We start from the raw sequence: 230,686 nt of genomic DNA on the forward strand, positions 1-230,686 counted from the left end.
TACGCCGAGAACTGGGAGGACATGGAGGGTTTCGAAGCCGACACGTTCTTCGAGATCCCCGACGAGGCTTACGAGCGCTGGCGAACCGGCATCCAGGAGCACGCCTTCGCACGTGGTGAGACCTACGGCTTCCGCTTCATCGACTACTACTCGGCCCTCATGCAGGTGAAGGGGTGCCTGGTCGGTGCCCAGCGCGCCGCGGCGTTCAAAACCGCAGGAACCGAGAAGTTCGCCCTCGCAGGACCGTGATCCACCGTTCCCTCTGCAACACCCGATAACCCGACAAGAAGGAAAGCCATGAAGAAGACCATCCTCACGGCGACTGGCCTCGGCATCGTCGCCGCTCTGACCCTCTCCGGCTGCGCCGGCAGCTCCGACACCGGATCCGGTGATGACGGCGCGCAGGAGATCACGTTCCTCACACACTGGGGCCCCGACCAGGTCGCGATGCTCGAGGCCGCCGGCGAAGCGTTCACCGCAAAGAACCCGGAGATCACGCTCAAGGTCCAGTCTGTGCCGTTCGGCAACCTGCTCTCGACTCTGCGCACCCAGGGCACCTCGGCGAACGGTCCGACGATCGTCGGCGCGTACGACGCCTGGCTTCCCGAACTCGTGCGCGACGGCCTCGCAGCGCAGGCACCATCCGACGTCGTCGACGACGTCACCGCAAACTGGCCGGAAGGCGTGGTCACGGCGGCCAGCAACGGAGGCGATCTGTACGGCGTGCCGAACGAGATCGACCTGTACGCCCTCAACTACAACACCGCACTGTTTGAGGCCGCCGGTGTCGCCGAACCGCCCGCCGACTGGGATGCGCTCGTCCAGGACGCCGCGAAGCTCACGACCGGCGACCAGCAGGGCATCGGCTTCATCACCGGCTGGAACAGCGGCGCCGTGCACCCGTTCCTGTCGCTCCTCGCCTCGAACGGCGGCACGTTCCTCAACGAGGACGGCACAGCATCGAATCTGACCAGCGACGAGGCGATCGAGACGGCAGAGCTCTACGAGACGCTGGTGAAGGCCGGCTCGACGGACCCATCGAAGTCGACGGCGAACGCGAATACCACGGGGCCGTACCTCGACAACTTTGTCAACTCCAAGACCGGCATGATCATCATGGCCAACTGGTGGGAGAGCTCGCTCAAGGATGCCATGGGAGATTCGTTCTCCGATGTGGCAACGGCGCCGATCCCGGTCGGCCCCAGCGGGACCGAGCCCAGTTCGATCTCGTACTCGTGGATGACGATCGTCAACAGCAAGGCAGACGAGGCGAAGCAGGACGCGGCCTGGAAGTTCCTGAGCTACCTGAACGGTCCGGACTCCGGCGAGAATGGGTCCTCCGCCATGGGAGACATCCTCATCTCGATGGGCATCATGCCCACGCGCAGCTCCGATATCGAGGCGCACGCCGAGACACTCGGGACGCCGTTCCTGTCGACGTACGTCTCGGCGCTCGACGCGGCGACCCCGTTCCCGACGGTGCTCGGTGGTCCCGCCGCGACCGACGCGCTGCAGGTGCAGCTTGAAGCTTTGCTGAACGGTCAGGTCGACGCCAAGACGGCGATGCAGAACGCCGCGCGCGACGTCGACGCCGCCCTGTCGGCAGCCCAGTAACAACGACACTGAGGCGGGGCTCTCTCCGGAGTCCCGCCTCTCCCGTCTGAAAGGCATCACCCGTGACGACCGCTGTGCCCGTGCGCACTCCCCCAGGCGCCACTGCTCCGCCAAAACGCCGTCGACGCAGCAAGACCGCGAAATGGTCGGCGCTGTTCCTGAGCCCTGCCCTGATCGTGATCGGCGTGTTCACGGTCATCCCGATGCTGATGACCGTGTGGATCAGCTTCAACAAGTGGTCGATGTTCACGTCGATCACCGACATGACCTTCGTCGGTCTCGACAACTACTCACGGTTGCTCGGCGACAGCGCCCGCATGCAGGCCATCGCGAACACGGGCGTCTACGTCGCACTGTCGGTGCTGATCACCGTCCCCCTGGCGCTGCTGATCGCCCTTCTGCTGTACTTCCCGAAGCTGAAGGGGAAGGGCCTCGTCCGGACGCTGCTGTTCGCGACGTACGTCATCCCGACCATCGCGATTGTCATCATCTGGGGCAACCTCTACTCGCCCGGGTACGGCCCTCTCAGCGCCATGGTGACGGCGATCGGGCTGACACCTCCCGGGTGGCTGAGCGACCCGCAGTGGGCGCTCGTCTCGCTGGTCATCTTCAACGTCTGGCAGATGCTCGGCTATTACGTCATCCTCCTCATCGCCGGTCTCACTCAGATCAACGAAGAACTCTATGAAGCCGCGCGCATCGACGGCGCAGGACTCATCCGCCAGACGTGGTCGATCACGATCCCGCTTTTGCGCCCATCGCTGGTCTTCGTGGTCCTGATGACTTTCGTCAATTCGATTCAGGTCTTCGATCCGATCTACCTGCTCACGCAGGGTGGACCTGCCAACTCCACCAATGTCGTCGGCTTCGAGATCCAGCGCTCTGCGTTCCAGTACGGCATGGCCGGTGAATCCTCGGCCCTGGCCGTGTCGCTCTTCCTCATGATCGTCGCCGTGGGCGGCGTTCTCGGGATCATCATGAAGGGACGCAGGCGATGAGCGCCGTCTCCACCCCTCGACAGCGCGCTGGACGGGTCGTCCAGTACGCCTTGCTCGCGATCGTCGCGTTGATCCCGCTGTTCCCGCTGTACTGGCTGCTCATCTCGGCGCTGAAGACCCCGGCGGAGTTCTCGCAGATCCCGCCGACGTGGTTCCCGACAGCACCGACCCTTGAGCCGACTGCGACGGCTCTGACGGCCGTGCCGTTCTTCCAGTCGATGCTCAACAGCATCCTCATCGCCGGCGGTGCGACCGTGTCGGTTCTGGTGACGAGCATCCTCGCCGGCTACGTCTTCGCAAAGCACCGGTTCCCGGGGCGCGATCTCCTGTTCTGGGGCATCATCGCGACGATGTTCCTTCCCCCGATCGTCACGATCGTGCCGCTGTATTACCTCGTCTCCAGCATGGGACTGTCGGATACCTACCTCGGCGTGCTGCTGCCGTGGTTGGCGAACGCGTTCGGGATCTTCCTCATGCGGCAGTTCATCCAGGACATCCCCGATGAGTTGATCGAGGCGGCGCGGATGGACGGCGCGGGAGAGTTCCGGATCGTCTGGCAGTTCGTCGTGCCGCTGCTCAAGCCCGCGATCGTCACGCTCGCGGTGTTCATGTTCGTCTACGCGTGGAACAACTTCCTGTGGCCACTGTCGATTCTGAAGTCCGAAGCGCTGTACCCGGTAGTGCTGACACTGAACCGGTTGATGTCGTACACCATGAGTTTCGAGTATCAGAACGTCGTCCTCGCCGGCGCGATCATCGCCTCACTGCCGACGCTGCTCGTGTTCCTCGTCACGCAGCGCGTGTTCGTGGCGGGCATCGCCGCGAGCGGCGTCAAGGGCTGAGGAAACTGATTCGGCGGAAGCGAAGCACCAACGCGCATCATCAGTCGCGACGAGCCCTCCACGAATAACACGGCTCGGTGCGAGAATGACGCGATGAGGCTCTCCGAGGTCGTCACCGCGTCTCAGCTCGTCGGGTCGACGTCAGCGCGACTCGGCAAGATCGCCGCGCTCGCCGATCTGCTGACGCGGGCAGACCCCGAGGAGCTCGTCCCGCTGACCGGGCTGCTCCTGGCCTCTCCGCGACAGGGACGGCTCGGCGTGGGCTGGCGCGGCATCGCCGCCTTGGACGTCACGCACGCGGATGCCGCGACGCTCAGCATCGCCGATGTGGACGAGGCGCTGAGCGCGATCGCCGCGGCATCCGGATCCGGCTCGCACTCCGCGCGCAACGGCCTTCTGACGGCCCTCGCTTCTGCGGCGACCTCCGACGAGTGGCACTTCCTCGCGGGCGCCATGCTCGGCGAGCTGCGCACAGGCGCTCTCTCCGGCGTGCTGCTCGATTCGATCGCGCGTGCGAGCGAGCGCACCCCGGCCGCCGTGCGACGGGCGGCGATGCTCTCGGGCGACCTGGGCGAGACGGCCGTGCTGGCACTGACCGGCACGGCGGAGCAGCTGGATGAGGTCGGCTTGGTGGTGGGCCGCCCGGTGATGCCGATGCTCGCGGCGACCGCGCCCTCTCCCACGGCTGCGCTCGAGCTGACCGGAGAGGCATCCGTGGAGTACAAGCTCGACGGGGCGCGCATCCAGGTGCACCGGCGCGGCGATTCGGTCTCGGTGTACACGCGCAGCCTGGCCGACATCACCCACCGCGTCCCGGAGATCGTCGAGATCGTCGGCGCGCTTCCCGGCGGCGATCTGATCCTCGACGGCGAGACGCTGTCGCTCGATGAGGATGGCGGTCCGCGGCCGTTCCAGGAGACGATGTCGCGCTTCGGCGCCGACGTCTCGCGCGAACTCGTGCTGCGCCCGTGGTTCTTCGACGTCCTGCACGCCGACGGACGCGACCTGATCGACGAGCCGCTCTCGGTGCGGTCGGCCGAGCTTCAGCGCATCGTGGGCGACTGGCGCGTCCCCGGCATCCGCACCGGCGACGCGGAAGAGGCCGAGCGGTTCTCCCGCGAGGCGCTGGATGCCGGGCACGAGGGCGTCATGGTCAAATCGATCGATGCGCCGTACACCGCCGGGCGTCGCGGGAAGTCATGGGTCAAGGTGAAGCCGGTCTACACGTACGACCTCGTCGTGCTCGCGGCGGAATGGGGGTCCGGACGCCGCCGCGGGCAGCTCTCCAACCTGCACCTCGGAGCGCGCGATCCCGACGGCGAGTTCGGCGAACCCGGTGGTTACGTCATGGTCGGCAAGACGTTCAAGGGCCTCACCGATGAGGTCCTGCGCTGGCAGACGCAGACGTTCCCCGAGCTGGAGACGCACCGCACGGCGGCGGCGGTGTTCCTGCGACCGGTGGTGGTCGTGGAGATCGCCATCGACGGCGTCCAGCGCTCCCCGCGATACCCCGGCGGCGTCGCTCTGCGCTTCGCGCGGGTCAAGCGCTACCGCGAGGACAAGACGCCGGCCGAGGCCGACACGATCCAGACGCTCCGGGCTCTGGTGCGCGGCTGATCGCCTCGCCGCCAGGGTTAGAATCGACGTGTCCGGCACTGCCGGTGCTCGAAAAAAGGGCACGAAGCCTCCGACGCGCAGACGCGTCGAGCGAGACACATACGGAATCCGCAACCGTACCGTCTCGAAAGGCTCTGCCATGCCCTCCGTCTCCGCGCACGTCGCCATCACCCTCGCCCAGCACATCGACCACGTGTTCGGGGTGATGGGCAACGGGAACGCCTACTTCCTCGACGCCCTCGAACGCGAGACGTCTGCGGAGTTCACCGCCGTCCGCCACGAGCAGGGCGCCGTGGTCGCGGCCGATGCGCACCATCGCGCTTCGGGGCGCATCGCCGCGGGCACCGCCACGTACGGCGCCGGATTCACGAACACGCTGACCGCGCTGGCGGAGTCGGTGCAGGCGCGAATCCCCCTGGTGCTCGTCGTGGGAGATGAGCCGACCTCGGGACCGCGACCCTGGGACGTCGACCAGATCGCGCTGGCGTCGGCGGTCGGCGCCCGCACGTACACGGTCGGGCGCACGGATGCTGCGGCCACCACCATCATCGCGATCGAACACGCCCTCACCTACCGCGTCCCCGTCGTGCTGGCCATTCCGTATGACGTCGCCGCAATCGATGCCGGCCCTGTGCCCGCTGCCCCCTCCCCCCGCGTGCCGGCTGCGCTCGCGCCGAAGGGCGAGTTCGCCGAAGGGATGCTCGACGACATCGCCGCCGCGCTGCGTGACGCAGAGCGGCCGTTCCTGCTCGCCGGACGCGGAGCCTGGCTCGCCGGTGCCGGTGCGGCGCTCGGGGCTCTGGCCGATGCGACCGGTGCGCTCACGGCATCCACCGCCCTCGGGCGAGGCGTCTTCCCAGCCGCCGAGTACGACCTCGGCGCGACCGGCGGATTCGGCGCCGAGGGGGCCATGGAGCTCGTGCGGGATGCCGACGTCGCCGTCGTGTTCGGCGCCTCGCTGAACCAGTTCACGATGCGTTTCGGCGAGCTGTTCGCGCCCGGCACGCGGGTGTTCCAGGTCGACGTCGCGCCGGCCGCGACCCACGCGCACGTCGGCGGGTACGTGCGCGGTGACGCGCGTGTGGTGGCGGAGGCGCTGGTGGAGCGGCTCCAGTCGTCGTCCGCCGCCGCCGGGAACAACGCGCGGAGACCGTGGCGGGAAACCGTCGACGTCGCCGCCGCGCGCGCGTACGACGGCGGCGACGAACTCGCCCCGGACGGCCGCCTCGACCCGCGCTCAGCGGCACGCCGCATCGCTGAGCTCCTGCCCGAGGACCGCGTCGTCGTCTCGGACGGCGGGCACTTCATCGGATGGGCGAACATGTACTGGCCCGTGGCATCCCCCGATCGCATGATGATGATCGGCACCGCTTTCCAGGCGATCGGTCAGGGCTGGCCGAGCGTGGTCGGGGCGGCCCGCGCGCGGCCCGAGTCGACGATCGTGCTGACGAGCGGCGACGGCGGCGGGCTGATGGCGATCGCCGATCTCGAATCCGCTGTTCGCGCTGCGGCAGGGCGTGGGTGCGCGGTCGTCTGGAACGACGCCGCCTACGGCGCCGAGGTCCACCTGTACGGCCTCAAGGGGCTCGCCGAGGATCCGATGCGCATACCCGAGGTCGACTTCGCGGCGTTCGCCGCCGCAGTCGACGCAGAAGGCGTGGTGGTGCGCACGCTCGAGGATCTCGATCGGCTTCGCACCTGGTCAGCGCAGCCCGTCGCCGAGCGGGCGTTCCTGCTGCTCGACCTGCGCATCTCCCCCGCCGTCATCGCTCCCTATCAGCGGGAGATCATCCGCGTGAACAGCTGACGCGCGGCTCGAGTGCCTACGCTGCGGAATGCTGTATGCCTTCGGGCGGTTCTGATCGCTCACAACCGACGCAAAGCATCTCGCATCTGCAACAGCTGACGCCTCAGTCGAGCTGCTCGATACCCTGCACGCGAACCTGCTCGAGGTCGAGGTTCGCCGAGATGCGACGCACGACGAGGTCGTCGACGGTTCCCGAACGCCGCAGACCGAGCAGCACCTCGCGCTTGTGCTCGAGCATCGCGAGCTTGAGCCGCGAGAACTCCTCATGCCGGATGATCGGTGAGCGCTGCGCGAGATCGACGTCGGCCGAGGTCGCGACCATCTGCAGCGTGGCTCCCTCAGATAGGCCGGTTGTGGGGCTCATCTCCGCCGAACCGTCCACGAGCGGGTCGGGCGAATCGAGCAGACCCTCCATCTCGCCCACCTCGGCGTCGATCAGCGCGCGTTCCCTGGCCAGCGCCCTGGCGTTCGCGAGCTCGAGCATCTCGTAGCCCTCGCGTCGTGCGCGATCGCGCACCTCGTCGCTGATCCCATGTTCGGCTGCCAGCGCGTCGAGCGCAGCCATCGCCGCCCCGGTGATCGCCCGTTCGGCCAGCTCGAACTCCTCATCCTCGCCGTTGTCGACCGGGAACCGCGCCCAGCGCGCGACGACGGGCAGCAGCGGTCCCTGCACGAGCAGGCTGAGCAGGATCACACCTGCGGTGACGAAGATGATGTCGTCGCGGCCGTCGAGGCGTGCGCCGTCAGGGGTCGCCAGCGGCACCGAGAGCGCGATGGCGAGCGACACGGCTCCGCGCATGCCGGCCACCGTGCTGACGATCTGCATCCGCGTGCGCAGACCGCGCGGATGCGCAGCCCCTGCTCCGAATCGCTGGAACGGCACCGCCAGCAGCTGGAACAAGAAGCGCACGACGAGCAGTGTCACCCAGACCGCGATGGTCGCGAGCGTGAGCCATCCGATCATGCGCAGCGAGGTCTGGTGCACCACCCACTGCACCTCGAGTCCGATGAGCACGAACAGCGCGCCGTTGAGCAGGAACACCCCGAACGGCCACACCGCCTCGGACTGCCGGCGCGAGGCGGCCGTGGTGATCCGCGGGCCGAGGTAGGCGGCGATGAGCCCGGCGACGACGACGGCCAGTACGCCGGATGCGTGGATCATCTCGGCGACCAGGAACGCCGTGAACGGCACGAGCAGCATCGTCACGTTGATCGCGATCGTGCTCCGCACCCGGCGCAGCAGCAGCCATGCGGCCGCTGCCACGACGACGCCGACCGCGATGCCCCCGAGGTACGAGACGATGACCGTCCAGGTGACCATCAGCGGGGTGACCTGACCGCCCACGGCGAGCGAGACGGCGATCGCGTACAGCACGAGTGCCGTGCCGTCGTTCGTGAGGCTCTCCGCCTTCAGCTTCATGAAGCTGCGTCGCGGCAGCAGACGGCCGAGGGCTGCGACCGCAGTGGCATCCGGCGGCGCGACGGCGGCGCCGAGGATCAGGGCGATCTCCCACGGCATCCCGAACAGCACCGCCACCGCGGCCACCGCGAACGCCGACGCGACCACGAGCAGCGTGCTCATCGGCAGGATGTAGCGGAAGTCGCGCCGGATCGAGCGCAGCGACGTCGTCAGGCTCTCCCAGAACAGCATCACCGGCAGGAACAGCAGCAGCACCGTCTCGGGCGGCAGTTGCACCTCGCGCAGCGACGGCACGAATCCCAGGAGCAGACCGAAGACGACGAGCACCAGCGGCAGCGCGAGGCGCACCCTTGGCGCCAGCATCGTTCCCACCAGGATCGTCAGCCCCAGAAGAACCGTGATCTCCAGACCTTCCATGCACGCACCCATCTGCCGTCGCGGACGGGCGCGACGTGCTCAGGGCACAGCACCCGTCAGGGAAACGGTATTCCCGACGCGCCGCGCATGAAAGACGATGCGGGTCAGCCGGCGGCGCTGTAGTCCGGCAGCTGCTGGAGCGTCCAGGTGTTGCCGTCGGGGTCGTCGAACGTGACGAACCGGCCCCAGTCCTGCTCGTCGACGCCGTTCGCGTCGACCCCCGCGTCCCGCAACTGCGCCAACGCCGCATCCGCGTCGGGCACGACGACCTGGATCGAGTCCTGCTGCCCCGGTTCGAGACCCCCGCCGATGCCCGTTCCGAACGCGATCGAGCACGCTGAACCTGGCGGGGTCATCTGCACGAACCGCAGCCCCTCATAGGGCACGTGATCGTGGTCGGCGTTGAAGCCGATCTTCACGTAGAAGTCCTTCGCCCGGTCGACATCCGTGACCGGCACGAAGATGAGTTCGATCTTCCAGTCCATCGTGCACTCCTCCTGGCGAGCGTCGGCGCCCGACCACGATCAAAGCTACGCGCGGGGTCCGACATTCCGCAGAGAACTGCTCAGATCCAGCCCTTGTCCTGGGCGATCCGCACCGCCTGCGCCCTGTTCGAAGCTCCCACCTTGCCGATCGCGGCGGACAGGTTGTTGCGCACCGTGCCGGCAGAGAGGAACACCTCCGAGGCGATCGCGGCGGCGCTGCGCCCGTCTGCTGCGAGCCGCAGCACCTGCCGCTCGCGCTCGCTGAGCGGATTCGCGCCCTCGAACAGGCTCGCCTCGGCGAGAGCGGGATCCACGACTCTGAGCCCCGCGTGCACTCGCCGCACGGCGTCGGCGAGCTGCTCCGCCGGAGCATCCTTCACGACGAAGCCGCTGGCGCCGGCATCCAGAGCGGCCCGCAGATAACCGGGTCGCGCGAACGTCGTCACGATGAGCACGCGTGTTCCGGTGCTCGCTGCGCGCACGGCCTGCGTCGCGGCGATGCCGTCCGTGCCGGGCATCTGGATGTCCATCAGGCACACGTCCGGGGCGCTCTCCGTGACGACCCGCACGGCCTCGTCACCGTCGCCGGCGACGCCGACCACCGACAGGTCGTCCTCGAGTTCCAGCAGGGCCGCTATCGCGCCCCGGAGCATCGCCTGATCATCGACGATGACGAGGCGGATCTGCGCGGCATCCGTCACCACGTCACCTCCACGCTCGTGCCGCCGTCATCGCCAGCGACGACGGTCAGCGTCGCGCCGCCCGTCGTCGCCCGCTCGCGCATGCCGCGCACACCGTTGCCCTCGGAGCCGGTGAAGCCGCGTCCGTCATCGGTGACCGTGAACGTTCCCGGCGCGATGCGCACGGTGACGGTGCGAGCGCGGGCGTGCCGGAGCACGTTGGTGGTCGCCTCGCGGAGGATCCAGCTGGCCGCCAGCGACTGCGCGGGAGAGAGCGCCGCGGCATCCCCTTCGACATGCATGGTCACGTCAGCCGCCTGCAGCGCATCGCGACACGACGCCAGCTGCTCGAGAAGGGCGGCGCTGCGCACCCCCGCCACCGTCGCCCGCACGCCTGCGATCGCTTCGGTGGTGAGCGATTCGATGTCGGCGAGCTCGGCCTTCGCACGTTCCGGGTCGCTGTCGATCAGCCGCCGTACGAGCTGCGCCTTCAGGCTCACCACCGTCAGCGAGTGCCCGACCAGGTCGTGCACGTCGCGCGCGACGGCCTCTCGTCCTTCACTCGTGGCGAGTTCCAGACCCAGCTTCTCGGCCTCGGCCGAGCGGATGATGAGACTTGTCGAGACGGTATTGACCACAGCGAGCATCCCGACGATCGCCAGCACCGACAGGTAGGCCGCGCCGGCGGGCGTGAGAAACACGACGGCCGCCGTGATCGCGATGCTCGCCACCATGGTGAGCCAGTGCGCGGGGCGGGTGAGCCCGTACGACGCGAACGACATGATGAACGGCAGGAAGGTCAGGGCGTTGCCTCCCACCCCGGGAATGGTCAGCGCGGCGCACACGATCAGCCCGCCGAACGCCATCCACTGAATCGGTTTCGGCGGCGAGGTGAGGCCGCCGCCGCCGAAGCTCATGCCGTTCATGAATCCCGCGACGTAGACCACGACGAACACGACGAGGGCAGTCCAGCCGGTGACGATCCACCCCTGGGGAGCTTCGGATCGCATCAGCGCCATGACCGGGTACGCGAGGAACACCAGCCAGATCACGGCCATCAGCCAGCCGTACCGCTCCCAGGGCGACCCCGCTCCGCGGCGGCGACTCCGCCGAGTGCCGGGTGCCGCCCACGCAGCGGGAGCGGCACCGGCCGCAGAGGCCGCCGCCGCATCCCGCGTCGTGTCATCCGTCATGCTGTCGACTTTATCGACGAGATCGCGAGCGCTTCACGCCGGCCGCGACGAGGATGCCGAACACGATCAGCCACGCCAGGATGTTCAGGGCGATCATCCACAGCGAGTCGGTCTGCCCGGTCGTCAGCACGCCGTCGGTGAGCGGCCACCTGCTCAGCGACACGAACCCGTACAGCGGCGTGAAGCGGGCGATGTCGAGCATGACTCCGTCAAGCGGCATGAAGACGTTTCCGAAGAAGGCGAAGAAGGTCATCGAGATGGATGCCAGGGCAGCTGCCGTGTCGGAGTTGAAGAACAGTCCGACACCGAGTCCGTACAGGCCGTAGATGAGGCCCACGCCGAGGATTATCCCCGCCGAGGCCCACCAGCGCCAGGCATCCGTCGCCTCGGCTCCGGTCAGGAAGCCGGCGGCGAAGACCGCGAACATCGCGAGGGCGGCAAACGCGACCGCGGTGAGCAGCTTCGTCACGGCGTATCCGGCCGTGCCCAGCGGCGTCATCGCGAGCTGCCGCCCCCAGCCCTGTTTCGCCTCTGTCGCCGCGAGCGAGGTGATCGAGCTCATGGCGACGGCGGTGCCGTAGGCGGCCATCGACACCATGACGTAGTACTTGACGTTGCCGTGCCCCGCAGAGATGTCGCCGTACCCCATGCTCGCGCCGAACAGCAGGTACATCGCCACCGGCATCCCGAGGGTGAAAGCCAGCGTGTAGGGGTTGCGGATCTGGCGCATCGCCTCGACGCGCATCATCGTGGGTGAGATCGACATGCTCATGATCAGTTCTCCGTCAGGGCCGTGAAGGCGGTTTCGAGGGTGGGCGCCGCGATCTCCAGATCGTGGGCGCCGGCGTTCAGAAGAGCGGATGCCGCGGCATCCGAATCGAGGGCGCGCAGGCTCACGCGCTCGGCATCCACTCGCACGTCGCTGACGCCTTCGATCTCCGTCAGCTGGCGTACGAGCGCCTCTCCGCCCGCGGCGGGAAGGTTCGCCGCGATGGTGCGCCCGCCGAGGTTCGCGCGCAGCTGCGCGGTCGGCGCATCAGCCACGATGACGCCCCGGTGCATCACGACCGTGCGCCGGGCGAACTGCTCAGCCTCTTCGAGGTAGTGGGTGGCGAAGATGATGGTGCGTCCGGCATCCGCATCGGCGCGCATGACGTTCCAGAAGTGGCGACGGGCGTTCACGTCCATGCCCGCGGTCGGCTCGTCGAGCACGAGGATGTCGGGATCAGCGACGAGGGCGAGCGCGAACTTGACCCGCTGCTGCTCGCCGCCCGAACACTTCGCGATGCGGCGGCGGGCGAGCGCCGTCAAGTCTGTGGCGGCGAGCACGTCGGGTACGCGCGCGAGCGCCTCGCGTCCGTGCAGGGAGGCGATCACCTCTACGGTCTCGCGTACGCTGAGGTCCGAGAGCAGCCCGCCGGTCTGCAGCACCGCGGCGATGACTCCGGCCTTGGCGGCCTTGGCCGGCTTCTCGCCGAAGACCGAGACGGTGCCGTCGCTGGGATCGGTGAGCCCGAGCAGCATGTCGAGTGTGGTCGTCTTTCCGGCGCCGTTCGGGCCGAGGAACGCGACGACCTCGCCGCGGCGGATGCTGAGATCCAGCCCGTCGACGGCCTTCACGGTTCGCTCGCCCGAGCCGAAATGCCGGTACAGCCCCTCGATCGAGACGGCGGTGTCGGATGCCGCGCCGGTGGTTTTCGTGGGACGAAGTGTGTCCGCTGCTGTGCTCATGCTTCCAGCCTGGCCGTCCGCCGCTTCAGAATCCGGAGTCCGGTGTCACCTGGTTCGCATGACACGTGTCACGCCGCCGAGTAGAGCTCAAGGCCTTGCACCCTCGAGGGACCGGTGGAATCGTTGAGCCGATGAACGCACGAACACGAAGCACCGCTTACTACTGGTGGGCGCTCGGAATCGTGGGAACGTTCGCCCTGACGCTCGTGGTTCTTCTTATGGTCGGGGTCCTGGAACCCGGCGTGTGGTGGACGGCCGCGGCCATGATCCTGCTCGCTGCATCGAATGCCGTCACGATCCGGACGATCTCACGAAACAACCGTCGCCCGATCACTCCGGCAGCTCCGGCCTCACCGCCCCGCGCCGAGTAGGTCGACCACTCGATGCGGATGAGTGCGCCCTTTCCCAGCCGCGTCGCGATCAACGAGACGTTGGTCCAGAATCTCGTGCGAGAGCAGTTCCCGCAGTGGTCATCTCTGCCTGTACGTGCAGTCGCTGAAGGAGGAAACGATCACCGTGTGTTTCGCATGGGGGAAGCTCTGATCGTTCGTGTTCCAGCAGGTGTCGACTACATCCCGCAGGTCAGAAAGGAGCAGGAGTGGTTGCCGAAGCTAGCGCCTCAGGTGCCGCAGCCGATCCCGAGCGTCGTCGGTTGCGGGCGACCGAGCGAACTTCTTCCGGCACCGTGGTCGATATACAAGTGGATCGAGGGCCGTCGGCCAGACCCTGCCCGCCTGAGCGGTGACGTCCATGCAGCCATCGACCTCGCAGTCTTCCTGGCGTCGTTGCGCCGAGCGGACGCCACGGATGGCCCGGCGCCGGGGCTGCACAGCGCCTATCGCGGTGCGCCTGTCACTCAATGGGACGACCAGGTGCGCAGTCGATTCCCTTTGCTCGACGCACGGGAACGAGACCGTGCCGCCGCACTCTGGCGCATCGCAACGTCGACGTCCGATGATGAAGCGCCCGTGTGGCTGCACGGCGACGTCGCGATCAACAACTTGCTCGTTGACCACCAGGGGTCGCTTTCGGCCATCATCGACTTCGGATGCTCCGCCGTCGGCGACCCTTCCTGTGACACCGTCATCTACTGGACCCAGTTCCGAGGACCAGCCCAGCGCGCTTTCCGATCCACCCTCGAACTCGACGATGCAACGTGGGCGCGCGGCGCGGGATGGGCGCTTTGGAAGAGCCTCATAATGCTGACGAACACAGCACCCGGCCAATCAGCCTTCGCTCGTCGCGTGCTGAACGAAGTACTGGAGCTGGATCAGTGACGGAACTGCGCCCCGTTTCGTCGGACGCCTCTGAATCTGCGCGGCTTCTCCGACCCGACAAGCCCTACGATCATCGTCATGAGCCGGACCGAAACACGGAACGATGCACGGCCAGCACCGGGCACGCGGCTGCGCGGCTACTCCGGACTGAATCGGGTGCGATGCATTTAGCGCCAGCGACTGCCGGAAACGGTCTCGCGCGTGGGTCCGAGTCTTGGCGACGATCGCGTGCATACTCGGCGGCGTGGTGCTCATGCCCGTGGCGCTATGGAAAGCGATGAGCTCTGGTTGCGGCTCGGAGCAGCGTGGGGATCGTCGGCGCGCTCTTTCGTCAGGAGGACGAGTGTCCGGTGCTAGCTCAGTTCTCCCGATATGCCGCGGCAGATACCGTTCGCGGCGGCGAGTTCAGCGTCGATGATCGCGCCGTTCTCAGTGACAGTGATCAGGGACGGGTTTTCCGGGATTGCATACGAGTCGGCGCGGACTGCATAGTCACGCGAGGCCTCGGCATCGTCGTCCTCGAAGTACGCGTGCCACGCCGCGTCGAGCAGGATGCAGCGATAGACACCACTTGCGTTGTCAGCCTGAGCCAACTGCTCGCTGCCGACGTGAGGCAGTTCGTCCCAGCTCGGCCACGTGTACCCCTGTGGCAACGCCTCTGGCCAGGACGCAATCTCGTTCTCGTACTCGATCTGCTCTTCGCTCACGGAGGGGGTGGCCGTCGCCGTCGGTGCCGTCGTTTCGGTCGTCGCTTCCGCGCTCGGAACGACACTCACGGGTGTTTCTTCTGTCTCGGGCATCGCCGAGGCAGTGCACCCGGAGAACGCCGCACCGGCGATGGTAACGGCGACCAGGATCGCCGTGATCTTGGCTACATTGCGCACAACTGGAAGCTTGGCACAAGCGACGATGGCAAGGAGCGGATAGAGCGCACCTTCCCCCAAGGAGGTGACAACATTCGGTGGTTGACGAGTTGACGATCGAGAAGACGCTGTGCAACTGGTGCGTGAGACAAGCGCCACATTGACGCCAGCTGCCATCCACAAATTCCGTTTCTTCCAGCACCCGGACCCTCGCAAGATCACCCCGGCACGACACGCCATGACATCATCCGCCGAAAACCCGTGCCGGAACTCTATTCGCCGACGGTGGCGCGCCAGTCGTCCGTGTCGAAGTTGGTCGGGTTCATCTCTGAACTGCGGGTACGGCGGCTTTGAGAGCGGCGAGCGCTTCGGCCACGCGCCCCGCATTGGCGACTGGGATGTTGCCGAGCACCCGCGACGCGAGGCCCTACCACTCCCTCTTCTCCTGCAGCCCCATGCGGTCCTGACGGAAAGCGGTCTGCACGTTGAGAAGAATCGTCGTGACGTCGCCAATCACCCCGCGATCAGGCGGGGAGGAACACCCCCTGCAGGAACGCATCGAGCTCCCCGACAGCATCCAGCGGCAGAATCGCGGCGACGTACTGGTCCGGTCGCACGACCACGACCACGCCGTCGCGCGAGAGCTCGCGCTCGGCGAAGATGTCGGTGCTGCACCACGCGTTCGGCGTCGCCGAATAGACCTTCTCCCAGTCCGTGAGACCGAGCGGGCCGGTGCGCGGGGCGAAGAGCGAGGGCGCCGACAGCACGTCGAGTTCCTCGAACGCCTCCTGGTAGATGACCTTCGCATCGATGACGGCATCCACGTCGGCATCCGCGGATGTCACGCGGGCGATCAGCGGCGCGACAGCGGCCGCCCACTCGCGCAGGCGCGCACCACCCGCGTCCGCGAACGCGTACACACGCCAGCGACCATCCGCCTTCGCGTGATGACCGAGGTGCGCGACGTTGCCATCGCAGACGCGCACGACCTCGGCCGACTTGAAGCGCCGCCCGATCGGGAAGCCGACCGCAAGCGCCTGGTGCTCCGAACCACCCGTGATCGCCGACGCCGTGTATTGCGTCATGAATCCGGACGGGAACTCGGCCGTGGCGAGGTAGTAGTTCGACAGCTCCTGCGGGTCGGAGATCTCCTCGGGCTTCCGGGCCATGAGCGAAGACCATTCCCGGTCGAAGTCGATGAGCTGCTGCGCGACCGGCTGCCGTTCGGCGGAGTACGTGGCCAGCAGCGATTCCGGGCTGCGCCCGGTCAGTACGGCACCGAGCTTCCAGCCGAGGTTGAATCCGTCCTGCATCGACACGTTCATGCCCTGGCCGGCCTTCGCGCTGTGCGTGTGGCACGCGTCTCCGGTCAGGAACACGCGCGGGGTGCGCTCCGAGGAGCCCGAGACGTCATCGAACCCGTCGGTGACCCGGTGGCCGACCTCGTACACGCTGTGCCAGGCGATCTCCTTCACATCGAGCGTGTGTGGATGCAGGATCTCGTTGGCCTTCTCGATGACCTTCTCGATCGGCGTCTGCCGCACCCGGTGGTTGTCGTCCGCCGCGACTTCCCCCAGATCGACGTACACCCGGCTGAGGTACCCGCCCTCGCGCGGGATGTGCAGGATGTTCCCCGCCTTCGCGTTGATCGCGCACTTGGTGCGCCAGTCGGGGAAGTCGGTGTTCACCATGATGTCCATGACGCCCCACGCGTGCGCCGAGAAGGCCCCGACGTGCTGGCGCCCGATCGCCTCGCGCACACCGCTGCGCGCGCCGTCGCAGCCGACGACGTACTTGGCGTGGATCGTGCGCTCCTCGCCCTCGCGCTCCCCCGCCGTGTAGCGGACCCGCACCTCGACGGGGTACTCACGCTCGGGGTGGGTGGTGAGCCCCAAGAACTCCACGCCGTAGTCGGGCACGATGCGGCCGGGGCCGTCGGCCGCGGCCTCGGCGAAGTAGTCCAGCACGCGAGCCTGGTTCACGATCAGGTGCGGGAACTCGCTGATCTTCAGTCCGTAGTCCTCGGTGCGCGTGGTGCGGACGATGTTCTCGGGGTTCCCGGGATCGGGGCCCCAGAAGTTCATGTAGGCGATGTTGTACGCCTCGGCCGTGATGCGCTCGGCGAACCCGAAAGCCTGGAACGTCTCGACGCTGCGCGGCTGGATGCCGTCGGCCTGGCCGAGCACGAGACGCCCGTCCCGACGCTCGATGATCCGTGTGGTGATGCTCGGGAACTGAGACATCTGCGCGGCCAGCAGCATGCCTGCGGGACCGGAGCCCACGATGAGCACATCCATCTCGTCGGGCAGATCGGCCGGGCGATCGATGCCGGTGCCCGCCGCCGCGACGATGCGCGGATCCTGCGAGACGTAGCCGTGGTGATGGAACTGCATCGGAACTCCTTCTTCGTTTCCCGGGGGTGTTCGTTCAGTCGGGGGCGGATGCCGTGGCATCCGCCCCCGACCGGTGATTCACGCCCGCGCGAGACCGCGGATCGGGCTGATCGACTGCTCTTCCTCGTGGTCCGGGCCCAGGGGGATGCCGCTGCGGTCGCGGAGCAGGAGCGTCGCGATGAGGCCGATCACGGTCATGCCCGCGAGGTACCAGGTCACCGACATCGTCGTCCCGGTCGCCTTCACCAGCGCCGTGGCGATGGTCGGGGCGAATGCACCACCGGCGATCGCACCGATCGCGTACGAGATCGAGACGCCCGAGAACCGGATGCTGGCCGGGAAGAGCTCCGTGTACAGCGCCGCCTGCGGCCCGTATGTGAAACCGAGACCGATCGTGAGGATGGCGAGACCGGCGAAGAGCAGGCCGACATTGCCGGTGTTCACAAGCGGGAACAGCGCGAACACACCGCCGAGCTGCAGAATCCAGCCGATGATGTAGGTCGTGCGGCGGCCGAGCCGGTCGGACACGAAGCCCGCGATGAGCGTCGACAGCAACCAGGTCACGGCGGAACCCGTCACAGCCCACAGCACCGGACCGCGATCGAGACCCAGCGGGCCCCCCGGGTCGGTGGAGTAGTTCTGGATGTAACCGCCAGTGGTCATGTAGCCGACAGCGTTGTTGCCGGCGAACACCAGTGCGGCGATGATCACGAGCAGCAGGTGCTTGCGGAACAGTTGCACGATCGGCATCTTCGCCTTCTCCTTGCGCTCGGCGAGCTCCGCGAAGACCGGGCTCTCCTCGACATTGCGCCGCACGTAGTAGCCGACCAGGATCAGCACGACGCTGAGCAGGAACGGCACACGCCAGCCCCATGCGAGGAACTGCTCGCCGGGTGCGATCGCGGTCATGATGGCCATGACGCCGGACGCCAGCAGCAGTCCCAGCGGAACGCCGATCTGCGGCGACGCGCCGAATGCACCGCGCTTCGACCTGGGTGCGTGCTCGACGGCCATCAGCACCGCGCCGCCCCACTCGCCTCCGGCCGAGAGCCCCTGCAGGATGCGCAGCAGCACGAGCAGGATCGGCGCGGTCATGCCGATGCTCTCGTAGGTCGGCAGAACACCGATGAGCGCGGTCGCGGCCCCCATCAGGATCAGTGTCCACATCAGTACCCGCTTGCGCCCGAGTCGGTCGCCGAAGTGGCCGGCGAGGAACGCACCGAGTGGGCGGAACAGGAAGCTGATGCCGACGGTGGCGAACCCGATGAGGATGCTGTCGGCGCCGAGCGGCTTGAAGAACAGTTCTCCGAACACGAGCCCGACGGCCGTGGCGTAGATGAAGAAGTCGTACCACTCGACGGTGGTTCCGACGACTGTGGCGAACACCACTCGGCGCCGGTCGGCGGCGCTGGCGATGGTGCCGGTCGGCGTGAAGCCGGGCTGATCAGTCATTGAAGCTCCTTGTATGACGTCGTTGTCCGGGTGCCGGTTCTCGTGTTCAAACGATGCTTGCCACCCGTTGTCAGGATGATATACGATTTCAAATACATCGCACAAGAGCGATGCTCTCGACGCAAGGAGGCGCCCACTGTGACCGACCCGATCGCTCGGCCCGGCAAGATCATCGCGATCCACCTCAGCTACGCGTCCCGCGCCGACCAGCGCGGTCGGCGCCCGGCACACCCCTCCTACTTCTTCAAAGTCGCCAGCTCCGTCGCGGCATCCGGCGGCACCGTCGAGCGCCCCGCGGGCACAGAGCTCCTCGCCTTCGAGGGCGAGATCGCTCTCGTCATCGGCGAGCCCGCCCGCAACGTCAGCCTCGAGGACGCGTGGTCGCACGTCGCGTCCGTCACCGCAGCCAACGACCTCGGCCTCTACGACCTGCGCGCGAACGACAAGGGATCGAACGTCCGATCCAAAGGCGGCGACGGCTACACCCCGCTCGGTCCCAACCTCGTCGACGCACGCTCGGTCGACCCGCACGACATCCGCGTGCGCACCTGGGTCAACGGCGAGCTGCGTCAGGACGACAACTCCTCGGGCCTCATCTTCCCGCTCGCGCAGTTCGTCGCCGATCTCTCGCAGCACTTCACTCTCGAGACCGGAGACGTCATCCTCACCGGAACGCCTGCCGGATCCTCCGTCATCGTGCCGGGCGACGTCGTCGAGGTCGAGGTGGATGCCCCGAACGCACCGGGCACGCCGACCAGCGGCCGTCTCGTCACCACGGTGACGCAGGGCGACGTGCCCTTCGACAAGGCCCTCGGCTCGATGCCGACGGTCGACGACACGCAGCGCACCGAGGCCTGGGGGTCGGCTGAAGCGGCAGGGCTCGAGCCCGCGACCAGCGGCCTCTCCCCCGAGCTCCGCGCCAAGCTCGAGCAGGCGCCCACGGCGGGCCTCTCCGCCCAGTTGCGCAAGCGCGGTCACCACTCCTGCTTCATCGACGGCGTCGCAGCGAACATCCCCGGCACGAAGATCGTCGGCACCGCGCGCACGCTGCGCTTCGTCCCCGCCCGCGAGGACCTCTTCAAGAGCCACGGCGGCGGGTTCAACGCCCAGAAACGTCTCTTCGACGCGGTCGGCGACGGCGAGGTCATCGTGATCGAGGCGCGGGGGGACGCCACGACCGGCACTCTCGGCGACATCCTCGCGCTGCGCGCGAAGGCCCGCGGCGCCGTCGGAGTCGTCAGCGACGGCGGAGTGCGCGACTTCGACGAGGTCGTGCGCATCGGCCTGCCGGTGTTCTCGCAAGGGGCGCACCCCTCGGTGCTCGGGCGCAAGCACGTGCCGTGGGAGGTCGACGTCACGATCGGCTGCGGTGGCGCCGCCGTGCAGCCCGGCGACATCATCGTCGGCGACGGAGACGGCGTGATCGTGATCCCGCCCTCGCTCGTCGGAGAGGTCGTGGACGCGACGCTCGCCCAGGAGGAGGAGGACGCGTGGATCGCCTCGCAGGTGGAGGCGGGCCATCCGGTGGATGGTCTGTTCCCGATGAACGCGGAATGGCGCGCGAAGTACGAGGCGAGCCGCGCATGACGAAGGCCCTCAGCAAGTCTCAGCAGGCGTATCTCTGGGTCAAGGAGCGCATCGCCGCTCAGACCTATACGCCCGGCTACCGGCTCGTGCTCGGCAGCATCGCCGGCGAACTCGACATGAGCGTGGTGCCGGTGCGCGAGGCGATCCGGCAGCTCGAGGCCGAGGGGCTCGTGCAGTTCGAGCACAACGTCGGCGCGCGCGTGTCGATGGTGGATGACACCCAGTACCGGCACAGCATGGAGGCCCTCAGCATCCTGGAGGGCAGCGCCACCGCGCTGTCCGCCCGCCACCTCACCGCCGACGATCTGAAGCTCGCCCGAGCGATCAACGCGAAGATGATCGAGACGCTCGACCACTTCAACCCGCCGGCGTTCACTCAGCTCAACCAGGAGTTCCACGCGGCCCTCATCGCCCCGTGCCCCAATCCGCGCCTGCAGGAGCTCGTCACCGTCGAGATGCAGCGCCTGAACCGGCTGCGCGACTCGACGTTCAGCTTCGTCCCCGGCCGCGCGCACGAGTCAGTCAGGGAGCACGAGCAGATCGTCGCCCTGATAGAGAACAGCGCCCCGATCGACGAGATCGAGCGCGTCGCGCGCGAGCACCATTCGGCGACGCTCGACGCCTACCTCACCAAAGCACGCCCCGACGACGCCGTCGGCACCCACGTCCACTGAGACCGGAGGAATCATGACTGACAACCGCATCCCCGCAAATCTGCCCGATCACATCCAGCACTACATCGACGGCGCCTTCGTCGACTCGGTCGACGGCGGCACGTTCGACGTGCTCGACCCGGTGACCAACGAGAACTACACCACGGCCGCTGCCGGCAAGAAGGCCGACATCGATCTCGCCGTCGCCGCGGCCAAGCGCGCGTTCGACGAAGGCCCGTGGCCGAAGATGCTCCCCCGCGAGCGGTCACGCGTACTGCACCGCATCGCCGACCTAGTCGAGTCCCGCGACGCACGCCTCGCCGAGCTCGAGTCGTACGACTCCGGCCTGCCGATCACCCAGGCGCTCGGCCAGGCGCGGCGCGCAGCCGAGAACTTCCGATTCTTCGCCGACCTGATCGTCGCGCAGGCCGATGACACGTTCAAGGTGCCCGGCCGCCAGATCAACTATGTCAATCGCAAGCCCATCGGCGTCGCGGGTCTCATCACGCCCTGGAACACGCCGTTCATGCTCGAGTCGTGGAAGCTCGGCCCGGCGCTCGCGACCGGCAACACGGTGGTGCTCAAGCCCGCCGAGTTCACGCCGCTCTCGGCATCCCTGTGGGCCGGGATCTTCGAGGAGGCCGGCCTCCCGAAGGGCGTCTTCAACCTCGTCAACGGTCTCGGCGAAGACGCCGGTGACGCGCTCGTGAAGCACCCCGACGTGCCGCTGATCTCGTTCACCGGCGAGAGCCGCACCGGGCAGATCATCTTCGGCAACGCGGCCCCTTACCTCAAGGGCCTGTCGATGGAGCTCGGCGGCAAGTCTCCGGCGGTCGTCTTCGCCGACGCGGACCTCGAGGCCGCGATCAACGCCACGATCTTCGGCGTGTTCTCCCTCAACGGCGAGCGCTGCACGGCCGGCTCCCGCATCCTCGTCGAGCGCAGCATCTACGACGAGTTCGTCGAGAAGTACGCCGCTCAGGCGAAGCGCGTGAAGGTCGGCTACCCGCACGACCCCACCACCGAGGTCGGCGCTCTCGTGCACCCGGAGCACTACGAGAAGGTCATGAGCTACGTCGAGATCGGCAAGTCCGAGGCGCGTCTGGTCGCCGGCGGCGGCCGCCCCGACGGCTTCGAGACCGGCAACTACGTCGCCCCGACCGTCTTCGCCGACGTCTCCCCCGATGCCCGGATCTTCCAGGAGGAGATCTTCGGCCCCGTCGTCGCGATCACCCCGTTCGACAGCGACGAGGAGGCCCTGGAACTGGCGAACAACACCCGCTACGGCCTCGCGGCGTACATCTGGACCAATGACCTCAAGCGCGCGCACAACTTCGCAGGAAACGTCGAGGCCGGCATGGTGTGGCTGAACTCGAACAACGTGCGAGACCTGCGCACCCCGTTCGGCGGCGTGAAGGCGTCCGGTCTCGGACACGAGGGCGGTTACCGCTCGATCGACTTCTACACCGACCAGCAGGCCGTGCACATCAACCTCGGCGAGGTCCACAACCCCGTCTTCGGAAAGCAGTAACCCGATCTCCAGGTCGCAGAATGTGCCGTTCTGAGCCGCTGTAAGCGGCAAGATTCGCGACCCGAACCACTAAGCAAGGACGCTGACATGACCAATCGCAAAGACATGACGCTCACCTCCTCCGGCTACTACGTGAGCCAGGAGGCACCGATCGAGACGGGCAACCCTGTCGCGACCCCGCAGGCCTCGCCTCCGGACATCCTCCGCTGCGCCTACATGGAGCTCGTGGTCACCGATCTTGCGGCATCCCGCCAGTTCTACGTCGACATCCTCGGCCTGTACGTCACGGAAGAGGACGACGAGGCGATCTACCTGCGCTCGACCGAGGAGTTCATCCACCACAACCTCGTGCTCCGCAAGGGTCCGGTCGCCGCCGTTGCCGCGTTCTCGTACCGCGTGCGCACGCCCGAGGATCTCGACCGCGCGGTCGAGTTCTACACCGAGCTCGGCAGCGACGTCCGTCGCAACGAGAACGGCTTCGTCAAGGGCATCGGCGATTCGGTGCGCGTGGTCGATCCGCTCGGATTCCCGTACGAATTCTTCTACCAGGCCGACCACGTCGAGCGGATGTCGTGGCGCTACGACCTGCACACCCCCGGGGAACTCGTCCGCCTCGATCACTTCAACCAGGTCACGCCCGACGTGCCGCGCGCCGTGAAGTACATGCAGGACCTCGGCTTCCGCGTCACCGAGGACATCCAGGACGAGGAGGGCACCGTCTACGCCGCCTGGATGCGCCGCAAGCCCACCGTGCACGACACGGCGATGACCGGCGGCGACGGCCCCCGCATGCATCACGTGTGCTTCGCGACCCACGAGAAGCACAACATCCTCGCGATCTGCGACAAGCTCGGGGCGCTCCGCCGCTCGGACGCGATCGAGCGCGGCCCCGGCCGTCACGGCGTCTCGAACGCGTTCTACCTGTACCTGCGCGACCCGGATGGTCACCGCGTCGAGGTGTACACGCAGGACTACTACACCGGCGACCCTGACAACCCCGTTGTCACCTGGGACGTGCACGACAACCAGCGCCGCGACTGGTGGGGCAACCCCGTCGTGCCTTCCTGGTACACCGAGGCGTCGCTCGTGCTCGACCTCGACGGCAACCCGCAGGCCGTCGTCGCGCGCACCGACGACAGCGAGATGGCCGTCACGATCGGCGCCGACGGATTCTCGTACACTCGCAGGGACGAGGGCGAGGAATCCATGCCGGAGTACAAGCAGGGCGAGTACAAGCTGGGGCACCAGCTGTGACACTGCCCGCCGAGGTGATCGAGCAGATCGCCGACGAACTCGCCGAGGCCGACCGCACGCACGGCGTCGTCCCGCGGATCACGGCGCGCTACCCGGATGCCACGATCGAGGACTCCTATGCCATTCAGGGCATCTGGCGGGACAAGAACCTCGCCGCCGGCCGCACGCTGGTCGGTCGCAAGATCGGTCTGACCTCCAAGGCGATGCAGCAGGCGACCGGGATCACCGAGCCCGACTACGGGGTCATGTTCGACGACACCGTGTACCCGTCGGGCTCGGAGATCCGCTTCGACGACTTCTCGAACGTGCGCATCGAGGTCGAACTCGCCTTCGTGCTCAAGGAGCCGCTGGAGGGTCCGGACTGCACGCTCGACGACGCTCTCGCCGCGATCGACTACGCGGTGCCGGCGCTCGAGGTGCTGAACTCGCACATCGAGCTCGAGGGCCGCACGATCGTCGACACGATCAGCGACAACGCCGCGTACGGCGCCATGGTGCTCGGCGACGTGCGCCTGCGCCCCGACGAGATCGACCTGCGCTGGGTGCCCGGTGTGCTCTCTCGCAACGGCGAGATCGAGGAGACCGGCGTCGCCGCCGGCGTTCTCGGGCACCCGGCGACCGGGGTCGCGTGGCTCGCGAACAAGTTCCACCAGCACGGTGCACGGCTGGAGGCGGACGAGATCATCCTCGCCGGTTCCTTCACCCGCCCCATGTGGGTGCACAAGGGCGACGAGGTGCGCTGCGACTACCGGGAGATGGGAACCATCACATGCCGTTTCGTATAGAGCCCGCGCCGTCCTTCCGTGAGCGGCTCGCCGCCGCCGATCGTCCCCTCATCGGGGCCTGGATCTGCTCCGGCAGCCCGATCGCCGCCGAGATCGTCGCCGGTTCCGGCCTCGACTGGACGCTCATCGACGCCGAGCACAGCCCGATCGGCCTCGAGTCCATCCTCGCGCTTCTGCAGGCGGTCGCCCCGTACCCGATCACGCCCGTCGTCAGGGTCCCGTCCGCAGATGCGACTCTCATCAAGCAGGTGCTCGACGTCGGCGCGCAGAACCTGCTGGTGCCGATGGTCGACAGCGCCGCGGATGCCGCAGCCGCCGTCGCCGCGACCCGCTACCCGCCGCGCGGCATCCGAGGCGTCGGCAGCGCGCTCGCGCGCGCCGGGCAGTTCAACCGCATCGAGGACTACCTGCAGCGTGCCCACGAGATCACCTCGCTGAGCGTGCAGATCGAGACGGATGCCGCCGTGCAGAATGCCCGCGCGATCGCCGAGGTCGACGGGGTGGATGCCGTCTTCATCGGACCGAGTGACCTCGCCGCATCCATGGGGCTGCTCGGCCAGCAGGAGCATCCCGACGTCGTCGCGGCCGTCGAGCACACCATCGCCGAGGTACGCGCCGCCGGAAAGCCCGTGGGCGTGAACGCCTTCACCCCGGCGACCGCACGTCGGTACACCGACGCCGGCGCATCGTTCGCGCTGGTCGCGGCCGACGTGTCGATCCTCGCGCGGGCGACCGAGAAGCTCGCCGCGGAGTGGATCCCCGACGCCGACACGACTCAGCGCGCCGGCTACTGAGCAGCCACTCCCAGCGGGTCGGCGAGCAGCGCGGCGAACGCCGCCTCGGCCGCGCCGATGAGCAGGCGATCCTGGGCGAGCGCGGCCGACGTGATCTGCAGACCTTCGGCGGCGACCGCGAGCGAACGTCCGCGCACGTCGGCGTCGAAAGACTCCGGATCACGATCGCGCAGGATGGCCAGGAAACCGCCGAGCACGATCATCGAGGGATTCAGCGCGTTCACCGCGTTGGCGACCGTCGCGGCGAGCACCCGTCGCTGCCGGACGACCTCCTCGTCCGCGGTCGGACCGGGGTCGGACGCAAGCGCGGCTGCCAGCGCAGCGTCGTCTCCGCCGACGAGCTGGGCGGCCGCCAGGAGCCGTGCGCGACTCACCTCTTCCTCGAGCACCCCGTCATGCGTGCGCCGATGCGACTCGTTCGCGATGCCGGGCCGGGTCTGACCCCATTCCCCCGCATAACCGCCGGCGCCACGGATCAGCATGCCATCGAGGATCAGACCGCCACCGATGCCGCTCGCGCCGCCATTGAGGTAGACCACATCCGCGTGCTCGCGGGCCGCGCCGAACAGGTGCTCGGCGCGGGCACCCAGAGACGCATCGTTGCCCACGGCGACCGGCATCCCGAGCGCCTCGGCGAGCGGTGTCGCGACGTCCTCGTCGCGCCAGTCGAGGTGCGGTGCGAGCCGCACGAGTCCATCGAATGCGCGCACGAGACCTGGGACCGCGACGCCGAGCCCAATGATGCGGCAGCCGGAGAGCTCGTCCTCCTGCCACCGCCGCACGGTTCCGGCGACTGCGGCGACGGCATCCGCCGCGCTCGGCACCGCGGTGAGCTCGATGCGGGTGCGTGCCCGCAGTCCTCCCCCGAGGCTGACCGCGCCGATCTCGATCGCATCGACCTCCGGGTTGACGCCGATCGCGACGACGTCCGTGTTGGCCGCGGCCACGGGGCTCGGACGTCCCACCCGCTTCGTGGGATCGGGCACCTGCTCCACGACGAGGCCGCGCTCGACGAGCGCGGTGACGAGGTCGGCGACCGTCGACCGGTTGAGGCCTGTCTCGGAGGTGATCAGAGACCGGGAACGCGGACCTTCGTGGTGGACCAGCCGCAGCACCTCGCCGAGGTTCGTTCGCCGCACCGCCTCGACTGCGGTCGCGTGTTCCTTCATCGATCGCTCATTCCTGTGGCCGGCGCTGCTGTTGCCCTCAGGTTATCGGCACCGCGACGGCATCGACGGGCGGCTCGTAGCGGAATGCTCCGATGCGAACACTGCCGCGCGGTCCCCGCCCGTGGGCCGTCGCGAAGACACCGAACCAGGTCCCGAGGAAGCCGCCTGTCGCTGCCGCATCCAGTTCGCGCGCGTCGACGGTCGCGATCACCGCGCCGTCGCCGATGAGGTCGTACGCGTAGCCGCGCGCACGCACGGCGAGAGGCACGGATGCCGCGTCGGCGAGCGCGCGCTCGGCGAGCACGGCCTCCCAGTCGTCGCGTCGGTGCATGGCTCGCAGCAGCAGCCCATCGCCGGTCTTCGTCACCTGCACGGCCGCGTGATCGCGCTCCGACTGCCGAACGATGAGCCCTGCCGTCTCGCCGTCGGCGAGCGTCGACACGTCGAGCCGAGCCGTCGTGTCGACGTCGGCGTGCTGCTGACGGATGCCGAGGAAGGCCACGGTTTCGGCATCCGCCGGCGACGCGGTCCTCACCGGCAGAAGCCACGTGCCGTCGGCCTCGGCGGTCGCGATCTCCGCGGGCAGAACGCGCAGCGACGTCCACCGCGGATCCCGGGCGTCGATCGCTCCCGACAGCCGCGCATCCGGCTGCCACGTGCCGCTCTCCGCGGCAGCATCCGCCCACGGGATCTCCAGCGCGTCGGGAAGCCGCCCGCGCCCTGGTGCGAAGACCGGCCAGCCATCCTCCCACGCCACCGGGCACAGGAACGTCTCCCGCCCGAGCGGATAGTGGTGGCCGTCGGCGGCGCGCATGGCGAGCATGACCGCGTACCAGGATCCGTCCGGGGCCTGGATCAGGTCGGCGTGGCCGGCGCCGATCACGCCGGCGCCGCGTCCGAGATGCCGGTGTGTGAACACGGGGTTGGTGCGGGCTCCTTCATACGGCCCGGTCACCGCATCGGCACGCGCCACGCTGACGGCATGATCCGCCTCGGTGCCTCCCTCGGCCGCGATCAGGTACCAGCGACTGCCGATCCGGTACAGGTGCGGCCCCTCGGCCCACACCACGCCGTTCACGGCGCCGCGCCAGATCACGTGCTCGGGCCCGACCAGCGCTCGCTCTGCGGGAGCGTACTCCCGCACCCAGACCTCGGTCTGGTCGCGCCAAGCGGGGTCACGCGCGAGCCGGGTGCCGTGCATCCACACGCGTCCTGACTCGTCGAAGGCCACGGAGGGATCGATCCCGTCGGCATCCAGCCAGATCGGGTCGCTCCACGGCCCCGCGGCATCCTCCGCCGTGATGAGGAAGTTGCCGCCGCGGGTGTCGTCGGACGGATCCACGAGCGTGCAGACGATCCAGAAGCGCTCCCCATCGTGCCGGATCGTCGGCGCGTACAGCCCGCCGGACGAGCGGATGCCGGCGAAATCCAGCATCTCGGCGCGGTCGATCGCGTGACCGATCGTCTCCCAGTGCACCAGGTCGCGCGACCGCATCACCGGGAGCCCCGGCAGGTATTCGAACGTGGAGGTGACGAGGTAATAGTCGTCACCGACCCGGCAGATCGAGGGGTCGGGGTGGCACCCGGGAAGGATCGGATTGGCAACGGTGATCATCCGATCGCGACCTCGACCAGCCTCGGGTCGGCACCGGTCACCGGGTGCACGGCGCCGGTGAGGGTCAGCGTCGCGCTCCGCGTCGCCGTGCCCGGGATCTCGTGACGGTGACGCGCCCGGCTGTTCGAGATGACGCCGCCGGTGGCGGAATCGACCTGCGTCGCCTGAGGCGATGCACCGGCGTGCGACGCGACCCACACCTCGATGTCGCCGGGCTCGACGACCTTGATTCCGCGGCGATCCGTGAACGCCAGGCGCGTGGCGGGGACGTCGAAGCTGACCCGGCGGGACTCCCCTGCGCCGAGCGAGACGCGCGCGTAGCCCAGCAGCTGCGCCACCGGACGCGTGACGGAGGCGACGAGGTCGCGGGCGTACAGCTGCACGACATCGGTCCCCTCGCGGTCGCCGGTGTTTGTCACTGCGACCGACGCGGTGAACCGCCCGTGCGTGGCGGTCTCGGCGTCCGCTGAGAACGCGTCGTACGAGAACTCGGTGTACGACAGCCCGAAGCCGAAAGGGCGCACGGGGGTCGGGTCGGTGGAGGTCACGTCCGACGGGCCGCCCAGGATCGGATGCAGGTAGCTGTAGGGCTGCGCGCCGGCCGACCGCGGCAGGCTGACCGGCAGCCGACCGGACGGTGACGCCGCCCCCGTCAGCACTGCGGCGATCGCACGCCCGCCCTCCTCACCCGGGAAGAACGCCTGCAGCACGCCCGCCGGCCGGTCGGACTGGGCACCGTCCAGCGCCCACCCGATCGCGTACGGCCGCCCGGTGAGCAAGACCATCACGACCGGCGTTCCGGTGGCGACGAGACGTTCGACGAGCTCGCGCTGCACGCCGGGCAGCTCGAGCGATTCGACGTCGTTCCCCTCGCCGACGGTTCCGCGGCCGAAAAGGCCGGCCTGATCGCCGACCACGACGATCGCGACGTCGGCACCGGCCGCCAGCTCCACGGCCTCGGCGATGCCCGCACGGTCGTCGTCGTCCACCTCGCACCCGCGCGCGACGAGGATCTCTGCATCCGGCATGACCTCGGCGAGCGCCTCGCGCACCGTGGGGATCTCGAAGCCGATCTCGTGCTCGGGATGGTGCGCCAGCACGTGGTTGGCAAAGGAATAACAGCCCTGCAGCGCCTCGGCGCGATCGGCGTTCGGTCCGATGAGGGCGATCCGGCTCGTCCGGTCGCGCAACGGCAGCGCGCCGTCGTTGGAGAGCAGCACGAGCGACTCCTCGGCCAGGCGCCGAGCGACCTCCCGGTGGCGCGGGCTGTCGAGGGCGATCTCCTGCGGCGGCTCCCCATCGAAGGCGTCCGGTTCGAGCAGACCGAGCTCCTCCTTCTGACGGAGAGCGCGGATCACGGCACGGTCCAGGTACGCCTCATCCAGCATCCCGAATCGCACGCGCTCCACGAGTGGTGCGAGATACGCATCGCCGGAGGGCAGCTCGACGTCGATGCCGGCCGTCAGCGCCAGTTGCGCCGCTTCACCGCGGTCGGCGGCGACCGCATGCATCGCCTCGAGGAACGCGACGGCGAAGTAGTCGGCGACGACCACCCCGTCGAAGCCGAGCTCCTCGCGCAGCAGACCGGTCAGGAGAGCGGGGTCGGATGCCACCGGCACGCCGTCGATCTCGGTGTAGCTGTTCATGACGCTCTTCACGCCGCCGTCGCGGATCGCCATCTCGAACGGCGGCACGAACACGTCGGCGACCTCTCGCGGGCCCGCCGAGACGGGCGCGTGGTTGCGACCGGAGCGCGAGCCCGAGTACCCGAGGAAGTGCTTCAGGGTGGCGTGCACGCCACTGGACTGCAGTCCCTGCACATAGGCGGTGCCCACCGTGCCGACCAGGTACGGGTCTTCCCCGATGCACTCGTCGACGCGGCCCCAGCGCGGGTCGCGCACGACGTCGAGCACGGGGGCGAGCCCCTGATGGATGCCGAGATCGCGCATAGACTCGCCGATCAGCGCGCCCATCTCGGCGACGAGATCCGGATCGAACGAGGCGCCCCACGCGAGCGGTGTGGGGAACGTGGCGGCCTTCCACGCAGCGAGGCCGGTGAGGCACTCCTCGTGGACGAGTGCCGGGATGCCGAGGCGGGTCTCGCGCTTCAGCCGACGCTGCTCCTCCCACAGCCAGGCCGCCCGCTCGGCGGGCTCCACCGGCCGGGTGCCGTAGACGCGGGTGTAGTGCCCGATGCCGTCCCTGGTGATCTCGGCGAGCGCTCCGCTGGCGCGCCCCATCTCGTTCTGCATGGGGGCGACGACGTCACCGCCCTGATCGAGCCAGTAGCCGACGAGCTGTGCAGCCTTCTCCTCGAGTGTCATGCGAGCCAGCAGCGCGCTCACCCGAGGGGACGCAGCGGGGAAGGCGGGGATGTCCGCGCTCATAGATGTCTCCGGTGAGATGGTGGTGCTCACGACTGGTCCTCAGCCCTTCACTGCGCCGGTGAGCCCACCGACGATCCGACGTTCGAACAGGCTGAAGAACAGCAGCGCCGGCAGCATCGACAGCGACGTGTACGCGAGCACGCGCGCCGTGTCGACCGAGTACTGCGATGCGAAGTTCTGCACGCCCAGCGGCAGTGTGAACAGCCCTGGGTCGCCGAGGATGAACAGCGGCAGCATGTACCCGTTCCACGAGCCGACGAAGGCCAGGATGCCGACGGTGATGACCCCCGGAAGGCTCAGCGGGATCACCATCCGCCAGAAGAATCCGAGACGGGAGGCGCCGTCGATGGCCGCGGCCTCTTCGAGCTCCTTCGGGATGGCCCTCAGGAACGGTACGAGGATGATGATCGTCGTCGGCAGCGCGAACGCGATCTGCGGCAGGATGATGCCCGCCAGGCTGTTGACCAGCCCGAGATTGCGGATCAGCAGGTACAGCGGTGTGATCGCGACCGTGATGGGGAACATCAGGCCTGCCGCGAACAGCGAGTACATCACCGAGCGTCCGCCGAAGTCGTAGCGCGCGATCACGTAGCTCGCCATGACGCCCAGCAGCACGGCCCCGAGGGTCGTGCCGACGGCGGCGATCGTGGAGTTGACCATCGCGGTCCAGAACTCCGAGCTCACCAGCACGCTGCCGTAGTTGGCCAGCTCCCACGGGTCCGGCCAGCCGGACGGGTCGAGCGTGATCTGGGAGTTGGTGCGGAACCCGCCGACGATGATGTACAGCACGGGGGTGATGCAGATCGTGATCAGCACGACCGCGATGAGATAGACGCCAGGGCTCCCCCAGCGCACCTTCGGCGACCTCCGGCGGCCGCCGGAGCCCACCGGCTGGACGAGCGCCGTGGTGCTGAGACTGTCGGTCGTCACTTGCGCTTCCTTCCGCTTGCCCCTGTCACGGCGCCCTCGGTGTCGCGTCGCAGCACGAAGCGCTGGTACACGAGAGCGATGACCAGGGAGATGAGGAACAGCATCACGGCGACCGCGTTGCCGTAGCCGTAGTTCCCCGCGAGATGCCCGTTCTGATACATGTACGTGGCCATCGTCGAGGTGCCGGCCGTGGCGGCGATGTACTGGCCCCAGACGATGTTCACCAGGTCGAACAGCTGCAGCGATCCGATGATCGACAGGAACGCCCAGATCCGTATGGTCGGGCCCAGCAATGGCAGCGTGATGTTCCACTGGATCTTCCAGAACCCGGCGCCGTCGATCGCGGCGGCCTCGTAGAGCTCCTCCGGGATCGACTGCATGCCCGCGAGCATGAGGATGACGGCGAAGCCGATGTACTTCCAGGTGATGATCACCATCAGCGTCCACATCGCGATGGACGGATCCGCCAGCCAGGATTGCTGCAACGCGCCGAGGCCCCACTTCTCCAGCAGGGAGTTCAGCGCTCCGGCATCCTGCATCATCAGGCTCCACCCGGTGCCGACGATGACCTCCGAGATCACGTACGGCATGAAGATCAGCACGCGGATCAGCGAACGGCCGCGGATCTTCTGGTTCAGCAGCAGCGCGAACAGGATCGCGACCGGGCCCTGCATGACCAGCGAGAGCACCACGATCGTGAAGTTGTGCAGCACGGCGTCCCGGAAGGTCTCGTCGCGCCACATCAGGATGTAGTTGTCGAGCCCCACGAAGTCGGTCGGCCATCCGAAGCCGTTCCATTTGAAGAAGCCGTAGAACGCCGCCATCATCACCGGGAAGATGACGAAGCCGACGAAGACGAGCAGCGCGGGACCAGAGAGCAGCACGATCTCGCCGCGCTTGCGCCAGTCGGGGCGCCTGCGCCGGCGCACCGGGGCCGGCGTCACGCCGGCCCCGGTGCTTACGGTGCTCTCAGGCACGGCATCCGCCATCACCTGGGTATCGATCATCGCCCGGCTCAGCCCCTTGCGGCGGCGTCGGTGATGTTCGACACGAGCTTCTCGGGGTCGCCCTGACCGGCGAGCATCTCGACGACGCCCGTGTTCAGGGCGTTGCCGACGTTCTGTCCGAGCGCGGTGTCGAGCCAGAGTGCGACGTAGGGAGCCTGGCTGTACGCCTCCATCAGCGGCACGAGCGACGGGTCGGTGACCGCGCCGGTCGCGTCCTGCGATGCGGGGATCGTCTGGAATGCCTCGGCGTACTTCTCCTGCCACTCCTTCGAGGACACGAAGTTGAGGAACTGCTCGCAGGCCTCCGGGGAGTCCGCCGAGCAGGAGTACCCGTCGACGCCGCCCATCATCGCGCCGGGCGCGCCGTCACCGCCGTCGACCTCGGGGAACGGGAACCAGCCGAGATCGGCCAGTGGCTGCTGATCGGGAGTGAGGCTGGCGATCACGCCGACGTTCCACGCGCCCATGAGCTCCATGGCGGCCTTGTGGTTGGCGACGAGACCCGCGGACGAGTTGGCGCCCTCCTGCGCGGAGGTCGTGAGGAATCCCTCGTTGAACGGCTCGATCTCGACGAAGTCGGCGAGGTTCTCGGCTGCGGTGAGCCAGCATCCGTCGCTGAAGTCGGGGTCGGTGGCGAGGCTCGAGATGATGTCCTGGTCGCAAGCGCGCAATGCGAAGAAGTAGTACCAGTGCGCGGCAGGCCACGCGTCCTTGGCACCCAGCGCGATCGGCGCGATGCCGGCCGCCTTGAGCTTGTCGACCGCCGCACCGAGCTCGTCCAGCGTCGCCGGCTCCTCGGTGATGCCGGCCTGCTCGAACAGGTCCTTGCTGTAGAAGATCCCGCCGGGGAGCACGGCGCTGGGCATCCCGTAGATCTTGCCGTCGACGGTGAACGCGCTGAACGGCGCCTCGCCGAACGCCGACTTGACCTCTTCGTCGATCAGTCCGGTGAGGTCCTTCACCTTGCCGGCGCTGACGATGTCGGCGAGCTTCCCACCGCCGCGCGCCATGAAGATGTCCGGCATATCCCCCGAGTTGACGGCCGTCTGCAACTTGCCGTCCATATCCTCGTTCTGTATCGACGTGACGTTGATGGTCACGTCCGAGTTCTCTTCGCTGAAAGCGGCCGCCGCATCCTCCCAGTACTGCTTGCCGGGGCCGGTGGTGGAGTTGTGCCACATCGTCAGCGTGACCTCTCCGTTCTCGCCGGTGTCGCCTGACCCGCCGGAGCAGGCGGTGAGCCCCAGCGCCATCAGGGCGGCGACGGCTGCGGCAGCAGCTCGTGCGTTGCGCGTCTTCATTGCCGTGTTCTCCTCTTCATCGAGTGATGCACCGCTGCATCGAGCGGTGTCGCGGCCGTGGGCGGAAGCCCTCTGACCTAATTTGTTGCCAGCAGCACCAATATCGTGCGATGCCACTCTGACACCGCTCCCACGCTCGTGTCAATCGATATCGATAACGTTTTCGACAATCTGGATATAGTGAGGCCATGAACCGCCGGACCACCATCAACGATGTCGCTCGCGCCGCCGGAGTGTCGGTCGCCACGGTGTCGAAGGCCATCAACGGCCGCTACGGCGTTTCACCGGCGACGCTCTCGCACGTCATGACCGTCGTCGAGGATCTCGGATACGAGAGCTCGCTCGTGGCCACCTCGATGCGTCGGCGCAGCACGAATGTCATCGGCGTCCTCGTCGCAGAGTTCGAGCCGTTCGCGCTGCAGCTCCTGCGCGGCGTGTCCGCGGCACTCGAGGACACCGACTACGACGTCCTGGCATATGCGGGGAGCGTGTCGGCCGGCGAGCACCTGGGATGGGAGCGGCGGTCGCTCTCACGATTGGGCGGCACGCTCATCGACGGCGCCATCCTCGTCACGCCCACCACCACCCGCGCCGAGACCTCGGTGCCGATCGTCGCCGTCGACCCCCACGTCGGAGCGGACGGTCCGGCCACGATCGGCGTCGCGAACGTCGAGGGGGCAAGAGCCGCGACCGACCATCTCATCTCGCTCGGCCACCGCCGGATCGCGCATCTGCGCGGACGCACCGACCTCGAGTCGGCCCAGGAGCGCGAACGGGGATACCGAGCGGCTCTCGCCGCCGCCGGCATCCCGTTCGATCCTGCGCTCGTCGCCGACGGCGGCTATCGCGCGGCCGACTCGACCGCGGGCGCGCACGCGATCCTCGACCTGCCCGATACCCCCACCGCGGTGTTCGCGGCGAACGACCTCTCCGCGATCGAGATGATGCGCGTCGCGGCAGAGCGCGGACTGCGCGTGCCGGCGGACCTCTCGGTCGTCGGCTTCGACGACATCCTCGACGCCGCCTCGCACTCACCGCAGCTCACCACCGTTCGCCAGCCGCTCCCCGAGATGGGGACGGCCGCCGTGCGGATGCTGCTCGACGTCCTCAAGGGCCACGATCCCGAACCGGTGCGGATGCCGACCACGCTGATCGTACGAGAGTCCACGGCCGCCCCGCGGCGGTGAATCCGCCCCGCGGGGCGAATTGCGCACACCGCTCGCCTGTTATATGTTGTGCTTCACAACTTATGTTCGTCCACCGCCTGCAGAGGAGCAGCCATGCCCACCCCCACCCGCGATGACAAATTCTCCTTCGGTCTCTGGACGATCGGGTACAACGGCACCGATCCGTTCGGCGGCCCGACCCGCCCCGCCATGGACGTCGTGCACGCCGTCGAGAAGCTCGCCGAGCTCGGCGCGTACGGCCTGACCTTCCACGACGACGACCTGTTCGCATTCGGATCCAGCGACGCCGAGCGCCAGAACCAGATCGACCGTCTGAAGGGCGCTCTCGCCGACACCGGCCTGATCGTCCCGATGGTGACCACCAACCTGTTCAGCGCCCCTGTCTTCAAGGACGGCGGCTTCACCTCGAACGACCGCGACGTGCGCCGCTACGCCCTGCGCAAGGTCTTCCGTCAGCTCGACCTCGGCGCCGAGCTCGGCGCGAAGACGTTCGTGATGTGGGGCGGCCGCGAGGGCGCCGAGTACGACTCCGCCAAGGACATCCGGGCCGCGCTCGAGCGCTACCGCGAGGCCGTGAACCTGCTCGGCGACTACGTCACCGACAAGGGCTACGACATCCGCTTCGCCATCGAGCCGAAGCCCAATGAGCCCCGCGGCGACATCCTGCTGCCGACGCTCGGTCACGCGATCGCCTTCATCGACTCGCTCGAGCGCCCCGAGCTCGTGGGCCTGAACCCCGAGGTCGGCCACGAGCAGATGGCGGGGCTCAACTTCGCCGCCGGCATCGCCCAGGCGCTGTACCACGGCAAGCTCTTCCACATCGACCTCAACGGCCAGCGCGGCATCAAGTACGACCAGGACCTCGTCTTCGGGCACGGCGACCTGCACAACGCCTTCGCCCTTGTCGACCTGCTCGAGAACGGCGGCCCCGGCGGCGTACCCGCCTACGAGGGTCCGCGTCACTTCGACTACAAGCCCAGCCGCACGGAGGACGAGAAGGGCGTGTGGGACTCTGCGAGCGCGAACATGCGCACCTACCTGCTGCTCAAGGAGCGGGCCGCGGCATTCCGCGCCGACCCCGAGGTGCAGGAGGCGCTGGCCGCCGCCAAGGTGGACGAGCTGTCGACCCCGACCCTGAACCCCGGCGAGTCGTACGACGACTTCCTCGCCGACCGCAGCGCGTTCGAGGACTTCGACACCGACGCGTACCTCGGCGGCAAGGGCTTCGGCTTCGTCCGCCTGCAGCAGCTCGCCACCGAGCACCTGCTCGGCGCACGCTGACCTCTCCCAGCGGTGTCCGGGAAGATGCGGGTGTTGGCACACCGCATCCGCACCTTTCCGGACATCATCATCCACCCGCGTGTCCGGGAACATGCGGGTGTCGCCTCAGCCGACCCCCATTTTCTCGGACACGCTCACACCGTTTGAAAGGATGCCATCGTGCCGCTCGTCCTCGGGGTCGACAGCTCGACCCAGTCCTGCAAGGTCGTCGTGGTGGACACCGCGTCCGGCGCCGTCGTGCGCACGGGTCGCGCCGCGCACCCCGAGGGCACGTCGGTCGACCCCGAGGCGTGGTGGGACGCGCTGAACCTGGCGATCGCGGATGCCGGCGGACTCGATGACATCGCCGCATGGGCGATCGGCGGGCAGCAGCACGGCATGGTCGCGCTCGACGCGGAAGGTCGCGTCATCCGCGATGCGCTGCTGTGGAACGACACCCGATCGGCGGATGCCGCGGCGGAGCTCGTCGTCGAGTTCGGAGCCGACCAGCTCGCCGCGCGCACCGGGCTCGTGCCGGTGGCATCCTTCACGATCACCAAGCTGCGCTGGCTGCGCGACAACGAGCCGGACAACGCCGCCCGCGTCGCGGCGGTCGCCCTCCCCCACGACTGGCTGACCTGGCGGCTCCGCGGCTTCGGACCGGCGAACCCCGTGCTCGAGGAGCTCGTCACCGACCGCTCGGACGCGTCGGGCACCGGCTACTGGAATCCGATCAGCGGGGAGTACGACCGCGAGCTGCTGATCGCGGCACTCGGTCACGATGCGGTGCTTCCGCGTGTGCTCGGATCGGACGACCACGTGCTCGACGGCGACGGCCGACGCGTCGGCGGAGGCGCCGGCGACAACGCCGGAGCCGCCCTCGGCCTCGGCGCAGCGCCCGGCGACGTCGTCGTCTCGATCGGCACCTCCGGCACCGTGTTCGCCGTGAACAGCCGCCCCGTGACCGATCCATCGGGCACCGTTGCGGGCTTCGCGGACGCGAGCGACAACTTCCTCCCCCTGGTCGCGACGCTCAACGCCGCCCGCGTGCTGGAGACGACGGCATCCCTGCTCGGCGTCTCGCTCGCCGAGCTGAGCGCCCTCGCTCTGCAGGCCGCGCCAGGTGCCGGCGGGCTCACGCTCGTCCCCTATTTCGAGGGCGAGCGCACCCCGAACCTGCCGGATGCCACGGCCGAGCTGACCGGCATGACCCTGTCGTCGGCTACCCGCCCGAACCTCGCTCGTGCCGCCGTCGAGGGGATGCTGCGCGGCCTGGGCGCCGGCCTCGACGCCCTGCGCGCGCTCGGGATCCCGCTGGAGCGGGCCCTGCTGATCGGCGGCGGCGCGCAGTCGGAGGCCGTGCAGCGGATCGCCCCCGAAGTGCTGGGCATCCCCGTCGAGGTGCCGGAGCCGGCCGAGTACGTGGCGCTCGGCGCAGCTCGGCAGGCAGCGGGCGTTCTGTCCTGAATCCCGTTAGAGTCCGAGCCGCGTGAGGTAGTCGTTGGTGAACTTCCGCTCCGGATCGAACCGTTCCCGAAGCGCCGCGAAGTCGTTCCAGCGGGGGTAGCGGGCTCGCACCTCCTCGCCCGGAAGGGTGAAGACCTTTCCCCAGTGCGGCCGCGCGGAAGCGGGCAGTACGGCCTCGAGATCGGGCAGCAGCGCTCGCACGGCCGACTCGTCGGGCTTCCACGTGAAGTGCAGTCCGACGGCATCCGTCCGGTAGGACGAGCTCAGCCAGAGATCGTCCGCCTGCACCGTGCGGATCTCGTTCACGAGCAGCAGCGGGGCGATGCGGCCGGCCATGGATCGCACGGCCGCGATCGCGGCGACGGCATCGGCACGCGGAACCAGATACTCGCTCTGCAGCTCCGCCCCCGCCGACGGCGTGAAGTCCATCCGGAAGTGCGGCAGCCGCAGAAACCATGGGCCCGGCACACCGCCCTGTTCGGTGCTGGCCTCGGCGGGCGCCGACAGGATCGGATGCCGCGGGCGGGTGGCCGCCACGGCCTGCAGGCGCGCGGCCATGGCGGCCCTGGACTCCGACGCGCCGTCGGGCTGAGCCTGCTTGACCCAGATCTGATCCGCCGCGTCCGTGCGCTGCCAGGTGGAGAAGATGCTCACGCTGGTTCCAGCGCTCGTGACTGCGTCCAGATCGTCGAGGACGTCATCCCAGCGAGGCTGCTCGAACACGTGCTGCGCGTACTGCGCCGTCGGCTGCACGTCCAGCGTCACGTCGAGCACGGCGCCGAGGGCGCCGAGCGAGACCACGGCGCCGTCGAAGTCCGCATCGCCGCGAGCGAGCTGCCGGATCTCGCCGTTCGCTGTGAGGACGGTGAGCGCTCGCACGGCGCTCGCCAGCGACCCCGTGCGGTCCCCCGACCCGTGCGTCCCGGTCGCGATGGCGCCAGCAATGGAGATGTGCGGCAGGGAGGCGAGGTTCGCCAGCGCGAGCCCCTGGTCTTCCAGGACGGGGGCGAGGTCGCCGTAGCGCAGCGCGCCGGAGACCCGCACGGCATCCCGCGTCTCGTTCACCTCGATGACCGGCGGCAGGCCGGCGAGGCTGATCTGGGTGCCGTCGGTGTCGGCGATGTCGTTGAAGCAGTGCCGCGTCCCGAGGATGCGGACTGCGGGGCGCGCGACGACCAGGTCCCGGAGCTCGTCGACGGATGCCGGCTCGGCGAACTCCGCCGCCCGATAGGTCAGGTTGCCCGCCCAGTTCTCACGCATCGCGTCCCTCTCCGCTCAGACCGCGCTGATCCGCCACGCGGCGGTGTGCTCGCCGCCCGGCGCCAGGGTCACGAGGTCGGTGCCGGAGTTGAACGCGTCCGGCGGGCAGGTCATCGGCTCGACGGCGAGGCCCGCGCGATGCATGGCGGGGTGCCCCGGGTTGTCGGCGGTGTGGACCTGCACCCACGGGCAGCTCTCGTCCCAGCTCATCGCGACACCCGAGCCGTCTGCGGACGTCACGCGCACCTCGGCTCGGCCGTGCTCGCGCGACAGCGCCGTGAAGGCGTGATCGATGAAGACACCGCCGATCGGACGCGGCATCCGGAAATCCCACTCGGGATGCCGGTCGACGGACTCGAGTGCCGTGGGGATCAGCCGGTCCTCGGTGACCGTCAGAACCTCGGATGCCGGCAGCGACAGCGTCCAGTCGTCGACCCGGCCTTCGCCGCCGACGAGGTACGGGTGCGGGCCGGTGCCCCAGGGAGCGGCATCCGCCCCGGTGTTGCGGGCGGTGACGGTCTGGGTGAGCCCGTCCGCGCCCAGCCGGTACTCCACCTCGACCTCGACGCGGAACGGATAACCGGTCTGCGGCTCGATCGTCGAGACCAGCACGACGCGGTCCCTCTCAACGATCCGGTCCGCGTACGCGCTCCAGGCGAGCAGGCCGTGCAGGGCATGGCCGCGCTCGGGCTCGGTGAGCGGCAGCTGATGATCGACGTCGCCGAACCGGTACCGCCCGTCCACGACGCGGTTCGGCCAGGGGGCGAGCGTCGCCCCGCGATAGGCGGGTCGGACCTCGTCCGCATCGAAGGGGACCACGAGGTCGCGATCGTCGTGGCGCAGCACCCGCAGCGTCGCGCCGACGGCGGCGATCTCCGCCTCGTAACCGTGGCCGGAGAGGGAGAAAGGGCGGCCGGAGCGAGGCGTCATCATCGTGATCGAGTCTACGACCGGCGCCGCGCGGACCGAGCGCGCCGCGCGTGGAAAGATGATGTAGTGCTCGGTGCGATGCAGGACCCAGGGTTCCGGTGGTTCTTCATCGCTCGTGCGATCACGCTCATCACCGGATCGATGTCGTCGATCGCGCTCGCGTTCGCGGTGCTGCAGGTCGACAACGACGCCCGCTCGCTCTCGTACGTCCTCACCGCCTTCACAGTGGCGAACATCGTGTTCGTACTGTTCGGCGGGGTGGTCGCCGACCGGCTGCCGCGGGCGCTCATCATCCAGAGCTGCTACGTCATCGACATCCTCTCGATGGGCATCGTCGCCGCTCTCCTCTTCACCGGCACCGCGACGATTCCGCTTCTGGTCGCGTTGGCGGCGGTGAACGGAGCATCCACCGCTTTCGTGCTGCCGGCGATGCAGGGCATCATCCCGCAGCTGACGAAGCCCGAGCACCTGCAGCAGGCGAATGCGATGCTGTCGTTCGTGAGGTCGGCCGTGACGATCGGCGGTCCGGTGATCGCCGGCATCCTCGTCGCGACGGCCGGCCCGGCTTGGGCGATGGTCGTGCAGGTCGCCGGATGGGCGCTCGCGATCCCGGTGCTCGCGCTCGTGAGGCTGCCGCCGCCGGCGCGGAATGAGGGATCGACTTTGCTGCGGGATCTGCGCACCGGGTGGGACGAGTTCCGCAGCCGCACCTGGCTGTGGGTGATCGTGCTCGCCTTCATGATCATGAATGCGATCCACGTCGGCGCGTGGGGCGTCGCCGGCCCCTACATCGCGAAGAACGACGAGCTGCTCGGGATCACCGGCTGGGGCTGGGTCGTCAGCGCGGAGGGCGTCGGCGTGCTGCTGATGACGATCGTGCTGATGCGGTTCCCGCTGCGGCGGCCGCTGCGGCTCGGGATGATCGGGATGGCGTTCTTCGCTGTTCCGCTGACGATGCTCGGACTGCATCCGGCCGTGGTGCTCCTCGCGATCGCGGCGCTGATCGCGGGGGCAGGGGCGGAGGTCTTCAGCACCGGGTGGAACGTAGCGCTGATGGAGAACGTGCCGACCGACAAGCTCTCTCGCGTGTCGAGCTACGACATGCTCGGCAGCTTCGTCGTGATGCCCATCGGCACTCTCATCTACGGATGGCTGATCACCCACGCCGACATCGGAGTGGTCCTGGTCACCTCCGGGGTGATCTACGCGGTGTGCGCGGTGGCGACGCTGGCGGTGCCGAGCGTGTGGCGCATGGGCCGGGCGGCGACGGCCGTGAAGGTGGCGGAATCATAGGGACTGCGGCCAGACTGGTCGCATGACCTTCGCAGCCCTGCAGCCCCTCGCCGATCGCGCAGCCCTCTTCGCCGCCCTCCGCCAGGACGCGCTCACCGACGCCGTCGACGCGCTCGGCGAGCACCGGTGGGACGCCGACATGGCCGCAGGGACGCTGACCTTCAGCGCGAAGTCCGACCCCTCGCGCACGCTCGTCACCCGGCCGCACCTGATCGCGACGATCGCTCCGGGGCCGCGTTCGCTGCTGTGGGCATGGGCGCACCCGCAGGGCGACCCGCAGGGGATCGCTGCGCAGCTGCGCGACTACGGCACGCAGTACGGTCTGACCGAGCTGACGCAGTCGGAGCTCGCCTTCCCCGAGGATGCCGGAGACGACCTCGACGCCTGGATCGCCGGCACCGGGCACCAGATCGGCACGATCGCCGTCGAGATCACCGGACGCTCGCCGTACTACTCCGCCCCGATCGGCGGCGGAACGCGCGCCGTGTTCCTGCTCGATGCCCCGATCCCTGCGACCACCGTCGCCGAGGCCGCCGCCAAGATGCCCCGCATCCTGTCCGGCCTGAACCTGGGCGATGCGCGCTCCTCGGTCTGGGATGCCGCGCGCCTCGCCGGTTGGAACATGCAGTGGACCGATGAGGATTTCACCGGAGCGACCATCAGCGACGACTCGGGCTCGGTGACGTTCCGCTTCGACGAGCAGGCTCGCGTGACGGGCATCGAAGGGAGCATGGGGTCATGAAGAACTGGCTGATCCGCGCCCTCTCGCTGTACGTCTTCAACGTCGTCGTCCTACTGCTGATCGGCCTGCTCATGGGCAGCGTGGCGGTCGGGTGGCACGCGCTGTGGGCCTCTGTCATCCTCACGCTCGCGACCCTCGCGCTGAAGCCGATGCTGCTGAGGGCCTTCCGCGGCGCCGCCGCGAAGTCGACCGGATCCCGCACGAGGATCGGCGAAAAGGTCGTCCAGTATGTGCTGGTTTTCGTCGTCGAGCTGATCGTGTGGGTGCTCACGGTGCTGCTGAGCGGCGTGGACGTCGACGGCTGGTTCTGGGGATACGTGCTCCCGCCGCTCTACCTGCTGATCGCGTGGGTCATCTACGACCAGGTCGATGACCGGCTCGAGGCGAAGACCGGCGAGGTCATCGGATCGGTCTCCGCCCGGGTCGGTCGTCGGGATGCCACGGCGTCCGCCCCGTCGGCGGCGCCGTCGTCGCCCGAGACGAAGGTCGGTCGCGATGAGCTGAACGACGGGCTGACGCCCGAGCAGCGCCGGATGCTCGACGAGCTGTAGGCCGGCTTCGACTCGTCGCTGACGCTCCTCGCTCAACGACCCGCAGCAGAAGTGCGGGTCGTTGAGCGAGCGGAGCGAGACGAAACGCGTTGAGCGAGCCGAAGGCGAGTCGAAACGACCTCAGCCGGCGATCCGCTCCGCAGCCTCGACCACGTTCGTCATGAGCAGGGCGACAGTCATCGGCCCGACTCCGCCGGGGTTCGGCGACAGGTAGCCCGCGACCTGCGCGACATCGGGATGCACGTCGCCGAACACCTTGCTCTTGCCGGTCTCCGGGTCATCCTCTCGGGTGACGCCGACGTCGAGCACGGCGGCTCCGGGCTTGACGTCCGCGGCGCGGATGAGGTGCTTGACGCCCGCACCGGCGACGATCACGTCGGCCATGCGGAGGTACGGGCTCATGTCCGGCGTGCCGGTGTGCACCTGGGTCACGGTCGCGTTGATGTCGCGGCGGGTCAGCAGCAGCCCCATCGGGCGTCCGATCGTCACGCCGCGGCCGACGACCACGACATGCTTGCCCTTCAGGTCGTAGTCGTTGCGCAGCAGTAGTTCGATCACGCCCCGTGGCGTGCACGGCAGCGGAGTGTGGATCGGAGCGTTGACGTTCAGCACGAGCCGGCCGAGATTGGTCGGATGCAGGCCGTCGGCGTCCTTCGCCGGGTCGATGCGCTCGAGGATCGCATCGGTGTCGATGTGCTTCGGCAGCGGCAGCTGCACGATGTAGCCGTGGCAGTCCGGGTCGGCGTTGAGCTCGTCGATCAGTGCCTCGACCTCGTCCTGCGTGGCATCCGCCGGCAGCTCGCGCTGGATGGAGTTCATGCCGATGGCCTCGGACTGCCGGTGCTTCATCCCGACGTACAGCTGCGATGCCGGATCCGCCCCGACGAGCACCGTGGCGATGCCGGGGGTGATCCCCTGCTCCTTCAGCGCCGTGACCCGCTCGGTGAGCTCGCTCCGGATCTCAGCGGCGGCGGCCTTGCCGTCCAGAATCTGCGCTGTCATGTGATCTTCCTCCTTCGAGAATTCCCCTACCCCACGAGAATTCGCCTGGCACGCCGATTCTCGTGCGGCAAAGCAATTCTCGCGGCCTGGGGCGGGCGGGGCGGGCGTTACTGCTGAAGGTCGGGGTACAGGGGGTAGGCGCTCGCCAGGGCGTCCACGCGGGCCTTGAGTGCTGCGGCATCCGCGCCGGGCAGGAGTGCCAGGGCGATGATGTCGGCGACCTCGGTGAACTCGGCATCCCCGAAACCGCGCGTCGCGAGCGCCGCCGTGCCGATGCGCAGACCCGAGGTGACCATCGGCGGGCGCGGGTCGTTCGGGACGGCGTTGCGGTTCACGGTGATGTGGATGTCGTGCAGCAGATCCTCGGCCTGCTTGCCGTCGATCGCGGCATCCCGCAGGTCGACGAGCACGAGGTGCACATCGGTGCCGCCTGAGCGCACCGCGATGCCGGCATCCTTGACGTCCTGCCGGGTGAGGCGATCGGCGAGGATGCTGGCGCCGCTGAGCGTGCGCTGCTGACGGTCCTTGAACTCCGGGGTCGCGGCGAGCTTGAAGGCGGTGGCCTTCGCGGCGATCACGTGCATGAGCGGCCCGCCCTGCTGACCGGGGAACACGGCGGAGTTGATCTTCTTCGCGATGTCGGGGTCATTGGAGAGGATGAAGCCCGAGCGGGGGCCGCCGATCGTCTTGTGCACGGTCGACGAGACGACGTGCGCGTGCGGCACCGGGTTCGGGTGCAGGCCCGCGGCGACCAGTCCGGCGAAGTGGGCCATGTCGACCCACAGGTAGGCGCCGACCTCGTCGGCGATCTCGCGGAACTTCGCGAAGTCGAGCTGACGGGGGTACGCCGACCATCCGGCGACGATGACCTTGGGCTTGTGCTCGATCGCGAGGCGACGCACCTCGTCCATGTCGACGAGCGAGGTCTCCGGGTCGACGCCGTACGCGACGATGTCGTACAGGCGGCCAGAGAAGTTGATCTTCATTCCGTGCGTGAGGTGTCCGCCGTGGTCGAGCGAGAGGCCCAGCAGCGTGTCACCCGGACGGGCGATCGCGTGCATGACGGCGGCGTTCGCGGTGGCGCCGGAGTGCGGCTGGACGTTGGCGAACTCGGCGCCGAAGAGCGACTTGACCCGCTCGATGGCCAGCGACTCGGCGACGTCGACCTCTTCGCAGCCGCCGTAGTAGCGGCGGCCGGGGTAGCCCTCGGCGTACTTGTTCGTGAGCACCGAACCCTGCGACTGCAGCACGGAGACGGGCACGAAGTTCTCGGATGCGATCATCTCGAGGAACGTGCGCTGACGGTTCAACTCCCGGTCGAGGACCTCGGCGATCTCGGGGTCGACCTCTGCGAGCGGGGCGTTGAAGTACGGATCGGTCATGTCGTCCTCTTTCGTTGCGGAAACTGCCATCGGGGTTGGATGTCATCGGCCCAGGCGCGCGGTCGAATTTCCGTAACGGTCGCTCCCCGGTGGTGACCCACCCAGACGCCAGTCGCGACCGTTCGAGCATAGCGGACTCCCCCGTGCGCGGTAGGTTTTGTTCATGGTCTCAACCGTCATCCACTCGGCCCGCCTGATCACCGGCGGCACCGAGACGGCAGATGCATGGGTGCGCTTCGAAGACGGCCTGGTCGCCGCCGTCGGCACCGGCACCGACTGGACGGATGCCGGCACCGTCATCGACGCGACGGAGATCGCCGGAGCCGGGGCGATCCTCACGCCCGGGTTCATCGACATCCACGGGCACGGCGGCGCGGGAGCATCCTTCGACGACGGCATCGACGCGATCCGGTCCGCCCGCGACCTGCACCGTGCGCACGGCACGACCCGCGCGGTCGTCTCGCTGGTGACCGCACCGCTCGACGACCTCGCGCGCAGGGTCGGCGAGATCGCCGACCTCATGCAGACGGATGCCGACATCCTCGGCTCGCACCTGGAGGGGCCGTTCCTCGATCCTGCACACCATGGCGCGCATGAACCGTCGCTGCTGCGCGATCCGGTGGCAGCGGACGTCCGGCGCCTGCTGGATGCCGGTCGCGGCACTGTGCGCCAGGTCACGATCGCCCCCGAACTGCCCGGCGGGATCGAGGCGATCCGCATGATCGTCGCCGCGGGCGCGGCCGCGGCCGTGGGCCATACGAATGCGGATGCCGCGCAGGCCGCCGCGGCGTTCGAGGCCGGCGCCACGATCCTCACGCATGCGTTCAACGCGATGCCCGGCATCCACCACCGTGCGCCGGGACCGGTGCTGGCGGCCGCCGCCGACCACCGTGTCGTCCTAGAGGCGATCGCCGACAATGTGCATCTGGATCCGGCCGTCATCAGGCTGCTGTTCGATTCTGCGCCCGGCCGGGTGGCACTCGTGACGGATGCCATGGCCGCCGCCGGCAGCGCAGATGGCAGCTACGACCTCGGCGCGGTCCGCGTCAGGGTGGTCGACGGCATCGCGCGCGCCCTCGACACGGGAGCGATCGCGGGCTCGACGCTCACGCAGGATGTCGCGCTGCAGCGAGCAGTCCAGGCCGGGGTTCCCCTCGTCGAAGCGGTGCGCGCGCTCACCCGGACCCCCGCCGAGGCGATCGGGTTGGGCGCGCAGCTCGGCGCACTCGCTCCCGGCTTCCTCGGCGATGCGGTCCTGCTGGATGAACATCTGCGCGTGACCCGTGTGCAGACGGGTGCGAGGCCGTCGTGACCGGGCGGAATCGAGGAATCCTTTGAGAGTCGGCTCCGAGTTATCAACAGGGCTGGCCTCGCTCAGGTTTTCGAGGGAGAATGGCTCGGGCGCGTGACGCAGAACCGGCTCGCGCGCCTCTTCATGTGGGGATATCACCCCGCTGCAAACGGATGACAGTGCGCAACGAGAACGAGACCTTCGACACCGAATCGGCCGCAGACGCCGATCTGATCCTTCGCGCCCGTTCGGGGGCCGGCACGGCCTTCGCAGAGCTGTGGCGACGACACCATCCGTCCGGCATCGCCGCCGCGCGGTCGATCACCTCGAGCATCGACCCCGACGAGCTGGTCCAGGAATCCTTCACGCGCATCCATCAGGCGATCCTCAAGGGCAGCGGCCCGAACGGATCGTTCCGCGCTCATCTGTTCACGAGCATCCGCAACACAGCGGCGGCGTGGGGTCGCCCCAGCCGCGACGCGGTCACGGAGGAGCTCGAGACGGTCGTCGATCCCGGCAGCGCCGAGCGGGTCTCCGATGATGCTCTTGATCCCGGGCTGACTGCGCGGGCGTTCCGCAGCCTGCCCGCACGCTGGCAGGAAGTGCTCTGGTACACCGAGGTCGAGCGCATGCAGTCCGCCGCGGCCGCACCGCTGCTCGGCATCCGGTCGGCGGCGGTCTCGCAGCTCGCCTTCCAGGCGCGTGAAGGACTTCGCGAGGCGTGGCTGCAGGCGCAGCTGCGCGGCGTGGCATCCGACTCCGAGTGCCACTGGGTCATCGGACACCTCGGCGCGCACTCGCGAGGCAACCTCAGCACTCGCGATCTGAAGCGCGCCGACAGGCACTTCGAGGACTGCGCGCGCTGCGCCGTGATCGCCGACGGGGCGAAGGACGTCGCGGGCCGCCTGGCCGCCGTGCTGCTCCCCCTCGTCCTCGGCATCACCGCCGCCGCGGCTTACACGGCGATGGTGCAGAACGTCGAGATCGCCGCGATCGCGGCCGAGCCGATGCCGTCCAGCGTGGTCGCCGCGGGCAAGGCCGCCGGCGGAGCCCCTGCGGCGGCTCCCGACATGACCGGCGCAGGTATCAACCCCGGCGGTGCGATCACCGGTATCGGTGCGCTGGTCGGGGCAGGTTCCGCGGCGCTCGTCGTCGCCGGTGTCGTCGCCGCGGCGACGATCGTTCCAGGACTCGTGGATGCCAGCCCGGTGACGTCGCTCCCCAGCGCGGGAGACGCCGACGGCTCATCGATCTCATCCGAAGTGTCGCCCGACGGCGAGGTCGATTCGGAGGACAGGTTCCTTCTCGAGCTGAGCGAAGACGCTCCGGACGACGAGAACGTCGAGCCCGTGCCGAAGACGCGTGCGCCCATCGTGAAGGCCGATGTCGTCCCCCCGACGGCTGACTCGGGCGCATCCGACGAACGGCTCGAAGGCGGCGACGGCAGCGAGGCGACGAACCCGCCGGTCAAGCCGAGTCCCACGCCCGAGCCCGGCGTTCCTGCCGGCGTGCCGACGTGGGGACCGGCGGAGCAGACCTGCACAGGTGATGAGCTCCGCCCGACCACCGAGTACTCGGTGCCGCTGACGGGCGTTGCGAACGCCAAGGTGCGGATCGATGTCGACGGAGTCGTGACCGACAGCACCTACACCGCGATTCTGGCGGGCGACGGCACGGGCACAGCCCTTCTGAGGCCGACCGACGGGCAGGTCGCTTCGAATGCGAGTGTGTCGCTCAGCTACGTCCTCGGCGACGTGCGGGGCGCGGTCGTCACCATCAGCCTGAACGACCTCTACAGCGGGGAACCCTGCCTGGCGCCTGAGCCCCCTCCATCGGACGACGAAGCAACCGAACCGCCGGCAACCGCGGATCCGGACGCGGACGCGCCGGTCGTCGAGGACCCGGCGGGCGCCGACGAGACTACCGTCCCCGACGAGGTTGCGGGCACCGACGAAACCGCGGCCGGGATCGCGGCCCTTGAGCCGGCCGCGCCCGTGACCTCCGCCGCCGACTCGGCGATCCTCGAGCCGGTTGCCGCCGCGACCACCATCCCGGCCGCGACCGAGGACACCGCACCCGCCGAATAGACTGGGGGCATGTCCGAAGCTTCCGACGCCGTGCCCGGTGTGAACCGTCCGAACCTCACTCCTCTCGACATCGTCCGGGCCATCGTCCTGATCGCGGCGCTCGCGACGCTGGCGCTCTGGGGCTTCGCGATGTGGGCCTTCCCCTGGAATCTGGTGCTCGGCATCGGAACGCCCGTGATCGTGCTGCTGGTGTGGGCATTGTTCCTCTCGCCGCGTCCGGTGCTGCGCCTGCATCCGTTCATCCGCGCCGCGGTCGAACTGCTGATCTACGCCGGTGTGACGCTCGCATGGTGGTCGATGGGCCAGGCGTGGGCCGGCCTCGCATTCGCCGTGGTCGCCGTGGCCGCCGGTCTCTTCGCCGGTCGGAGAAACCTGTAGTGACTGTCGTCGCGGCCCTGCGGGACGCGCTCGGAGACATCGTCGACGTCACCGAGGACTCCCTCGAGGCCGCGCGCGCCGACAGTTCAGGCCACCGCTCAGCCGGTCGCCCGCTCGCTGTCGTGCACGTCGAGACCGTGGCGCAGGTGCAGCTCGTCATGCGGATTGCCACCGAGACGCGCACGCCCGTCGTCGTCCGCGGAGCCGGTACGGGGCTCGCCGGCGGCGCGAACGCCGGTCCCGGTGAGATCGTGCTGTCCACCGCCCGCATGAACCGCGTGCTCGAAGTCCGCCGGGACGACCTGATCGCGGTCGTCGAACCCGGCATCCTGAACGCCGGTCTGAATGCCCTGCTCGCCGCCGAGGGCCTGTGGTGGCCGCCGGATCCGGCCAGTCGGGACATCTCCACGGTAGGCGGCAACATCGCCACCGGCGCGGGCGGACTGCTCTGCGCGAAGTACGGCGTGGTCCGCGACGCGGTGCTCGGCATCGACCTCGTGCTCGCCGACGGACGCCTCATGCACCTCGGACATCGCAGCGTGAAGGGCGTGACGGGTCTCGACCTCACCTCGCTCGTGATCGGCTCCGAGGGCACGCTCGGCGTCGTGGTCGGCGCGACGCTCAAGCTCCGCCGGGTCATCGAGGGCGAGGTCTGCACGGTCACGGCCCTCTTCCCCACCGTGCGCGCCGCCGCAGCCGGTTCGGCCGCCGTGACGGCATCCGGTGCGCAGCCGGCGATCATGGAACTCATGGATGCCGCGTCTCTCGCGGCCGTGCACGCACATCTCGCGCTGCCCGCGCCCGACCCCGGCACGTCCCAGCTCACGATCCAGACCGATGGCCCTGCTGCAGCGGCGGAGGCCGAGCGCGTGTCTGACACGCTCAGGGCCGCAGGAGGGCTCGTGACGCTCACGCAGGACCGCGCTGAGGGCGAGCGCCTCCTCACCGTCCGCCGCGCCATGCACGGCGCGATGGCGGCCCTCGGCACGACGCTGATCGAGGACGTCTCGGTCCCGCGCAGCGCGCTGCCGGCCATGTTCGACGAGATCAGCCGCATCGAGGCGGCCTACGGCCTCACCATCCCGACCGTCGCGCACGCGGGCGACGGCAACCTGCACCCGAACTTCATCTTCAATGGTCCTCAGGTTCCTGAGCGGGTCTGGGATGCCGCGAGCGAACTGTTCCGCGCCGCGATCCGGCTCGGCGGCACGCTCACCGGAGAGCACGGCATCGGGATGCTGAAGAGCCGCTGGCTCGCCGAGGAACTCGGCGACGATCAGTGGGAGCTGCAGCGGCAGATCAAGGCCGTGTTCGATCCGCTCGGCATCCTCGGCCAGGGAAAGGTGTTCGTCCGTGCCTGACATCCATGTGAGCGCCGCGATCATCGACGACGGACACGGGCGCGTGCTGGTCGTGCGCAAGCGCGGCACGACGGCCTTCATGCAACCCGGTGGCAAACCGGAAGCCGGTGAGAGCCCTGCGCAGACGCTCGCGCGGGAGCTCGACGAAGAGCTCGGGCTGCGGGTCGACGAGCACGCGCTCGAGCCGCTGGGCCGATACGTGTCCGCTGCGGCGAACGAGCCGGGTCACCGTGTTGTCGCGGACGCGTTCGCCCTCACGATCGACGCGGATACCGTCACCGTACAGGCCGAACTCGCCGAGCTGCGATGGATCACCCCCGACCAGATCGGCTCGCTCGAGCTCGCACCGCTGAGCGTCGAGCATCTGCTCCCGATCGCCTGGCCCGGCGCGTTCGCGCGGGCCGAGAGCCGACTCTAGAGCCCCTGCCAGGCCGGCTTGTTGTCGAACGTGTACCGGTAGTAGTCCGCGAGCTTCAGCTGCGACGCGGCTGCCTCGTCCACGACGACCGTCACGTGCTCGTGCAGCTGCACCGCGGATCCGGGCAGGATCGCGCTCACCGGCCCTTCGACGGCCTCGGCGACCGCGCGCGCCTTGCCCTCGCCGAATGCGAGCAGCACGAGGTGACGCGCACGCAGGATCGTGCCGAGCCCCTGGGTGATGCAGTGCATGGGCACATCGTCGATCGAGTCGAAGAAGCGGGCGTTGTCCTTGCGGGTCTGCTGGGTGAGCGTCTTGACGCGCGTGCGGGACGCGAACGACGAGCCCGGCTCGTTGAAGCCGATGTGCCCGTCGGTGCCGATGCCGAGGATCTGCAGGTCGACGCCGCCGGCCGCCTCGATCGCGGCCTCGTAGTCGTCGCCGGCGTGCTCGATGCCGTCCTGTGCGCCGTTCGGCGTCCTGATCCGCTCCGGCTCGAGTCCGAGGGGCTCGACGACCTCTCGCGTGATGACCGACCGGTAGCTCTCGGGATGGGCGGGATCGATGCCGACGTACTCGTCCAGCGCGAACCCGCGCACCTGCGAGACGTCGGTGCCGGCGAGCCGTCCGTGCAGCGCCTGGTAGACCGGCAGCGGCGTCGATCCTGTCGCCAGCCCCAGCACGGCATCCGGCTTGCGCGCGATCAGGCGCACGATCTCATCTGCGACCAGCGCACCGGCGGCAGCGGCGCTTTCTACGATGACGACTTCAGCCATGGACGGCGACCTCCTGTTCGGGAACGTGCGAGCCGACCAGCGCTGCGCCGAGAGCGGCTGCAGGGGATCCGGAAGGAAGCAGTTCGATTCTCTCATCGAGTCTCAGCGACCGCAGGAACGGCGAGCCGGCGGCGTCGGCGACGAGTGCGGTGCGGATGCCGTCGCCGAGGCGCTCCCCCAGCGCGGTGAGTCCTCCTCCGATGACGACCGTCTCGACGTCGGCGCAGAGCACGAGGATCCGCACGGCGGCAGCGGCGCCGCGCGAGAGATCGGCGCGCAGCAGCAGGGCCTCGGTATCGTCCTGGTCCGCCGCGTCGAAGATGTCGCGCACGGGGAGCGCGCCGGGACGTCCCCATGCGCGCGCGAGCGCTCCGCCGCCGCACAGTGTCTCGACACAGCCGCGCTGGCCGCACGTGCACAGTCGACCCGCAGGGTCGACGGAGATGTGACCGACCTCCCCGGCGGTGCCACGCGCACCGCGCCACAGGACGCCGCCGGTGACGATCCCGGCCGCGACCCCGGTGCCGAGGTTCAGATACGCCATCGAGGCGCCGGCATCGGCTCCGCGGATCGCGGCGGCGCCGAGCGCCGCCGCCTTGACGTCGTTCTCGACGACGACCGGCACGCCGAGCCGTGCGCCGGACAGCTGGGCGAGATCGAGCGTCTCGACGCCGAGGTTGACGGCGTGCAGCACGCGGCCCTTCGTCGCATCGACCAGGCCGGGGATGCCGACGCCGACGCTGCGCACGTCGGCGAGGTCGAAGCCCGCCTCGGCCTGGAGTTCGCGGACGCTGTCGACCACGTTGGCGATGACGGCCTCGTCACCGTGGCCCGATGCACGGCGGATGCGCCCGACGATGTCGTCGCCCGCGATGGCGACGGCATCCGTCTTGGTCCCTCCGATGTCGAGACCGACGCGGATGGGCCGGCCGGCACTCGCGGTCGGCATCGCTGATGTCACTACGAGACTCCCAGCTGGCTGGAGAGAACCATGACCGCAGCGCCGCGCAGCACGATGTCGTCCTGGCGGGTGAGGCGGATGACCACATCGTCGAAGACGCCCTCGAGCGTGCGGGCGCGCAGCGTCTCGGTGGCGGCGTGGATGAACGGGCCGTCCAGCAGGTCGGCAGGGCCGGAGAGGACGACCTCGGACAGGTCGAGGGCGGTCACGATCGGCGCCACGGCGATCGCCATGCGCGCGCCGGCATCGCGCAGGATCGCATCACGTGACTCCGGGCGCGCCTCGACCTCGTCTCGGAGTCGCGTGACGCTCAGCCACGCCTCCAGGCAGCCGTCTCTGCCGCAGACGCAGCGCGGGCCGCCGTCCGTGCCGACGACGACGTGGCCGATCTCGCCCGCGGCGAAGCGGCTGCCGACCAGCGGCTGACTGCCGGCGATCAGGCCGGCGCCGACACCGACACCGATCTTGATGAGGATGAAGTCCGACCGCGCATCGCCGAAGGTGTACTCGGCGAGCACCGCGGCGTTCGCGTCGTTCCGGGCGAGCACGGGCAGATCGAGGTCGCGCCCGAGCTGCGCCTCCAGTGCGAAATCGGTCCAGCCCAGGTTCGGGGAGCTGATGACGACACCGTCAGGCCGCACGACACCCGGGGTGCCGATGCCGACGCCGAGCAGCGCCGTCGTGGCGGCGCCGACGAGCTCGCGCCCGAGGCCCAGCACCGCGGCGTAGGCCGCGTCGCCGTCGGACTTCGCCGGACGTGCGACCTCGCGCCGCTGCAGCACGTCTCCGTCCAGGCTGAGCACCGCCCCGCGGAGCACCTCGGCGTCCGAGAGGTCGAGGCCGATGATCTGGTGGCCCAGCCGGTCGATGTCGATGAGGATGGGGGGCTTGCCGGGGCCCACGGTCTCGCGGATGCCGAGCTCGACGACGATGCCGTCTGCGATGAACTCGGACACGAGATCGGAGATGGTCACGCGCGTCAGGCCGGTCTCGCGCGACAGGTCGGCACGGCTCATCGAACCCGAGTGGTACAGCGTCTGCAGCACCAGCGCCCGGTTGTGCCCGCGTGCGTGCTCGGGAAGGACTTTGGCCCGCGATCGCAGGTGACGCGCCGGCCCGAAGGCATGCCGCTGGGCGCCGATGTTCTCGGCAGGCGTCGGCTGCTGTGGCTCCCCCGAATCGGACATGTTTGTTAGTACACCTTACGAACAGAGGTTTCCGCAAGTCGGAGACCCGCGACGAGTTCTTCCACGATCCGCTCGCGATCGGCTGCGCTGATCGGCTTTCCCGGTATATCCGCTCGGCGCTGCTCCGGGGTCGGGCCGCTGAGCTGACGATACTGCACCCCGGCGGCCGCGAGGCGCCGCAGGTGAGTCGGCAGACGCTGGAGGAAATCCTCCACCTCCCCCGGATCGCCGCCGGCCCAGAGCCGCTCGGCGACCGCGCTCAGCCGCGGGAACATCGCGAAGTCCACGCGGTCGCGGGTGGGCAGGTGCTCCGTCCAGGTGTTCGCCTGCCCACCCGCGACCCCGTCCGGGAGGCGCAGCCCGTACGCATCCTCGATCGTCAACGGCGGGCCCACCGGCACGGGCTCGTCCGGCGACTCCGACTGCCGGTAGTCGAGATAGACGTTCATGTCGGGGCAGCCGATGACCGGGATGCCGCGGCGCAGCGCCTCCGCCATCGCCACCGGCCCTCGCCAGGCGAGGATGCGGACGCCGTCCGGAACGACGCCTTCGAGTACCTCATCCCATGCCAGGGCGGTGCGTCCGCGCGAGCGGACGTGGTCGACGAAGTGACGAGTGAACCACGGCTGCACCTCGTTCGCTGCGGTGAGCCCGAGTTCCCGCATCCGCCCGGCGACCGCCGGGCTCTGCGCCCACTCGTCGACGGGAACCTCGTCGCCGCCGATTCCGACCCACGGCGAGTCGAAGATGTCGCACAGTGCGTCGATGGCCGCGCGGCCGAACGCGAGCGCGTCATCCGTCGGCGCGAGGACGCGCGGGTTCACGCCGAACCGCTCCCACGGTGCGGTGACCGGGTCCCCGATGTCGGTGTTGCCGAGCTCCGGGTAGGCGGCGAGCGCGGCCTGCACGTGACCGGGGAGTTCGACCTCGGGCACGAGGGTGACGAAGCGCTCTGCGGCGTACTCGACGAGCCCCCGCAGCTCGGCGGTCGTGTAGAAGCCCTCGTGCAGCCCGGGTTCGACGATCGCGAGCGGGCCGTGACCGCGCTGGGTGGCCTCGCGTCGCGCGCCGGCCTCGGTGAGGCGGGGGTATGCCGGCACCTCGAATCGCCAGCCCTGGTCGTCGGTGAGGTGCAGGTGGAGGACGTTGAGGTGGTGCGCCGCCAGCAGGTCGATGAGGCGGCGGATGTCATCGGCCGGCCGGAAGTGGCGTGCGACGTCGAGCATCGCCCCGCGCCATCCGTACGCCGGTGCGCCCTGCCAGGTGCCGGCCGGGATGCAGGTCGATCGAGAGGGCGGTTCAGCACGGTTCGGAGCGTCGGCACCGTGCTCGAGCGCCCTTTCGACACCGGCTCCCCCGGTTTCGGGTGCGATCAGCTGCCGGAGAGTCGTCGCCGCCCGGAAGACGCCGACGGGGGCGGCGCCGGTGAGCTCGACACGATCGGCGGTGACGTCGATGCGGAAAGCCTCCTCACCGCCGACGGCGGCATCCACTCGGAGCACGATCGGCGCGGCGTCCGGCGCCGGGTCGGCGACCAGATCCAGGCTCTCGCGCAGTCGTGCGGCGACCGCGGCGAGCTCGGCGGGGGCTTCGACCGGAGTGTCGCGGCGCAGCCGGAACGGCAGCGCCTGCGCATCGATCGCGGCTTTCACCAGCGGCACCGTCGCACGGTGCGGCGGCGGCGGCATGCGAAGCGCGCGTCCGGGCGTCGCGCCGGTGACGTCACCATCCGAGACGACCGGGATGCCGGCGACGAGCACCTCGACGATCCCGGTCGGCGTCGCACGCGGGTCGTCGAAGGTGGCGCCGGCGGCGATCGTGTCGGGATCGAAGAGCACGAGGTCGGCGGTGGCGCCTTCGCGGATGACACCGCGAGGCGCATCTCCGCGATGCAGGCCGAGCCGGCGGGCGGGCGTGCCGGAGAGGTGCTGCACGGCCTGCTCCAGGCTGAGCACGCCGAGTTCGCGCACGTAGTGGCCGAGGTAGCGCGGGAACGTGCCGAAGCCGCGCGGGTGCGGCTTCGCGCCGATCAGGATGCCGTCGCTGCCGCCTGTGTGGCGGGGGTGACGCATGATGGCGCGGACGTTCGCCTCGTCACCGATGTGCATGAGGATGCCGGTGGCGCCGGCATCCGCCACGATCGTGTCGAGCACGATGTCGACCGCGCGACGGCCCTCGTCCGCCGCGATCTGCGCGACCGTGCGCCCGACGAGACCGGCGAGGGCCGCATTGGCGGTGCCGGAGATCTCGATCTGCGACCAGTCCGCGCGCTCGCCGTGGAAGCCGTCGCAGCCGATCTCCTCGAGCTCGACGCGCACCCGCTCGCGCTCGTCGGAGTCCAGGGCGCGGATCGCCGTGATCAGATCGCCTCCCTCCGCGAGCCTGCTGGGCAGCAGTGCCGAGAGCGTCGTCGCGCCGGGCAGGTACGGGTAGGTGTCGAGGGTGACGTCCACCCCGTCCGCGACGGCGTCGTCGACCAGGGCGAGCAGGTCGGCGGCGCGACCGCGATTGGGCGCGAAGTTCATGGTGGCGTGGGTGAGGTGGACGGCGCAGCCCGTGCGGCGGCCGATGTCGAGAACCTCGCGATAGGCGTCCAGCGCTCCCCCGCCGTAACTGCGCGTATGCGGGGCCCAGTAACCGCCGCGCTCGGCCACGACGCGGCAGAGCGCCTCGAGCTCGTCCGTGGAGGCGTACATGCCGGGCGTGTAGGTGAGGCCGCTCGACATGCCGAACGCGCCGGCGTCCAGCGCCGCTCCGAGCTGCGTGCACATCGCCTCGATCTCGCTCGGCGTCGCCGGCCGGTTCGCGTGCCCGACGGTCATCATCCGCAGGTTGCCCTGCGGCACGAGCACGGCGGCGTTCGCGGTGGTCGCGTCGTCGATCGCGGTGAGCAGGTCGTCCATCGTCCGCCACGGGACGTCGGCGGGCGATCCGTTCCAGCCGGCGATCTGCGCGGGGATGACGGATGCCGCGGCGTCGTCGAGCGGCGCGTAGCCGAGCCCGTCCTGGCCGAGGACCTCGGTCGTGACGCCCTGGCGGATCTTCGCCTGATGCGCCGCGCCCCTCAGCACGGCGAGGTCGCTGTGCGCGTGCATGTCGATGAACCCGGGGGCGAGGACGAGACCGTCCGCGGCGACCTCGACGGCGCCGTCCGGCAGCTCGAGGGTGCGCTCGTCGCCGGCGCGGAGGACGGCGACGATCCGCTCGCCCTCGACCGCGACATCGGCGGCGTACCGCGCCGCGCCGGTGCCGTCGACGACGGTCGCACCGCGATAGACCCGTACGCGCCCCGCGGCTGCGTGATCGCTGCTCAGAAGCATGTCGCCACCGCACCGATCACGCGCGGGTCGTCGGCATCGGGGTCGTCGATCAGCGGGATGACGCGCCATTTGTCGAACGCCGTGCAGGGGTGCGAGAGTCCGAGGCGCACGACCGCGCCCACTGGTGCCTCCGCGCCCGGTTCGAGGTGCAGGAACGCGTGCTGGTCGTTCAGCGCGGTGATCTCGCCCCGGACGGACTGCGGCACCGGGAGGTCGATGTCGAAGGGGACGTCGCGACGGCCGGCGTCCAGCAGGGCGAGGCCGGGCTCGGGCTGCGACACGACGCGCGCCCAGGCGTGCATGGCCGAGCGCAGCGGCGCGGTGCCCGTCAGCGGACCGAACGGCGACATCCGCGAGTAGAAGCCGTCGTCGTGGATCTGGAAGGCGCCCGATCGCAGCACGATCTCGGCCTCGTCCCCCAGCGGCGCGAGGACGGCGGCCGCCCGATCGGGGAACGCGCTACCGCCCGCGGTGAGGATGGGCCGGGCGACGCCCGGGTAGGACAGTCGCCCGTGCAGTTCGACGATCGTGCCGAGGTACGCGTCGACGGCCTGCACGGATTCCGCGCTGCGGTCGGGCCCGAACGGGCCCTCGTAGCCGCCGACGCCCGTCAAGCGGAGGCCGGGGGCGTCGGTGATGGCCTGTGCGATCCGCTCCCCCTCATCGACGGTTCGCGCGCCGGTGCGTCCGCCGGCGCCGCCGAGCTCGACGAGGACGTCGAGCGGATGCCGCGGTTCGATGCCCGCGCTCGCGAGCAGAGCGACGGAATCCGTCGAGTCGACCCAGCAGATGATCCGCAGATCGGGGTCTGCGATGAGCGCTCTGCCGAGGTCGGCGGCGGCCGCGGCATCCGTCACGGCGTTCGCGATGAACACGCGGCGCACTCCCGCTTCGATGGCGACTGACGCCTGCCACGGCGTGGCGACCGTGATGCCCCAGGCACCGGCATCCAGCAGTCGCTGCCAGAGCGCCGGTGCCATCGTGGTCTTGCCGTGCGGCGCGAGCACGACCCCGGCGGCTGCGGCCCAGTCGAGCACGGTGCGCTCGTTGTGCTCGAGGGCGTCCGCATGCACGGTCATCACCGGGGTGCTGAACTCCGAGAGCCTCAGATCGGCATCCGCGATCTCGGACAGGCGCCTGCCGTGCGCCCGCGCGGGGAACGCCTTCGCCCACGTGCCGACGACCGGATCCGGAATTAGTAGAGGCATCTAACAAGGCTACTAGGCTGTGGGCATGAGCACGAAGACCCGAGTCACGACAGACGCCGCACCGGCACCCGCCCACACCTTCTCGCAGGGAGTCCGCAAGGGCCCGTTCGTCCAGGTGTCCGGCCAGGGCCCGGTCGATCCGTCGAGCGGCGAGTACCTCTTCGAGGGCGACGTCGCCGCCCAGACCACGCGCACCCTGGAGAACGTCAAGGCGATCGTCGAGGCCTCGGGCGCGACCTTCGATGACGTCGTCATGCTGCGCGTCTACCTCACGCAGCGCTCGGACTTCGCGGCGATGAACGACGCGTACGGCGAGTTCGTCACAGCGCACACGCCCAGCGGCGTGCTGCCCTCGCGCACCACAGTGTTCACCGGCCTCCCCCGCGAGGAGATGCTCGTGGAGATCGACGGGATCGCGATCGTCGAAGGCTGACCAGGCGACGATGGGTCAATCTCCCCATCGTCGTTCCGCGGTGAGTGTGTTTGACTGACTCACCGACCGGAGAATCGCACAGCACTTCGCCGTGCCACCAATGAGGGAAGAACACATGAACCGCCGTATCGCCGCATTCGCCATCGCCAGCGTCGCCATCCTCGGACTCACCGCCTGCTCGGGCGGTGCCCCGGAGGACACCGCGAACGACTCGGCCGACTCGGGTGACTCGGCCCCCGCGGAGGAGACGACAACCGACCAGTCGGTCGAAGATGCCTGTGGCATCGTCATTCCGCAGCTGACCGAGGCCAGCACCGCGATGTCCGAGATCGACATGACCGCCGCCGAGGCCGACCCGCAGGCGACCGTCGATCAGTTCAACAGCTTCGTCGGGACGCTCGGCGAGACCGTCGACAGCGTCTCGAACGCCGAGGTCAAGGAGGCCACGGCCGCCGTCTACGAGGACTTCACGGCCCTCGGCGACCTGCTCACCAAGGTCGTCGTCGAGCAGGACATGTCCGCGGCCGGCGAGCTCAGCGCCATCACGGGCGACGTGACCGCATCGGCGACCGCGCTCCAGGAGCTGTGCAGCTGATCATCACCGCCTGAACCGAGAGGCCCCGGGATCTTCGGATCCCGGGGCCTCTCGGGTTGCGGAACCGTTGCTTCCCTGTTATCACGCGACCCGTATGATGGGGGGAATGTCGCGTTGAATCACGGGGGGTGAATTCGTGACCGATCTTGTTGCAGCACCGGGTGCAGACACGGCCCAGACCACCATCATCACAGGGACTCTGCCACCGAACGACGGTGACAGACCGCTGGCGTGGGCACCGTACGAACCCGCTCCGAAGAAGCGTCGGACCGGCCTCTGGGTAGGCCTGGGCGTCGGGGCGCTGCTCATCGCCGCCGGTGCGGCATCGATGGTTCTGATCGCGCCGGGCACCACCATCGCCGGCATCCCCGTCGGCGGGCTCACGCCCGGGGCCGCCGCCGATGCCGTCAGCTCCCGTCTCGCTGACGTGGAGATCGCGTTCACAGACGCCAGCGGCGACCCCTCCGTCACCGGCGCTGACCTGGGCGCATCCGTCGACGCCGTGGCGCTGGCGAATGAGGCGTTCGCCGAGCACCCGATGTGGAACCTCGGCGCGTGGATGCCCGAGCCGATCGCCGCCGACATCACACTCGACACCGAGGTCGCCCACGACAAGCTCCGCTCGCTGCTGCCTACGACCTACGAGGATGCCGTCGACGCCGGCGTCGTCTTCGACGCCGCTTCCAAGTCGTACGTGACCACTCCGGCCGAATCCGGCACCGGCGTCGATCTCGACGCTCTGATCGGCTCGATCGCTGCGACGATCACCGGGGGCGGCGACGTCGTGACCTACTCCGGTGCTCCGGCTGAAGCCCCGGCCGCCGTCAGCGATGCCGAGGCGACGACCGTCGCCGACCAGCTGAACACCATGCTCGGCTCCCTCGGGTTCTACGTGGGCGAGGAGCGCACGGTGCCGGTGGGACCCGCTGTCGCTGCGACCTGGCTCGAGGTCGTCGACGATGATGGCGAGCTGCGCATCACGGCCGACGAGACCGCGATCCAGGAGACAGTCGACAAGCTGCCCGGGCTCGTGAACCGCGAACCCGTGGACGCCGAGGTCGTCGTCAACTCCGGCGGCGACGTGCTCAGCGAGGTCACCGCCGGAGTCAACGGCCGCGAGCTCGGCGATGTCAGCCAGGCCGCATCGGAGTTCGCGGAGCAGCTGCAGAACGGCGACGCGGCCTACGCGCTCGAGGTGACGGAGCCCGAGTTCGCCACGACGACGCTGCACCGTTACATCGACCTGAACCTCAGCAACCAGCGCGCGGTCCTGTACCAGAACGGCAACGTGGTGCACTCCTGGGCGATCTCGTCGGGCCTGCCGGCCACGCCGACCCCCACGGGCAACTTCACCGTGTTCGCGCACACCCGCATCCAGGACATGGTCGGCCGCGACTACGTCACCGAGGACGTGCCGTTCAACACCTGGTTCGCGCCGGACATCGCCTTCCACGGCGCCTACTGGCACAACAACTTCGGCACCCAGATGAGCCACGGCTGCGTGAACATGCCGGTGTGGCAGGCCGAGTACGTCTACAACTGGGCCCCCGTTGGCACCGAGGTCTCCGTCCACTGGTGAGACTCGCCCGCCGCATGGCCCGGAGACGCGAGTGGGGCGGATGCCGCAGCATCCGCCCCACCCTTCGTTCTTCCCTTACGCGATCGCGTCGATGATCCCGTTCAGCGTCTGCGACGGGCGCATGATCTGTGCGACCTTGGCGACGTCGGGGCGGTAGTAGCCTCCGATGTCGGCCGCGGCGCCCTGGGCGCCGTTGAGCTCGGCGACGATCTCCTGCTCCTTGGCGGTGAGGTCGGCGGCGATCGACGCGAACGCCGCAGCGAGCTCGGGGTCCTTCGTCTGCGCGGCCAGCTCCTGCGCCCAGTACAGGCCCAGGTAGAAGTGGCTGCCGCGGTTGTCGATCGTACCGAGCTTGCGGCCCGGCGAGCGGTCCTCTTCGAGGAAGGTGCCGGTCGCGGCATCCAGAGTCTCGGCGAGGACGCGAGCCTTCTCGTTGCCGGTGCGGTCCGCGAAGTGCTCGAGCGAGGCCGCCAGGGCGAAGAACTCGCCGAGCGAGTCCCAGCGCAGGTAGTTCTCCTCGACGAGCTGCTGCACGTGCTTCGGGGCCGAGCCGCCCGCGCCGGTCTCGAACAGACCACCGCCGGCGAGCAGCGGGACGATGCTCAGCATCTTCGCCGACGTGCCGACCTCGAGGATCGGGAACAGGTCGGTCAGGTAGTCGCGCAGCACGTTGCCGGTGACCGAGATGGTGTCGAGCCCGTGGCGCATGCGCGCGAGCGTGTAGCGCGTCGCCTCCTCGGGGGCGAGGATCGAGATCTGCGCTCCTGTGGTGTCGAGGGTGGCGAGGGCCTGGTGCACCTTGGCGATCAGCTGCGCGTCGTGCGCGCGGTTCAGGTCGAGCCAGAACACGGCAGGCGCACCGGTCGCCTGCGCGCGAGAGACCGCGAGACGCACCCAGTCCATGACCGGGATGTGCTTGGTCTGCGTGGCGCGCCAGATGTCGCCCGCGCCCACGGTGTGCTCGATGACGACGGTTCCGTCGCCGTCGACGACCTCGACGCGCCCGGCCGAGGCGATCTCGAACGTCTTGTCGTGGCTGCCGTACTCCTCGGCCGCCTGCGCCATGAGCCCGACGTTGGGGACGGTGCCGATCGTGGCGGGGTTGAGGGGCCCGTTCGCGATCACGTCGTCGATCACTGCCTGGTAGACACCGGCGTACGACGAGTCGGGGATCACGGCGAGCGTGTCGTCCTCGCCGCCGTCGGCACCCCACAGCTTGCCGCCGTTGCGGACCAGAGCGGGCATCGAGGCGTCCACGATGACGTCCGAAGGGACGTGCAGGTTCGTGATGCCCTTGTCGGAGTTGACGTATGACAGGCGGGGACCGTTCTCGACCGCCGTGGTGAAGTCGGCTGCGACCTCCTCGCCGCCGGTGATGTTCGCCAGCCCTGCGAGGATCGAGCCGAGGCCGTCGTTCGCGCTGAGGCCTGCGGCGGCGAGCTGGTCGCCGAACCGGGCGAAGACGTCGGCGAAGAACGCCTTGACGACGTGACCGAAGATGATCGGGTCGGAGACCTTCATCATGGTCGCCTTGAGGTGCACCGAGTAGAGCACGTCGTCGTTCTTGGCCGTCTCGAGCGTTTCGGCGAGGAAGGCGTCGAGGGCGGATGCTGACAGGAACGTCGCGTCGACGATCTCGCGCGGCAGCACCTTGAGGTTGTCCTTGAGCACGGTGACCGTGCCGTCCTCCGCGGTGTGGCGGATGGTCAGCACATCGTCGTGAGCCGCGATCCAGCTCTTCTCGTTGTGCTTGAAGTCGTCGTGCCCCATGGTGGCGACGCGGGTCTTCGAGCCGTCGGGGAACGGCTTGTTCGTGTGCGGGTGCTTCTTGGCGTAGTTCTTGACGGCCAGCGGAGCACGGCGGTCGCTGTTGCCCTCGCGCAGTACGGGGTTCACTGCAGAGCCCTTGATGCGGTCGTAGCGGGCGCGGATGTCCTTCTCCTCGAGCGAGGACGGCTCATCGGGGAAGCTCGGGATGTCGTAGCCCTGGCCCTGCAGCTCCGCGATGGCGGCCTTGAGCTGCGGGATGGATGCCGAGATGTTCGGCAGCTTGATGATGTTGGCCTCGGGGAGGGTGGCGAGACCGCCGAGTTCGGCGAGCGCGTCGGACACCTCCTGGTCGGCGGTGAGGCGCTGCGGGAACGCGGCGAGGATGCGGCCGGCGAGCGAGATGTCGCGCGTCTCGATCTCGATTCCGGCCTTGCCCGCGTAGGCCTGCACGATCGGGAGGAGCGAAGCGGTGGCGAGTGCCGGTGCCTCGTCCGTGTAGGTGTAGATGATGGCGTCGTCGGTCACCGGGAGATTCTCCGTTCACGAGTCAAATTTGTCTCGATACCAAGATACCTGAGCGCCCCGTGCGGGGTTCGCCGAGAAGTTTTGGCCGCGGATGCCGCGCAAGAGGTTACCCTGGGCGTATGACGGAACTGCGCGTGGTCGAACTCTCCGCGGCGACGATCGTCGCCGTGAACAATCTGTCCCTCAAACCGGGGCAGGAGCAGTACCTTGCGCCGGTCTCCTACGGGATCGCGGCCACCGTGATCAACCCGCAGACGTCGTGGCAGCGCGTCGTTCTCGACCGCAACGAGGTCGTCGGGTTCGTCAGCGCCAACTTCGATCCGGAGGCGCCCGAAGAGCACTTCCGCTCGGTGCTGTGGCGCATCAACGTCGACGCCGACGATCAGGGCCGGGGCATCGGTCGGTTCGCCGTCGAGGCCCTCATCGAGGAGGCGCGCACCCGCGGCATGAACCACGTCGACGTGATCTACGAGGCAGGCGACGCCGGTCCCGGCGCGTTCTTCGAGCGCGTCGGATTCTCTCAGGTCGGTGAGACGGAGTACGGCGAGGTCATCGCCTCCATCCAGGTCACCGCCTAGTACCGGCGGCGGGGTCTCGAACCCCCTCCCCAGCGAGGCTCCGTCGCCCTCGGAACGACATCGCGAATTAGTCGCACGGTGCAACAAAATTACCGCGAACCCCGGTAGGATCGCGGCATGCCCCGAACCACCTGGTCCTGGCCTGTGCTGCATGACGCACAGCGCGACGTGCTCCTGGAAGTGCTCGTGCATGGGCCGCTCTCCCGCGCTGAGCTCACCCGGCGAACCGGGATGTCCCGCGCCTCGCTGTCCCGGCTCTCCCGCGACCTGGTGGAGCACGGCGTGGTCACCGAAGGCGAAGCCGAATTGCGCCCGGGCCGCGGGCGCCCCTCGGAGACCCTTCATGTGCGCCCGGATGCCGCCCGGTTCGCGGGAATCAAGCTCACCGGCGACGTCCTGTACGCTGCGGTCGTCGATCTCTCAGCGCGCGTGGTGGACACCGTTGAACACCCTCTGCCGTCCCGTGAGGTCGACGATGTCGTCGAACTCATCGGCGCGGTGATCGACGGTCTTCGCGAAGCTCATGACCGCATTGCCGCCGTGGGCGTCTGCCTCGCCGGTGACGTTGTCGGGGCCGATGGCCGTCGGAGGATCGTGGGATCGCACTTCCTCGGCTGGGAGAACATCCCGCTCGCCGATCTCGTCAGCGCCCGGACCGGGCTGCCCACCGAGATCGGCAACGATGTCCAGTCGCTCACGGCCGCCCACCATTGGTTCGGGGCCGGTCGCGGTGCGACCTCGCTGGCGCTGATCGGCATCGGCGCCGGCATCGGCGCCGGCATCGTCGTGGGGGACGCCATGATCCGAGGCGCCCACGGACATCCGGGCAAGGTCGGGCACATGCGGGTGAGCGACACGGGGCCGCAGTGCGATCGCGGGCACACCGGCTGCGTGTCCTCCTATGTGACGATTCCGGCTGTACGGCAGCGGGCGGGCGACGCCCCCTTCGAGCAGGTGATCGCCCGCGCGAGAACCGGCGAGGAGACCGCGTCGCTCGCTGTCCGAGACGCTGTTCGTGCACTCGGAGTGGTCATCGGCAATCTCGTGTGCATCGCAGACGTGCAGAAAGTCATCGTGACGGGCGAAGGACTGCCGCTCGCTCAATTCGACGATGCGCTCCTGGCGGCCGCCGTCGCCGATGCGCTCGATCCGGCCGCCGAAGCGCCCCCCATCGAGCTCCACCCGTTCCGATTCGCCGACTATGCGTGGGCGGCCGCCGTCAGCGCCATCCGCCTCGTGCTCTCAACCTGAGGAACCATGCCAGCGCAACGCTCATCCGCTCCTTCCCCTCGCGCACCATTGCTGTTCGGCGGCGACTACAACCCCGAGCAGTGGGACCGGTCCGTCTGGTTGGAGGACATCGCGCTGATGCGCGAAGCCGGCGTCAACATCGTCACACTCGGTGTCTTCGCCTGGGGCCTGCTGGAAGTCGATGATGACCGCTGGGACTGGGGCTGGTTCGACGAAGTGATCGGACTGCTGGCGCGATCCGAGATCTCGATCGATCTCGCGACGCCTACGGCCTCGCCTCCCATCTGGCTGCATCGCGAGCATCCCGAGATCCTCCCGGTCGATCGCCGGGGCATCCGCTACCACCAGGGCGGCCGCCTCCAGTGGTGTCCGAGCCACCCGGTCTGGCAACGGTACGCCTCGCGCGTGGCCACGCGGCTCGGTGAGCGTTACGGGCAGCATCCTTCGGTGACGATGTGGCACATCAGCAACGAACTCGGCGGAGGCAATCGCCGTTGTTACTGCGACCAGTCGACCTTCGCGTTCAGGGCGTGGCTGGAGCGGCGCTACGGGACCGTCGACGCTCTCAACGCGGCGTGGGGCACCGCTTTCTGGGGACACCGATACCGCCGCTTCGACGACGTCCTCGCACCGCTGGACAGTGAATCCGCGCAGAACCCGTCCCTCGTACTGGACTTCGACCGATTCAGCTCCGACGCCCTGCTCGATCATTTCCGGATGGAGCGGGACGCTCTGCGCCGTGCTGGGGTCACGGCGCCCATCACGACGAACCTCATGGTGGCTCCCCAGGGGAGCGTCGCGGACTACGCGTCCTGGACGCAGGACCTGGACGTCATCGCCATCGACCATTACACGATCGCCGACGACCCCCACCGACATCGGGAGCTGTCGCAGGTGGCCGCCCGCACGCGAGGACTCGCCCCGTCCCGGCCGTGGATGGTGATGGAGCACTCGACCTCGGCCGTCAACTGGCAGGTCCGGAACTCCCCGAAGGCGCCGGGAGAGATGCTCCGCAACAGTGTGCAGCATGTCGCGCACGGCGCCGACGGGGCGCTGTTCTTCCAATGGCGCGCGTCAGCGTCGGGCGCGGAGCAGTTCCACTCGGCGATGGTCCCGCATGCGGGGGCCGAGACCCGCCAGTGGCGGGAGGTCGTCGAGCTCGGCTCGACACTCGCCTCGATCAGTGACGTGGCCGGCAGTCTGGTCGAGCGCTCCGAGGCGGCGATCCTCACGGATGACGTCTCGCTCTGGGCGTGGCAGGCGGGACAGAAGCCGCTCAACGATCATGCGCTGCATGAGGATGGCCGCCGATGGTTCGAGGCGCTGTCCACCCACGGGTTCGGCCCGGATGTGCTTCCGTCGCACGCGAGTCTCGACGGCTACCGGCTCATCGTGCTTCCCTCGCTGTATCTGGTCGACGATGAGACGGTCGAGCGCGTGATGCGGGCAGCCGACGCCGGCGCCACCGTGGTCGTCGGGGCGCTCTCCGGGATCGCGGATGCGGACAATCGGATCCGCCTCGGCGGATACCCCGGCGCTTTCCGCGACTTCCTCGGCATCTTCGGCGAGGAACTGCACCCGCTGCTGCGCGGCGAGACGGTGCTGCTCGGCTCCGGCGCGCGCGTCGCAGACCTGATCACCCGCGTGCGGACGACGGATGCCGAGATCATCGACAGCTACGCCGACGGTCCGCTCGAAGGCATGCCTGCCATCACTCGACGCCGGTTCGGGCGGGGCCAGGCCTGGCACGTGTCCGGCCTGATCCAGGATGGCCTCGACGCTGTGGTGACGACACTGGCGCAGGCCGCCGGCATCAGCCGCCGGCTGCCCGCCACCGCGACGGTCGAAGCCGTCCGCCGCGTGTCGGCGGACGGCTCATGGCTGTTCCTCATCAATCACGGCACCGCCGACGAGGAGATCGAGGCGTGGGGCGCCGACGCGATATCCGGCCGTCCCGCCGAGGGGCTGTTCCACCTGGATGCCGGCGCCGTCGCCGTCATCAGGGAGCGACGCGGGTAGCCAGCCACTCCGCCTGCCTCACCCACTGATGCGTCTGCCCGCCCTCGTGGCCGTTGTAGGTGTAGACCTCGATCGCACGGTCCTCGACGCCCAGATGGTTGTACGCCGCGAAGACGCTGGACGGCAGGACGATGCCGTCCATCAGAGCCACCGAGAACAGCGCTGGCACGTGCACGCGTCGCGCGAAGTTCACGCCGTCGAAATAGGACAGTGTGCGGAAGACGCGCTCGTCCTGATCCCTGTGCACGGCGAGGTAGCGAGTGATCTCCATGAAGGGCTGATCCGGCGTCATCTGCACCGAACGGCTGAAATGGCAGAGGAACGGCACGTCAGGCATGACGCCGCTGAGGCCGGGAACGAGCGCGGCCGCCGCAAGGGCGATGCCGCCGCCCTGGCTCGCGCCGGTGATCGAGACCCTGGCCGGATCGACGAATTCGAACTCGCGAACGGCGTCGATCAATCTCACGGCATCCGTGAAGACGCGACGGTAGTAGTACGTCTCAGGAGCGCTGATGCCTCGTGTCATGAACCCCGGCACCGCCCCCTCCGACCCGTGCGGATCGGCGGTGTCGCCACCTGTTCCCCACCCGCTGCCCTGTCCCCGCGTGTCCATGAGCACATGCACATAGCCGGCCGCAGCCCACTGCAGTCGCTCGCCTGCGACGCCGCGACCGCCGTTGTACCCGATGTACTCGACCACCGCCGGCAAGCGTCCCTCTGTTCGCGGCCGCGTGATCCAGGCCCGGATCGGCTCACCGCCGTACCCTGGAAACGTCAGATCTTCGACGATGAGTTCGCGGATCGGCGTCGATGCCTCGACGATGTCGACGACTCCTCCGATGGCCCGCGCCTCGTTCAGCGTGCGGCGCCAGAATTCGTCGAAATCATCCGGTTCGACCACCTCTGGGCGGTACGAGCGCAGCTGTTCGATGGGCAGGTCCGTCAATGCCATGTTCTTCCTCCGAGTACATCATCGCCGCCGCGAATACATCCGATCAATTTTCGAACCGCGCTTGACTTTATGTTTCAGCACAACACAAAATAGCATCCGGAAGCATCCCGACTGCGCTTCCTCGGCAACGCCGCCCTGCACGGGTCACGACACCGTCGTCTGAAAGGAACACGTCACATGAAATCTGCACGCCCCCTCACGCGTACACCGCTCCGCTGGGCCGCCGCCCTTGCGGTGCCGGCATTCGCCATCGGTGCGCTCTCCGCCTGCTCCGCTGATAGCGCGCAGCCGAGCGCCGACGATCCCGTCACCATCGATTTCTGGGGCTGGGTCCCTGGGCTCGAAGACCTCGTCGCTCAGTGGAACGACGAGAACGAGGACATCCAAGTCACCTTCCACCGCATGACCGGCGACGACGGTCAGAAGGTGGAGGCAGCTGTCGACGCGGGCAAGGGACCCGACCTCGTGCAGCTGTCCACGCACAACCTCCCCGAGTATGTGATCAGTGAACGTGTCGTGGACATCACGGAGTACGTCTCCGAGTACGAATCGAACTACACGCCGGCGTCGTGGTCTGCCGTGTCCTTCGACGACCACGTCTTCGGCGTGCCGCAGGGCATCGGCCCGGCAGCGACCATGTACCGCACTGACATCTTCGACCAGTACGACCTCGAAGTCCCGGAGACCTGGGACGAGTACCTCGAGACCGCCCGCGCGCTGAAGACCGCCAACCCGGACATCTATATCGCGAACATGTCGCCGAGCGAGATCGGTCAGTGGTCGCAGGAGATCCAACAGGCCGAGAGCAGTTGGTACGGCATCGACGGCGACTCCTGGACTGTCGGCGTCAACGACGAGGGCAGTCAGCTCGTCGCCGAAAGATGGCAGACCCTGCTCGACGAGGGTCTCGTCACGACCGAACAGATGTGGACGCCCGAATACTGGGCACTGGTGAACTCCGGCAAGATCGCCACGATCACCTACGCCGCGTGGTTCCCGAGCCTGATCGCCGAGAACGCCGCCGACACGTCAGGCGACTGGGCGGTGACGGCGATGCCGAAGAACGCCGGCTCGGAGAACTCCGGCGACTCCGGCGGCGCGGCCGTCGTCGTGCTGAAGAACACGAAGAACGCCGAGGCGGCAGCGAAGTTCGCGTCATGGCTCAACGGCTCCGACGACACGCAGGATGCACTGATCACCGTCGGCGGCCTGTTCCCTTCCACCGAGAACGGGCTGGCATCCGAGGCTCTGCTGCAGGAGTCCGACTTCTACGGCGGCCAGGTCATCAACGAAGTGTTCATCGAGTCGGCCAAGAACACCCCGAACACCTGGGTTGAGGGGCCGAACTACGGCAGCATCCAGACCGCACTGCTGGACGAGTTCGCCAAGGTGGTGAACGGCCAGCAGACCTTCCTCGAGGCGCTCGACATCGCCCAGGACGCGGCGATCGCCGATCTGAAGTCTCGCGGCCTCAGCGTCGCGGAGTGATCTGACGTGACCAGCATCCGCATGTCCTCCCGGCGCCGGTTCTCCGGCGCCGGGAGGCCCTGGGTCCCGTACGCGTTCGTCGCGCCGTTCGTGATCGTGTTCGTCGTGTTCCTCGTCGCCCCGATCGCCGTCGGTGTCGTCAACAGCCTGTACTCGCGCCAGTCCACCGGCCTGGGGTTCGGCGGCTCGAGCATAGAGTTCGTCGGTTTCGAGAACTTCTTCCGCGCCTTCGCGGATGAGGACTTCCTGCTCGGCTTCCCCAAGGTCCTCCTCTACGGCGCCATCCAGGTTCCGGTCATGATGATCATCGCCGCGGGCCTCGCTCTTCTCTTCGATTCCGCACTCGTGAAGGCGAAGCGCTTCTTCCAGTTCGCGGTCTTCCTCCCCTACGCGGTGCCCAGCGTCATCGCGGCGCTCCTCTGGGGCTTTCTCTACCAGCCGTCCGTGAGTCCGATCCTGCAGTTCCTCTCCTCCATCGGCATCGACATCAATCTGCTCGGCCCGGGTACGGTCTGGTGGTCGATCGGAAACATCAATCTGTGGTCGCTGATCGGCATCAACATGATCATCCTCTTCTCCGCGCTGCAGTCCGTGCCCCGCGAGATGTACGAGGCCGCTCGCATCGACGGGGCCGGCGAAGTGCGCACGGCCCTGCAGATCAAGCTGCCGATGATCACGCCCGCGGTCCTCTTGACGACGCTGTCCAGCGTGATCGGCACTCTGCAGCTGTTCAACGAGCCGCAGGTGCTGCAGTCGATCACCTCCAACATCCCGAGCGATTTCACTCCGAACATGGCGATCTACGCGGCTTCCACACTCGGCAAGGACTCGAACCTGTCCTCCGCGATGGCAGTGATCCTGGGGCTCGCGACGCTGATCGTCTCGCTGCTCCTGCTCGCCGCCAACAAGCGCAACGCCAAGGGGGCCACCGATGGCATCTGACCTGCTCACCGCCACCAGCCTCGACACCCGAGCGGTGACCGCTCCGGACACGAAGCCGCGACGACGCACCACCTTCGTCAACGGCGACCGCGTGCACCGCGGATGGATGCTCGTCGTCACGATCGTGATGGTGATCGTGGCCGCCTACTTCCTCGTCCCGGTGCTGTGGCTCGTGATCGCCTCGACGAAGTCCACCGGAGACCTGTTCTCCACGCCTGGCTTCGCCTTCGCGGACTGGCACCTGTGGGACAACCTGGCCGCTCTGAACAGCTACGAGGACGGCATCTTCTGGCGCTGGGGCCTGAACTCGATCATCTACTCGGTGATCGGTTCGGTGTTCACCACGCTGGTGTGCGCGCTGACCGGCTACGCCCTGGCCGTCTACCGCTTCCGCGGTCGAGCCGTACTCATCACCGTCGTCCTCGCCAGCCTGCTCGTGCCCGGATCCGTCATCGCTCAGCCCACGTACGTGCTGCTGGTGCAGCTCGGCCTGGACAACACCTATCTCGGGCTGCTGCTTCCGGCTCTGTGCTATCCATTCGGCGTTCTCCTGTGCTTCATCTACGCACAGGGGGCCGTGCCGATCGAACTCGTCGAGGCCGCCCGCCTCGACGGGGCCGGAGAGTTCCGGATCTTCGCGACCATCGGCCTCCGCCTCATGTCCACCGGAATGGTCACAGTGCTGCTGTTCGCCTTCCTCGGCAGCTGGAACAGCTACATCCTCCCCCTGCTGGTACTCACGGACTCGTCGCTCATGCCGCTCACGGTGGGGCTCACGGGCTGGAGCCAGGCCTCGATCACGATCCCCGGTCTGCAGATCCTCACGGTCGTCGGATCGCTGGTCTCGATCATCCCGATCGCGATCGTGTTCCTGTCGTTGCAGCGGTTCTGGCGCGCGGGCCTCACTGCAGGCAGCGTGCGCGGCTGAGATGGGAACGATCCGATTCACGGGTGCCGCACGCACGTGGCTGGAATGCCTGCCACTCGGCGACGGGCGACTCGGAGCGATGACGGACGGCGGCGTCTCGTCGACGAGGCTGCACCTCAACGACGCGACAGCATGGTCCGGGTCGCCGTCGTCCGAGTCCGGCGGTGGTCCATTCCCGGATGCCGACACGTGCGCCGCCCTGTTGGCAGAAGCACGAGCGGCGATCACCGCAGGGCGACCGCGTGCGGCCGAAGCTCCGCTGAAGAAGATGCAGACGCAGTATGCGCAGTCGTTCGTCCCCCTCGGCGATGCCGTGATCGAGATCGACGATCTGGCTGCGGACGCCGCGTCCCCGACTCGTGAACTGGATCTGAAGAGCGGCGTGCACCGCTCGCGCGCCGGATCCGTCCGCACGACGACCTTCGTCGCCCACGAGACGAGCGTGCTCGTGCACGTCATCGAACCGGCGCTCCCGGTCCGGGTCGCTCTCGATTCGCCGCTGCGCGGTCCTGTGTCGGACGCCCCTGTCCCGGTCACACCTGACGACGGGACGCAGGCGCTGCTGCTGCGTCTGCCGAGTGATGTCGCGCCCGGTCACGAGCCGGATCTGCCGGCCGCCCGATGGTCGCACGAGCCCGGCTCGGCACTCGAAGCGACGATCGCAGCACGGGTCGTCGCCGAGCAGTCGCGAACGATCGTCCTGCTCACGACTGCGACGACCTTCGCCGGTCCCGGTGAACGCCCGGTCGGATCAGCCGCCGATGCGCTGCGATCGGCTCTCGCCCGGCTCGACGAAGCGGCACGCACAGGTGTGGATCGGCTGCTGTCCGACACCGAGGCGACCATGCGCTCGCTGCTGAACTCGGTCGAGCTCTCCTTCGGTGATGCGCCTGACGCGCCTGAAGCGCCTGACGCGCCTGACACCTCGTCGCGGTTGCGCCGAGCGCGCGCCGACCCCGGAGGAGTTCTCGCAGCCGACCCGAACATCGCCGCGCTGCTCTTCGACTACGGCCGCTATCTTCTGGTGTCGTCTTCGCGCGCCGGAGTGCTGCCGGCGAACCTGCAGGGCATCTGGAACAGCGAGATGCGACCCCCGTGGGGCAGCGCGTACACGGTGAACATCAACACTGAGATGAACTACTGGGGAGCGCACGTCACATCGCTGAGCGATCACGCCCGGCCGCTGACGTCCTTCACCCGCGCACTCGCGGCCAGGGCTGCCGAACACACCGCGCGGCTGTACGGCGCACCGGGCTGGACAGTGCACCACAACACCGACGCCTGGCTCTACGCGACGGCGCCAGGACGCGGGGCCGGGGACCCACGATGGTCCTTCTGGCCGATGGGCGGCGCGTGGCTCGCCTCGATGCTGACCGAGGCGTGGGAGTTCGGTGCCGCCGGCATCGAGCATCTCGGCGAGATCTGGCCCACTCTGCGCGGGGCGGCCGAGTTCGCCCTGTCATGGCACCGCGATGGGACCACCTCCCCTGCGACCTCCCCGGAGAACGCCTTCCTCCTGCCCGACGGCGAAGTCGCCTCTCTCACCATGACGAGCACGATGGACACCGCGCTGCTGCGCGCCCTCTGGGAGAAGACCGTGTCGGCCGCGGACGCGCTCGGGTTCGATGACGACCAGGTGGTGCAAGCCGCATCGGCTCGCCTGAGGAGCCTGCCCTCGATGCCCGAGGTCACGCCGTCCGGCCTGATCGTCGAGTGGGACGGCGCCCGCCCCGAGCAGGACAGGCACCATCGCCATCTGAGCCACCTGTTCGGCCTGTTCCCCGGCACAGAGCTCTGGGACGACGACCGCCTCGCCGCGGCGGCCGCGACACTGGAGCGACGCGGCGACGACTCCAGTGGCTGGTCCCTGGTGTGGAAGCTCGCGCTCTGGGCGCGGCTCGGCAGGGCCGACCGCGCCGGCGATCTGATCGAGCTGTTCCTCCGCGACGCCGAGGCGGTGTCCGGCGAGTGGGCGGGCGGGCTGTATCCGAATCTCTTCGCCGCGCATCCGCCGTTCCAGATCGATGCGAATCTCGGTTTCATCGGCGCTCTCGTGGAGATGCTCCTGCAATCCCACGACGGCATAAGGCTCCTTCCTGCCCTGGCACCGCAGCTGAAGACGGGGCGCGTCAGCGGCCTGGTCGCGCGCCCCGGCATCCTCGTCGACCTGGAATGGCGCGACGGGGAGCTGCTCTCGGCTGGTCTGCGCGCCCGCACCGCCGCTTCCGTCGGCGCACACCGGGTCCACTGGAGAGACCGGACCATCACCGTCCACATCGACACGGAGCGCGAGATCAACCTCGACGCCCGCTCATTCCTGACCGAGGAGGTAGTGCAGTGAGGTTCACTGACGGGTTCTGGCAGCTGCGCGAGGGTGTCAGCGCCCTGTACGCGCGGAAGGCGCATGACATCGAGGCGAAGGATGGGCGCCTCGTGGTCACCGCCCCCACGAAGGTCATCGAGACTCGGGGCGACACGCTGAACCGGCCCGTCCTGACCGTGACGCTCTCGGCTCCGATCGAGGGTGTGATCGGCGTTCTGATCGAGCACCACACCGGCGGCCGGATCCACGAGGGCTTCGATCTGCCGGGTCTGGATCCGACGTCGGCGGCGGGCGTGGCATCCCTGGACGCGAGCGGCGGCACGCTCGCCAGCGGCGACCTCGTCGCTCGGATCGCGGCCGGCGAAGGATGGAACCTGTCCTTCGAGCGCGCCGGAACCGTGCTCACCACCGCGGAGGAGAAATCCGTCGCGCTGTTGGACGTCGCCGAATCCGTCGCATTGGACGGGCAGCTGGAGGATCAGCTGCGCCGGCACCGCGGCGGCGGCTCGCAGCGATACCTGCATCAGCAGCTGAACCTCGGTGTGGGCGAACTCGTATACGGCCTCGGCGAGCGCTTCGGGCCCCTGGTGAAGAACGGCCAGTCGATCGAGACCTGGAACGCAGACGGCGGCACGTCCAGCGAGCAGGCCTATAAGAATGTGCCGTTCTACCTGACGAATCGCGGATACGGCGTTCTCGTGGACCATCCCGGTCACGTGTCCTTCGAAGTGGGCTCGGAGAACGTCGAACGCGTGCAGTTCGCGGTCGCGGGCGAACGGCTGCAGTACTATATCGTCTCCGGCGATACGCAGCGGGACGTCCTCGAACGCTACACGGCGCTGACGGGACGACCTGCTCTGCCGCCCGCGTGGTCGTTCGGCACCTGGCTTTCGACGAGCTTCACCACCGACTACGACGAGCAGACCGTGAACTCCTTCATCGATGGGTTCGCAGAACGCGACCTGCCGCTGAGTGTCTTCCATTTCGACTGCTTCTGGATGCGCGAGTTCAACTGGTGCGACTTCGAGTGGGATCCGCGGGTGTTCCCCGACCCCGAGGGGATGCTGCGACGTCTGCACGAAAGGGACTTGAAGGTCTCCGTATGGGTGAACCCGTACATCGGGCAGCGGTCGCCGCTGTTCGCCGAGGCTGCCGGGCAGGGGTTCCTACTGCAGCGCTCGGACGGCACCGTCTGGCAGTGGGACATGTGGCAGGCGGGCATGGGAATCGTCGACTTCACGAATCCGGATGCACGACGCTGGTATCAGGACAAGCTGCGGGCACTGGCCGCTCAGGGCGTCGACACGTTCAAGACGGACTTCGGCGAGCGGGTGCCTCTGGATGTGCGCTGGCACGACGGCAGCGATCCGGAGGGCATGCACAACCGCTTCGCGCAGCTCTACAACGAGGCCGTCTTCGAGGTGCTGCAGGAGCGCGAAGGACAGGATGCCGTGGTCTTCGCCCGTTCGGCGACCGTCGGCGGACATCGCTTCCCGGTGCACTGGGGCGGCGACAGCGCATCGACGTTCGCGTCGATGGCCGAGTCGTTGCGTGGCGGCCTCTCGCTCGCGTTCGGCGGATTCGGTTTCTGGAGCCACGACATCGGCGGATTCGAAGGCACACCGGATCCCGCCGTCTTCAAACGATGGGTCGCCTTCGGGTTCCTGTCCAGTCATTCCCGTTTCCACGGTTCGCGCTCCTACCGTGTGCCGTGGGCATTCGACGAAGAGGCCGTGGACGTCACCCGAGTCTTCTCGAAGTTGAAGATGCGGCTGATGCCCTACCTCTATCAGCGTGGCGTCGAGGCCGCGCAGACCGGAACACCGCTCATGCGCCCCATGCAGCTCGAGTTCCCCGACGACCCGTCCGTCGCCTACCTCGACCGCCAGTACATGCTCGGCGGGGACCTCCTGGTCGCGCCGGTGTTCTCCGAGACGGGAGAGGTGGAGTTCTATCTGCCCGAGGGCGAGTGGACGTCGCTGCTGACCGGCGAGCGCGTGACCGGCGGGCGGTGGCTGCGCGAGACGCACGGCTACCAGTCGCTGCCGCTGTACGTGCGCCCGGGTGCGGTGCTCCCCTGGGGCGCCCGCGATGACCGCCCTGACTACGATTACCATGACGGACTGCAGTTGCGGGTCTTCCCCGGCGGCGCCGGCCGTCGCTCGATCACGGTGACGTCGCCCGACGGCACCGCCCGCACGTACACCGCCGATCTCGAGGAGCCCACTGAATGACGACCACCACCGGCTCGGCCGACTACCGCGACTCCGGGCTCGTCTTTCCGCCGTCGTTCACCTTCGGCTCGGCGACGGCGTCGTACCAGATCGAGGGCGCGGCATCCGAGGACGGCCGCACCCCGTCCATCTGGGACACGTTCAGCAAGACCCCCGGCAAGGTGTGGAACGGCGACACGGGAGACGTCGCCTGCGACCACTACCATCGCGTCGACGAGGACCTCGACCTCATGAAGGAGCTGGGGCTCGAGGCCTACCGGTTCTCGATCGCCTGGCCGCGCATCCAGCCGACCGCGGACGGCGCTGTCAATCAGGCCGGCATCGACTTCTACTCGCGCCTAGTGGACGGTCTGCTCGATCGCGGCATCCGGCCCGTGGCCACGCTGTACCACTGGGACCTTCCGCAGTACCTCGAGGATGCCGGCGGCTGGACTTCCCGCGCGGCGACCGACGCGTTCGAGCGCTATGCCGAGATCATGGGCGCGGCGCTCGGCGACCGCGTCCAGACCTGGACGACGCTGAACGAACCCTGGTGCTCCGCGTACCTCGGCTACGGCCAGGGCGGTCATGCACCGGGACGCACCGAACCCGCCTCCGCACTCTCCGCCGTGCACCACCTGAATCTCGCACACGGTCGCGCCCTCCAGGCGCTGCGCGCCACGTCCACCGGCGATCCGGACTACTCGGTGACGCTGAACTTCCACGTCCTGCGCGGGCAGGGCGACGAGGCATCCGAGGCGATGCGCCGCATCGACGCCCTCGCGAACCGGGCGTTCACCGGCCCGATGCTGCGCGGCGAATACCCGGCCGATCTGCTCGCCGACACCGCCGGGGTCACCGACTGGGGGTTCGTGCACGACGGCGACCTGCAGACCATCAACCAGCCGATCGACGTGCTCGGCGTCAACTACTACTCGACCGCGACGGTCCGGCTCTGGGACGGCGTGTCCGAGAAGCAGCAGAACGACGGGCACAAGGGCACCTCGTCGGGCACGGCCTGGCCCGGCAGCGATCAGCTCGTCGAGTTCGTCGAGCAGCCCGGGCCGTACACGTCCATGGGCTGGAACATCGCCCCCGAAGGGCTCGAGGAGCTCCTCGTCTCGCTGTCCGAGCAGTTCCCCGGTCAGCCGCTGATGGTGACGGAGAACGGCGCCGCGTTCGAGGACGAGGTCGCAGAGGACGGCTCGGTTCCCGACCCGGAGCGCACCGACTACCTGCGCCGCCACTTCACCGCGGCGCATCGGGCTCTGGAGCGCGGCGTCGATCTGCGCGGGTACTTCGTCTGGTCGCTGCTCGACAACTTCGAGTGGGGCTACGGGTACGCGAAGAGGTTCGGTATCGTCCGCGTCGACTTCGGCACCCTCGAACGCACCGTCAAGGATTCCGGCCGCTGGTACCAGGAGCTGGTGCGCACGCGCGCACTGCCCGCCTGACGCCTACGCCTCCGGCGATTCGCTCTTGTTCGGCTTGCGACGCGCCGACCACGCCGCGATGGCGGATGCCGCGGCCCCCGCTGCTCTGTCGAGAGCCTCGGCCGACCGGCTGATCACGTCGTGCGCGGTGTCCTGCCAGGCCTGCGCGGCGTCCGGGTCACGACCCGCGGCCCGCTCTTTCGCGGTGTACTCGGCGACCTCGAACGCGCGCGCGAGGTCGGCGACGGCATCCCGGTATTCGGCGTACTCGGCGGGCGTCACGCTCGACGAGGCGGGCCGCAGGTCGCGCGCGCGCCGCGCCGCTGCGAGGAACGCCGACATCGCCGGATCCTTGCCGTCGCTCATCACCGGGTACGCGATCAGCTTCGCAGGGTCGGTCTCGTAGTCCATCCATCGAGCGGTCACCGCGTCATGCGCATGGCGGAGCCGGGCGAGCGGGTATCGATCGACCTCGGACGCCGGAGGCAGCTCGGCCTGCGCGGCGCTGACGCGAGCACGACGGGCACGGACGTCGGCCGCTGCGGCCTTCGCATCGTTCTCGGCCTGCTTCAGCCCACGGCGAGCACTGGCGACATCGGCGTTCGTGGCCCTTGACGCTGTGCGTTCGGCGACGAGGCGGGCGTGCTCGGCGCGCGCGAGCTTCACGGCGCGGCGACGCTCGACGACCTCGCGCTGCGCGTTCCGCAGGTCGCTGCGCGCGGCATCCAGAGCCAGACGCCTGCCGCTGGTCTTCTGCCGCCGGCGCACACCGACAGCGGTGACGGCGCCTGCCCCGACCGCGGTCGGCGCGACCCACCACCATTCGGCGGCCAGCATCCAGATCGGATCCACGCTTCGATCGTATCGGTCGCCCGCGGCGCGCCGGGAGCCGCGCTAGACGAGCGTCTCCTGCCAGGCCGCGTGCAGCTGCGCGAACTTGCCCGTGCCGCCGATGAGCGCGGCGGGAGTGTCGTCCTCGATGATCTCGCCGTGCTCCATCACGAGCACCCGATCGGCGATCGCAACCGTCGACAGGCGGTGGGCGATGATGATCGCGGTCCGGTCGGCGAGCAGTGTCTGCAGCGCGTCCTGGATGAGGCGCTCCGATGGGATGTCGAGCGACGCCGTGGCCTCGTCGAGGATCAGCACCGCTGGATCGGCGAGGAACGCGCGCGCGAACGAGATCAGCTGCCGCTGCCCCGCGGACACACGCCCGCCGCGCTTGTTCACATCGGAGTTGTAACCGTCGGGCAGCGCCGAGATGAACTCGTCCGCGCCGACCGCACGTGCCGCGGCGCGGATCTCGTCGAGCGAGGCATCCGGCTTCCCGAGCGCGATGTTGTCGGCGACGGTCCCGCTGAACAGGTACGCCTCCTGCGTGACCATCACGATCGCGCGGCGCAGGTCCTTCGGGTGCAGCGAACGCAGGTCGACGCCGTCAAGCGTCACGCGACCGAGCGACGGGTCGTAGAACCGCGAGATGAGCTTCGCGAGCGTCGACTTGCCCGCACCGGTCGTGCCGACCAGCGCGATCGTCTGGCCCGCTCCGATGTCGAGCGAGAAGCTCGGCAGGATCGTCTTCTCTCCCGAATAGCCGAACGTGACCTCCTCGAACCGCACGTGACCACGCGACTCCCACAGGTCGACCGGCTCCGTAGGGTCGGGCACGGTCGGCTGCTCCTCGAGCACGCCCGACACCTTCTCCAGCGCCGCCGTGGCGGACTGGTAGGAGTTCAGGAACATCGCGATCTCCTGCATCGGCGCGAAGAAGTTGCGCACGTACAGCACCGCGGACAGCAGCACACCGACCGTGAGCGCGCCATCGGCGACGCGGATGCCGCCCCACAGCACGACCAGACCGAGCGTCAGCGCCGCGACCGACATCAGCCCCGGCTCGAACGTGCCGAACAGCAGCATCGACCGTCGGTTGACGTCGCGGTACTCGCCGGCGACCTTCTGGAAGGTCGCGTCGTTGCGCGGCTCCTTGCGGAACGCCTTGACCGCGCGGATGCCGGTCATGGTTTCCACGAACTGCACGATCACCTTGGCGCTGATGACGCGCGACTCGCGGAACACGACCTGCGAGCGCGAGTAGAACCAGCGCATCAGCAGGAACAGCGGGATGCCGGCCAGCAGCAGGATCACGCCGGACTGCCAGTCCCACACGATCAGGGCGATGAACGTGAACGCACCGAACAGCACGCCCGAGACGAGGTTGTTCAGTCCCCCGTCGAGCAGTTCTCGGATCGAATCGAGGTCGCTGGTCTGGCGCGAGATGATGCGCCCGGACGTGTACGTCTCGTGGAACTCGAGGCTCAGCCGCTGCGTGTGCAGGAAGATGCGCTTGCGCAGGTCGATCAGCACCGCCTGCGTGATGCGGGCCGCGACCACGACGTACCAGCCGATAAGCGCTGCGGCAGCGGCCCCGGCGAACAGGTAGGTGAAGCCGATGATGAAGGTCGGCATCCAGTCGGCGCGCTCCAGCACCGCCGGCAGCGCCCGGTCGATGCCGATGCTGATCAGGATCGGGCCTGCGACCTGCAGTGCGGTCGAGACCACGAGCACGACGGCTGCGAGCACGATCCGCGCGCGCAGCGGTGACACCAGCGACCCGAGCAGGCGCAGCGAGCGCTGACGGATCGCCCTGCTCTCCTCGCGGGTGTAGTTCGAGCGGTCTTCGCCCTGTGTTCCGGTGAGTGCCGTGCTCATGCCTGCACCTCCTCATCCTCGTGTGCGGATGCTTCACTTCGACTCGCTGACGCTCGCTCAGTACGAGCGACAGCGGCTTCTCCTGCCGCCTCGAGGTCTTCGTCCGTGATGATGGGGATCGCGCCGGTGCGCGCGGCCTCCTCGGCCTCGAGGCTGGAGATCACGTGCCGATAATGGGCGCTCGTGCGCAGCAGCTCGGAGTGCGTGCCGACGGCGGTGATCCGGCCTTTTTCGAGCAGCGCGACCCGGTCGGCGAGCGCCACCGTCGAGGGACGGTGCGCGACGATCATGGCCGTGGTGTCGGCGAGCACATGGCGCAGCGCCTCCTCGACGAGCGCCTCGGTGTCGACGTCCAGGGCAGAGAGCGGGTCGTCCAGCACGAGCACTCTGGGCTTGGCCGCGACGGCGCGCGCGAGCGCGAGCCGCTGCCGCTGGCCTCCGGACAGGCTGAGCCCCTCCTCGCCGATGACGGTCTCGACGCCCTCGGGGAGCGCGTCGACGAAGCCGGCCTGGGCGACGTCGAGCGCTTCGCGAAGGACCCGCTCACCCTCTTCGCTATGGATGTCGAGCTCGGCGCGGCCGAGCAGCACGTTCTCGCGCACGGATGCCGAGAAGAGCGTGGCGTCCTCGAACGCCATCGCGATGTGCTGACGCAGCTCGACGAGCGACAGATCTCGCACGTCGACGCCGTCGAGCGTCACCCGCCCGCCGGTGACGTCGTACAGGCGCGCCGGCAGCGTCGTCAGCGTGGTCTTGCCGCTGCCGGTGAGACCGACGAGCGCCATGGTCTCGCCTGGTCGCAGCACGAGGTCGATGCCGTCGAGCAGATCGCGCTCAGCGGCTCCGGCATCCTGATAGCGGAAGTGCGCGCCCTCGAACGCGAGCTCACCTCGGGGCTCGGCGATCTGCACCGGGTTCTCCGGGTCGGTGATCGTGTTCGTCTCGGAGAAGATGTCGAACACGCGGTCGGTCGCGGTGCGCGCGTCGAGCATGAACGAGAACAGGAATCCGATCGACTCGATCGGCCACCGCAGCACGGTCGCCATCGCGAAGAACGCGAACAGCTGCGCCTCGTCGATGGCGCCCTGCCAGATCAGCCAGATGCCCGACATCAGGCTGAGCCCGAACGCGATCTGCGGCATGAGGTCGAGCCAGAACCAGATCGTGCCGACCGCGCGTGCCTTGCTGAGCTCGGTCGTGCGCAGCGACTCGGCCTGCGTGCTGAAGCGTGTCAGCGCGTGCTTGCCGCGGCCGAACGCCTTCAGCACGCGGATGCCGTGCACGCTCTCCTCGACGCTGGTCGCGAGGTCGCCGGCCTGATCCTGGCTCTGACGCGCGAGGCGTCCGTACCGCTTCTCGAAGCGGTAGCCGGTGATCCACAGCGGGATGGCGGTCACGATGAAGATGGTGCCCAGCAGCCAGTGCCAGCGGAACAGCAGCACCGAGCCGATGATGATCGTCAGGAGGTTGACGACGAGCAGGATGAGACCGAAGGCCAGCCAGCGTCGGATCAGGCTGATGTCCTGCATCATGCGACTCAGCAGCTGCCCGGACTGCCAGCGGTCGTGGAACGCGACCGGCAGCGTCTGCAGACGCGCGTACAGCTGCGTGCGCATCCGGTACTCGACCTCGGTGGAGGGCTTGAGGATGAACCAGCGCCGCAGCCACACCATGATCGCCTCGCCGAGGCCGAGCGCGAGCACGATGGCGGCGCCGCCGACGATGATCGCGATGCTCGCGGCGGTGTCGAGCCCGCGCACGATCTGCTCGAGCACGATCGGGATCATCAGGGCGATGACGGCGGCGGCGAGCGCGCTGGCGGCACCGCCGACGAAGCGCCAGACGACCGGCTTGACGAACGGTGCGAGACGCCAGAGAGCGGCGGGAGTGGACAGCGAAGCGGACGGCGTGGAGGATGACGACGAGGAAGACATGACTCTCAGACGAGGTGCGGAGCGGAAGAGGATCGAGGGACGGACGCTGCGGCCGATGCTGCGCCCGTGATGCGGTGGGGCGGCGGGACGTCAGCCGCGCGAGAACTCCGGGTTCGAGCCAGGAGTGGTGATCTGCGCGACGGCGATCGAAATCATGGTGTCCTCCTCAGGCTCGAAGCTCGCACCGGTCGGCGCGACAGCCCATCAGCCTATTCCTGTGAACCGGCTGAAGGCAAGCATCATTCCCTGATTCGTTCACCCTCCGTTCGAAATCAGCGCGGCGCACGCTCGTGCGCGAGCAGGGACTCCTTGACGTCGAGGCCCCAGGCGAAGCCGCCCAGCGACCCGTCGCTGCGCAGCACGCGATGGCAGGGGACGAACAGCGCCGGCGCGTTGCGCGCGCAGATGGATGCCGCGGCCCGCACCGCGCTCGGGCTGCCGAGGGCCGTGGCGAACTCCGCGTAGGTCAGCGGCTCTCCCGGCGCGATGCGCCGCAGCGCGTCCCATCCGGTGCGCTGCATGTCGGTGCCGTGCTGGCGGACGGCGACCGTGCCGATCGCGGCGACATCGCCGGCGTAGTAGGCGCGGACGGCGGATGCGGCATCCGTCTCGCCCTCACGCATCTCGGCGGGCCGGTACTTCACAGCCAGCCGGTGGATGATGTCGTCGTGGACGGCGGTCCAGCCCGAGGCGAGCACGCGCTGCTCTTCGTCGACGAGCATCGTGAACGGGCCGTCGGCGGTGTCGATGGTCTGGATGAGAGCGGTCATGAGAGCTCCTTCTTCGAAATCTTGGCAGGTCGGACGGGCGCGGCGCGCCAGAGGTGCGCGCACAGGTAACTGCGCCACGGGGCCGCGCGTTCGGCCCAGGCGATGAGTTCGCGAGCGGAAGATGGGATGCCGGCCGCCGCCGCTCCGGCGCGGACGGCGACGTCTCCCGGCAGCAGCACGTCGGGATCGCCGAGCACGCGCATCCGCACGTAGTCGGCGGTCCACGGTCCGATGCCGGGCATCGCCAGCAGCGCCTCCCGCTGTGCGGCGCTGTCGTCGCCGACCGTGAGAGTGAGCGAGCCGTCCGCGAGCGCGGCCGCGGCACCCGTGATCGCGCGGATCCGGGCACCCGGCCCGCGCAGCACCTCGGCGCCGTGCTCGGCGATCGCGGTCATGGTCGGGAACAGGATGCCGTTCTCGCCGGTCCGCTCCCCCAGCGCATCTGTCAGCGCGGTCAGTGCGGTGCGCGCGGCGGCGACGGTGATCTGCTGACCCACCATGGCGCGGATGAGCATCTCGTGCGGATCGGCGGCTCCCGGGACGCGCATTCCCGGCACCTCGGCCACGAGCGGCGCGAGCTGCGGGTGCGTCGACAGCGCGGCGGCGATGGCGATGGGATCGGCATCCAGGTCGAAGATCCGCCGGGTCGTCGCGACCAGCGGCGCGAGGTCGCCGAGGTGCGTCACGCGGGCGCGCAGTCGCAGTCTTCCCCCGTCATCCTGGCGGACCTCGAACCAGGCCGGTCCGCCGGTCATCCGGAGATGGCGGGCGAACGAGCAGTCCGTGGTCGTCTCGACGCCGGGTACTGCGCGTGCCGCCATCCAGGCGAAGATGCCGGCGGCGTCCATCGGCGAGCGGTGCGGGAGCAGCAGGTCGATCTCGCCGGGCACTGCGACGCCGCCGTGCCGCCGGGCCCGCAGCTCGGTCGGCGTCAGTCCGAACACCTCGCGGATCGTGTCATTGCACTGGCGAATGCTGGCGAAACCGGCCGAGAACGCGACGTCGGCGATCGGCAGGTCGGTGCCGACCAGCAGCATCCGCGCGTTGTGGGCGCGGTGCGCGCGGGCGAGTGCGAGTGGCCCTGCGCCGAGCTCGGCGGTCAGCAGCCGGGTGAGATGCCGGCTGGAGTACCCGAGGCGCGCGGCGAGCCCCGGCACACCCTCGCGCTCCACCACGCCGGCGGCGATGAGGCGCATGGCGCGAGCCGCGGCATCTCCTCGCGCGTCCCACGCGGGCGAGCCCGGTGCCGCCTCCGGCAGGCATCGCTTGCACGCTCGGAACCCCGCCTCATGGGCGGCAGCGCTGGTCGGATAGAAGCTGACGTTCTCCCGCTTCGGCGTGCGGGCGGGGCAGGACGGGCGGCAGTAGATGCCGGTGGAATGCACGGCCGTGACGAACTGTCCGTCGAAGCGGATGTCGCGCGCGTCGATCGCGCGGTACCGCTCGTCGAAGGTCATCGTCGGGAAGCTCATGCCTCCACTCTGACACGTCCGAATGCCGCTGGCTCGCGGAAATCGGACATGGCAGTGTCTAGTGGAAGAAGTGGCGCTCGCCTGTGAAGAACATCGTGACGCCGGCGGCCTTCGCAGCGGCGATGACCTCGTCGTCGCGCACCGAGCCGCCGGGCTGGATGATCGTCGAGATGCCGGCGTCGATGAGCACCTGAGGGCCGTCGGCGAACGGGAAGAACGCATCGGATGCCGCGATCGTCCCCGCTGCCCGATCCCCCGCCCGCTCCACCGCGAGGCGGCAGGAGTCGACGCGGTTCACCTGTCCCATGCCGATGCCGACGGTGGCCTTGCCCTTGGCGAGCACGATGGCGTTCGACTTCACGGCGCGGCACGCCTTCCACGCGAAGATCAGATCGCTCATCTCCTCGTCGCTCGGGCGCTCACCGGTGACGAGCTCCCAGCCGTTGGCGACCGAGTCGATGTCGTCGGGGAAGCGGTCGGCATCCTGCAGGAGCAGTCCGCCGGAGACCAGGCGCACGTCCATCTCCTCCTGCTGCCAGTCGGCGGGCAGCTCCAGCAGGCGCAGGTTCTTCTTGGCCTTGAAGACCTCGAGCGCGGCCGGCTCGAACGCCGGGGCGACGATGACCTCGGTGAAGATGTCCTTGAGGTTCTCCGCCATCTTCAGGGTCACAGTGCCGTTGGTGGCGATCACGCCGCCGTACGCCGAGACCGGGTCGCACTCGTGGGCCCGCAGGTGCGCGCTGGCGATCGGGTCGAGGGCGTTCGGGGCGGTGGTCGCGATGCCGCACGGGTTGGCGTGCTTGACGATGGCGACGGCCGGCAGGATCATGTCGAACGCGGCGCGCAGCGCGGCATCCGCGTCGACGTAGTTGTTGTACGACATCTCCTTGCCCTGCAGCTGGACCGCCTGCGCGATGCCGTGGCCGCCGACGCGCGAGTAGATCGCCCCGCGCTGGTGCGCGTTCTCGCCGTAGCGCAGCGTGGCGATGCGCTCGGCCTTGATCGTGAGGTGCTCTGGCAGCTCGCCGCCCTCGGTGAGGGTTCCCTCGGCGAACCACGCCGCGACGGCGGTGTCGTACGCGGAGGTGTGGGCGAACGCGCGCGCCGCGAGCTCGCGGCGCTGCGTGAGGGTGGTGCCGCCCGCGGCGATCGACTCGATCAGGGCGGGGTACGACTCCGGGGAGACGACGATCGCGACGTTGGCGTGGTTCTTCGCCGAGGCGCGCACCATGGCGGGCCCCCCGATGTCGATCTGCTCGACCACGTCGTCACCGGACGCGCCGGATGCGACGGTCTCCACGAACGGATACAGGTTGACGACGACGAGCTCGAAGGGCGAGATGCCGAGCTCGGCGAGCTGGCGCTCGTGATCCTCCAGGCGCAGGTCGGCGAGCAGGCCGCCATGGATGCTGGGGTGCAGGGTCTTCACGCGACCGTCGAGCATCTCGGCCACGCCGGTGACCGCGGCGACGTCGGTGACGTCGTAGCCGGCTTCGCGGATGGTCGCGGCCGTGGACCCGGTGGAGACGATCTCGACGCCGGCGTCGGCGAGCGCCGCAGCCAGCACGAGCAGGTCGGTCTTGTCGCTCACGGACACGAGCGCCCTCTTGATCGGGACGACATCGCGATCGCGGTAGAGGGACTTGTCGCGGCTCGGACCGGCCATGGGATATCTCCTTCTTGCGTGGGCGTTCGGGTTCTCGGTCAGTGGGTCAGTGCGAGATCGCCGGTGGCGATGCGGCGCACGACGTCGATCAGCAGCCGCCGTTCGACGGGCTTGATGCGCTCGTGCAGGCTCTGCTCGGTGTCGCCGGGCTGCACCGCGATGCGCTCCTGGGCGAGGATCGGCCCGGAGTCGACGCCGTCATCGACGACGATGACGCTCGCACCGGTCTGCGTGACGCCGGCGGCGAGCGCCTCGCGCACGCCGTGCGCGCCGGGGAACTCGGGCAGGTAGGCCGGGTGGGTGTTGATGATGCGCGGCGCGTAGCGGGCGACGAGGGATGCCGGCAGCAGCCGCATCAGGCCGCTCAGCACGACGAGGTCGGGCTGCCAGGTGTCGAGCTGACGGCCGAGTTCCTCGCCCCAGGCCTCGCGGCTCTCGAACGAGCGGAACGGCACCGTGAAGCTCGGGACGCCGAACTCCTCGGCGTGCGCCAGACCTTCCGCGTCGCGGTCGGCACCGACCACGACGATCCGCGCGGGGAAGTCAGGGTGGCGTGCGGCATCGAGAAGGGCGCGGAGGTTCGAGCCGGTGCCAGAGATGAGAACGGCGACCGTGAGCACCCGGTCAGTCTACCGGGGTGCGGGAGTGCTGCCGTCCCCGAAGAAGCCGTGATCGTCCAGGGGCTGGGTGTCGTTCGCATCCGGGTCGTTCGCGTCGGCCGAGGCGGCGTCGGCGTGCCCTTCGGCATCCGCCCACGAGAAGGTCGCCGCGGGGTCCGACGTCGGCGACGTTCCCATCTGCGCCACCCAGCGGTCTGTGCGCTCCTCGGCCAGTTCGTCGCGGTGTCGCGGCGCGAGCAGCATGATGGCGGCACCGACCAGCACCTCGGCTCCGACGGCGAGCGCGGTCCAGCCGGCATGCGGCCCCACCTGCGCCATGCGGGACGGGCCGATCGAACCGGATGCCAGCACCGCGGCGACTGCGACGATGCCGGCGCTGAGCAGGGCGATGCCCGCGGCGATCACCGCGCGAGGAGCCGCGGGCCGCGCGGCATCCTGCCAGACCAGCCGCGAACGGACCAGCCAGCCGGCGAACGCGCCGGCGCCGACCGGCAGCAGCACCACGATCAGCATCCAGATCGAGCTGTTCTCCGGCAGCAGTCCGAAAACCGGGATGCCGGGCACGACTCCCAGCTGCGTGCCGGAGGGAGACACCGCCGTGCCGGCGCCCACGGCGAAGCCGGGTCCGGCGATCCACGCGATCGCCCAGACGAGCACCGTGGGCAGATAGGCGATGTGACCGAGCGTCAGCACGGCTGCACCGGTGGCATCGACCCGCACCGCCTGGAAGAGCGCGACGACCTCTCCCCCGCGCAGCACGACCAGCAGCGCGACCGCCAGTCCGGCGATGCCGGTGAGGGCGACGATGACGGCTGCGGTCCCGCGGACGATCTCCGCCGGGAGCACGCTCCACGCGCCCCGCGAGTCCACGCGGTCATGGATGCGGTCGATGAGGCCCGCGTCGCCCTCGCGCCACGCGTATCCGACGGCTCCGCTCAGCGACCCGACCAGGTACACGGCGACGGGCAGCAGGATGGCGAGGCCGAGCGGAACCTGAGCGAGTTCCGCGCGTGCCGTGATGGCGACGGCGGTGGCGATCAGCGCGAACGCAAGCGAACCCGCGATGACGCCGAGAAGCCAGGCGCCGGAGCGCGCGGCCCTGCTCCCGGAACGAGCGGCGAACAGCAGCGTGAAGACGAGGAAGGCGAGCGGGGTCAGCGAGAGCGTGAAGCTCGCGGCATCCGGTGAGATGCCGACCGCCGAGATCACGGCATCCGGCACGACGATGTCGACGGGAACGCCGTGGCCGAACTGCCACAGGGTGCCGGCGACCGGCCAGAGCGCACCCCAGTCGGCGCTCGCGCCGAAGGCGAGCGTCCACAGCAGCGTCAGCGGGGCGAGCAGCACGGCGAGGCCGACGGCCGCAGCGATGGCAGCGTCGACCGCAGCGAGAATCGCGACGAGGAGGCGTTGCATGACTCAACGAGACTACGACGAGAACCTGATCGCCTAGCGGTGGCGCGCGCGAGGGATGCCGGACACGATATCGTTCCCGAGGAGGTTCCCCGATGACAAATCCCCCCTCGTCCGCACCCGGCTCCGCCACGAGCGCAGCACCCGAACAGGCCGCTGAGCCGAAGAACGGGCTGGACCGCTTCTTCGAAGTCACCAAGCGCGGCTCGACGATCAGCGCCGAGGTGCGCGGCGGCATCGTCACGTTCGTCACGATGGCCTACATCGTGATCCTGAACCCGATCATCCTCTCGACTCCCGACGTCGAGGGCACCGTGCTCGACGGCAACGCGGTCGCCGCGACCACCGCGCTCACCGCCGGTGTCATGACGCTGCTGTTCGGCATCGTCACCCGCCTGCCGTTCGCCTTCGCGGCGGGTCTGGGCATCAACGCGTTCCTCGCGTTCTCCGTGGTCGGCTCGGTGACCTGGCCCGAGGCGATGGCCCTGGTCATGATCAACGGTGCGGTGATCGTGCTGCTCGCCGCCACCGGCCTTCGGAAGATGATCTTCGACGCCGTTCCCGTGCAGCTCAAGCTCGCGATCACGGTCGGCATCGGGCTGTTCATCGCCTTCATCGGCTTCGTCAACGCCGGCTTCGTCACGGCGACCGGCAACGCGTCTCCCCCCGTCGACCTCGGCATCGGCGGCTCCGTCGCGTCCGTCCCGACCGTGCTGTTCGTGATCACGCTGCTGCTCGGCGGCGTGCTCATCGCGCTGCGAGTCAAGGGCGCGATCCTCATCGCCCTCGTCGGCGGCACCGTGCTCGCTGCCATCGCGAACCTCATCTGGCCGTTCGGTCTGGACTTCGGCTTCGCCGGCGGCATCATGAGCCTGCCCGACCTCAGCCTCATCGGCGCCGTCGACTTCGGCTTCGACCTCGGCCGGGTCAGCGTGGTCGCGCTCGTGATGTTCGTGTTCACGCTGATCTTCTCGAACTTCTTCGACGCCATGGGCACCATGACCGGTCTCGCCAAGGAAGCAGGGCTCGCCGATGAGAAGGGCGATTTCCCCCGCATCAAATCGGCGCTGGTCGTCGAGGGCGTCGGCGCGATCGCCGGTGGTGCGACCTCCTCGTCGTCCGCGACCGTGTTCGTCGAGTCCGGATCCGGCATCGGCGAGGGCGCCCGCACGGGTCTTGCGACCTCGGTGACCGGCATCCTGTTCCTACTGGCGATGTTCTTCACGCCGCTGACCTCGCTCGTTCCCGGCGCGGTCGCAGCCGCGGCCCTGGTGCTCGTCGGCGCGATGATGCTCTCGCAGATCAAGAACATCGACTTCAGCGACTTCCGCGTGCTGCTGCCGGTGTTCCTCACGGCGACGGTGATGCCGATGACCTACTCGATCGCCAACGGCATCGGCGCGGGCTTCGTCAGCTGGATCGTCGTGAACGCGCTCTCCGGCCGCGCCAAGACGATCCATCCGCTGCTGTGGATCGTCGGCGCAGGCTTCGTGCTGTTCTTCGCACGCGGCCCGATCGAGGCTGCGTTCGGCGTCATCTGACGCTCGCGCTGCGCGAATCGAGGGGCGGATGCTGCGGCATCCGCCCCTCGTCGTCTTCCGGGCCTGACGGTCCAGGCGTCCGCGCCTGACGCTCTGAGGGCCGAAGTGTCGAGCGCTGAAGTGTCGGACCCTGACGGGCCCCGGGTACAAGTGAAGGCCCCGGGGTGGAGCCCGGGGCCTTCACTCATAGTCTACCTGGGTTTACAGGCTCTCGACGATCGCGCGCATCAGGTCAGCCGTCTCGGACGGCGTCTTGCCGACCTTGACGCCGGCGGCCTCGAGGGCCTCCTTCTTCGCCTGTGCGGTTCCGGCTGAGCCGGAGACGATGGCGCCGGCGTGGCCCATGGTCTTGCCCTCGGGAGCCGTGAAGCCCGCGACGTAGCCGACGACCGGCTTGGTGACGTGCGCCTTGATGTACTCGGCCGCACGCTCCTCGGCGTCGCCGCCGATCTCGCCGATCATGACGATCGCCTTGGTCTCGGGGTCGGCCTCGAACGCCTCGAGAGCGTCGATGTGCGTCGTGCCGATGACCGGGTCGCCGCCGATGCCGATGGCGGTCGAGAAGCCCAGGTCGCGCAGCTCGAACATCATCTGGTAGGTCAGGGTGCCCGACTTCGAGACGAGTCCGATCGGGCCCTTACCGGTGATGTTCGCCGGGGTGATGCCGACGAGCGCCTCGTCCGGTGTGATGATGCCGGGGCAGTTCGGGCCGATGATGCGGGTCTTGTTGCCCTTGCTCTTCGCGTAGGCCCACGCTTCGGCGGAGTCGCCGACCGGCACGCCCTCGGTGATGACGACGAGCAGCGGGACCTCGGCGTCGATGGCCTCGATCATGGCGTCCTTGGTGAAGGCACCGGGGACGAACGCGATCGACACGTCGGCGCCGGTCTCCTTCATGGCCTCGGCGACCGAGCCGAAGACGGGGAGCTCGATGGCATTGCCGTCCTTGTCGGTGTGCGAGACGGCCGTGCCGGCCTTGCGGGCGTTGACGCCGCCGACGACCTGGGTACCGGCCTTGAGCATGAGAGCTGTGTGCTTGGTGCCCTCGCCGCCGGTGATGCCCTGGACGATGACCTTGGAATCCTTGTTCAGGAAGATCGACATTTCTCTAATCCTTTTCTGAGGTCTCGGAGGGTCAGGCGTTCGCCAGCGCGGCGGCCTTGTCGGCGCCCTCGTCCATGGTGGCGGCGAGAGTCACGAGCGGGTGGGCGTACTCGGCGAGGATGGCGCGGCCCTCTTCGACGCGGTTGCCGTCCAGGCGCACGACGAGCGGCTTCGATGCGGTGTCGCCGAGCGTCTGCAGGGCGCCCTTGATGCCGTTCGCGACGGCGTCGCACGCGGTGATGCCGCCGAACACGTTGACGAACACGCTCTTCACCTGCGGGTCACCGAGGATGACGTCGAGGCCTGCGGCCATGACCTCGGCCGATGCACCGCCTCCGATGTCGAGGAAGTTCGCGGGCTTCACTCCGCCGTGGTCCTCACCGGCGTAGGCGACGACGTCGAGGGTCGACATGACGAGCCCCGCGCCGTTGCCGATGATGCCGACCTGACCGTCGAGCTTGACGTAGTTCAGGCCCGACTCCTTGGCCTTGGCCTCGAGCGGGTCGGCAGCGCCCTTGTCCTCGAGCGCCTCGTGCTCGGGGTGGCGGATCTCGGACGCGTTCTCGTCGAGGGTGACCTTGCCGTCGAGCGCGATGATGTCGCCGTCCTCGGTGCGGACCAGCGGGTTGACCTCGACGAGCGTGGCATCCTCGCCCTTGTAGACCTCATACAGCTTCACGAAGACGTCGGAGACCTTCTCGACGAGGTCCTCGGGGAAGTTCGCGGCGCGAGCGATCTCGACGGCCTTCGCCTTGTCGATGCCGGTCAGCGGGTCGACCTCGATGCGCGCGAGCGCCTCGGGCTTCTCCACCGCGAGCTGCTCGATCTCCATGCCGCCCTCGACGCTGCACAGCGAGAGGTACGAGCGGTTCGCGCGGTCGAGCAGCACGGAGAAGTAGAACTCCTCGGCGATGCGGGCACCGGCGGCGACCATGACGCGCTTGACGACGTGGCCCTTGATGTCCAGGCCGAAGATGGACTTGGCGGCCTCGTACGCCTCATCGGGGTTCTTGGCGACCTTGACGCCGCCCGCCTTGCCTCGACCACCGGTCTTGACCTGAGCCTTGACTACGACCACGCCACCGAGCTTCTCGGCTGCCGCTTTCACCTCCTCGGGGGTGTCCGCGACGATGCCGGCGAGGACCGGCACTCCGTACTTCTCGAAAACGTCTCGTGCCTGGTACTCGTACAGATCCACTGTGCTTCCTTCACTGGGCTGCGGTCCGGAAAGTCTCTCGATGTCGAGATATCGACCAGGAACAAAGCTTACTACTCCTGTCTGAGCGCCTCAGTCGACGGCGGTCGCGTTCACCCGGCGTTAGGCTTCTCGCATGCATGAGTCCGTGGAAACGCCGGGCGGCGTCGTCGCCGCAGCGCTGGACCTGTTCCGGGCGCAGGGATTCGACCAGACGTCGGTCGAGCAGATCGCCAAGGCTGCAGGTGTCTCGAGGTCGACGTTCTTCCGCCAGTTCGGCGGCAAGGAGGACGTCGTCTTCGCCGATCACGAGGTTCTGCTGGCCGAGTTGCGCGACTTCCTGTCCGAGACGCACCCCGACCCGTGGGACGCGGTGTGCCGCGCCTCCCAGCATGTCTTCGCTCACTTCGCGCACGACCCGGAGCTGGCGCGCCAGCGGTACCAGGTCGTGCGGCAGGTGCCTGCACTGCGCGAGCGCGAGATCGTGACTGTCTTCCGCTACGAGCGGCTCTTCGACGACTACCTGCGCCGTGCGCTTCCCGGCATCGACCCGCTGGATGCCGTCGGCTTCGCCGCCCTGGTCACCGCAGTGCACAATCACGTACTGCGTCAGTTGCTGCGCGGCACGAAGCGAGTGCCGCCGACCGTGCTGCAGTCAGCGCTGGATGACGTGCGGCGACGGTACGGAGTGCTCCCCGATGCGGCGGACGACGAACCGGACGACGTCGTGGTGGCGGTGTTCCCGCGGGCGATGCCGATCGCCGAGGTTTCCCGTCGGCTGCAGACCAGGCTGGAGCAGTAGTCAGTCGCAGTTGCAGCGGCCTGCTGCGTTGCGGACCATGAAGCAGACGTCGCACACACCGTAGTCGCGCTCGGCGACCGGCGTGGACTTCGGCGCCCGCGGCGCGCTCACGCTGCTCGTTCTCGGCGTGCGGGAAGTCTTCTTCGACGACGTGGCCACCGGCAGGAACTCGCTCGGGTGCACGGCGTAGAAGTACGGCGCGCGGCCTTCGCTGGGCTGGAGACGCAGTGGCGCCGAACCGACGACGATCAGCTCGTCCTCCGTGAAGCCGTTGGTGTAGGTCCGGCCGATGTGCAGCGGCGCGCCCTCGCCGCGACGGATCGCCTCGATGTAGCGGCCCCGGTCGATCAGAGAAGTGATTCCGACGGCATCCACGATCGCGGTGATGAACGCATGGTTCGCAGGATCGATCCGGTGCGCACGGAGCGCTTCGGCGAGAGTTCGGTACGGGCGGGACGTGCCGGCGGGCGTAGGGCCCTGGATCTCATTCATTCCTTAAAGGATCGCACGTCCGCGCGACTGCGGAAAGCCGACGGCCTTCCCCCTGCGGCGGACCCGGGCCAGGATGGCCCTATGCGCTATGAGATCCCCGCACCGATGCTCGCGAAGGCCGCGGCGGCCGTCCCGGATCCGGCGAAGACGCCCGGCGGGATGCTGTTCGAGCCGAAGTGGGACGGCTTCCGCGGGCTCATCGCGTGGGACGGCGACACCGTCGAGATCGGCTCGCGCGGCGCGAAGCCGCTCACGCGCTACTTCCCCGAGCTCGTCGAGGCCCTGCCGCAGATCCTCCCCGAGCCGTGCCTGCTCGACGGCGAGATCGTCGTCGCCACCGGCGAGCCGGGCTCGCAGCGTCTGGACTGGGAGGCGCTCAGCCAGCGCATCCATCCCGCGGCATCCCGCGTCGCCCTTCTCGCTGAGGAGACCCCGGCGATGTTCATCGCCTTCGATCTGCTCGCGCTCGGCGAGGAGATGCTGCTCGACGAGCCGTTCCACCAGCGCCGCGCGCGCCTCGAGGAGCTGCTCGAAGGGGCGCGGCATCCGCTTCATCTCACCCGCACGACGACGGATCATGCGATCGCGAAGCAGTGGCTCGAAGAGTTCGAGGGCGCCGGACTCGACGGCGTCGTCGCCAAGCCGCTCGACCAGCCGTACGCACCGGGTAAGCGCACTCTGATCAAGGTCAAGCACGCGCGCACCGCGGATGTCGTCGCGCTCGGCTACCGCATCCACAAATCCGGGACCGGCGTCGGTTCCCTCCTCGTCGGCCTGTACGACGGCGACGGGAACCTGCGGCAGGTAGGCGGCGTCGCAGCGTGGAGCGACAAGAGGCGTCAGGAGCTCGTGGACGAACTCGCGCCGCTCGTGGAGCGCGACGAGTCCGGCGACGCAGTGAAGGGTGAGGGCGAACGCAGTCGCTTCACCGGGGCGAAGGACGTGTCGTTCGTGCGGCTGCGGCCCGAGCGGGTGCTCGAGGTGCGCTACGACCAGCTCGAGGGCGCGCGCTTTCGTCACACGGTGCAGTTCGAACGCTGGCGTCCCGATCGCGAGGCGCGCTCGTGCACGTACGACCAGCTCGACACCGTCGCCGGCTACGACCTCGCCGACGTCCTGGCCTGAGCGGCGTCAGCCGTCGATCCGGTTGCCCTCGGCATCCCAGTTCTCGGCGACCCGTTTGCTCGGCTGCACGCGCGGCGGCTCACCTGGCATCTTGGGGAACTCCGGCGGGAACGACAGCTCGCCGAGGCCGTTCTCGAGATCCCGCTCCCACCAGCCCAGCAGCGTGTCGACGCGGCCGGGCTCGTCCTGCATCCGCGCCCACGGGTCGCCGATGTCCGCGAGCCGGGCAGGGATGCTGCGCACCGTGAATGCCATGGGGTCCACGTCGTCGAGCTCGTCCCACTCGACCGGCGTCGAGACGGTCGCCGCGGGCAGCGCGCGCGGGCTGTAAGCACCCGCCATCGTGCGGTCGCGGTTGGCCTGGTTGAAATCGATGAAGATGCGCTCGCCGCGCTCTTCCTTCCACCAGTTCATCGTGACCCGCTCCGGCATCCGGCGTTCCAGCTCGCGCCCGGCCGCGATGACCGCGTGACGGACGTCGAGGAACTCGTGCGTCGGCTCGATCGGGCAGAACACGTGCAGCCCGCGGTTGCCGCTGGTCTTGATGAACGGCTCGAGGTCGGCCTCCCGCAGCACCTCGCGCAGGCCGTGGGCGGCGGCGACGGCGTCCTTGAAATCGGTGCCCGGTTGCGGGTCGAGGTCGATGCGCAGCTCGACCGGATTGTCGGTGTCGTCGGCCAGCGACGCCCACGGGTGGAACACGATCGTGTTCATCTGCACGGCCCAGACGATCGCGCTCGGCCGGTTCAGGACGATCTGCGGATGCTGGCGCCCGCTGTTGTACGTGACGGTCACCGCGTCCACGAAGTCGGGGGTGCCCTTGGGCGGATTCTTCGAGAAGAAGGCCTCCGATCCCGGCGTCACGCCGCTGCGGAAACGCTCGAGCGACACCGGGCGGTGCCCGTTCGCGTTCAGGAAGGGCGTGGCCACGGTCTGCACGTAGTCGGCGAACTCGGCCTTCGTGATCCCGTCGTCCCCGGAGCCGGTCGCAGCGGCCGGCCAGATGACCTTGTTCGGGCTGGAGAGGTCGACGTCGCGGTCGCCTTCGGGGTCGGAGACCGTCAGTGTCACGCGTTCGGAGGCCATGCTCCGACCCTATGGGCGCATGGCGTTCGACGGTAGGGGTGAGTCGGCGGGACTACTCGCTCACATCGACCGCGCGCACCAGCACGGCACCGAGCGCCGAGCGGTCCACGATGATCGACGGTCCGGCTGAATCGACGATCACGCCGGCCAGCTCACTGTGGCCGGAAAGCACCTTCGCGAGCTGCTCGGGCGAGAACGGCATCGGCTTGTCGCCACGGCCGAGCGCGACGATCTCGAGCGGATGCGAGAACAACTGCAGGAGGCGTCGGCCGTCGGTGGTCTGCGCCTCGGCGATGCCGACCTGGCCGTTGCCGCTGCCATCGTTCACAGCGACCCACATCTTGGCCGTCGCGAGCGCGTCGCCGACCTTCTGCGCGGAGCCCTCTTCACGCGGAGCAGCGAGGAGCATCTTGATCGTCATGTCGACGTCGGCCTGCTCGAGCGCCTTCGAGAGGACCTCCACCGGGAACACGGCGCGATGCACGCCCGAGGCGTTGTCGAGGATGAGACCGGCGAAGCTGCCCGTCACGACCTGATGGAGCACCGCGGTCACCGGTTGCGCGATCGCCGACGTCGCGGTCGGCTCGGTCTCGCGCTGCACGGATTCGCGCACCGCCTCGGCGGAGCTGAACGCCAGCATGTAGCTGCGTTCGCCGTCGCGGACCACCGCGATCGACAGGGGCTTGCCCTCGGCGAGCTGCGTACGGGCGTCGCCGTGGACGCGCAGGTAGAGGTGGTTCTGCATCATCTGACGCAGAACCCCGATGAGCTGCTCGTTGGTCGCGCCCTCCTCGAGCTCGGCGAGGGCCGCACGGAGCAGCACGTTGTCCTTCATGCCCGGGACCGACTCGGTCTGCTCCGGCGGGAGGGCCGGAGCCAGCGGCAGCGCGCGCTTCTGCGGGGTCTGGGGCGGCTGCGGAGCCTGACGAGCGGATGCCGTCGTCTGCGGTACTGCGGCACGGGGGGCGGGGGCGGCCGCATCCGGATCCGGAAGCGCCACTTCGGGCCCAGCGGCGGCGCCGACGCCGCGGAAGGCCTGAACGGAGATGCCGACCTCCGGGATGCCAGCCTCGGGGACTCCGCTCTCGGATGCGAGCTCGCTCGTGGGCTGCTCGGCGTCGGGAGTGTCCTCCGCAGCATCCGCCTCGATCGGCGTCTGCGACTCGGAAGGTGCGTCGTCGGTCTTCTTGCGGCGGGAGAACAGAGCCATATCGCTCAGCCTAACGCGGCGTGCTCCAGCGCAGGCATCCGCACGGGCCTCACTCACGATCGGTGACGACCGACGGCCCGTAGCATGGGCCCATGGCAGCCCGGGAGAAGCTCTCTGACATCGTGACGTCGTTCCTCGACATCGTGCACGATCGGCTGGTCAGCGACAGACGCGGCGCGGTCGCCGATTACATCCCGCAGCTGGCGGATGCCGACCCGGAACTGTTCGGGATCGCTCTGTGCGGGCTCAACGGCCGCGTGTACGAGAGCGGGGACACCGGGGTGGAGTTCACGATCCAGTCGGTCTCGAAGCCGTTCGTGTATTCGCTCGCGCTCGACGACCAGGGGCTCGATGCCGTCCACGACCGGGTCGGCGCTGAACCCAGCGGCGAGGCGTTCAACTCCGTGAAGCTCGAAGCCGGCACCGGACGCCCGCCGAACCCCATGGTCAATGCGGGTGCGATCGTCACGACGTCGCTCGTGTCCGGCCGCTCTGCCGAGGATCGCTTCGCTCGCATCCTCTCCCGCCTCAGCGCTTTCGCCGGCCGCGACCTGAGCGTCGATGACGCCGTACTCGCCTCCGAGCAGGCATCGGGCGACCGCAATCGGGCGCTGGCCTACCTCATGCACGGGGCCGGCTCGCTCACCTCCCCCGTCCTGGATACGCTCGACACCTACTTCCGGCAGTGCTCGGTGCTCGTCACGGCGCGCGACATCGCCGTGATGGGCGCGACGCTCGCGAACGGCGGCGTCAATCCGGTCACCGGGCAGCGCGTGACAAGCGCGGAGACCTGTCAGCACGTCATGACGATCATGGCCACCTGCGGCATGTACGACTACGCCGGCGAATGGCTGCTGCGGGCGGGGCTTCCGGCGAAGTCGGGAGTCGCTGGCGGACTCGTGGCGAGCTCACCCGGCGAGTTCGGGCTCGGTCTGTTCAGCCCGCGCCTCGACGCCAGCGGTGCGAGCGTGCGCGGCGTCGCGGCCGCCCAGCAGCTCGCGACGAGGTTCGGACTCCACGTGCTGCACCGTCCTCTAACGCTGTCGGCTTCGGAGGTGATGGCCGCGAACGACGAGCTCGCAGCGGGCTTGGGCGCGGAGCAGGATGCCGTCGCCGCACAGCTCCTTCAGGAGAACGCCGACGACCTCGCGGTGTGGCGCCTGCGCGGCTACATCGACTTCGACGGCGCGGAGCGCCTGCTGCTGGATCTGGACGCCTGGCTCGAGGCGCGACCGACCGATCGCGATTCCCCTGCCGTGATCGTCCTCGACCTGACCGAGGTGACGCAGCTGCAGTCCGTCGCGGTCTGGATGCTCGCCGCTCTCGCCACCTGGTGCCGTGCGCGGGGCATGCGTGTCATCGCCAGCGACCCGCAGGGCCGCAGCCTGGGTGTCGCGGGCCTGTCGCAATCGGCCGACTTCGACGACGCCGTCCGCGATGCCGCAGCGATGGCGGGCGCGACCGCGGACGACTGACGCCTCAGAGCTTCTCGATCGGGGCGATCTTGATGAGGAGCTTCTTGAGACCGGCCGAGTCGAAGCGCACGTGGGCGATGCGCTTCGCGCCCTCGCCGGTGACGGCGTCGACCCGCCCGTCACCGAAGTCGTCGTGGCGGATGCGGTCGCCCTGGGCGAGTTCGAGATCGCCGTTGTCGCGCACCTTGCCGGTGACCTTGTTCGGGAACTTGTCCATCGATGTCGACAGCGGTTTGAGGGAGTCCCGCGGCGGCAGCTTCTTGACGCCGAAGCGGTCGCCGCCGGAACCCGAGCCGTACCCGCCGGAGCCGGAGCCGAACCCGCCGGACCGTCGGCCGTTGAGCGCGCGCGACTGCATTCCGCCGCGCGAGTTCACGTCTCCTGGCGACTGCCGCCAGTCGACGAGCTCTGCGGGGATCTCCTGCAGGAACCGGCTCGGCATCGCCACCGACACCTCGCCGAACTGCGCGCGGGTCATCGCGAGCGACAGGTGCAGGCGCTTGCGGGCGCGGGTGATGCCGACGTAGAACAGCCGGCGCTCCTCCTGCGGGCCGCCCGGCTCCCCGGCGGAGATCCGGTGCGGGATGAGGTCCTCCTCGACGCCGGTGACGAACACGGCGTCGTATTCGAGGCCCTTGGCCGTGTGCATCGTCATCATCGACACAGAGCCGGATTCGTCGTCGAGGTCGTCGGCGTCGGAGACCAGCGCCACCTCGGTGAGGAAGTCGGCGATCGTGCCCTCGGGATTGTTGCGTGCGAAGTCGCGGGCGACGGCGACGAACTCATCGAGGTTCTCGACGCGCGCCTCGTCCTGTGGATCTCGGCTCGCGCGCAGCGCGTCGAGGTATCCGCTCTTGGAGAGCAGCAGGCTGAGCCCGTCGGCCACGACCGTGGGCGCGGGCACCTCGCCGGATGCCGGCAGCATCAGCTCGGTCGCCTCCTTCAGCACGGCATCCAGCTGTGCGATCCCGGCCTGGATCTTCGGCCCGACGCCGAGCTCGGCCGGCACGGACAGAGCATCGCGGAAGGTGATGCCGTGGTCTTCGGCGAAGCGCGCGATGGCTGTCTCGGTGACGTCTCCGATGCCGCGGCGGGGCTTGTTGAGGATGCGGCGCACCGACATCTCGTCGGCGGGGTTGGCCACCGAGATCAAGTAGGCCAGGGCGTCCTTGATCTCGGCGCGCTCGTAGAACTTCGTGCCGCCCATGATCTTGTACGGCACGGCCGAGCGGATGAAGATCTCCTCCAGCGCACGAGACTGCGAGTTCGTGCGGTAGAACACCGCCATCTCGGAGTACGGCATTCCTGCACGGCGCAGCGTCTCGACCTCATCGGCGACGAACTGCGCCTCGTCGTGCTGCGAGTACCCGGTGAACCCGACGATCCTGTCGCCGTCGCCGCGGTCGCTCCACAGCTTCTTGTCCTTGCGGTCGAAGTTGTGCCCGATCACGGCGTTCGCGGCCGAGAGGATGTTCTGCGTCGATCGGTAGTTCTGCTCGAGCAGCACGACCCTGGCTCCCGGGAAGTCGCGCTCGAACTCGCTGATGTTGCGGATGTCGGCGCCGCGGAACGCGTAGATCGACTGGTCCGAGTCGCCGACCACCGTCAGCGAGGCGCCCTCCAGTTCAGGCGCTGTCTCGGGCTCGAAGATCATCATGCCGTTCGAGGCATACGGGTCGGGCGCTTCGGCTGAAACCGGGCGAGTGAGCTCATGGATGAGCGCGTACTGGGCGTGGTTGGTGTCTTGGTACTCGTCGACGAGGATGTGCCGGAACCGCCGCCGATACGTGTCGGCGACCTTGGGGAAGGCGCGGAAGAGGTACACGGTCTGGCCGATGAGGTCATCGAAGTCGAACGCGTTCGCCTTGCGCAGCTGCCGCTGGTAATCGGCGAAGATCTCGACGAACTTGCGTTCGGCGGGGTCGCTCATGTTCGCGTCGCGCGCGTACGACTCGGAGTCCTGCAGCTCGTTCTTGAGCTTCGAGATGCGTGACTGCACGGATGCCGGCGTCAGCCCGTAGGCGTCGGCCTCGTGCTCTTTGACCAGGCGCTTGAGCAGCGCGCGCGAGTCGCCGGAGTCGTAGATGGTGAACGACTTGGTGAACCCGAACTGCTCGGCCTCGCGGCGCAGGATCCGCACGCACGCGGAGTGGAACGTCGAGATCCACATGCCGCGGGATGCCTCGCCGACGAGTTGCTCGACGCGTTCGCGCATCTCGCCCGCCGCCTTGTTCGTGAACGTGATGGCGAGGATCTGACTGGGCCACGCCTCGCGCCCGCGCAGCAGCGACGCGATGCGGCGGGTGAGCACGCTCGTCTTGCCCGAGCCGGCTCCGGCGACGATGAGCAGCGCGGGGCCGCGGTAGGTCACGGCGGCGAGCTGCTGCGGGTTGAGACCCGAGAGCAGGTCGTCCTGGTCGTGCGCTCCGGAAGCGCGCGGGCCTGAGGTGGACGGGACGATGAGAGGGGCTTCGGTCATGGCCCTTCGAGTCTAGGCTGGGCCGCAGACACCCGGTTGCGATCCGCCTCAGGAGGACGACATGATCAGCGATCTGCAGGAGCACGAGTGCCGCGAGCTGCTCACCAGCACCACGGTGGGCCGAATCGGCTTCCTCACGGATGAGCGCATCCAGATCTTCCCCGTGAACTATGCGATGTCAGAGGGCGATCTCGTAATCCGCACCTCGTCCGATGGCATCCTGCGCCGACTGGCGGATGACGATTCGCCGGCAGCCTTCGAGATCGACTATCACGACGACCTCGCGGGGACGGGGTGGAGCGTCCTGATGCACGGCCGACTCTCCCTGCTCGCCGTAGAGGACGTCCCCGCATCCGTCGGGCGCGTCTCGCCGTGGGCGGGCGACGAACGCGCGACGCCGCTGCGGTTCGCCATCGAGAGCATCACCGGCCGGCGCGCGCGGCGCGACCGGCACTGACGAAGGAGCACTTCATGCGCACGATCCTCAACATCATCTGGGTGGTCTTCGCCGGTTGGGCGCTGTTCCTCGGCTATGTCGTCGCCGGCATCCTGCTGTGCATCCCGATCCTCACGATCCCCTGGGCGATCGCGTCGTTCCGTCTCGCCGGCTACGCGCTCTGGCCGTTCGGGCGGCAAGTCGTCGACAAGCCGAGATCCGGTGCCGCAGCATTTCTCGGCAACATCGTCTGGGTCGTTCTGGCCGGCTGGTGGCTCGCGATCGCACACATCATCTCGGGACTCGCGCTGTGCATCACGATCATCGGCATCCCGATGGCGATCGCCGACTTCAAGATGGTGCCGATCTCGCTCATGCCGCTCGGCAAGGACGTCGTCTCCACCCGTCGCGGGCCGTTCGACGCGAAGTAGTGCGTCGGGCGAACGGCGAAGGCGCGTGGAGCGATCGGCCCCACGCGCCTTCGCCTGGTCAGGCTAGGCCTTCTGCGCGCGGCGGCGCAGCGTGACGGCGAGCGCGCCGGCGATGAGCAGGCCGAGTGCGAGCACGAGGTTTCCGGTCGGCAGCTCGGAGCCGGTGGCCGCGAGCGCCGCGCCGCCGCTGACCTCGATGTTCGCCCAGCCCAGCAGCTCGCCGTCGGCGGAGTAGACCGCGAGACGGTGGGAGCCGGCCGGGGCGTCCGTGGGGATGCTGACGGTGATGGCTCCGGCGGCGTTCAGCGTTCCGCCGGCGAGGAACACCGGGTCGGAGTACATCCAGACCTCGACGTCGACGCCGGCGTGCTGCGTGCCGACCGTTATCGTGACCTGACCGCCGGGCGCGACGACCGACTGGCTCACAGTCGCGTCGCCGCGGTTGCCGTCCACCAGCGCGGTGCCGGGGAGCGGCTCCACGGAGGGACCGGGCTGGCTGCCGCCGTCACCGCCTCCTCCGCCGTTGCCGGGACCTTCGCCGTCGTCGGGGCCTTCGCCATCCGCAGCAGCCGGCAGCGTGCCGGTTCGCAATGCGTTCGAGGTGTATCCGTCGGCGAACCACCAGACCGGGCGCTGGCCGTCCGTCGCGAGCGAGGCCGGCGCCGTCGCGAAGCCCTCGTTGTTGATGTCGGGTATGCCGGCCGGTCGCGCGAAGTGCGCGATACCGGGCTTGTCACTGCCGTTGAGCGTGATCTGCGCGGACTTGCCGCCGCAGCCGTCGTCGCATACCGCCCACAGCACGCCGAGCACGGAGTCGTAGTCCAGGCTCATGACTCCGGCGAGGCCGGGGTCGATGGTCGAGACGAGCTCGGCGGAGCCGTCAGCGGCGAGCGCGAACGCGTACACGCCGCCGCCGTCCTCGACGGCGACGAAGAACAGTCCGTCACCGGCGTACGCCGAGCCGTCGTACGGCGCGTTCGTGTTGTCGTCGAAGAGCTTTCCAGCGAGCGTGGCATCCGACACCCACTCGACGGCCTCGATGCCGAGGTTCGCGCCGACTGCGGGGAGCAGCTCGGTGAGGTCCCACTCGGTCAGGGCGACGAGGTCGGGGCCGGCTGCGTCGGGATCGACCTGCAGGATCTTGTTCTGATTCACGCCCTTGTCGCCGTTGTCACGCTCGGAAGCGAGATAGACCAGACCGCTGCCGTCCACCGTGATGCCCTCGGTGTCGGGGCCCGCCGCGCCGGCATCCGACGCGTCCTTCTGGAATCGGACGCGCTTGCCGTCCACCCAACCGTCCGCGAACGAGACCGACCCGTCGGCCGAGGCCTTCAGCTTCCAGATCGTGCCGGTGCCGTTGTCGACCGCCCACAGGAACGCGCCCTCGGCGGTCTGCTGCACGTCGAGCCCGGAGCTGTCCTCGAGGAACATCGGGATGCTGTCGAGCGCCCGTACATCGGCCGAACCGGGCCATGCCGAGACCGCGATCTCACCGACGCAGACGTTGGCCGTGCCGGGTGTGGACTCCGACGTCGCCGCGAACGGGCCGGTGGTGTCGGGGCAGCGGCCCCAGGTGGGCGCGATGTGCGCACCACCCCATGAGGTCGAGTCCACGAGCTGCTCGCCGTCGAACACGCGAACAATGTCGTCCTTGCCGATCCCGAAGTCGAGTTCGTCGATCACGAGGTATCCGTTCGCCGGGATGCTGGTGCCCTCGGCGATCTCGTACGCGTGAGTGTCGTCGTCGTCCTTCACGACGATGCCCGAGACGTCGAGCATCTCGCCCGTCGGGTTCACGAGCTCGACCCAGTCGGGTTCGCCGTCGGACTCGACCTCGTTGATGCGCACCGGGCTGCCGCAGGCGTTGCGGATCCCCTTGGTCGAGGTCGCGAGGTCCGCGAACTCGCCCGTGCCGTCTTCGCAGCGCGCCCATACGCCGTCCGCGTGGTCGGGGTACGCGTGCTCGGCGACCGTGATCCCACGGGCATCCCGGATCGTGGCGGTGTCACCACCGCCGAGACCGAAGACGAAGTCCCGGGTCTGATCGAACACGAAGTAGGCGCCGGGCTCGAGGACGGTCCCTGCGGCGAGCGGCGTGGTCTCGCCGGCGTGACCGACCGGGTCGTCGTCCATCGCCGTCCACCCGGACATGTCGACCGGGGTCGAACCGAGGTTCACGACCTCGATCCAGTCGGTCGCATCGCCGTTGGACTCGATCTCGTTGATCACGACGTCAGGCAGAACGCAAGAGTTGGCAGCGCCTTTCGTCTCGTGTGCGAGAACGAACTCGCCCCGCCCGTCCGGGCAGCGCGCGAGAGTCGCGGCGATCTCGTCGCCGTCGATGTTCGCGTGGCCCTCCCAGGCGCCGGTGCGGTCGCTCAGCGTGCCGCTCGCGTCGAAGAGCCTGATCTCGTCGGCGCTGCCGATGCCGATCGCGTCGCCGAACTCGCCGTCCGCGTATGTGTCGCTTTCATCGTCGAACACACGACCGGCGGCTGCGGCCTCGACGACGAGGAACTGGCCGCCGGAGATCACGCTTCCGGCGGGGAACCGCCAGCGGTGGTCGTCGGAGTTGTCGCGGAGCTCGTAACCCGAGAGGTCGAGCGCCTCGGCGCCCGGGTTGTACAACTCGACCCAATCGGCGGGGCCGGAGTCGACCTCGTTGAGGACGACCGAGCCGGCGACGGGATCGCCGCCGTCGCCTTCGTCCTCGCCCCCGCCGTCACCCTCGGTCGGGAAGATGTTCTCCGCGCCCTTGGTCGAGTCGGCCGTGACGGCGTATTCGACGTCGGCGCCTTCGCCCTTCGCGCCCCAGCTGGGCACTGCGTGAGTGCCGGCGGGCCATGTCGCCTCGAGCAGCGGAGTCGCGCCGTCCGCGTCGCCGGGCGCGAAGAGGCGGACGCTGTCTCCCTTGCCCAGACCGAAGTCGAAGTGGCCCGCGCCATCCGTCAGCGTGTCGAGGACGAGGTAGGCACCGGGCTCGACGACCGTGCCGGCGGGGAAGACATACGCGTGTGCGTCGTCATCGTCTTTGACCACGTAATCCGTCAGATCGACTGGACCGTCGGAGTGGTTGTAGAACTCGATCCAGTCGTCCGGGATGCCCCCGTTGGAGACGACTTCGTTGATGCGGATGCCGAGCGGCTCTGCAGCGGCGACAGCGGCGGTCGGTGCGGCGAGAAGGGTGGCGGCGCCGAGGGCGCCGACCACCGATGCCGCGAGCCCGCGAGACAGGCGAGACATGTGACTCCAGAGGTCGGGATGGGACACGAACGTGTCTCAGTCGACCGATTCCGGCTGTCCGGCAGGGGCACGGCATCCGTCGAGCAGATGAACGGGCCGTGTCCGGGCGGGGTCAGGCGATGCGTGTGCCCGGCGGCAGCATCCGCGCGGGAGTGCTGGTGCGCGCCCAGGCGCCGGCGAACAGTCCGCCGGCGATGACGATCTGGATGCCGAGACCGACGAACCAGCTCGGCACTGTGCTGTCGATGACCTCACGCGGCGTCTGCTGCTGGCTCTGCGACGCGCTGGGGTCGCACTCGTCCCAGCGGTAGTCCTGCGGCGGCAGCTGCGCGCCGCGCACGCCGTACTTGATCTGCCCGAACACGTCCACCGGCCATCCCTGGGCGTCGTAGACGGTGGGCGTGGCATCCGCCAGCACCACGAACGGGTTCGCGGAGAGAAGCCACCACACGCGATCGAACCGCGGCACCTCATAGGTGTACGTCTCCCACCGCTCGCAGTCGACGTTTCCGAAGGCGTCGTACGGGCGGTTGTAGCTCGTGGTCTCGCTGCGCAGCGCTGCGCCGCCCAGACCGAAGGCGATCAGAGTACCGATCGCGAGAGCCGCGACGACGAGGTAGGTCGCCGCCACAGAGAAGAGGGGCCGCGCGATGAGCCCGCTCAGGCCCACGCCGATGGCCGCGACGACGACGATCTCGGCGGCGAGCACGAGAAGCGAGACGGCGAGCGTCGCGGGATGCACTCCGCCGGCGAGCAGGGAGACGCCGAGGAACGGCACCGCGACGAGGAGGAACACGCCTCCCGTGGCGATCGCCGCGAGGAGCTTTCCGAGCATGATGTCGCCGGTGGATGCTGCGGTGACCTGCACGGCGGCGAGGGTCGCGGCATCGCGGTCGCCGTTGATCGCGTTCCCGCTGAGCGTCGGCGAGACGAGCACCACCAGCAGCAGCACGACGTTGACGACGATCGAGTAGACGCCGGCGCCCGTCACCTCGGTGGACGCGTACACCGAGAAGGACAGCGCCGTGACACCGAGCAGGATCAGGGCGAAGACGCCCAGCAGGATGTACCAGCTGACGCTGCGGAGCCGCTGGGTCAGCTCGAGCCGGGCGATCAGGCCGATGTGCGTGAGGTTCATGCGTGCGGCTCCGCCCGTGGCAGGTTGAGGAAGGTGTGCTCCAGTGCGCTCTGCGCCGGTGCGAACTCGCTGATCGCGAGTCCGGCATCCACGAGGCGGCGCAGTCCCGCGGCCGCAGCGTCCTCCGTCTCGAACCCGGCGAGCACGGCGTTGCGGTCGATGCCGAGGGCTCCCGGCTCCATCCCGAGCGCTCCCGCGATCCGATCGGCGTCGGCGGGCAGCCGTGCAGCATCCGCCCCGCTGAGGCGGATGCGCCAGCCTCGGGCGGCAGCCTGGGCGGTCGCGGCGTCGACGACGGAGCCCGCGACGAGGAACACCGCGTCGTCGATGACCTCTTCGAGCTCGGAGAGGATGTGACTCGAGATCAGGACCGTGCGCCCCTCGGCTGCGAGGCGGCGCAGCAGCACGCGCAGCTGCACGCGCGCATCCGGATCGAGTCCGGACGCCGGCTCGTCCAGCAGGAGAACCTGCGGGTCGTGCACGAGCGCGCGGGCAAGGCCCAGCTTCTGCTTCTGCCCGCGCGAGAGCACCTTCGCCGGAGCATCCGCCAGTTCACTCAGGCCGACGAGCACGAGCAGTTCGGCGGCGCGGGCCTCGGCTGCTGCCCGGTCGATGTCGTAAAGGCGCGCGGTCGTGACGATGGTCTCGCGTGCGGTGAGGGACGGCCAGGCGCCCAGCGCATCCGGCATCCAGCCGAGCAGGCGGCGTGCGCTCAGCGGATCCTCGAGGGGGTCGACGTCGCCGATGCGGATCGTGCCGGTGTCGGGGGCGAGCAGGGACGACAGCATCAGCAGCAGCGTCGTCTTTCCCGCGCCGTTGGGGCCGACAAGTCCCGTCACGCGACCGCGTCCGGCTCGGAAGCTCGCGTTCCTGACGGCGTGAACCGTGCCGAACGACCTGCTGACGCCCTCGGCGACGATTCCGCTCATGCGGTCATTCTGGCAGGGAATCAGCGGCGGAAGAACGCCACGCCGAGATCGGGATGATCGACGAAGACGCCGTCGACGCCGCTACGTGCGATCACGGCCCATTCCGACTCGTAATCGCCGAACGCCTGCCGGCCGCCCTCGCCGCGGTACTCCGCCGCGAGGAACGCGTTCTCGGGGCGGACCGTCCAGGTGAACACCTTCAGCCCTCTGGTGTGCGCATCCTCGACGATCGTGTTGCCCTTGACGAGCAGCATCCGCTTGCTGACGCTGATCCCGTCGACCCTGCCGACGAGCCCGTCGAGCCCGCGCGCGGTCACTGTGGCCTTGTAGGTGGCGGCCTGTCGGCCATGCGCGACGAGCTGGTCGTAGGGGCGACCGGATGCCTCGATCAGGTAGATGTAGGACGCCGCGATGCCCTCCTCGCGCAGCTGCGCGAGGACCGTCGACTCGAACGACTCGATCATCAGTGGCAGCTGGCCGTCTGCCCAGCCGGCGGCGCGCAGGTCGCGGGCGATCAGGGGGGCGAGGTCGATGCCGATGCTCGCGAAGTAGGTCGCGTGCTTGACCTCGAGCACGACCCCGATCTCGCGTCCGTGCTCGCTCGAGCCGGCGCTGATCAGCTCCAGGAGATCGGTGAGCCGCAGCATGGGCTGCGCGCCATCGAACGAGGCGCTGGACGGGCGCACCTCGGGCAGTCGTTCCCGCACGCGGAGGGTTGCGAGCTCATCCCAGGTGAAGTCCTCGGTGAACCATCCCGTCAGAGGCTGGCCGTCGATGCGCTTGGTCGTCTTCCGGTCGGCGAACTCCGGATGGTCCTCGACGTCGGTCGTGCCGGAGATCTCGTTCTCGTGTCTGACGACGAGCACGCCGTCCTTCGTCGCCACGACGTCGGGCTCGACGGCATCCACACCCATCGCGAGTGCGAGTTCGTATGACGATCTGCTGTGTTCGGGCCGGTAGCCGGGTGCGCCCCGGTGGCCGATGACGAGCGGCGACTTCCTGGGCATGGATTCAGGTTAGAACACCCCATACATAGAATTCCGCCGGTATCGTAGAGGAAAGCGACCTTCAAACCCTTTCGGAGTGAGGCCCACCCACCATGAGCAATTTCGCCTTCAACAACCCGGCGTTCCAGCAGCAGGATCCGCGCAACGTCGCCAGCTACCCGGGTGCGCCCGGCGCTCAGCGGGGTGTGCAGGGGGCCCAGGCCGCCTCGCTCCAGCACGGCGCCATGGATGCTGCCGCCAACGCGCAGCTCGAGGGCATGTACGCATCGCCCTCCGCCGGTTCCATCGAGACCGACCGGATGAGCGTCGAGGACACCGTCTGGAAGACCGCAGGACTCTTCGGGATCCTCCTCGTCACCGCAGCGATCGGCTGGGTCTGGTCGTTGGGCGGACTGTCCTTCAACCCGAGCGCGGGCGTGTCGATGCTGCCGATGATCATCGGTGCGCTCGGCGGATTCGTGCTCGCGATGGTCATCACCTTCACCTCGCGCAAGAAGGTGCGCCCCGCGCTGATCTTCGGCTATGCCGCTCTTGAGGGTCTTTTCGTCGGTGGCATCTCGGCATTCTTCGAGGTCATCTACCCGGGCATCGTCGTGCAGGCGACGCTCGCGACCCTCGCCGTCGTGGGCGTGACCCTGGCGCTGTTCGCCAACGGCAAGATCCGCGCGTCCAAGAAGATGACCAAGGTCTTCATGATCGCCATGGTCGGCTACCTCGTCTTCTCGCTGCTGAACCTCGTCCTCATGTGGACCGGCGTCAACCAGAACGCGTTCGGACTGCGCAGCGTCGAGATCATGGGCATTCCGCTCGGCCTGATCATCGGCGTTCTCGTGGTCTTCATGGCCGCGTACTCGCTGGTCATGGACTTCGACCAGATCCAGCAGGGCGTGCGCAACGGCGCTCCCCGTCAGTACGGCTGGGTCGGCGGCTTCGGCATCATGGTCACCGTCGTCTGGCTGTACGTCGAGATCCTCCGCATCATCGCGATCGCCCGCGGCAGCGACTGATCAGATCCTCACCGGTGAATGGCCCCGTCTCCTCGGAGATGGGGCCATTCGCATTCCCAGCCTCATATCGGCAGTCGCAGCCACGCCGCAAGGGTGTAGCGCGTGTACCGCGCAGAGGAGCATAGTTGCATCACCGCAAACAGAAAGGGGATTGATCATGGGTTTTCTCGGATTTCTTCTTCTCGGTCTCATCGCCGGAGCGATCGCCAAGCTGATCCTGCCGGGCAAGCAGGGCGGCGGATGGTTCGTCACGCTGCTGCTCGGCGTCGTCGGCGCACTGCTCGGCGGCTGGATCGGAGGTCTGCTCTTCGGCCGCGGACTTGAGGAGTTCTTCGACCTCGGCACGTGGGCTCTCGCCATCGGCGGTGCGATCGTCGTGCTGCTGATCTACGGCCTCATCGTGGGCCGCGGTCAGAAGGTCGACGACTAGATCTGATCATTCGGCGGCCTTCGCCTCCAGAAGGGCCCGCTCCCGGTCGTTTCCCGCCAGTTCGGCGGCGACAGCGAACTCGGAGCGGGCCTCTTCTCTGCGTCCGAGACGCAGCAGCATCTCGCCGCGGGTGGCAGGCAGGAGATGGTATCCCGCCAGCGCTCCTGATTCGGCGAGCCGGTCGATGATGCGCAGAGCGGACGCCGGGCCCATCGCCATAGCGACGGCCGCAGCCCGGTTCAGCTCCACGATCGGCGATGGCGCGATCCTGCCCAGCGCCTCGTAGAGCAGGACGATCCTGTCCCAGTCCGTGTCGTCGATGGATGCCGCGACCGCATGGCACTCCGCGATGGCCGCCTGCAGTCCGTATGCACCGCGCCCGCGACCGCGCGCGTCGGCACGTTCGAGCGCGGCCCGACCGCGAGAGATGCGGCCGCGGTCCCAGCGGCTGCGGTCCTGGTCTGCGAGGAGGATCGGCTCCCCATGGGCGTCGACCCGGGCCGGAAACCGTGCGGCGGTGAGCTCCATCAGCGCGAGCAGGCTGTGCGCGTCGCGTTCACGGGGCACGAGGGCCGCCAGCACGCGTGTCAGACGGATCGCCTCGTGGCTGAGCTCGGGGCGCATCCAGTCCTCCCCGCTGCTGGCCGCGTGTCCCTCGTTGAAGACGAGGTAGAGCACGCCGAGGACGGCCGCGATGCGCTCGGGATACTCCTCACGCCCCGGCACCTCGAACGGCACCTTCGCGGCGCCCAGCGTCTTCTTGGCGCGGACGATGCGCTGCTGCACGGTCGCGGTGGGGACGACGAACGCCCTGGCGATCTCCTCGCTCGACAGACCGCCGACCACGCGAAGGGTCAGTGCCACGCTCGCCTCCCGCGACAGGACGGGGTGGCAGGAGATGAAGATCAGCCGGAGCACATCGTCGTCGATCGCATCCGGATCCCAGGGGGCGGCGTCCGCGGCATCCGCCTGCTCTCGTTCGAGATCGTGCGCGATCGTCGCGATCCGGTCGTCGTAGCGCTCCTGACGACGCCAGCCGTCGATGGCCCGGCGCTTCGCGACGGCCGTCAGCCACGCCGCGGGGTTGCGCGGCACGCCCTCGGCGGGCCACTGGCGCAGCGCCTCGAGCACGGCATCCTGGGCGAGGTCCTCGGCGAGCCCGAAGTCGCCCACCATCCGGGTCAGGGTTGCGACGATCTTCGCGGACTCGATGCGCCACACGGCGGCGACGGTGCGCTCCACCTCTGGTGTGGAGCGCACCGCGCCGCCGTCGGGACCGGATTCCGTCATGTCACTGCTGGGCGCGCTGAGACTGCTCCTCGCGCCAGCCCTCTTCCTTCTGGATCCACTCGTTGTCGGCCGGGAAGTCCTCCATCTCGGTCACTCGGCGGACCTCGAGGTAGCTGCCGGCGGTCAGCGGTGCGCGGCTCGCCCACTCCGCGGCCTCTTCACGCGTCGAGACCTCGATGATCCAGAATCCGTTGAACAGCTCCTTCGTCTCGCCGTAGGGGCCGTCGGTGACCAGCGGCTTCTCGGCGCTGAAATCGACGACGAAGCCCTCGGCGGCATCGGTGAGGCCCTCCCCCGCGAGCAGGACGCCGGCCTTCATCATCGACTCGTTGTACTTGCCCATCGCCTCGATGATCTGCTCGAACGGGATCTGCTCGTAGGCCTCGACAGCCTCGTCGGTTGCGCGCATGATCAGCATGAACTTCATGATGTTCTCCTTCGGTTGCGGGGTCGTTCTCGACCCTCTCACTGAAGACGTCGAACGGGATAGACCTCGATCGACACTTCGTCCGAGAAAGTTCTGAGGAATCTTCGCTCAGCGGCCGGGGCGGGCGGCCGGGGCGGCTATCGCGTCGCGCACCGCCGCGCCCAGGGCCGCCATCGATGCCGCCGGGCTCCGGCGCGCGGCTGCGGTTCGCGCCTGGGATGCCAGCTCGTCACGGCGGCGCCGGTCGCCGATGACGGCTGTCATCGCGGATGCCAGCGCTTCGACGTCGCCGTCGTCCACCAGGATGCCGCCGCCGTCGACGAGCGCATCCTTCGGACCGTACGGCATGTCGTAGGAGATCAACGGAACGCCGTGCCCGAGCGCTTCGAGCACGACCATGCCCTGCCCCTCGTTCGTGCTGGTGAAGACGAAGGCATCCGCCTCGCGCCACGCCTCCGACAGATCGGCGAGGTGACCGTGCAGCTCGACCGCATCGTCGACACCGAGTTCTGCGGCCAGCTGCTCGAGGTCGTGCCGCAGTGCTCCCGCACCGTACACGTGCAGTTCGGCGTCTGGCACGTCGGCGCGCACGCGCGCCAGCGCGCGGATCGCGTGATCCACGCGCTTGCGCGGGATGAGCGAGCACATCATCGACAGGCGCCCCGGTACCGGGAGGTTCTGCCCTTCGACGGGCACCGAGTGCGGGACGACGGCAGAGCGGATGCCGCTCCCGATGCGCCGCTCCACATCGGCCCGCTGAGAGGGGGTGAGCCAGAGGACCTGATCGAAGCGGTCCGCGATGCCGAGCCAGCGCTCCCAGATCGCATCAATCGGCGAATCCCAGTGGAACGGCGCCAGCACATGACAGGCGTGCGTGGCGTGCAGCAGTACGACACCCGGGGCGAGCAGCGGTGCGGCGTCGGCGACGAGGAGCTCCCCGACCTGACGCGCCTCGCAGATGACGATCACGCCCTCCGTCTCCGCGGCGAGAGCGTTGATCCAGGTGCGATACAGGGCACCGAAGCCGGCCAGCCGGCCCACGGGGCCTGCCGCGTCCCAGACGACTACCGAGGCTTCGCTCAGATGCCAGTTCGGGTCGCCGTGGATGACCGGCAGCTCGAGCACAGTGCGGCCGTCGGAATCGGTGATGATCCGGCGATCGCCGGCGGAATCCGCGGCATCGTCGAGCGGCCGCGCAGCGGCGCGCAGCCACGCGGCATCCGCTCGCGCATCGTCGAACAGGTTGCGCAGCTCGACACCGTCGGGAAGCAGACCACGACGACGCCATTCGGCGCGATGCGCATCATGCTCCTCGGCGGTTCCCGGGTCGACCGTGAGGATGCGCACCCGAGCACCGGCCGCGGCCATGTCGCGAGCGCGCCGCAGCACGGAGATCGTGAAGCCGCCGTCCAGGTCGGGGATGAGCCGGCTGGCGAGCACGAGATACTCGCCCGATGGCAGCACCGAAGTCATGCCGGCGTCACTCCCGCTCGTCCGCTGTCGCGGACGAGCGCCACGCTGCGCTCACCTTCGAGCTCTCGTGACATCCGTCACTCCCACTCGATGGTCCCCGGGGGCTTGGAGGTCACATCGAGCACGACGCGGTTGACGTCGCGCACGCCGTTGGTGATGCGGTTGGAGATCTTCGAGAGCACGTCGTACGGCAGGCGGGTCCAGTCGGCCGTCATGGCATCTTCACTGGACACCGGGCGCAGCACGATGGGGTGGCCGTAGGTGCGGCCGTCGCCCTGCACGCCCACCGAGCGGACGTCGGCGAGCAGCACGACGGGGCACTGCCAGATCTCGCTGTCGAGACCTGCCTTGGTCAGCTCCTCGCGGGCGATGGCATCGGCCTCACGCAGAATCTCGAGGCGGTCAGCGGTGACCTCACCCACGATGCGGATGCCGAGGCCGGGGCCCGGAAACGGCTGCCGGCCGACGATGGCCTCCGGCAGGCCCAGCTCGCGGCCGATCGCGCGGACCTCGTCCTTGAACAGGGTGCGCAGCGGCTCGATGAGCTCGAAGTCGAGGTCTTCCGGCAGACCGCCGACGTTGTGGTGCGACTTGATGTTCGCGGTTCCCGTGCCGCCGCCCGACTCGACGACGTCGGGGTAGAGCGTGCCCTGCACGAGGAACTTGATCGGCTCGCCCTCGGCCGCAGCCTCTGCGACGAGGTCGCGCTGCACCTGCTCGAACGCGCGGATGAACTCGCGGCCGATGATCTTGCGCTTCTGCTCGGGGTCGCTGACGCCCTTGAGATGCCCGAGGAACGTCTCACGTGCGTCCACGGTGATCAGACGCACGCCGGTCGAGGCGACGTAGTCGTTCTCGACCTGCTCGCGTTCGCCCTTGCGGAGGAGCCCGTGGTCGACGAACACGGCGGTGAGCTGGTCGCCGATCGCCTTGTGCACCAGCGCGGTCGAGACGGCGGAGTCGACGCCGCCGGAGAGCGCTGAGATGACGCGGGCGGAGCCGACCTGCTCGCGGATGCGCGCGACCTGCTCCTCGATGACGTTGCCGCTGTTCCAGTCGGAGGCGAGGCCTGCGGCCCTGTGCAGGAAGTTCTCGAGCACCTCCTGGCCGTGATCGGAGTGCTTGACCTCGGGGTGCCACTGCACGCCGTAGAAGCACTTCTCGTCGCTGCCGAAGGCCGCCACGGGGGTGTCGGGGGTGGATGCCAGGACGTCGAAGCCCTCGGGCGCGCGGGAGACCTGGTCGCCGTGGCTCATCCACACGTTCTGCGTGTTCGGCTGACCGCCGAGCAGCACGCCGCCGTCGTTCGCGATGACGGCATCCGTGGCGCCGTACTCGCGCAGACCGGTGTTGGCGACCTCGCCGCCGAGGGCGCGCGCCATGACTTGGAAGCCGTAGCAGATGCCGAGCGTCGGGACGCCGAGATCGAAGATCGCGCCGTCGAGAGAGGGTGCGCCCTCCTCGTAGACCGACGACGGACCGCCGGAGAGGATGAGGGCGACCGGGTTCTTCTCGGCGATCTCCGATGCGCTGGCCGTATGCGGCACGATCTCGCTGTAGACACCGGCCTCGCGGACGCGGCGTGCGATGAGCTGCGCGTACTGGGCGCCGAAGTCGACGACGAGAACGGGGCGCTGTGCGGTGTCGGCGCTCATCGCGCTGCCTCCTGTGTCTGGGGTTCTGCAGCCGTCGCGGCTTCACGGGATGCGAGATACGCCTTGACCTCGCGGGAGACCCTGACCTCCATGATGAAGGAGAGGGCGGGGATGACGCCGCCGAGTGCGAGCATGATGAAGCGGGCGAACGGCCAGCGCATCAGGCTCCACAGGCGGAAGATCGCGAACAGATAGACGACGTAGAACCAGCCGTGCGCGACGAGGATCAGCAGCGAGAGGTTGATGCCACCCGCCGTCTCGCCCGTGGAGATGTCTTCGCACCCCATGCCGCCCGGCACGAACAGCGAGTACCACTGGCATCCGTCCTGCATGATCACCGGAGCGAACCAGAGGAGTCCGCGGTCGCCGCCGGCGAACAGCTCGAGATGGATCGGCGTGTACTTCAGGATCATCTCTGCCAGCAGCAGGAGCAGCATGACACCGGTGACGATCGAGGCGATCTGATAGAACTTCAGCGCCCCGCGGATCTTCGGGAACGAGGCGGCTTTCGGTTCGGGCATGTAGTCAAGTCTACCCGCGGGCACAGCGCCTCCCGCCGCGCTCTGATCGATCAGGAATCGAGAAGACACGGCATTCGGACGCGCGTACCGTCGCTGACATGAACACGATCGACAGCATCACACTCGAGGTCACCGACCTGCCCGGCGCGGAAGCGTTCTACTCGCAAGCGTTCGACCTCGGCGACAGGCTTCGCCTGATCCGGTCGGACGCCGCGACCTCGGGCTTCCGCGGATACACCCTCTCCCTCATCGTCCGGCAGCCGGCCGACGCGCGACTCGTTCTCGACGACGCGATCGCCGCCGGCGCCACCGTGCTGAAGCCGGCCGCGAAGTCGCTGTGGGGCTTCGGCGGAACCGTCCAGGCACCGGACGGCGCGGTGTGGAACATCGCCACATCGTCCAAGAAGGATGCCGCGCCGCCGAGCCGTACGATCGAGAACTTCGTCCTGCTTCTGGGTGCCGACGACGTCAAGGCGAGCAAGGCGTTCTACGTGGAGCGAGGCATCCGCGTCGGCAAGAGCTTCGGCAGCTACGTCGACTTCGAGATGCCCGAGGGGTCAATCGGGCTCGGTCTCTACAAGCGCGCCGCGCTCGCGAAATCCGCGGGCGTGGATGCCGAGGGCTCCGGCTCCCACCGCATCGTCATAGGCGGCGGGCTCGGCGAGGCGACCGATCCCGACGGTTTCCGCTGGGCGCCGTCCGCCTGAACGCACGACGGAGGCCGCCGGGATCGCTCCCGACGGCCTCCGCTGCGACTTCAGTCGATCAGAACCAGCCGCGGATGATGTCCCACAGCCAGTCGATGATCTGGCCGATGATGCCACCGGCGTTGCCGCCGCCCTTGTTGACCGTGACCTGGTCGGTGGCCTGGTCGCCGTCAGCCTGGGCGACGATCACCGTGTAGCGTCCGGCGTCGGTCTTCTTCGGAACCGTGACCGAGGCGGAGAACGTGCCGTCCTCCTCGACCACGACGGTGCCCAGTTCGATGAGCTTGCCCTTCTTCGACTCGAGCGTGACCGTGAGGGTCTCGCCCGGCTCGAAGTCCGCGCCCGTCACCGTCAGCTTCTTGCCGGCGCTGACGGTGTTGCCCTCGACCTCGATGGTTCCGGCGAACTCCTCCTCACCGGCATCCGCGAAGGTGATCGGGACCTGCACGCTCGTGCCGGCATCCGCGACCGCGACGGTGAGCAGCTGCTCGCCGGACACGCCCTCGGGGACGGTGAACGTCAGGCTCGCGCGGCCGGCCTCATCGGTGGTGTCGACGATCGTCGGGTCGACGGCGCCGGTCGCCAGCACCGTGTCACCCAGCGAGACCGTGACCTCACCCGGTGCCTGCTCGCCACCGCTGAATGCGAGCGACGAGAGGTCGATCGTGACCTCGTCGCCTGCGCTGTAGCCGTCGGCATCCGGTGCGCTCAGCGACACGCCGACCGCACGCTGCGCGAGATCGGGCGTCGCCGTGCCGTTGGCGTCGAACCAGTCGACCATCGACTGCAGATCGATCTTGCCGGTGTCGGCCTTGTTCGTGCCCTCGGCGAAGGTGGCGAAGTTGTCTCCGCCCGCCGCGAGGAACGAGTTGGCCGCGACGACGTACGACGCCTCCGGGTCGATCGGTTCTCCGTTCAGCGTGATCGAGGTGATCCGCTCGCCCGCCGCCGCCGTCGGGTCGTAGGTGTACTGCAGCCCCTCCGAGACGCCGAGCTTCAGGAACGGGCGGCTCGCGCCCTCCGGCTGCCACTGCTCCTCGAGCACGCCCTTGAGCTGGGCGCCGGTGAGGCTCAGCGTCACCAGGGTGTTGGCGAAGGGCTGCACCGTGGCCGCCTCGCGGAACGTCACGTTGCCATCGGGGTCGGTCTCTCCGGAAGAGGCGTGCGTCAGGTTCGCGCGGATGCCGCCGGGGTTCATGATCGCGACATCGGCGCCGGTCGCCCACTGCTGGACGTCGGCGACGAAGTTCCCGATCGTGGACTCGCCACCGCGGTTCTCCGACCCGTTGGTCTGACGTGCGCGGTTGAAGTCCCCGGTGATCTGACCGACCGACTCAGCACCGAGGACGTCAGCCTCGGCCTTGGCGTCATCGACGATCTTCTGCACGTCGGCGACCGGCTCGTAGAGCGGCACGCCGTCCTGCGTGAGGGGCTTGATCTCGTTGGTGATCGAGAGCAGCTCCTTCGTCTCCGGGTCGACCTGCAGGTTCATCAGACCGAAGTTCTCGCCGTACTGACCGGCCGAGACGACCGGTCGGCCGTCGATGACGTGGTTGTACGCGAGGTGGGTGTGCGCCGAGACGATCGCGTTGACGCTGTCGTCGACGCCGGCGACGATCTCGCCGAGAGCCGAGTCCGGCGTGATGCTGGCGATGTCGGATGACGTCGCACCCTCGTGCACGAGCAGCACCAGCACGTCGGCTTCGCCGTTGGCCGTGTCGCCGTCGGTGAGTTCGTCGGCCACGGCGTTCACCGAATCGACGATGCTGCGCACCTCGAGATCGGCGATGCCCTCCGGCGAGACGAGCGAGTCGAGCTCTTCGGTCACAGCGCCGATGAAGCCGACGTTCACGCCGTCCATCTCCTTCACCCATGCGGGTGCGAGCGCGGTCTCACCGGTCTCGGTGAGGAACACGTTCGAGGAGATGTACTCCCAGTCCGCGCGGTCCTGCACGCGGTCGCGGAGGTCTTCCCAGCCCTGGTCGAACTCGTGGTTGCCCGCCGCGCTCACTTCGAGCCCGGCCGCGTTCAGCGCATCGATGGTGGGGTTGTCGTCGTTGATGAACGACGTGAAGGTGGACGCTCCGATGAGGTCGCCGGCTGCGGCGAACACGGTGTTCGGGTTCGCGTCGCGCACCGACTTCACCGCGCCTGCCAGCACAGCGGCACCGGCTGCGGCACCGTCCGCCTCGATGCGACCGTGGAAGTCGTTGATCGTGACGATGTCGATGTCGACGGGCGGGATCTCGCTGGAGATGCCGACGATGACCGGGTCGTGGTCGCTGGAGCGGAACGGCGTGCCGGCCTCGGCCGCGCCGAACGCGTAGCCGCGGTCGCTCCACTCGGGCGAGTTGATGGTCCACACGCCCGTGCCGGTCACCGACTCCGCAAGCTGCGGCGACGCGATCGCGTGGTCGAGTGAGCCGAGCTCGCCGTCGAAGGTGTACGTGTACTGGCCTTCGGCGTTCGCCGGAACCAGGTCGATCCAGCCGGCCTCCGCGAACACATTGATCGGGTCTTCCTGACCGTAGGCGTTGAAGTCGCCGAGCAGCAGGATGTCGGAACTACCCGCGGTGTCGGCGATCGTCTCGGTGAAGGACAGCAGCGACTGCGCCTGCGCGGTGCGGTCGGCGTTGAAGTGACCCTGGCCGTCGGCCGGCTCGTCGCCGTCACCGGACTTCGACTTGAAGTGGTTCGCGACGACCGAGACGATCCTGCCGTCCATGTCGAACGTCTGCGCGATCGGCTCGCGGGCGTTGCCCCACACCGACTCGTCGATCACCGCGGTGCTGTCGCCGACAGGCGTGACGGCATCCTTCTTGTAGATGATCGCGTTCGTGATGACGTCGGTCGTGGTGCCCAGCAGGGCCTCCGGCGTCGGGACGTACTCCCAGATATCTGAGCCGGCGTCCTCGTTGAGTCCGTCGACGAGGTCCGCGAGAGCCACGTCAGGGGTGCCGTCGCCGAAGTGGACCGAGTTCTCGATCTCCATCAGCGCGACGACCTCGGCATCCAGGCCGCCTATCGCCGTGACGATCTTCGAACGCTGGACCGCGAAGAACTCCTCGTTCTTCGCGCCTCGGGCGTCGGCGTCGTCCTCGCTCATCGTCGTGAAGTAGTTGAAGACGTTGAACGCCGCGACCTGCACGTCGCCGCCGACCTCGGGGGCCGTCTCGGGGCGCGGGTTCTCGGTGGTGAACGATGCCCTGGCTGCGGCGTCGCTCGCATCGGTGATCGGGGTCACCGGCTGCAGACGCCAGTCCTCGAATCCGTACTGAAGCACGTAGCCGGCGTCGGCGAAGTCGACGACGTCGCCGTTGCGCACGATGGCGTCCTCGATGAAGTACGGCTGCTCGCCTGTGTGGGCGTTGTTGCTGATCTGGACGCTGTACCCGTCGTCGAGCAGAATGCGCTCGGCGCGGTTGGCGGCCGCGATCGCGTTCGCCTCGTCGCTGGGGCGGGTCGTCTCAGTACTCTTGACGTTGAGCTCGCCGGGGTTCAGCCACAGCGTGCCGAAGTTGTAGAGCTGATGACTGGATGCCACCCGGTAGGTGCCGTCGGGCGCGACGAGCATGTTCTCGTAAGCCTCGCGATCCGCGCCCGTGACCGTTCCGGGAAGCGGCGTCGCAGCGGGAGCACCGACGCCGGCCGTGACGACCGAGACGTCCTCGGCTGCGGCGGGAGAGATCTGCGTCTGTCCGAAGTACTCCGAGACCGTGCCGGTGACCGAGACGAGGTCGCCGATCTCGCCGGGGGCCTGCTTGCCGTCCAAGAACACGAAGACGCCGTCGGAGGCACCGGGGGTCGCGTCGTTCTCGCCGCCGGTGCCCTGCGTCTGGATGACGATGCCGTTGTAGCCGCCGGTGCGGTAGTCAGCCGTGACGACGCCCTCGACGGTGACGTTCTGGCCGGCGAGCGGCGAGACGTCGCCGGTGCCCTGCACCTCGGCGATGGAGACCGCAGTCGGCTCGGGGTCGGGGTCAGGCTGCGGGTCGGGATCAGGGTCGGTTCCGCCGGTGCCCTGCGGCGTGATCGATGCCGACAGGGTGAAGTCGGCGGAGTTGTCGTCGGTGTCTGCGCCGTCGGTGCGGTTCAGCGACTTGACGTCCTGGTTGTTCGCTGGCGCCGTGGCCAGTGCGCCCTCGAAAGTGTTCGACCCGCCGTACCCGAGCAGGTCGACGACCCCTTCGGCGCCGACGACCGATCCGGTGGCGAGCGTGACCGCCGAGGTGCCCTCGACCAAGGCGAGCGTGCCGGTCGTGCCGCTCGGGTTCAGACTGCCGGTGGCGTCGGGCGAAGGGAGATCCGCACCGTTGGCGCCGTTCGAGCCGCCCTGCACGAGGAAGTACCCGCCGGCGGGGATGGTGCCGGAGAGCGGGACGACGTTGTTCGTGTTGCCGGTGCCTGTCGCGGAACGGTACTGGATCGACGTGCCGTCGAGCGTGATGTCGGCGTCGGTCGGGTTGTACAGCTCGACGAACTTGTTCTTGAAGGCGGCGCCAGCGCTGCCGCCGGACAGATATGCCTCATTGATGACGACGCCCGTGCCGTCCACTGCGGCGAAGGCGGGAGCGGCGACGAGCGTTCCGAAGCTCATCGCGCATGCGGTCGTCAGCGCGAGAGCGCCGATGCGCACCCGTCTGCGTGCGATGGACGATCCGGCGCGATGCGCCGCGCCGTCGGGGGTGTACATCATGCGATTGTTCTCCTCGTCGACAGATGAGACCCCGGACACCGCCATGGGGCGCACGAGGGAATGTCCGCGAAACACAGGGTCCACGCCGCGGCCACTCGCGAGTGAGCTTATGAGTGGGCTGGGACTTTCCCGAGTGAGTTCACAGATCGCTAACCGGAAGTTCTTCCGCGCGCCGAGGCGATACGACTTTCAGCGCACGCCGACCGCGGATCACCTGGACGAAAGTCAGGTTCCCCGGATCAGGAGACGGATGACCCTGTGCTCTCCTCGAACTTCTCGACCTCGAGCTCCCAGCGGTCCTTCGCCAGGCGGTACCAGATGTAGAACGCGAAACCGGCGAAGACGGCCCATTCGAGCGCGTAGAAGATGTTCAGCCAATTGACGGTGGCGAGCTCGTTCGGGGCAGGCGATGCGATGTCCGCCAGGCCCTCCGGCGCCTCCACAGAGGCGAGATAGGGCCGGTAGACGGACAGCTGCTCGATGTCGTGCCACTGGCCCAGCAGCATCGCCGGCGACATGCGGTCCATCGCGTGCGGGTCATCGGCGGGCGGCAGTGTCGTTCCCTCATCCGAGATCACGCGCCCGGCGATCTCGGCGTCGGGGCCCGCGGCATTCTCCTCGAGGTCGGCGGCCGCGGCATCCGCACTCTCGCGATCCGGCGCCCATCCCAGCGCGACCGCGATCGAGGTGCGGTCGGCGACGCGGAGCTGGCCGGTCACCCAGTACCCCTCGACACCGTCGTTGAAGCGCGACGACACGACGAGGAAGTCGCCGGGCACCCAGGTGCCGGCGGTCTCCACGCGCTGCCCGACGTACGGTTCGGGCAGGTACTCGCCAGGGCCGACCACTTCGGTGAGCGGCCTCACCTCCTCCGTGACGCCGGCCGGCACCGGGTCGGTGTCGACGGCGCGCTCCAGCTGCCACTGCCCGAGGAACGCGAACACGCCGGCCACCACGAGGCACGCGCACAGCACCGCGATCCAGCGGCCGCGCAGCATGACCTCGCGAAGGGTCGGCGGGAACTCCTGAGGCGTCGTCACGGGATGAGGACGCCCGTCAGGACTGCTGGTACGGGGCGAGCACGACCTCGACGCGCTGGAACTCCTTGAGGTCGGAGTATCCGGTTGTCGCCATGGACTTGCGCAGCGCCCCGATGAGGTTGGCGGTGCCGTCGGCGACGGGAGCCGGACCGTAGAGGATCTCCTCGAGCGTCGCGATGCCGGGCGTCTGGACGCGGCGTCCGCGCGGAAGCTGCGGGTGGTGCGCCTCTGGCCCCCAGTGGAAGCCCTGGCCGGGGGCATCCGTCGCGCGAGCGAGAGCGACGCCGAGCATGACGGCATCCGCGCCCATGGCGAGCGCCTTGACGATGTCGCCGGAGGTGCCGACGCCGCCATCGGCGATGACGTGCACGTAGCGTCCGCCGGATTCGTCGAGGTAGTCGCGACGCGCGGCGGCGACGTCCGATACGGCCGTGGCCATCGGGGCGTGGATGCCGAGGGTGGCGCGCGTGGTGGATGCCGCTCCCCCGCCGAATCCGACGAGAACGCCTGCTGCGCCGGTGCGCATCAGGTGCAGCGCGGTCGTGTAGGTGGCGGCTCCGCCGACGATGACGGGGACGTCGAGGTCGTAGATGAACTTCTTGAGATTCAGGGGCTCGGCCACGCTGGAGACGTGCTCGGCCGACACGGTGGTGCCGCGGATCACGAACAGGTCGACGCCGGCCGCGGCGACGATGTCGTACAGCTCCTGGGTGCGCTGGGGGGTGAGCGAGCCGGCGACGGTCACGCCGCCTTCGCGGATCTCGGCGAGGCGCGAGGTGATGAGCTCGGGCTTGATCGGCTCGGAGTACAGCTGCTGCATCCGCACGGTCGCCTTCTCAGGCGGCAGCGAGGCGATCTCGGCGAGGAGAGGCTCGGGGTTCTCGTAGCGCGTCCACAGCCCCTCGAGGTCGAGGACGCCGAGGCCGCCGAGCTTGCCGAGCATGATCGCCGTCTTCGGGCTGACCACCGAGTCCATCGGCGCGCCGATGACGGGTGTGTCGAACGAGAACGCGTCGATCGTCCATGCGGTCGAGACGTCTTCGGGGTTGCGGGTCCGCCGCGACGGCACCACCGCGATGTCGTCGAACGTGTATGCGCGACGCGCGCGCTTTGCTCGGCCGAGTTCGATGTCCATGCTCACGGGACAAGCCTACCGGGCGTGCCGTTCAGCCCGGCCACCGCCCCGGGAGATGGCGGCTGCTGCCGCTTCGCCGCGGCGCGAGCGGCACGAAGCGCCACCTGCCGCGCCGGGGAGTTGCTCAGCTCGCGGCGCGGGCGGCGCGCTTCTCCTCCTGATAGACGCGGATCGCCTCGTAGCGCTCGGCGGATCGGGCACGGCGCTTGGCGGCCTCCTGGTCGCGGTCCTTCGGCGGCGCGGAGGTGACGAGGTCGTCGAGAAGGCGACGAGTCGCCCCCGCGATCTCGGCGACCGCTCGGTCGAAGACCGCCTGATTCGCCCGCGACGGGGCGTTGGATCCGGAGATCTTCCGTACGAACTGCAGGGCCGCGTCCTGGCACTCCTGGTCGGTCGCGGCGGGCTTCAGGTTGTTCAGCGGAACGATGTTGCGGCACATACCGGCACGCTACGCCGGGCACGCGGCGTCCGGAACCCCGCCGCTGGTTCAGTCGTGCTCGCGGCGGTCCTGCCAAGGCCGCGCCGAGGTACGGATGGCTGGCGAATCGCACGGATGCTTGTGGGAACCGGCCGGTTCGCCGGCCAGGTGTGCCGATCGCCAGCCAAACGTGCTTCGGGCGGCGAACCTATTTCTTGTAGTTGGGGGCCTCGACCACGATCTGGACGTCGTGCGGGTGCGACTCCTTGAGCCCGGCCGAGGTGATGCGCACGAACTTGCCGCGGGTCTTGAGCTCCTCGATGGTGCGAGCGCCGACGTAGAACATCGACTGACGCAGCCCGCCGACGAGCTGGTAGGCGACCGCGGACACCGGGCCGCGGTACGGCACCTGCCCCTCAATGCCCTCGGGGATGAGCTTGTCGTCGCTGGGGACGTCGGCCTGGAAGTAGCGGTCCTTCGAGTACGAGGTCTGCTTGCCACGGGTCTGCATCGCACCGAGCGAGCCCATGCCGCGGTACTGCTTGAACTGCTTGCCGGACTGGAAGACGATCTCGCCGGGCGACTCGTCGGTTCCGGCCAGGAGCGAGCCCAGCATGACGGCATCCGCGCCGGCGACGAGCGCCTTTGCGATGTCGCCGGAGTACTGCAGACCGCCGTCGGCGATCACCGGGATGCCGGCGGGACGGGCCGCGAGCGACGCCTCGTACACGGCGGTGACCTGGGGCACGCCGACACCGGCGACGACGCGGGTGGTGCAGATCGAGCCGGGGCCGACGCCGACCTTGACGGCATCCACGCCCGCGTCGACGAGCGCCTGCGCGCCCTCACGGGTCGCGACGTTGCCGCCGATGACGTCGATGTGCGCGAACGACTCGTCGGCCTTCAGACGCTGCACGAGATCGATGACGCCCTGCGACTGGCCGTTGGCGGTGTCGACGACCAGCACGTCGACGCCTGCGTCGCGCAGAGCCTCTGCACGCTCCCACGCATCGCCGAAGAAGCCGATGGCCGCGCCGACGCGCAGGCGGCCGTGCTCATCCTTGGTGGCCAGCGGGTACTTCTCGCTCTTGTCGAAGTCCTTGATGGTGATGAGGCCTGCGAGCTTGCCGTCCTCATCGATCAGCGGCAGCTTCTCGACGCGGTGCCGTGCGAACAGCGCGATGACCTCGCCGGCGGCCACGCCGACCGGAGCGGTCACGAGGTCGGAGGAGGTCATGACGTCCTTGACGAAAGTCGTACGGCGCTCGAACTCCGAGACGAAGCGCATGTCGCGATTGGTGATGATCCCGGCCAGGCGTCCGTCCTCGTCCACGACGGGAAGACCCGAGATGCGGTACCTCGCGCACAGGGAATCGACCTCTTCGACGGTCGCGTCCGGCGTGGTCGTGATCGGGTCGGTGATCATGCCCGACTCGCTGCGCTTGACGCGGTCGACGTGCGCGGCCTGGTCGGCGATCGAGAGATTGCGGTGCAGGATGCCGATGCCGCCCTCACGCGCCATGGCGATGGCCATGCGCGACTCGGTGACGGTGTCCATGGCACTCGACAGCAGCGGGGTGGCGACCGAGATGCGGCGCGTGATGCGCGAAGACGTGTCGGCCTCACTGGGGATCACGTCGGTGTGCCCGGGGAGAAGAAGGACGTCGTCGTACGTGAGTCCGACGAAGCCGAAGGGATCGTGCTGGTCCATGGATGATCCTCCTGCAGGCGAGAGCTGAGCGCGTTCACCAATTCTAAACGGCGCAGGCATAACGAAAATTCCTCGGTTCGGCGGCGCGACTAGTGAATGGCCGTCCGTCACAGTACGCTCAATCCCACGCCTGGGCCGACCCGAAGTCCAGGCGAACTCAATGTGGAGGTTGCGTGGGACCCACGTCTACTGCTGTCCGTCGAGCCCGACCATGGGTGGTCACCGCGCTCGGCATCCTGATGGCACTCGCGTTCCTGGCCCTTCAGCCGGCAGCATCCGCGCTCGCAGACGAGACGGACGACGGCCAGGAGATCACGGACTACTACTTCGCCGGAGTCATCACCTTCGATGACGAACCGGTAGCCGATGTGACCGTCACGATCGAGGGCAACGGCTTCGGCGCCGAGACCGCGACGGATGCAGAGGGCAAGTGGCGCCTGTACGTCCCGGAGAAGGAGGCGTACACGCTCACCGTCGACGAGAGCACGCTCCCGGAGGGCGTGATCGTCGAGGGCGATTCCGCATCGCAGGAGGTGGAGTTCGCGCTCACGAACACGAAGATCGTGAACCTGTTCCTGGGCGAGGGCGTGCGCGAGACGACGTCGTTCATCGACCAGCTGCTCTCCCGGATCGTCGGCGGCTTGAACTTCGGTCTGCTGCTCGGGCTCGCAGCCATGGGTGCCGCCCTCATCTACGGCACGACGCGCCTGTCGAACTTCGCCCACGGTGAGATGGTGACCTGGGGCGCCGTGATCGCGCTGCTGTGCACGACGTTCTGGCACCTTCCGATGTGGCTCGGCATCATCGCCGCCGTCGTCGCCGGCGGCCTGCTCGGATTCGCTCTGGATGCCGGGCTGTGGCGACCCCTGCGACATCGAGGCCTCGGCATCGTGCAGCTGATGATCGTCAGCATCGGGCTCTCGCTGGCACTGCGGTACGTCCTGCAGTACATGATCGGCGGCAGCACCTACCAGCTGCAGGGCGCGAGCCCCGCGCCGATCAAGCTCGGACCGATCTCGCTGTCGTACATCGACATGATCGGCATGGGCACGAGCATCGTGGTCATCCTGGGGGTCGCGTACTTCCTCACCCGCACCCGCGTCGGCAAGGCCACCAGGGCCATCTCCGACAATCCGCAGCTGGCCGCGGCATCCGGCATCGACGTCGACAGAGTCGTGCGTATCGTCTGGATCCTCTCCGGTGCGCTGGCGGCGGTGTCCGGCATCCTGTGGGCGTACTTCCGCCCCGGCGTGAAGTGGGACATGGGCATGCAGATGCTGCTGCTGATCTTCTGCGCGATCACGCTCGGCGGCCTCGGATCCGCGATCGGCGCGCTGATCGGCTCGATCATCGTCGGCCTCGCTGTCGAGGTGTCCACGCTGCTGGGAGTCCCGTCGGATCTGAAGTACGCCACCGCGCTCGTGGCACTGATCGTGATCCTCCTCGTGCGGCCCCAGGGTCTGCTCGGGCGCAGAGAAAGGCTGGGCTGACCATGGACTTCGGAAACATCTTCGGCAACACCGCCTCGTACCTGCTCAGCCCGACGACCATCGCGTACGCCCTCGCCGCGACCGGCCTCGCCGTGCACTTCGGCTACGCCGGGCTCCTCAACTTCGGCATGGCGGCGTTCATGGCCGTCGGCGGCTACGGCTACGCGATCTCGATCCTCAGCTTCGGTCTCCCCTGGTGGGGCGGCGTCGCGGTGGGCGTGCTCGCCGGCGCCGTGTTCGCGCTGCTGCTCGGCATCCCGACCCTGCGGCTGCGCGCCGACTATCTGGCCATCGCGACCATCGCCACGGCCGAGGTCGTGCGCCTGCTGTTCCTCACCGAGCTGTTCCGGGAGTGGACCAACTCCGCCGGAGGCCTCTCCGGCTATCACCAGAGCTTCCGCGAGATGAACCCGTTCCCCGAGGGCACCTACGGCTTCGGCCCGTGGACGTACAACGCCAACGACCTCTGGGTGCGCGTGTTCGGCCTGATCGTGCTCGCCCTGTCGCTGCTGGTCGTCTGGGCGCTCATGCGCAGCCCGTGGGGCCGCGTGATCAAGGGCATCCGCGAGGATGAGGACGCCGTGCGCTCGCTCGGCAAGAACGTCTTCGCATACAAGATGCAGGCGCTCGTCGTCGGCGGGATCATCGGCGCACTCGGCGGCATCGTGTTCGTGCTTCCCTCGGCCGTGATCCCCGGCAGCTATTCGACGTCGCTGACGTTCTTCCTCTGGACGATCCTGCTCCTGGGCGGGGCTGCGACGGTCTTCGGACCCACGCTCGGCGCCGTCCTCTTCTGGGTCGTGTTCGCGTTCCTGGGCGGTCTGCTGCCCGAGATGGCGCGCATCGGCTGGCTGCCGATGACCACCAACCAGGCCGACGTCGTCCGCTACATCGTGATCGGCATCGTGCTCATGCTGATCGTGATCTTCCGCCCCCAGGGCATCCTCGGGAACAAGAGGGAGATGACCTTTGTCAAGTGACAGCACGGCGGGAAGCACCTCCGCCCCGCAGACCGGCAGCATCCGCCGCCCCAAGACGACCGGCCTCGCGAACGGACCAGCCGCCCCCGGAGTCGCCAAGGTCGACCCGATCCTCGTGGTGGATGCCGTCACCCGCCGCTTCGGCGGCCTCACGGCCGTGGACGTCGACCACCTCGAGATCCCGCGCGGCGCGATCACGGCGCTGATCGGACCGAACGGCGCCGGCAAGACGACCCTGTTCAACCTGCTGTGCGGCTTCGACAAGCCGAACACGGGCACGTGGTCGTTCGACGGGAAGAACCTCTCCGGCATCCCGTCGTTCAAGGTCGCGCGCATGGGACAGGTCCGCACGTTCCAGCTCACCAAGTCGCTGTCGCTGCTGACCGTGCTCGAGAACATGAAGCTCGGCGCCACGCACCAGCGCGGCGAGGGATTCTGGGCGAGCCTGTTCCCGTTCCTGTGGCGTGCGCAGGATGCCGAGATCGAGGCGCGCGCGAGAGATCTGCTGGCCCGGTTCAAGCTGGATGCCAAGGAGAAGGACTTCGCCGCCTCGCTCTCGGGCGGGCAGCGCAAGCTCCTCGAGATGGCACGGGCACTCATGAGCGACCCGACCCTGGTGATGCTCGATGAGCCGATGGCCGGCGTCAACCCGGCGCTCACGCAGTCGCTGCTCGAGCACATCCTCGATCTGAAGGAACTCGGCATGACGGTGCTGTTCGTCGAGCACGACATGCACATGGTGCGGCACATCGCCGACTGGGTCGTGGTGATGGCTGAGGGCCGCGTCGTCGCGGAGGGACCGCCGGACACCGTGATGGAGGATCCCGCCGTGGTGGACGCGTACCTGGGCGCGCATCAGGACGTCGACCTCGGCGCCGTCACCGGCCGCCTGCCGGTCATCGCGGATGCCGACGCGGCAGAGCTGCGTGAGCAGATCGAGGCGGAAGCCGAGGCCGAACTCGAGAGCACCGACCCGAGCACCGACGAGGAGAAGGCATGACCGACGACACCGCAGCCGCCAGTGCTGCTCCCAGCGCCGACGTCATCGTCGAGATGAAGGACGTGCATGCCGGGTACCTGCCAGGCGTGAACATCCTCAACGGCGCGAACCTGGTCGCGCGCTGCGGCGAGCTGATCGGCATCATCGGCCCGAACGGCGCAGGCAAGTCGACGCTGCTCAAGGCGATCTTCGGCATGGTGCAGGTGCGCGACGGCGACATCACCGTGAAAGGCGAGAGCATCGTCGGGCTGAAGGCCGACAAGCTCGTCCGGCGCGGTGTGGCGTTCGTACCGCAGACGAACAACGTGTTCCCCTCGCTCACCATCGAGGAGAACCTGCAGATGGGCCTCTACCAGAACCCGAAGATCTACGCCGAGCGCCTCGAGTTCGTCAGCGGGATCTTCGCCGAGCTCGGCAAGCGGCTGAAGCAGCGTGCCGGGTCCCTCTCGGGCGGAGAGCGGCAGATGGTCGCGATGTCGCGGGCGCTGATGATGGATCCGTCCGTCCTGCTTCTCGACGAGCCTTCGGCGGGTCTGTCGCCGGTGCGGCAGGATGACGCGTTCATCCGCGTCTCGGACATCAACAAGGCCGGTGTCACGACGATCATGGTCGAGCAGAACGCTCGTCGCTGCCTGCAGATCTGCGACCGCGGCTACGTGCTCGATCAGGGCCGAGACGCCTACGAGGGCAGTGGTCGGGAGTTGCTGAACGATCCGAAGGTGATCGGACTGTACCTGGGCACGCTCGGCACCGACGCGGCGTAAGGTGCGCCCTTCGCTCCCTGAGCCCGTCGAAGGGTCGAAGGGCACCCCGTAGGCTCGTGCTCATGACGAGCATCCTGTATCTGGGCGGAACCGGCACGATCAGCGCAGCCTGCGTGCGCCGCTCGGTCGAGCGCGGGCACGACGTGACGGTGGTCAATCGGGGCAACGCGCGGCGCGATCTGCCCGATGCCGTCTCGATCGTGTCCGCGGACGTGCGCGATGCCGCAGAACTGAAGCATGCGCTCGGCGGTCGCGAGTTCGACGCCGTGGCCGACTTCCTCTCGTTCTCCCCCGCCGACGTAGCGACGGGCCTTGAGGTGTTCGAGGGGCGCACAGGGCAGTACGTCTTCATCAGCTCGGCGTCGGCGTATCAGAAGCCGCCGGCGCGGCTGCCGATCACGGAGCGCACGCCGCTGGAGAACCCGTTCTGGCAGTATTCGCGCGACAAGATCGCGTGCGAGGAGCTGCTGCTCGCGGCATCCGGCGATCGGGGCGTGCCGGTCACGATCGTGCGTCCCTCGCATACCTACGACGAGCAGATGCTCCCGACGCTCGGACGCTGGAACGACATCGCGCGCATGCGTGACGGGCGCCCCGTCGTCGTGCACGGCGACGGCACGAGCCTGTGGACCATCACCCACGCCGACGACTTCGCGGTCGCGTTCACCGGCCTGATCGGGCATCCTGGTGCGATCGGCGAGGACTTCACGATCACCGGATCGCACGCACCGACCTGGAACCGGATCTACACGTGGCTGGCCGAGGCGGCCGGCGTCGATGAGCCGGAGCTGGTGCACGTGGCCTCCGACACGATCGCCTCGATCGCGCCGGACCTCGGGCCGACGCTGGTCGGCGACAAGGCGCACTCCAGCCTGTTCGACACCGCGAAGGTGCAGGCGCTCGTGCCCGAGTTCGCCACGACGATCACCTTCGACGAGGGCGCCAGGCGGATCCTCGCCTACCACGACGCCCACCCCGAGACCCAGGTCGTCGATACCGATCGCGATGCGCAGTTCGACCGCATGATCGCGCACGCCTGCTCGGCCCGCTAAGGCCGGCCGGGACGCCGGCATGTCCGGGAAACGGCGGGTTGCCGGCATCCGTACCCGCAACAACCCGGACGCGCTCCCCGGCATGTCCGGGAAACGGCGGGTTACCGGCATCCACACCCACCGCAACCCCGACATGCTTCGCCGGGTGCACACGAAAGCGCCCCGGATGCTGAATCCGGGGCGCCTCGTCTGTGCGGTTACTTGATGCGCGAGTGGACGTTGTCGGCGTCGAACTCGTAGACGCCGATCGCGGCGCCTTCGGGGTCGTTGTCATCGTTGAACGTGACCTCGCCGGAGTACCCGTCGTAGTCGATCGTGCCTCCGCCGTTGATGATCTCGGCGCACTCGGCGAAGCTGGTGCACTTCTCGCCTTCGCCGGATCCGCCGGACACCTGCTGCATGGCGCCGGCGATGTCCTCACCCTCGACCGACACGGCCTGCAGCGCCGCCAGGGCGATGAGGATCGTGGCGTCGTAGGCCTCGGCCGAGTACGTCAGGGCGTCGATCGGCTCGTTGCCCTCGGCGGTCCAGACCTCGTTGAGCTGGTCGATGAAGTCGTCGGGCAGCTCCGCACCTGCGCGCGTGCCCTTCGAGCCCTCGAGGCTCACTCCGAGGTCGGGCCAGTCCTTCAGGTTGCCGTCGACCAGGTACAGCGCACCGGTGTCCACTCCGGCGTTGCCGAGCAGCGGTGCGATGGTGGCGAACTGGTCGTACGACACGATGGCGACGGCATCCGGGTTCGCGGCCGCGATGGTCTGCACCTGCGCGTTGAACTGCCCGTCACCCTGGTTGTACGACGCGTCGGCGACGACCTCGCCGCCGGTGCTCTCGAACGTCGCCTTGATGGCTTCGAACAGGCCGGTGCCGTACGGGTCGTTCTGGTAGATGATGCCGAGGGTCTTGTGACCGTCCTCGGCGACCTGGTTGCCCAGCACCTCACCCTGCAGGTTGTCACTCGGCGCCGTGCGGAAGTACAGCGGGTTGATGCCGGTGAAGTCCGCCGACGTGTTCGACGGCGAGACGGTCAGGATGCCGGAACCGGCGTTGCCGTCGAGGATCAGCTTGGTGACGCTCGACGAGGCCGCGCCCACCATGGCCGTGACGCCGGCGCTCTGCAGGTTCGTGATCGAGGTCTCGTAGGCCTTGTTGTCGAGATCGCCCTCGTCTTCGGAGGTGAGTTCGACCTGGATGCCGGCGTCTGCCTCATTGATCTGCGAGACGGCGAGCTGGACGCCGGCCTCCATCGGCGCGCCGAGGAAGGACAGCGATCCTGTCGATGGAAGAAGGGATCCGAGCTGCAGCGTCAGGTCGACGTCAGCGGGGCGTTCGGTGTTCGTTCCTTCGCCGGACTCGGGTTCGGGCGCGGTGTTGCTGCAGCCCGTGATCACAAGCGCCGATGCGCTTGCCAGGGCGATGCCGGCAAGCCACTTCGTGCGCGTCTGCGTGCGGTTCATAGTGCTCCTTTGCGACAACAAGCATGGCGGGCATGCTCGGGTGATCCCCACTTTATGGCGCGGGCGATGCCGGTGGGTATCGGTGCGCTAACGATCTTGCAGACCGTGTCGCCAGCAGCAGATCGACGATGAAGACGCCGACGGCGATCCACACCAGGATGAACCCGATCCAGCGCTCGGCGGGCATCGGCTCATGCAGGATGAGCACTCCCGTGAGGAACTGCATGATCGGGGTCGTGAACTGGATCATGCCGATCACCGTCAGGTTGATCCGGCGGGCGCCGGCGGCGAACAGCAGCAGCGGCACGGCCGTCGCGACACCGGCGAACAGCAGCAGCGCCGTGTGCCAGACGCCCACCGTTCCGAACGTGATGCCGGTCGTCTGCGCGACCAGGATGAGCTGGACGACGGCGACCGGGATCAGCCAGAAGGATTCGAGCGTGAGACCGCTCACGGCGTCGACCGCGGGGCCGATCTTCTTCTTGATCAGGCCGTAGACGCCGAAGGACGCCGTCAGCGAGAGCGCGATCCACGGGAACGAGGCGTACGCGACGATGATCGCGACGACGGCGAGAGCCGCGATGCCGATCGCCACCCACTGCAGCCGGCGGATCCGCTCGTGCATCACGAACACCCCGAGCAGCACCGTGGTGATCGGGTTGATGAAGTAGCCGAGCGCTGTCTCGACCACATGGCCTGTGAGGGTGCCGATCAGGAAGACCTGCCAGTTCACGTAGATCAGGGCACCGGCGAGCGCGGTCCAGCCGAGCAGCCGGGGCTGTCGGATGATGGCCATGATCCGACGCCATCCCCGTGTCACGGTCAGCAGCAGCACGCAGAACACGAACGAGAACAGCACTCGCGCGGCGACGATCTCCCAGGGGCCAGTGGGCACGAGCAGCAGGAAGTACAGCGGCAGAACGCCCCACAGCAGGTACGCGCCCCCGGCGTACGCGACTCCGAATCCCTGCTCGGCGCGCACGGAAGCTGGGAGGGTCACGGAATCACACTAGTCCCGGCGTCAGACCCTCTTCCGCCCGGCGGGCAAACGACCTATAGTGAGCCGTGTCCGACACCAGTTCTGGGGACGGTAGGCGGAAAGGGAATGGGCGAGTACGAAGTCGTGCTCGCGCTGGACTTGGGGATCAGTCGCATCATCGCGGCGTCTGCGGGTCTCGCGCAGAGCGAAGATGTCGAAACCGACTCCTACGTGCTGGGGCACAGGGGCGGCAGCACCGCCGTGCTCGCGTTCGTCGCAGATGACGGAGAGATCCTGTTCGGCGACGTGGCGGAGCAGCGCGGATTCATCCAGCCGGAGAACCTCTTGCGTGCGTTCACCGCCGAGATCGGGGACGAGATCCCCCTGGTGGCCGGCAGGAGCGCCATACCCGCCGCGGAGCTGACCGCACAGCTCGCCTCGTGGGCCGCCGCGCTCGCCGCACAGCCCCACGAGCAGCGCCCGGCGATCGCGATCGCGCATCCGGCCGCGTGGACCTCGCATCGGATCGACGCGCTCCGCGCTGCACTGAGCGGTGCCGGGTTCGAGGACGTCCGGTTCATGACCGCGGCTGAGGCCGCCGTCCGCCAACACGACTCGATGCTCCGCGATGCCGGGGCACCGCCACTGCCGGCGAACGCCGTCGTGGCGGTCTACGACCTGGGCGGCGAGTCCTTCGAAGCGACCGTCCTGCGCAAGGAGGCCGACGCGCAGTTCCGCATCCTCGGCGAGCCGATCGCGATCGTCGATGGTGCGGGGGCGCTGTTCGACGACCTGCTGATGGAGCACGCGCTCAGGACATCCGGCGCCGACGCGGCACCCGCGGTGCCGGATGCCGGCGATCGCGTCGCATTCGCCCGCTTGCGCCGCGCATGCGTCGCGGCGAAGGAATCTCTCTCGTTCGATGCGGATGCCACGATCCCCGTGACCCTGCCGGGGCGCAGCGCCAGCGTGCGCATCACGCGCTCGGAGCTCGAGGCGATGATCGATCCCGCTCTGGAACGCACCCTGGATGCCGTCGAGCGCGCGCTCGACGGCGCGAAGCTGAGCCAGGACCAGCTGGACCACGTGCTCCTCCTCGGCGGGTCCTCGCACATCCCTCTGGTCGCGCAGCGGCTCTCCGAACGCTTCGATCGCCCCATCGTCACCGCACCGGATGCCGCGGCGGCGCTGGGTGCGGCCCGAGCCGCCCTGCTCGAGCATCAGGAGTCCGCAGCGCTCGCCCTCCTGCCCGCCTCGGATGCCGAGATCGTGACGGCCGCCGCATCGACGCAGACCGATGGATCGCCGCGTCACACCCGCAAGCGGCGCCTGATCCCGGTGTTCGCCAGGGCCTCGGTGCGCTCGGCGTCTCCGGCTATCGTGACCATCGCCGCCGTGCTGGCCGCCGTCGGCGTCGCGACCACGACTGCGGGTGCGGCCATCCTCCGGGATGTCGCCGCCGACGCGCCGGCCGTCGCGAACGCGGCGCCGGAAGCCGTGACCGACGTGACCGACGTGACCGCGGAGGATCCCTTCGCTGCACTGTTCTCCGAGACCGGGACGCTCACTCCCCCTGAACGGGCCGCCCCGCAGGCTCCCGTGCCCGCGCCGGCGCCCATCGTCGTGAAGGACGCCCTCGCTCCTGGTCCGCGCAGCGCCGTCCGCGACACGCTCTCCGCGTCGAAGGTGCCGCGGACGACCGCTCCCAAGAGCCGAACGCAGCGTGGCCCCGTGGTGGAGAACGCGGCGACGCCGATCTCCGCCCCGAAACCGCCGAGATCCACGCCGACACCCCGCCCGCAGCCGTCGCCGGAACCCTCGTCGCAGCCGGTGCCCGATCCCGGGCCTGCGGATCCGGCTCCGACCACGCCACCCGCAGATCCGACACCGACCACGCCACCCGCCGACCCGACACCGACCACGCCACCCGCTGACCCGACACCGACCACGCCACCCGCCGATCCACCGGCGGATCCGGTGCCCGCCGACCCCACTCCGACAGTCCCCCCGCCCGCCGACCCGGCCCCGTCGCCTCCTCCCGAGGAGCCCGTGCCTCTCCCCCCTTCAGCAGAACCGATCTAGAGAGAAGACGAGCTGATCGCCATGACTGTTGTTTCGATGCGGCCGGATCACACGAAGAGGACCGGTCCCGCCTTCCTCTGGGACCGGCAGTTGCGAGCCGCCATCGAGACCATCGGCGCATCGCCCGGGTCCCCTCCCCGGGCGATGCTCATCGGAAACGCGGGCTCGGGGAAGTCGGCGTCACTGCGGCACCTGCAGAGCGTGCTCCTCGACCAGCATGCGGAGGTGGTGCTCATGCACTCCCCCGTTGCCGCCTCGATCGACCTGCCTCCCGCGGACACGGTGCTCATCATCGACGATGCGCACCTGCTGGATGAGGAGCAGCTCGCGCAGGTGATGGCGCGCGCGGCGGATCCGTCCGCGGCGCTCATCGTCGCCGCCCGTCCGTGGCCGTCGCCGGAGGCGCTGCGCGCAATCGCCCGGATGCTGGAGCACGCGTTCCCCGCGATCGTCCTCGGTCACGTCGGCCGGTCCGACGTGCTTCCCCACCTCGACGCGCACGGCGTCGTGATGCGGGACTCCTGCGTGCAGCACATCCTCGACGTCACCGGAGGCGTCACCTGGCTCGTCGCCGAGGCTCTCGCGCGGCACGACGAGCTCGACTGCGCCGATGACGACGCCCACGACGAACTCCACCGCGCCCTCCAGGAGACGGTGCTGCACCGTCTCGACACCGTGAGCCCGGATCATCACGATGCCGTCGAGGCGATGTGCGTGAAGTCGGCACGGCGTACGACGTCGGATGAGGCGGCCGACGACGCGGTGCTGTGCGGGTACGCCGAGGGGCTCCTGCTGCGCAGCGGTCGCCCCGTTCCGCTCGTGTTGTCGGCCGTCAGCGCATCGCTCCCGATCCGCCGCCTCGCCGAGCTGACCGGTACGCTCGCCGCCGCGCAGAGCGCCGGCGACGCGGATGATCGCGACTTCCGTGCGCTGGCGGAGGAGATCGGGACGGATGCCGTCGCCGACGCTCTCGTGAAGCAGGGCGATCGGATGCTGGATGCCGACCCCGCGCGGGCAGAGGAGGCCTACCGGGAGGCGCTCCTGTGCGGTGCCGACGCATCCGTGCTCGCCGCACGGCGCGCGCGGGCGGCGTGGGCGCGTGGGGATCTGGACACCGCGATCGCGATCGCCGATGACCCTGCCTCCGGGACACCGACAGCGGACGGCGACCTGCTCACGGATGTGTCCGCCGGCGTCTGGGCCGCTCGGGGAATGATGGCGCAGGCAGGCGCCGTGTACCGCGCCCGTCCGCCTGTCGGCGACGAGTCCGCCGCTCTCGCATCGATCGCCGCGTTCGGCGTCGGATCCACGGCCGTGACCGAACGGCGCGCCGGCGGAGCGGCGCCGTCGACCCTGAGCGTGTCGATGGATCTGCTGCGCCGCGGTCTCGACGCCTCGCTCGCGGGAGGGAGCCCGGAGGTGGTGCTGGCCGATCTCGTCCGCGCCGCCGAGATGTACACGAGCTCGCGCGCTTCCAGCGCCGTTCCGGAGCTGCCCGCCGTCATCGCCGCCGTCATCGCGCTGAACCTCGGTGCCACGGCCACGGCGCGCACCGTCATCGACGACGCGATACACGGTGAGCATGGCGGACCGTGGGCGGCCCCGCGGCTGCTGCTCTGGCGCGCCTGGGTCGCCGTGCAGTGCGCCCGTCCCGCCGAGGCGCGCGCGGATCTGGCGCGCGCCCACGGACTGGCGCCCGACATGCCCGCGCGCGACGCCCTGCTTGCGAAGGCGGTGCGCGTCGCGATCGCACGGCGGTACGAGGACGCCTCGGGAGCGGACGAGGCGTGGCGTCAGGCACGCGGCGTCGTCCTGCGCGCGGAGATCGACCTGTACCTGCTGCATCCGCTGTCCGAACTCATCAGCGCCGCGACCCGCGCCGGCGACGCCGGGCGGATCAAGGCGCACTTCGCGCGTGCGATCGAGATCACCGCTCAGCTCGGTGATCCGCCGCTGTGGATCGCGCACCTGCGCTGGGCCGGCATCCAGCAGGGCATCCTGCTCGGCAATCCCGCGCACCTGACCCCGCATGCCAAGGCGCTCGTCGCGGCATCTGCCGAGAGCCATGTCGCCGCCGTCATGGCGAAGGGCGGCCGGGTATGGACCTCCGTTCTCGGCGGCGCCGTCGACCCCGCAGCGGTCGAGGCCGCGGCGGAGGGACTCGCATCGGTCGGCCTGAAGTGGGACGGCGCACGCCTGGCCGGTCATGGGGCCGGTCGCACCGACGACCGCAAGGTCGCCGCCCGGCTGCTCGCCTGCGCGCGCGAGCTGCACCCGACCGACAGCACGCGCAAGACCGCGGATGCCGGAGACGCCGCAGACCCGGCACGGACGCGCACCGCACCGGAGGAGCTGCTGAGCGACCGTGAGATCGAGGTCGCCCGCCTGGTGCTGCAGGGGAAGACGTACGCCGAGATCGGCGAGACGATCTTCATCTCGCCCCGTACCGCCGAGCACCACATCGCGCATATCCGCAACCGCCTGGGTGCGACGTCCCGTTCCGAGGTGCTCGCGAAGCTGCGGCAGCTCATCGGCGACGACCACACCGTCACGTCCATCCACCCCGTCCGATCGGCCCCGGCAGACGAATCCCCCTCCCCGCAGCTGCGGGTATCGGGGTGATCCCCGATGCCCGGTCGGGTACGAGCCGCATACGATCCGAGGCAGGATCTGGGGATCTGCGGGCCCCCGCAGGAGCGGGTGCACGACGAAGACGCAACTGAGCTTCGAACGATATCCAAGAGGGGGACATCTCCATGACGTCACCGGTCGAGACGATCGCAGATGCGCTGATCGCCTTCATCTTGAGCCTGCTCCGTGATCCGGATGCCGCCGCAGGGTTCGCCGCCGATCCGGATACGGCCCTCGAAGACAACAACCTGCGCAGCGCGTGCATGGCCGATGTCGCCGCCGTCCGCCCCGTCATCGTCGACAGGCCGGACGTCGTCACGCGCACGCAGGTGGATCCGCCGCCTCCGCCGAGCACCCCGACCGAGGTGACGAACGAGATCATGCGGATGGTGCAGCAGTTCACGACGATCGACGCGCGCTCGACGATGGTCGACCAGTCGGTGAACCAGAACATCTGGACGGCCGGCGGCGATGTCACCCAGCTGTTCGATCAGGAGGCGATCATCGCATCCGGTGACGGCTCGGTGGCCGCCGGCGACGACGGCACGATCGAGAACGGCGACACCGACGTGACGGTCGGCGATGTGTCGGTCGGCAACGACACCTACGACGGCAGCTTCAACGGCACCGACGTCGATGTCACGACTCCCTCCCCCGCCGCACCGGCCGATCCGGCGGAGGCGGCGACGCCGGTCCCGGCTGCACCGGTCACGACGACGGAGCCCGCTGCTCCGGTCGACGTTCCGGAGCCCGCCGACGTCCTCGACACCGACATGGCCGCGGCGGACGACTCGTACGACGCCGACGCGGCGAGCGCCGCCGTCGCCGACGAGGCGCTCGCCGAAGAGCCGGTCGAGGAGGAGTGACATCAGCGCCGTGGCCCGACAGGATCCCGAGCCGGCTCGGGAAGCACCGAGCCGGCCGTCGACGTCCAGCGACAACGGCGCACCGGTCCTGGTGAAGGCGACACCGCCGTTCGAAGTGCGTCTGAGCCAGTTCTTCTGGATCATCAGCTTCGCCGTCGGGGCGTTCGCCGTGGTCTTCCTGTTCATCATCCGCGAGGAGCTGCTGCCCCTCATCGAGGAAGTGGCCCGCGCCGTGACGGACGGCCGCAGCGACGCGACCTATACGAGCGCCGCCGACATCCTCTTCTGGATCGTCTTCGGCACGCTCGTCACCGTGCTGCTGCTGCAGATCACGCTGATGGTGTCGTTCACGAGCCGCCGTCCGAATGTGCGCTGGTGGCAGTTCGGCACGCTGGCACTGCTGGCGCTGCTCGTGGTGCTGTCACCCGAGTGGGTGGCTCTGGGCACCCAGGGCTCGCAATTTCAGACGATGATCGCGGCGGAGGCCGCGCTCGTCGTGCTCGCTCTGCTGTGCAGCATCCTGCCCCGTGCGATGAGCTGGTCGGCCCGCCGAGTCGATGTCCGGCGCAGCGCCGCCGGTCCGCCCCGCGCCGACATCTGACACGGCCGCTGCGGCCTCCGACGCGATCTGCTCGAGGGTTCGGATCACGACACGGCAGGCGTCGACTGCAGCACGACCGGCGAGCGGTGATTCGCTCAGCCGGCGCCAGCGCGCGATCCCCTCGCGTGCCGTCGCGTGGACGATGACGTCGTCCGCCTGGGGCGACAGGCCGAGCCGGGTGTGCGCGTCGGTGCCCTCGGCACCGACGACGCGCTCGGCCTCGACGGCATCCTCATCGGTCAGCGGCAGCCCCTTCGACCTGGCATCCGCGAGCAGTGAGAGTTCGCGCAGCGTGTGCGCCGCCAGCGTGAAGCGCTCGACGCCCGCGCGGATGGCGTCCGTGCCCTGCCGAGGGAACTCCCGCGTGAGACGCTCGAGCTGGAGCACGATCCCGCGCGCCTTCAGCGTCGCCGCCCTGGGCTGGAACTGCCGTGCGATGAAGTCCTGGATCTCCAGCAGACCGCTCTGCTGCACGAGCTCCTCGGAGAGCTCCGAGGAACTCGCTGCGCCTCCGCGGATGATCGCGGTCGCCATGCGCACCCCGAAGATGCCGAACCGGGCGAGCAGGTCACGGCGTACGACGACGCTGAGGCCCGTGGCATCCGTCTCGCGCACGAACCGATCGGCCGAGACGAGCAGCCGCTCGCGTTCATCGCGATCGAGGCCGGCCAGCTCACGGAACGCGATGTACTCGCTCTCGCGCAGCGTCCGCGCGCCCTCGGCCAGGAGCCCGGTGACCGGGATCACGCCGAGGGTGAGCGAGGCGAGCTCCGGATCGCGCTGGTAGCGGTGCGCCACGCGTCGTGCCGAGAGCAGCGAGTCGATGCGTCCCGACCCGACCTCGTCGGCGCGGGAGAGCACGCTGACCGCGCAGACCGTCTGCGCGGCCCCAGCTGCGTTGTCACGGAAAGCCTCGAGGAACTTCACGTCCGAGCCGTGCAGGTGACGCAGCAGGTACACGACCGCGTCTGCGGCGGACGGCGCGTCGTCCGGGGTGAGGAACCGGAGTGCACGCGTCGAGGTGTCGGCGGAGAGCGAGGCGATGCCCGGCGTGTCGATCAGGATCACCGATTTCAGCGCCTGCAGCGGCCAGCCGACGTCGAGCCATTCCACCTCCTCCGCGGAGAGACCGCCGAGATCGAGCACGAGCAGTCCCCGCTCCCGCCGGATCGGCATCCTGCGCGGTTCGCCCACGCGGGGGTGCAGGGTGATGGTCGGGGTCGGTGAGTACCGGTACCAGGTCACCACCCGCGTGCATTCACCGGTGTCGGTGGGCGCGATGCGCTCACCGAGCATGGCGTTCAGCAGCGTCGACTTGCCCGCCTTCACCATGCCCGCCAGCGCGAGGCGCAGCGGTTCGTGCAGACGTTCCTCGAGCTGGTCGATGATCTCGCGCACCGTCTCGTCGTCCGCGTAGACGTCCTTGGCCGTGGCGAGCAGCTCGTCGGTGATGCCGACGATGGATGCCGTCATGAGACCGTCCGTCCCGACGGACCCGGTGTCAGCGCGCCGACGGGGCTGGACGCGCGCTCCACGGCCTGGGCGGGCACGGGTTCCTCCAACGCCGGGATGCGGCTTCTGAGCTCCTCGAGCTGAGCGATGCGCTTCTGCAGCGCATTCACCCTGGCGTCGCGCTTCGCGGTGTAGGTGGTCGCCGCCTGCTTCGCGGTGGTGAGCGCCTCGGACAGCGAGCGATGCAGTTCCTCTGCCATCGAGCCGAAGTGGTCCCGTGCGGTCCGCTGCACCAGCCGCAGGCGATCCTTCAGCTGCTTGCCGACCTGGAACGTGACCTCATCGATGTGCCGGCGCACGATCAGCTTCGCCTCCTGCTGGCGCCTGGCGAGCCGCGAGTGCATGTCCTCGCGGTAGGCACGCCTGCCCACGAGCACTCCCGCGAGCAGCGACAGCGGGTTGATCAGGGTCATGCCGATGAGCCCTGTCACGAGCCCCACCATGAGCACCCCGCCGTAGGAGCCGCGAACGCCGATGTAGATCTTCTCGCCGGCACTGAGCTGGCCGGAGTCGAGCCCTGCGATCTCCTCGACCGGGTCCAGGACCCCCTGCGTGTCGTGTACGTCGATCGCGGGAAGAGCCGTCTCCCCCTTGCTGAACAGGTCGGCGACCTCCTCCGACAGCCAGGTCGAACGCTCGTCGGTCCACACGAAGGTCTCGGCCACCGCCGCGGCGACCCGCTGATCGAGCCACTCCGTGATCTGATCCCAGATCGGTCCGGGGTCGCCCTCATCGATGGATTTCTCCGCCTCTCGCATCACGCGTCGCAGGCGATCGCGCACATCGTGCTCCATGTCGGCGACGAGATCGGCGATGCCGTCGGTGAGCGTCACCTGCCAGCGCGCGGAGCGCCCGCGGAACTCATCGGCGCTCGCCTTGGCCGCCTCGAGCTCGGCGATCATGCGCGGGGTGTCCTCGGGATTCTGCAGCGCGTTCAGCTCGGTGCGCATCGACATCGTCAGCTGATCGATCACCGAGAGCAGATCGTGCACGGCGCCGCGCTCGTGGATCACCTCGGCCCGTCCGAGCACCTCGCGTCGCAGATGCGCGACGAGGGCAGGGAACCCGGAGTCGTCGTTCAGCGTCCGATCCTGCAGTTCCGCGGCGAGAAGCCGGAGATCGCTCGAGACCGCGAAGATCGGCACGTCACCGGCATCCAGCAGGTGCCGCCGGTCGATCTCCTCGACTTCGCGCCATTCCGGGTAGAGGTCGGTCTTGGCGAGTACCGCGGCGACATTCGGCGAGATGCGCATGGCGTGGCGCAGGAACTGCACCTCCGGCTCGGTGTACTCCTGCGAGGCATCCGAGACCATCAGCACGGCGTGTGCGGAGGACAGCGCCGCCAGCGTCGTGAGCGCGTTCGTCGACTCGAACCCGCCGACGCCCGGCGAGTCCACGAGCTGCAGCCCGCCTTTGAGGATCTCTCTCGGCAGCAGGACCTCGGCCGACAGGATGCCGCGCTCGTTGCCCGGATTTCCGCGCTCCGAGACGAAGTCGGCGAGATCCTCGAGAGGGATCTCACGGCGGTCGATCCCGGGATTCCGGGGATCGGTTCCGACGCCCTTCGACCTCTCGAGGATCCACGCCGAGGGTTCCGGCGCGTAGCCGACCATCGTCGGGACACTGGTGGCGATGTCATCGTCGACCGGACATGCCGGCGCGTTCACGAGGGCGTTGATGAGCTTGCTCTTGCCCTGTTTGAACTCTCCGACGACGATGACGCGGATTCCCGGATCGAGCAGCCGCCTACGCGTCTGATCCAGACGTTCGGCTAGATCCGCCCTTCCGGCGGATGCCGCGAGACTGCCCACCTCGCGGACGGTTTCTGCGACCGTATCCCCAGCGGTTCGCATCTCCGGCACGTGTTCCCCCCAGATGTTCTTCGAGCTGTTGGGGTGGTGCACCACCCCTGCTCCCCAGTTTCGGGATCAGACGAGTAGGTCTGGCCCCAGTGCCCCTCCGTCGATGTCGGAAGCAGCGGCCGGATCATCTCCCCAGATGAGTTCCGGATCCACTTCCCAATCGGCGGAATTCACGTTCTCGATCTCCGCAGTGAAGATGTTCGCCCCCGTCGGGTCGGCATCGGCTGCGGCATCCGGCCAGAGGGTCTCCTCGAAAGCGTCGAAACCCATCGGCTGCTGTGCCGATTCGCCCTGCGCGTCGTCGGACATGTCTCACGACCTTCGGATCGGATTGTCTGCAGTGTACTGCTCTGCCCGGCCGCCTTCCAGAGGCAGCCGGGCAGACCAGGCTGATGCCTCAGAAGGCGACGTCGTTCATATCTCCCGTGGGGCTGCCGACGTTGATGTCGTCGACCGCGACGTCGACGTTCAGCGACTCGTCGGTCATCGAGCTGTCCTGGAACGAGTCGTTCACGGACCACGTGTCGGAGTTGTCCGTCATCGAGTTGTCCTGGAACGAGTCGTTCACCGACCAGTTGTCCGAGAAGTCGGTCATCGAGTTGTCGGAGTTGTCCGAGTTGTCGGAGTTGTCGGTCGTCGAGTTGTCCGAGTTGTCGGTCGTCGAGTTGTCCTGGAACGAGTCGTTGATCGACCAGTTGTCCGAGAAGTCCTCGTTGAACGAGTCGGTGTAGGTCTCGTTGCCGATCGCGACATCGCCCACCGTGATGTTGGTGCTGATGTTCGTCAGCGCGCCGTCGCCACCTGCCGCGACGGAGCCGTCACCGGATGCCGTGATGCTGCTGTTGGCGATGAACTGATTGACGTCGCCACCGGTGTTGCCGCCACCTGCCGGGACGCCTCCGTACTCCAGACCGGCAAGGCCCGCAGAGCCTGCCGCACCGGCACCGCTGGCTGCGGTGGAGATGTTCTGGTTCACCGACTGGTCGTTCAGCGTCGCGCGAGCGTCGATCGTGAGGCTGCCGCCACCGGCTCCGGCCATGCCGGCTCCGCTGAGGTTCAGGTCGTTGAACCCGGCGTTGAACTGACGTGTGCCGACGCTGATCGAGTGATCGTTGAGCGTCGTGTTGCCCGAGTCGTGAACGGAGTTGTTCTGGAACGAGTCGTTGATCGAGTTGTCGGAGTTGTCCGAGTTGTCGGAGTTGTCCTGGAACGAGTCGTTGACCTGGAACGAGTCGCTGATCGAGTTGTCCGAGTTGTCCGAGTTGTCGGAGTTGTCCGAGTTGTCCGAGTTGTCGGAGTTGTCGCTGTTGTCGGAGTTGTCCGAGTTGTCGGAGTTGTCGCTGTTGTCCGAGTTGTCGTCCGTCGAGTTGTCCGAGTTGTCGGAGTTGTCGTCGGTCGAGTTGTCGGAGTTGTCCGAGTTGTCGCTGTTGTCCGAGTTGTCCGAGTTGTCGGAGTTGTCGCTGTTGTCCGAGTTGTCCGAGTTGTCGGAGTTGTCCGAGTTGTCGGAGTTGTCCGAGTTGTCCGAGTTGTCGGAACTGTCCGTCCAGGAGTTGTCGTCGGTCGAGTTGTCGTCCGCCGAGTTGTCCGAGTTGTCCGTGTTGCCGTTGCCGACATCCTCCACACCCAGATTCCACTGAGCGCCGAGCAAGTTGACGTTGTCCTGCACAGCCATGATGAGACCCCTTTATCCGTGTGAGTGCCGAGTGGCGCTTGGTAAGAGTCTGGAACCGGCGTGCCCGGGCAGCATCGGGGAGCATCCCGGGGCTTGTCGGGGAATGGTCGGGGGATCATCGGGGGCGTCGTGGGGGCCAGTAGGGGGAGCCCCGGGAAACCACGAAGGTCCGGATGCCGAAGCATCCGGACCTTCAGTGCTGGTCGCTGCGCGTCTCGCGTCAGCGAACGACGACGGCGAGGACGTCGCGAGCCGAGAGCACCAGGTACTCGTCGGCGCCGAACTTCACCTCGGTGCCGCCGTACTTGCTGTAGAGAACGCGGTCGCCGACGGCGACGTCGAGCGGAACGCGGTTGCCGTTGTCATCGATGCGGCCAGGGCCGACAGCCACGACCTCGCCCTCCTGGGGCTTCTCCTTGGCGGTGTCGGGGATGACCAGGCCACTTGCGGTGGTCTGCTCGGCCTCGACCTGCTGGATGACGATGCGGTCCTCGAGCGGCTTGATGGAAACCGACACGGTCTACCTCTTCTTTCTTGACGCTGACACGAAAGACTCGTTCGCACTCTCAACCCGAGAGTGCTAATCACAAGTGTAGGCGCTCGGCTGGCACTCATGCAATGCGAGTGCCAATGCGTGGCATCCGCGTAGTCTGAATCGGTGGAGATGTCCGAGCTGACCGCGTTGCTCACCCCCGACGGCCTCCGGCTGCTCGACGAGGTCGGCACGATCTCAAGGGCCGACGAGGTCACGCAGGCCGTCTCGCGGTTGCGCGCCGCGGGCCACTCCCCCGACCTCGTGTCGGCCGTCGTCGGCCAGGCGCATCTGCGCGCGAAGGCTGCCGCGAAGTTCGGCGGCTTCGCGGAGCGGATGCTATTCACAAGGGCCGGTCTCGAGCAGGCGACGCGCCTGGGGGTCGCGGCACGGCACGCCGGACGCATGCGTCGCGCGGGCATCGAGCGCGTCGCCGACCTGGGGTGCGGTATCGGCGGCGACGCGCTCGCGTTCGCCGGTGCCGGGCTCGCCGTGTCGGCAGTGGACGCGGATGAGGTCACCGCCGCGATCGCCGCCTACAACCTCGCCCCGTTCGGCGATGACGCCACAGTCCAGCACGGCACCGCCGAGACCGCCGACCTCAGCGGCATCGACGCCGTGTGGCTCGACCCCGCCCGCCGGACGGCCGGGCACAGCGAGACGCGGCGGGTGACGGCATCCGACTATTCGCCGTCGCTCGACTGGGCGTACGCGCTCGCGGAGCGGATGCCGGTCGGCATCAAGCTCGGCCCCGCGCACGACCGCGACGCGCTCCCGGCTGATGCCGAAGCGCAGTGGGTGAGCGCCGACGGCAGCGTGGTGGAGCTGGTGCTGTGGTCCGGTGCCCTCGCACGCGAGGGCGTGCGCCGGTCGGCGCTCGTCATCCGCGGCGACGAGTCGCACGAGATGACGGCAGGGGCGGATGCCGAGGACGCCGACGTGCGCGAGCTCGGAGCGTTCCTGCACGAGCCGGACGGCGCGGTGATCCGCGCCCGCCTGATCGGGGATGTCGCGCGGAGCCTGGATGCCGGGATGCTCGACCCGAAGATCGCCTACCTCACCGGGGATGCCGCGGTGACGAGTCCGTTCGTGCAGTCCTTCCGCGTGCGCGCGGTGACCGCCGCGAATCCGAAATCGATCAACACCGTGCTGCGGGCGCACGACGTCGGCACGCTGGAGATCAAGAAACGCGGGATGGACGTCGATCCCGCCGCATTCCGGAGGAAGCTGCACCTGCGCGGCGCGGCGAGCGCGACCCTGATCCTCACACGCGTCGGCGATCGCCGGATGGCGATCCTCGCCGACCGGGTCTGAGGCTACTGGACGACGTCGCCGGTCTTGTCGTCGATCACGAGATCGTCGAACATCGGGTCGTCGACGCTGAACTCACTGACCACGGGATGACGCACGATCGTGAGCTGCGGGCCACGCATCTCGGCCTGCCGGACGATGTAGTCCGTGGGAACGCCGTCGACGCGCAGCACGAGAGTGATGTCCTGCGTCGGGTCGTCCGCGCACATCTCGGCAAGGCCGTCATCGGCGGGGGCGAGGACACAGAACTGCCCGCTCTCCCAGGTGCTCCAGATCGCGGTGTCGCCGTCGTAGCCGATGATGCTGAGGCTCTCCGGCAGGTAACCGGCGGCTTCGATCTCTCTCGCCTGTGCGAGTTCGCTCTCGCTGTACTGCGATTCCCAGTCGAACTGCTCCTGGCCGCCCCATACCTGGATGAACGGCACGAGCTCACCGGACGGCGTCGGGATGAGTCCCGCCACGAGCTGATGTCCGGCCTCCTCCTGACCCTCCGGAACCGTCGCCGAGGCGTTCGGCCAGTTCGACTTCTCGACCTGCTCGTAGGCGATGCAACCGTCCTGGCTGTGCTCCGCGCCGGTGACGATGACGCACAGCTCCTCGCCCTCCGAGCGATCCGCCCGCCAGACGACGACGCCGTGCTGCTCGGCGATGGGGACCACCGTACCGGGATCGTAGGCGCCGGATGCCTCCAGCTCGGCGCGCTCCTCGCCATGTGCGGCGTCGAGCGCGAACTGATGACTGTCCCAGCCCCAGATGCCCCAGCCGACGCCGAGGCCGATCGCGAGCAGCGCGGCTGCCGTCCCGAGGATGACGGGCCAGCGGCGGCGGGGTTGCTCGGGAGAACTCGCGGTTTCGACTCGCTCCGCTCGCTCAACCCGTTTCGTCTCGCCTTCGGCTCGCGGGGCGACCCGCGACAAGAGCTCCGCGGTCGGATCATGGGTGCTGGCGGAGGGTGCGGGGCCAGCTTCCTGCGGGTCGTTGAGCGGAGGCTGCGGAGCAGCCGCAGACGAAAGGGGCTGAGCGACCGAAGGGAGACGAGGCCTCTCCTCCTCAGCGGGCTCATCGGCCGTGCCCGGCCCCTCCAGCTCATGCAGCCGCGCGAGCTCCTCCGCCGACAGGCCTCCGTCCCGCCCATAGGCCTTGGCGCGCAGCGCCCGCAACTCCGAGGACGCATCTTCCGCTGGCATCGCTATCCGATCTGCTCGAACTGCATGGCGGCCCAGATGAGCCAGCCCAGACTGAACATCGTCGCCGCGAGACCGAGCACGAGTGCCCAGATGGCGATCGAGCGACTCTCGACCGGGCGACGCAGCGACATGATCGCCGCGACCACCGCGATGATCGCCAGCGGGATGCCCCAGCCGACGAACCACGAGGCGACCAGTGCCACGACCGCGGCGACGAGCGCCCAGGGCGCGAGGCGACTCTTGTCATCGACGACGAACTCGTCCTGCGGCGCCCACTGCACCGCCGGCATCCCGGCTGTGTCGGCTGGGCCACTGGCGACGAGAGGCTCGGTGCTCACCGGCCCGGTCGGCATCTTCGTGTACTGCGCGCGCGGCAGACCGGGCACCCGTGCGCTGTCCGCCGGGTGCTCCACCTCGGGGCGAGGGCTCTCGACCGTCGGCGGCTCCGGCGACGGCGCCGGGTCAGGCTGCGGTCCCGACTGTGCGGACGGTCCGTTCATCCGGCTCCCTCTCCGCGCTGCTCCGCCACCTGGATCTCCGTCACCGGCAGAGTCGAGTCCGCGCCGAACGCGAGCGTCGACGGGCGACGGCCCGAGGCGATGAGGTCGGCGGCGAGCGCCGCGATCATCGCACCGTTGTCGGTGCACAGGCTCAGCGGCGGGATGCGCACCGTGACGCCCGCCGCGGCCGCGCGCTCGAGTGCGACCTCGCGCAGCCGCCGGTTCGCGATCACGCCGCCGCCCAGGAGCAGGCGGGGCACCCCGCGGTCCGCGCAGGCGGCGAGCGCCTTGGTGACGAGCACATCGACGACGGCCTCGCGGAAGCTGGCCGCGACGTCCGCCACCGGCACCGGGTCGCCCTCCGCCTCGCAGCGCTCGACCCAGCGGGCGACGGCGGTCTTCAGCCCCGAGAAGGAGAAGTCGTAGCGGTGCCTGGCCATGTCCTGCGGCTTGGAGAGCCCACGCGGGAAGCGGATCGCCTTCGGATCGCCGTCGATCGCGACGCGGTCGATCTCGGGGCCGCCGGGGTACGGCAGCGACAGCAGCCTGGCGACCTTGTCGAACGCCTCGCCCGCCGCATCGTCGATCGTCTCGCCGAGCAGTTCGACGTCGGTGGTGAGGTCCCGGACGTGGAGCAGCGAGGTGTGCCCGCCCGAGACCAGCAGCGCGATCGTCGGGTACTCCAGAGGGTCGGAGTCGGGCGTCACGATGTCGGCGGCGATGTGACCGACGAGGTGATTGACGGCGTACAGCGGCTTGTCCAGCGACACCGCGAGTCCCTTCGCGGCGCCGACGCCGACCATCAGAGCGCCGGCGAGGCCGGGGCCGCTGGTGACGGCGACGGCGTCGAGGTCGTCGAGCAACACCTGTGCTTCGGCGAGCGCGGCCCGGATCGCCGGCTGCAGCGCCTCGAGGTGCGCGCGTGCGGCGACCTCGGGCACGACCCCGCCGTAGCGTGCGTGCTCGTCCATGCTCGAGGCGATCGTGTTCGACAGCAGTGTGCGCCCGCGCACGATCCCGATCCCGGTCTCGTCGCAGCTCGTCTCGATGCCCAGCACCAGTGGTTCGGTCATCGCAGCTCCACCTTCATCACGATCGCATCCACATCGTCGGGCTGGTAGTAGCGGGGCCGGCGGCCGATCTCCTCGAACCCCTCCGACCGGTACAGCGCCTCGGCCTGGGGGTTGTCGGCGCGCACCTCGAGGAACACCTCGCGGGCGCCGCGAGCGGATGCCTCGGCGAGCAGCATGCGCAGCATGGCGCGTCCGCGCCCTTCTCCCCTCCGCGCTTCCACCAGGGCGATGGTCTGGATGTCGGCATCCGCATTTCCGCGGATCGAGCGGAGCCCGGCATAGCCGATGACCTGGCCCGCGTCCTCGTCGACGAGGTAGTGACCGTAGTCCGTGGCGAGCTCGGCGGCCATCGCCTCGCCGCTCCATGCATCGCTGGGGAAGGAAGCGTTCTCGATCGCCATGATCGCGTCGAGATCGGCGGCGGTCGCTGTGCGTATCGCCATCAGCTCACCCGCTTCGGCGCACCGGGGACGGTGACGTCGGGCTGGCGCAGATACAGCGGCTCGGCGCCGGCCAGATCGCGTCCGGCGTTCGCCGCGCGCATGCCGACCCGGGCGAGGGCGGCGGCATCGAGCGTCGAGACCTCGATGGCATGGATGCCGTGCAGGCGCTCGTCGGCATCCGCGCGCGGAACGAGGACTGTGGGTTCGACGAGATTCGGGATGCCGTCGGCATCCACACCGTCGAACAGGCTGATCGCGACCTCCCGGCGGCGGGCATCCGTGACGATCGCGAACGGCGTCTCGGGCGCATCCGTCTCGATCACCCTGAGGGCCGCGGCGAAGTGGCTCGGCACCGGGACGACCGGGATCCCGCGACCGAGCGCGAAAGCGCGGGCCGTGGCGATGCCGATCCGCAGCCCGGTGAACGGTCCTGGCCCCATGCCGGCCACGACGTGGGTGACGGCATCCGCGCCCGCCTCGGCGAGCGCTCGCTGCAGGAGGGTGCCGATCACCTCCGCGTGGCCGAGAGGATCGGGGCTGGACGCGTCAGCGCGCCCCCGGCCGTCGGCATCGATGAGAGCGACGGCCGATCCCAGGGAGGTGTCGACGGCGAGAATCACCTCTCCAGGGTAGTCGGCGCCTTCTTCACCCGCTCCCAGCGGTCACCGCCGTTCTCACGACCACGGATGGCGGCCTCTTCTGCGGCCGCGATGAGATCGTCGTAGTCGTATCCCACGACGCCGACCGAGGCCCAGCCGACGCTGGCAGACAATCGCATTCCGGCGCTGGCGCCCGTGACCTCGATGGCGGAGATCCGTCGCAGCATCGCGCGCACATGATGCTGCACCGACTCGTCGCTGCCGTGGATGATGACGATGCTGCGGTCATCCGCGACCCGTTCGGCGTCCGCCGCCGCGGGCAGGCTCTCCGAGACGTCGTCATGGAAGCGGTCGACGATGAGCGAGAAGCCCGCGCCCGTCGTCGACTCTCGCAGGTCTGCCGGGTCGTCCAGTCGTACATCGAGGATCGACCACGACTGCTCGCCCTGCGCGCGCGCCTTCTGAAGCCTTCGCCGCGCGCGCACCGCTCCGAGTGCGGCCGCGTCGATGCGCGGCCCGTCCGCGCGGACCAGCATCACCAGCGTGAATGCGGCGCAGGTGCTCGTCACGAGGGTTCCGACGCTGTTGACGTCGCGGATCACGTCGAGCTGACCCGCGAGGCCCAGGTCGGTCTCGAACAGCGCTGCGACACCGCCCACCGCGGCGACGATCGCGAACGCGCACGACACGAGTGCCAGCGGCAGCTTGATGTCGCGCCGGGGGCTGCGGCTGCGGAACAGCTCGAACGCGATCAGGGCGGCGAAGACGCCGGCGGCGACGAACGCGAGACGGAAGGAGGTCTGGAAGGTCGGCGTTCCTGCGGTCACGGCGAGGACTGCGGGCACCGCGAGCACGAACGCCACGACCGGCCACCAGATCGGGCGCTTGCCGAAGTGCAGGCGCAGTCCGAGCCAGACGATCGGCTCGAAGCAGATCATCAATCCGGATGCCGCGCCTTGCAGCGTCGCGGAGTCCATCTGGTGCGCGGCCACCCAGACATAGGTCCCCAGCAGGCCGAGGCCGAAGGCGACGCCCCAGGCGACCGTGGCACGACTTGGGCACGCGAGCGTCGCCAGCCCGAATACCAGTGCGGTCACCAGCGTCACGATGGCGACGAGGCTGGTCGAAGCGTCGATGCTGATCGTCTCGTGGACGGCGTGGACGATCATGCCGGCTCCCTCACCTGCAGCCGCTCCGCCTCGAGCGGTTCCGGACGGTTCTGCGTCTTTCCTTCCGGCCGGCGTGGGAACCGCAGCGTGATGCTGGTGCCCACGCCGGGCTCGCTGACGACATCGATCACGCCGCCATGTGCGGTGACGATGTCCCGAGCGATCCCCATGCCGAGTCCCGTGCCGGGGATGTCGCCCTGACGCGCCTCGTCCGTGCGGAAGTACGGGTCGAACAGATGCTCCAACTCGTCCGGCGCGATGCCCAGCCCCGTGTCGGTGATCGTGACCTCCGCCCACCCGTCGGGACCGACGTCGAGGACCAGCCCGATGCTGCCGCCCGTCGGGGTGTACTTGACGGCGTTGCTGAGCAGGTTGTCGATCACCTGTCGCAACCGGAACGCATCGCCGTAGATGAGCAGAGTGTCTGCACCGGACACCTCGATCGTGTGTCCACGACTCGTCCCGATCGGAAGGTAGCTGGCGATCGATGCGTCGGTCACCTGACGCAGGTCCACCGGTTCGGACAGGACGGCCGGCGCGGGACGGGACTCGTCGAGCGCGCTCGACACGAGTCGCAGCATCCGGTCACCCGCGTTCGCGACGACGGCCAGTTGTCCAGCGACGTCGGCGGGCAGGTCCTCCCGCTCGAGCATGAGGTCGACGTGGCCGATGATCGCCGTGAGCGGATTGCGCAGCTCGTGCGAGACGATGGCGGAGACCATGCGACGCTCCTCGGCGGCTTCGAGCGCGTCCGTGACGTCGTCGATGACGACCAGAGTCGTGCGCCGCGCGTCGGATGGCCCGGCGAGCGGCTGGGTGCTGACCTGCAGCGCCCGCCACCTGCCCGCCGTGTCGTAGAGCCACACGCGATCGCCCTGTATTGTCTCGCCGCGTGCGGCACGTGCCAGCACGGTCTGGTCCGGCGGAACGGGCTCGCCACGTCGATCGTCGTATTCGACCGCGGGCGACGGCAGGCTCGCACCGAAGCGGTCCCTGCCGTAGAGCTTGCGGTACGCGTCGTTCATGCGCTGGATCACGCCGTCGTCGCCGATGGCGACGAGCGCGGTGTCGAGCACGTCGATGATCTGCACCACGCGCTGCTGATGCGTCTCGGCGCGCGTGGCCGCGCGGTTGACCTGCTCGGACTGACGCTGCAGCAGACGCCGTGCTGCACGGGAACGCTGCATCCCGATCCTCACTGTCGTGCCGAGGAAGCCGAGCGTGATCACGACCACCAGCACGCGCAGCATCATCAGGGCGGGGTCGCCGGGTTGGTTACCGAAGACGACGAGGCTCACGCTGGTGATGCCGATCCCGGCGAACACCCACGCCATGGTGAAGTACGTGGCCAGCCACGTCACGGGAAAAACCCAGAGGAAGCCGAGTCGGATGTCGGGTGCGGCCGTCGTGAATCCGATCGCGAGCGCGTCGAGCATCGGCACCGCGATCGAGGCGGAGGCAGGCAGCCGATCCCAGGGGGTCATGATCGTCGCGAGCGTGACGACAACCACCAGTCCGAATCCGACGACGACGAGCGGCGTGGCGAAAGTCGACGGGTTGAAGGCGGCGATCATCACGGCGACGGCGACGATTCCGCCGGTGAAGATCAGCTGCCATCGCCAGATCGATGGCGTGCGAAACATATGTTGTGAGCCCCCTCAGGCCGATGCTCAAGTCTGCCGCAAGATTACTCAAAGAAGTCGTCTGCGGCATTCCGGCCGCCACGCGCGCGTCTTAGCATCATGAACGGACGACTGAGGCTGCGGCGTGGGGGATCACCGCGGCCTCAGTGCCGAAGAGGGAGAACACGACAATGACGACCGATCGCACGACTGCGCCGCCGCGGCGCCGACACCAATGGGGCACAGAGAAGGAGCGGGCGGCGCTTCCTGCCGTCCACGTGCGCCCGTCGACCCGCAAGCTCGTCCTGGCCCGCGTCGCGATCTGGTTCACCGTCGCGATGTGGATCCTGTACGTGCTCACGGTGCTGCTGACGATGTTCGTCGCCGGCGAGTTCGACACAACCTGGCGCATGATCGAGGGCGCTTCGTACATCGTGGTCGTGACGTTCCTGATCTTCTCCGCGCTGATGTACCTGCTCGCCAGGTACGGCGCCTTCCAGCGGTTCCGCACCCACCAGCGGGCGGCGCGCGGAGAGCTCGACCGGCACTTCTCGCTCGACCACCGCCCGCTCACCGTCCTAGTCCCCTCGTACGCGGAGGAGCCCGGTGTCGTCCGCAAGACGCTGTGGTCGGCGGCCCTGCAGGAGTATCCCGAGATGAGGGTCGTGCTGCTCGTCGACGACAACCCGTTCCCGAGCGACCAGGAGACACGCGACAAGCTGAACGCGACACGCGCCGTCACCGCCGAGATCGCTTACGCCTTGAACGAGCCGCGCGAGCGAGCGGCCGATGCGCTGGCGTTCTTCCAGACCGTCCGGGAGCTGCCCGGAATCGCCCAGGACACGCTGCCCGACCTCATCGACCAGTACTGGAGCGCGATCGCCTGGCTGCGCGACTTCGCCGCCCAGGAGCCGCGCGAGGACCACGTCGACGATTTCTTCGTCGAGGAGATCCTCGAGGGTCTGGCCGACGACCTCCAGTCGACGGCCGTCGCGCTGGAGATGGCTGAGGCAGAGGGCACCGCGCCGAGCGCGGAGCGCGTGCACGAGCTGTACCGACGACTCGTGTGGATCTTCTCGGCCGAGATCACATCGTTCGAGCGCAAGCGTTACGCATCGCTGTCGCACGAGGCCAATAAGGCGATGAACCTCAACGCGTACATCGGACTTCTCGGCGGACGGTTCGTCGAGCACGTCACGCCGGACGGCGTCATGCTGCGGCCCGCCCCGGGTGGTGCTCCGGCCGACATCGAGATCCCGTACTCGGACTTCGTGCTCACCCTCGACGCCGACTCGCTGCTGCTGCGCGACTACTGCCTGCGGCTGGTGCATTTCCTGGAACAGCCCGAGAACGCGAACGTCGCGGTGACCCAGACGCCGTACTCCTCGTTCCGCAACGCGCCGACGCGCATCGAGCGACTGGCAGGCGCGACGACGGATGTGCAGCACATCCTTCACCAGGGCATGACGAAGTACAACGCGACGTTCTGGGTCGGCGCGAACGCCGTCATCCGGATGGAGGCGCTCGATGACATCCTCGAGATCGAGAGCGTCGACGGCATCGAGGTGCGGCGCTACGTCCAGGACCGCACCGTCATCGAGGACACCGAGTCGAGCGTCGACCTCATGCTGTTCGGCTGGAAACTGGTCAACTACCCCGAGCGGCTGAGCTACAGCGCGACGCCGCCGGACTGGGGCTCGCTGGTGGTGCAGCGTCGTCGTTGGGCGAACGGCGGTCTGCTGATCCTGCCGAAGATGTGGCGGCAGATGCGCGACGGCCGTCGCCAGCACAAGCCGCTGAGCATCGGCGAGATCTCACTGCGGATGAACTACATGGCCTCGATCGCATGGGCCAGCTTCGGCCTGATCTTCCTGCTGGTCTACCCGTACGACAACCGACTGGTGAGCCCGTTCATCCTGATTGGCGCCCTGCCGTACTTCATCGCGATGGCAAGCGACCTGCGCTACTGCGGCTACAAGCGCACCGACATCTTTCGGATCTACGGCTTCAACCTGATCCTGCTGCCGGTGAACCTCGCCGGCGTCCTCAAGTCGCTGCAGCAGGGCATGACAGGACGCAAGATCCCGTTCGCCCGCACTCCGAAGGTCAAGGACCGCACCAGCTCACCGCTGCTCTACGTCATCAGCCCGGTCATCATCATCGCGTACTCGGCGTTCGTCGCCTGGCGCAGTTACACGGACGGCTCTTGGTGGACGCTGGCGTTCTCAGGGTTCAACGCGATCTGCGCCACCTGGGCGTTCCTGGGCAACATCGGTGTGCGCAACGGTCTCGTCGACACCTGGATCGGTCTGACCGACTGGATGTACGTCGACATCGAACGCCCCGAGCCGGAGGCTCCCGCCGAGGATGCTGCGCCCGACTGGCGTGCGATGCTCCACGAGGGGCACCCGGCACCGGGCACAGTCGGCCCGACACCGGAGCGCCGGTCGGTGGCAGCGAGGCCGATGCTCGATCTCCGCTCCGATCTGGAGCTGCGCTCATGAGCCGCAGGACCGCCGATGCGGGCGAAGACGTCCAGCCCGAAGCGACCGACGAAGTATCCCGGAAGCGCGGCAGGCACCCGGGCAAGCGCCTCTCCCCGTGGCGGATTCTGCTGGGCATCGCCGTCGCCATGGTCGTCGTGGCGAGCGCGGTGACTGTGCCCTGGTATCTCACGCAGCGCGACGCCGCCGTCGCGGAGACCGCCGGTCCGCAGTGGTTCGGCGGATACTTCGACGTCACGGCCGCGGACGCATCCATGTCTCCGACCGCCGGGGACGGCAACGACGACACCGTCGTGCTCGGGTTCGTCGTCGCGGCGAGCGCCGAGCGATGCGCGCCGACCTGGGGCACCCACTACAGCCTCGCCGAGGCCGGGCAGCAGCTCGATCTCGACCGGCGGATCGACGGCATACGTCGCGAGGGAGCCCATGTGGCCGTCTCGTTCGGAGGCGCGCTCAACACCGAACTCGCGGTCGCGTGCGACACGACCTCCTCGCTGATGCAGGCGTACTCACGGGTGCTCGACCGCTACGGCATCACCACGATCGATCTCGACCTCGAGGGTGAGGCCCTCCTCGACACGGCGGCCGCCGATCGGCGCGCCACCGCGATCTCGGCTCTGCAGCGTCAGTACGCGGCGAGCGGCGGGAGCCTGGACGTCTGGGTGACCCTGCCGACGGCGACGACGGGGCTGACCGATACCGGCCTGGACGCCGTGCGGCGGCTACTGGACGGCGGCGTCGAGCTCGCCGGCGTGAACGCGATGACCATGGACTACGGCACCGATCTGGGCGGCGCGACGATGGCCGAGGCATCGGTTCAGGCGCTCAACGGCGTGCACGACCAGCTGACGCAGCTGTATCGCAATCAGAGGATCCCGCTGCCGGCCGCCGGTGCCTGGGCGGTGATGGGTGCGACGCCGATGATCGGGCAGAATGACGTCCACGACGAGGTGTTCACGCTCGCCGACGCGGCCGAGCTGAGCGCCTTCGCCCAGCAGCGCGATCTGGCGCGGATGTCGATGTGGTCGATCAACCGCGACCGCACGTGCGGACCGAACTATCCGGACGTCTCAGCCGTCTCCGATTCGTGCAGCGGCGTCGACCAGGGAACGCAGACCTTCGCCGGCATCCTTTCCGCCGGTTTCGACGAAGCACCGTCCGACGCCGCCGCGACACCTGCGGCGACGCCGCTCCCCGACGACCCCGAGACGAGTCCGTACCCGATCTGGTCTGAGGATGCCCCCTACTCGCATGGCGTGCGCGTGGTCTGGCACGGCTATGTGTACGCCGCCAAGTGGTGGGTCAGCGGCGGTCCGGAGCCGGACGACCCCACGCAGACCGCGGATGCCACCTCGTGGGTGCTCGTGGGGCCCGTGCTGCCGGAGGATCGTCCCTTCGCCCTGCCAACCGTCGCTGACGACACCTACCCGGAATGGAATGTCGGCACGGTCTACCAGAAGGGCACCCGCGTGGTCGTCGACGGCGTGCCGTTCGAGGCCAAGTGGTGGACGCAGGCGGAGGATCCCCTGGACGGCATCACCGATCACGATCGGTCGCCGTGGGAACTCGTCGAGTGACCCGAAGTCGTCGGCCGGGCATGAAGAAGGCGGTCGCGCGTATTCGGGTCACGCGCGACCGCCGGATTCGATGAGGCGCGGCTCAGGCTATGGCGGGCACCTCGGCAGGTGTGAGCCGGTAGCCGACGCCGCGGACCGTCTCGATGTACCGCGGTTCGACGCTGTTGTCGCCGATCTTGCGGCGCAGGTTCGCCATGTGAGCCTCGATGGCGCGCTTGTCCGGCTCACCGACGTAGTAGGACGTCGATCCGAAGGCCTCGCCGCGCAGTACGAGTGCGAGGTCCGCCTTGCTGCGCACTCGACGCTTGGATTCGAGCAGGGTCGCGAGCAGGTCGAACTCGGTCGGCGTGAGCTCGACCTCGCGCTGCGAGACGAGCGCTGTGTGTGTGGCGAGGTTGAGGCTGATGTCGCGGTGCGATTCCCAGCGCTCGAGGCTTCCGGGGTCGGTCGTCGGGATCGCAGCCGTCGCCGCAGGGTTGCGCGCAGCTGTGCGTACGGGACCGGTGATGACCGTCTCGGATTCCTCCGGCGGTTCGATACGCGGGCGACGCATGAGCGCCTCGATCCTGGCGCGCAGCTCCCGCGGACGGAAGGGCTTGATGACGTAGTCGTCTGCGCCGGAGCTGAGGCCGAGCACGACGTCGGTCTCCTCAGCCAGCGCCGAGAGCATCATGACGAACGACGAGCTGGACTTGCGGATGCGGCGCACGACCTCGATGCCGTCGATGCCGGGAAGATTGATGTCCACGGTCGTGATGGTCGGTTCGTGCTCCATGACCGCGGCGATGCCGTCCGGCCCGGTTCCGGTGAGCACGACCTGGAAACCAGCGGAGCGGAAGACCGCGTCGAGCAGGCTGCGAACGTCCGGGTCGTCTTCGATGACCACTGCGACTTTTGGCTGTATTGCGGCACCGCTCATTTACTGTCCCCTCAGACTGAACGGAGGCTGCCGAGTGGCCGACAGTCCCGATGTTCGGAATTATAGCCATAAGTCGTAAACGCTCGGCGACAAACTACGACTTAAGTCTAGATCCGGTCAGGTGAGGGGCGCTCTCAACGGATAGTCCTGCCCCTCGAGGATCACCTGCGATGCGACTCCCGTGCCGCGATTGACCACCACCGGGGCGAGGAGATTGACGCTGACGCCCTCGGCGGACGGGTGAGCGACGACCAGCAGCATGGCGTCATCGGGCGACTCGAGTGACAGCTCCGCAGTCTGCTCGTCGGTGAGCACAGGTGCATAGTCGTGCAGCACTGTGTCGGGATCGACGAGGTACAGACGCAGGTCGGCATCGTCGACGGCGCGCATCGTGAACAAGCCGTCCGAGCCGTCCACCGCCGTCAACGCGAACTCCACGTGCGGTGCGAGCCCGGGCGGCGGCGCCACGAAGCTCAGGGCGGCGCTCACTGGAGGAAGTCCATCAGTGACGGCTGCAGCACCCGGGCGTTGACGGCGAGCGCCGAGCGGTAGACCAGCTCCTGCGCCTGCAGCCGCACGAGCACCTCCACCGAGTCGACGTCTTCGACGGCGGCGCGGCGGGATTCGAGCGAAACCGAGTTCTGCACAGCCGCCTCCTTGGCGCGTTCGATCTGTGTCTGACGGGCGCCGACCGCGCCCTGGGCACTGAGCATAGCGGTCCGTCGATCGTCGATCTCGTTCAGCCGGGGACCGACGTTGGTGCCTGAGCGGAGGTCCTCGATGATGTTGCCGACCAAGGCGAAGACCGACTCGTCGCCCACGCCGAAGACCGCCGAGCCATCGGCGTCGACACGCACGGATGAGCTGTCGGATACTCGCCGCACCACCTCGCCGGTCGGCGATCCGCTGTACGCATAGGTGGTGGCGTCGAACGCCGCGCTGTCGGAGGTGCCGGCGAACACGGAGCGCCCCAGCAGCCGGGTGTTGGCCTGCGCGAGCAGCTCGTCGCGGATGCCCTCGAGCTCCACGGCGATGGCCTCCTTCGCCGTGGCATCCAGCGCACCGTCGTTCGCGCCCTGCACAGTGAGGTCGCGAACGCGGCCGAGCAGACTGGTGCTGCGAGAGATCGCCGCATCCGCCGTCGTCACCCAGGCCAGTCCGTCGTCGATGTTGCGCGCGTACTGGTCGTTGCGTCGCTGCTCGGCGTGCAGATTCAGCGCGGTGGCGGCCGCGGCGGGATCGTCGGACGGCGCTGCGAAGGCGCGCTGCGAGGTCGCCTGCTCCTGCAGGCGCGCCAGTTCCGACAGGTTCGACTGCAGATGGCGCATCGCCGTCTGCGTCATGGACGATGCGGTCACGCGAGAGATCATGATGTTCCTCCGGTCAGCGTCCGACGACGCCAGTGCGGTTGATCAGGACGTCGAGCGCCTCATCGACGGCGGTCATCACCCTGGCGGCGGCCTGGTAGGCCGTCTGATACATGAGCAGGCTGATGGTCTCCTCGTCACCGTCGACCGCGGCGACCGACTGCTGTGCCGTGGCGGCGGTGATGGCGCTTGTTTCGGACACCCGAGCGCGCTGGATGTCGCCGGCGGTGTTCACACTGAGGCTCGACACCGCGCTCGACCAGATCGCATCGGGTCCGTCCTCGCGGAGGCCGATCTGCGAGATCGCGTCGGCGTTGCTCGAATCCCAGGCTCCGGCGTCCAGCTTCGCGAGTGCGAGGTCCGCGGGGGATTTCACGGCGACGCTCAGGCCGAGCGCGGCCGGCACCGCAGCATCCAGGGCGAAGAAGTCGCCGCCCGTCACGCCCGCGGCCGTCACACCTTTCCCGTGCTGCTCGTTGACGGTCGCAGCGAGTTCCTCGGCGACCTCGTTGTACTTCTCGGCGAGCTGAGCGAGCACGCCGCCCTTGTCCGCGGACGCGAGGACGGAGAGGTTGCCGCCGAGCTCGCCGCCGCCGATCGAGACGGTGATGTCGGATGCCGTCGCCCAGGTCACGGTGACGTTCCCGCCGGCGTCGATGGAGGCCGGCCCGGTCAGAGCGAGGTGGCGGGCATCGGAGCCCACGACCAGAGCGTTGCCGTCGATGCGGACGGTCAGGGTGCCATCGCTCTCGATGTTCGCCTTGGCGCCGGCGAGACGGGCCACGTTCTGGGCGAGCACGCTGCGCTGGTCGATGAGCTCGTTCGCGGAGCGCCCGGACGCGAGCGCATCGCGGATCTCACGGTTGAGGTCGGCGATCTGGTCGGCGGCCGCATTCACCTGCGACACCGTGCGCTCGGCCGCAGTGCGGGCACCGGACCACTGGTCCGCCACGGCGCGATAGCCGCCGGCGACCTGGGCCGCCAGCTCTGCCGCCGACTCGAGCACGACGGATGCCGCGGCGCCGGAATCCGGGGTGTTCGCGAGATCCTGCCAGCCGGACCAGAACTGCGACAGACGGGCGGCCAGACCGTTCTCGGTGGGCTCCGCGAGCGAGGCCTCGAGGGTCGTCGAGGCCACCGCGCGCGTGGACCAGAAGCCCGAGGCCGCAAGCGTGTCGCGCACTCGGGCATCCAGCAGCGCGTCACCGAGCCGGGTGACGCCGTCGATCGAGACGCCATGCCCCGGCGCCGCTCCCGTGCTGAAGCGCCCGGTCTGCGCGAGCGCCGCGATCGACGAGGTGGTCACACGTTGCCTGGTGTAGCCCTCGGTGGTCTGATTGGCGATGTTCTGCCCGACCACGTCCATCCCGCGCCGCGCAGCCGCAAGTCCGGAGGCCGCGGTGTTCAATCCACTGAAAGTCGACATCGTCTCTTCTCCGTCAGGTCCGGTCGGTCACATCTGGGTGTCGACGATGCGTGCGGAATCGTCGCGCGCGCGGACGCCGTCGGTCGTGTACTCGCCGGTGTCCAGGCCGAGCGCGGCGATCGTCTCCTGCGTAGCGCGCATGACGCCCGCGATCTGATCGGCGTTCGTGTCGCGCATCTGTGCGATCTCGGCCGTCAGCTGTGTGAGTGAATGCAGGTGATCGGCGAAGACGTCGCGCCAGACACCCTCGGGCGCATGCGCGATGAGAGCGCGCAGCGTCGCGTCGTCGGCCGCTCCCCACTCTTCGGCTACGGCCGAGACCTCGACCGAGCGCGCCAGAGCAGTCGTCCGGAGGCGTTCGAGTACCTGTTCGATCTCGCGTGTAGCAAAATGGATCCAGTGCGATCGCCCGGCGGTCAGCAGCAACTGCTGCTCGTCCAGCTTGAACAGCAGCATCTCCAGCAGTTCGCGTTCTCGCCACAACTGCATCGACAGTTCGTTGGCTCCCATAATCCCTTCCCCAGCATCCCCCAGCCGATGAACCGAACGATTTTTCGGTTCGTTGTACCTCTATCGGCCACCCTGGCCCTAAGGTTACTACCGGGGGAATTGATGGATAGTTCTACCCATGGACATATCGCTGTGGTAGTGATATGAGCACCACGTCAGTTGCACACTGAGCGTCCCAGCGCTCTCCAGAGAGGTGAACACCCCATGTCGCCGCTTGTTGAGCGCAACCGCCTTGTCGAAGATAACCTGCCGCTGGTCGGATACCTGGCCGCAGAAACCCACGCACGCGCGACGCACATCCCGCGCGAGGAGCTCGCCTCTGTCGGGGCACTGGCTCTCGTCACTGCGGCCGACGCGTTCGACCCGTCGCTCGGCGTCCCCTTCGGCGCGTACGCGCGACGTCGCATCCTCGGAGCGTTCGCGGATGAGATGCGCGCGATGGACTGGGCCTCGCGCGGCATCCGCAAGCGCATCAAGGAGACCACCGCTGTTCGCGACACACTGACCGCCGGGCTCGGACGCACCGCGACCGTGGCCGAGATCGCCACGGCGATGTCGGTTCCGACGGACGTCGTGTCCGAGGCGCTGGCCGACGGTGCGCGCACCGTGGTCACGCTGGAGGATCCGTCGGCGCACACGCTGGCATCCGACATCCCGCTGCCCGAGGAGTCGGCGATGGTGAGCGAGCGGCGCGAGGTTCTCGAGCACGCCGTGGCCGCCCTCCCTGAGCGCATGCGCCTCATCGTGCAGGCCGTGTACTTCGATGAACGTCCGGTGAAGGAGATCGCCGAGGAGCTCGGCGTCTCGCACTCGGCCGTGTCGCAGCAGCGCTCCGAGGCGATGCGCCTGCTGCGCGATGCGCTGGAGAAGTACTTCGCCGACGGCGAGGAGCCGACCGCCGTCGCCCGCGTGTCGATGGCCGTGCGCGAGGCGTTCTTCGCGCGGATCGGCGAGACGGGCAGCAACCGGCTCGCGAACGTCTTCCGCGGTGCGCCTGCGGCTCAGGCGATCGCCTGACCTGCTTCTCCACACCCCTTCCCCACTTCGAAGCTTTGTACTAAACTGGCTTCATGGAGCAGTTCTTCGATGATGTGGATGATCGGCCTCGTGATGCCGCGTTCGTCATCGGGTCTGCTCTGGATGATCTGCAGTGCGCGGATATCGATCTGAATCGGTATGCGGCGCGGCGTGGGGCGCAGATCGCGGATGCTGTCGCTCTGGCGCGCCGGAACCCCGAGGTGTTCGTGCTGGAGGACGCACAGGATGCGGCTGATCAGGCTGAGCGTGCGGCGGTCTCCGATATCGCCCTGCGGCTGAAGCGGTCCGAGGAGGACGTGCAGGCTGAGCTCGCTGTCGTGCAGGCCGCGATGCGACGACTGCCCACCTTGTGGGGGCATGCGCGGGACGGGTTCGTGTCGATGTATCTCGTGACGCGGACGGTGGGGGCGCTGGGCAGGGTGCGGGCTCCCGCGAATGCCACGGCGGAGCAGCAGGAGGCCGAGCGCGAGGCGGCGCGACGGATCGATGAGGCGACCTCGGAGTGGGCGTTGACCTGTTCCCCGGTCAACTTCCTGCGCCGCCTCAAGCGCCTGACCGACCGACTCGACCCCGAACCCGCGGAGATGCGCCATACCCGCGCGGTGGCCGACCGGCGGGTGTGCGTCGAGCATGTGGACGACGGGATGAGCTGGATCAATGCCTACATCCCCACCACGGAGGCGCTCGCTGTCGACCGTCGCCTCGCCGCGACGGCGAAGCAGGTGAAGAAGAGTGACCCGTGCGAGACGCGCACGATCGCGCAGATCCGCGCCGACCTGTACTCCGAGTGGCTGCGCGGAGTCGGCACCGACCGGGCCGCGCAGACGAAGATCTTCGTCACCATCCCCGTCCAACTCCTCGACGACGCCAGCAGCGATGCTGTCGACCTTCCCGTCCCGGAGGCGGAGATCGTCGGGCACGGCCCGATCGACCCGCTCACCGCGAAGCAGCTGCTCCTCGACACCGGCGTCTTCCGCCGGGTGATCGTCGACCCGATCCGCAGCGTGGTCATCGACATGGACCGCCGCAGCCGCCACGCCACACAAGCCCAGCGCGACTGGCTCATCCTGCAGCACGGCACCTGCGCGAGAGACGGCTGCACCCGACTCGCCCTCGACGCCGACATCGACCACAACACCCCCTGGGCACAAGGCGGCACAACCAACCTCGAAGACCTCCGGCCCCTCTGCCCCAGACACCACGTCGACAGGCATCGAACCCGCGCCATCTACCGATCCCGCCCCGACGGGACCGTCGAAGTCACCACCCCCACCGGGTTCCGCAGTGCGTCCCCGCCACCCGAGACTCGCGCCACCGAGCACATCGCCCCGGTCCCGACCGTCCGCGATCTCGTCGCGCCGTTCTAGCAGCTAACGCCCGCTCCGGTTCCGCCGATAGGTGTGTGTGAAGCCCACGGATGGGCTTCGGTACATCCCAATCACGGAGGAACACACCATGGGTATGCAGATCAACACCAACGTGTCGGCGCTCAACGCCTACCGCAACCTGTCCAGCACGCAGAACGACCTGTCGAAGTCCCTGGAGAAGCTGTCCAGCGGTCTTCGCATCAACCGCGCGGCGGACGACGCCGCGGGCCTGGCGATCTCCGAGGGCCTGCGTTCGCAGGTCAACGGCCTGAACGTCGCGGCTCGCAACGCTCAGGACGGCATCTCGGTCATCCAGACCGCTGAAGGCGCCCTGACCGAGGTCCACTCCATCCTGCAGCGCATGCGCGACCTCGCGGTGCAGGGTGCGAACGACTCGAACAACGACGCGTCGCGTGACGCGATCGGGACAGAGGTTGCCGCTCTCGCCGACGAACTCACCCGCGTCGCCGCGAGCACGAACTTCAACGGAATCAAGCTGCTCCAGGGCGGCGACCCGCTGACGTTCCAGGTCGGCGCTGGATCGACCGCCGCTGAGGACCAGATCCAGGTCACCCTGACCGACTTCTCGGGCCTCGGAGCCGAGATGAAGGATGCCACCACGGGAGTCGCCGTCGACTCGGCAGCCAACGCGCTGGCGTCGGTCGGCCGGATCGACGCTAAGATCACCGAGGTCTCGACGGCGCGTGCCGGCTACGGTGCAGTCCAGAACCGCTTCGAGTCGACGATCAACTCGCTCAACGTCTCGTCGGAGAACCTGGCTGCTGCCGAGAGCCGCATCCGCGACACCGACATGGCGGCCGAGATGGTCAAGTACACCGCTGCGAACATCCTGTCGCAGGCCGGTACGGCGATGCTCGCTCAGGCGAACCAGTCGACGCAGGGCGTTCTTCAGCTCCTGCGCTGATTCGCTCGCAGGTTCCGGGTGGGCGGCCGATCGTCGCCCACCCGGAACCAGCATCCGCACCTGATCCGGAAAGGCACACATGGGTATCGCGCTCGACGGCCTCGTCTCGGGCCTCAACACCACCGAGCTCATCAATGCGCTCATGGATGTGCAAGCCATTCCCCGCAACCTGATGAGCGCGAAGGCCGATGACAAGAAGCTCATCATCTCGCAGCTCCAGACCTTGAACACCTCCCTGCAGGACCTCGCGACCAAGGCCAAGACGGCCGCATCCGGCGAGAGCCTCAACGCCTTCTCGGCGACCTCGTCGTCCAACAACGTCACCGTCGCCCTTCGCCCCGGCGCCGCCGCCCTCACGACCGACATCGTCGTCGACCGTCTCGCGCAGAAGCACACCGTCGTCACCGCGGCATCCACCGAATGGCCGGACGCTCCCCCGACTCTCACCCTCAAGAACGCTGCAGGCGAGCTCCTCAAGGTCACCGCTTCATCGTCGTCGATGACCGACGTCGCCCGCGCGATCAACGCCGCCGGCTTCGGCATCACCGCGAGCGTCGTCTCCGCAGGCAAGGATGCCGAAGGAAACCCGCTGCAGCGCCTGCAGCTCGTCGCCGCAGAATCCGGCGAGCAGGGCTCGTTCAGCGTGTTCCGCGGCGATGAGGCCGCCGTCGGCGCGGACACAGACATCTCGGCCGCCCCCGGCGCCGCGATCATCGTCACCGGCGCCGACGCGCAGGTGCGGCTGTGGGCCGGAACCGCCGCCGAGCAGACCATCACTTCGTCATCGAACACCTTCACCGATCTGTTCACCGGCGTCGACGTCACCGTCAGCGCCGTATCGACTGATCCGGTCACCGTCGGCGTCGCGGTCGACGACAAGGCCCGTACGACAGCGGCCGCCGATTTCGTCAAGCAGATCGCATCGCTCCTCACCCGCATCGACAACGGCTCCAAGGCGACCGTCGGCACCGGCGACGAGGCCACGACGCTCGGCGTCTTCACCGGCGACAGCACGGTGCGCGCTCTTCGCCAATCGCTCGCGCAGGCCGTGCAGTATCCGGTCGACGGCGCGTCGCCCTCGAGCATCGGCATCTCGATCGACCGCTACGGCGTCCTCACGATCGACGAGACCAAGTTCGCCGCGGCCCTCGCCGACGACCCGGATGCCGTCACCGGCATGTTCACCGGCATCGCCGAGCGCGTGCAGCAGACGGCCGAGACATACTCCGACAAATACGACGGTCTGCTCACGGCGCGCATCACCGGGCAGCAGAACGAAGTCGATTCGCTCGGCGAGCAGATGGAGCGCTGGGATGTGCGCCTCGAACAGCGCAGGGCGACGCTCGAGCGCACCTACGCACGACTGGAGACCATGCTCTCGCAGATGCAGTCGCAGTCCTCCTACCTGACCTCGCAGCTGGCGAACCTGCCGAGCTACGGCACCGGAACGAGCTGATATGAACGCTACCGCCGCTCTCCGCGCCCAGCAGCGCTACCGTGACGACGCCGTGCTCTCGGCGACGCCGGAGCGCCTCGTTACCATGTTGTACGACCGCCTGATGCTCGACATCGAGCGCGGGGAGGCCGCCCAGCGCTCAGGCGACTGGACAGAGGCGAACACGCAACTGCAGCATGCGCAGGCGATCGTCGCCGAGCTGACCTCGTCACTGTCGAACGACTGGACGGGCAGCACAGGACTCCGCGCACTGTACGCCTTCCTGACGCAGACGCTGATCAGCGCGAACGTCGGCCGCGACCCGGAGCGCACCCGCTCCTGCCACGAACTCGTCGCGCCCCTGCGCCAGGCGTGGCATGAAGCCGCCGGCACGCTCGTAGGTGCCGTCTCAGGAGCGAGCGCCTCATGAGCGAGGCCATCGCGACGGACACCGACGGGCGAGGCGCCGAGATCGCCGCGATCGAGGAGTCGGACCCGGCGTGGGTGGCGCTGCTCGCGGGAATCGAGAGCGACCTCGACGATCCGGCCCCGACCGTCAGCACGTGGACGAAGCCCGGCACGTCACTGCCGACCGCCCTCGCCGATCGCGCTCATGGCCTACACCGACGGCAGCAGGAGCGGATGCAGCAGATGCGTGACGAGCTCGACGACATCCGTCATCAGCTCGAGGCCCTGCGCCGTGTTCCGGCCGGGCGGGAAGACGCGCCGGCCTACCTCGACGTCGACGGATAGCATTCGGCGACACGCGAAGCACGGCTGCTGCGCGGGCGCGGGTTATGCTATCCCAACTGCTCACATCGTCGCCCCGGGGAGGGCTCAATGAAGAATCTGACGAAAGCCACCATCGCCGGCGCATTGGGCGTCGTCATGCTCGCGGGAGGAACGACGTTCGCTCTGTGGAGTGACAGCGCAGGGCTCGGCTCGAGCGCCGTGAACTCGGGTACGCTCGCGCTCACGGAGACCGGGACTGGGGCATGGACCGACCTGTCTGACGACAGCGCCATCACCGACATTTCGGCGTTTCGCATCGTTCCGGGCGACACCATCGAGTACACCGCCGAGTTCACCGTCGCGGCGAGCGGCAAGAACCTGACCGCAACGCTCGACGTGTCAGACCCCGTCGCTGCAACCGGCGACGCCGAGCTTCTCGCGAACACGACGGTGACGCAGACGTTCACGGACGCCGCCGGCGAGCCCGTCGTAGACGGCGACATCACGAGCGCGAACAACGGCGACGTCATCGACGTCACCGTGACCGTCGCGTTCGCCGAGGCGACAGGGGGCACGACCGCACAGGGGCAGGCTCTCGACCTCAGCGCTCTGACCGTGACGCTCACGCAGACCACCACCACGCCGTAATCGTCGGCGCGGCCGCACGAAGGCGCCAGCAACTGTGGTGAAACGCGTCGCTCTCCTCGCCGCCGGGGCCGCACTGGTTCTGCTCACCGGAACCGGAGTGACCCTGGCGCTGTGGAACGACTCCGAGACGATCGAGGGAGCCACCGTGTCGTCCGGCACGCTGGATATCACCGTCGACGGAGAGTCGCAGATCACCGTGGGGCCGCTGACCGGCCTCTATCCCGGTGGTGTGGTGGCGACGAGGATTCAGCTCGACGGGCAGGCGTCCGGAAACCTTGGGCTCGACTATGCGATCACGTCATCGCTGTCCGATACGTCGAGCGCGTCATCGACGCTGTTCAGCGTGCTCGACGCGCAGATCTTCGTCGACGACAGCGCGGCGGGCTCGTGCAGCACGACCGCGACGCCGAGCGGAAGCCCGATCTACCCTGCCGGAGGCGGATACGGCGACCTCGCGGCGCTCTCGGCAGCCGGCACGCTCGTCGCTCCGGATGACGGCTCGGCTACCGCGTACGTCTGCGCCCGCTTCACGATTCCCTCCGGAACGCCGCCGACGGTCGGGGGCGTCGAGCTGAGCGGGGCAGGGAGTTCGTTCGCACTCGTCGTCACCGGGGAGGGAACGCGATGAGCGTGCGCGCGCGAACCCGCTGGCGGCTGCCGTTCGCCGCGATGCTCGTCATCGCTGCTGTGTCGCTGGCGATCCCCGCCTCGGCGCAGTGGTCGGCGACAGCCCGCGCAACCGTCGCCGTCACCGCCGGCTACCCCGCCCTGCCCGTGAACAACGGTCAGTGGCTGAGTTGCCGTGGTCCGCAGCAGTACAACGGCTACAGCAACAGCATCGGCGGTGACTTCCAGGCCATCCAGTACCGCTATCGCGACCAGATCCCGCCGGTGTTCACGAACTTCCGGGTCTATCGCACGGTCGGCGGCGTCACACGGTCCGATCTCTGGTCGACGGCCCCCACCGACTTTCTCGGCATCCAGTCCAGTTACAACTACATGTTCCACGACCGCGGAACAGCGTTCTACAACCTCCCTGCAGACAACTCGCCGATGCAGGTCTACGTGCGACCGGTGTACGACGGCGGCTGGCTCGGGCCCGCCAGTAACACGATCACGATCTATCCTCAGCCCGACCTCAGCCAGAGCTATTGCCAGACATGATGCCGATGCAGTCGCGCCGTGCGCTGCGGGAAGCACAGCAGACCCCCGCAACCGAGACCCCCGCAACCGAAAGCCGCGCACCCGCCGAGCGCCGCCTGAGCCGTCCCACGCCGATGCGCATCGTGCTGCGAGTACTCGGGTGGGTCGCGTTCACGGTCGTGATGGTCGTGCTCGCGGTGGCGATCGTCATACCGCGACTCCTCGGCGCCGTGCCGCTCGCCGTGCTCACCTCGTCGATGGAGCCCACCCTTCCCCCGGGAACGCTGGTCGTGGTGAAGCCCGTCGACCCCGAGGCTCTCGGCGTCGGTGACGTCGTGACGTTCCAACCCGTATCCGACGATCCCCTGCTCGTCACGCATCGCATCGTCGGTGTCGGCTATCAGGCGGACGGCGAGATCACCTTCACGACCCGCGGCGACAACAACGGCATCGACGACGAGCCGATCGCAGGCGCTCAGGTGATGGGCGAGGTCATCTACTCGGTGCCGTTCGTCGGGTATGCGACGACCGTGTTCAGCAGCACGGAGCGCGGCTGGATCGTCGGCGCGATCGGCGGCCTGCTCATCGGCTACGCCGTCTTCACGATCATCCGCGAACTGCGACGAAAGCGCGTTCAACGGCCAGCGGGCGCAGAGCAATGACGATCGCGTGGCGAGCGATCTCGGCATCCATCGCGGCAGCGACCGCGCTCGTCTTCCTGCTCGCCGGCGCTCCAGCCGGCGCCGACACCCGGCCCGAGATCACCGACCCGCCCTCGCCACTGGCCCTCAGTTACGACGGCGTCACCTGGCACGACGACCTGCCGCCCCTGTTCGCACCGACCACCGTCGTGCCGGGCGATCTGCTCACGAGGACCGTCTTCGTGCGCAACGGCGCCGACCGCGCCGCGGCCCTGACTGTCGTCGCCGAGCAGGTCGAGATGTACTCGACCTCACCGCATCCCTTCTACGACGAGCTGACGCTGGATGTACGCGAGCAGGGCGCGCCGAGCACCGCCGTCGTCTTCCCAGAGCTCTTGGGCACCGAGCTCCACGAAGGCGAGCTCGGCGCCGCGCAGGTCGTCGCGCTCACGGTCGACCTGCGATTTCCGCGCGACGCGACATCGGGCGCCGATCCGCATCCTGATGAAGCATCGTTCGCGCTTCGCATCACCCTCGCCGAAAGCGCCGTCACCATTCCGAGCCACCGCGGACAGAGTGACGATGCCGACGACGACGCCGACGACTCTCTGGCCGGAACCGGCGGAACCGTCGTCGGCCTCTGGTGGGCGCTCGCCGCGATCGCGATCGGCGCCCTCGCCGTGCTCGTCGACACCCGGCGCGCCCGATCGCGCGCGCCGGCCGGCCGAGTCTCGGACCACTGAAAACGAAACATCCCTAACGGATCCTGAGCATCTGCCGATAGACGAATGCGAGCAGGGAGCGCTCGACTGACTCGGCCATGGATCGGCCGCACCACCCACCGACGGGAAACCGGGTTCGTGTTCGATTCAGTGACCATTTCGGCACTCTCCAGTGCCCTCGACGGTCTCGCGCTGCGCCAGCGCGCCATCGCCGACAACATCGCCAACGTCAACACCCCGAACTATCACGCCAAACGGGTGCAGTTCGAGGAGGCTCTCGCAGACGCCGTCGCATCCGGAAGCGGCAGCGTCACGGCCACGGTCGGCGAATCGCTCGAGCCGACCCGCCTGGACGGCAACAACGTCAACCTCGACACCGAGACCCTCTCCAGCGTCGACACGATGCTGCGTTACCAGTTCGCGACGCAGGCGATCAATGGATCGTTCTCGTCCGTGCGCACCGCGATGAGGACATCATGACCTTCGACGCCATCGGGATCGCCGGCACCGGGCTCACCGTGCACCGCAAATGGCTGGATGCCGTCAGCGACAACATCTCGAACATCAACACCGTCACCGCGACCGACGACGAGGCGTTCCGCCAGCGGTACGTGCTCGCGCAGACCAGCGCGGACTCCCCCGGCGTGTACGTCGCGGGCACCGCGCTCGGCAGCGCAGAGGGGCGGCTCGTGCACCAGCCCGACCACCCGCTCGCGGACGCCGACGGCTACGTGCGCTACCCCGACATCGACCTCGGCGATCAGATGAGCCAGCTCATCCTCGCCCAACGCGGCTACCAGGCCAGCGCCGCGATCGTCGACCGCGCGCGCAACGCCTACGAAGCCGCCCTGCAGATCGGACGCAGCTGATGGCATCGGTTTCCGGCATCGAGGGCATCTCCTCGGCCTTCTCGCTCCCGCAGATCCCCTCGGTCGACACCTCGTCGACCGGCGACTCGGCATTCGCCTCGAGCCTCACCGGCGCGATCGACGAGCTGCACTCGCTGCAGTCCGAGTCGAACACGCTGAAAGTCGCCGCAGTCACCGGCGATCTGGATGACATCCACGCCGCCATGATCGCCTCGTCCCGTGCGTCCGTCACGCTTGAGCTCGTCGCCGCCGTCCGCAACAAGGGCGTCGACGCGTTCAACGAGATCATGAGGATGCAAGCCTGATGCCCCAGGCCGTCCAGAATGTGTTCCAGCGGATCGGGCGCGTCATCGCGGGCTTCACGCTCGCGCAGCGCACGATCGCGATCATCGGCGTCGCCGTGCTCGCGCTCGGCATCTTCGCCCTGTCCAGCTGGCTCACCCGCCCGACGCTCACGCCGCTGTTCTCGGGGCTGAGCGCCTCCGACGCGAACGCCGTCGTCGAACAGCTGCGCTCGGCATCAGTGCCCTATGAGCTCACCGAGGGCGGCACGACCGTGCTCGTCCCGGAGACAGAGGTCTACGACCAGCGTCTGACCGCCGCGGCCGCGGGCCTGCCCACCTCGAGCTCCGGCGGATACTCGCTGCTCGACGACATGGGCGTCACGACCTCCGAGTTCCAGCAGTCCGTCACCTACAAGCGCGCGATCGAGGGCGAGCTCGCCGACACGATCTCCGCACTCGACGGCGTCACGGCGGCGTCGGTGCAGCTCGCGATCCCAGAGGAGAGCGTGTTCGTCTCCGAGACCGTCGACGCGACGGCATCCGTGTTCGTGGAGACCGGCGACAGCACCACGCTGACGAACAAGCAGGTCGAGGCGATCGTGCACCTGACCTCCGCCGCCGTCAGCGGCATGAAGCCCGAGAACGTCGCCGTGGTCGACCAGTCTGGGCAGACGCTGTCCGCGGTCGGCATCGGTCAGACCGGCGGCATCGACCAGCAGGCGGGCGACTACGAGGCGCGCGTGACCGCCGCCGTGCAGCAGATGCTCGACACCGTGGTGGGTGCCGGCAACGCCACCGTCACGGTCGCGGCCGAGATCGACCGCTCCCAGAACGAGCGGCTCGACGAGACCTACACCCCCGCCGAGGGCACGCCTCCCCTGACCGAGGAGATCCGCAGCGAGACGCAGAACGGCACGACGAGCGAGGCCGGTGTGCTCGGTCCCGACAACATCGCAGTGCCGTCCGAGGGCAGCGACGGGACGTCGGAGTCGACCGAGGAGACGCGCACCAACGCGATCAACAAGACCACGCAGTCGACGACCACCCCGGCAGGCACCCTCACCCGCCAGTCCGTCTCGGTCGCGATCGACCAGGGCGCGGCCGGCGACCTGAGCATCGCGAAGCTCAACGACCTGGTCGCTGCCGCGGCGGGAATCGATGAGGACCGCGGCGACACGATCAGCGTCGAGATGGTGGCGTTCAGCCAGACCAGCGCGGAGGCCGCCCAGGCGGCGCTCCAGGCCGCCAAGGACGCCGAGCAGGCCAACCAGCAGTCGGCGCTGCTGAACACGCTGATCATCGCCCTCGCGATCGGTCTGCCGCTGCTGGGCGCCGTGATCGCGCTGATCATCCGCTCGCGCCGCAAGGCGGGTGCCGCCGCCGAGTTCGACACCCTGTTCGGCGAGCGTCCCGAGCCGCTGACCGCGCTCACCACGACCGCGCCCACCGCACTGCTCGAGGCGCCGACCGCGCCGCTGTCGATCACCGAGCCGGAGCCGCAGCTCACCCCCTCCCCCGAACTGCAGATCGAGAGCGAGCCCGCCCAGGTGACGCTGGAGCGGCGACGCATGGAGCTCGACGCTCTCAGCCGTCAGGATCCGAAGCGCACGGCCGAACTGCTGCGCACTCTCATCGACGACAGGCAGCCCGCATGAGCGCGCTGAACGACCGCCAGACGGCGGCGGTGGTGCTGATGAACCTCGATCGCGCGCATGCGATCGAGGTCATGAAGCACCTCTCGGAGAACGAGGCGGAGGCCGTGGCCTCCGAGATCATCGGCCTGCAGAATCTGGATGCCGAGACCACCGCCCAGGCGCTGAACCGGTTCCATCGGATCGCCACCGGGCACCTGCCGCCGGCCCGAGGCGGTCGCGACATCGCGGCGGGTCTGCTGGAGGCGTCGTTCGGCGCCGAGCGCGCGGCGGCGGTGCTCGGGCGCGTGAGCTCGACGATGGCGAACTCGTCGTTCGACTTCCTGGCCGCCGTCGACCCGACGCACCTCGCCACTCTGCTCGACGGCGAGCTCCCCCAGACCGTCGCCCTCGTGCTCGCGCACCTGCCGACCGAGCAGGCGGCGGCCGTGCTGGCCGCGCTTCCGGACCCTGCCCGCACGGACGTGGCGCATGCGATCGCGACGATGGGGACGGCGTCGCAGGACGCGATCACGATCGTCGCCGACACGCTGAAGGCCCGCACCGGCATGTTCGCGTCGCGCGAGACGCCGGAGACCCTGGGCGGCGTCGAGCCCCTGGTGGAGATCATCAACCGCTCGGACGCCACGATCGAGAAGGCGCTGCTGGCGAGCATCGAGACCCTCGACAGTGCTCTGGCCGAGGACATCCGCTCGCGCATGTTCACGTTCGCCGACATCGTCAAGCTCGAGGACCGCGACGCGCAGAGCGTGCTGCGCGGCATCCCTCTCCGCTCGCTGGCGCTCGCTCTCAAGGGCGCGAACCAGGGCATCGCGGACGTCATCCGCCGCAACGTCTCGGAGCGCAACCGCGAGAACCTCGACGAGGAGTCGCGGGCGCTCGGACCGGTGCGCATCTCGCAGGTCGAGGAGGCGCGCGCGGAGATCGTCCGCACGATCCGCGCCCTCGAGGCCGCCGGCGACATCACAGTGCAGCGCGCCGACGAGGACGAGTATGTCTACTGAGGCCTTCTCCCCCGCTGTCTACCCTCGCCTGCACGGCGACGGTCTGACGGCGGAGCGCGAGAAGGCCAGGGTCCGCGGATACGCCGAGGGACACGCGGAGGGATTCCGCGCCGGGAACGTCGCGGCGGCCGCCGCGCACGAGCGCGCCGAGACGGAGCGCATCGCCCGTGAGACCGACGAGGCGCAGGCGGTGTCGGATGCCGTCGCCGCCCTGCACGCGGCCGCTCGCTCGCTCGCGGATCGCGAGCGCCACCTGGCCGCCGTCGCGCAGTCGCAGGTGCTCGCGCATGCCATCGAACTCGCCGAGCTGATCGTCGCCGGCGAGCTCTCGGATGCCGATGCCGCCGCCCTGTCGGCGGTACGGCGTGCGATGGCCGCCGTCGACCCCGCGGATATTCGCGAGCTTCGGCTGCACGCCGACGATATCCGCACTCTGGAACGCCTGGATGCGCAGCCCGCGGCGTTCGTGCTCAGCGCGGACGAGACGCTGGAGCGCGGCGATGCCGTGGCGATGCTCGAGCACGGCTTCGTCGACGCCCGCATCGGCTCGGCCCTGGAGCGCGCCAGGCTCGCCGTCACGGAGAGCGACGCATGAGCGCCTGGGATGCCGTGCGCACAGCGGTTCTGCCGGAGCGGGTCGGCGAGGTCTCGCAGATCCGCGGTCTCAGCGTGCAGGTGCGCGGGCTGGAGTGCGCGATCGGCGACGTCATCACGATCGGCGCCGACGTCGACGCAGAGGTGGTCGCCACCGGCGACGAGGGCGTGCGCTGCATGCCGCTGGGTCCCGTGGCAGGACTCACCGTCGGCACCGCAGCGCGGGCTCGCGGCGGTGCGCTGCGTGTTCCGACAGGGCCCGGTCTCCTCGGGCGGGTGCTCGACGGTCTCGGCCGGCCGATCGACGGGAAGGGCCCGATCACGGGCCCGCGGGTGAGTCTCGACCACGAGCCGCCATCCATCATGGAGCGCGACCGCATCGCGTCCCCGCTGCCGCTCGGGGTGCGCGCGCTCGACACGCTCACCAGCGTCGGCCGCGGTCAGCGCGTCGGGTTGTTCGCGGGCTCCGGTGTCGGCAAGTCGTCGTTGCTGTCGATGATCGCCCGCGGCACCGAGGCCGAGGTCACGGTGATCGCTCTGGTCGGCGAACGCGGCCGTGAAGTGCGCGAGTTCATCGAGGACGACCTGGGGCCCGAGGGCCTCGCCCGATCGGTCGTCGTCGTGTCGACCTCGGATCAGCCGGCTATGGCCCGCATCCGCGCCGCCTACACCGCGACGCGCATCGCTGAGGCGTTCCGCGACGAGGGCGCCCACGCGATCCTCATGATGGACTCGCTCACCCGCGTCGCGATGGCCCAGCGCGAGATCGGTCTGTCCGCGGGCGAGCCGCCGGCCACTCGCGGCTACCCGCCGTCCACGTTCTCGATGCTCGCCGGGCTCCTCGAGCGCGCCGGAACCGACCGTCCGGGCTCCGTCACCGGCATCTACACGGTGCTCGTCGACGGCGACGACCACAACGAGCCCATCGCCGACGCCGTCCGTTCGATCCTCGACGGACACGTGGTGCTCGACCGGGCCCTCGCGCTGTCGGGTCATCATCCGGCCATCGACGTGCTCGGATCGGTCTCGCGCGTGGCGGGGAAGGTCACCTCGCAGGAGCAGCGGGCCGCAGCCAACTCGCTGCGTGCAGTACTCGCGGCGCGCCGCCGGGCGAACGACTTCATCGACATCGGCGCTTACCAGTCCGGCGCCGACGTGCGCATCGACGCGGCGATCGCGAACGAGAAGGCGATCTCCGCCTTCCTCACCCAGCCGCTCAACGAGACCAGCCCGATCGAGCAGTCCTGGCGGCGGCTGACGGACCTCGTCGCAGCGTTCGGAGATGTCTCATGAGCCGGCAGTTCTCGCTCGCAGGGCTCCTGCGAGTGCGCGGCATCCAGGAGCGCGCGGCAGCCGAGCGCCTGTCTCGCGCCGTGCTGGACGCACGGCACACCGAGGCCCGCGACCGTCACCTCCGCGCCGCTCTCGCCGGTGAGGGGACCGAAGCCGTCGATGTGCGCTCACTCGCCGCCCTCGCGGCGGCACGGAGCGCGAGCCGGAGCATGCTCGCCGATCTCACCTCGCTCGCCGCGACGCAGGAGCAGGCACTTGCGGAGGCGCGCTCGGAACACGCGGACGCCCGCCGTGCGCAGCGCGGCCTGGACCGACTCGCGCAGGCGCACGCGCTGCGCATGCGCACCGACGAGCTGCGATCCGAGCAGGCCGAACTCGACGAGATCGCATCTCGCATGCGGGAGGACGAGGAATGAGTCTGCTCAACCTGCTCGGCGGCGCCGTCGCCAAGACGACCGGAAGTGCCGAACCGACTGCGACGCCGTCGCACGGCAAGGGGGCGGTGGCGTTCGCGCATGCCGTGGACGATGCCCGCCGGGCTGCGGCGACGGATGCCGCGCCGCTCGAGGAATCCGCGCATCCGGGTGAGTCCGAGGACGGCACGGTCGAGAACACATCGCCGGATGCCGACGCCACCGATGCGCTCCCGGGACAGCAATCGCTGCCGCTGGGCCGCATCGTGCTGCCGTCCGCTGCGGGAGCTGTCCAGGCTCCAGCGGACGTTGAAGCTCCCGCCGACGCTGAGACTGCCGTCGAGCAACCTGAGGCGGCGGGCCAGACCGGGCCGACGCCGATCCCCGGTACGACTTCCACGGCGGACGCGGCAGTGCGGTCTGCGGCCTCGACGACGCTCACGACCGGTGCCGAGATCGCTGCGGTCGCGGCGCCGTCGACAGACGCGGATGTTGCATCGGCTGCACCCGTGGTCACCGCCGCTGCGGCGTCGACGACTCGGACGGATGCCACGCGTCCTGCCGTTCAGCCGAATGCCGCGACTCCCGCCACGGCCGCGACCCCGGCAAGCCCCGGCACGGTGGTGGCAGCACCGTCTGCAGACGCCGGTACCACCGCGGCAACCGACGGCGAAGCGCCGGCGCCCGGCCTCCCGACGCCGATCACCCCGGCCACGGCTGAGGCGCCCGTCGTGCCCGCGGCATCCGGAACGACGTCCAGCGCATCCCCGGCGACATCCGCAGCGGCCCCAGCCACGGACCCGGCCACAGCCGATGCATCGATCGAAGCCGCAGGGCCGGCCGTCCCGGCGGCGCCGGCCGCCACTGCGACTGCACCCGCGCAGTCGGCCCCGCCCGTTGCCCGCCCCGCGCTGCTGCCGCAGATCTCGGGCCCCGTGCTCGCGCTCACGCAGGCGCCCGACGGGGATCATCAGCTCACGCTGACCATCTCGCCCGAGAACCTGGGCCCCGTCACGGTGCGCGCACACATCTCCGGTGGTGCCATCCACATCGAACTTCACGCGCCGACCGATCTCGGCCGCGACGCTCTGCGCACGATCCTCGCCGACCTCCGCCGCGATCTCGCCGTGGCCGCCTCCCACGCCACCCTCGCCGTCGCCTCGCACGACGGCGGTTCCGGCCAGTCGGCGACGGGCCAGTCGGGCGCCGGCCAGTCCGGCAGCGCGTTCACCGCAGCGCATGGACAGGGCTCGCACAACGGCGGCGCCCAGAACGGCTCGCAGTCCGACCGCGGACTCGCCCGCGACAGCACCGGCGCCCGCGCGACGCCCGACGAGGATGCCGCAGCCACCCCCGCCCCGTTCACGACGCCGCACGGCGGCATCGACGTCTACGCCTGATCCGAGAGGAACCCATGACCACTGTCGACGCGATCTCCGCGGCATCCACCGTGCCCACGGCCGGTCTGCAGACCGGCGCAACGACCCCTGCAACCGAGCGCAAGCAGACGCTCGATTCCGAGGTGTTCCTGAAGCTGCTCGTGACGCAGCTGACCAACCAGGACCCGAGCTCCCCCATGAACACGAATGAGATGATCGCGCAGACCACTCAGCTCGCCTCCATGGAGCAGCTCACCTCACTCAGCACGACGACCAACGAGAACTTCGCTCTCAGCATGCGGCAGACCGCGGCGACGCTGATCGGCCAGGAAGCCCAGTACGTCGACGCCGACGGCGTCGAGCAGTCCGGCATCGTCACTTCGGTGTCGTTCAGCAGCGCAGTTCCCATGGTCACCATCGGCGACAAGGCCGTGCCGCTGGACGCCGTCTCCGGCCTGACCCTCGTCTCCAAGACCACCCGATCCTGACCCACCCAAGAAAGGCACCATCATGCTCCGCTCCCTTTTCTCCGGCATCTCGGGTCTGCGCTCGCACCAGACCATGCTCGACGTCACCGGCAACAACATCGCCAACGTCAACACCACGGGCTTCAAGGCCTCCGCCGTACAGTTCCAGGACTCCCTCTCGCAGCTTCTGCAGAACTCGATGATGCCGCAGCAGGGCGCCGGCGGTCAGAACCCCGCCCAGGTCGGCCTCGGCGTACAGGTCGCCGGCATCAGCACCAACTTCGCCGCCGGCGCCCCGCAGCCCACCGGCGTTCCGACCGACCTCATGATCTCCGGTGACGGCTTCTTCATCGTGCAGTCCGGCGGTGAGACGCTCTACACCCGCAACGGCGGATTCTCGTTCGACACCAACGGCCAGCTCGTCACCGCCGACGGCGCGCTCGTGCAGGGGTGGACCGCTCAGGACGGCGCCATCACCCCCGGTCAGGGCCTGGGAAGCATCACCCTTCCGGTCGGCGCATTGAGCCCTGCCACTCCGTCGACGGCGGCGAAGGTCACGGGCAACCTGCCGTCGGATGCCGCGGAGAACGACGTGCTGGTCCGCGACGTGCAGGTGTACGGCGCCGACGGCACCGAGTCCTCGCTCCGCCTCACCTTCACCCGCACGACGACCGGCTGGGACGTCACAGAAGCCGACGGCACCGGGAACGCCACGCTCACATTCGCCTCCGACGGTACGCAGACCGGCGGCCCCATCTCGCTGACCACCTCCAACGGCATCACGGTCGACCTGTCCGCGATCACCGGCTTCGCCGAGGTGAGCGACATCAAGATCTCGGAGCAGAACGGCAAGCCGGCCGGAGTCCTCAGCTCGTACGCGCTGACGAACGACGGCAGCCTCGTCGGCACGTTCAGCAACGGTGAGACCGAGGTGCTGGCCCGGATCGCCCTGGCCGGATTCGTGAACCCCGGCGGCCTCGAGAAGGCCGGCTCCTCGCAGTTCCGGGCGAGCGCCAACTCCGGTCAGGCCACGATCGGCTCGGCGGGCGCCGACGGCCTCGGCGGCATCATCAGCGGTGCGCTGGAGATGTCGAACGTCGATCTGTCGCAGGAGTTCACGAACCTCATCGTCGCCCAGCGCGGCTTCCAGGCGAACGCGCGCATCATCACCACCAGCGACGAGGTGCTCCAGGAGCTGACGAACCTGAAGCGCTGACCCGCTCTCAGAACCCGGCAGGAGGGCTGCCCGCGAAAGCGGGCGGCCCTCCTGCTTCGTGTCTGGTGCCCACTCGACGCCGCATCGCCCTAACGCGCAGCGATCAGCGGTCGACAGTCACCAACGATGGCCCAGGATGGGCTGTCAGTCCTCACGGATTGAGGGCATGAAGTTTCCAGGATGGAGCCCATGATCGTCGTCACGCGCCTGAACCAGACTCGGTTCGCGCTGAATCCTGACCTGATCGAGCGGATCCAGGCCTCCCCCGACACCACCATCGTCCTGGTGGATGCCGCGACCTTCGTCGTCACCGAGACGATGGACGAGGTGATCGCGAAGATCACCCGCTACCGCGCCGGCGTTCTCGCGGCGGCCGCGAACTGGTCCGGCGACATCTCCCACGCTGACGACGCAGAGGCGGTGCACTGATGGACCCGTCACTGATCATCGGCCTCGTCCTCGCCTTCGGCGCGCTGCTGGCCATGATCAACATGGAGGGCGCCTCGGTGATGTCCCTCCTGCTGCCGGCGCCGATGATCCTCGTCTTCGGCGGCACGATCGCCGTGGGCGTCGCCACCGGTACCGTCCGCGACTTCATCCACGCGTTCAAGGCTGTGCCCCGCGCGTTCCGCGGCGACCGGCGCACGGCCCACAGCATGATCGACCCGATCGTCGGCTACGCCGAGAAGGCGCGCTCCGAGGGCCTCCTCGCCCTCGAGCAGTCGCTCGTCGACGAGAAGGACCCGTTCCTGCGCCAGTCGCTGCAGAGCATCGCCGACGGCGTCGACGCCGAAGAGCTGCGCACCCTGATGGAGGACGAGATCACCTCTACCGCGGCGCGCAACCGCACGGCATCCAAGTTCTTCATGACCCTCGGCGGATTCGCGCCGACCGTCGGCATCGTCGGCACGGTGGTATCGCTGACGCACGTGCTCGAGAACCTCGACCAGCCCGACGAGCTGGGGCACATGATCGCCGCCGCTTTCGTCGCCACGCTGTGGGGTCTGCTGTCGGCCAACTTCATCTGGCTGCCCATCGGCGGCCGTCTCCAGCGTCTGGGTGAGCTGGAGGTCGAGCGGATGACCCTGGTGATGGAGGGCATGCTGGCCGTGCAGGCCGGCGCCCCGCCGCAGTTCGTCGGAGAGCGCCTGCGCGCGCTGGTCTCCGACCGTCCGCAGAAGAAATCCAGCCGCAGGGGTGCGGACAAAGGGGCAGCGGATCCGGCTCTGACGCCATGAGCGTGCGAGCGCGACGACAGGTCCCGCACGACGAGCACAGCGGGCCCGATGAGCGCTGGATGGCGTCGTACCTCGACATGGTCACGGTCCTCATGTGCCTGTTCATCGTGCTGTTCGCGATGTCCACGGTCGACCAGGAGAAGTTCGAGGCGCTCAGCGCATCGCTGGCCACCGGATTCGGACAGGACCCGTCGGAGTTCGCCGACGTGGCCGAGGGCGTGGTCGTCCCGCCGGAGCTCATCGACGAGGAGGGCGAACCCGCCGATCCCGACCTGGCCGCCGCCGTCAAGGAGTTCGACGATCTCTCCGCGCTGCGCGAGCGCCTGCGCGAGGCGCTCGCGCAGAACCACCTCGAGGCCGACGTCACCTTCACGATCGACGACCGCGGCCTGACGATCGGTCTCGTCAGCGCTGAGACGTTCTTCGACACCAACAGCACGAACCTCAGCGCCAAGGCCGTCGCCGTGCTCGACACGCTCGGCGGCGTGCTGGTCGACGTGCCCAACGAGATCTCGGTCGAGGGCCACGCAGACCACCGCGGGGCCGTCGCCCCGTTCCCGACGAACTGGGAGCTGTCCTCCGGGCGCTCCACCCAGGTTCTCCGCCACCTCGTCGAGGCGGGTGGCCTCCCGGCGAACAACGTCAAATCCGTCGGCTACGCCGACACCCGTCCGATCGCGGAAGGATCCAGCGCCGCGGCTCTCGCGAAGAACCGACGAGTCGACATCGTCGTCCTGTCTCAGGTCAAGGAGGAGGTGCGCAACCTCATCCCGTCCGTCCAGTCGTCCAAGTCCGGACCCTGACGACGGCCAGTCGCCTTACGCGCGTCCGTCACCGCCCGATAGTGGGGTTCGTGGTGATCGAGGACAGCGCGCGATCCGTCGTGCAAGCGGGAACGCCGGCAGGCACGTCTTCGTCGAACGCCGACATCGCGGTGTACGACTTCGAGAGGTCCGCCACGCTGTCGCGCGAGCACGCGCGTGCGCTGGAGCTGGCCTTCGAGACGTTCTCGCGCCAGTGGGCGGCCGACCTCTCCGCAAAGATCCGCGTCCGCGCGACGGTCAGCGTCGAAAACGTACGGATGCTGACCTACGGCGAGTACGCGCACGCGCTGCCCACCACCACCGCCCTGGTCGTGTGCGCATTCGCCGATTCGGCCGAGCGCATGATCGTGCAGTTCCCGTCGTCGGCCGCGACCGCCTGGATCGTGCAGATGGTCGGCGGACGCGCCACCGACGCGACCGAGGAGCGCACGTTCACGCCGATCGAGCAGGCTCTGATCGGCACCCTGATGCGGGATGTCATCGACCTGCTGACGAAGACGATGGACGGCCTGCTGCCGCAGGGCATCTCGATCACCGGCATCCAGTACAACTCGCAGTTCGCGCAGGTCGCCGCCGCCACAGAGCCCGTGATCGTCGCACAACTGAACATGCGGCTGGGCGGCCGCTCGGTGCCGGCGAGCATCATGCTGCCGGCATCCATCCTGACCGCTTTCCAGAACATCGCCCCCTCCGACCGGTCCGCGAGCCCTGAGCTCGTCCGCCGCCAGGTCGAGGAGACGCCGATCGAACTCGCCCTGCGTCTCAGTTCACGGACCATGCTCCCGCGCGATGTGCTCGGCCTCTCGGTCGGTGACATCGTGCCGCTGCCGCACTCCGCCGATCGACCGCTGCTGCTCCTCGCCGGAGATCAGCCGATCGCGACGGCCGCCGTCGGCACCTCCGGCGCCCGCCTCGCGTGCGTCGTCACCACCACCGTTTCCGACCCCGCCTCCGAGGAGTCCGCGTGACCAGCACCACCGCTTACGAATCCGCCATCGCCGCTGCCTTCGCGGCACGGCTCCCCACCGCGGCTCCCACCAGCATCCAGCCCTCGCGCTCATCGGGGGACACCGGCGACGCGGTCGTCGTCTCGTTCGTAGGAGAGGCCAGTGCAGAGCTGGCCGTCCAGATCCTCGACCCGCTCGTGCTCGTGGACGGCCTGCCGGACGCACCGCTGGCCGACCGGCTGCTCGATGCCCTGGAGGCCTCCACCAGCGCCCTCGGCCCCGGTGCCCTCGGCGAGGCACGCATCGGCGACGCCTCGGCGATCTTCTCGCACCCCGCGGCGCAGCTGTTCGATCTGCAGGACGAGACCGATCGTACGATCGGCCGCCTCGCCGTGCGCGTGACGCAGAGCCCTGCGAACGCCGCGACCTCATCGCGCCGGCTGCAGCGCATCGCCGGCGTCGAGATGGAGCTCACCGTCGAGATCGGCCGCACCCGCATGGCCGTGCGCGACGTGCTCGACCTCGAGCCGGGCCGCGTGGTCGAGCTCGACCGCTCCGCCGGAGCTCCCGCCGACGTGAAGCTCAACGGGCGCATCATCGCGCACGGCGAGATCGTCGTCGTCGACCAGGACTACGCCGTGCGCATCACGCGGATTCTCGAGAACGTCGAGGCCTGATTCTGGACGACCTGCTCGTTGCGCTGCGCGTCGCCCTCTCGCTGGCGGCGGTGCTCGGGCTGCTCTGGTTCCTGCAGCGCAGGTTCACGCGCAAGACGACGCGCCGCCGCGACGCCGAGGCGATCACGGTGCTCGGGCGCCAGAGTCTCGGCGCGAAGGCTCAGCTCGTCGTCGTGCAGACCGCCGACGCACGATACGTGCTCGGCGTCACCGAACACGGCGTGAACGTCGTCGACAAACTCGCGACGGTTGAGACGGCCGCGGTTGAGACGGGTGCCGTCGAGACCGGCGCTGCGGATGCCGCTGAAGAGGCGGATGCCCAGCCGCAGAGCGGCTCCTCGTTCGACAGCATCCTGGCCGGGGCGTCCGCAGCGCCGGCCCATGCGCCCGAGCTGCGCCGCCGCGTGCGACACCGCAACGATCCGCTGCGCGGCTCGATCATCTCCCCCGAAACCTGGCGCCAGACCGCCGAGGCCTTCCGGCGCTCACGATGAACGCGCTGCACCCGCTGAGTGTCGTGCCGCTTCTCACGATCGACATCAACGGCGTCGACGGCTCCCCCTCCGGGTCGATCCTCACGCTGCTCGGGATCACGCTGCTGTCGGTAGCGCCGGCGCTGCTGCTGATGATGTCGTCGTTCACGAAGATCTTCGTGGTGCTCGCGATGACCCGGAACGCACTCTCGCTTCCCAGCATCCCCCCGAACCAGGTGCTGGCGGGGCTCTCGCTGTTCCTCTCGCTGTTCATCATGTGGCCGGTGCTCACCGAGATCAACACGGTGGCCGTGCAGCCCTACATCGAGGGCTCGCTCACCTTCACGCAGGCATTCGACGTCGGCCAGGCGCCCTTGCAGGCATGGATGCTGGGATACACGCGCGAGGAGGACCTCGCGCTGATGTCGCGCATGGCAGGGCAGGACAATCCGGCAGACCCGGAGAGCGTGCCGCTGTACACGCTGATCCCGGCGTTCATGATCTCGGAGCTGCGGGCGGCTTTCATCATCGGATTCGTCATCTTCGTGCCGTTCCTCGTGATCGACCTCGTCGTCGCCGCGGCGCTGATGTCGATGGGCATGATGATGCTTCCGCCGGTGATGATCTCGCTGCCGTTCAAGATCCTGCTGTTCATCCTGGTCGACGGATGGGGGCTGATCATCAGATCGCTCCTGGAGAGCTACGGAGGGGTCGGATGAGCCCGGAGGCAGTTCTCGACATCGGCACGCAGGGCCTCATCATCGCGGCCAAGCTCGCCGCGCCCATTCTCATCACCGCGCTCGTCGTCGGCTTCGGCATCTCACTGCTGCAGTCGATCACCCAGGTGCAGGAGGTGACGCTGTCGTTCGTGCCGAAGATCGTCGCCGTCGCGATCGCGCTGCTGATCGCCGGCAACTGGATGATCGCCGAGATCATCGCCTTCACGAACGACATGTTCGACCGCATCCCGACGCTGCTGAGCGGCGGATGACGTGAACATCCCGATCGACTACGCGTGGCTCGAGGCGACCATGCTCGCCGCCGTGCGCATCACTGCGTTCATCGTGATCGCACCGCCGTTCTCCTACGGCGGCATCCCCATGCGCATCAAGGCGATGCTGGCGATCGGACTGTCCCTGGCGATGGGTGCGGCCGTGACGCCCGGATACGAGAATCTCGGCACGGGACCGTTCCTCGGCGCGCTGGTGGTTCAGGTGCTCACCGGCGCGCTCCTCGGGTTCCTCGTGATGCTCTGCTTCTCGGCATTGCAGTCCGCCGGAAACCTGATCGACGTGTTCGGCGGGTTCCAGCTCGCGCAGGCGTTCGACCCGCAGTCGATGATCAACGGCGCGCAGTTCACCCGGCTGTTCCACCTCGCAGCCCTTGCCCTGCTGTTCGCGTCCGGCGGGTACCAGGTCATCCTGGCCGGGCTCGCGCGCAGCTTCGAGGCGGTGCCGGTGAGCGGCATCTTCGAGGTGGCGGGGCCCGCCGAGCTGCTGGTGAACGGCGTCTCGCAGATGATGCTCGCGGCAGTGCAGATCGCGGGCCCGCTGGTCCTCGTGCTGTTCCTCGCCGATGTGGGCCTCGGCCTCATCACCCGCGTGGCGCCAGCCCTGAACGCCTTCGCGATGGGCTTCCCGGTGAAGATCCTGCTCACGCTGGTGCTGGCAGGGACCGTGTTCGTCGCCCTCCCCGGCCTCGTCGACGCCCTGACGTCAGAGGCGTTCCGCATGATGCGGGGGGTGCAGCAGTGAGCAACGACAGCGGCGAGCGCAGTGAGAAGGCCACGGACAAGCACCTCCGCGAAGCGCGCCAGAAAGGCCGGATCTCACGCAGCCAGGACCTCACGGCCTGGCTCGGGATCGGCGCGGCGGCGGTGGCGCTGCCCGCCGCGATCGTGGCGGGCGCGGCTGCCGGCACCGAGCAGCTGATCTCGCTCACCTCGATCGTGCACGCGCCGTCGACCTCGACCGCGCTCGGCGCGCTGGAGCTCGGGCTCGGCTCCGTGCTGCCCACGCTCGGCGTGATGCTCGCCGCCGTCGCCATCGTCACCCTGCTCGGCGCCGTGATCCAGGGCGGCGTGCACCCGCGCAAACTCGCGGGAAGGTTCGAGCAGTTCAACGTCGTGAACGGCGTCAAGCGCGTGTTCGGCCTGCAGGCCCTGTGGGAAGGCGCGAAGGCGCTGCTGAAGACCGCCGCGATCGGCCTGGCGTTGTGGATCGTGATCGCAGGTCTCGTTCCGGTGCTCTCGGCGAGCGGCTCGCACTCGCTCTCACGTCTGCTCGGCACCGCGAACGACGGCAGCACGGCGCTGCTGCAGACCGCGATCGCGGTTGGACTCGCACTCGCCGCGATCGACGTGTTCGTCGTGATGCGCCGCAACACCAAGCACACGCGCATGACCAAGCGCGAGGTGCGCGACGAGAACAAGAACTCCGAGGGCGACCCGCTGATCCGCCAGCAGCGCCGCTCGCGCCAGCTCGCGATCAGCCGCAACCGGATGATCGCCGCGGTCGCCGGTTCCGACGTCGTGCTGGTGAACCCGACGCACGTCGCCGTGGCGCTGAAGTACGAGGCCGGCAAGGCCGCTCCGAAGGTGGTTGCGAAGGGCACCGGACTGATCGCCGACCGCATCCGTCAGCGGGCGAAGTCGGCGGGCGTGCCCATGGTGCGGGAGATCTCGCTCGCTCGCGCGCTGTTCGCCGCGTGCGAGCTCGGCCAGGAGATCCCCGCAGATCTTTACAACGCCGTCGCCAGGGTGCTCGTGTTCGTCGACAGTCTCCGCAAGCGCGGTGCCGCCCGCGGCATCCATTCTCTTCCCTACCGGAGGACCGCATGAATCAACTGCTGAACAAGCTCGCGGTGCCGATCGGCGTGGTCGGCATCATCATGCTGCTCGTCGTGCCGATCCCGCCTTTCCTGCTGGACACCCTCATCATCCTGAACATCATGTTCGCGCTGCTGATCCTGCTGACGTCGATGTTCGTGAAGAAGCCGTTGGACTTCTCGGTGTTCCCGTCGCTCCTGCTGGTGGCGACGCTGTTCCGGCTCGGCCTGAACGTGGCATCCACGCGTCTGGTGCTCGGCGAGGCATATGCCGGCCAGGTGATCGAGGCGTTCGGCGCGATCGCGGTGGGTGGGTCGCTCATCATCGGCGCCGTGGTGTTCCTCATCCTCGTGGTCATCCAGTTCGTCGTGGTCACCAAGGGCGCCGAGCGCGTCGCCGAGGTGGGCGCGCGCTTCACCCTCGACGCGATGCCGGGCAAGCAGATGGCCATCGACGCCGACCTGAACGCGGGCCTCATCACCGATACGCAGGCGCGCGAGCGTCGCGCCGAGGTCGCCGCGGAGGCCGACTTCTACGGCGCGATGGACGGTGCGTCGAAGTTCGTCAAGGGCGACGCGATCGCCGGCCTGGTCATCATCATCATCAACCTCATCGGCGGCATCGCGATCGGCCTCGTCTCACACGGCATGGACATCGAGGAGGCCGTGAGCACTTACAGCCTCCTGACGATCGGCGATGGCCTGGTGACGCAGATCCCGGCGCTGCTGATGGCGGTGTCGACGGGCATGATCGTCACGCGGTCGAACGCCGAGGCCGAGATGGGCCAGGCCGCGACCGCGCAGCTGGGACAGTCCCGCAACGCGCTGATCATCGCCGGATGCGCGGCGATCGTCATGGGACTCATCCCCGGGATGCCGCTGCTGGTGTTCGTCACGATCGGCGCGCTGCTGCTGCTCGCGGCGCAGCGGGTGAAGGCCTCGCAGGCGCGGGCTTCTGCCGAGGCGGCCGTCGCCGCAGGGCCTGACGGTTCGCCGTCGCCGGAGCAGCCGGAGGAGCTGATCGAGAAGATGCGCGTGCACGCGCTGGAGATCCAGCTCGCACCGAACATCGTCGATCTCGTGACGGGCGGCCCGGACGATCTGCTGGCCCGCGTAAAGGCGCTGCGGCGGCGCATCGCCCTCGACCTCGGCCTGGTGGTGCCGCCGGTGCGCACGCGCGACAGCATCGAGCTGCCGAACTCGACGTACGTCATCCGCATCGCCGGCGTCGAGACCGGGCGCGGCACCGCGCCTCCCGGATCCGTGCTCGCGCTCGGACAGGGCCTGGACTCGCTGCCGGGTCAGGCCGCCCTGGACCCGGTCTTCGGGCTGGAGGGCAAGTGGATCCCGATGGAGATGCGGCACAGCGCCGAGTTCTCCGGCGCGACGGTCATCGACCGCGCCAGCGTCATCATCACGCACCTGTCGAGCGTCATCCAGTCGAACGCCGCACGCCTGCTCAGCCGCGAGGATGTGCGCCAGCTCACGGATGCGCTCAAGCAGGTGTCGCCGGCCGCAGTCGAGGAGCTCACTCCGGCGCTGCTGTCGCTCGCCGAGGTGCAGCGGGTGCTGCAGGGGCTGCTCGCCGAGCGTGTGCCGATCAATGACCTCAGCCGGATCTACGAGGCGCTCGCGCTGCGCGCGAAGGCATCGACCGACCCTGACGGTCTGATCGAGGCGGCGCGTGTCGCGCTGGGGCCGGCGATCGCGGCGCGGTTCGCGGATGCCGGGACGCTGCGCGTCATCATGATCAACCCGCTGCTGGAGCAGGCGATGCTCGAGAATCTGCGGGCGAGCGATGACGGACCGCAGATCGTGTTCGACCCGCAGCGGCTCGAGGGGGTCATCGAGTCGGTGAAGCAGGCTGTGGCCGGCGTCACCGACGGCGAGCCGGTGCTCGTATGCGCGCCGACGCTGCGAGCTGCTGTGCGGCGGCTGGTGTCGGCGCAGACCGACGGACTGCCGGTGCTGTCGTACAACGAGGCGACCGCTGCCGCCCTGACGATCGAGACGGTTGGCGTCGTGCGCGACAGCCCCGCGCTGTCGGCGCCGGTGAACCCCGCGGTGGGTACGCTGTAGTCGCCGATCCTCGAGCCGGTAGGCTGAACTCGTGCTGGTGTTGACGAGGCGGATCGGTGAGAGCGTACGCATCGACGGCGAAATCGAGGTGACGCTGCTCGACATCAAGGGCGACAGCGTGCGCATCGGCGTCAAGGCACCGCGCGAGACCCGCATCCAGCGGTCCGAGATCGTGGATGCCGTCGTCGCCGAGAACGTCTCGGCCGCAGCGGATTCCGGAGCCGATGCCGAGAAGGCGATCTTCGAGGCGCTGGCCAAGCGCCGGGAGTCGCAGGAGCCGTAGGGGTCCTGGGCGGCTTCGACTCGCTGCGCTCGCTCAGCCCGTTTCGTCTTCGGCGGCTCCGCCGCCTCCGCTCAACGCCCCGCGCAGGCGTCCCCGGCGGGCTCCCGCGCAGGGGCGCCCCCGCGGGTCGTTGAGCGAGCGGAGCGAGACGAAACGCGTTGAGCGAGCGTCAGCGAGCCGAAACGTCCCCCGCCGCGACGCGCTCGATCGTCACGACCCGAGGTGCATCGGCATCCAGATCCTCGTCGGCGACGCCCTCCGCGCCGCCGACCGGACGCTCCAGCTCGATGTCCCACCAGGCATCGGCGATCGAGGCGGCCATGTCGCGCCCCCACTCGATCACGACGACCGAGCCGGCGAGGTCGACGTCGAGGTCGTCGAGCTCCGCGGCCGAGCCCAGACGATACGCGTCGACGTGCACGAGCGGCGCCCGGCCGACCAGCGACGGATGCGTGCGGGCGATCACGAACGTCGGGCTCTGCACGGGTCCGCGCACGCCGAGGCCCTGCGCGAGCCCGCGCGTGAAGGTCGTCTTGCCGGCGCCGAGCGGCCCGGTCAGCACCAGCAGATCGCCGGCGACGAGCTGCTCGCCGATGACGAACCCGAGGCGCTCCATCTCGTCCGCGGTCGCGATCTCGCGGCGGCCGAGGAAGGCGGGATCAACACTCACGAGTTGCTCCGCGGCACGCGGTTGCCGATGCGGGCGACGATCTCGTAGTTGATCGTGCTCGCCGCGTTCGCCCACTCCGTCGCCGACGGCACGCCGAGGGTCGGGTCGCCGAACAGCACCACCTCGTCGCCCACCGCGACATGCGCATCGCCGACGTCGACGACGAACTGGTCCATCGCGACGCGGCCGGCCACGGTGAAGCGCTGACCGTTGATCACGACGGGGCCGCGGCCCGATGCCTGCCGAGGGATGCCGTCCGCATACCCGAGCGGAACGAGGGCGAGGGTGGTGTCGCGGTTCGTGCGGTGGTCGTAGCCGTACGAGACGCCGGAGCCCGCGGGCACCCGTCGCACGGCGGCGACTGCTCCGCGCAGAGTCATGGCGGGCCGCAGGCCGAGCTCGGCGGACGAGCGGTCATCGAACGGCGAGAGCCCGTAGAGGCCGATGCCGATGCGGACGGCGTCGAGCCGTGTCTCGGGCAGGTCGATCGCGGCGGCCGTGGCGGCGATGTGGCGGATCTCCGGATGGATACCTGCCGACGCCGCGGCCCTCGTCCCCTCCTCGAACCGGGCGAGTGCTGCCCGGTCGTCGGCGGGCGAGGTGTTCGAGACGTGGCTGAAGAGCCCGACGATGCGGATGCGGCCGATGCGCTCGAGCCGCGCCGCTTCGGCGAAGACGCGACCCCAGTCGCCCGGTGCGATGCCGTTGCGCGAGAGGCCCGTCTCGAGCTTCAGGTGCACCGCCACATCCCCACCCGCGACGGCGCCTGCGGCCTCGAGCTGGTCGAACGAGGAGATGCCGAGCTCGATGCCTTCTGCGGCGGCGGCCTCGAAGCGCTCGCCCGGCTGGTGCAGCCAGGCGATGATCGGGGCGTTGATGCCCTGCCGGCGCAGGTCGACGGCCTCGGCGATGTCGGCGACGCCGAGTCTGGTCGCTCCGCCGGAGAGCGCGGCGACGGCGGATGCCGCGGCACCGTGCCCGTACCCGTTCGCCTTGACCACGGCGATGACCTCGACGCCGGTGAGGCGGCGCAGGTGGCGAGTGTTGTCTGCGATGGCATCCATCTCGATGGACGCCTCGTGGAACGGCACGCTCACGCGGCGCTCTCGATCCGCTCGGCGATCACGAACGCGGTCGCAAGGCCGGCGTCGTGCGACATGGTCAGATGCAGGCTGGTGATGCCGCGCTGCTCGATGGCGTCGGCGGTCGTGCCGGAAAGGCGGAAGTACGGCTTGCCGGACTCCTCGGACCCGATCTCGATCTCGGTCCAGTGCACGCCGTCCGATCCGCCGAGCGCCTTGATGAGGGCTTCCTTCGCGGCGTAGCGCGCGGCGAGCGACGGCAGCCGCAGCTCGCGCTCGGTCGGGGCGAACAGGCGCTCCATCAACCGCGGAGTCCGGGACATGGTGCGCTCGAACCGCGGGATGTCTACGAGGTCGATGCCGGTCCCGATGATCACCGCTCCAGCCTACTCGGGGCGATGCCGTCGCACGGATGGCTGGGCACTTGCGCGGCTGGCCGCCGGATCGCCGCAGATCGACGGCCATTCGTGCCGATCCTCAGCCATCCGTACGGGTCAGGCCCGGGCGAGATCCCGCCGCACCTCGTCCCGCAACCGCCCGAGGTTCTCTGGTTCGGGCGCCGCGTCGAGGAGACGCTTGGTGTACTCGTGCTGCGGGTTGAGGATGATCTCGTCGCTGGGCCCGCGCTCGACGACATCGCCCCGATACAACACCATGATCTCGTCGCTGAAATGACGGGCCGTGGCGAGGTCGTGCGTGATGTACAGCACGCCGAGGTCGTCCTCACGCTGCAGCTGGGCGAGCAGGTTCAGCACGCCGAGGCGGATCGACACATCGAGCATCGACACCGGCTCGTCTGCCACGATGAACCGCGCACCGGGAGCCAGCGCCCGCGCGATCGCGACGCGCTGCCGCTGCCCGCCGGAGAGCTCGTGCGGACGGCGGTCGGCGAAGCTCTCGGCGGGTGACAGCCGCACGCGCTCGAGCAGCTCGAGCACGCGCAGGCGCACCTGGTCGCCCTTCAGCTCGGGGTGGTGCAGCCGCACCGGGCGCTCGAGGTGGTGCATGATCGTGTGGTACGGATTCAGCGAGGCGAACGGATCCTGGAACACCATCTGCACCTCGGAGCGGTATGCGGCGACATCGCGCGCCCCCGAACCGGTCGCCTTCCCGTCGAGCAGGATCTGACCGGAGGTCGGGGTCTCGAGCTTCATGAGCATCCGGGCGATTGTCGACTTGCCCGAACCGGATTCCCCCACCAGAGCGATCGTCCTGCCTGCCTCGATCGTGAACGAGACGTCCTTGACCGCGTGCAGGATCGAGGTTCGGAAGCCCGAGCGCAGCGTGAAGTCCTTGACCAGGCTGCGGGCCTCAAGGCTCGGTTTCGCGTTCATCGGACCTGCTCCTGACTGATTTGCGCTCCCGTGCGCACGAAGTCGCCTCGTTCGCCGCGCAGGCTGGGGAAGCTCGACAGCAGTCGTTTGGTGTACTCGTGCTGCGGGTTACGGTAGATCTCTTCGGACGTTCCCTGCTCGACGATCTGCCCCTGCAGCATGACGGCGATCCGATCGCTGATCTCGATGAGCATCGGCAGGTCGTGCGTGATGAAGATCACGGCGAAGCCGAGCTGTTCGCGCAGTCGCATGATCTCTCGGATGATGTCGCGCTGCACGACGACGTCGAGCGCGGTGGTCGGCTCGTCCATGATCATGACCTGCGGGTCGAGTGCGAGCGCCATGGCGATCATCACCCGCTGACGCATTCCGCCCGACAGCTCGTGCGGGAAGCTGGTGAGCCGGGTCGGGTCGACGCCGACCAGGGTGAGCAGTTCCCGTGCACGCTCCTTCTTGGCCGCCCTGCTCATGCCCGGGCGGTGCGTGTCGAAGACGTCGAAGATCTGGGCTTTGACGCTGATCACCGGATTGAGCGAGTTCATCGCGCTCTGGAAGACCATGGAGATCTTGTCCCAGCGGAACGCACGCAACTTCTCCCCCGTGAGCCCGACGATGTCGATGTCGTCACCGCTGCGGTCATGGAAGACGATCTCACCGCCGGTCATCAGCGCTGGAGCGTTCAGGAGTCTGTTCAGCCCGTAGGCGAGGGTCGTCTTGCCGCAGCCGGACTCACCGGCGAGCCCGAGGATCTCACCGCGGTTGAGCGTGAGCGACACATCGCGCACCGCCTTCACGGGAGGGTCGACTTCGTACTCGATCGACACGTTCCGGGCGCTCAGCACCGGCTCGACGACGCTCACGCGGCGACTCCCTTCGACATGACGGCCTTGCGCACATTACGCGCGGCCTGCGGCGAGCTGCGCAGCTTCGGGTTGATGATCTCGTCGATCGCGAAGTTGATCAGGGCGAGCCCACAGCCCAGGGCGGCGATCATGATGCCCGGCGGCACGAACCACCACCACGCACCCTGACCGAGCGCCTGCCCCGACTGCGCCTCGTTGAGGATGGTTCCCCAGGTGATCGAGTCGGTCGGCCCGAGCCCCAGGTACGACAGGCCTGCTTCGCCGAGGATGGCGAAGATGATCGCGAACAGGAACTGCGCGGCCAGCAGCGGCAGTAGGTTGGGCATGATCTCGATGAGGATGATGCGGAGCGAGCGCTCGCCGGCGACCTTCGAGGCATAGACGTAGTCGCGGGTGCGCAGCGAGCGGGTCTGCAGGCGCAGCACGTAGGCGGCGCCCGCCCACGAGGTGATGCCGAGCACGAAGGCGACCAGCTGCAAGCTTCGCACGGGGGCGAATGCGGCGATGACCATCACGAGGGGAAGGCCGGGGATCACGATCATGATGTTGGTGACCAGCGCGAGCACATCCTCACGCCAGCCGGAGAGGTAGCCGGCCAGGACCCCGAAGATCAGCGACAGCACGATGGCGATGCCGCCGGCGATGAGTCCGACCATGAGCGAGCCCTGCGCGCCGTGCGCCAACTGGGCGAGCACGTCGTACCCGAGTTTCGTGGTGCCCAGCAGATGCTCGCTCGACGGCGGCGACAGCGCCGGGTTCTGCGAGTTGCGCGGGTTCTGAGTGACGAGCGGCGCGATGATCGCGAACAGCACGATCGCCGCGACGAGCAGGATGCCGACGACGAGCTTCGGCGTCATCGTGGGCAGCACGGCTCTGAGCCCGCTGCGCCGCTTGGGCTGGGTGACGAGGGCCTCGGTGCGCGGCGGGGAGGCGACGACCGCGTCATCCTCGATGATGGCCAGCTCGGCGGGGTTCCGCGTTGTGGTGTCAGACATTCTGTCGTGCCCTCGGGTCGATGAACCCGTAGACGAGGTCCATGAAGAAGTTGGCTGCGAGAACCGCGATGGTGATCACGAGGAAGACGCCCTGCATCAGCGCGTAGTCGCTGTTGAGCACAGCCTGGAACATCAGTTTTCCGACGCCCGGGTAGGTGAACACCTGCTCCATGACGATGGAGCCGGCCACGACGAAGCCGAGAGTGATCGAGAACCCGGCGATCGAGGGGATGGCGGCGTTGCGTGCGGCGTAGGTGGTGAGGATGCGGCGCGGGCGCAGTCCCTTGGCCTCCGCCGTGGTGATGTAGTCCTCGGCGAGGGTCGAGACCATCATGTTGCGCATGCCGAACAGCCAGCCGCCGACCGAGCTGAGCACGATCGTGAGGGCGGGGAGCACGGCGTGAGTGGCCGCGTCGGAGATGAACGCCCACGTCGGCGCCGGGCCATCCGGGAAATCGAAGACGTCGTAGCCGCCGAAGATCGGGAACCAGCCCAAGCCGACCGCGAACACGGCGACCAGGATCAGTGCGAGCCAGAAGTACGGGATCGACTGCAGCACGGTGGTGGCCGGGATGATGTTGTCGACCCAGGTTCCGCGCTTCCAGCCGGCCCAGGCACCGAGCGCGACACCGAGCACGAACGAGATGACCGTGGCGACGCCCACCAGGATCAGGGTCCAGGGCAGCGCCTCGGCGATGAGCTCGGTCACCGGCGCCGGGTACTTGGTAACCGACACGCCCAGATCCCCCTGGAACATGCGGCCCCAGTAGCCGAGGTACTGCTGCCACAGCGGCTGGTCGTCACCGCCGAGCAGCAGCTTGATGTTGCGGATGGTGGATTCCGACACGTCGCCGCCTGCGCGCTGCAGTTTGGCGATCATGATGTCGGCGGGGTTGCCTGGCATCATCCGCGGGAGCAGGAAGTTGAGCGAGATCGTGGCCCACAGCGTCACCGCGTAGAACCCGATCCTTCGCAGGTAGAACTTCATCTCAGATCGTCCTCGTCACTTCCTGCTCCCACGGATGCATGTCGTTACTTCACCGGTTCCAGGTGCTGCAGGATGTATCCGGCGGCGATCGCACCCCAGGACGGCGGGAAGGCGTACAGGTCCTCCTCGGTCGGCCAGCCGGTGTAATCCGCGGAGTTGTAGAAGGTCTGCGTGGCGTTGATCACGAGGGGGATGTACGGCAGATCACGGACGATCTCGTTCTGGATCGTGCCGTACAGCTCGAGCTTGGTCGCCTCGTCATCCGTGCCGATGGCGGCCTGGACGGCCTCGTCCACCACGGGGTTGCTGTAGCGGCTGAAGTTCCAGCGCCCGGTGGGAACCTCGCTTCCGACAGCGCTCGTCGACGCGACGGCCTCGCCACCGAACCAGTCCCGGTAGATCTGGAACGGATCCGCCACGGAGGTGCCGATCATGCCGCCCATGATCAGTTCGTACTGACCGGTCTGACGCGAATCGGAGAACTCCTGCCACTGCACGGTGGAGGCGTTGATCTTGATTCCGGCCTCGGCCGCCTGCTCGGCGATGAGCTTGGCCGCGTCGTTGTAGTCCGTCCAGCCGTCGACCGAGGTGAGACTCATCTCGACGGTCTCACCGTCCTTCGCGTAGAACCCGTCGTCGCCCTTCGTGTACCCCGCAGCCTCGAGGATCTCGCCTGCGGCGGCGGCGTCGGGGCTCTGCGGACTCGTCGCATTCGCGGGGTCGGCGACCCACTTCTCATCGCGCGGGAGCAGCGCGAAGGTCGGCGAGATCTCGCCCGTCAGTCCGACGAAGGCCTTGTCCTTGATCGTGGTGCGGTCGATGGCGGCGTTCAGCGCCTGCCGAACCGCCACGTCCGTCTGCGCGCCGGTGCAGCCGAGGTCGGCGTTCGCGCAGGTGTAGAGCACCGTGGGATCCTGCGGAGTGTTGATCCACTCGATCTTTCCGTTGCCCGTGACCGAGTCCGGGTTCGGGATGAACATGCCGGCCCAGTCGAGCTTGCCGGCGGCGAGCAGATCCTGCGCGGTCTGGTTGTTGTCGACGGCGATGTACTGCACGGACTTCACGCCGAGCTCGTCCGCGTCTCGGAACTCGGGGTTGGCGACCAACGAGTACGACTCCTTCGTCGTCTTGTCGACGACATAGGGCCCTGAGCCGACCGGCTCCTCGTTGGCGAAGGTCATGTAGTCGCCGACCTCGGACCAGACGTGCTCGGGAAGGATGTAGCTGGAGCCCATGCGCTGGAACTCGGTGGTGTACTGCGGGGTGTCATAGGTCAGCACCGCGGTGGTGTCGTCGGTCGCCTCTGCGGAGACCAGCCCGTTGCTCTCCGGGTTGTTCGCTTCGTACAGGAACGAGAAGACCACGTCGTCGGCGGTCAGCGCCTCACCATCGGACCACTTGAGCCCGTCCTTGATCGTGACCGTGATCTGCGTGCCGTCCTCGTTGTACTCGTACGACTCGCCGATGAGGCCGACCGGCTCGGTGTCCGCTGTCTTGTTGAAGAAGAACAGGGGCTCGTAGATGGGACCGAGCGCGCCGTGGAGCACGGTCGGCGCGAACGGATTGAAGTTCGCCTCGATGGGCGTCTGACTGCCTGCCCATACGCGGAGCGCGCGATCGGATGACGCGTCCGCCGAGTCGTTCTCGCCGCCGGCCGAGCAGCCGGTGAGTGCGAGGGCGAGAGCTGATGCTCCCGCCGCTGTGGTGAGCGCAATTCTGCGCGAGGTCCTACTGGTCATTTCGACTCTTCCTCTCGGTGCTGCGTTGCATGAGGGGTAAAACGTCCTCGTTTTCAAACCGCATGGGTTTGTTAGGACAGTAACCTAACAAAAGGCGCAGGTTGAGACAAGACCCGATCTCGCGGGCGAGGATCGCCCGAACCCTGGCGCGACTCGTCGAGCCGCGCTACGTTTTGTTCATGGTCTTAACTGATGCGACGACGCTCCCGCAGGATCCGATCGACTCAGCCCTTTCGATGCCGCTGATACCGCTTCCGGTTCACGTTCGGCTCGCAGAGGGACACCTCCTCCTCCCCTCTCTCGGAATCGAGGGCGACCCCGTGACCGCCGCGCTCGTGCGACACGATCTGCAGCGGCTCAGCGGCGAGGCACAGCCGGAAGGAGAACCTGCGAAGGCGAGCGTCTCGCTCGCCCTCGTCGACGACACCAGCACCCCGCAGGGGTACATCCTCGACACCCGCGGTGACGGCATCCGCATCGTGGCTCGCGACTCCGCTGGTCTCTACTACGGCACGCGCACGCTGCTGCAGCTGCTCCAACGCACCGGCGAGGGCTGGAGCGTCCCACGCGTACTCATCGAGGACGCTCCCCGGTTCGCGTACCGCGGCGTGATGCTCGATGTCGCACGTCACTTCTTCACCGTGGACGAGGTCAAGGCGTACGTCGACCGTGCGACCGCACTGAAGTTCAATCACCTCCATCTGCACCTCACCGACGACCAGGGCTGGCGCCTCCAGATCGATTCCTGGCCGCTGCTGACCGAGCGCGCCTCCGAGGGTGATGCCGGCGATGGCCCCGGCGGGTTCTTCACGAAGGACGACTACCGGGAGATCGTCGGGTACGCCGCAGAGCGGCACATGATCGTCGTGCCGGAGATCGATCTCCCCGGGCACACGCACGCGATCGGCGTCGCCTACCCCGATCTGGTCGAAGAACCCTGGCTCACCGACCAGATCGTCGCCGAGGCGGGGCGGCTGGCGCAGCCGGTCCCCGTGCATGGCGAGCACTTCTCGGGCTGGGCGGTGGGGCACTCGTCGCTGCGCATCGGCGAGGAGCGCACGTACGACTTCGTGAAGGACGTGCTCGACGAGGTAGCGGCGATGACTCCCGGACCGTACCTGCACATCGGCGGGGACGAATGCCTGGGCACGGCGCCCGCGGACTTCGCCGCCTTCATGGAACGTGCCACGCGTCTCGTCAGCGAGACCGGAAAGACCGCGATCGCCTGGCACGAAGCCGGAGCCGCGCACGACATCGCCGAGGGCACCGTCGGCCAGTACTGGGGATCGGCGGTTCCGCAAGGCTCGCATGCCGAGGAGGCGACCCGCTTCGTCACCCGCGGCGGCGGCCTGATCCTGTCGCCCAGCGATCGCACGTACCTCGATATGAAGCCGGATGCCGGCTTCCCGCTCGGACTCGACTGGGCGGGCATCATCCCGCTGCGCACGGCGTACCACTGGGACCCGGCGGATGTCGTCCCCGGTGTGCCGGAGAGCGCCATCCTCGGCATCGAGGCGCCCCTGTGGAGCGAGACCGTCGAGTCGCTGAAGGATGCCGACGCACTGGTCTTCCCGCGCCTCACGGCTCACGCGGAGACAGCGTGGTCGGCGCGGGAAGGCGCGGGCCGCACGTGGGAGTCCTACCTCAGCCGTCTCAACGCCTTGGTTCCGGTGCTGCAGGCGTCGGGTATCGATGTGACCACTGCGGCCGCCGACGAGAGTTGAGGCGCGTCTACGAGATCCCGAGCTGATCCGAGAGGACGGTGACGGCGGCGCCGCGAAGCACGATGTCCGCCTGAGCGGTGAGTCGGATGGCGACGTCTTCGAATACTCCGCTGAGCGTGCGTGCGTGCAGATTCTCGACAGCGGCCTCGATGAACGCGTCGGCCAGCAGATCGCCTGGTGCCGACAGCACGATCTCGGAGAGATCGAGAGCCGCCACGATCGGCGCGAGTGCGATTCCCATCCGCGCGCCCGCGTCGCGCAGGATGTCATCGCGCGCCTCGGGGTCGGCCGCGATCGCCGACGTGAGCCGGCCGACGTTGACCCATGCCTCAAGGCAGCCGTCTCTGCCGCAGATGCATCGCGGACCGCCATCGGTGCCGATCACCACGTGCCCGATCTCACCGGCCGCGAAGCGACTGCCCGTGAGCGGCTGACCTCCGGAGACGAGCCCCGCGCCGACACCGCGTCCGATCTTGATGAGCATGAAGTCGCTGCGCTGGGCGCCGTACGTGTACTCGGCAAGGGCTGCCGCGTTCGCGTCGTTGCGGACGATGACCGGGAGCCCAAGAGCCAGGACGGCCCGCTCCTGCAACGGCAGGTCGTGCCACCCGAGGTTCGGAGAGTCGAGCACCATTCCGTCGACGCGCACCACTCCCTGCGTGCCGATGCCTACGCCGAGGACCGGCCGATCCGATGCTGCGATGAGCCGCTCGGCGAGGTCGAGCACCACGGCGACGGCCGCTTCCCCACCGTCGTCTTCGGGACGGGCGACCGTCTCACGGGCGATGACCTCGGCGTCCAACGTCATCACGGCGCCTTCGAAGCACTCCGCGCCAGACATGTCGATGCCGATGATGTGGTGGCCCGCACGGTCGACATCGACGAGGATGGCCGGTTTGCCAGGCCCGGACGCCTCACGCACCCCCATCTCCTTCACGATCGCCTCGGCGATCAGCTCACCGACGAGGTCCGAGATCGTCACCCGGGTGAGCCCGGTCTCGCGGGCCAGATCGGCTCGGCTCATCGCGCCTGCGTGATAGAGCGTCTGCAGCACGAGCGCGCGATTGTGCCCGCGGGCGTACTCGGGTAGTACTTTGACGCGCGAACGGAGGCCTCGAGGGCGTTCGAAGCCGCGCACCGAGGCCTCGGAGCGGTGTGCCGTCGCCTTCGATCGGTCCGACTCGAGCATGTTTGTTAGTAAACCTTACGAACAACGCCGGTGCAACCGATCGGATACTGCCCCTCTCGCCTCACCCGCCTCGACGCCCCACCCGCCCGTACGCATGGCTGGAGTTCCGCACACCCGGCCGCGCGGGTCACGGCGTGTCGCCGGCCATCCGTGCTCCATCGCAGCCGACCGTACGTCGTCACTCGTTCTGCACAATCGCCCATGCACCGGAATTCGTCCACAATCGTCTGTTCGGGCAACGCGATCGAGGCGGAACGAGACACTATCTCGGCATGGTCAGCGCATGTCAACTCGTCGATCACTTCGGCGGCATCGCTCGCGGCCGCGAGCTCACCGCGTTCGGGTTCACCCGCCGGATGCTGTCGGATGCTGTCCGCAGGGGCGAGATAGCTCGGATCCGTCCGGGCGTCTTCGCCACGGCATCCGCTCCTCTCGCCGCACGCATCGCTGCCGATCACGGCGGCGCGCTCACCTGCGCCGGCGCGTTGCGGCATCACGGTATATGGGTGCTGCATGACGACCAGTCGCCGCACGTCTGGATGGGTCAGGCCGGCCGAGCGCACCACGAGCGGTGTCGGTGCGTCGTCCACTACCGGCAGGGGCGCATGCGGCTGGGAGTGGCCGACGCGGAGCACGCTCTCATCGACGCCTTCCGCTGCCATGGCGAGGAAGTCTTCTTCTGCGCTTTCGAGTCGGCGTGGAACAAGCGGCTGATCGGGGCAGGTGAGCGGAGCCGCATCCGGAAGGCTCTTCCCTCGTCCGCGCGCTGGCTTGTCGACTTCGCGCACCGGGACTCGGAGAGCGGTCTCGAGTCGCTCGTGCGACTGCGGCTGCATCTGCTGGGAATCACCGTGCAGGCCCAGGTGGAGATCCCCGGTGTCGGACGAGTCGACTTCGTGATCGAGGGGCGGGTCATCCTCGAAGCGGACGGAGCAGAGCATCACGGGGGTCAGCGGCAACGACATCGGGACCTGCGCAGGGATGCGGCAGCATCCGCCTTGGGCTACGAGTCAGTCCACTTCGACTACGCGTTGATCGTCCACGACTGGCCGACGGTCGTCGCCGCTGTACTCGCCACGCTCGGCCGATCGCGCGGTTGATCGTCGCGACGGACGATACGGATGGCTGGTGCTTCGCACACCTGGCCGCGCGAATCGCACGGACTCCCAGCCATTCGTGCGAACCTCCAGCCATCCGTCCCGAGCGGGATGCCGGGACAGCGGGATGCCGGGACAGCGGGGTGCCGGAACAGCGGGATGCCGGGACGGCAGGATGCCGGGGCTATTCGACCGTGACGGACTTCGCGAGATTGCGCGGCTGGTCGACGTCCAGGCCCTTGGCCGTGGCGAGGGCCATGGCGAAGATCTGCAGCGGGACGACCGCGAGCACGGGCTCGAACATGGCGCCGGCGAGTGGGATGTGGATGACCTCGTCCGCGAACGGCAGGACCGCGGCATCCCCCTCTTCGGCCACGACGATCACGCGAGCGCCGCGTGCGCGGATCTCCTGGATGTTCGAGACGACCTTGGAGTGGATGAGCGCGGAGTGGCGCGGCGACGGCACGATGACGAAAACCGGCTGACCGGGCTCGATGAGCGCGATCGGGCCGTGCTTGAGCTCACCGGCTGCGAAGCCCTCGGCGTGGATGTACGAGATCTCCTTGAGCTTCAGCGCGCCCTCGAGCGCGATCGGGTAGCCGACGTGGCGCCCGAGGAAGAGCACCGAGCGGCTGTCCGCCATCCAGCTCGCGAGCTGCGAGACGTGGTCGTGCTCCTTCTCGAGCACAGACGCGATCTTCTCGGGGAGCGAGACGAGCTCCTCGACAGCGGTCGCATCTTCCAAAACAGCGCGCACGCGGCCCATGTGCAGGCCGAGCAGGAGCAGCGCGGTGATCTGCGCCGAGAACGCCTTGGTGGATGCAACGGCGACCTCGGGCCCGGCGTGGGTGTAGACGACGGCATCCGACTCTCGGGGGATCGTCGCTCCCTGCGTATTGCAGATGGAGAGAGTCCGCGCGCCGCGCTCGCGCGCATACTTGACGGCCATGAGCGTGTCCATGGTCTCGCCGGACTGGCTGATGGAGATCACGAGCGTGTCGTCGCCGATCACCGGGTCGCGATAGCGGAACTCGTGCGCGAGTTCGACGTCGGTCGCGACGCGGGCCCACTGCTCGATCGCGTACTTGCCGACGAGCGCCGCATAGGATGCTGTGCCGCACGCCGTGATGATCACGCGGTTGATGCCGATGAAGAGCTCGTCCAGTCCGTCGAGCTCGGGGATGACGACCTGTCCGTCCTGCACGCGGCCGCGGATGGTGTTGGCGACGGCTTCGGGCTGCTCGGCGACCTCCTTCGCCATGAACGAAGACCATCCGCCCTTCTCAGCGGCGGCGGCATCCCACGACACATCGAACGGCTCTGACTCGACCGGCGTGCCGGCGAAGTCCGTGACGGTGACCTCGGAGGGCGTGATCGAGACGATCTGGTCCTGGCCGATCGCGAGCGCCTTGCGGGTGTGCTCGACGAAGGCGGCGACGTCGGATCCGAGGAAGTTCTCCCCCTCGCCGAGGCCGATCACCAGGGGCGAGTTGCGGCGAGCGCCGACGACGAGACCGGGGTGGTCCTGGTGCATGGCGAGGAGCGTGAAGGCGCCTTCGAGGCGGTTCACGACGTTCTGGAACGCCGTCTGCAGGTCGGGGTTCTTCGCGTACTCGCGGCCGAGGAGCGCCGCGGCGACCTCGGTGTCGGTCTCGCTGAGGAACTCGACGCCCTCGGCGATGAGCTCGTCGCGGAGCGGCGCGAAGTTCTCGATGATGCCGTTGTGGATGACGGCGAGCTTGCCGTCATCGGCCAGGTGCGGGTGGGCGTTGAGGTCGGTCGGGCCGCCGTGGGTGGCCCAGCGGGTGTGGCCGATCCCGGTGGTGCCGTCGCCGAGAGGCGCGTCGGCGAGCGAGTCGCGCAGCATGCTGAGCTTGCCCGCCTTCTTGCGCATACCGAGCTGGCCGTCGGCGTCGATCACGGCGATTCCGGCGGAGTCATAGCCGCGGTACTCGAGGCGCGCGAGGCCGGCGATCAGGATGTCCTGGCTGGGGCGCGGGCCCACGTATCCGACGATTCCACACATGGTGTCAAGAATAAGCTGATGATTTTGCAAGGGTTCCGAACGAACGGGATGCTGCGCGCATTGCTCCGTCGCGTGTCAAAGCTTCCGCAGCAGCACGCTCTCCACGTTGTGGTCGATGCCCTTGTTCAGCACGAGCGTCGCACGGTGCCGGGTGGGCATCACGTTCTCGATGAGGTTGGGCATGTTGATGTCGCGCCAGTATCCGAGCGCGGTCGTCTCAGCCTCTGAATCGGTGAGATGCGCGAACACGTTGAAGTAGGACGAAGGGTTGGCGAACGCGCCCTGCCGCAGCGCCAGGAACCGATCCACGTACCACTTCTCGATGTGCGACGGATCGGCATCGACGTACAGAGAGAAGTCGAACAGGTCGCTGACGGCGACATCGTTCGGAGCGGGTGGAGGCTGCAGCACGTTGAGCCCCTCGACGATCACGACATCCGGCCGCCGCACGACGACGCGGGCATCCGGCACGATGTCGTACCTCATGTGCGAGTAGAACGGCGCGCGCACTTCGGCGGCGCCCGACTTCACTTCGGTCAAGAACTCCAGCAGCGCCCGCCGGTCGTACGACTCCGGGAAGCCCTTGCGGTCCATCAGGCCGCGCCGCTCGAGCTCGGCGTTCGGGTACAGGAACCCGTCGGTCGTCACCAGCTCGACCCGCGGCGTCCCCGGCCACCGGCTCATCAGCTCGCGCAGCAGACGCGCGATCGTCGACTTGCCCACCGCGACCGACCCTGCGACTCCGACCACGAACGGGGTCGTGACGTCCTCCTCATCGAGGAACGCGCTCGTCGCCGCGCCCAGCCGCTTCGTGGCCGACGCGTACAGGCTCAGCAGCCGGCTCAGCGGCAGATACACCTCGCGCACCTCGGTGAGGTCGAGCCGGTCGCCGATGCCGCGCAGCTCGACGACCTCGGTCTCGCTCAGCGGCTGGTCGAGCCCCTTGGCCAATCGCGCCCACTCCGCGCGTCCGATCTCGCGGTACGGCGACAGGGGCAGCGTGGGGTCGGCGGTGGTCACGGCATCCATCGTATCGGCGCGGCCCCGAGCTCACCCGCCCCGATCCGGATGCCGTCGCTCACGGCCGCACCCGAACCGAGGCTCTCGGCACCAGCGCCCCTGGGTGGTCACCGTCGGGCTTCGCCTGCAGAGTGAATCCTCCGTCGGCATCCACGGTGATGACGCCCGTCACGACGACCGGATCTCCGACCGTGAGCAGTCGCGTGCGGATCTGCCGGACGCCAAGCGCTCGCGCATGCTCGGACAGCGCGCGATCTGCGAGACGGATCGTGTCGATCGTCGCTTTCACTCCCGGGCGTCCGCGCATCTCGACGCCGTCCGGCTGCACCCGGATGAAGGCATCGCCGACGAGCACGTAGAACTCGGATGCTTCGCCGTCGAAACCCGCGTGCTCATCCGAGTTCGCGAGCCCCGGCATCCACCGGCCCTCGAGGTAGCCGGTGCTCACGCCGCGATCGGCGGCACTTTCCTCCCAGTTCTCCTGCGTGGTGCCGTCGATGCGCCACGACACGCACGCGCTGCCGTGCAGCGGGTCGCGGAGCATCGGCTCGCCGGGGACTGTGACGATGGCTCCGTCGAAGCTGCGCAGACCCGGCGTCGTGGGTTCCCGCCGCTGAACGCCTTGCAGCACCCGCCACCGGGCGTAGTCCCACACGAGGAAGGCCAGCCACAGCACGGTGGCGATGAACCAGGCGCCGATGAACCAGATCGCGGCTACCCGGCCCTCGGATTCCGACGGCATCGCCGCCCCGGATCCATTGAGATTCACGATCCAGAACGAGAACGCCGACCACACCCCGAACGAGGCGAGCAGAGCGAGGAATGCGCAGGCGACGGCGATCCGCGGCACGCGGAACGCGTCCATCTCCCGCGCCCATGCGCCCGCCAGTGCCGACAGCGCGATCCCGGCGGCGAGCGCGACGATCACCGCCAGGACGACCTGTCCGCCCCAGTCGGCACCTCGAACCCACGGCCAGGCGCTGCGTGCGTGCTCGGCCGTCACGAAGAGCAGGATCGCCCCGACGAATCCCAGCAGTAATGTCCACCCCAGAAGAACGCGCATCGTCTCCCCTTGCGCTGCGGATCCTCCCCAGTGGGATCCTGCGGTCATCATGACAGAACACCGAGGCGAAGACCACTGCGCGAGTAGTCTCGTTCTGTGCGCCTGGGAATCCTCGACATCGGGTCGAACACCGTCCACCTGCTCGCGGCGGACGCCCGTCCCGGCGGACGCCCGCTTGCGACGACCAGCGATCGCTCCGTCGTGCGCCTGATGCGCTTCCTCACACCGGAGGGCGCGATCAGCGAAGACGGAGTCCGCGAGCTCGTGGATGCCGTCACCCGCGCGCGGCGGATCGCCGAGACCGAGCGGGTCGAGACGCTGCTCGCGACCGCGACGAGCGCGGTCCGCGAAGCGCTCAACGGCGAAGAGGTCATCGCCCGTATCGAGCAGGCGCTCGGCCAGCCCCTGCAGGTGCTCACCGGCGAGCAGGAGGCGGAACTCACCTTCCTCGCCGTGCGGCGCTGGTTCGGGTGGGATGCCGGACGCATCCTGCTGCTCGACATCGGCGGCGGGTCGTTCGAGTTCGCCGCCGGCGGCGACGAACTGGCGGAGGTCGCGGCATCCGTGCCTCTCGGCGCCGGGCGCATGACCGTCCAGTTCCTGCCCGGCGATCCGCCCGGTGAGGATGCCGTCGAGCGACTGCGCGCGCATTCCAGGGAGGTGCTGGCGCCGGTGGCGGCCAGGCTCAACGCGCTGCCGAGCCCCGATCACATGGTCGGCTCGTCCAAGGCGATCCGATCGCTGGCGAACCTCGCCGGTCGAGAGGTCTCCGGGCTCGGCTTCGACCGGACCGTGATGTCTCGTTCGGCGTTGAAGTCGTGGATCCCGCGGCTCGCCCGGATCCCGGCATCCGCTCGTCAGGAGCTGCCGGGGATCACGCCCGATCGCACGCTGCAGATCGTCGCGGCCGCCGTCTGCCTGCACACCGCGATGAAGATGCTCGACATCGACGAGATCGAGGTGTCGCCTTGGGCGCTGCGCGAGGGCGTGCTGCTGCGTTACACCGAGTCGATGACCTGGGGCGGCGTCGGGATCTGAGTTCCGGCCAGGCCGCCCGCGAGCCCGCCGACCCCGCGACCCAGAGACAAAGGGCGGCGCCGACAGTAGTCTGAGTGCGGTCCGGTGAAACGCTGCGCGCATCAAGGAAGAGCGACGAGATGAGACCGCTGAGATACTCGATCAACGTCACACTCGACGGCTGCTGCCATCACGAGGCAGGGCTCCCGCCGGACGAGGAGTCGATGCGCTACTGGACCGCTGAGATGGAGCGCGCCGATGCGCTGCTGTTCGGCCGGGTGACCTACGAGATGATGGAGTCGGCGTGGCGCCGGCCAGCCGGCGGCACCTGGCCCGACTGGATGGACGAGTGGGAGATCCCGTTCGCCGAGACCATCGACCGGAAGAAGAAGTATGTCGTCTCCAGCACGCTGAGCGAGGTCGATTGGAATGCAGAGCTGGTGCGAAGCGATTTGCGGCAGACGGTTCAGCGACTCAAGCAGGAGCCGGGCGAGGGCCTGTGGGTCGGTGGAGTGACGCTCCCTGCGGCGTTGGCGGATCTAGGGCTCATCGACGAGTACGAGTTCCTGGTGCACCCGGTCGTCGCCGGACACGGTCCGACGTTGCTCGCCGGTCTGCGTGAGCGCATCCAGCTCGAGCTCGTGGATCGCCGCGAGTTCCGGTCCGGGGCGGTCGCCCAGCGATACCGGCCGGCGCTCCGAAGCTGAGCGCCGCGCGTCAGCGGCCGGCGACCACGCTCTCGGGCCGGATGTCCAGCCGCCGCAGCAGCTGCGCGTTCACTGCGACCACGATCGTCGACAGCGACATCAGCACGGCGCCGACCGACATCGGCAGCACGAAGCCGAACGGGGCGAGCACGCCGGCGGCGAGCGGAACCGAGATGAGGTTGTACCCGGCCGCCCACCAGAGGTTCTGCTTCATCTTGCGGTAACTGGCCCGAGACAGCTCGATGATCGACAGCACCGCACGCGGATCGTCGCTCGCGAGGATCACGCCCGCCGACGCGATGGCGACGTCGGTGCCGGCTCCGATCGCCACGCCGACGTCGGCCTGCGCGAGGGCGGGGGCGTCGTTGACGCCGTCGCCGACCATCGCCACACGGCGCCCTTCGTCCTGCAACTGCTTCACCTTCGCGGCCTTGTCCTCCGGCCGGACGCCTGCGAAGAACCGGTCGATGCCCAACTCGGACGCCACGGATGCCGCCACCGCCTCCGCATCGCCCGTGATCATCACGACCTGCACGCCGCGAGCGTGCAGCGCCTCGATCGCCTCGCGCGATTCCCTGCGCACCTCGTCGGCGAGCCGCAGCACTCCCGCCACATGACCGTCGACGAGCACATGCAGGATGATCGCTCCCTCTCTCCGCCACTCCTCCGCGATCGGAAGCTCGCCGGCGCTCTCCTGCTCGAGCAGGTACGGCCCGCCGACCTGCACGACCTTCCCATCGACGTCCGCGCGCACGCCGACCGCCGGCGACGAGGCGAATCCCGACGCCCCGGGCACTGCGAGGTGCGATGCCGCATTCACGATCGCCTTCGCCAGCGGGTGCTCCGAGTCGCCCTCTGCACCGGCCGCCAGCGCGAGCAGACGATCGGCGTCGATCCCCTCGGCGGGGTGGATGCCGGTGACCGCAGGCGTGCCCTTGGTCAGGGTTCCCGTCTTGTCGAACAGCACGGTGTCGACAGTGCGCATGCTCTCCAGCGCCAGCCGGTCCTTGATGAGCACACCGCTGCGCGCGGCCCGCTCGGTCGCGATCGACACGACCAGCGGGATCGCCAGGCCCAGCGCATGCGGGCACGCGATCACCAGGACGGTGATCGTCCGCACCACGGCGGCGTCCGGCATCCCGAGCAGCGTCCACACCGCGGCGGTGATGACACCGGCGGTCAGCGCGAACCAGAACAGCATCGCGGCCGCGCGGTCGGCGATGCGCTGCGCGCGCGAACTCGAGTTCTGCGCCTCGGTCACGAGCTTCTGGATGCCGGCGAGCGCCGTGTCGTCGCCGATCGCTGTGATCTCCACCCGAAGACCCGAATCCGTGGCGACGGTTCCGGCGACGACCGGGTCGCCGTCGGCACGGCGCACGGTGCGGGACTCTCCGGTGATCATCGACTCGTCCATGCTCGCCGCGCCCTGCACGACCTTCCCGTCGGCGGGCACGCGGCCGCCGGGCCGAATCACGACGACGTCGCCGACCCGCAGTTCCGCAGGCGACACGGTGACGGTGGTGCCGCCCTCGACGCGCTCAGCCTCGTCGGGCAGGAGCGCTGCCAGCGAGTCGAGCGCCGAGGTGGTCTGCGCGAGCGAGCGCATCTCGATCCAGTGTCCGAGCAGCATGATCACGATCAGCAGTGCCAGCTCCCACCAGAACTCCAGCTCGTGGTGCAGCATCCCGAGGCTCGCGCCCCACGACGCGAGGAACGCGACCGTGATCGCCAGCCCGATCAGCAGCATCATGCCCGGCGCACGTGAGCGCAGCTCCTGCACGGCTCCGGTGAGGAACGGCGCACCACCCCACGCGTACATCGCGGTGCCGAGCACCGGCGAGATCCACGCCACCCATCCCGCTTCGGGCAGCTGATAGCCGAGCAGCATCGCGAACATGCCGGAGAAGATGATCACCGGAACGGCGAGCACGAGCATGATCCAGAACAGCCGCCGGAACTGCCCGACGTGATCCGCGTGATCCGCGTGACCCGCGTGCTCGCCATGACCGTGGGCCTGCACGGGCACCTGCTGGTGCTCGGCATGGCTCATGGTGTGATCGTGCTGACTCATCAGACCTCCTGCGGTAGTCACCCAATACCCCTAGGGGGTATAAGTCACGCCCTCGTCCCAGCATTCCATACCCGCGAGATAGACTCCCGTCTATGAATTCCGCGGTGGACGCCGGAGCACTGACCGCGCTCGCTGATCCCACGCGCGCACGTATCGTGCAACTGATCCAGGACGCCGACGGTGGTCGCGCCCTCGTCGGCGGACTCGCCGAGGCGTTGCAGCTGCGCCAGCCCACTGTCAGCCACCACATGGGCGTTCTGCATTCCGAGGGCGTGGTCACGCGCGAGCGCGAGGGGCGCCGGGTCTGGTATTCGATCGACCCCGAGCAGGCCGATCGGGTCTCCGCCATCCTCGGCCCGCGCGACGCCGCCGCGCTGAAAGCCTCACCCGACCTCGACCGCATCATCGACGATCTCGCCACGCGCTACCGCGGCACCTTCAACCGCGAGACGGTCGCGCGTTGCGTGGAGGAGAGCCACGACTTGCTCAAGCAGAGCGGCGATACGCATCTGCTCGCCTCGCGCACAGCGCGCTTCGCCTCCGATCGCCTCGATGACCGCAAGGCCGCCACGAGCAAGACGGCAAGGCCCTCAGTCCTTTTCGTCTGCGTGCAGAATGCCGGGCGTTCGCAGTTGGCCGCCGGCATCCTGCGCCAGCTCGCGGGCGATCGGGTCACGGTGCGCACGGCCGGCTCGGCGCCGGCATCCGAGGTTCGCGCCGCGATCGTCGCCGCTCTCGACGAGATCGGCGTCCCGGTGGGCGGCGAGTTCCCGAAACCTCTCACCGACGAGACCGTCAAGGCGGCGGATGTCGTGATCACGATGGGATGCGGTGACGCCTGCCCTGTCTATCCAGGGCGCCGCTACCTCGACTGGGATCTCGAGGATCCGGTCGGCAAGCCGATGAGCACCGTACGCGAGATCCGCGACGACATCGATCGCCGCGTCCGCGACCTCTTGAACGATCTATAGATAATCATCTATGCTTTCACCATGACCAAGCCCACCGTCCTCTTCGTCTGCGTCCACAACGCCGGCCGCTCCCAGATGGCCGCGGGTTTCCTCCAGGCCCTTGCCGGCGACCGCGTCGAGGTGCTGTCGGCCGGCTCCGAGCCCAAGGATCAGATCAATCCGGCCGCGGTGTCAGCGATGGCTGAAGAGGGCATCGACATCGCGAACAACACCCCGAAGCTCCTCACTGTCGATGCGGTGAAGGAGTCCGACGTGGTGATCACGATGGGATGCGGCGACGCGTGCCCGATCTTCCCGGGCAAGCGCTACGAGGACTGGGAGCTCGACGACCCCGCCGGTCAGGATGCCGACACCGTTCGCCGCATCCGCGACGACATCCGCAGCCGGGTCGAGACACTGATCGGCGAGCTCCCCGAGTGAGCCCGCACCCGCTCTGGCGGCGTGCGCTGGCCGAGTTCCTCGGCACCGGGATGCTCGTCACCGTCGTCGTCGGATCCGGCATCGCCGCGCAGAGATTGTCGTCCGACACCGGGCTCCAGCTGCTCGAGAACGCCCTCGCCACGGCGATGGGGCTCGGCGTGCTCATCGTGTTGCTCAGTCCAGTGTCGGGTGCGCACTTCAACCCGGCCGTCTCGCTGGCCATGACGATTCTCAATCGCCACTCTCCCGACGGACTGCTCAAGCGCGAACTCGTCACGTACTCGGCCGCCCAGATCGTCGGCGGGATCGGTGGCGCCGTTCTCGCGAACGCGATGTTCGACGTGGCACCGGCGCTCTCCACGATCGACCGCGCGACGCCGGCCACGTTCCTCGCCGAGGTGGTGGCGACCGCCGGTCTGGTGCTGGTGATCACCGGGCTCAGCCGCGCCGGCCGTTCGGTTCCTGTCGTAGCGACGGCGGTGGGATGCTACATCGGCGCCGCTTACTGGTTCACGAGCTCCACGTCGTTCGCGAACCCGGCCGTCACGATCGGCCGCGTCTTCACCGACACGTTCGCGGGCATCGCCCCGGCATCGGTGTTGCCGTTCGTCATCGCTCAGCTTCTGGGCGCATGCGTCGCAATCTGTCTCACCGTCGCACTCTTCCCGCGTCGGGCCACGCACGCCGCTAAGGGCGACGTAGTATCCCGATCACACTGAGAGGCCCTAGCCGCTCCCTGAGCCTGTCGGAAAGCCGACAACGGCGACCTCAGCAGCTCAACGAGCGGCGTTCAGCCGAATGCGTTAGCGAAAGCGGACAGGTTCGAGACGACGCCCGCAAGCGTCCGTCCGGCATGCGGACAAGCGGACATGCACCATGATGGAGGGAGTGTCTGTTCGGGGGAAGGAACTCTACATGCGGCTCTCTGTCATCGGTTGCGGATACCTCGGAGCCGTGCACGCGGCGGCGATGGCGTCGATCGGCCACGAGGTCGTCGGTATCGACGTCGATGCTGGCAAGATCGAAGCATTGTCGAAGGGCGAGGCGCCGTTCTTCGAACCGGGCCTGCAGGAGATCCTTTCCGAGGGCATCACTTCTGGGCGGCTCTCGTTCACGACCGACATCTCCGCCGCCGAGGGCGCCGCTGTGCACTTTATCGGTGTCGGCACGCCACAGCAGCACGGGGGGTATGCCGCCGACCTCACGTTCGTGAACGCGGCGTTCGCTGCGCTCCTCCCGCATCTGAGCGAGGGAGACATCGTCGCTGGAAAATCCACCGTCCCGGTGGGCACGACCGCCGAACTCGCTCCGCGAGTTGCGGCAACGGGTGCGACGCTTGTGTGGAACCCAGAGTTCCTCCGCGAAGGTTGGGCCGTGCAGGACACCATCGATCCCGACCGTCTCGTGGCGGGTGTGCCCGAGGGCGCGGACGGCGAGCGCGCGGCGAGGATCCTCCGCGAGGTCTACCACCCGGCCGTTGCCAAGGGCACGCCATTCATCGTCACCGACTACGCGACGGCCGAGCTCGTGAAGGTCTCGGCGAATGCCTTCCTCGCGACCAAGATCTCGTTCATCAATGCAATGGCCGAAATCGCCGAGGTGACCGGCGCCGACGTGACCCAGCTCGCGGATGCCATTGGTCATGACGTGCGCATCGGCCGACGATTCCTCGGTGCCGGCATCGGGTTCGGCGGCGGATGTCTCCCCAAGGACATCCGCGCGTTCGCTGCTCGCGCCGAGGAACTCGGGCGCGGTGAGTCGGTGAACTTCCTGCGCGAAGTGGACGCCATCAATATGCGTCGCCGCGACCGTGCCGTGGAACTCGTAACCGAGGCACTCGACGGACGCGTTCACGGAAAGAAGATCGCGGTTCTCGGTGCTGCTTTCAAGCCACACAGCGACGATGTGCGCGACTCCCCCGCGCTCGACGTAGCCGTACGCCTGAAGGGCCTGGGCGCCGAGATCGTCGTCACCGATCCGCAGGCGATCGACAACGCCCGCCGCGTGCACCCGCAGCTCACATACGTCGCCGATCGCGACGAAGCGTTGCGCGATGCGGATGCCGTGCTCCTGGTCACTGAATGGGACGAGTACCGCCGCGAGATGGATCCGGAGCATGTCAGCGCGTTGACGCACGGACGTGTGATTGTCGACGGCCGCAACGGCCTGGATGCCGCGGCTTGGCGCGCCGCCGGGTGGACGTACTACGGGATGGGACGGCCGTAACGCGGCCCTGAGCCAGCCGGCGGCGGCCCCAGCCGAGGTGATCCCTCAGCCGGTCGCCGTCGGAGCTAAGAGCCCGTGCGCGATCGCGGCCGCGAGGGCCTCATCCCGCGACGTCGCACCAAGCTTGCGATACAGCGTCCGACGCTGCGACTTCACGGTGTTCGCCGAGACATGCAGGCGCTCGGCGATGTCGTTCACGTTCGTACTCTCGACGAGCTCGTGGAGTATCACACGCTCACGTTCGGTGAGTTTGGGAGCCATGCCAGGAGCGCCCCCGGCCGGCGGGCCCCACGGCACGGCGACGTCGAACAGTTCGCGATCCTCGGCTGTCAGAAGGAGAAACGGCGTCTTCAATCCGTAGGCGTCTGCAACCGTGCAGGCTCGACGCGCGGCAACAGCGGCGTCCCCGGAGCGCCCGAGTCGACGCAGCACGACCGCCTCGAGCACGGCGAGACTCGTCCGTTCCTCGGGGCTCTCGGCGGCGATGCTTCCCAGCATCCGCAATGCCCTCTCGTACTGGCCGTCGAAAACGGCCACGTGTGCGACGCCGATGGTCACGAGGGCGGCATCGCCACCTCGCGGCGCGAACGCGCGGGCCGCCTCGTGGTCGCCGGCCGCCAGCGCGAGAGACGATTCTGTGAGGTCGAGCAGACGGGTATACCACCGCGACAGTCTCGACCCGCGGCTGCGGCGCAGCGCACGGAATCGCTCGAGTCCGCCGCCGGCGCGTCCGCGGCAGATGTCGATCAGAGCGCGCATATGTGCGAGCAGTGGCCAGTACTCGACGGTGTCGATGATGTGCCACACACTGTCGATCGCCTCTTCGGCGCCGTCGAGGTCGTTCCGCTCGACGGCGATCTTGGCCTGCGCTATGCGCAGCAGACATCCGGCATACTCGTTCAAGACGGCATCCGGCCAGGGACGCTTCAACGCCGTGTCGACCCAGTTCTGGGCGGTGACGAGGTCTCCGGCGAGGGCATTGATGGCCGCGAGGCCGCCATACGAGAGCAGGTCCAGACCAGGGCGGTCTGCGGTCGCCAGCCCCCGCTCGAACTCCGCGAGGGCGTCGTCCCGCACTCCGCCGGCCATGAGGCTGATTGCGGCGTGCGTGTGCAGGTCGCCGAGCAGCCCGTGAATGGCGTGGTACTCATCGGCAGGCAGTTCGCGGAGGATCCGCGATGCCGCCTGCGCAGCCTTCACACCGCCGTCGCCGACTCCGAGAAGTCGCTGCAGCACCGATTCGATCAGACGGAGCAACCCGCGTTCCGCTGATCCAGCTGGTGCGCTGCGGGCTCCGATGAGCGCGATGCCCATCAGCTCGATCGCACGCACCCTGTGCTCTCGTCGAGCGTTGTAGATGAGCGCCTGGGCCATCGCGATGACCGGCCAGCGCCGCAGCTCCCACAAATGGATGCCGCGCAGCACCGCCGCAATCGTCGCGCCATGCATCCGCAGCAGCGGCATGCCCCCGCCTCGTAGCGCGGCGTCCACGACGGCGAGCGACCCAGCGGCCGCACCCTCGACGAGTGCGCCGTACCAGGCGCCCTGCGCGATCAGAACCTCTGCGGCCCGGTTTCGCACCGCCTCCGGATCATCGGTCGGGTGCGCCTTCGCAGTCGCCGCCCGCACGGGCGCTGTGAGCACGAACAGCGGGTGCCCGGCATCCACTGTCCACTGCCCCATGCCCGCCCGTTCGGCCTCATCGATGAAATCCGTCGGTCCACCGAGCTCGCGAACGAGCTCATGAGTAAGCACCTCGGGAATCGCGAGACCGACGTGCTGACGGTCCAGAGCTCCGGGTCCGAGACCGGCGAGCGCCCCGGCGACGATCTCCGCCCTGGTCGTCTTCAGCTGAGCGACGGCTCGCACGGCTGCGGGCGACCCACCGGTCGCGAGGTGCACGGTGCGCGAGTCGAGCTGCGATGAGAGGTTCGAGAGGTACTCGCTCGTCTCATCGACGGTGAAGGACAGTCCGTGGACGAACTCTGCTTCCTCCTCCGCCGGCACTGCGCTGCGACTGCGCACAGCGACGCGGACGAGAAGCTGCGGACGCGTGCGGCGCAACGAACGGATGCGTTCCCACCCCTCTGTATCCACCCCGTCCGCGTCGTCGATGATGAGCACGGCACCCGCGGCGTCTGGGATCGCGTCGGCGGAGGCCCAGGTCACGTTCGTCTGGTGGATCGCCCATTGCCGCAGCAGCGTGGAGGCTCCCGAGCCGATGGGCCCGACGAGGGCGACGAAGGGGGCGGGAGTCGCGAGGGCGTCCATGAGCCGGGGGCGCTCCAGCAGCGTCGACGACGTCGGCGACGCCGTCACCGATACCGCTGAAACCATGCATCTCACTCTAGCTAGAGTGCTGTGTTGGAGATCGGAGGCCGTCATGCGAGCACGCACCAGGGCATACAGCGCAGAGCGGCGAACCGTCTACCTGCTGGCGGCGGTCAATCTCGTCGCCCTCGGATCGCTCACCGCGCCCGTCGTCGCCGCCATCCCGCTGAAGATCGACGCCCTGCTGCCCGAAGAGCATCGCGCGTCGGCGCTCGCCACAGTGCTGACTCTCGGCGGCCTTGCAGCGCTGCTCGCGAACCCGTTGTTCGGCGCACTCTCGGATCGCACGCGGAGCCGGTGGGGCAAGCGCCGGCCTTGGATGCTGGGCGGCACGCTCGCGGGCCTCGTCGGCGTGGCAGCACTCGCGGTCGCAGACTCTCTCCCGGCGATCATCGTCTCCTGGCTGTGCACCCAGACCGCCTACAACGCCGTGCTCGCCTCCGCAGCTGCACTACTCGCCGACATCGTGCCCGACAGCAGACGAGCCGCGGCGTCGGGAGTGTTTACTGCCGCCGCGTTCGTCGGCACGCTGCCGCCGCTCGTGCTCGCGGCTCTCCTCCCCCGCCACGTCGATCTCGTCACGTTCGCGATGCCCCTGGTCGCGCTCATCGTCGTCGGCTTCGCACTGAGCATCCGCGAATCCACATCGCACGCACACGCACGGGCGCCGAAGAGCCCGGCAACATCGCGCCGTGGCATCCGGATCGCTTCCTTCTCGTCCGCCTTTGCCGCGGTGTGGCTGCAGCGGCTGGCGATGCAGTCGGCATTCTCTCTCGCGACGGCGTTCACCATCTACCTGATCATCGACCGGATGACGAAGGATCCGGTCGATGCGACACCGATCGCCATGATCGCCACGCTCGCTGGCGGATCCGGCATCGTGATCGGCGCAGCCGTGGGAGGCGCCTGGGCATCACGGGTGCGGCGCTATCTTCCGTTCCTGGTGTGCGGCGCACTGGGGCTGGCCGCAGGCGCAGCGACACGCGCGTTCGCAGATGCACCGATCATCCTGTGGATCGCGACGACGATTGGCGGCCTCGCGGTCGGAGCGTATCTCACGGTGAATCTTGCGCTGGCGATGCGCGTCATCCCCGGCAGCCGTGCGGGCACGTATCTCGGAGTGCTCAACGTCGCCGAGACGATTCCGCAGGTGCTCGCGCCGATGGTCGCCGCCGCCCTGCTGCGCGTCGGTCAGGGCGACCCGGTCTCCGGCGCGAACGACAACTACCTGGTGCTGTACGGCACCGCGGCAGCCGTCGCGCTGCTCAGCCTTGCGACTCTTCCGGTGCTGCGTCGCGCGTCCGCTGCGCGCGTCCCGATCGAGGACGAGTCAGGACGAGGATCACCAGAACACCTGCCAGCAGACCGATGACCCACCACGGGAATCCGGGATCGATGACGTCGTCGGTCACCGCGACCCGGTCGATGCTGCCCGCGGCGGGTGGTTCGATCCGTTCGCCTCGAACGAGCAGTCGGTGGGAGTTGATGCCGATCGGCGTGCAGGTGACCAGGGTGACGTAGTCGCCCCCGGCGATCTGGCGCAGCGCGTCGGTCTGGTTGGGCTCCACGGTCAATATCTGGTCGACGGAGTAGTAGAGGACTTCGTTCAGGACCGTCACGGTGAACACGTCACCGAGCTGCAGCTCGTGCAGATCGGTGAACAGCGTCGAGTTCACGAGCCCGGAGTGCGCGGTCAGCACGCTGTGGGTGCCTTCTCCGCCTACAGGGAGTCCCGATCCATAGAGGTGGCCGGCACCCTGGGCGAGGGTGTTCTCGTCGGTTCCGTGGAAGACGGGCAGATCCACGGCGATGGTGGGAATGCGGATACGGGCCATGACATCGCCGGGCAGGCCGCCGAGCAGCTGTTCATAGCCGTCGCGCCCACCGGCGATCTCACTCTGTGAACCGTCGGCGTCGAGCGCATAGGGGTCCCGCAGCGGCCCATCCGGGAGTCGGTCGTTGTACTCGTGCGCGGCGGCGAGCACGCCCTGTACGACGTCGTCGTCAAGCGCGGCGACGTCGTGGACGTACCCGTTCACGGCGGTGGCGTGAACGCGGGCGGAGAACCAGGATGCTGCGGACGGGTACAGCAGCACGCATAGTCCGACGATCGTCAGAGCCACGATGACGATCCGCTGGGTGTGCCACGGCGCCGCGGGCTGCGCGCCCGCGGCGCCGTGGGCGCGGATCAGCCCACGACCTTGCGGTGGCGAACGCGAACCAGCATCAGGATCGCGCCGGCGAGCAGCAGGGCTCCTGCGGCGTAGATCAGCGTGGTGCCGGTGCCACCGGTCTGCGGCAGCATGAATCCCGCATTGGACGGGACGTTCTCGACCTCGAGGTCCACCCCGGTGGCCGTCGTCGCAGCCGTGACGGTGAACTCGACGGGGGCGGCAAGCAGCTCGTAGCCCTCCGGAGCCGTCGTCTCGACCAGCCAGTACGTCTGGTAGTCGGCCTCCTCTGCGATCTGCACGCCGTCAGCCCAGTCCGAGTAGCGCAGACCCGACAGGGTCAGGATGCCGTTGCCGTCCACGGCGTGGACGGTCTGACCGTCCAGCTCGATCGCCTTCACGCCAGCGCGCGCGTCGGCCTCAGAGTCGAACACCGAGAACTCTGCACCGGCGAGCTGTGTGCCCGTTTCGTCGAGCTTCTGGATCTCGAAACTGCCCCACTTGGTGATGATCGGCGGGGTGACCTGCGGTCCGTTCGGGTCGCCGGGGTCGACGTCGAAACTTCCGGCGTTCGGATAGATGTACGCCGAGTTCGAGATTTCGGCCACCGCGTTCGCGGTTGTCGTGATCTCGACGAGGACCTGTGCGGTGTGGTTCGCGGCGAGCATGAGGCGTCCGGCCGCCGTGAAGTCGACCGTGACAGTGTTCGTCACCTCGTCGTGCGCGACGGTGAAGTGCGTTCCCGCCGTGATCGCAGTGCCGTTCGAGAGCGTGACGGCGGTGCCTGTGTAGTCGAGTGCGCTGTTGAGCGCGTCGACGACGCGGTACCCGTCGATGGATGCCTCGTTCGAGATGTCGCTCGTTATGGTGAACTCGATCTCATCGCCGAGGGCGATGTCATCGGCATCCGTCACGGTCTTCTGCGCCGCCGTCACCGAGTTCTTGGGGTAGACGTGCACGTCGTACAGCCAGTCGTCGAGGTTCTCCGGGTCGGTGACCGGAACCGTCACCAGGAACGGGGCCGAGGGCGTGACGCCGCCGGGGTACGACGTCTCGCTCACAAGGTAGAGACCGAGGTCGAGGTCACCGAAGAACGCTTCCCCAGAGGCATCGGTGGTATCCGCTTCCGCCGCGCCCAACGTGCGGCCCTGAGCGGTGATGGCATCCACCGCCTGCTCGGTGTAGCGAGGCGCGGCGTCTGCGAAGCCGGCGGTCAGCGCGTTCGCGTCGGCCCAGCCGGCGTTCGTGGCTAGGTCGATGCCCTCGACCTGCTGGATGGTGAACTCGACGCCTTCGAGAGCCTGGTAACCGGGCACGGTCACTTCGGTGCCGTTGTTCGGCAGCCCGCTGGCCGTGTCCTGCTTCTCGTACTTGTGCACGGTGAGCGAACCGGTCTCGGTGGCGTCGATCGGTGCGGCATACGCGGGAGCCGCGATGCTGCCGAGGGCGAACACGGCGCCGATCAGTGTGGCGACGGTCGTCAGCCGGCGACGATGACGTTGGATTTCAGACATTTCTCTCCCCTGGTGGATCTGGTCGGTCTGGGCGTGCGGGTGATGTCATCCGGCAGTTGCGGCCGCGACGCGACGGCGTCGGGATTCCACAGCCCAGCCGGCGGCGAGCGCGGTCAGGAGGCCGCCGGTGACGAGGAATGTCGCGGTACCGGGTCCACCGGACTCGGGCAGTTCAAGGGCAGGGACATCGGCGACGACGATCGTGGACAGTCGGGTATCGGCATCCGCCTCAACCGTGACGACCCGGGAATCGGCGTCGGAGTCAAGGGTGACGGTGCCGTCGGCGGCCACGGTGAACGGAATGCGTTCTGCCAGCAGGTTGAATCCGTCGGGCGCGCGGGTCTCTTCGAGCCAGTAAGCGCCAGCGGTGACGTTCTGCAGTCGAATGGTGGCGCCGTCGACCTGCGCGATCGAGTCTGCATCAAGAACGGCGCCGGGGGTACCGCCGGCGTCCACGTAAACCGCCCATTCCGAACCGTTCATCGGCACGATCTCAGAGTCGGCGGATTCGCCCACCTTCTGGATCAGCACGCCCATCGGAGAATGCGTGGTGGTGCAGACGTCGCAGTCGATCGTGCGCTGGTCGCCCCATGATCCGCTGACGGTGTTCCCGATGGTGGTGTTCCACGTGTCGTCGTCCACGGTGACGGTGTAGTCGAGGGTCGCGGCGGCGCCTGCAGGCAGGGTGAAGGGCTCGGTCTGCAATGTGTTGCCGGTCGGATCGGGCAGCACCAGCGGGGCCTCGTCGCCGATGGTCAGTCGTGCAGAGCCTGCGGTGAAGCTCGCATCGTCGAGCACGTCGGAAAGATCGTCGGAGATGACGGTGCCCACAGCAGGGCCGCCGGTGTTCGTCGCGGTCACGGTGTACGTGATGCTCTGGCCGGGCACGACGGGGCTACCCGAAACCGGGTCGGAAGTCTTCACGAGGGACGGCACAGCGCTGACCGGATGCTCGGTGCACCAGTCGCTGGCCGGAACGCACTCGGTGGGCGGCGCGGTGGTTCCGGGCACGACCCAGTTGCGCAGAACGGCGTCGCCGAGTTCGTCCTCGTTCACCGTGACCTGATAGGTGACCTGGCTGTCAGTCTGCGCAGGGGCGGAACCCGTGATTCGCAGAGAGCCGCCGTTGACGGTCGCGGTCAGCCCCGTGCTGACCGTGACCGATCCGGCGACTACAGCCGCGTCGTCCAGCACGCCGGCCAAGTGGTCGGTGTAGTCGACGAGGAGGGCCTGGTTCCCCGAGTTCGAGAAGGTCAGCGTGTATGTGACCGTGGAACCCGGCTCGACCTCGGTGCCGTTGGCGGGGTCGGAGGTCTTTACCACGTCAGCGGTCTGGGTGGCGGGGAGCAGATAGTCCTCCGCCTCGCCATCTTCGGCCAGCCCCGTAGGAGCAGCAGTCTGGGTCGGGTCAGATGCCACGCGGAAGCGCGCGCCGAGGGAGGCGGTGTCGGCCGCCTGCACCTGCGACCACGTCAGGGGCGCGCTGCCACCGGAAACTGTTGCCGCGGCGCGCTCCCCTGTCTCGAACTCCCCACTGTTGTTCCAGTCGATCCACGCTGCGACGGTCTTCCCCTCTGCGGAAGGACTCGCGAGCACCTCGACGGAGTAGTCCTGAACCTTGCCCGCGAGAACGCGGGGCGGCGACGCTTCGCCAGTGAGCTGTTCCCAGCCTTCGTCCCGTGGTGTTCCGGTCGGGTCGAGGTCGTCGGCGGTCCAGCCGCCGAGCGTGCCGTCGTCGGGGTCAGCAGGAACGGCACCCAGGTAGGGGCTCGCAGTCCAGTCGTAGGCGACGCGAGGTGCGTCAGCGGTGCCGGGAGCGCCCATCGGGTCGCCCTCAGCCGTCCACTCGATCAGGTGCGACGCTTCTCCGAAGCTCGAGGGTGCGTCGCCGTGGTCGACGGGAAGCATCACACCGATCATGACGTTCTGCATGCCGCTGGCATCGATGGCGACGTCCACCACACTCGCGTTGCTGGACACGCCGATGGGCGCCATCCCCTGCCCGGTGGACATCTCGGTCACCCACGGCCCCATGGTGGTCGTGCCGAATCCGCCGTCCGGCTTCGGCGATGTCCACATCCTCGCTCCGCTGCGCGTGGTGTTGTCGATGTTCTGCCAGTCACCACCGTTTGTGGTGAAGGTGATGGATTCGTTCGCAACCGGACCGGCACTCTCACCGTCGGTGGCAATGACGTTGAACGGGATGACTTGACCATTCAGCGTCGCTTCGAAGTTGAGGGTGAAGGACACCGTCGACGAGTTCGTGTTCGGGGTGATCACGCTGTACTGGCTGCCGGTGTCGTAGCCGTTGAGCTTGAGTTCGGACCAGTTCGGGTCCTGCTGCGTCACGTGCACCTCGCGCGTTCCGTTTCCCGAGCGGGGCGCGGCGACGACGTCAGAGAAAGTAGCTGTGACGATCAGCCCGGGCAACGGGTTCTGCACCAGGTACGTCCCGTTCTGAACGCCGAGGTACGGGCGGTCGTTGTTGGTGCCCGAGCCTGTGTGGTTCTGCGCTGAGGACCAGTCCAGCCAGTAGATATCACTCGCGTACTGGCCGACGCCGGTGGCGGGCGCGGCTTCGGCGGAATCAGAGCCCTGGCCGGACAGGATCGTCAGGCCGGCGAAGGCCATCGAGGCTGCGAGGGCCGCTGAGCCCCACCTCCGCGCGCGCTTCCTGGTCGCAATGCTCATGGCTGTGCTGTCCTCGTTCTCTGTGGATTGGCGTCATCTGACCGCGACGATGGCGCCCGTTCGGGAAGGGCGGCGATTTCACTCTGGCGCGATCGTGGCGGGCGAAACGCGCGTCCGCACCGTTCTCACCCTCGGATTCACCCTGTTGACCGCCGCGCCCTCGACGCGAGAGCGTGGATACCGCCGAGGGCACGGCTCGCTCGCGTGCCGGTCCCCCGCCGAATGCGAACCCATGGAGCGTCGCGAGTATCGCGCCAATCCACATTGCCGTCAGGAGCGCTACTGCCATCCGGGTAGCGCAACGATTTCACCCCGAACTTCACCCCGGCGTGAGTCTTGGCATCTGGCGGCTGCTGGGCCCTTACGATCCCCGAGCCTGTCCGAAGCGCCGCCCTCCTAGAATCAACCGCATGCCACCCACGCGCATCGGACCCGCCGCCATCGCAGCGAGGATCCTGCTCGTGCCGTACGTGACCGTGCTGGCACTGATCGTCTGGCTGCCCGAATCGGCCGCGTCGCGTGTCACCGGCATCGTGTATCGCCTCGCTCGATTCGCGTCAGATCACACCGGCATCTCGATGAACGCCGGCTACACGGCGTTCGAGTTTCTCGCGAACATCGCGCTGTTCGCGCCTTTCGGCCTGCTCGTCGCGGCTGCGTGGCCACGAACGAATGCGTGGTGGATCTTCCTGCTCGGCTTCTCCGCGAGTGCCGCCATCGAGCTCGTGCAGACGATGATCCCCGGTCGTGTCACAGCCCTATCCGACGTCATCGCGAACACACTCGGGATGGTCGTGGGATGTCTCATCGCACGGGTCTTCGCATCGGTGACGCGGCCCGTCGCGACTCGCTAGGTCTGCCCCGGGAACATGTGAACCTCAAGTCCGGGACATCAACCGACGCGATGCGACGGCGGCGACATCCGCCATCCATCGTTCATCGATCTGCGACGAGACTCTCGCCGGTTCCGGAACGTCTTGCGGCGTGCCCGGCTCAGAGGAAGGGCGAGGAGGAACCTGCTGAACCAGTCGAAGCCGCTTGCCAGAAACGGCACGAACACGACGAGCGTCAAGACGAACGAGACAAGTGCAGGAATCCGAGAGAGTTCGCCGAACCTGCTCACGCCCGTGAGTTCGAGCACGGCGAAGACGATGGCGCTGAACCAGAGCGCCAACAGGAAGATCCGCATGACCCACAGCATATTGTTGAGTGATGAGCGACACGCCTCCTCACGGCATCACCCGGCGCGAGCTGCGCGAGCGCGCGCAGGAGTTCAAGCCCGCGAACGATCAGATCCGGATCCTCATGGTCTGCACCGGCAACGTCTGCCGCTCGCCCCTGGCTGAGGTCCTGCTTCGCTCACGCGTGACGGGCGCACCGATTCGCGTGCACAGCGCCGGCACACGAGCGCTCATCGACAAGCCGATGACCCCAGATGCCCAAGAGCTCGCGATCGCCCACGGCGCCGATACGCAAGAAGCAGGCGCTCACCATGCACGGTGGCTGCGCGAGCCGATCGCCGAAGATGCGGACCTCATCCTCGCTATGTCCCGAGAGCACCGAAGCGCCGCCGTCGAACTCGTCCCGCGGATGCTGCGCCAGACGCTCACCATTCGGGAATTCGCTCGGCTGTCGGGCGCGCTCACCGACGATGACCTCAGAAGCACAGCGGATGCCGCCGGCAGCAGCCCGCGCGCACGGCTCGCCGCCGTGACCGCGCTCATCAGTCGGCAACGGGGTGCGACAGCTCCAGCGGCGCCGGAAGACGACGACGTGATCGATCCGTACCGGCGTTCGCGTGAGACGTATGAGACGTCGGCTGCACAGCTCGTTCCCGCGGTTGACGAAGTCGCGCGCGTCCTGCACGCGGCCCTGTAGACCTACCCAAGCAGGGTCCCCGCCACGGTGAGCAGCACGCCCGTGCCGTTGTACACGAGATGCACAAGGACCGCGGCCCAGATCCGCCCGGTGAACACGACCAGCAACCCGCAGACGAGGCCGACCAGAGTCAGGCTCACGGCCGCTCCGCTCGACGCCGTTCCGGTCAGATAGTGAGTACCGACGAAGAGCGCTGCTGAGGCCACGATGCCGACGAATGCTCCGAGGGAGATTCCGGCGCGCCCGGCGCCGACGAAGCGCCGCACGAGGGTGAAGATCACGACGAGCAGGAGCCCGCGGAAGAAGAACTCCTCGATCACGGGCGCGATGAGAGCGCCCCCGACCAGGTCCTGGACCCACCAGCCGTCCGGCAGCGCCCCGTTCAGCGTCGGGTACGAGGGCAAAGCCCCGGATCCACCGGAAGCGACAGCGAGCCATCCCTGAATGACTCGAAGCATGCCGCCGAGCACGACGCCGTACAGCACGTCGACGAATCGAAACCGCAGCAGTCCTCGCGGCACTCCGCGACGGTAAGCCAGCAACACCGGCACGAGCAGGGCGACCCAGAGCACGATCGACCCGAGGATCCCTCCGATCCACGCGCCGGCAAGTACTCCAGCGCCCAGCCCGACGAGAACCCAGCCGAGAACATCCCAGTTCCATCGCCGCATCGACGATCCGCCCCGCCACCACGGCGTCTGTCGACGAGACCGTCTAGCCGCGCGCGACGAGATGGAGGACGAGGGGGCAGACATCGGATCCAGGCTACCGGCGGAGCCGACCGAATGAACAGCTGTGCGACAATGAACCCGCGTAACGAGAACTGACGAGAGGCGCCATGGAGCTCAGCGACTACATCCGCATCCTCCGCAAGAACTGGCTGGTGATTGTGGTTGCGACGCTGATCGGGCTCGCCGCTGCCGCGGGGTACTCGCTGACGCGAACGCCCCTGTACGAGTCTCAAGCTGTCGTTTTCGTGCAGTCGCAGGCCGGCAGCACCGTCAGCGAACTGCAGCTGGGCTCGACCTTCGCCCAGTCGCGCATCACGACCTATGTGACCCTGGTACGCGAACCCGTCGTGATGAATCCTGTGATCAACCAGCTCGGCCTCGACACGTCTGCGGACGAACTCGCTGAGAGCGTCACGTCGAACAGCCCGCTCAACAGCACCCTCATCGAGATCACGGTGCAAGACCCCGACCCCGTGCAAGCAGCAGACATCGCGAACGCGCTGGGCGCGAGTCTGGCGGCGGCGGTGGAACGGATCGACACCCCGGTTGGGCAGGACGCGAGCCCGATCAAGCTCACGCGAGTACGTGACGCGCTCGCATCCTTCACTCCGGTGAGCCCGAACGTTCCGCTCAACCTCGCGCTCGGCGTGCTCGTCGGACTCGCGCTTGGCGTCGGCATCGCCGTGCTGCGCTCCGTCCTGGACAACCGCGTGCGGACGCCGCGAGATGTCGAGACCTTGACCGATCGACCGCTGATTGGCGCCATTCCGCATGACCCGAAGGCGAAGGATCGTCCGCTCATCCTCCAGGCGGATCCGCACAGCCCTCGGTCCGAGGCGTTCCGCGCGCTGCGGACGAACCTGCAGTTCCTCGAGATGGACGGCGGGCACACCTTCGTCGTCACGTCGAGCATCCCGTCCGAGGGCAAGTCGACGACGACCCTCAATCTCGCAATCGCACTTGCCGACACCGGGAAGAGAGTCGCTCTGCTCGACACGGATCTGCGCAAGCCCAAGGTGGCCGACTACCTCGGCATCGAGGGTGGCACCGGACTGACCGACGTGCTGATCGGCCGCGCCCGTGTTGCCGACGTGCTGCTGCAGTGGGGCAACCGTTCTCTGTACGTGCTGCCCGCAGGCAAGATCCCGCCGAACCCGAGCGAGTTGCTGGGCTCAGATCGGATGCACAAGCTGCTCGATGCGCTCGGCAAGGAGTTCGACGTGGTTCTCTGCGATGCTCCTCCGCTGCTGCCGGTGACCGACGCCGCCGTACTGTCTCGCTCGACGTCCGGTGCGATCATGGTCGTCGCCGTCGGCAAGACGACGACGCACCAGCTTGAGGGCGCGCTGGATGCGCTCGAGACCGTCGGCTCAAAGGTTGCCGGTGTCGTGCTGACCATGGTGCCGACGAAGGGCGCTGACGCGTACACCTACGGCTACGGGTATGGTTACGGCGGCTACGGCGTGTACAACGCCACCCCCAAGAAACCGGCGAAGAGCCCGAAGCGCGCGAAGAGATCCGCCGCCGCCGCCGATTCAGCAAACGTGCGCCGATCTGGTCAGCAGGACGCACGGTCGTCGACCTTCGATGACCTTCTGAATCCGCGCTGAGCCTGACTGGTGGTACGCCGGCACGCTTTGGAGCGCACGCCTCGGAGATGGCTTCTGGGTGTGCTGATCGGCATACTCGCGATCGGCGCTGCCGTCCTCACGATGCTGGCCCTTGATCACGTGCGATCGGGACCCACAGACGGCGAGCACGTCGCTCCGGTTCCTACGTACTCGCAGCCCAGCGAGCAGTCGTCCGCTCCGACGCCGACGCCCACGACGCGTGCGGCGGCTTCGTACGACCGATCAGAGGAGCGATTCCTCGCCACAGGCTCGGGCGTGATGTGGCGCGGGACGGCTGGTCGGTGCGGTAGCGCCGAGCCGACGCTGGAGCGATCATCGGATGGTGGCGAAACCTGGGAGGACGTCGCTCCCCGCTACCTGGGTATCGGGCAGCTGTTGTCTTTGAGCCCGTTTGCAGATGGCCAGGCCGAGATTATCGCCGCGATGGGCGCCGACTGCGAGATTCAAACGCTGCGAACGTTCACTCAAGGGCAGTTCTGGGAGTCGTACCCCGACGCGCTCGCCGCGTCTTACTACGTGGATGCCGCCGACCCGAGCCAGATCATCGGCCCGGACGGAGGGTTCGCCGCCCCGTGTCCAGACGCTCGCAGTCTGCGCACCGGCGACGGGCTCGTCGCAGCGACCTGCGGCGGTGCGGCGTTCGTGCTCGCGGACGACGATACTTGGCGGCAGCTCCCCGCAACGGGCGCTGCGGCCCTCACGATCAGTGATGGCGACGTGGTCGTAGCGCAGGTGGACGAAGCCTGCTCGGGACTCGCTCTCGCTCGGTACTCCGGCGCGAGCGCCGAGACGGCCACGCAGGCGGGCTGCGCCGCCGGTTCTGTTCCCTCCGCTCCGACTGCGATCGTGCTTTCGGATCAGCGCGTGCACGTGTGGTCGGGGCCCGACTGGGATGCTGTTGCCGAATGACTTGCGCGACTTCGTGGTCTGATAATGTGCGCAACGGGCCATCTCCCAGAGGGGTGCTCGGGACGTTTCGAGTCGGGGGGCTGAAATAGAACTGTGGACGGCAATTCTGAGACTTTCGATTGGCGACGCAGCTACGAGCGCAAATTATGGCTCACAGACCTCCTGGTGCTGGTCTGGGTTGTGTACGGCACGCAGATCGCTTGGCTCGGTTTTCGCGAGGTTCGCGTCGCTTCGGGGAGCGTCGACAGCTCTGTACCGCCCATCTCCTACTGGCTTTTCTCGGCTGCGTTGATCGTCGTCTGGGTCTGGTCCCTCGGATTGATCGACTCCAGAAGTCATCGCGTCATCGGAACCGGCACTGCCGAGTACGTCAGAGTCGCACGCGCCAGTTTCACCGTGTTCGGCGCTGTTGCGATCATCGCCTTCCTCACGAGGGTCGACGTCGCGCGTGGATATCTATTGATCAGCCTGCCGATCGGTGTAGCCACGCTGGTGCTCGTCAGATGGATATGGCGACAGTGGCTGGTCTCAAGTCGCCGCACGGGTGCGTATTCAGCACGGGCGCTCCTGGTCGGATCAGAACAATCAATCGCGAACATCGCCGCAGAGTTGCGCCGTGCCCGGGACTCCGGCTATCAGGTCATCGGAGCCTGCACCGCAACCGCGCACCCTGCCAGCGCCATCCCGAACACCGATATCCCGATCCTGGGAACATCCAACGATGTCACGAGCGCCCTTAAATCCAGCGGTGCCGACACCGTCATCGTGACGAGCGGCGATCTGCCGCCCGGCACTGTCAAGAGGATCTCTTGGACTCTCGAGGCCGGCAAACAGCATCTGGTGCTGGCGCCGAGCATCACCGACATCACAGGTCCGCGCATCCACACACGACCCGTCTCGGGCCTCCCCTTGATTCACGTGGAGACGCCACGTTTCAGCACCGGCCAGCGTTTCGCGAAGCGCCTGGCAGACATCGTAGGTTCGTTGGCTCTGATCGTCGTCGCTTCCCCATTGCTCGCAGCTGTCGCCATCGCTGTAAAAGCGACGAGCCCCGGGCCCCTCCTGTTCAAGCAGGAACGCATTGGACTCAACGGCGAACCGTTCAAAATGCTCAAGTTCCGCTCGATGCACGTCGGTGCCGACAAAGAACTACCGGCCCTCCTCAAGGCGCAAGGCACTAGCGAGCGACCTTTATTCAAGCTGAGGGACGATCCACGACTCACACCGGTAGGCGAGTTCATCCGAAAGTACTCGCTGGACGAACTCCCCCAGTTCTTCAACGTGCTGGGCGGTTCGATGAGCCTGGTCGGCCCTCGGCCTCAGATCGCTGCGGAGGTCGCACTCTATTCCGATGCTGCCCGGCGGCGCCTGCTGGCCCGACCCGGAATAACCGGGCTGTGGCAAGTCAGCGGACGCAGCGACCTGGATTGGGAGCAAGCGGTACGGCTCGACCTCTATTACGTGGAGAACTGGTCGTTCCTGGGCGACCTGAGCATCCTTCTCAAGACAGCCAAAGCCGTGTTCGCACCTGGGGAGACCGCACGTTGACTAGATTGCACCGCGCTACGTGCCGACCTCGCCGACCGGATGAGCACGCATGAGTGGTCTGATAGTTCATGAATGGGTTGCGAGCGCCGGCGGGTCGGAGAACGTGGTCGACCAGTTCGTAAGAACGTTCCCGGATGCCGATCTGCAGGTGCTCTGGACCGATGATCCCGACCGCTACCCCGTGAAAACGTACGAGACGTGGCTCGCGCGTACTCCACTTCGCCGGAGCAAGGCTCTGAGTCTTCCGTTCCTTCCCGCTACGTGGCGCTCGGTGAAAGCGCATCGCAACTACGACTGGATTCTCGCCAGCTCGCATCTCTTCGCCCATCACGTACGCCCCCGAGGTGTTGACGCGAACGCCCCGAAATTCTCCTACATTCACACCCCGGCGAGATACATTTGGGAGCCCGATCTCGACCACCGCGGAAGCAACGCCCTTGTGCGCTTTGCCGGCAGTGCATTCAAGCCCATCGACAAGCGTCGTGCTCAGGAATCGGTGCGCATGGCTGCGAACAGTGAGTTCACGCGTGAGCGTATCGGACGCGTGTGGGATCGCGACGCCGACGTCATCTATCCGCCTGTCGATACGGATCGAATCATTGCCGGTGGCGACTGGCGCGACCACCTCTCAGGTGAGGAGTTGACCCAGCTCGAGTCGCTACCCGATGACTTCCTGCTCGGCGCTTCTCGATTCGTCTCATATAAGAGGCTCGACCTGGTCATCGAAGCCGGCGAGGCGACCGGCACACCCGTCGTGCTCGCAGGTCGCGGGCCTGACTATGAATCATTGAAGGCACGCGCAGATGTGGCTAATGTGCCGGTGTCGTTCGTCATAAGTCCGTCAGACGCCCTGCTCTACGCGCTGTACCAGCGCGCTCGTGTACTCATCTTCCCCGCCATCGAAGACTTCGGCATCATGCCCGTCGAAGCGATGGCGGCCGGGACTCCAGTGGTCGTGCCGACCGTCGGGGGCGCCGTCGAGAGTGTCTCCGCGGCCGCGGGGGGCGTGACAATCGAACTCCCTGCACGTCGATGGCGCGAAGCCATCGACGAAACGAGCAGACTGGACCTGAACAACCTCGCATTGCGCGCCTCGCTTTTCTCCACCACCCGGTTCCGCAATGAGATGGCGAATTGGGTCCGGACGGGGAGTACGAGATGACCTCATTAGTTGTCGACAACCGCTGGGATGGAAATCACGGCATTGGTCGCTACGCGCGCGAAGTCATCACTCGGCTGAGCCTGCCATGGACGCCGCTGTCGGCACCGGGCGAGCCGGGGTCGGCGCGCGATCTTCTCACTCCGCGCACATCCCCGCGCGACGCAACGATTTATTCGCCGGGTTACAACGCAGGACTGGCAGGCGCACGCCAGATCGTAACTGTGCACGACCTCATCCATCTCACGGAGGCAAGAGCAAAGTACGACATCTACTATCGGTACGTGCTGCGCCCAGCGGTAACTCGCGCACGCCTGGTCCTAACCGTTTCGGAAACTTCAAAGAGAGCGGTCACCGAGTGGCTGGATGACGGTCGGATTCAAGTAGTGAATGCGGGCAACGGTGCGTCCCCAGCTTTCACCCCAGGAGCACCCGCGGGCGTCCCCGACTACCCGTATGCGCTCTATGTAGGAAACCTCAAGCCGCACAAGAATGCCGGTGTGCTGCTCGCGGCGCTCGCTCTGACACCCGAACTCCGGTTAGTGGCGGTGACTCCCAATCCCGACGACTTCATGCGCGCCGCCGCCAGCGCCAGAGTCCCCGATCGAGTTGTCGCCTTACACGGATTGAATGACGACCAGCTTTGCAATCTATACCGTGGCGCGCTGGCGACGGCTCTGCCGTCGACGCTCGAAGGCTTCGGTCTTCCCGCGCTGGAAAGCATGCTTTGCGGTACTCCGGTGATCTACTGGACGGGTTGTGAAAGTGTGGCGGAGATCGTCCAGGGTCAGGGACTTGCCGTGACAGACGCAGACGACCCCTCGGCTTGGGCCGGTGCGCTCGTGGAGATCGCGACTATTCCCTCCATCTCATCAACGACAGACCTGCGAGCACGATACAGCTGGTCCACTGTCGCCGAAACGGTTTCCAGAACGCTGAATCCATGAGATCACGAACCATGAACACAAGAAGTGCAGAGCGAGTTCCCGAACGACCACGCACGAAGAATGTCCTTCGCCGATGGCTCATTCCAGAGGTCGCGATTTTCGTTCCCGTGGCAGTAAGCGTCGCAGTGTGGCTGATCCCAGGCGAATCGTATGCGCTCCGCGGGTTCGCGGCGCGGCCCTCACTAACATTCGGCACCGTATTGCCTGTACTGATGTGGTATCTCTGGATCACAATTCTCGTGCATGTCGCGCGCAGGTCGGGTGCGCAGTTAGCCGCACGCCTGCACACAAAGTCCCGACGGGGATACGAGCCCAACCCCGATACCTCCAAGAGGGCGAAACGCGTCGGGCTCCTCGTTCTCACGTCCTTGGCGACAATCGGTGTTGCTCATGCCGTCACCACCGCGGGTTCGTTGAGTGGCATACTCACCGCGCTGGAGTCCTCCCAGGCTAATCAACTTTCCGAATCCCTCACCGGTAGCGCAGGAATTGCGACGTTGCGCTATACTGCTGCGATTGCGGCACCTTATAGCATCATGCTGCTTGCGCAAGGAATCACGAGGTGGCCCCTCGTCGTCTGGAATGTGCTGCTTCTTCTTACAAACGCGTTGTTCTCCTCGCGCCTTTCGCTTATTATGGCAATAATAGTTGCCGCCTACATTCTCACCAACGCGTTCCCAGGGTTCAGAATTAGATGGGTCGCCGTCGCCATCCCTGCATCTTTGTGCGCTTTGGCACTAGTTTTCTTCAACTACTCGCGAAACGCGAATTTTTACAAGGGGTTCGGGATCGATGATCCACTATCCATGAGTTTTTACCAGTTCGCGGCCTACCTAGGCACTCCATTCCAAGTTTCTCTAGGTGTGTCCGAAGCCATGCAAAGCAGTAGAGTAGAAATCGGTGGCAATGTTCTGCAACTGTTGACGCCGACTTTCCTGCGTCCTGAAACGCCGGAAGCCGTCGTGACTGCATCGAAGTATCCAGTGCCGGTTGATGTCGCGGGGAATTTGACCACCAATTCGGCTTTTGCAGACGTTGCATCGAACTATGGGTTCGCTGGTCTCATAGCCGCGACGCTTGTTTACGTGATCGCCGGGTTCGTTTTCGGAGCACTCGCTCGGCAAACCAACGCCCTATCCCTCATCCCGGGAGTATTGCTCTACTGCTTTGCGGAGACGTGGAGAATTTTCTTGTTCCCGCAGGGGATCGTGGTTTATTTGATTCTCGCCGCAGTCGGAGTCCACCTAATAGAACGTCTCGGGACGACTGGCAGACGATCGAGTTCCAGTGGACTCGTCAATGCAAACTTCACCGCATATCGGGCCTAGGCAGCAGCGGAGGTTCGTCCGCTTTCACTGAACGCTATTGCTTCCCTATAGCTTGAGCGAATTCGAGTACACACTTGGCTTTCGTCGTCCAGGACTGCTCTCGCGCCGCCGTGACACCCCGCGTATTCGGAACTGGGAAGCGCATCGCACTTGCGAGCGATTCTCGCGCCTGCGCACTGTTCTCATAGGTGAATACACCTATCTCGTCATTTGGATGAATGACTGCCGTCCGCTTCGCCACAACCGATAGACCGGCCGCGAGATACTCATACAGCTTCATTGGACTGCGCCCTGCATTCAGCGGACTGTCTGAAAGCGGCAGAAGTCCAATCCGGGCCGACCGGAAAAGCTTCGGCAATCGCTCATATGGTTGCGTGCCGGGTGTAACGATGTTGCTTGACGAAGGTTTCCAGCCGCTGAGCGGCGGGCCAGCAATCTCAAACCGCCAATCCGGAAACTCCGATGCCCACTGTTCAACCTGCATTTGATCGAATCGATGATCCAGAGCGCCGACGTATACGCACGTCCTATCCCGCATCGTGGAATCAGTTGTGCCCTCGAACCGCTCCACCTCAACGCCATTCACGTGCACAACGCTAGGAGTCTCGATTTCGCCTAGTGCCTCTAGAACGCGTCCTGAGGTCGCGATCACGCCATCAGCCTTTGTCAGGATGTCGGCTTGAAGGCGGGCTTTCACTCCCGCGGGATACTCATCAGTAGGACGGTAGATGAGCGTGCGCGCGACCTGTCTGAGTGACGAGTTCCAGAGCAATGGCTGGTCGAGGAAGACCACGTCGAAGTCAGTCGGTAGTCGTAGTCCACGGAGTAGGGCGATCCAGTCGATGTAGCCGACACCAGCCGGAAGTACGGATCTCGGAACGACATGCCTAACGCCGAAATCATCAGTGTGCACGCCTCGGGGTATGGCTCGCCGTCTCTCAGGACTGATACGTCGAGTGATCGTGTGAGCGAGGGACAAGGGCGTCGAGAGGTGCACCACATCATTCCCAGCCTTTGCCAGTTCCCGCGCATAATGATGACTGCCTACGCGAAACGCGCCGAAAACGTCGGTGTGGCTTACAAACAAGATGCGAAGCGCCATGACTCTCCAATTGCCCTCGCCAGCACACTATCGGCTGCCTGTGCCGTGACCCCGGAGCAAGCGGACGGCGTACTCGACGATGTGGCAGAGTTAGCGCTGATGATCCGAACACTCGCCTGCACAGCGAACTCGCCCGTCACGCGACCTAGCAACGACGGGTCTCCGGACGCCAGAGCCTCCTTCGTTGCACTGGCTTCGGCGAACGAGTCATGATTCGCCGACTCTTGAGGTCGTTTGCTCAGCACGGACTCCGCGGCTCGGTGCGCCGCCTCCCACCGATCATGTTGCGTCGCCTTGCTGCACGCGCGACAAGCAACGCCTTGCGGCTTCGTAATCGGTGGTCCAGAGAACGCATCACGGGAGACGGCGACGCGATCGTCTCATTGACCTCTTATGGTCCACGCATTCTGAAGGTCCATCTGACGATCGAGTCCATCGCGATGGGCTCCAGTCGCCCTAAGCGCGTCATCCTGTGGCTCGACGACGAACCCGCGCTGTTGAGCCCTCCTCCAGGACTCCGTCGTCTGATTAACCGCGGGCTCGAACTTCGGCGCACCGAAGATCTTGGACCTCACAAGAAGTACTTTCCGGCGCTGGAAACCGCGCTCACCGATCAGGTGCAAAGATTGGTGACTGCCGACGACGATGTTCTCTATCCACGATGGTGGCTCACTCACTTGATGGCGGCGGCTGCTGCGGATCCCACCTCAATCGTCGCGTACCGAGCACGACAGATCCGCCTGTCAGAGGATGGCTTCGAGCCCTGGACCACTTGGCCGCTGTGCACCTCTGATAAACCATCTTTCCTGCACTTCGGAATCGGCGAAGCCGGCGTGGCATATCCGCGAGCGGTCTTGCGAGCTCTTCACGGGCGGGGCGCCGGGTTTCTTGTCACCGCACCGCGCGTTGATGACATCTGGTTGAACTCAACGGCAATTGCGGCAGGGGCAGAAACGCGACAGGTGTTCCGAAAGCCGTTCCAGCCGTTGGCTCTCCCCGGTACGCAGAACGT

Annotated in this window: 202 protein-coding genes and 1 riboswitch (2 of these 203 running past the window's edge); of the genes, 109 read left to right on the forward strand and 93 right to left on the reverse strand. The window is 68.3% G+C overall.

What is annotated here, in order from left to right:
* The 6 genes from IM776_RS11275 to IM776_RS11300 all read left to right on the forward strand — a co-directional run.
* On the forward strand, nt 1-249 hold the final stretch of the coding sequence (locus IM776_RS11275) for a PIG-L deacetylase family protein (RefSeq protein WP_194420132.1). It extends 444 nt beyond the left edge of the window; the window shows 249 of its 693 coding nt (coding positions 445-693); its start codon lies beyond the left edge, outside the window; the stop codon is at nt 247-249.
* Between the two features lie 48 nt (nt 250-297).
* Entirely contained in the window at nt 298-1,614 is a 1,317-nt protein-coding gene (locus IM776_RS11280; RefSeq protein WP_194420134.1) for an ABC transporter substrate-binding protein, read from the forward strand.
* Between the two features lie 62 nt (nt 1,615-1,676).
* Nucleotides 1,677-2,612, forward strand: coding sequence for a carbohydrate ABC transporter permease (locus IM776_RS11285; protein WP_194420136.1), 936 nt, complete (start codon nt 1,677-1,679; stop codon nt 2,610-2,612).
* Complete coding sequence (locus IM776_RS11290) at nt 2,609-3,454, forward strand: carbohydrate ABC transporter permease (RefSeq protein ID WP_194420138.1); 846 nt, start codon at nt 2,609-2,611, stop codon at nt 3,452-3,454. The genes IM776_RS11285 and IM776_RS11290 overlap by 4 nt, the downstream gene beginning before the upstream one ends.
* A 93-nt stretch (nt 3,455-3,547) precedes the next feature.
* A complete protein-coding gene (locus IM776_RS11295) occupies nt 3,548-5,071 on the forward strand; it encodes an ATP-dependent DNA ligase (RefSeq protein WP_194420140.1) in 1,524 nt (507 codons plus the stop codon).
* A 139-nt stretch (nt 5,072-5,210) separates the two neighbouring features.
* Nucleotides 5,211-6,878 (forward strand): thiamine pyrophosphate-binding protein, encoded by a 1,668-nt coding sequence (locus tag IM776_RS11300; RefSeq protein ID WP_194420141.1) that lies wholly within the window; start codon nt 5,211-5,213, stop codon nt 6,876-6,878.
* A gap of 103 nt (nt 6,879-6,981) precedes the next feature.
* Here the strand turns inward: IM776_RS11300 and IM776_RS11305 are convergent, their stop codons facing one another.
* The 6 genes from IM776_RS11305 to IM776_RS11330 all read right to left on the reverse strand — a co-directional run bounded on the left by IM776_RS11305 (nt 6,982) and on the right by IM776_RS11330 (nt 12,804).
* The gene (locus IM776_RS11305) at nt 6,982-8,715 is read right to left on the reverse strand and encodes a Na+/H+ antiporter (RefSeq protein WP_194420143.1); all 1,734 of its coding nucleotides are present in this window, start codon (nt 8,713-8,715) and stop codon (nt 6,982-6,984) included.
* 104 nt (nt 8,716-8,819) lie between these two features.
* Nucleotides 8,820-9,200: a VOC family protein gene (locus IM776_RS11310; RefSeq protein ID WP_194420148.1), complete on the reverse strand. Its 381-nt coding sequence runs from the start codon at nt 9,198-9,200 to the stop codon at nt 8,820-8,822.
* An 80-nt stretch (nt 9,201-9,280) separates the two neighbouring features.
* Nucleotides 9,281-9,901, reverse strand: coding sequence for a response regulator (locus IM776_RS11315; protein ID WP_422730915.1), 621 nt, complete (start codon nt 9,899-9,901; stop codon nt 9,281-9,283).
* Nucleotides 9,898-11,073 (reverse strand): sensor histidine kinase, encoded by a 1,176-nt coding sequence (locus IM776_RS11320; protein WP_194420150.1) that lies wholly within the window; start codon nt 11,071-11,073, stop codon nt 9,898-9,900. The genes IM776_RS11315 and IM776_RS11320 overlap by 4 nt, the downstream gene beginning before the upstream one ends.
* A 10-nt stretch (nt 11,074-11,083) precedes the next feature.
* Nucleotides 11,084-11,845, reverse strand: coding sequence for an ABC transporter permease (locus IM776_RS11325; protein ID WP_228479734.1), 762 nt, complete (start codon nt 11,843-11,845; stop codon nt 11,084-11,086).
* Between the two features lie 2 nt (nt 11,846-11,847).
* The gene (locus IM776_RS11330) at nt 11,848-12,804 is read right to left on the reverse strand and encodes an ABC transporter ATP-binding protein (RefSeq protein ID WP_194420151.1); all 957 of its coding nucleotides are present in this window, start codon (nt 12,802-12,804) and stop codon (nt 11,848-11,850) included.
* Nucleotides 12,805-12,935: 131 nt separating this feature from the next.
* On the opposite strand from IM776_RS11330, the gene IM776_RS11335 reads away from it, so the two are divergent.
* Nucleotides 12,936-13,175 carry a hypothetical protein gene (locus tag IM776_RS11335; protein ID WP_194420153.1) on the forward strand — a complete coding sequence of 80 codons (240 nt, stop codon included), beginning with the start codon at nt 12,936-12,938 and terminating at the stop codon, nt 13,173-13,175.
* Nucleotides 13,176-13,193: 18 nt separating this feature from the next.
* Nucleotides 13,194-14,081, forward strand: coding sequence for an aminoglycoside phosphotransferase family protein (locus tag IM776_RS11340; RefSeq protein ID WP_194420154.1), 888 nt, complete (start codon nt 13,194-13,196; stop codon nt 14,079-14,081).
* A gap of 353 nt (nt 14,082-14,434) precedes the next feature.
* On the opposite strand, the gene IM776_RS11345 is transcribed toward IM776_RS11340, so the two are convergent.
* The 3 genes from IM776_RS11345 to IM776_RS11355 all read right to left on the reverse strand — a co-directional run bounded on the left by IM776_RS11345 (nt 14,435) and on the right by IM776_RS11355 (nt 18,789).
* A complete protein-coding gene (locus tag IM776_RS11345) occupies nt 14,435-15,121 on the reverse strand; it encodes a hypothetical protein (RefSeq protein WP_194420157.1) in 687 nt (228 codons plus the stop codon).
* Between the two features lie 347 nt (nt 15,122-15,468).
* Entirely contained in the window at nt 15,469-17,337 is a 1,869-nt protein-coding gene (locus IM776_RS11350; RefSeq protein ID WP_194420159.1) for an FAD-dependent monooxygenase, read from the reverse strand.
* 78 nt (nt 17,338-17,415) lie between these two features.
* A complete protein-coding gene (locus IM776_RS11355) occupies nt 17,416-18,789 on the reverse strand; it encodes an MFS transporter (RefSeq protein ID WP_194420160.1) in 1,374 nt (457 codons plus the stop codon).
* A gap of 138 nt (nt 18,790-18,927) precedes the next feature.
* Here IM776_RS11355 and IM776_RS11360 point away from each other — a divergent pair, with 138 nt between their 5' ends.
* The 6 genes from IM776_RS11360 to IM776_RS11385 all read left to right on the forward strand — a co-directional run bounded on the left by IM776_RS11360 (nt 18,928) and on the right by IM776_RS11385 (nt 25,393).
* The gene (locus IM776_RS11360; protein ID WP_228479735.1) at nt 18,928-20,376 is read left to right on the forward strand and encodes a fumarylacetoacetate hydrolase family protein; all 1,449 of its coding nucleotides are present in this window, start codon (nt 18,928-18,930) and stop codon (nt 20,374-20,376) included.
* Nucleotides 20,373-21,050: a GntR family transcriptional regulator gene (locus IM776_RS11365; RefSeq protein ID WP_228479736.1), complete on the forward strand. Its 678-nt coding sequence runs from the start codon at nt 20,373-20,375 to the stop codon at nt 21,048-21,050. The genes IM776_RS11360 and IM776_RS11365 overlap by 4 nt, the downstream gene beginning before the upstream one ends.
* A gap of 13 nt (nt 21,051-21,063) precedes the next feature.
* Nucleotides 21,064-22,560, forward strand: a complete 1,497-nt coding sequence (gene hpaE, locus IM776_RS11370) for a 5-carboxymethyl-2-hydroxymuconate semialdehyde dehydrogenase (protein ID WP_194420165.1) — start codon at nt 21,064-21,066, stop codon at nt 22,558-22,560.
* Nucleotides 22,561-22,647: 87 nt separating this feature from the next.
* Nucleotides 22,648-23,814 (forward strand): 3,4-dihydroxyphenylacetate 2,3-dioxygenase, encoded by a 1,167-nt coding sequence (gene hpaD, locus IM776_RS11375; protein ID WP_194420168.1) that lies wholly within the window; start codon nt 22,648-22,650, stop codon nt 23,812-23,814.
* A 2-nt stretch (nt 23,815-23,816) separates the two neighbouring features.
* Nucleotides 23,817-24,599, forward strand: coding sequence for a 2-keto-4-pentenoate hydratase (locus tag IM776_RS11380; RefSeq protein ID WP_228479985.1), 783 nt, complete (start codon nt 23,817-23,819; stop codon nt 24,597-24,599).
* The gene (locus IM776_RS11385; protein ID WP_194420176.1) at nt 24,584-25,393 is read left to right on the forward strand and encodes an HpcH/HpaI aldolase family protein; all 810 of its coding nucleotides are present in this window, start codon (nt 24,584-24,586) and stop codon (nt 25,391-25,393) included. Before IM776_RS11380 ends, IM776_RS11385 begins: the two co-directional genes overlap by 16 nt.
* Here IM776_RS11385 and IM776_RS11390 read toward each other — a convergent pair.
* The 6 genes from IM776_RS11390 to IM776_RS11415 are packed head-to-tail and all read right to left on the reverse strand — an operon-like array spanning nt 25,387 to nt 33,802.
* Entirely contained in the window at nt 25,387-26,562 is a 1,176-nt protein-coding gene (locus IM776_RS11390; RefSeq protein ID WP_194420178.1) for an ROK family transcriptional regulator, read from the reverse strand. The two genes, IM776_RS11385 and IM776_RS11390, sit on opposite strands and share 7 nt — an antisense overlap.
* Before the next feature lie 37 nt (nt 26,563-26,599).
* On the reverse strand, nt 26,600-28,177 hold the full coding sequence (locus IM776_RS11395; RefSeq protein WP_194420180.1) for a glycoside hydrolase family 43 protein: 1,578 nt from the start codon (nt 28,175-28,177) through the stop codon (nt 26,600-26,602).
* Nucleotides 28,174-30,564: a beta-xylosidase/alpha-l-arabinosidase gene (locus IM776_RS11400; RefSeq protein ID WP_194420181.1), complete on the reverse strand. Its 2,391-nt coding sequence runs from the start codon at nt 30,562-30,564 to the stop codon at nt 28,174-28,176. The genes IM776_RS11395 and IM776_RS11400 overlap by 4 nt, the downstream gene beginning before the upstream one ends.
* Before the next feature lie 39 nt (nt 30,565-30,603).
* On the reverse strand, nt 30,604-31,494 hold the full coding sequence (locus tag IM776_RS11405) for a carbohydrate ABC transporter permease (protein WP_194420183.1): 891 nt from the start codon (nt 31,492-31,494) through the stop codon (nt 30,604-30,606).
* A complete protein-coding gene (locus tag IM776_RS11410) occupies nt 31,491-32,483 on the reverse strand; it encodes a carbohydrate ABC transporter permease (protein ID WP_194422624.1) in 993 nt (330 codons plus the stop codon). The genes IM776_RS11405 and IM776_RS11410 overlap by 4 nt, the downstream gene beginning before the upstream one ends.
* A 26-nt stretch (nt 32,484-32,509) precedes the next feature.
* The gene (locus tag IM776_RS11415; RefSeq protein ID WP_194420186.1) at nt 32,510-33,802 is read right to left on the reverse strand and encodes an ABC transporter substrate-binding protein; all 1,293 of its coding nucleotides are present in this window, start codon (nt 33,800-33,802) and stop codon (nt 32,510-32,512) included.
* Between the two features lie 188 nt (nt 33,803-33,990).
* Between IM776_RS11415 and IM776_RS11420 the strand changes: the two genes are divergently transcribed.
* The 3 genes from IM776_RS11420 to xylB all read left to right on the forward strand — a co-directional run bounded on the left by IM776_RS11420 (nt 33,991) and on the right by xylB (nt 37,716).
* Nucleotides 33,991-34,989 (forward strand): LacI family DNA-binding transcriptional regulator, encoded by a 999-nt coding sequence (locus tag IM776_RS11420; protein WP_194420188.1) that lies wholly within the window; start codon nt 33,991-33,993, stop codon nt 34,987-34,989.
* 93 nt (nt 34,990-35,082) lie between these two features.
* Nucleotides 35,083-36,270, forward strand: coding sequence for a xylose isomerase (xylA, locus tag IM776_RS11425; protein WP_194420190.1), 1,188 nt, complete (start codon nt 35,083-35,085; stop codon nt 36,268-36,270).
* 159 nt (nt 36,271-36,429) lie between these two features.
* Nucleotides 36,430-37,716, forward strand: a complete 1,287-nt coding sequence (gene xylB / locus IM776_RS11430) for a xylulokinase (protein WP_194420191.1) — start codon at nt 36,430-36,432, stop codon at nt 37,714-37,716.
* Nucleotides 37,717-37,722: 6 nt separating this feature from the next.
* Here the strand turns inward: xylB and IM776_RS11435 are convergent, their stop codons facing one another.
* Together IM776_RS11435 and IM776_RS11440 are read right to left on the reverse strand one after the other, a co-directional pair.
* Nucleotides 37,723-38,976 carry a D-arabinono-1,4-lactone oxidase gene (locus IM776_RS11435; RefSeq protein ID WP_194420193.1) on the reverse strand — a complete coding sequence of 418 codons (1,254 nt, stop codon included), beginning with the start codon at nt 38,974-38,976 and terminating at the stop codon, nt 37,723-37,725.
* Between the two features lie 15 nt (nt 38,977-38,991).
* The gene (locus IM776_RS11440; RefSeq protein ID WP_194420195.1) at nt 38,992-39,909 is read right to left on the reverse strand and encodes an aldose 1-epimerase family protein; all 918 of its coding nucleotides are present in this window, start codon (nt 39,907-39,909) and stop codon (nt 38,992-38,994) included.
* A 63-nt stretch (nt 39,910-39,972) separates the two neighbouring features.
* On the opposite strand from IM776_RS11440, the gene IM776_RS11445 reads away from it, so the two are divergent.
* Genes IM776_RS11445 through IM776_RS11455 form a run of 3 tightly spaced genes read left to right on the forward strand, consistent with a single transcriptional unit; the run spans nt 39,973 to nt 42,492 of the window.
* Complete coding sequence (locus IM776_RS11445) at nt 39,973-41,199, forward strand: MFS transporter (RefSeq protein WP_228479737.1); 1,227 nt, start codon at nt 39,973-39,975, stop codon at nt 41,197-41,199.
* A 22-nt stretch (nt 41,200-41,221) separates the two neighbouring features.
* Nucleotides 41,222-41,941 (forward strand): DUF6882 domain-containing protein, encoded by a 720-nt coding sequence (locus IM776_RS11450; RefSeq protein ID WP_194420196.1) that lies wholly within the window; start codon nt 41,222-41,224, stop codon nt 41,939-41,941.
* Nucleotides 41,938-42,492, forward strand: a complete 555-nt coding sequence (locus IM776_RS11455) for a hypothetical protein (protein ID WP_194420198.1) — start codon at nt 41,938-41,940, stop codon at nt 42,490-42,492. Before IM776_RS11450 ends, IM776_RS11455 begins: the two co-directional genes overlap by 4 nt.
* A gap of 120 nt (nt 42,493-42,612) precedes the next feature.
* Here IM776_RS11455 and IM776_RS11460 read toward each other — a convergent pair whose 3' ends face one another.
* A complete protein-coding gene (locus IM776_RS11460; protein WP_194420200.1) occupies nt 42,613-43,494 on the reverse strand; it encodes a bifunctional methylenetetrahydrofolate dehydrogenase/methenyltetrahydrofolate cyclohydrolase in 882 nt (293 codons plus the stop codon).
* Between the two features lie 107 nt (nt 43,495-43,601).
* Entirely contained in the window at nt 43,602-44,876 is a 1,275-nt protein-coding gene (gene glyA, locus IM776_RS11465; RefSeq protein WP_194420201.1) for a serine hydroxymethyltransferase, read from the reverse strand.
* Nucleotides 44,877-44,917: 41 nt separating this feature from the next.
* A riboswitch (ZMP/ZTP riboswitch) is annotated at nt 44,918-45,002 on the reverse strand.
* Nucleotides 45,003-45,039: 37 nt separating this feature from the next.
* Here glyA and nagA point away from each other — a divergent pair.
* The 5 genes from nagA to IM776_RS11490 all read left to right on the forward strand — a co-directional run bounded on the left by nagA (nt 45,040) and on the right by IM776_RS11490 (nt 50,411).
* Complete coding sequence (gene nagA, locus IM776_RS11470) at nt 45,040-46,188, forward strand: N-acetylglucosamine-6-phosphate deacetylase (protein ID WP_194420209.1); 1,149 nt, start codon at nt 45,040-45,042, stop codon at nt 46,186-46,188.
* 158 nt (nt 46,189-46,346) lie between these two features.
* Nucleotides 46,347-48,254: a sigma-70 family RNA polymerase sigma factor gene (locus tag IM776_RS11475; RefSeq protein WP_194420211.1), complete on the forward strand. Its 1,908-nt coding sequence runs from the start codon at nt 46,347-46,349 to the stop codon at nt 48,252-48,254.
* Nucleotides 48,255-48,263: 9 nt separating this feature from the next.
* Nucleotides 48,264-48,632, forward strand: coding sequence for a YrdB family protein (locus IM776_RS11480; protein WP_194420219.1), 369 nt, complete (start codon nt 48,264-48,266; stop codon nt 48,630-48,632).
* Nucleotides 48,632-49,993 carry an FAD-binding oxidoreductase gene (locus tag IM776_RS11485; RefSeq protein ID WP_228479738.1) on the forward strand — a complete coding sequence of 454 codons (1,362 nt, stop codon included), beginning with the start codon at nt 48,632-48,634 and terminating at the stop codon, nt 49,991-49,993. Before IM776_RS11480 ends, IM776_RS11485 begins: the two co-directional genes overlap by 1 nt.
* The gene (locus tag IM776_RS11490) at nt 49,986-50,411 is read left to right on the forward strand and encodes an NUDIX hydrolase (protein WP_194420223.1); all 426 of its coding nucleotides are present in this window, start codon (nt 49,986-49,988) and stop codon (nt 50,409-50,411) included. Before IM776_RS11485 ends, IM776_RS11490 begins: the two co-directional genes overlap by 8 nt.
* Here the strand turns inward: IM776_RS11490 and nagB are convergent.
* The 5 genes from nagB to IM776_RS11515 are packed head-to-tail and all read right to left on the reverse strand — an operon-like array spanning nt 50,408 to nt 57,863.
* Nucleotides 50,408-51,187 (reverse strand): glucosamine-6-phosphate deaminase, encoded by a 780-nt coding sequence (gene nagB, locus IM776_RS11495; protein WP_194420225.1) that lies wholly within the window; start codon nt 51,185-51,187, stop codon nt 50,408-50,410. The genes IM776_RS11490 and nagB overlap by 4 nt on opposite strands.
* The gene (locus IM776_RS11500; protein ID WP_194422626.1) at nt 51,180-52,109 is read right to left on the reverse strand and encodes an ROK family protein; all 930 of its coding nucleotides are present in this window, start codon (nt 52,107-52,109) and stop codon (nt 51,180-51,182) included. Before IM776_RS11500 ends, nagB begins: the two co-directional genes overlap by 8 nt.
* 38 nt (nt 52,110-52,147) lie before the next feature.
* Nucleotides 52,148-53,335: an ROK family transcriptional regulator gene (locus IM776_RS11505; RefSeq protein ID WP_194420227.1), complete on the reverse strand. Its 1,188-nt coding sequence runs from the start codon at nt 53,333-53,335 to the stop codon at nt 52,148-52,150.
* 5 nt (nt 53,336-53,340) lie between these two features.
* Complete coding sequence (locus IM776_RS11510) at nt 53,341-56,655, reverse strand: family 20 glycosylhydrolase (protein WP_194420229.1); 3,315 nt, start codon at nt 56,653-56,655, stop codon at nt 53,341-53,343.
* Nucleotides 56,646-57,863 (reverse strand): alanine racemase, encoded by a 1,218-nt coding sequence (locus IM776_RS11515; protein WP_194420231.1) that lies wholly within the window; start codon nt 57,861-57,863, stop codon nt 56,646-56,648. Before IM776_RS11515 ends, IM776_RS11510 begins: the two co-directional genes overlap by 10 nt.
* Before the next feature lie 25 nt (nt 57,864-57,888).
* Here IM776_RS11515 and IM776_RS11520 point away from each other — a divergent pair, with 25 nt between their 5' ends.
* The 3 genes from IM776_RS11520 to IM776_RS11530 all read left to right on the forward strand — a co-directional run bounded on the left by IM776_RS11520 (nt 57,889) and on the right by IM776_RS11530 (nt 60,470).
* The gene (locus IM776_RS11520) at nt 57,889-58,296 is read left to right on the forward strand and encodes a RidA family protein (RefSeq protein WP_194420233.1); all 408 of its coding nucleotides are present in this window, start codon (nt 57,889-57,891) and stop codon (nt 58,294-58,296) included.
* Between the two features lie 115 nt (nt 58,297-58,411).
* A complete protein-coding gene (locus IM776_RS11525; protein WP_194420235.1) occupies nt 58,412-58,891 on the forward strand; it encodes a hypothetical protein in 480 nt (159 codons plus the stop codon).
* A gap of 136 nt (nt 58,892-59,027) precedes the next feature.
* On the forward strand, nt 59,028-60,470 hold the full coding sequence (locus tag IM776_RS11530) for a L,D-transpeptidase family protein (RefSeq protein WP_228479739.1): 1,443 nt from the start codon (nt 59,028-59,030) through the stop codon (nt 60,468-60,470).
* 75 nt (nt 60,471-60,545) lie between these two features.
* Here IM776_RS11530 and IM776_RS11535 read toward each other — a convergent pair whose 3' ends face one another.
* Nucleotides 60,546-62,765 carry an NADP-dependent isocitrate dehydrogenase gene (locus IM776_RS11535; RefSeq protein ID WP_194420236.1) on the reverse strand — a complete coding sequence of 740 codons (2,220 nt, stop codon included), beginning with the start codon at nt 62,763-62,765 and terminating at the stop codon, nt 60,546-60,548.
* Between the two features lie 119 nt (nt 62,766-62,884).
* Between IM776_RS11535 and IM776_RS11540 the strand changes: the two genes are divergently transcribed.
* The 3 genes from IM776_RS11540 (at nt 62,885) to IM776_RS11550 (ending at nt 66,613) form a co-directional block, all read left to right on the forward strand.
* A complete protein-coding gene (locus IM776_RS11540) occupies nt 62,885-63,343 on the forward strand; it encodes a GNAT family N-acetyltransferase (protein ID WP_194420237.1) in 459 nt (152 codons plus the stop codon).
* Between the two features lie 117 nt (nt 63,344-63,460).
* The gene (locus tag IM776_RS11545; RefSeq protein ID WP_194420238.1) at nt 63,461-64,594 is read left to right on the forward strand and encodes an ROK family transcriptional regulator; all 1,134 of its coding nucleotides are present in this window, start codon (nt 63,461-63,463) and stop codon (nt 64,592-64,594) included.
* A 6-nt stretch (nt 64,595-64,600) separates the two neighbouring features.
* Nucleotides 64,601-66,613, forward strand: coding sequence for a beta-galactosidase (locus IM776_RS11550; RefSeq protein WP_194420239.1), 2,013 nt, complete (start codon nt 64,601-64,603; stop codon nt 66,611-66,613).
* Here the strand turns inward: IM776_RS11550 and IM776_RS11555 are convergent.
* Nucleotides 66,594-67,565 (reverse strand): acetylxylan esterase, encoded by a 972-nt coding sequence (locus IM776_RS11555; protein WP_194420240.1) that lies wholly within the window; start codon nt 67,563-67,565, stop codon nt 66,594-66,596. The two genes, IM776_RS11550 and IM776_RS11555, sit on opposite strands and share 20 nt — an antisense overlap.
* Nucleotides 67,566-67,742: 177 nt before the next feature.
* Between IM776_RS11555 and IM776_RS11560 the strand changes: the two genes are divergently transcribed.
* The 6 genes from IM776_RS11560 to IM776_RS11585 are packed head-to-tail and all read left to right on the forward strand — an operon-like array spanning nt 67,743 to nt 76,913.
* Complete coding sequence (locus tag IM776_RS11560; protein WP_194420242.1) at nt 67,743-69,053, forward strand: ABC transporter substrate-binding protein; 1,311 nt, start codon at nt 67,743-67,745, stop codon at nt 69,051-69,053.
* Between the two features lie 6 nt (nt 69,054-69,059).
* Nucleotides 69,060-69,995, forward strand: a complete 936-nt coding sequence (locus tag IM776_RS11565) for a carbohydrate ABC transporter permease (protein WP_228479740.1) — start codon at nt 69,060-69,062, stop codon at nt 69,993-69,995.
* Nucleotides 69,985-70,923: a carbohydrate ABC transporter permease gene (locus IM776_RS11570; RefSeq protein ID WP_228479741.1), complete on the forward strand. Its 939-nt coding sequence runs from the start codon at nt 69,985-69,987 to the stop codon at nt 70,921-70,923. Before IM776_RS11565 ends, IM776_RS11570 begins: the two co-directional genes overlap by 11 nt.
* Nucleotide 70,924: 1 nt before the next feature.
* Nucleotides 70,925-73,264, forward strand: coding sequence for a glycosyl hydrolase family 95 catalytic domain-containing protein (locus IM776_RS11575; protein WP_194420244.1), 2,340 nt, complete (start codon nt 70,925-70,927; stop codon nt 73,262-73,264).
* Nucleotides 73,261-75,480, forward strand: coding sequence for an alpha-xylosidase (gene yicI, locus IM776_RS11580; RefSeq protein ID WP_194420248.1), 2,220 nt, complete (start codon nt 73,261-73,263; stop codon nt 75,478-75,480). The genes IM776_RS11575 and yicI overlap by 4 nt, the downstream gene beginning before the upstream one ends.
* A complete protein-coding gene (locus IM776_RS11585) occupies nt 75,477-76,913 on the forward strand; it encodes a glycoside hydrolase family 1 protein (RefSeq protein WP_194420249.1) in 1,437 nt (478 codons plus the stop codon). The genes yicI and IM776_RS11585 overlap by 4 nt, the downstream gene beginning before the upstream one ends.
* Before the next feature lie 3 nt (nt 76,914-76,916).
* Here the strand turns inward: IM776_RS11585 and IM776_RS11590 are convergent, their stop codons facing one another.
* The 8 genes from IM776_RS11590 to IM776_RS11625 form a co-directional block, all read right to left on the reverse strand.
* The gene (locus IM776_RS11590; protein ID WP_194420250.1) at nt 76,917-77,744 is read right to left on the reverse strand and encodes a hypothetical protein; all 828 of its coding nucleotides are present in this window, start codon (nt 77,742-77,744) and stop codon (nt 76,917-76,919) included.
* 42 nt (nt 77,745-77,786) lie between these two features.
* Nucleotides 77,787-79,601 carry an ABC transporter ATP-binding protein gene (locus tag IM776_RS11595; protein ID WP_194420251.1) on the reverse strand — a complete coding sequence of 605 codons (1,815 nt, stop codon included), beginning with the start codon at nt 79,599-79,601 and terminating at the stop codon, nt 77,787-77,789.
* Nucleotides 79,598-81,535: an ABC transporter ATP-binding protein gene (locus IM776_RS11600; protein ID WP_194420252.1), complete on the reverse strand. Its 1,938-nt coding sequence runs from the start codon at nt 81,533-81,535 to the stop codon at nt 79,598-79,600. Before IM776_RS11600 ends, IM776_RS11595 begins: the two co-directional genes overlap by 4 nt.
* A 272-nt stretch (nt 81,536-81,807) precedes the next feature.
* Nucleotides 81,808-82,305: a methylated-DNA--[protein]-cysteine S-methyltransferase gene (locus IM776_RS11605; RefSeq protein WP_194420253.1), complete on the reverse strand. Its 498-nt coding sequence runs from the start codon at nt 82,303-82,305 to the stop codon at nt 81,808-81,810.
* The gene (locus IM776_RS11610; RefSeq protein ID WP_194420254.1) at nt 82,302-83,777 is read right to left on the reverse strand and encodes a DNA-3-methyladenine glycosylase 2 family protein; all 1,476 of its coding nucleotides are present in this window, start codon (nt 83,775-83,777) and stop codon (nt 82,302-82,304) included. Before IM776_RS11610 ends, IM776_RS11605 begins: the two co-directional genes overlap by 4 nt.
* Before the next feature lie 58 nt (nt 83,778-83,835).
* A complete protein-coding gene (gene purH, locus IM776_RS11615) occupies nt 83,836-85,443 on the reverse strand; it encodes a bifunctional phosphoribosylaminoimidazolecarboxamide formyltransferase/IMP cyclohydrolase (protein ID WP_194420255.1) in 1,608 nt (535 codons plus the stop codon).
* Nucleotides 85,444-85,481: 38 nt separating this feature from the next.
* Nucleotides 85,482-86,063 (reverse strand): phosphoribosylglycinamide formyltransferase, encoded by a 582-nt coding sequence (gene purN, locus IM776_RS11620; protein ID WP_194420256.1) that lies wholly within the window; start codon nt 86,061-86,063, stop codon nt 85,482-85,484.
* Between the two features lie 9 nt (nt 86,064-86,072).
* Nucleotides 86,073-87,479, reverse strand: coding sequence for a cell division protein PerM (locus IM776_RS11625; protein WP_194420257.1), 1,407 nt, complete (start codon nt 87,477-87,479; stop codon nt 86,073-86,075).
* A gap of 92 nt (nt 87,480-87,571) precedes the next feature.
* Here IM776_RS11625 and IM776_RS11630 point away from each other — a divergent pair, with 92 nt between their 5' ends.
* Nucleotides 87,572-89,017, forward strand: a complete 1,446-nt coding sequence (locus IM776_RS11630) for an NCS2 family permease (protein ID WP_194420258.1) — start codon at nt 87,572-87,574, stop codon at nt 89,015-89,017.
* A gap of 201 nt (nt 89,018-89,218) precedes the next feature.
* Here the strand turns inward: IM776_RS11630 and sucD are convergent, their stop codons facing one another.
* Both sucD and sucC read right to left on the reverse strand, forming a co-directional pair.
* On the reverse strand, nt 89,219-90,121 hold the full coding sequence (gene sucD, locus IM776_RS11635) for a succinate--CoA ligase subunit alpha (RefSeq protein WP_194420259.1): 903 nt from the start codon (nt 90,119-90,121) through the stop codon (nt 89,219-89,221).
* Between the two features lie 31 nt (nt 90,122-90,152).
* The gene (gene sucC, locus IM776_RS11640; RefSeq protein WP_194420260.1) at nt 90,153-91,319 is read right to left on the reverse strand and encodes an ADP-forming succinate--CoA ligase subunit beta; all 1,167 of its coding nucleotides are present in this window, start codon (nt 91,317-91,319) and stop codon (nt 90,153-90,155) included.
* A 133-nt stretch (nt 91,320-91,452) separates the two neighbouring features.
* Between sucC and IM776_RS11645 the strand changes: the two genes are divergently transcribed.
* Nucleotides 91,453-92,118, forward strand: a complete 666-nt coding sequence (locus tag IM776_RS11645) for a TetR family transcriptional regulator (protein WP_194420261.1) — start codon at nt 91,453-91,455, stop codon at nt 92,116-92,118.
* On the opposite strand, the gene IM776_RS11650 is transcribed toward IM776_RS11645, so the two are convergent.
* Complete coding sequence (locus IM776_RS11650; protein ID WP_194420262.1) at nt 92,119-92,610, reverse strand: SLC41A family transporter; 492 nt, start codon at nt 92,608-92,610, stop codon at nt 92,119-92,121.
* 81 nt (nt 92,611-92,691) lie between these two features.
* Here IM776_RS11650 and IM776_RS11655 point away from each other — a divergent pair, with 81 nt between their 5' ends.
* The gene (locus IM776_RS11655) at nt 92,692-93,735 is read left to right on the forward strand and encodes an ATP-dependent DNA ligase (protein ID WP_194420263.1); all 1,044 of its coding nucleotides are present in this window, start codon (nt 92,692-92,694) and stop codon (nt 93,733-93,735) included.
* 6 nt (nt 93,736-93,741) lie between these two features.
* Here IM776_RS11655 and ligD read toward each other — a convergent pair whose 3' ends face one another.
* Both ligD and IM776_RS11665 read right to left on the reverse strand, forming a co-directional pair.
* The gene (gene ligD, locus IM776_RS11660) at nt 93,742-94,821 is read right to left on the reverse strand and encodes a non-homologous end-joining DNA ligase (RefSeq protein WP_194420264.1); all 1,080 of its coding nucleotides are present in this window, start codon (nt 94,819-94,821) and stop codon (nt 93,742-93,744) included.
* A gap of 52 nt (nt 94,822-94,873) precedes the next feature.
* Nucleotides 94,874-96,031, reverse strand: a complete 1,158-nt coding sequence (locus IM776_RS11665) for an SseB family protein (RefSeq protein ID WP_194420265.1) — start codon at nt 96,029-96,031, stop codon at nt 94,874-94,876.
* Nucleotides 96,032-96,123: 92 nt separating this feature from the next.
* On the opposite strand from IM776_RS11665, the gene glsA reads away from it, so the two are divergent.
* Entirely contained in the window at nt 96,124-97,506 is a 1,383-nt protein-coding gene (gene glsA, locus IM776_RS11670; protein ID WP_194420266.1) for a glutaminase A, read from the forward strand.
* Nucleotides 97,507-97,510: 4 nt separating this feature from the next.
* Here glsA and IM776_RS11675 read toward each other — a convergent pair whose 3' ends face one another.
* Nucleotides 97,511-99,985, reverse strand: a complete 2,475-nt coding sequence (locus IM776_RS11675) for an ATP-dependent helicase (protein ID WP_194420267.1) — start codon at nt 99,983-99,985, stop codon at nt 97,511-97,513.
* A gap of 61 nt (nt 99,986-100,046) precedes the next feature.
* Here IM776_RS11675 and IM776_RS11680 point away from each other — a divergent pair, with 61 nt between their 5' ends.
* Nucleotides 100,047-100,442 (forward strand): pyridoxamine 5'-phosphate oxidase family protein, encoded by a 396-nt coding sequence (locus IM776_RS11680; protein ID WP_194420268.1) that lies wholly within the window; start codon nt 100,047-100,049, stop codon nt 100,440-100,442.
* A 14-nt stretch (nt 100,443-100,456) separates the two neighbouring features.
* Nucleotides 100,457-100,852, forward strand: coding sequence for a YccF domain-containing protein (locus IM776_RS11685; RefSeq protein ID WP_194420269.1), 396 nt, complete (start codon nt 100,457-100,459; stop codon nt 100,850-100,852).
* Between the two features lie 63 nt (nt 100,853-100,915).
* Here the strand turns inward: IM776_RS11685 and IM776_RS11690 are convergent, their stop codons facing one another.
* The 4 genes from IM776_RS11690 to IM776_RS11705 all read right to left on the reverse strand — a co-directional run bounded on the left by IM776_RS11690 (nt 100,916) and on the right by IM776_RS11705 (nt 107,169).
* Nucleotides 100,916-104,095, reverse strand: coding sequence for a lamin tail domain-containing protein (locus IM776_RS11690; RefSeq protein WP_194420270.1), 3,180 nt, complete (start codon nt 104,093-104,095; stop codon nt 100,916-100,918).
* 112 nt (nt 104,096-104,207) lie between these two features.
* Nucleotides 104,208-105,233, reverse strand: a complete 1,026-nt coding sequence (locus IM776_RS11695; RefSeq protein ID WP_194420271.1) for an ABC transporter permease — start codon at nt 105,231-105,233, stop codon at nt 104,208-104,210.
* Nucleotides 105,230-106,162 (reverse strand): ABC transporter ATP-binding protein, encoded by a 933-nt coding sequence (locus IM776_RS11700; RefSeq protein ID WP_194420272.1) that lies wholly within the window; start codon nt 106,160-106,162, stop codon nt 105,230-105,232. The genes IM776_RS11695 and IM776_RS11700 overlap by 4 nt, the downstream gene beginning before the upstream one ends.
* Before the next feature lie 20 nt (nt 106,163-106,182).
* The gene (locus IM776_RS11705) at nt 106,183-107,169 is read right to left on the reverse strand and encodes a glycerophosphodiester phosphodiesterase family protein (RefSeq protein WP_194420273.1); all 987 of its coding nucleotides are present in this window, start codon (nt 107,167-107,169) and stop codon (nt 106,183-106,185) included.
* A 92-nt stretch (nt 107,170-107,261) separates the two neighbouring features.
* On the opposite strand from IM776_RS11705, the gene IM776_RS11710 reads away from it, so the two are divergent.
* Both IM776_RS11710 and IM776_RS11715 read left to right on the forward strand, forming a co-directional pair.
* Nucleotides 107,262-108,176, forward strand: a complete 915-nt coding sequence (locus IM776_RS11710; protein ID WP_194420274.1) for a Bax inhibitor-1/YccA family protein — start codon at nt 107,262-107,264, stop codon at nt 108,174-108,176.
* 157 nt (nt 108,177-108,333) lie between these two features.
* Complete coding sequence (locus IM776_RS11715; RefSeq protein ID WP_194420275.1) at nt 108,334-108,606, forward strand: GlsB/YeaQ/YmgE family stress response membrane protein; 273 nt, start codon at nt 108,334-108,336, stop codon at nt 108,604-108,606.
* Between the two features lie 6 nt (nt 108,607-108,612).
* Here IM776_RS11715 and IM776_RS11720 read toward each other — a convergent pair whose 3' ends face one another.
* The 5 genes from IM776_RS11720 to IM776_RS11740 form a co-directional block, all read right to left on the reverse strand.
* On the reverse strand, nt 108,613-109,896 hold the full coding sequence (locus IM776_RS11720; protein ID WP_194420276.1) for an RNA polymerase sigma factor: 1,284 nt from the start codon (nt 109,894-109,896) through the stop codon (nt 108,613-108,615).
* Between the two features lies 1 nt (nt 109,897).
* The gene (locus IM776_RS11725) at nt 109,898-110,323 is read right to left on the reverse strand and encodes a YciI family protein (protein ID WP_194420277.1); all 426 of its coding nucleotides are present in this window, start codon (nt 110,321-110,323) and stop codon (nt 109,898-109,900) included.
* A gap of 108 nt (nt 110,324-110,431) precedes the next feature.
* The gene (locus IM776_RS11730) at nt 110,432-111,796 is read right to left on the reverse strand and encodes a glycosyltransferase (RefSeq protein WP_194420278.1); all 1,365 of its coding nucleotides are present in this window, start codon (nt 111,794-111,796) and stop codon (nt 110,432-110,434) included.
* 77 nt (nt 111,797-111,873) lie between these two features.
* The gene (gene guaA / locus IM776_RS11735; protein WP_194420279.1) at nt 111,874-113,451 is read right to left on the reverse strand and encodes a glutamine-hydrolyzing GMP synthase; all 1,578 of its coding nucleotides are present in this window, start codon (nt 113,449-113,451) and stop codon (nt 111,874-111,876) included.
* Nucleotides 113,448-113,972 carry a DUF3817 domain-containing protein gene (locus IM776_RS11740; RefSeq protein WP_194420280.1) on the reverse strand — a complete coding sequence of 175 codons (525 nt, stop codon included), beginning with the start codon at nt 113,970-113,972 and terminating at the stop codon, nt 113,448-113,450. The genes guaA and IM776_RS11740 overlap by 4 nt, the downstream gene beginning before the upstream one ends.
* A 98-nt stretch (nt 113,973-114,070) precedes the next feature.
* Between IM776_RS11740 and IM776_RS11745 the strand changes: the two genes are divergently transcribed.
* Nucleotides 114,071-114,679: a VOC family protein gene (locus tag IM776_RS11745; RefSeq protein WP_194420281.1), complete on the forward strand. Its 609-nt coding sequence runs from the start codon at nt 114,071-114,073 to the stop codon at nt 114,677-114,679.
* Nucleotides 114,680-114,737: 58 nt separating this feature from the next.
* On the opposite strand, the gene IM776_RS11750 is transcribed toward IM776_RS11745, so the two are convergent.
* From IM776_RS11750 to guaB, 5 genes are all read right to left on the reverse strand, one after another.
* Nucleotides 114,738-119,375 (reverse strand): ExeM/NucH family extracellular endonuclease, encoded by a 4,638-nt coding sequence (locus IM776_RS11750; protein ID WP_194420282.1) that lies wholly within the window; start codon nt 119,373-119,375, stop codon nt 114,738-114,740.
* Between the two features lie 239 nt (nt 119,376-119,614).
* Nucleotides 119,615-120,373: an SURF1 family protein gene (locus IM776_RS11755; protein WP_194422630.1), complete on the reverse strand. Its 759-nt coding sequence runs from the start codon at nt 120,371-120,373 to the stop codon at nt 119,615-119,617.
* 58 nt (nt 120,374-120,431) lie between these two features.
* Nucleotides 120,432-121,550, reverse strand: a complete 1,119-nt coding sequence (locus IM776_RS11760) for a GuaB3 family IMP dehydrogenase-related protein (RefSeq protein WP_194422631.1) — start codon at nt 121,548-121,550, stop codon at nt 120,432-120,434.
* Between the two features lie 124 nt (nt 121,551-121,674).
* Entirely contained in the window at nt 121,675-121,989 is a 315-nt protein-coding gene (locus tag IM776_RS11765) for a DUF2277 domain-containing protein (protein WP_194420283.1), read from the reverse strand.
* Nucleotides 121,990-122,176: 187 nt separating this feature from the next.
* A complete protein-coding gene (gene guaB / locus IM776_RS11770) occupies nt 122,177-123,679 on the reverse strand; it encodes an IMP dehydrogenase (RefSeq protein ID WP_194420284.1) in 1,503 nt (500 codons plus the stop codon).
* A gap of 173 nt (nt 123,680-123,852) precedes the next feature.
* Here guaB and IM776_RS11775 point away from each other — a divergent pair, with 173 nt between their 5' ends.
* The 5 genes from IM776_RS11775 to IM776_RS11795 all read left to right on the forward strand — a co-directional run bounded on the left by IM776_RS11775 (nt 123,853) and on the right by IM776_RS11795 (nt 128,965).
* Nucleotides 123,853-125,169 carry a branched-chain amino acid ABC transporter permease gene (locus IM776_RS11775; protein ID WP_228479742.1) on the forward strand — a complete coding sequence of 439 codons (1,317 nt, stop codon included), beginning with the start codon at nt 123,853-123,855 and terminating at the stop codon, nt 125,167-125,169.
* A 2-nt stretch (nt 125,170-125,171) separates the two neighbouring features.
* Nucleotides 125,172-126,149: a branched-chain amino acid ABC transporter permease gene (locus tag IM776_RS11780; RefSeq protein ID WP_194420285.1), complete on the forward strand. Its 978-nt coding sequence runs from the start codon at nt 125,172-125,174 to the stop codon at nt 126,147-126,149.
* Between the two features lie 40 nt (nt 126,150-126,189).
* Nucleotides 126,190-127,149, forward strand: a complete 960-nt coding sequence (locus IM776_RS11785) for an ABC transporter ATP-binding protein (protein WP_194422633.1) — start codon at nt 126,190-126,192, stop codon at nt 127,147-127,149.
* Nucleotides 127,150-127,202: 53 nt separating this feature from the next.
* Nucleotides 127,203-127,913: an ABC transporter ATP-binding protein gene (locus tag IM776_RS11790; protein WP_422730950.1), complete on the forward strand. Its 711-nt coding sequence runs from the start codon at nt 127,203-127,205 to the stop codon at nt 127,911-127,913.
* A gap of 62 nt (nt 127,914-127,975) precedes the next feature.
* On the forward strand, nt 127,976-128,965 hold the full coding sequence (locus tag IM776_RS11795; RefSeq protein ID WP_194420287.1) for an NAD-dependent epimerase/dehydratase family protein: 990 nt from the start codon (nt 127,976-127,978) through the stop codon (nt 128,963-128,965).
* Between the two features lie 197 nt (nt 128,966-129,162).
* On the opposite strand, the gene IM776_RS11800 is transcribed toward IM776_RS11795, so the two are convergent.
* Both IM776_RS11800 and rarD read right to left on the reverse strand, forming a co-directional pair.
* The gene (locus IM776_RS11800) at nt 129,163-130,419 is read right to left on the reverse strand and encodes an ABC transporter substrate-binding protein (RefSeq protein ID WP_194420288.1); all 1,257 of its coding nucleotides are present in this window, start codon (nt 130,417-130,419) and stop codon (nt 129,163-129,165) included.
* A 52-nt stretch (nt 130,420-130,471) separates the two neighbouring features.
* The gene (rarD, locus tag IM776_RS11805) at nt 130,472-131,419 is read right to left on the reverse strand and encodes an EamA family transporter RarD (protein WP_194420289.1); all 948 of its coding nucleotides are present in this window, start codon (nt 131,417-131,419) and stop codon (nt 130,472-130,474) included.
* A gap of 105 nt (nt 131,420-131,524) precedes the next feature.
* Here rarD and IM776_RS11810 point away from each other — a divergent pair, with 105 nt between their 5' ends.
* The 3 genes from IM776_RS11810 (at nt 131,525) to IM776_RS11820 (ending at nt 136,977) form a co-directional block, all read left to right on the forward strand.
* Entirely contained in the window at nt 131,525-133,480 is a 1,956-nt protein-coding gene (locus IM776_RS11810; RefSeq protein ID WP_194420290.1) for an Hsp70 family protein, read from the forward strand.
* Between the two features lie 21 nt (nt 133,481-133,501).
* Entirely contained in the window at nt 133,502-136,102 is a 2,601-nt protein-coding gene (locus IM776_RS11815) for a LuxR C-terminal-related transcriptional regulator (RefSeq protein ID WP_194420291.1), read from the forward strand.
* Between the two features lie 134 nt (nt 136,103-136,236).
* Nucleotides 136,237-136,977, forward strand: coding sequence for an IniB N-terminal domain-containing protein (locus IM776_RS11820; protein ID WP_194420292.1), 741 nt, complete (start codon nt 136,237-136,239; stop codon nt 136,975-136,977).
* A 421-nt stretch (nt 136,978-137,398) separates the two neighbouring features.
* Here the strand turns inward: IM776_RS11820 and IM776_RS11825 are convergent, their stop codons facing one another.
* The 5 genes from IM776_RS11825 to groES form a co-directional block, all read right to left on the reverse strand.
* Nucleotides 137,399-139,051, reverse strand: a complete 1,653-nt coding sequence (locus IM776_RS11825; RefSeq protein WP_194420293.1) for a dynamin family protein — start codon at nt 139,049-139,051, stop codon at nt 137,399-137,401.
* Entirely contained in the window at nt 139,048-140,943 is a 1,896-nt protein-coding gene (locus IM776_RS11830; protein ID WP_194422634.1) for a dynamin family protein, read from the reverse strand. The genes IM776_RS11825 and IM776_RS11830 overlap by 4 nt, the downstream gene beginning before the upstream one ends.
* Nucleotides 140,944-141,018: 75 nt before the next feature.
* Nucleotides 141,019-141,261, reverse strand: coding sequence for a hypothetical protein (locus IM776_RS11835; RefSeq protein ID WP_194420294.1), 243 nt, complete (start codon nt 141,259-141,261; stop codon nt 141,019-141,021).
* An 88-nt stretch (nt 141,262-141,349) separates the two neighbouring features.
* Complete coding sequence (locus tag IM776_RS15885) at nt 141,350-142,624, reverse strand: hypothetical protein (RefSeq protein ID WP_228479743.1); 1,275 nt, start codon at nt 142,622-142,624, stop codon at nt 141,350-141,352.
* 220 nt (nt 142,625-142,844) lie between these two features.
* Nucleotides 142,845-143,141: a co-chaperone GroES gene (groES, locus tag IM776_RS11845; RefSeq protein WP_067242196.1), complete on the reverse strand. Its 297-nt coding sequence runs from the start codon at nt 143,139-143,141 to the stop codon at nt 142,845-142,847.
* A 141-nt stretch (nt 143,142-143,282) separates the two neighbouring features.
* Here groES and IM776_RS11850 point away from each other — a divergent pair, with 141 nt between their 5' ends.
* Nucleotides 143,283-144,470 carry a THUMP-like domain-containing protein gene (locus IM776_RS11850; protein WP_194420295.1) on the forward strand — a complete coding sequence of 396 codons (1,188 nt, stop codon included), beginning with the start codon at nt 143,283-143,285 and terminating at the stop codon, nt 144,468-144,470.
* A gap of 2 nt (nt 144,471-144,472) precedes the next feature.
* On the opposite strand, the gene IM776_RS11855 is transcribed toward IM776_RS11850, so the two are convergent.
* From IM776_RS11855 to IM776_RS11885, 7 genes are read right to left on the reverse strand one after another with little or no spacing between them, the layout of a single operon-like run.
* A complete protein-coding gene (locus IM776_RS11855; protein WP_194420296.1) occupies nt 144,473-145,654 on the reverse strand; it encodes a hypothetical protein in 1,182 nt (393 codons plus the stop codon).
* Nucleotides 145,655-145,656: 2 nt separating this feature from the next.
* The gene (locus tag IM776_RS11860; protein WP_194420297.1) at nt 145,657-146,154 is read right to left on the reverse strand and encodes a hypothetical protein; all 498 of its coding nucleotides are present in this window, start codon (nt 146,152-146,154) and stop codon (nt 145,657-145,659) included.
* On the reverse strand, nt 146,151-147,227 hold the full coding sequence (gene tsaD, locus IM776_RS11865; protein ID WP_194420298.1) for a tRNA (adenosine(37)-N6)-threonylcarbamoyltransferase complex transferase subunit TsaD: 1,077 nt from the start codon (nt 147,225-147,227) through the stop codon (nt 146,151-146,153). Before tsaD ends, IM776_RS11860 begins: the two co-directional genes overlap by 4 nt.
* Nucleotides 147,224-147,670, reverse strand: coding sequence for a ribosomal protein S18-alanine N-acetyltransferase (rimI, locus tag IM776_RS11870; RefSeq protein WP_194420299.1), 447 nt, complete (start codon nt 147,668-147,670; stop codon nt 147,224-147,226). The genes tsaD and rimI overlap by 4 nt, the downstream gene beginning before the upstream one ends.
* Entirely contained in the window at nt 147,670-148,290 is a 621-nt protein-coding gene (tsaB, locus tag IM776_RS11875; RefSeq protein ID WP_194420300.1) for a tRNA (adenosine(37)-N6)-threonylcarbamoyltransferase complex dimerization subunit type 1 TsaB, read from the reverse strand. Before tsaB ends, rimI begins: the two co-directional genes overlap by 1 nt.
* Nucleotides 148,287-149,438, reverse strand: coding sequence for a hypothetical protein (locus tag IM776_RS11880; RefSeq protein WP_194420301.1), 1,152 nt, complete (start codon nt 149,436-149,438; stop codon nt 148,287-148,289). The genes tsaB and IM776_RS11880 overlap by 4 nt, the downstream gene beginning before the upstream one ends.
* Nucleotides 149,435-151,081 (reverse strand): sensor histidine kinase, encoded by a 1,647-nt coding sequence (locus IM776_RS11885; RefSeq protein WP_194420302.1) that lies wholly within the window; start codon nt 151,079-151,081, stop codon nt 149,435-149,437. The genes IM776_RS11880 and IM776_RS11885 overlap by 4 nt, the downstream gene beginning before the upstream one ends.
* Nucleotides 151,082-151,251: 170 nt before the next feature.
* Here IM776_RS11885 and IM776_RS11890 point away from each other — a divergent pair, with 170 nt between their 5' ends.
* On the forward strand, nt 151,252-153,564 hold the full coding sequence (locus tag IM776_RS11890; protein WP_194420303.1) for a glycosyltransferase family 2 protein: 2,313 nt from the start codon (nt 151,252-151,254) through the stop codon (nt 153,562-153,564).
* Nucleotides 153,561-155,141 (forward strand): carbohydrate-binding protein, encoded by a 1,581-nt coding sequence (locus tag IM776_RS11895; RefSeq protein WP_194420304.1) that lies wholly within the window; start codon nt 153,561-153,563, stop codon nt 155,139-155,141. Before IM776_RS11890 ends, IM776_RS11895 begins: the two co-directional genes overlap by 4 nt.
* An 82-nt stretch (nt 155,142-155,223) precedes the next feature.
* On the opposite strand, the gene IM776_RS11900 is transcribed toward IM776_RS11895, so the two are convergent.
* The 5 genes from IM776_RS11900 to IM776_RS11920 all read right to left on the reverse strand — a co-directional run bounded on the left by IM776_RS11900 (nt 155,224) and on the right by IM776_RS11920 (nt 159,363).
* Nucleotides 155,224-156,060 (reverse strand): response regulator transcription factor, encoded by an 837-nt coding sequence (locus tag IM776_RS11900; RefSeq protein WP_194420305.1) that lies wholly within the window; start codon nt 156,058-156,060, stop codon nt 155,224-155,226.
* A 117-nt stretch (nt 156,061-156,177) separates the two neighbouring features.
* Complete coding sequence (fliW, locus tag IM776_RS11905) at nt 156,178-156,549, reverse strand: flagellar assembly protein FliW (RefSeq protein WP_194420306.1); 372 nt, start codon at nt 156,547-156,549, stop codon at nt 156,178-156,180.
* Nucleotides 156,546-157,418 (reverse strand): flagellar hook-associated protein FlgL, encoded by an 873-nt coding sequence (gene flgL, locus IM776_RS11910; protein WP_267237928.1) that lies wholly within the window; start codon nt 157,416-157,418, stop codon nt 156,546-156,548. The genes fliW and flgL overlap by 4 nt, the downstream gene beginning before the upstream one ends.
* Nucleotides 157,419-157,443: 25 nt before the next feature.
* Nucleotides 157,444-158,853 (reverse strand): flagellar hook-associated protein FlgK, encoded by a 1,410-nt coding sequence (gene flgK / locus IM776_RS11915; RefSeq protein WP_194420308.1) that lies wholly within the window; start codon nt 158,851-158,853, stop codon nt 157,444-157,446.
* Between the two features lie 27 nt (nt 158,854-158,880).
* Entirely contained in the window at nt 158,881-159,363 is a 483-nt protein-coding gene (locus IM776_RS11920; protein WP_194420309.1) for a flagellar protein FlgN, read from the reverse strand.
* Between the two features lie 204 nt (nt 159,364-159,567).
* Between IM776_RS11920 and IM776_RS11925 the strand changes: the two genes are divergently transcribed.
* The 34 genes from IM776_RS11925 to csrA all read left to right on the forward strand — a co-directional run bounded on the left by IM776_RS11925 (nt 159,568) and on the right by csrA (nt 186,532).
* A complete protein-coding gene (locus tag IM776_RS11925; protein WP_194420310.1) occupies nt 159,568-160,380 on the forward strand; it encodes a sigma-70 family RNA polymerase sigma factor in 813 nt (270 codons plus the stop codon).
* 53 nt (nt 160,381-160,433) lie between these two features.
* Complete coding sequence (locus IM776_RS11930; RefSeq protein WP_194420311.1) at nt 160,434-161,768, forward strand: HNH endonuclease signature motif containing protein; 1,335 nt, start codon at nt 160,434-160,436, stop codon at nt 161,766-161,768.
* A gap of 88 nt (nt 161,769-161,856) precedes the next feature.
* Complete coding sequence (locus tag IM776_RS11935) at nt 161,857-162,693, forward strand: flagellin N-terminal helical domain-containing protein (RefSeq protein WP_194420312.1); 837 nt, start codon at nt 161,857-161,859, stop codon at nt 162,691-162,693.
* Nucleotides 162,694-162,772: 79 nt separating this feature from the next.
* On the forward strand, nt 162,773-164,149 hold the full coding sequence (fliD, locus tag IM776_RS11940; RefSeq protein WP_194420313.1) for a flagellar filament capping protein FliD: 1,377 nt from the start codon (nt 162,773-162,775) through the stop codon (nt 164,147-164,149).
* A gap of 1 nt (nt 164,150) precedes the next feature.
* Nucleotides 164,151-164,558, forward strand: coding sequence for a flagellar export chaperone FliS (fliS, locus tag IM776_RS11945; protein ID WP_194420314.1), 408 nt, complete (start codon nt 164,151-164,153; stop codon nt 164,556-164,558).
* Nucleotides 164,555-164,881, forward strand: a complete 327-nt coding sequence (locus tag IM776_RS11950) for a hypothetical protein (protein ID WP_194420315.1) — start codon at nt 164,555-164,557, stop codon at nt 164,879-164,881. Before fliS ends, IM776_RS11950 begins: the two co-directional genes overlap by 4 nt.
* Before the next feature lie 87 nt (nt 164,882-164,968).
* Nucleotides 164,969-165,508, forward strand: coding sequence for an alternate-type signal peptide domain-containing protein (locus tag IM776_RS11955; protein WP_194420316.1), 540 nt, complete (start codon nt 164,969-164,971; stop codon nt 165,506-165,508).
* Between the two features lie 34 nt (nt 165,509-165,542).
* Complete coding sequence (locus IM776_RS11960; protein ID WP_194420317.1) at nt 165,543-166,136, forward strand: SipW-dependent-type signal peptide-containing protein; 594 nt, start codon at nt 165,543-165,545, stop codon at nt 166,134-166,136.
* 2 nt (nt 166,137-166,138) lie between these two features.
* Nucleotides 166,139-166,672, forward strand: coding sequence for a hypothetical protein (locus IM776_RS11965; protein WP_194420318.1), 534 nt, complete (start codon nt 166,139-166,141; stop codon nt 166,670-166,672).
* Nucleotides 166,672-167,313: a signal peptidase I gene (locus tag IM776_RS11970; RefSeq protein ID WP_228479744.1), complete on the forward strand. Its 642-nt coding sequence runs from the start codon at nt 166,672-166,674 to the stop codon at nt 167,311-167,313. Before IM776_RS11965 ends, IM776_RS11970 begins: the two co-directional genes overlap by 1 nt.
* Nucleotides 167,310-168,035, forward strand: coding sequence for a hypothetical protein (locus IM776_RS11975; RefSeq protein ID WP_194420320.1), 726 nt, complete (start codon nt 167,310-167,312; stop codon nt 168,033-168,035). Before IM776_RS11970 ends, IM776_RS11975 begins: the two co-directional genes overlap by 4 nt.
* A 117-nt stretch (nt 168,036-168,152) precedes the next feature.
* Complete coding sequence (locus IM776_RS11980) at nt 168,153-168,494, forward strand: flagellar basal body rod protein FlgB (RefSeq protein ID WP_194420321.1); 342 nt, start codon at nt 168,153-168,155, stop codon at nt 168,492-168,494.
* Entirely contained in the window at nt 168,491-168,883 is a 393-nt protein-coding gene (locus tag IM776_RS11985; RefSeq protein WP_194420322.1) for a flagellar basal body rod protein FlgC, read from the forward strand. Before IM776_RS11980 ends, IM776_RS11985 begins: the two co-directional genes overlap by 4 nt.
* Complete coding sequence (gene fliE, locus IM776_RS11990; RefSeq protein ID WP_194420323.1) at nt 168,883-169,188, forward strand: flagellar hook-basal body complex protein FliE; 306 nt, start codon at nt 168,883-168,885, stop codon at nt 169,186-169,188. The genes IM776_RS11985 and fliE overlap by 1 nt, the downstream gene beginning before the upstream one ends.
* A complete protein-coding gene (gene fliF, locus IM776_RS11995; RefSeq protein WP_194420324.1) occupies nt 169,188-170,822 on the forward strand; it encodes a flagellar basal-body MS-ring/collar protein FliF in 1,635 nt (544 codons plus the stop codon). Before fliE ends, fliF begins: the two co-directional genes overlap by 1 nt.
* Nucleotides 170,819-171,823, forward strand: coding sequence for a flagellar motor switch protein FliG (fliG, locus tag IM776_RS12000; RefSeq protein WP_194420325.1), 1,005 nt, complete (start codon nt 170,819-170,821; stop codon nt 171,821-171,823). Before fliF ends, fliG begins: the two co-directional genes overlap by 4 nt.
* Nucleotides 171,813-172,418, forward strand: a complete 606-nt coding sequence (locus tag IM776_RS12005) for a FliH/SctL family protein (RefSeq protein ID WP_194420326.1) — start codon at nt 171,813-171,815, stop codon at nt 172,416-172,418. The genes fliG and IM776_RS12005 overlap by 11 nt, the downstream gene beginning before the upstream one ends.
* On the forward strand, nt 172,415-173,710 hold the full coding sequence (locus tag IM776_RS12010) for a FliI/YscN family ATPase (RefSeq protein WP_194420327.1): 1,296 nt from the start codon (nt 172,415-172,417) through the stop codon (nt 173,708-173,710). Before IM776_RS12005 ends, IM776_RS12010 begins: the two co-directional genes overlap by 4 nt.
* On the forward strand, nt 173,707-174,126 hold the full coding sequence (locus IM776_RS12015; protein ID WP_194420328.1) for a flagellar FliJ family protein: 420 nt from the start codon (nt 173,707-173,709) through the stop codon (nt 174,124-174,126). Before IM776_RS12010 ends, IM776_RS12015 begins: the two co-directional genes overlap by 4 nt.
* Nucleotides 174,123-175,523, forward strand: a complete 1,401-nt coding sequence (locus IM776_RS12020; RefSeq protein WP_194420329.1) for a flagellar hook-length control protein FliK — start codon at nt 174,123-174,125, stop codon at nt 175,521-175,523. Before IM776_RS12015 ends, IM776_RS12020 begins: the two co-directional genes overlap by 4 nt.
* Nucleotides 175,524-175,537: 14 nt before the next feature.
* Nucleotides 175,538-175,990 (forward strand): flagellar hook assembly protein FlgD, encoded by a 453-nt coding sequence (locus IM776_RS12025; RefSeq protein ID WP_194420330.1) that lies wholly within the window; start codon nt 175,538-175,540, stop codon nt 175,988-175,990.
* A gap of 22 nt (nt 175,991-176,012) precedes the next feature.
* Entirely contained in the window at nt 176,013-177,185 is a 1,173-nt protein-coding gene (locus IM776_RS12030; protein ID WP_194420331.1) for a flagellar hook protein FlgE, read from the forward strand.
* A gap of 189 nt (nt 177,186-177,374) precedes the next feature.
* The gene (locus IM776_RS12035) at nt 177,375-177,614 is read left to right on the forward strand and encodes a flagellar FlbD family protein (RefSeq protein WP_194420332.1); all 240 of its coding nucleotides are present in this window, start codon (nt 177,375-177,377) and stop codon (nt 177,612-177,614) included.
* Nucleotides 177,614-178,423, forward strand: coding sequence for a motility protein A (locus tag IM776_RS12040; protein WP_194420333.1), 810 nt, complete (start codon nt 177,614-177,616; stop codon nt 178,421-178,423). Before IM776_RS12035 ends, IM776_RS12040 begins: the two co-directional genes overlap by 1 nt.
* Nucleotides 178,420-179,226, forward strand: coding sequence for an OmpA/MotB family protein (locus IM776_RS12045; protein WP_194420334.1), 807 nt, complete (start codon nt 178,420-178,422; stop codon nt 179,224-179,226). Before IM776_RS12040 ends, IM776_RS12045 begins: the two co-directional genes overlap by 4 nt.
* A 50-nt stretch (nt 179,227-179,276) precedes the next feature.
* Nucleotides 179,277-180,215 (forward strand): flagellar motor switch protein FliM, encoded by a 939-nt coding sequence (locus IM776_RS12050; protein WP_194420335.1) that lies wholly within the window; start codon nt 179,277-179,279, stop codon nt 180,213-180,215.
* Complete coding sequence (gene fliN / locus IM776_RS12055; protein ID WP_194420336.1) at nt 180,212-180,871, forward strand: flagellar motor switch protein FliN; 660 nt, start codon at nt 180,212-180,214, stop codon at nt 180,869-180,871. The genes IM776_RS12050 and fliN overlap by 4 nt, the downstream gene beginning before the upstream one ends.
* A gap of 23 nt (nt 180,872-180,894) precedes the next feature.
* Nucleotides 180,895-181,365, forward strand: a complete 471-nt coding sequence (fliO, locus tag IM776_RS12060; protein ID WP_228479987.1) for a flagellar biosynthetic protein FliO — start codon at nt 180,895-180,897, stop codon at nt 181,363-181,365.
* Entirely contained in the window at nt 181,362-182,063 is a 702-nt protein-coding gene (gene fliP / locus IM776_RS12065) for a flagellar type III secretion system pore protein FliP (RefSeq protein WP_194420337.1), read from the forward strand. Before fliO ends, fliP begins: the two co-directional genes overlap by 4 nt.
* Nucleotides 182,060-182,335, forward strand: a complete 276-nt coding sequence (gene fliQ / locus IM776_RS12070; protein ID WP_194420338.1) for a flagellar biosynthesis protein FliQ — start codon at nt 182,060-182,062, stop codon at nt 182,333-182,335. The genes fliP and fliQ overlap by 4 nt, the downstream gene beginning before the upstream one ends.
* Before the next feature lies 1 nt (nt 182,336).
* Complete coding sequence (locus IM776_RS12075) at nt 182,337-183,098, forward strand: flagellar biosynthetic protein FliR (protein ID WP_194420339.1); 762 nt, start codon at nt 182,337-182,339, stop codon at nt 183,096-183,098.
* Nucleotides 183,095-184,183, forward strand: a complete 1,089-nt coding sequence (locus IM776_RS12080) for an EscU/YscU/HrcU family type III secretion system export apparatus switch protein (protein ID WP_194420340.1) — start codon at nt 183,095-183,097, stop codon at nt 184,181-184,183. The genes IM776_RS12075 and IM776_RS12080 overlap by 4 nt, the downstream gene beginning before the upstream one ends.
* On the forward strand, nt 184,180-186,249 hold the full coding sequence (locus IM776_RS12085; protein ID WP_194420341.1) for a flagellar biosynthesis protein FlhA: 2,070 nt from the start codon (nt 184,180-184,182) through the stop codon (nt 186,247-186,249). The genes IM776_RS12080 and IM776_RS12085 overlap by 4 nt, the downstream gene beginning before the upstream one ends.
* Before the next feature lie 31 nt (nt 186,250-186,280).
* Nucleotides 186,281-186,532, forward strand: a complete 252-nt coding sequence (csrA, locus tag IM776_RS15910; protein WP_194420342.1) for a carbon storage regulator CsrA — start codon at nt 186,281-186,283, stop codon at nt 186,530-186,532.
* 169 nt (nt 186,533-186,701) lie between these two features.
* On the opposite strand, the gene tsaE is transcribed toward csrA, so the two are convergent.
* The 8 genes from tsaE to IM776_RS12130 form a co-directional block, all read right to left on the reverse strand.
* Nucleotides 186,702-187,202, reverse strand: a complete 501-nt coding sequence (gene tsaE / locus IM776_RS12095) for a tRNA (adenosine(37)-N6)-threonylcarbamoyltransferase complex ATPase subunit type 1 TsaE (protein ID WP_323740968.1) — start codon at nt 187,200-187,202, stop codon at nt 186,702-186,704.
* Entirely contained in the window at nt 187,199-188,266 is a 1,068-nt protein-coding gene (alr, locus tag IM776_RS12100) for an alanine racemase (protein WP_194422636.1), read from the reverse strand. The genes tsaE and alr overlap by 4 nt, the downstream gene beginning before the upstream one ends.
* A 29-nt stretch (nt 188,267-188,295) precedes the next feature.
* On the reverse strand, nt 188,296-188,661 hold the full coding sequence (locus tag IM776_RS12105; protein WP_194420343.1) for a holo-ACP synthase: 366 nt from the start codon (nt 188,659-188,661) through the stop codon (nt 188,296-188,298).
* A 117-nt stretch (nt 188,662-188,778) separates the two neighbouring features.
* On the reverse strand, nt 188,779-189,618 hold the full coding sequence (locus tag IM776_RS12110; RefSeq protein ID WP_194420344.1) for an ABC transporter ATP-binding protein: 840 nt from the start codon (nt 189,616-189,618) through the stop codon (nt 188,779-188,781).
* Entirely contained in the window at nt 189,615-190,478 is an 864-nt protein-coding gene (locus tag IM776_RS12115) for an ABC transporter ATP-binding protein (RefSeq protein ID WP_228479746.1), read from the reverse strand. The genes IM776_RS12110 and IM776_RS12115 overlap by 4 nt, the downstream gene beginning before the upstream one ends.
* Entirely contained in the window at nt 190,475-191,476 is a 1,002-nt protein-coding gene (locus tag IM776_RS12120; protein WP_194420345.1) for an ABC transporter permease, read from the reverse strand. Before IM776_RS12120 ends, IM776_RS12115 begins: the two co-directional genes overlap by 4 nt.
* Nucleotides 191,469-192,464, reverse strand: a complete 996-nt coding sequence (locus IM776_RS12125) for an ABC transporter permease (protein ID WP_194420346.1) — start codon at nt 192,462-192,464, stop codon at nt 191,469-191,471. The genes IM776_RS12120 and IM776_RS12125 overlap by 8 nt, the downstream gene beginning before the upstream one ends.
* Nucleotides 192,465-192,508: 44 nt before the next feature.
* Nucleotides 192,509-194,203, reverse strand: a complete 1,695-nt coding sequence (locus IM776_RS12130; RefSeq protein WP_194420347.1) for an ABC transporter substrate-binding protein — start codon at nt 194,201-194,203, stop codon at nt 192,509-192,511.
* Between the two features lie 179 nt (nt 194,204-194,382).
* On the opposite strand from IM776_RS12130, the gene IM776_RS12135 reads away from it, so the two are divergent.
* Nucleotides 194,383-195,927, forward strand: a complete 1,545-nt coding sequence (locus tag IM776_RS12135; protein WP_228479747.1) for a family 20 glycosylhydrolase — start codon at nt 194,383-194,385, stop codon at nt 195,925-195,927.
* Nucleotides 195,928-195,934: 7 nt separating this feature from the next.
* Here the strand turns inward: IM776_RS12135 and IM776_RS12140 are convergent, their stop codons facing one another.
* Nucleotides 195,935-197,116: an ROK family transcriptional regulator gene (locus IM776_RS12140; RefSeq protein WP_194420348.1), complete on the reverse strand. Its 1,182-nt coding sequence runs from the start codon at nt 197,114-197,116 to the stop codon at nt 195,935-195,937.
* 272 nt (nt 197,117-197,388) lie between these two features.
* Between IM776_RS12140 and IM776_RS12145 the strand changes: the two genes are divergently transcribed.
* Nucleotides 197,389-198,216 (forward strand): type IV toxin-antitoxin system AbiEi family antitoxin domain-containing protein, encoded by an 828-nt coding sequence (locus IM776_RS12145; RefSeq protein WP_194420349.1) that lies wholly within the window; start codon nt 197,389-197,391, stop codon nt 198,214-198,216.
* A 181-nt stretch (nt 198,217-198,397) separates the two neighbouring features.
* Here IM776_RS12145 and glmS read toward each other — a convergent pair whose 3' ends face one another.
* The 3 genes from glmS to IM776_RS12160 all read right to left on the reverse strand — a co-directional run bounded on the left by glmS (nt 198,398) and on the right by IM776_RS12160 (nt 202,322).
* Nucleotides 198,398-200,239, reverse strand: coding sequence for a glutamine--fructose-6-phosphate transaminase (isomerizing) (glmS, locus tag IM776_RS12150; protein ID WP_194420350.1), 1,842 nt, complete (start codon nt 200,237-200,239; stop codon nt 198,398-198,400).
* A 75-nt stretch (nt 200,240-200,314) separates the two neighbouring features.
* The gene (gene coaA / locus IM776_RS12155; protein WP_194420351.1) at nt 200,315-201,268 is read right to left on the reverse strand and encodes a type I pantothenate kinase; all 954 of its coding nucleotides are present in this window, start codon (nt 201,266-201,268) and stop codon (nt 200,315-200,317) included.
* 49 nt (nt 201,269-201,317) lie between these two features.
* Nucleotides 201,318-202,322, reverse strand: a complete 1,005-nt coding sequence (locus tag IM776_RS12160; protein ID WP_194420352.1) for a hypothetical protein — start codon at nt 202,320-202,322, stop codon at nt 201,318-201,320.
* Nucleotides 202,323-202,418: 96 nt separating this feature from the next.
* Here IM776_RS12160 and IM776_RS12165 point away from each other — a divergent pair, with 96 nt between their 5' ends.
* Nucleotides 202,419-203,360 carry a Ppx/GppA phosphatase family protein gene (locus IM776_RS12165; RefSeq protein WP_194420353.1) on the forward strand — a complete coding sequence of 314 codons (942 nt, stop codon included), beginning with the start codon at nt 202,419-202,421 and terminating at the stop codon, nt 203,358-203,360.
* Nucleotides 203,361-203,479: 119 nt separating this feature from the next.
* Nucleotides 203,480-204,046, forward strand: coding sequence for a dihydrofolate reductase family protein (locus IM776_RS12170; RefSeq protein ID WP_194420354.1), 567 nt, complete (start codon nt 203,480-203,482; stop codon nt 204,044-204,046).
* Nucleotides 204,047-204,056: 10 nt separating this feature from the next.
* On the opposite strand, the gene IM776_RS12175 is transcribed toward IM776_RS12170, so the two are convergent.
* The gene (locus tag IM776_RS12175) at nt 204,057-206,117 is read right to left on the reverse strand and encodes a copper-translocating P-type ATPase (RefSeq protein ID WP_194420355.1); all 2,061 of its coding nucleotides are present in this window, start codon (nt 206,115-206,117) and stop codon (nt 204,057-204,059) included.
* A 92-nt stretch (nt 206,118-206,209) separates the two neighbouring features.
* Between IM776_RS12175 and IM776_RS12180 the strand changes: the two genes are divergently transcribed.
* The 4 genes from IM776_RS12180 to IM776_RS12195 all read left to right on the forward strand — a co-directional run bounded on the left by IM776_RS12180 (nt 206,210) and on the right by IM776_RS12195 (nt 209,734).
* Nucleotides 206,210-207,088, forward strand: coding sequence for a metalloregulator ArsR/SmtB family transcription factor (locus IM776_RS12180; RefSeq protein ID WP_194420356.1), 879 nt, complete (start codon nt 206,210-206,212; stop codon nt 207,086-207,088).
* A gap of 21 nt (nt 207,089-207,109) precedes the next feature.
* Nucleotides 207,110-207,508, forward strand: coding sequence for an arsenate reductase ArsC (locus IM776_RS12185; RefSeq protein WP_194420357.1), 399 nt, complete (start codon nt 207,110-207,112; stop codon nt 207,506-207,508).
* Nucleotides 207,505-208,227, forward strand: coding sequence for an MIP/aquaporin family protein (locus tag IM776_RS12190; RefSeq protein ID WP_194420358.1), 723 nt, complete (start codon nt 207,505-207,507; stop codon nt 208,225-208,227). The genes IM776_RS12185 and IM776_RS12190 overlap by 4 nt, the downstream gene beginning before the upstream one ends.
* A 196-nt stretch (nt 208,228-208,423) precedes the next feature.
* Nucleotides 208,424-209,734, forward strand: coding sequence for a UDP-glucose dehydrogenase family protein (locus IM776_RS12195; RefSeq protein ID WP_194420359.1), 1,311 nt, complete (start codon nt 208,424-208,426; stop codon nt 209,732-209,734).
* A gap of 45 nt (nt 209,735-209,779) precedes the next feature.
* Here IM776_RS12195 and IM776_RS12200 read toward each other — a convergent pair whose 3' ends face one another.
* Nucleotides 209,780-212,071 carry a LuxR C-terminal-related transcriptional regulator gene (locus IM776_RS12200; protein WP_194420360.1) on the reverse strand — a complete coding sequence of 764 codons (2,292 nt, stop codon included), beginning with the start codon at nt 212,069-212,071 and terminating at the stop codon, nt 209,780-209,782.
* Nucleotides 212,072-212,117: 46 nt separating this feature from the next.
* Here IM776_RS12200 and IM776_RS12205 point away from each other — a divergent pair, with 46 nt between their 5' ends.
* A complete protein-coding gene (locus tag IM776_RS12205) occupies nt 212,118-213,437 on the forward strand; it encodes an MFS transporter (protein WP_194420361.1) in 1,320 nt (439 codons plus the stop codon).
* Here the strand turns inward: IM776_RS12205 and IM776_RS12210 are convergent.
* From IM776_RS12210 to IM776_RS12220, 3 genes are all read right to left on the reverse strand, one after another.
* The gene (locus tag IM776_RS12210; protein ID WP_228479748.1) at nt 213,331-214,188 is read right to left on the reverse strand and encodes a class C sortase; all 858 of its coding nucleotides are present in this window, start codon (nt 214,186-214,188) and stop codon (nt 213,331-213,333) included. The genes IM776_RS12205 and IM776_RS12210 overlap by 107 nt on opposite strands.
* Before the next feature lie 65 nt (nt 214,189-214,253).
* Complete coding sequence (locus IM776_RS12215) at nt 214,254-215,750, reverse strand: SpaH/EbpB family LPXTG-anchored major pilin (RefSeq protein WP_194420362.1); 1,497 nt, start codon at nt 215,748-215,750, stop codon at nt 214,254-214,256.
* A 45-nt stretch (nt 215,751-215,795) separates the two neighbouring features.
* Nucleotides 215,796-218,441, reverse strand: a complete 2,646-nt coding sequence (locus tag IM776_RS12220) for a CshA/CshB family fibrillar adhesin-related protein (protein ID WP_194420363.1) — start codon at nt 218,439-218,441, stop codon at nt 215,796-215,798.
* Between the two features lie 410 nt (nt 218,442-218,851).
* Between IM776_RS12220 and IM776_RS12225 the strand changes: the two genes are divergently transcribed.
* On the forward strand, nt 218,852-219,295 hold the full coding sequence (locus tag IM776_RS12225; protein WP_194420364.1) for a VanZ family protein: 444 nt from the start codon (nt 218,852-218,854) through the stop codon (nt 219,293-219,295).
* A gap of 38 nt (nt 219,296-219,333) precedes the next feature.
* Here the strand turns inward: IM776_RS12225 and IM776_RS12230 are convergent, their stop codons facing one another.
* Nucleotides 219,334-219,630: a hypothetical protein gene (locus IM776_RS12230; protein ID WP_194420365.1), complete on the reverse strand. Its 297-nt coding sequence runs from the start codon at nt 219,628-219,630 to the stop codon at nt 219,334-219,336.
* 23 nt (nt 219,631-219,653) lie between these two features.
* Between IM776_RS12230 and IM776_RS12235 the strand changes: the two genes are divergently transcribed.
* Nucleotides 219,654-220,319 carry an arsenate reductase/protein-tyrosine-phosphatase family protein gene (locus IM776_RS12235; protein WP_194420366.1) on the forward strand — a complete coding sequence of 222 codons (666 nt, stop codon included), beginning with the start codon at nt 219,654-219,656 and terminating at the stop codon, nt 220,317-220,319.
* 2 nt (nt 220,320-220,321) lie between these two features.
* Here the strand turns inward: IM776_RS12235 and IM776_RS12240 are convergent, their stop codons facing one another.
* Complete coding sequence (locus IM776_RS12240) at nt 220,322-220,990, reverse strand: CPBP family intramembrane glutamic endopeptidase (protein ID WP_194420367.1); 669 nt, start codon at nt 220,988-220,990, stop codon at nt 220,322-220,324.
* 167 nt (nt 220,991-221,157) lie between these two features.
* On the opposite strand from IM776_RS12240, the gene IM776_RS12245 reads away from it, so the two are divergent.
* From IM776_RS12245 to IM776_RS12270, 6 genes are all read left to right on the forward strand, one after another.
* Nucleotides 221,158-222,660, forward strand: coding sequence for a tyrosine-protein kinase domain-containing protein (locus IM776_RS12245; protein WP_194420368.1), 1,503 nt, complete (start codon nt 221,158-221,160; stop codon nt 222,658-222,660).
* A 60-nt stretch (nt 222,661-222,720) separates the two neighbouring features.
* Entirely contained in the window at nt 222,721-223,590 is an 870-nt protein-coding gene (locus IM776_RS12250) for a hypothetical protein (RefSeq protein ID WP_194420369.1), read from the forward strand.
* A 93-nt stretch (nt 223,591-223,683) separates the two neighbouring features.
* Nucleotides 223,684-225,138 (forward strand): sugar transferase, encoded by a 1,455-nt coding sequence (locus IM776_RS12255; protein WP_194420370.1) that lies wholly within the window; start codon nt 223,684-223,686, stop codon nt 225,136-225,138.
* A 49-nt stretch (nt 225,139-225,187) separates the two neighbouring features.
* Nucleotides 225,188-226,300 carry a glycosyltransferase gene (locus IM776_RS12260; protein ID WP_194420371.1) on the forward strand — a complete coding sequence of 371 codons (1,113 nt, stop codon included), beginning with the start codon at nt 225,188-225,190 and terminating at the stop codon, nt 226,298-226,300.
* Nucleotides 226,297-227,244, forward strand: a complete 948-nt coding sequence (locus IM776_RS12265) for a glycosyltransferase family 4 protein (RefSeq protein WP_194420372.1) — start codon at nt 226,297-226,299, stop codon at nt 227,242-227,244. Before IM776_RS12260 ends, IM776_RS12265 begins: the two co-directional genes overlap by 4 nt.
* A complete protein-coding gene (locus IM776_RS12270; RefSeq protein ID WP_194420373.1) occupies nt 227,241-228,572 on the forward strand; it encodes a hypothetical protein in 1,332 nt (443 codons plus the stop codon). The genes IM776_RS12265 and IM776_RS12270 overlap by 4 nt, the downstream gene beginning before the upstream one ends.
* A 34-nt stretch (nt 228,573-228,606) precedes the next feature.
* Here IM776_RS12270 and IM776_RS12275 read toward each other — a convergent pair whose 3' ends face one another.
* Entirely contained in the window at nt 228,607-229,674 is a 1,068-nt protein-coding gene (locus tag IM776_RS12275) for a glycosyltransferase family protein (RefSeq protein ID WP_194420374.1), read from the reverse strand.
* A gap of 209 nt (nt 229,675-229,883) precedes the next feature.
* Here IM776_RS12275 and IM776_RS12280 point away from each other — a divergent pair, with 209 nt between their 5' ends.
* Nucleotides 229,884-230,686: the 5' portion of a glycosyltransferase gene (locus IM776_RS12280; protein ID WP_194420375.1), read on the forward strand. It continues 115 nt past the right edge of the window; only the first 803 of its 918 coding nucleotides appear in the window; it begins with the start codon at nt 229,884-229,886; its stop codon lies off the right edge, out of view.

The organism is Microbacterium abyssi, from assembly GCF_015277895.1.
Taxonomy (GTDB): Bacteria; Actinomycetota; Actinomycetes; order Actinomycetales; family Microbacteriaceae; genus Microbacterium; species Microbacterium abyssi.

Excerpts from the sequence above, each read along its gene's own strand:
- IM776_RS11280 (WP_194420134.1), top strand. The coding sequence starts at position 298 with ATGAAGAAGACCATCCTCACGGCGACTGGCCTCGGCATCGTCGCCGCT.
- IM776_RS11290 (WP_194420138.1), top strand. The coding sequence starts at position 2,609 with ATGAGCGCCGTCTCCACCCCTCGACAGCGCGCTGGACGGGTCGTCCAG.
- IM776_RS11295 (WP_194420140.1), top strand. The coding sequence starts at position 3,548 with ATGAGGCTCTCCGAGGTCGTCACCGCGTCTCAGCTCGTCGGGTCGACG.
- IM776_RS11300 (WP_194420141.1), top strand. The coding sequence starts at position 5,211 with ATGCCCTCCGTCTCCGCGCACGTCGCCATCACCCTCGCCCAGCACATC.
- IM776_RS11305 (WP_194420143.1), bottom strand. The coding sequence starts at position 8,715 with ATGGAAGGTCTGGAGATCACGGTTCTTCTGGGGCTGACGATCCTGGTG.
- IM776_RS11310 (WP_194420148.1), bottom strand. The coding sequence starts at position 9,200 with ATGGACTGGAAGATCGAACTCATCTTCGTGCCGGTCACGGATGTCGAC.
- IM776_RS11320 (WP_194420150.1), bottom strand. The coding sequence starts at position 11,073 with ATGACGGATGACACGACGCGGGATGCGGCGGCGGCCTCTGCGGCCGGT.
- IM776_RS11325 (WP_228479734.1), bottom strand. The coding sequence starts at position 11,845 with ATGAGCATGTCGATCTCACCCACGATGATGCGCGTCGAGGCGATGCGC.
- IM776_RS11330 (WP_194420151.1), bottom strand. The coding sequence starts at position 12,804 with ATGAGCACAGCAGCGGACACACTTCGTCCCACGAAAACCACCGGCGCG.
- IM776_RS11335 (WP_194420153.1), top strand. The coding sequence starts at position 12,936 with ATGAACGCACGAACACGAAGCACCGCTTACTACTGGTGGGCGCTCGGA.
- IM776_RS11340 (WP_194420154.1), top strand. The coding sequence starts at position 13,194 with ATGAGTGCGCCCTTTCCCAGCCGCGTCGCGATCAACGAGACGTTGGTC.
- IM776_RS11345 (WP_194420157.1), bottom strand. The coding sequence starts at position 15,121 with ATGGCAGCTGGCGTCAATGTGGCGCTTGTCTCACGCACCAGTTGCACA.
- IM776_RS11350 (WP_194420159.1), bottom strand. The coding sequence starts at position 17,337 with ATGCAGTTCCATCACCACGGCTACGTCTCGCAGGATCCGCGCATCGTC.
- IM776_RS11355 (WP_194420160.1), bottom strand. The coding sequence starts at position 18,789 with ATGACTGATCAGCCCGGCTTCACGCCGACCGGCACCATCGCCAGCGCC.
- IM776_RS11365 (WP_228479736.1), top strand. The coding sequence starts at position 20,373 with ATGACGAAGGCCCTCAGCAAGTCTCAGCAGGCGTATCTCTGGGTCAAG.
- hpaE (WP_194420165.1), top strand. The coding sequence starts at position 21,064 with ATGACTGACAACCGCATCCCCGCAAATCTGCCCGATCACATCCAGCAC.
- hpaD (WP_194420168.1), top strand. The coding sequence starts at position 22,648 with ATGACCAATCGCAAAGACATGACGCTCACCTCCTCCGGCTACTACGTG.
- IM776_RS11385 (WP_194420176.1), top strand. The coding sequence starts at position 24,584 with ATGCCGTTTCGTATAGAGCCCGCGCCGTCCTTCCGTGAGCGGCTCGCC.
- IM776_RS11390 (WP_194420178.1), bottom strand. The coding sequence starts at position 26,562 with ATGAAGGAACACGCGACCGCAGTCGAGGCGGTGCGGCGAACGAACCTC.
- IM776_RS11395 (WP_194420180.1), bottom strand. The coding sequence starts at position 28,177 with ATGATCACCGTTGCCAATCCGATCCTTCCCGGGTGCCACCCCGACCCC.
- IM776_RS11400 (WP_194420181.1), bottom strand. The coding sequence starts at position 30,564 with ATGAGCGCGGACATCCCCGCCTTCCCCGCTGCGTCCCCTCGGGTGAGC.
- IM776_RS11410 (WP_194422624.1), bottom strand. The coding sequence starts at position 32,483 with ATGGCGGATGCCGTGCCTGAGAGCACCGTAAGCACCGGGGCCGGCGTG.
- IM776_RS11415 (WP_194420186.1), bottom strand. The coding sequence starts at position 33,802 with ATGAAGACGCGCAACGCACGAGCTGCTGCCGCAGCCGTCGCCGCCCTG.
- IM776_RS11420 (WP_194420188.1), top strand. The coding sequence starts at position 33,991 with ATGAACCGCCGGACCACCATCAACGATGTCGCTCGCGCCGCCGGAGTG.
- xylA (WP_194420190.1), top strand. The coding sequence starts at position 35,083 with ATGCCCACCCCCACCCGCGATGACAAATTCTCCTTCGGTCTCTGGACG.
- IM776_RS11435 (WP_194420193.1), bottom strand. The coding sequence starts at position 38,976 with ATGCGTGAGAACTGGGCGGGCAACCTGACCTATCGGGCGGCGGAGTTC.
- IM776_RS11440 (WP_194420195.1), bottom strand. The coding sequence starts at position 39,909 with ATGATGACGCCTCGCTCCGGCCGCCCTTTCTCCCTCTCCGGCCACGGT.
- IM776_RS11450 (WP_194420196.1), top strand. The coding sequence starts at position 41,222 with ATGACCTTCGCAGCCCTGCAGCCCCTCGCCGATCGCGCAGCCCTCTTC.
- IM776_RS11455 (WP_194420198.1), top strand. The coding sequence starts at position 41,938 with ATGAAGAACTGGCTGATCCGCGCCCTCTCGCTGTACGTCTTCAACGTC.
- IM776_RS11460 (WP_194420200.1), bottom strand. The coding sequence starts at position 43,494 with ATGACAGCGCAGATTCTGGACGGCAAGGCCGCCGCCGCTGAGATCCGG.
- glyA (WP_194420201.1), bottom strand. The coding sequence starts at position 44,876 with ATGACCGATCCGTACTTCAACGCCCCGCTCGCAGAGGTCGACCCCGAG.
- nagA (WP_194420209.1), top strand. The coding sequence starts at position 45,040 with ATGGTCTCAACCGTCATCCACTCGGCCCGCCTGATCACCGGCGGCACC.
- IM776_RS11480 (WP_194420219.1), top strand. The coding sequence starts at position 48,264 with ATGTCCGAAGCTTCCGACGCCGTGCCCGGTGTGAACCGTCCGAACCTC.
- nagB (WP_194420225.1), bottom strand. The coding sequence starts at position 51,187 with ATGGCTGAAGTCGTCATCGTAGAAAGCGCCGCTGCCGCCGGTGCGCTG.
- IM776_RS11505 (WP_194420227.1), bottom strand. The coding sequence starts at position 53,335 with ATGTCCGATTCGGGGGAGCCACAGCAGCCGACGCCTGCCGAGAACATC.
- IM776_RS11510 (WP_194420229.1), bottom strand. The coding sequence starts at position 56,655 with ATGCTTCTGAGCAGCGATCACGCAGCCGCGGGGCGCGTACGGGTCTAT.
- IM776_RS11515 (WP_194420231.1), bottom strand. The coding sequence starts at position 57,863 with ATGCCTCTACTAATTCCGGATCCGGTCGTCGGCACGTGGGCGAAGGCG.
- IM776_RS11520 (WP_194420233.1), top strand. The coding sequence starts at position 57,889 with ATGAGCACGAAGACCCGAGTCACGACAGACGCCGCACCGGCACCCGCC.
- IM776_RS11525 (WP_194420235.1), top strand. The coding sequence starts at position 58,412 with ATGAACCGCCGTATCGCCGCATTCGCCATCGCCAGCGTCGCCATCCTC.
- IM776_RS11540 (WP_194420237.1), top strand. The coding sequence starts at position 62,885 with ATGACGGAACTGCGCGTGGTCGAACTCTCCGCGGCGACGATCGTCGCC.
- IM776_RS11545 (WP_194420238.1), top strand. The coding sequence starts at position 63,461 with ATGCCCCGAACCACCTGGTCCTGGCCTGTGCTGCATGACGCACAGCGC.
- IM776_RS11550 (WP_194420239.1), top strand. The coding sequence starts at position 64,601 with ATGCCAGCGCAACGCTCATCCGCTCCTTCCCCTCGCGCACCATTGCTG.
- IM776_RS11555 (WP_194420240.1), bottom strand. The coding sequence starts at position 67,565 with ATGGCATTGACGGACCTGCCCATCGAACAGCTGCGCTCGTACCGCCCA.
- IM776_RS11560 (WP_194420242.1), top strand. The coding sequence starts at position 67,743 with ATGAAATCTGCACGCCCCCTCACGCGTACACCGCTCCGCTGGGCCGCC.
- IM776_RS11570 (WP_228479741.1), top strand. The coding sequence starts at position 69,985 with ATGGCATCTGACCTGCTCACCGCCACCAGCCTCGACACCCGAGCGGTG.
- IM776_RS11575 (WP_194420244.1), top strand. The coding sequence starts at position 70,925 with ATGGGAACGATCCGATTCACGGGTGCCGCACGCACGTGGCTGGAATGC.
- IM776_RS11585 (WP_194420249.1), top strand. The coding sequence starts at position 75,477 with ATGACGACCACCACCGGCTCGGCCGACTACCGCGACTCCGGGCTCGTC.
- IM776_RS11595 (WP_194420251.1), bottom strand. The coding sequence starts at position 79,601 with ATGAGCACGGCACTCACCGGAACACAGGGCGAAGACCGCTCGAACTAC.
- IM776_RS11600 (WP_194420252.1), bottom strand. The coding sequence starts at position 81,535 with ATGTCTTCCTCGTCGTCATCCTCCACGCCGTCCGCTTCGCTGTCCACT.
- IM776_RS11605 (WP_194420253.1), bottom strand. The coding sequence starts at position 82,305 with ATGACCGCTCTCATCCAGACCATCGACACCGCCGACGGCCCGTTCACG.
- IM776_RS11610 (WP_194420254.1), bottom strand. The coding sequence starts at position 83,777 with ATGAGCTTCCCGACGATGACCTTCGACGAGCGGTACCGCGCGATCGAC.
- purH (WP_194420255.1), bottom strand. The coding sequence starts at position 85,443 with ATGGCCGGTCCGAGCCGCGACAAGTCCCTCTACCGCGATCGCGATGTC.
- IM776_RS11625 (WP_194420257.1), bottom strand. The coding sequence starts at position 87,479 with ATGCAACGCCTCCTCGTCGCGATTCTCGCTGCGGTCGACGCTGCCATC.
- IM776_RS11630 (WP_194420258.1), top strand. The coding sequence starts at position 87,572 with ATGACAAATCCCCCCTCGTCCGCACCCGGCTCCGCCACGAGCGCAGCA.
- sucD (WP_194420259.1), bottom strand. The coding sequence starts at position 90,121 with ATGTCGATCTTCCTGAACAAGGATTCCAAGGTCATCGTCCAGGGCATC.
- IM776_RS11645 (WP_194420261.1), top strand. The coding sequence starts at position 91,453 with ATGCATGAGTCCGTGGAAACGCCGGGCGGCGTCGTCGCCGCAGCGCTG.
- IM776_RS11650 (WP_194420262.1), bottom strand. The coding sequence starts at position 92,610 with ATGAATGAGATCCAGGGCCCTACGCCCGCCGGCACGTCCCGCCCGTAC.
- IM776_RS11655 (WP_194420263.1), top strand. The coding sequence starts at position 92,692 with ATGCGCTATGAGATCCCCGCACCGATGCTCGCGAAGGCCGCGGCGGCC.
- ligD (WP_194420264.1), bottom strand. The coding sequence starts at position 94,821 with ATGGCCTCCGAACGCGTGACACTGACGGTCTCCGACCCCGAAGGCGAC.
- IM776_RS11665 (WP_194420265.1), bottom strand. The coding sequence starts at position 96,031 with ATGGCTCTGTTCTCCCGCCGCAAGAAGACCGACGACGCACCTTCCGAG.
- glsA (WP_194420266.1), top strand. The coding sequence starts at position 96,124 with ATGGCAGCCCGGGAGAAGCTCTCTGACATCGTGACGTCGTTCCTCGAC.
- IM776_RS11675 (WP_194420267.1), bottom strand. The coding sequence starts at position 99,985 with ATGACCGAAGCCCCTCTCATCGTCCCGTCCACCTCAGGCCCGCGCGCT.
- IM776_RS11680 (WP_194420268.1), top strand. The coding sequence starts at position 100,047 with ATGATCAGCGATCTGCAGGAGCACGAGTGCCGCGAGCTGCTCACCAGC.
- IM776_RS11685 (WP_194420269.1), top strand. The coding sequence starts at position 100,457 with ATGCGCACGATCCTCAACATCATCTGGGTGGTCTTCGCCGGTTGGGCG.
- IM776_RS11690 (WP_194420270.1), bottom strand. The coding sequence starts at position 104,095 with ATGTCTCGCCTGTCTCGCGGGCTCGCGGCATCGGTGGTCGGCGCCCTC.
- IM776_RS11695 (WP_194420271.1), bottom strand. The coding sequence starts at position 105,233 with ATGAACCTCACGCACATCGGCCTGATCGCCCGGCTCGAGCTGACCCAG.
- IM776_RS11700 (WP_194420272.1), bottom strand. The coding sequence starts at position 106,162 with ATGAGCGGAATCGTCGCCGAGGGCGTCAGCAGGTCGTTCGGCACGGTT.
- IM776_RS11705 (WP_194420273.1), bottom strand. The coding sequence starts at position 107,169 with ATGCCCAGGAAGTCGCCGCTCGTCATCGGCCACCGGGGCGCACCCGGC.
- IM776_RS11710 (WP_194420274.1), top strand. The coding sequence starts at position 107,262 with ATGAGCAATTTCGCCTTCAACAACCCGGCGTTCCAGCAGCAGGATCCG.
- IM776_RS11715 (WP_194420275.1), top strand. The coding sequence starts at position 108,334 with ATGGGTTTTCTCGGATTTCTTCTTCTCGGTCTCATCGCCGGAGCGATC.
- IM776_RS11720 (WP_194420276.1), bottom strand. The coding sequence starts at position 109,896 with ATGACGGAATCCGGTCCCGACGGCGGCGCGGTGCGCTCCACACCAGAG.
- IM776_RS11725 (WP_194420277.1), bottom strand. The coding sequence starts at position 110,323 with ATGAAGTTCATGCTGATCATGCGCGCAACCGACGAGGCTGTCGAGGCC.
- IM776_RS11730 (WP_194420278.1), bottom strand. The coding sequence starts at position 111,796 with ATGACTTCGGTGCTGCCATCGGGCGAGTATCTCGTGCTCGCCAGCCGG.
- guaA (WP_194420279.1), bottom strand. The coding sequence starts at position 113,451 with ATGAGCGCCGACACCGCACAGCGCCCCGTTCTCGTCGTCGACTTCGGC.
- IM776_RS11740 (WP_194420280.1), bottom strand. The coding sequence starts at position 113,972 with ATGCCCGAACCGAAAGCCGCCTCGTTCCCGAAGATCCGCGGGGCGCTG.
- IM776_RS11745 (WP_194420281.1), top strand. The coding sequence starts at position 114,071 with ATGAACACGATCGACAGCATCACACTCGAGGTCACCGACCTGCCCGGC.
- IM776_RS11750 (WP_194420282.1), bottom strand. The coding sequence starts at position 119,375 with ATGATGTACACCCCCGACGGCGCGGCGCATCGCGCCGGATCGTCCATC.
- IM776_RS11755 (WP_194422630.1), bottom strand. The coding sequence starts at position 120,373 with ATGCTGCGCGGCCGCTGGATCGCGGTGCTGTGCGCGTGCCTCGTGGTG.
- IM776_RS11760 (WP_194422631.1), bottom strand. The coding sequence starts at position 121,550 with ATGGACATCGAACTCGGCCGAGCAAAGCGCGCGCGTCGCGCATACACG.
- IM776_RS11765 (WP_194420283.1), bottom strand. The coding sequence starts at position 121,989 with ATGTGCCGCAACATCGTTCCGCTGAACAACCTGAAGCCCGCCGCGACC.
- guaB (WP_194420284.1), bottom strand. The coding sequence starts at position 123,679 with ATGGACCAGCACGATCCCTTCGGCTTCGTCGGACTCACGTACGACGAC.
- IM776_RS11780 (WP_194420285.1), top strand. The coding sequence starts at position 125,172 with ATGGACTTCGGAAACATCTTCGGCAACACCGCCTCGTACCTGCTCAGC.
- IM776_RS11790 (WP_422730950.1), top strand. The coding sequence starts at position 127,203 with ATGAAGGACGTGCATGCCGGGTACCTGCCAGGCGTGAACATCCTCAAC.
- IM776_RS11795 (WP_194420287.1), top strand. The coding sequence starts at position 127,976 with ATGACGAGCATCCTGTATCTGGGCGGAACCGGCACGATCAGCGCAGCC.
- IM776_RS11800 (WP_194420288.1), bottom strand. The coding sequence starts at position 130,419 with ATGAACCGCACGCAGACGCGCACGAAGTGGCTTGCCGGCATCGCCCTG.
- IM776_RS11810 (WP_194420290.1), top strand. The coding sequence starts at position 131,525 with ATGGGCGAGTACGAAGTCGTGCTCGCGCTGGACTTGGGGATCAGTCGC.
- IM776_RS11815 (WP_194420291.1), top strand. The coding sequence starts at position 133,502 with ATGACTGTTGTTTCGATGCGGCCGGATCACACGAAGAGGACCGGTCCC.
- IM776_RS11820 (WP_194420292.1), top strand. The coding sequence starts at position 136,237 with ATGACGTCACCGGTCGAGACGATCGCAGATGCGCTGATCGCCTTCATC.
- IM776_RS11825 (WP_194420293.1), bottom strand. The coding sequence starts at position 139,051 with ATGACGGCATCCATCGTCGGCATCACCGACGAGCTGCTCGCCACGGCC.
- IM776_RS11830 (WP_194422634.1), bottom strand. The coding sequence starts at position 140,943 with ATGCGAACCGCTGGGGATACGGTCGCAGAAACCGTCCGCGAGGTGGGC.
- IM776_RS11835 (WP_194420294.1), bottom strand. The coding sequence starts at position 141,261 with ATGTCCGACGACGCGCAGGGCGAATCGGCACAGCAGCCGATGGGTTTC.
- IM776_RS15885 (WP_228479743.1), bottom strand. The coding sequence starts at position 142,624 with ATGGCTGTGCAGGACAACGTCAACTTGCTCGGCGCTCAGTGGAATCTG.
- IM776_RS11855 (WP_194420296.1), bottom strand. The coding sequence starts at position 145,654 with ATGCCAGCGGAAGATGCGTCCTCGGAGTTGCGGGCGCTGCGCGCCAAG.
- IM776_RS11860 (WP_194420297.1), bottom strand. The coding sequence starts at position 146,154 with ATGAACGGACCGTCCGCACAGTCGGGACCGCAGCCTGACCCGGCGCCG.
- tsaD (WP_194420298.1), bottom strand. The coding sequence starts at position 147,227 with ATGACCGAACCACTGGTGCTGGGCATCGAGACGAGCTGCGACGAGACC.
- rimI (WP_194420299.1), bottom strand. The coding sequence starts at position 147,670 with ATGGCGATACGCACAGCGACCGCCGCCGATCTCGACGCGATCATGGCG.
- IM776_RS11880 (WP_194420301.1), bottom strand. The coding sequence starts at position 149,438 with ATGATCGTCCACGCCGTCCACGAGACGATCAGCATCGACGCTTCGACC.
- IM776_RS11885 (WP_194420302.1), bottom strand. The coding sequence starts at position 151,081 with ATGTTTCGCACGCCATCGATCTGGCGATGGCAGCTGATCTTCACCGGC.
- IM776_RS11890 (WP_194420303.1), top strand. The coding sequence starts at position 151,252 with ATGACGACCGATCGCACGACTGCGCCGCCGCGGCGCCGACACCAATGG.
- IM776_RS11895 (WP_194420304.1), top strand. The coding sequence starts at position 153,561 with ATGAGCCGCAGGACCGCCGATGCGGGCGAAGACGTCCAGCCCGAAGCG.
- IM776_RS11900 (WP_194420305.1), bottom strand. The coding sequence starts at position 156,060 with ATGAGCGGTGCCGCAATACAGCCAAAAGTCGCAGTGGTCATCGAAGAC.
- flgK (WP_194420308.1), bottom strand. The coding sequence starts at position 158,853 with ATGTCGACTTTCAGTGGATTGAACACCGCGGCCTCCGGACTTGCGGCT.
- IM776_RS11920 (WP_194420309.1), bottom strand. The coding sequence starts at position 159,363 with ATGGGAGCCAACGAACTGTCGATGCAGTTGTGGCGAGAACGCGAACTG.
- IM776_RS11925 (WP_194420310.1), top strand. The coding sequence starts at position 159,568 with ATGTCGCCGCTTGTTGAGCGCAACCGCCTTGTCGAAGATAACCTGCCG.
- IM776_RS11930 (WP_194420311.1), top strand. The coding sequence starts at position 160,434 with ATGGAGCAGTTCTTCGATGATGTGGATGATCGGCCTCGTGATGCCGCG.
- IM776_RS11935 (WP_194420312.1), top strand. The coding sequence starts at position 161,857 with ATGGGTATGCAGATCAACACCAACGTGTCGGCGCTCAACGCCTACCGC.
- fliD (WP_194420313.1), top strand. The coding sequence starts at position 162,773 with ATGGGTATCGCGCTCGACGGCCTCGTCTCGGGCCTCAACACCACCGAG.
- fliS (WP_194420314.1), top strand. The coding sequence starts at position 164,151 with ATGAACGCTACCGCCGCTCTCCGCGCCCAGCAGCGCTACCGTGACGAC.
- IM776_RS11950 (WP_194420315.1), top strand. The coding sequence starts at position 164,555 with ATGAGCGAGGCCATCGCGACGGACACCGACGGGCGAGGCGCCGAGATC.
- IM776_RS11955 (WP_194420316.1), top strand. The coding sequence starts at position 164,969 with ATGAAGAATCTGACGAAAGCCACCATCGCCGGCGCATTGGGCGTCGTC.
- IM776_RS11970 (WP_228479744.1), top strand. The coding sequence starts at position 166,672 with ATGCCGATGCAGTCGCGCCGTGCGCTGCGGGAAGCACAGCAGACCCCC.
- IM776_RS11975 (WP_194420320.1), top strand. The coding sequence starts at position 167,310 with ATGACGATCGCGTGGCGAGCGATCTCGGCATCCATCGCGGCAGCGACC.
- IM776_RS11985 (WP_194420322.1), top strand. The coding sequence starts at position 168,491 with ATGACCTTCGACGCCATCGGGATCGCCGGCACCGGGCTCACCGTGCAC.
- fliE (WP_194420323.1), top strand. The coding sequence starts at position 168,883 with ATGGCATCGGTTTCCGGCATCGAGGGCATCTCCTCGGCCTTCTCGCTC.
- fliF (WP_194420324.1), top strand. The coding sequence starts at position 169,188 with ATGCCCCAGGCCGTCCAGAATGTGTTCCAGCGGATCGGGCGCGTCATC.
- fliG (WP_194420325.1), top strand. The coding sequence starts at position 170,819 with ATGAGCGCGCTGAACGACCGCCAGACGGCGGCGGTGGTGCTGATGAAC.
- IM776_RS12005 (WP_194420326.1), top strand. The coding sequence starts at position 171,813 with ATGTCTACTGAGGCCTTCTCCCCCGCTGTCTACCCTCGCCTGCACGGC.
- IM776_RS12010 (WP_194420327.1), top strand. The coding sequence starts at position 172,415 with ATGAGCGCCTGGGATGCCGTGCGCACAGCGGTTCTGCCGGAGCGGGTC.
- IM776_RS12015 (WP_194420328.1), top strand. The coding sequence starts at position 173,707 with ATGAGCCGGCAGTTCTCGCTCGCAGGGCTCCTGCGAGTGCGCGGCATC.
- IM776_RS12020 (WP_194420329.1), top strand. The coding sequence starts at position 174,123 with ATGAGTCTGCTCAACCTGCTCGGCGGCGCCGTCGCCAAGACGACCGGA.
- IM776_RS12025 (WP_194420330.1), top strand. The coding sequence starts at position 175,538 with ATGACCACTGTCGACGCGATCTCCGCGGCATCCACCGTGCCCACGGCC.
- IM776_RS12030 (WP_194420331.1), top strand. The coding sequence starts at position 176,013 with ATGCTCCGCTCCCTTTTCTCCGGCATCTCGGGTCTGCGCTCGCACCAG.
- IM776_RS12035 (WP_194420332.1), top strand. The coding sequence starts at position 177,375 with ATGATCGTCGTCACGCGCCTGAACCAGACTCGGTTCGCGCTGAATCCT.
- IM776_RS12040 (WP_194420333.1), top strand. The coding sequence starts at position 177,614 with ATGGACCCGTCACTGATCATCGGCCTCGTCCTCGCCTTCGGCGCGCTG.
- IM776_RS12045 (WP_194420334.1), top strand. The coding sequence starts at position 178,420 with ATGAGCGTGCGAGCGCGACGACAGGTCCCGCACGACGAGCACAGCGGG.
- fliP (WP_194420337.1), top strand. The coding sequence starts at position 181,362 with ATGAACGCGCTGCACCCGCTGAGTGTCGTGCCGCTTCTCACGATCGAC.
- fliQ (WP_194420338.1), top strand. The coding sequence starts at position 182,060 with ATGAGCCCGGAGGCAGTTCTCGACATCGGCACGCAGGGCCTCATCATC.
- IM776_RS12085 (WP_194420341.1), top strand. The coding sequence starts at position 184,180 with ATGAATCAACTGCTGAACAAGCTCGCGGTGCCGATCGGCGTGGTCGGC.
- alr (WP_194422636.1), bottom strand. The coding sequence starts at position 188,266 with ATGGATGCCATCGCAGACAACACTCGCCACCTGCGCCGCCTCACCGGC.
- IM776_RS12110 (WP_194420344.1), bottom strand. The coding sequence starts at position 189,618 with ATGAACGCGAAACCGAGCCTTGAGGCCCGCAGCCTGGTCAAGGACTTC.
- IM776_RS12120 (WP_194420345.1), bottom strand. The coding sequence starts at position 191,476 with ATGTCTGACACCACAACGCGGAACCCCGCCGAGCTGGCCATCATCGAG.
- IM776_RS12125 (WP_194420346.1), bottom strand. The coding sequence starts at position 192,464 with ATGAAGTTCTACCTGCGAAGGATCGGGTTCTACGCGGTGACGCTGTGG.
- IM776_RS12130 (WP_194420347.1), bottom strand. The coding sequence starts at position 194,203 with ATGACCAGTAGGACCTCGCGCAGAATTGCGCTCACCACAGCGGCGGGA.
- IM776_RS12135 (WP_228479747.1), top strand. The coding sequence starts at position 194,383 with ATGGTCTTAACTGATGCGACGACGCTCCCGCAGGATCCGATCGACTCA.
- IM776_RS12140 (WP_194420348.1), bottom strand. The coding sequence starts at position 197,116 with ATGCTCGAGTCGGACCGATCGAAGGCGACGGCACACCGCTCCGAGGCC.
- IM776_RS12145 (WP_194420349.1), top strand. The coding sequence starts at position 197,389 with ATGGTCAGCGCATGTCAACTCGTCGATCACTTCGGCGGCATCGCTCGC.
- glmS (WP_194420350.1), bottom strand. The coding sequence starts at position 200,239 with ATGTGTGGAATCGTCGGATACGTGGGCCCGCGCCCCAGCCAGGACATC.
- coaA (WP_194420351.1), bottom strand. The coding sequence starts at position 201,268 with ATGGATGCCGTGACCACCGCCGACCCCACGCTGCCCCTGTCGCCGTAC.
- IM776_RS12160 (WP_194420352.1), bottom strand. The coding sequence starts at position 202,322 with ATGCGCGTTCTTCTGGGGTGGACATTACTGCTGGGATTCGTCGGGGCG.
- IM776_RS12170 (WP_194420354.1), top strand. The coding sequence starts at position 203,480 with ATGAGACCGCTGAGATACTCGATCAACGTCACACTCGACGGCTGCTGC.
- IM776_RS12175 (WP_194420355.1), bottom strand. The coding sequence starts at position 206,117 with ATGAGTCAGCACGATCACACCATGAGCCATGCCGAGCACCAGCAGGTG.
- IM776_RS12180 (WP_194420356.1), top strand. The coding sequence starts at position 206,210 with ATGAATTCCGCGGTGGACGCCGGAGCACTGACCGCGCTCGCTGATCCC.
- IM776_RS12185 (WP_194420357.1), top strand. The coding sequence starts at position 207,110 with ATGACCAAGCCCACCGTCCTCTTCGTCTGCGTCCACAACGCCGGCCGC.
- IM776_RS12195 (WP_194420359.1), top strand. The coding sequence starts at position 208,424 with ATGCGGCTCTCTGTCATCGGTTGCGGATACCTCGGAGCCGTGCACGCG.
- IM776_RS12200 (WP_194420360.1), bottom strand. The coding sequence starts at position 212,071 with ATGGTTTCAGCGGTATCGGTGACGGCGTCGCCGACGTCGTCGACGCTG.
- IM776_RS12205 (WP_194420361.1), top strand. The coding sequence starts at position 212,118 with ATGCGAGCACGCACCAGGGCATACAGCGCAGAGCGGCGAACCGTCTAC.
- IM776_RS12215 (WP_194420362.1), bottom strand. The coding sequence starts at position 215,750 with ATGTCTGAAATCCAACGTCATCGTCGCCGGCTGACGACCGTCGCCACA.
- IM776_RS12220 (WP_194420363.1), bottom strand. The coding sequence starts at position 218,441 with ATGAGCATTGCGACCAGGAAGCGCGCGCGGAGGTGGGGCTCAGCGGCC.
- IM776_RS12225 (WP_194420364.1), top strand. The coding sequence starts at position 218,852 with ATGCCACCCACGCGCATCGGACCCGCCGCCATCGCAGCGAGGATCCTG.
- IM776_RS12230 (WP_194420365.1), bottom strand. The coding sequence starts at position 219,630 with ATGCGGATCTTCCTGTTGGCGCTCTGGTTCAGCGCCATCGTCTTCGCC.
- IM776_RS12235 (WP_194420366.1), top strand. The coding sequence starts at position 219,654 with ATGAGCGACACGCCTCCTCACGGCATCACCCGGCGCGAGCTGCGCGAG.
- IM776_RS12240 (WP_194420367.1), bottom strand. The coding sequence starts at position 220,990 with ATGCGGCGATGGAACTGGGATGTTCTCGGCTGGGTTCTCGTCGGGCTG.
- IM776_RS12245 (WP_194420368.1), top strand. The coding sequence starts at position 221,158 with ATGGAGCTCAGCGACTACATCCGCATCCTCCGCAAGAACTGGCTGGTG.
- IM776_RS12260 (WP_194420371.1), top strand. The coding sequence starts at position 225,188 with ATGAGTGGTCTGATAGTTCATGAATGGGTTGCGAGCGCCGGCGGGTCG.
- IM776_RS12265 (WP_194420372.1), top strand. The coding sequence starts at position 226,297 with ATGACCTCATTAGTTGTCGACAACCGCTGGGATGGAAATCACGGCATT.
- IM776_RS12270 (WP_194420373.1), top strand. The coding sequence starts at position 227,241 with ATGAGATCACGAACCATGAACACAAGAAGTGCAGAGCGAGTTCCCGAA.
- IM776_RS12275 (WP_194420374.1), bottom strand. The coding sequence starts at position 229,674 with ATGGCGCTTCGCATCTTGTTTGTAAGCCACACCGACGTTTTCGGCGCG.